At 43.9% G+C, this 188897-nt stretch carries 193 protein-coding genes, 10 tRNA genes, 1 rRNA gene and 1 riboswitch; of the genes, 143 read left to right on the top strand and 61 right to left on the bottom strand.

What is annotated here, in order from left to right:
• The 13 genes from rrf to rocF all read left to right on the top strand — a co-directional run.
• Positions 1-95 (top strand): 5S ribosomal RNA (gene rrf, locus FHS45_RS17820); the annotation flags it as partial.
• A 241-nt stretch (positions 96-336) separates the two neighbouring features.
• Positions 337-411: transfer RNA gene (locus tag FHS45_RS17815), tRNA-Asn, on the top strand.
• A gap of 3 nt (positions 412-414) precedes the next feature.
• A tRNA-Thr gene (locus FHS45_RS17810) sits at positions 415-486 on the top strand.
• Between the two features lie 233 nt (positions 487-719).
• Positions 720-5081, top strand: a complete 4362-nt coding sequence (locus tag FHS45_RS17805) for a S8 family serine peptidase (protein ID WP_062438538.1) — start codon at positions 720-722, stop codon at positions 5079-5081.
• A 422-nt stretch (positions 5082-5503) separates the two neighbouring features.
• Positions 5504-5578 (top strand) — tRNA-Glu (locus FHS45_RS17800).
• 4 nt (positions 5579-5582) lie between these two features.
• Positions 5583-5658: transfer RNA gene (locus FHS45_RS17795), tRNA-Val, on the top strand.
• A gap of 155 nt (positions 5659-5813) precedes the next feature.
• Positions 5814-5889: transfer RNA gene (locus FHS45_RS17790), tRNA-Thr, on the top strand.
• A gap of 191 nt (positions 5890-6080) precedes the next feature.
• Positions 6081-6166: transfer RNA gene (locus tag FHS45_RS17785), tRNA-Tyr, on the top strand.
• Between the two features lie 73 nt (positions 6167-6239).
• Positions 6240-6314 (top strand) — tRNA-Gln (locus FHS45_RS17780).
• Positions 6315-6534: 220 nt separating this feature from the next.
• Positions 6535-6607: transfer RNA gene (locus FHS45_RS17775), tRNA-Lys, on the top strand.
• Positions 6608-6623: 16 nt separating this feature from the next.
• A tRNA-Gly gene (locus FHS45_RS17770) sits at positions 6624-6698 on the top strand.
• 174 nt (positions 6699-6872) lie between these two features.
• Positions 6873-6948: transfer RNA gene (locus tag FHS45_RS17765), tRNA-Ala, on the top strand.
• 220 nt (positions 6949-7168) lie between these two features.
• Entirely contained in the window at positions 7169-8071 is a 903-nt protein-coding gene (gene rocF, locus FHS45_RS17760) for an arginase (RefSeq protein WP_062438541.1), read from the top strand.
• A 145-nt stretch (positions 8072-8216) separates the two neighbouring features.
• On the opposite strand, the gene FHS45_RS17755 is transcribed toward rocF, so the two are convergent.
• The gene (locus tag FHS45_RS17755) at positions 8217-8369 is read right to left on the bottom strand and encodes an aspartyl-phosphate phosphatase Spo0E family protein (protein WP_085504900.1); all 153 of its coding nucleotides are present in this window, start codon (positions 8367-8369) and stop codon (positions 8217-8219) included.
• Between the two features lie 166 nt (positions 8370-8535).
• Here FHS45_RS17755 and sigW point away from each other — a divergent pair, with 166 nt between their 5' ends.
• The 7 genes from sigW (at position 8536) to FHS45_RS17720 (ending at position 16007) form a co-directional block, all read left to right on the top strand.
• The gene (gene sigW, locus FHS45_RS17750) at positions 8536-9099 is read left to right on the top strand and encodes an RNA polymerase sigma factor SigW (protein ID WP_062438544.1); all 564 of its coding nucleotides are present in this window, start codon (positions 8536-8538) and stop codon (positions 9097-9099) included.
• Positions 9100-9112: 13 nt separating this feature from the next.
• Complete coding sequence (locus FHS45_RS17745) at positions 9113-9763, top strand: anti-sigma factor family protein (protein ID WP_062438548.1); 651 nt, start codon at positions 9113-9115, stop codon at positions 9761-9763.
• A 206-nt stretch (positions 9764-9969) separates the two neighbouring features.
• Positions 9970-10785, top strand: a complete 816-nt coding sequence (cdaA, locus tag FHS45_RS17740; protein ID WP_062438551.1) for a diadenylate cyclase CdaA — start codon at positions 9970-9972, stop codon at positions 10783-10785.
• A complete protein-coding gene (locus FHS45_RS17735; RefSeq protein ID WP_082411868.1) occupies positions 10778-12016 on the top strand; it encodes a CdaR family protein in 1239 nt (412 codons plus the stop codon). Before cdaA ends, FHS45_RS17735 begins: the two co-directional genes overlap by 8 nt.
• Positions 12017-12057: 41 nt before the next feature.
• Complete coding sequence (gene glmM, locus FHS45_RS17730; RefSeq protein WP_062438554.1) at positions 12058-13407, top strand: phosphoglucosamine mutase; 1350 nt, start codon at positions 12058-12060, stop codon at positions 13405-13407.
• 512 nt (positions 13408-13919) lie between these two features.
• Positions 13920-15725, top strand: a complete 1806-nt coding sequence (gene glmS, locus FHS45_RS17725) for a glutamine--fructose-6-phosphate transaminase (isomerizing) (RefSeq protein ID WP_062438560.1) — start codon at positions 13920-13922, stop codon at positions 15723-15725.
• A gap of 24 nt (positions 15726-15749) precedes the next feature.
• The gene (locus FHS45_RS17720; RefSeq protein ID WP_062438563.1) at positions 15750-16007 is read left to right on the top strand and encodes a hypothetical protein; all 258 of its coding nucleotides are present in this window, start codon (positions 15750-15752) and stop codon (positions 16005-16007) included.
• A gap of 51 nt (positions 16008-16058) precedes the next feature.
• On the opposite strand, the gene FHS45_RS17715 is transcribed toward FHS45_RS17720, so the two are convergent.
• Both FHS45_RS17715 and FHS45_RS17710 read right to left on the bottom strand, forming a co-directional pair.
• A complete protein-coding gene (locus tag FHS45_RS17715) occupies positions 16059-17021 on the bottom strand; it encodes a threonine ammonia-lyase (RefSeq protein WP_062438566.1) in 963 nt (320 codons plus the stop codon).
• A gap of 57 nt (positions 17022-17078) precedes the next feature.
• Entirely contained in the window at positions 17079-18221 is a 1143-nt protein-coding gene (locus FHS45_RS17710; RefSeq protein ID WP_062438569.1) for an IscS subfamily cysteine desulfurase, read from the bottom strand.
• A gap of 109 nt (positions 18222-18330) precedes the next feature.
• On the opposite strand from FHS45_RS17710, the gene nadB reads away from it, so the two are divergent.
• From nadB to nadA, 3 genes are read left to right on the top strand one after another with little or no spacing between them, the layout of a single operon-like run.
• Positions 18331-19893 carry an L-aspartate oxidase gene (gene nadB, locus FHS45_RS17705; protein WP_062438572.1) on the top strand — a complete coding sequence of 521 codons (1563 nt, stop codon included), beginning with the start codon at positions 18331-18333 and terminating at the stop codon, positions 19891-19893.
• Complete coding sequence (gene nadC, locus FHS45_RS17700) at positions 19862-20716, top strand: carboxylating nicotinate-nucleotide diphosphorylase (RefSeq protein ID WP_062438575.1); 855 nt, start codon at positions 19862-19864, stop codon at positions 20714-20716. Before nadB ends, nadC begins: the two co-directional genes overlap by 32 nt.
• Positions 20713-21819, top strand: a complete 1107-nt coding sequence (gene nadA, locus FHS45_RS17695; RefSeq protein ID WP_062438577.1) for a quinolinate synthase NadA — start codon at positions 20713-20715, stop codon at positions 21817-21819. Before nadC ends, nadA begins: the two co-directional genes overlap by 4 nt.
• Positions 21820-22086: 267 nt before the next feature.
• Here the strand turns inward: nadA and FHS45_RS17690 are convergent, their stop codons facing one another.
• The 3 genes from FHS45_RS17690 to FHS45_RS17680 all read right to left on the bottom strand — a co-directional run bounded on the left by FHS45_RS17690 (position 22087) and on the right by FHS45_RS17680 (position 25755).
• Complete coding sequence (locus FHS45_RS17690; protein WP_062438580.1) at positions 22087-23148, bottom strand: NAD(P)/FAD-dependent oxidoreductase; 1062 nt, start codon at positions 23146-23148, stop codon at positions 22087-22089.
• A 447-nt stretch (positions 23149-23595) separates the two neighbouring features.
• A complete protein-coding gene (locus FHS45_RS17685; RefSeq protein ID WP_062438582.1) occupies positions 23596-24444 on the bottom strand; it encodes a glycerophosphodiester phosphodiesterase in 849 nt (282 codons plus the stop codon).
• A 204-nt stretch (positions 24445-24648) separates the two neighbouring features.
• Positions 24649-25755 (bottom strand): oxidoreductase, encoded by a 1107-nt coding sequence (locus FHS45_RS17680; RefSeq protein WP_062438585.1) that lies wholly within the window; start codon positions 25753-25755, stop codon positions 24649-24651.
• 256 nt (positions 25756-26011) lie between these two features.
• On the opposite strand from FHS45_RS17680, the gene FHS45_RS17675 reads away from it, so the two are divergent.
• Positions 26012-27460, top strand: coding sequence for an alanine/glycine:cation symporter family protein (locus FHS45_RS17675; RefSeq protein WP_082411869.1), 1449 nt, complete (start codon positions 26012-26014; stop codon positions 27458-27460).
• Between the two features lie 326 nt (positions 27461-27786).
• Positions 27787-28689 (top strand): Gfo/Idh/MocA family protein, encoded by a 903-nt coding sequence (locus FHS45_RS17670; RefSeq protein WP_062438588.1) that lies wholly within the window; start codon positions 27787-27789, stop codon positions 28687-28689.
• On the opposite strand, the gene FHS45_RS17665 is transcribed toward FHS45_RS17670, so the two are convergent.
• On the bottom strand, positions 28690-28902 hold the full coding sequence (locus FHS45_RS17665; RefSeq protein ID WP_062438591.1) for a hypothetical protein: 213 nt from the start codon (positions 28900-28902) through the stop codon (positions 28690-28692).
• Between the two features lie 126 nt (positions 28903-29028).
• Positions 29029-30240 carry a S8 family peptidase gene (locus tag FHS45_RS17660; RefSeq protein WP_062438593.1) on the bottom strand — a complete coding sequence of 404 codons (1212 nt, stop codon included), beginning with the start codon at positions 30238-30240 and terminating at the stop codon, positions 29029-29031.
• 267 nt (positions 30241-30507) lie between these two features.
• Between FHS45_RS17660 and FHS45_RS20500 the strand changes: the two genes are divergently transcribed.
• The 15 genes from FHS45_RS20500 to FHS45_RS17585 all read left to right on the top strand — a co-directional run bounded on the left by FHS45_RS20500 (position 30508) and on the right by FHS45_RS17585 (position 44015).
• Positions 30508-31773, top strand: coding sequence for a tetratricopeptide repeat protein (locus FHS45_RS20500; RefSeq protein ID WP_062438597.1), 1266 nt, complete (start codon positions 30508-30510; stop codon positions 31771-31773).
• Positions 31770-31907, top strand: coding sequence for a hypothetical protein (locus FHS45_RS17650; protein WP_157620101.1), 138 nt, complete (start codon positions 31770-31772; stop codon positions 31905-31907). Before FHS45_RS20500 ends, FHS45_RS17650 begins: the two co-directional genes overlap by 4 nt.
• Positions 31908-32343: 436 nt before the next feature.
• Complete coding sequence (locus FHS45_RS17645; RefSeq protein ID WP_062438600.1) at positions 32344-33765, top strand: ATPase domain-containing protein; 1422 nt, start codon at positions 32344-32346, stop codon at positions 33763-33765.
• An 11-nt stretch (positions 33766-33776) separates the two neighbouring features.
• On the top strand, positions 33777-34034 hold the full coding sequence (locus FHS45_RS17640; protein WP_062438603.1) for a hypothetical protein: 258 nt from the start codon (positions 33777-33779) through the stop codon (positions 34032-34034).
• Positions 34034-36157, top strand: a complete 2124-nt coding sequence (locus FHS45_RS20265) for a helix-turn-helix domain-containing protein (protein ID WP_062438605.1) — start codon at positions 34034-34036, stop codon at positions 36155-36157. Before FHS45_RS17640 ends, FHS45_RS20265 begins: the two co-directional genes overlap by 1 nt.
• A gap of 308 nt (positions 36158-36465) precedes the next feature.
• Positions 36466-36837, top strand: a complete 372-nt coding sequence (locus tag FHS45_RS17630; RefSeq protein WP_062438609.1) for a DUF192 domain-containing protein — start codon at positions 36466-36468, stop codon at positions 36835-36837.
• Between the two features lie 38 nt (positions 36838-36875).
• A complete protein-coding gene (locus FHS45_RS17625; protein WP_062438611.1) occupies positions 36876-37058 on the top strand; it encodes a Flp family type IVb pilin in 183 nt (60 codons plus the stop codon).
• A 75-nt stretch (positions 37059-37133) separates the two neighbouring features.
• Entirely contained in the window at positions 37134-37643 is a 510-nt protein-coding gene (locus FHS45_RS17620; protein WP_082411871.1) for an A24 family peptidase, read from the top strand.
• Positions 37637-38014, top strand: a complete 378-nt coding sequence (locus tag FHS45_RS17615) for a TadE/TadG family type IV pilus assembly protein (protein ID WP_062438617.1) — start codon at positions 37637-37639, stop codon at positions 38012-38014. The genes FHS45_RS17620 and FHS45_RS17615 overlap by 7 nt, the downstream gene beginning before the upstream one ends.
• 11 nt (positions 38015-38025) lie before the next feature.
• Positions 38026-38943: a pilus assembly protein TadG-related protein gene (locus FHS45_RS17610; RefSeq protein WP_062438619.1), complete on the top strand. Its 918-nt coding sequence runs from the start codon at positions 38026-38028 to the stop codon at positions 38941-38943.
• A 10-nt stretch (positions 38944-38953) separates the two neighbouring features.
• On the top strand, positions 38954-39865 hold the full coding sequence (gene cpaB, locus FHS45_RS17605) for a Flp pilus assembly protein CpaB (protein ID WP_062438622.1): 912 nt from the start codon (positions 38954-38956) through the stop codon (positions 39863-39865).
• Between the two features lie 24 nt (positions 39866-39889).
• Positions 39890-40759 carry a CpaE/TadZ family protein gene (locus FHS45_RS17600; protein ID WP_166761439.1) on the top strand — a complete coding sequence of 290 codons (870 nt, stop codon included), beginning with the start codon at positions 39890-39892 and terminating at the stop codon, positions 40757-40759.
• Complete coding sequence (locus FHS45_RS17595; RefSeq protein ID WP_148349941.1) at positions 40713-42161, top strand: TadA family conjugal transfer-associated ATPase; 1449 nt, start codon at positions 40713-40715, stop codon at positions 42159-42161. Before FHS45_RS17600 ends, FHS45_RS17595 begins: the two co-directional genes overlap by 47 nt.
• Positions 42162-42164: 3 nt before the next feature.
• Positions 42165-43094: a type II secretion system F family protein gene (locus FHS45_RS17590; RefSeq protein WP_062438627.1), complete on the top strand. Its 930-nt coding sequence runs from the start codon at positions 42165-42167 to the stop codon at positions 43092-43094.
• Positions 43095-43097: 3 nt separating this feature from the next.
• On the top strand, positions 43098-44015 hold the full coding sequence (locus tag FHS45_RS17585) for a type II secretion system F family protein (RefSeq protein WP_062438630.1): 918 nt from the start codon (positions 43098-43100) through the stop codon (positions 44013-44015).
• A gap of 159 nt (positions 44016-44174) precedes the next feature.
• Here the strand turns inward: FHS45_RS17585 and FHS45_RS17580 are convergent, their stop codons facing one another.
• Complete coding sequence (locus FHS45_RS17580) at positions 44175-45824, bottom strand: SLC13 family permease (RefSeq protein ID WP_062438632.1); 1650 nt, start codon at positions 45822-45824, stop codon at positions 44175-44177.
• 163 nt (positions 45825-45987) lie between these two features.
• Positions 45988-47367 (bottom strand): Glu/Leu/Phe/Val family dehydrogenase, encoded by a 1380-nt coding sequence (locus FHS45_RS17575; RefSeq protein ID WP_062438635.1) that lies wholly within the window; start codon positions 47365-47367, stop codon positions 45988-45990.
• 173 nt (positions 47368-47540) lie between these two features.
• On the opposite strand from FHS45_RS17575, the gene FHS45_RS17570 reads away from it, so the two are divergent.
• A complete protein-coding gene (locus tag FHS45_RS17570; protein WP_062439113.1) occupies positions 47541-48368 on the top strand; it encodes an ion transporter in 828 nt (275 codons plus the stop codon).
• Positions 48369-48530: 162 nt separating this feature from the next.
• On the opposite strand, the gene FHS45_RS17565 is transcribed toward FHS45_RS17570, so the two are convergent.
• Positions 48531-49907, bottom strand: a complete 1377-nt coding sequence (locus FHS45_RS17565) for an LVIVD repeat-containing protein (RefSeq protein WP_062438637.1) — start codon at positions 49905-49907, stop codon at positions 48531-48533.
• 283 nt (positions 49908-50190) lie between these two features.
• On the opposite strand from FHS45_RS17565, the gene uvsE reads away from it, so the two are divergent.
• Positions 50191-51147: a UV DNA damage repair endonuclease UvsE gene (uvsE, locus tag FHS45_RS17560; RefSeq protein ID WP_062438639.1), complete on the top strand. Its 957-nt coding sequence runs from the start codon at positions 50191-50193 to the stop codon at positions 51145-51147.
• A gap of 5 nt (positions 51148-51152) precedes the next feature.
• Here the strand turns inward: uvsE and FHS45_RS17555 are convergent, their stop codons facing one another.
• The 5 genes from FHS45_RS17555 to FHS45_RS17535 all read right to left on the bottom strand — a co-directional run bounded on the left by FHS45_RS17555 (position 51153) and on the right by FHS45_RS17535 (position 56619).
• Entirely contained in the window at positions 51153-52622 is a 1470-nt protein-coding gene (locus tag FHS45_RS17555; RefSeq protein ID WP_062438642.1) for a flavin monoamine oxidase family protein, read from the bottom strand.
• 113 nt (positions 52623-52735) lie between these two features.
• Positions 52736-53215, bottom strand: a complete 480-nt coding sequence (locus FHS45_RS17550; RefSeq protein ID WP_062438645.1) for a glutathione peroxidase — start codon at positions 53213-53215, stop codon at positions 52736-52738.
• A gap of 121 nt (positions 53216-53336) precedes the next feature.
• On the bottom strand, positions 53337-54263 hold the full coding sequence (thrB, locus tag FHS45_RS17545; protein WP_062438648.1) for a homoserine kinase: 927 nt from the start codon (positions 54261-54263) through the stop codon (positions 53337-53339).
• Positions 54260-55321 carry a threonine synthase gene (thrC, locus tag FHS45_RS17540; RefSeq protein WP_062438651.1) on the bottom strand — a complete coding sequence of 354 codons (1062 nt, stop codon included), beginning with the start codon at positions 55319-55321 and terminating at the stop codon, positions 54260-54262. Before thrC ends, thrB begins: the two co-directional genes overlap by 4 nt.
• On the bottom strand, positions 55321-56619 hold the full coding sequence (locus FHS45_RS17535) for a homoserine dehydrogenase (RefSeq protein WP_062438654.1): 1299 nt from the start codon (positions 56617-56619) through the stop codon (positions 55321-55323). The genes thrC and FHS45_RS17535 overlap by 1 nt, the downstream gene beginning before the upstream one ends.
• 1118 nt (positions 56620-57737) lie before the next feature.
• Here FHS45_RS17535 and FHS45_RS17530 point away from each other — a divergent pair.
• The 14 genes from FHS45_RS17530 to bcbE all read left to right on the top strand — a co-directional run bounded on the left by FHS45_RS17530 (position 57738) and on the right by bcbE (position 69980).
• Positions 57738-58781: a hypothetical protein gene (locus FHS45_RS17530; RefSeq protein WP_062439115.1), complete on the top strand. Its 1044-nt coding sequence runs from the start codon at positions 57738-57740 to the stop codon at positions 58779-58781.
• On the top strand, positions 58768-60936 hold the full coding sequence (locus FHS45_RS17525) for a molybdopterin oxidoreductase family protein (RefSeq protein ID WP_062438656.1): 2169 nt from the start codon (positions 58768-58770) through the stop codon (positions 60934-60936). Before FHS45_RS17530 ends, FHS45_RS17525 begins: the two co-directional genes overlap by 14 nt.
• Positions 60937-61497: a 4Fe-4S dicluster domain-containing protein gene (locus tag FHS45_RS17520; protein ID WP_062438659.1), complete on the top strand. Its 561-nt coding sequence runs from the start codon at positions 60937-60939 to the stop codon at positions 61495-61497. It begins immediately after the preceding gene.
• 12 nt (positions 61498-61509) lie between these two features.
• Positions 61510-62034: a QcrA and Rieske domain-containing protein gene (locus tag FHS45_RS17515; protein ID WP_062438662.1), complete on the top strand. Its 525-nt coding sequence runs from the start codon at positions 61510-61512 to the stop codon at positions 62032-62034.
• Positions 62024-62245, top strand: coding sequence for a hypothetical protein (locus tag FHS45_RS17510; protein WP_062438665.1), 222 nt, complete (start codon positions 62024-62026; stop codon positions 62243-62245). The genes FHS45_RS17515 and FHS45_RS17510 overlap by 11 nt, the downstream gene beginning before the upstream one ends.
• On the top strand, positions 62223-62537 hold the full coding sequence (locus tag FHS45_RS17505) for a hypothetical protein (protein ID WP_062438669.1): 315 nt from the start codon (positions 62223-62225) through the stop codon (positions 62535-62537). Before FHS45_RS17510 ends, FHS45_RS17505 begins: the two co-directional genes overlap by 23 nt.
• The gene (locus tag FHS45_RS17500; RefSeq protein ID WP_148349943.1) at positions 62524-62808 is read left to right on the top strand and encodes a hypothetical protein; all 285 of its coding nucleotides are present in this window, start codon (positions 62524-62526) and stop codon (positions 62806-62808) included. The genes FHS45_RS17505 and FHS45_RS17500 overlap by 14 nt, the downstream gene beginning before the upstream one ends.
• Positions 62805-64313, top strand: a complete 1509-nt coding sequence (locus FHS45_RS17495; RefSeq protein ID WP_062438674.1) for a nitrate/nitrite transporter — start codon at positions 62805-62807, stop codon at positions 64311-64313. Before FHS45_RS17500 ends, FHS45_RS17495 begins: the two co-directional genes overlap by 4 nt.
• A gap of 19 nt (positions 64314-64332) precedes the next feature.
• Complete coding sequence (locus FHS45_RS17490; RefSeq protein WP_062438677.1) at positions 64333-64989, top strand: sensor histidine kinase; 657 nt, start codon at positions 64333-64335, stop codon at positions 64987-64989.
• A gap of 13 nt (positions 64990-65002) precedes the next feature.
• A complete protein-coding gene (locus FHS45_RS17485) occupies positions 65003-65659 on the top strand; it encodes a response regulator (protein WP_062438680.1) in 657 nt (218 codons plus the stop codon).
• A gap of 12 nt (positions 65660-65671) precedes the next feature.
• Entirely contained in the window at positions 65672-66121 is a 450-nt protein-coding gene (locus tag FHS45_RS17480) for a GAF domain-containing protein (RefSeq protein WP_062438683.1), read from the top strand.
• A 98-nt stretch (positions 66122-66219) separates the two neighbouring features.
• Positions 66220-67869: a PAS domain-containing sensor histidine kinase gene (locus FHS45_RS17475; protein WP_082411886.1), complete on the top strand. Its 1650-nt coding sequence runs from the start codon at positions 66220-66222 to the stop codon at positions 67867-67869.
• A gap of 160 nt (positions 67870-68029) precedes the next feature.
• Positions 68030-68527, top strand: coding sequence for a large conductance mechanosensitive channel protein MscL (gene mscL / locus FHS45_RS17470; RefSeq protein WP_371872056.1), 498 nt, complete (start codon positions 68030-68032; stop codon positions 68525-68527).
• A gap of 232 nt (positions 68528-68759) precedes the next feature.
• Positions 68760-69980 (top strand): bacillibactin exporter BcbE, encoded by a 1221-nt coding sequence (gene bcbE, locus FHS45_RS17465; protein ID WP_062438688.1) that lies wholly within the window; start codon positions 68760-68762, stop codon positions 69978-69980.
• 81 nt (positions 69981-70061) lie between these two features.
• On the opposite strand, the gene FHS45_RS17460 is transcribed toward bcbE, so the two are convergent.
• Both FHS45_RS17460 and FHS45_RS17455 read right to left on the bottom strand, forming a co-directional pair.
• On the bottom strand, positions 70062-71249 hold the full coding sequence (locus tag FHS45_RS17460) for a cation:proton antiporter (RefSeq protein ID WP_062438691.1): 1188 nt from the start codon (positions 71247-71249) through the stop codon (positions 70062-70064).
• Between the two features lie 23 nt (positions 71250-71272).
• Positions 71273-71734 (bottom strand): LysM peptidoglycan-binding domain-containing protein, encoded by a 462-nt coding sequence (locus tag FHS45_RS17455; RefSeq protein WP_062438694.1) that lies wholly within the window; start codon positions 71732-71734, stop codon positions 71273-71275.
• Between the two features lie 137 nt (positions 71735-71871).
• Between FHS45_RS17455 and FHS45_RS17450 the strand changes: the two genes are divergently transcribed.
• The gene (locus FHS45_RS17450) at positions 71872-72771 is read left to right on the top strand and encodes a formate/nitrite transporter family protein (RefSeq protein WP_308789094.1); all 900 of its coding nucleotides are present in this window, start codon (positions 71872-71874) and stop codon (positions 72769-72771) included.
• Between the two features lie 127 nt (positions 72772-72898).
• Here the strand turns inward: FHS45_RS17450 and FHS45_RS17445 are convergent, their stop codons facing one another.
• Entirely contained in the window at positions 72899-73525 is a 627-nt protein-coding gene (locus tag FHS45_RS17445; protein ID WP_062438697.1) for a flavodoxin family protein, read from the bottom strand.
• 313 nt (positions 73526-73838) lie between these two features.
• On the opposite strand from FHS45_RS17445, the gene FHS45_RS17440 reads away from it, so the two are divergent.
• From FHS45_RS17440 to FHS45_RS17435, 3 genes are all read left to right on the top strand, one after another.
• Positions 73839-73979 (top strand): hypothetical protein, encoded by a 141-nt coding sequence (locus FHS45_RS17440; RefSeq protein ID WP_157620104.1) that lies wholly within the window; start codon positions 73839-73841, stop codon positions 73977-73979.
• Between the two features lie 320 nt (positions 73980-74299).
• Positions 74300-74434, top strand: a complete 135-nt coding sequence (locus FHS45_RS20395; RefSeq protein ID WP_258953942.1) for a hypothetical protein — start codon at positions 74300-74302, stop codon at positions 74432-74434.
• A 357-nt stretch (positions 74435-74791) separates the two neighbouring features.
• Entirely contained in the window at positions 74792-75721 is a 930-nt protein-coding gene (locus FHS45_RS17435) for a ComEC/Rec2 family competence protein (RefSeq protein ID WP_166761438.1), read from the top strand.
• A 27-nt stretch (positions 75722-75748) separates the two neighbouring features.
• Here FHS45_RS17435 and FHS45_RS17430 read toward each other — a convergent pair whose 3' ends face one another.
• On the bottom strand, positions 75749-75922 hold the full coding sequence (locus FHS45_RS17430; protein WP_166761437.1) for a hypothetical protein: 174 nt from the start codon (positions 75920-75922) through the stop codon (positions 75749-75751).
• A 132-nt stretch (positions 75923-76054) separates the two neighbouring features.
• On the opposite strand from FHS45_RS17430, the gene FHS45_RS17425 reads away from it, so the two are divergent.
• Positions 76055-77380 carry an amino acid permease gene (locus tag FHS45_RS17425; RefSeq protein WP_062438705.1) on the top strand — a complete coding sequence of 442 codons (1326 nt, stop codon included), beginning with the start codon at positions 76055-76057 and terminating at the stop codon, positions 77378-77380.
• Positions 77381-77456: 76 nt separating this feature from the next.
• Here the strand turns inward: FHS45_RS17425 and FHS45_RS17420 are convergent, their stop codons facing one another.
• The 3 genes from FHS45_RS17420 to FHS45_RS17410 all read right to left on the bottom strand — a co-directional run bounded on the left by FHS45_RS17420 (position 77457) and on the right by FHS45_RS17410 (position 78688).
• Entirely contained in the window at positions 77457-78086 is a 630-nt protein-coding gene (locus FHS45_RS17420) for a LysE family transporter (RefSeq protein WP_062439120.1), read from the bottom strand.
• A gap of 110 nt (positions 78087-78196) precedes the next feature.
• A complete protein-coding gene (locus FHS45_RS17415) occupies positions 78197-78445 on the bottom strand; it encodes a hypothetical protein (RefSeq protein WP_062438708.1) in 249 nt (82 codons plus the stop codon).
• A 129-nt stretch (positions 78446-78574) separates the two neighbouring features.
• Positions 78575-78688, bottom strand: a complete 114-nt coding sequence (locus FHS45_RS17410; RefSeq protein ID WP_082411876.1) for a YjcZ family sporulation protein — start codon at positions 78686-78688, stop codon at positions 78575-78577.
• Between the two features lie 248 nt (positions 78689-78936).
• Here FHS45_RS17410 and FHS45_RS17405 point away from each other — a divergent pair, with 248 nt between their 5' ends.
• A complete protein-coding gene (locus tag FHS45_RS17405) occupies positions 78937-79953 on the top strand; it encodes an STAS domain-containing protein (RefSeq protein WP_062438710.1) in 1017 nt (338 codons plus the stop codon).
• A gap of 253 nt (positions 79954-80206) precedes the next feature.
• Here FHS45_RS17405 and FHS45_RS17400 read toward each other — a convergent pair whose 3' ends face one another.
• Positions 80207-80626, bottom strand: coding sequence for a VOC family protein (locus FHS45_RS17400; protein ID WP_062438713.1), 420 nt, complete (start codon positions 80624-80626; stop codon positions 80207-80209).
• Between the two features lie 141 nt (positions 80627-80767).
• Entirely contained in the window at positions 80768-81496 is a 729-nt protein-coding gene (locus tag FHS45_RS17395; RefSeq protein WP_062438715.1) for a YqcI/YcgG family protein, read from the bottom strand.
• 203 nt (positions 81497-81699) lie between these two features.
• Between FHS45_RS17395 and FHS45_RS17390 the strand changes: the two genes are divergently transcribed.
• Entirely contained in the window at positions 81700-82857 is a 1158-nt protein-coding gene (locus tag FHS45_RS17390; RefSeq protein WP_062438718.1) for an acyl-CoA dehydrogenase family protein, read from the top strand.
• A gap of 93 nt (positions 82858-82950) precedes the next feature.
• On the opposite strand, the gene FHS45_RS17385 is transcribed toward FHS45_RS17390, so the two are convergent.
• The 3 genes from FHS45_RS17385 to FHS45_RS17375 all read right to left on the bottom strand — a co-directional run bounded on the left by FHS45_RS17385 (position 82951) and on the right by FHS45_RS17375 (position 85181).
• Positions 82951-83475 carry a type 1 glutamine amidotransferase domain-containing protein gene (locus tag FHS45_RS17385; RefSeq protein WP_062438721.1) on the bottom strand — a complete coding sequence of 175 codons (525 nt, stop codon included), beginning with the start codon at positions 83473-83475 and terminating at the stop codon, positions 82951-82953.
• A 120-nt stretch (positions 83476-83595) separates the two neighbouring features.
• The gene (locus tag FHS45_RS17380; RefSeq protein ID WP_062438724.1) at positions 83596-84087 is read right to left on the bottom strand and encodes a hypothetical protein; all 492 of its coding nucleotides are present in this window, start codon (positions 84085-84087) and stop codon (positions 83596-83598) included.
• A gap of 98 nt (positions 84088-84185) precedes the next feature.
• Positions 84186-85181, bottom strand: coding sequence for a YeiH family protein (locus FHS45_RS17375; protein WP_062438727.1), 996 nt, complete (start codon positions 85179-85181; stop codon positions 84186-84188).
• A gap of 116 nt (positions 85182-85297) precedes the next feature.
• Between FHS45_RS17375 and FHS45_RS17370 the strand changes: the two genes are divergently transcribed.
• A complete protein-coding gene (locus tag FHS45_RS17370) occupies positions 85298-86188 on the top strand; it encodes a LysR substrate-binding domain-containing protein (RefSeq protein ID WP_062438729.1) in 891 nt (296 codons plus the stop codon).
• Between the two features lie 186 nt (positions 86189-86374).
• Complete coding sequence (locus FHS45_RS17365; protein WP_062438731.1) at positions 86375-87286, top strand: DUF1002 domain-containing protein; 912 nt, start codon at positions 86375-86377, stop codon at positions 87284-87286.
• A gap of 232 nt (positions 87287-87518) precedes the next feature.
• Here the strand turns inward: FHS45_RS17365 and FHS45_RS17360 are convergent, their stop codons facing one another.
• Positions 87519-88049: a DUF420 domain-containing protein gene (locus FHS45_RS17360; protein WP_062438733.1), complete on the bottom strand. Its 531-nt coding sequence runs from the start codon at positions 88047-88049 to the stop codon at positions 87519-87521.
• Positions 88050-88210: 161 nt separating this feature from the next.
• Between FHS45_RS17360 and FHS45_RS17355 the strand changes: the two genes are divergently transcribed.
• Positions 88211-89011, top strand: coding sequence for an SDR family NAD(P)-dependent oxidoreductase (locus FHS45_RS17355; protein ID WP_062438737.1), 801 nt, complete (start codon positions 88211-88213; stop codon positions 89009-89011).
• A 153-nt stretch (positions 89012-89164) separates the two neighbouring features.
• Here FHS45_RS17355 and FHS45_RS17350 read toward each other — a convergent pair whose 3' ends face one another.
• Together FHS45_RS17350 and FHS45_RS17345 are read right to left on the bottom strand one after the other, a co-directional pair.
• A complete protein-coding gene (locus tag FHS45_RS17350; protein ID WP_062438740.1) occupies positions 89165-89893 on the bottom strand; it encodes an amidohydrolase family protein in 729 nt (242 codons plus the stop codon).
• 68 nt (positions 89894-89961) lie between these two features.
• The gene (locus FHS45_RS17345; RefSeq protein WP_062438743.1) at positions 89962-90549 is read right to left on the bottom strand and encodes a YitT family protein; all 588 of its coding nucleotides are present in this window, start codon (positions 90547-90549) and stop codon (positions 89962-89964) included.
• Between the two features lie 138 nt (positions 90550-90687).
• Between FHS45_RS17345 and FHS45_RS17340 the strand changes: the two genes are divergently transcribed.
• The 4 genes from FHS45_RS17340 (at position 90688) to FHS45_RS17325 (ending at position 94163) form a co-directional block, all read left to right on the top strand.
• Entirely contained in the window at positions 90688-91320 is a 633-nt protein-coding gene (locus FHS45_RS17340; protein WP_062438747.1) for a DUF421 domain-containing protein, read from the top strand.
• Between the two features lie 63 nt (positions 91321-91383).
• Positions 91384-92187 carry a DUF2935 domain-containing protein gene (locus FHS45_RS17335; protein WP_062438748.1) on the top strand — a complete coding sequence of 268 codons (804 nt, stop codon included), beginning with the start codon at positions 91384-91386 and terminating at the stop codon, positions 92185-92187.
• A 68-nt stretch (positions 92188-92255) separates the two neighbouring features.
• Positions 92256-93053 (top strand): alpha/beta fold hydrolase, encoded by a 798-nt coding sequence (locus FHS45_RS17330; RefSeq protein ID WP_062438751.1) that lies wholly within the window; start codon positions 92256-92258, stop codon positions 93051-93053.
• Between the two features lie 198 nt (positions 93054-93251).
• Positions 93252-94163 (top strand): MBL fold metallo-hydrolase, encoded by a 912-nt coding sequence (locus tag FHS45_RS17325; RefSeq protein ID WP_062438754.1) that lies wholly within the window; start codon positions 93252-93254, stop codon positions 94161-94163.
• Positions 94164-94190: 27 nt separating this feature from the next.
• Here FHS45_RS17325 and FHS45_RS17320 read toward each other — a convergent pair whose 3' ends face one another.
• On the bottom strand, positions 94191-94370 hold the full coding sequence (locus FHS45_RS17320) for a hypothetical protein (RefSeq protein ID WP_062438757.1): 180 nt from the start codon (positions 94368-94370) through the stop codon (positions 94191-94193).
• A 99-nt stretch (positions 94371-94469) separates the two neighbouring features.
• Here FHS45_RS17320 and FHS45_RS17315 point away from each other — a divergent pair, with 99 nt between their 5' ends.
• From FHS45_RS17315 to FHS45_RS17305, 3 genes are all read left to right on the top strand, one after another.
• On the top strand, positions 94470-95063 hold the full coding sequence (locus tag FHS45_RS17315; protein WP_062438759.1) for an NUDIX hydrolase: 594 nt from the start codon (positions 94470-94472) through the stop codon (positions 95061-95063).
• A gap of 264 nt (positions 95064-95327) precedes the next feature.
• Positions 95328-96479 (top strand): trans-sulfuration enzyme family protein, encoded by a 1152-nt coding sequence (locus tag FHS45_RS17310; protein ID WP_062438762.1) that lies wholly within the window; start codon positions 95328-95330, stop codon positions 96477-96479.
• A 111-nt stretch (positions 96480-96590) separates the two neighbouring features.
• The gene (locus FHS45_RS17305; RefSeq protein WP_082411879.1) at positions 96591-96692 is read left to right on the top strand and encodes a putative holin-like toxin; all 102 of its coding nucleotides are present in this window, start codon (positions 96591-96593) and stop codon (positions 96690-96692) included.
• A 165-nt stretch (positions 96693-96857) separates the two neighbouring features.
• On the opposite strand, the gene FHS45_RS17300 is transcribed toward FHS45_RS17305, so the two are convergent.
• The 4 genes from FHS45_RS17300 to pflB form a co-directional block, all read right to left on the bottom strand.
• Entirely contained in the window at positions 96858-97634 is a 777-nt protein-coding gene (locus FHS45_RS17300) for an ABC transporter (protein WP_062438764.1), read from the bottom strand.
• The gene (locus tag FHS45_RS17295; RefSeq protein WP_062438766.1) at positions 97631-98584 is read right to left on the bottom strand and encodes an ABC transporter ATP-binding protein; all 954 of its coding nucleotides are present in this window, start codon (positions 98582-98584) and stop codon (positions 97631-97633) included. The genes FHS45_RS17300 and FHS45_RS17295 overlap by 4 nt, the downstream gene beginning before the upstream one ends.
• A gap of 134 nt (positions 98585-98718) precedes the next feature.
• Positions 98719-99450, bottom strand: a complete 732-nt coding sequence (pflA, locus tag FHS45_RS17290) for a pyruvate formate-lyase-activating protein (RefSeq protein WP_062438769.1) — start codon at positions 99448-99450, stop codon at positions 98719-98721.
• 28 nt (positions 99451-99478) lie between these two features.
• Entirely contained in the window at positions 99479-101731 is a 2253-nt protein-coding gene (gene pflB, locus FHS45_RS17285) for a formate C-acetyltransferase (RefSeq protein WP_062438772.1), read from the bottom strand.
• A gap of 323 nt (positions 101732-102054) precedes the next feature.
• Here pflB and FHS45_RS17280 point away from each other — a divergent pair, with 323 nt between their 5' ends.
• Positions 102055-102276, top strand: a complete 222-nt coding sequence (locus FHS45_RS17280; RefSeq protein ID WP_062438775.1) for a hypothetical protein — start codon at positions 102055-102057, stop codon at positions 102274-102276.
• A gap of 45 nt (positions 102277-102321) precedes the next feature.
• Here the strand turns inward: FHS45_RS17280 and FHS45_RS20260 are convergent, their stop codons facing one another.
• Positions 102322-102588 (bottom strand): phospholipase, encoded by a 267-nt coding sequence (locus FHS45_RS20260; protein ID WP_148349958.1) that lies wholly within the window; start codon positions 102586-102588, stop codon positions 102322-102324.
• A gap of 218 nt (positions 102589-102806) precedes the next feature.
• Here FHS45_RS20260 and FHS45_RS17275 point away from each other — a divergent pair, with 218 nt between their 5' ends.
• From FHS45_RS17275 to FHS45_RS17260, 4 genes are all read left to right on the top strand, one after another.
• A complete protein-coding gene (locus FHS45_RS17275; RefSeq protein WP_062438782.1) occupies positions 102807-103310 on the top strand; it encodes a GyrI-like domain-containing protein in 504 nt (167 codons plus the stop codon).
• A gap of 64 nt (positions 103311-103374) precedes the next feature.
• Positions 103375-104493 (top strand): NAD(P)/FAD-dependent oxidoreductase, encoded by a 1119-nt coding sequence (locus FHS45_RS17270; RefSeq protein ID WP_062438785.1) that lies wholly within the window; start codon positions 103375-103377, stop codon positions 104491-104493.
• A gap of 350 nt (positions 104494-104843) precedes the next feature.
• Entirely contained in the window at positions 104844-105818 is a 975-nt protein-coding gene (locus FHS45_RS17265; RefSeq protein ID WP_243847175.1) for a sodium:calcium antiporter, read from the top strand.
• 132 nt (positions 105819-105950) lie between these two features.
• A complete protein-coding gene (locus tag FHS45_RS17260; RefSeq protein ID WP_243847173.1) occupies positions 105951-106601 on the top strand; it encodes a uracil-DNA glycosylase in 651 nt (216 codons plus the stop codon).
• On the opposite strand, the gene FHS45_RS20390 is transcribed toward FHS45_RS17260, so the two are convergent.
• Positions 106586-106714, bottom strand: a complete 129-nt coding sequence (locus FHS45_RS20390; protein WP_258953951.1) for a hypothetical protein — start codon at positions 106712-106714, stop codon at positions 106586-106588. The two genes, FHS45_RS17260 and FHS45_RS20390, sit on opposite strands and share 16 nt — an antisense overlap.
• 835 nt (positions 106715-107549) lie before the next feature.
• Between FHS45_RS20390 and FHS45_RS17255 the strand changes: the two genes are divergently transcribed.
• The 13 genes from FHS45_RS17255 (at position 107550) to FHS45_RS17195 (ending at position 120468) form a co-directional block, all read left to right on the top strand.
• The gene (locus FHS45_RS17255; protein ID WP_062438793.1) at positions 107550-108509 is read left to right on the top strand and encodes a LacI family DNA-binding transcriptional regulator; all 960 of its coding nucleotides are present in this window, start codon (positions 107550-107552) and stop codon (positions 108507-108509) included.
• A 396-nt stretch (positions 108510-108905) separates the two neighbouring features.
• The gene (gene paaA / locus FHS45_RS17250) at positions 108906-109874 is read left to right on the top strand and encodes a 1,2-phenylacetyl-CoA epoxidase subunit PaaA (protein WP_062438795.1); all 969 of its coding nucleotides are present in this window, start codon (positions 108906-108908) and stop codon (positions 109872-109874) included.
• A gap of 19 nt (positions 109875-109893) precedes the next feature.
• A complete protein-coding gene (gene paaB, locus FHS45_RS17245; protein WP_062438797.1) occupies positions 109894-110250 on the top strand; it encodes a 1,2-phenylacetyl-CoA epoxidase subunit PaaB in 357 nt (118 codons plus the stop codon).
• A complete protein-coding gene (gene paaC / locus FHS45_RS17240) occupies positions 110247-111059 on the top strand; it encodes a 1,2-phenylacetyl-CoA epoxidase subunit PaaC (RefSeq protein ID WP_062438799.1) in 813 nt (270 codons plus the stop codon). Before paaB ends, paaC begins: the two co-directional genes overlap by 4 nt.
• A gap of 27 nt (positions 111060-111086) precedes the next feature.
• Entirely contained in the window at positions 111087-111584 is a 498-nt protein-coding gene (gene paaD / locus FHS45_RS17235) for a 1,2-phenylacetyl-CoA epoxidase subunit PaaD (protein WP_062438801.1), read from the top strand.
• A gap of 25 nt (positions 111585-111609) precedes the next feature.
• On the top strand, positions 111610-111918 hold the full coding sequence (locus FHS45_RS17230; protein ID WP_062438802.1) for an EthD family reductase: 309 nt from the start codon (positions 111610-111612) through the stop codon (positions 111916-111918).
• Positions 111911-112687 carry an enoyl-CoA hydratase/isomerase family protein gene (locus FHS45_RS17225; RefSeq protein ID WP_062438804.1) on the top strand — a complete coding sequence of 259 codons (777 nt, stop codon included), beginning with the start codon at positions 111911-111913 and terminating at the stop codon, positions 112685-112687. The genes FHS45_RS17230 and FHS45_RS17225 overlap by 8 nt, the downstream gene beginning before the upstream one ends.
• Before the next feature lie 12 nt (positions 112688-112699).
• Positions 112700-113473: an enoyl-CoA hydratase-related protein gene (locus tag FHS45_RS17220; protein WP_062438807.1), complete on the top strand. Its 774-nt coding sequence runs from the start codon at positions 112700-112702 to the stop codon at positions 113471-113473.
• Positions 113474-113564: 91 nt separating this feature from the next.
• Positions 113565-115082, top strand: coding sequence for an aldehyde dehydrogenase family protein (locus tag FHS45_RS17215; protein WP_062438810.1), 1518 nt, complete (start codon positions 113565-113567; stop codon positions 115080-115082).
• A 176-nt stretch (positions 115083-115258) separates the two neighbouring features.
• A complete protein-coding gene (locus FHS45_RS17210; RefSeq protein ID WP_062438813.1) occupies positions 115259-116125 on the top strand; it encodes a 3-hydroxyacyl-CoA dehydrogenase in 867 nt (288 codons plus the stop codon).
• Positions 116122-117327 (top strand): acetyl-CoA C-acyltransferase, encoded by a 1206-nt coding sequence (locus FHS45_RS17205; RefSeq protein WP_062438815.1) that lies wholly within the window; start codon positions 116122-116124, stop codon positions 117325-117327. Before FHS45_RS17210 ends, FHS45_RS17205 begins: the two co-directional genes overlap by 4 nt.
• A 185-nt stretch (positions 117328-117512) precedes the next feature.
• The gene (locus tag FHS45_RS17200) at positions 117513-119093 is read left to right on the top strand and encodes a long-chain-fatty-acid--CoA ligase (protein ID WP_062438818.1); all 1581 of its coding nucleotides are present in this window, start codon (positions 117513-117515) and stop codon (positions 119091-119093) included.
• 496 nt (positions 119094-119589) lie between these two features.
• The gene (locus FHS45_RS17195; RefSeq protein WP_062438820.1) at positions 119590-120468 is read left to right on the top strand and encodes an SMP-30/gluconolactonase/LRE family protein; all 879 of its coding nucleotides are present in this window, start codon (positions 119590-119592) and stop codon (positions 120466-120468) included.
• A gap of 69 nt (positions 120469-120537) precedes the next feature.
• Here FHS45_RS17195 and FHS45_RS17190 read toward each other — a convergent pair whose 3' ends face one another.
• The 3 genes from FHS45_RS17190 to FHS45_RS17180 form a co-directional block, all read right to left on the bottom strand.
• On the bottom strand, positions 120538-121170 hold the full coding sequence (locus FHS45_RS17190; protein WP_062438823.1) for a spore coat protein: 633 nt from the start codon (positions 121168-121170) through the stop codon (positions 120538-120540).
• A gap of 67 nt (positions 121171-121237) precedes the next feature.
• Entirely contained in the window at positions 121238-121807 is a 570-nt protein-coding gene (locus FHS45_RS17185; protein ID WP_062438825.1) for a YiiX/YebB-like N1pC/P60 family cysteine hydrolase, read from the bottom strand.
• A gap of 193 nt (positions 121808-122000) precedes the next feature.
• A complete protein-coding gene (locus FHS45_RS17180) occupies positions 122001-124346 on the bottom strand; it encodes a M14 family zinc carboxypeptidase (RefSeq protein ID WP_062438828.1) in 2346 nt (781 codons plus the stop codon).
• Positions 124347-124636: 290 nt separating this feature from the next.
• Between FHS45_RS17180 and FHS45_RS17175 the strand changes: the two genes are divergently transcribed.
• Both FHS45_RS17175 and FHS45_RS17170 read left to right on the top strand, forming a co-directional pair.
• A complete protein-coding gene (locus FHS45_RS17175; protein ID WP_062438830.1) occupies positions 124637-124972 on the top strand; it encodes a hypothetical protein in 336 nt (111 codons plus the stop codon).
• Between the two features lie 173 nt (positions 124973-125145).
• A complete protein-coding gene (locus tag FHS45_RS17170; RefSeq protein WP_062438831.1) occupies positions 125146-126681 on the top strand; it encodes a BCCT family transporter in 1536 nt (511 codons plus the stop codon).
• 55 nt (positions 126682-126736) lie between these two features.
• Here the strand turns inward: FHS45_RS17170 and FHS45_RS17165 are convergent, their stop codons facing one another.
• Both FHS45_RS17165 and FHS45_RS17160 read right to left on the bottom strand, forming a co-directional pair.
• A complete protein-coding gene (locus tag FHS45_RS17165) occupies positions 126737-127414 on the bottom strand; it encodes a protein kinase family protein (protein WP_062438834.1) in 678 nt (225 codons plus the stop codon).
• 113 nt (positions 127415-127527) lie between these two features.
• Positions 127528-128985, bottom strand: a complete 1458-nt coding sequence (locus FHS45_RS17160; protein ID WP_062438835.1) for a hypothetical protein — start codon at positions 128983-128985, stop codon at positions 127528-127530.
• A gap of 235 nt (positions 128986-129220) precedes the next feature.
• Between FHS45_RS17160 and FHS45_RS17155 the strand changes: the two genes are divergently transcribed.
• Both FHS45_RS17155 and paaX read left to right on the top strand, forming a co-directional pair.
• Positions 129221-129736 (top strand): M15 family metallopeptidase, encoded by a 516-nt coding sequence (locus FHS45_RS17155; RefSeq protein ID WP_082411887.1) that lies wholly within the window; start codon positions 129221-129223, stop codon positions 129734-129736.
• Between the two features lie 149 nt (positions 129737-129885).
• A complete protein-coding gene (paaX, locus tag FHS45_RS17150) occupies positions 129886-130764 on the top strand; it encodes a phenylacetic acid degradation operon negative regulatory protein PaaX (RefSeq protein ID WP_062439125.1) in 879 nt (292 codons plus the stop codon).
• A gap of 53 nt (positions 130765-130817) precedes the next feature.
• Here the strand turns inward: paaX and FHS45_RS17145 are convergent, their stop codons facing one another.
• Positions 130818-131330, bottom strand: coding sequence for a gamma carbonic anhydrase family protein (locus FHS45_RS17145; RefSeq protein ID WP_062438840.1), 513 nt, complete (start codon positions 131328-131330; stop codon positions 130818-130820).
• A 69-nt stretch (positions 131331-131399) separates the two neighbouring features.
• Here FHS45_RS17145 and FHS45_RS17140 point away from each other — a divergent pair, with 69 nt between their 5' ends.
• The 15 genes from FHS45_RS17140 (at position 131400) to FHS45_RS17075 (ending at position 145828) form a co-directional block, all read left to right on the top strand.
• Entirely contained in the window at positions 131400-132365 is a 966-nt protein-coding gene (locus tag FHS45_RS17140; protein ID WP_062438843.1) for an NAD(P)H-dependent flavin oxidoreductase, read from the top strand.
• A 909-nt stretch (positions 132366-133274) separates the two neighbouring features.
• A complete protein-coding gene (locus FHS45_RS17135) occupies positions 133275-134264 on the top strand; it encodes an ABC transporter substrate-binding protein (RefSeq protein WP_062438846.1) in 990 nt (329 codons plus the stop codon).
• A 19-nt stretch (positions 134265-134283) separates the two neighbouring features.
• Positions 134284-135300 (top strand): ABC transporter permease, encoded by a 1017-nt coding sequence (locus FHS45_RS17130; RefSeq protein WP_062438849.1) that lies wholly within the window; start codon positions 134284-134286, stop codon positions 135298-135300.
• Positions 135284-136078, top strand: a complete 795-nt coding sequence (locus FHS45_RS17125; RefSeq protein WP_062438850.1) for an ABC transporter ATP-binding protein — start codon at positions 135284-135286, stop codon at positions 136076-136078. The genes FHS45_RS17130 and FHS45_RS17125 overlap by 17 nt, the downstream gene beginning before the upstream one ends.
• Positions 136079-136177: 99 nt before the next feature.
• Entirely contained in the window at positions 136178-136576 is a 399-nt protein-coding gene (locus FHS45_RS17120; RefSeq protein ID WP_062438852.1) for a thioesterase family protein, read from the top strand.
• A gap of 67 nt (positions 136577-136643) precedes the next feature.
• Positions 136644-137750 carry a Leu/Phe/Val dehydrogenase gene (locus FHS45_RS17115; protein WP_062439127.1) on the top strand — a complete coding sequence of 369 codons (1107 nt, stop codon included), beginning with the start codon at positions 136644-136646 and terminating at the stop codon, positions 137748-137750.
• A gap of 28 nt (positions 137751-137778) precedes the next feature.
• A complete protein-coding gene (gene pdhA, locus FHS45_RS17110) occupies positions 137779-138867 on the top strand; it encodes a pyruvate dehydrogenase (acetyl-transferring) E1 component subunit alpha (protein ID WP_062438855.1) in 1089 nt (362 codons plus the stop codon).
• Positions 138846-139847 (top strand): alpha-ketoacid dehydrogenase subunit beta, encoded by a 1002-nt coding sequence (locus FHS45_RS17105; protein WP_062438857.1) that lies wholly within the window; start codon positions 138846-138848, stop codon positions 139845-139847. Before pdhA ends, FHS45_RS17105 begins: the two co-directional genes overlap by 22 nt.
• A gap of 15 nt (positions 139848-139862) precedes the next feature.
• Entirely contained in the window at positions 139863-141074 is a 1212-nt protein-coding gene (locus FHS45_RS17100; RefSeq protein ID WP_062438860.1) for a dihydrolipoamide acetyltransferase family protein, read from the top strand.
• A 30-nt stretch (positions 141075-141104) separates the two neighbouring features.
• Positions 141105-142226 carry a 4-hydroxyphenylpyruvate dioxygenase gene (hppD, locus tag FHS45_RS17095; RefSeq protein ID WP_062438862.1) on the top strand — a complete coding sequence of 374 codons (1122 nt, stop codon included), beginning with the start codon at positions 141105-141107 and terminating at the stop codon, positions 142224-142226.
• Positions 142227-142306: 80 nt separating this feature from the next.
• Positions 142307-142936 carry a flavin reductase family protein gene (locus tag FHS45_RS17090; protein WP_062438865.1) on the top strand — a complete coding sequence of 210 codons (630 nt, stop codon included), beginning with the start codon at positions 142307-142309 and terminating at the stop codon, positions 142934-142936.
• Complete coding sequence (locus FHS45_RS17085; RefSeq protein ID WP_062438868.1) at positions 142933-143850, top strand: fumarylacetoacetate hydrolase family protein; 918 nt, start codon at positions 142933-142935, stop codon at positions 143848-143850. The genes FHS45_RS17090 and FHS45_RS17085 overlap by 4 nt, the downstream gene beginning before the upstream one ends.
• Before the next feature lie 66 nt (positions 143851-143916).
• Positions 143917-145020 (top strand): homogentisate 1,2-dioxygenase, encoded by a 1104-nt coding sequence (locus tag FHS45_RS17080; protein WP_181949512.1) that lies wholly within the window; start codon positions 143917-143919, stop codon positions 145018-145020.
• Between the two features lie 293 nt (positions 145021-145313).
• Positions 145314-145442: a hypothetical protein gene (locus FHS45_RS20385; protein WP_258953952.1), complete on the top strand. Its 129-nt coding sequence runs from the start codon at positions 145314-145316 to the stop codon at positions 145440-145442.
• Between the two features lie 74 nt (positions 145443-145516).
• Positions 145517-145828, top strand: a complete 312-nt coding sequence (locus FHS45_RS17075; RefSeq protein WP_062438884.1) for a hypothetical protein — start codon at positions 145517-145519, stop codon at positions 145826-145828.
• 223 nt (positions 145829-146051) lie between these two features.
• On the opposite strand, the gene FHS45_RS17070 is transcribed toward FHS45_RS17075, so the two are convergent.
• The 3 genes from FHS45_RS17070 to FHS45_RS17060 form a co-directional block, all read right to left on the bottom strand.
• Complete coding sequence (locus FHS45_RS17070; protein WP_143030722.1) at positions 146052-146150, bottom strand: putative holin-like toxin; 99 nt, start codon at positions 146148-146150, stop codon at positions 146052-146054.
• Positions 146151-146583: 433 nt separating this feature from the next.
• The gene (locus FHS45_RS17065) at positions 146584-147618 is read right to left on the bottom strand and encodes a ribonucleotide-diphosphate reductase subunit beta (protein WP_062438887.1); all 1035 of its coding nucleotides are present in this window, start codon (positions 147616-147618) and stop codon (positions 146584-146586) included.
• 12 nt (positions 147619-147630) lie between these two features.
• Complete coding sequence (locus FHS45_RS17060) at positions 147631-149850, bottom strand: ribonucleoside-diphosphate reductase subunit alpha (protein WP_062438890.1); 2220 nt, start codon at positions 149848-149850, stop codon at positions 147631-147633.
• Between the two features lie 134 nt (positions 149851-149984).
• Positions 149985-150163: riboswitch (cobalamin riboswitch) on the bottom strand.
• Between the two features lie 149 nt (positions 150164-150312).
• On the opposite strand from FHS45_RS17060, the gene FHS45_RS17055 reads away from it, so the two are divergent.
• Both FHS45_RS17055 and FHS45_RS17050 read left to right on the top strand, forming a co-directional pair.
• The gene (locus FHS45_RS17055) at positions 150313-150993 is read left to right on the top strand and encodes a class I SAM-dependent methyltransferase (RefSeq protein WP_062438894.1); all 681 of its coding nucleotides are present in this window, start codon (positions 150313-150315) and stop codon (positions 150991-150993) included.
• Between the two features lie 64 nt (positions 150994-151057).
• Positions 151058-151480, top strand: a complete 423-nt coding sequence (locus FHS45_RS17050; RefSeq protein WP_062439130.1) for a pyridoxamine 5'-phosphate oxidase family protein — start codon at positions 151058-151060, stop codon at positions 151478-151480.
• Between the two features lie 109 nt (positions 151481-151589).
• On the opposite strand, the gene FHS45_RS17045 is transcribed toward FHS45_RS17050, so the two are convergent.
• Together FHS45_RS17045 and FHS45_RS17040 are read right to left on the bottom strand one after the other, a co-directional pair.
• On the bottom strand, positions 151590-151898 hold the full coding sequence (locus FHS45_RS17045) for an ArsR/SmtB family transcription factor (RefSeq protein ID WP_139823694.1): 309 nt from the start codon (positions 151896-151898) through the stop codon (positions 151590-151592).
• Positions 151891-152805: a cation diffusion facilitator family transporter gene (locus tag FHS45_RS17040; protein ID WP_062438899.1), complete on the bottom strand. Its 915-nt coding sequence runs from the start codon at positions 152803-152805 to the stop codon at positions 151891-151893. The genes FHS45_RS17045 and FHS45_RS17040 overlap by 8 nt, the downstream gene beginning before the upstream one ends.
• Positions 152806-152988: 183 nt before the next feature.
• Here FHS45_RS17040 and FHS45_RS17035 point away from each other — a divergent pair, with 183 nt between their 5' ends.
• Positions 152989-153267 (top strand): hypothetical protein, encoded by a 279-nt coding sequence (locus tag FHS45_RS17035; RefSeq protein ID WP_062438901.1) that lies wholly within the window; start codon positions 152989-152991, stop codon positions 153265-153267.
• On the opposite strand, the gene FHS45_RS17030 is transcribed toward FHS45_RS17035, so the two are convergent.
• Positions 153264-154649, bottom strand: coding sequence for a DUF2254 domain-containing protein (locus FHS45_RS17030; RefSeq protein WP_148349950.1), 1386 nt, complete (start codon positions 154647-154649; stop codon positions 153264-153266). The two genes, FHS45_RS17035 and FHS45_RS17030, sit on opposite strands and share 4 nt — an antisense overlap.
• A gap of 144 nt (positions 154650-154793) precedes the next feature.
• Between FHS45_RS17030 and FHS45_RS17025 the strand changes: the two genes are divergently transcribed.
• The 9 genes from FHS45_RS17025 (at position 154794) to FHS45_RS16985 (ending at position 162997) form a co-directional block, all read left to right on the top strand.
• Entirely contained in the window at positions 154794-155240 is a 447-nt protein-coding gene (locus tag FHS45_RS17025) for a GNAT family N-acetyltransferase (RefSeq protein ID WP_062438904.1), read from the top strand.
• A 95-nt stretch (positions 155241-155335) separates the two neighbouring features.
• A complete protein-coding gene (locus tag FHS45_RS17020; RefSeq protein WP_062438907.1) occupies positions 155336-156790 on the top strand; it encodes an aldehyde dehydrogenase family protein in 1455 nt (484 codons plus the stop codon).
• Positions 156791-157462: 672 nt separating this feature from the next.
• Positions 157463-157672 (top strand): zinc ribbon domain-containing protein, encoded by a 210-nt coding sequence (locus FHS45_RS17015; protein WP_062438909.1) that lies wholly within the window; start codon positions 157463-157465, stop codon positions 157670-157672.
• Positions 157673-157793: 121 nt separating this feature from the next.
• Positions 157794-159539, top strand: a complete 1746-nt coding sequence (locus FHS45_RS17010) for a sensor histidine kinase (protein ID WP_062438911.1) — start codon at positions 157794-157796, stop codon at positions 159537-159539.
• Positions 159536-160270, top strand: a complete 735-nt coding sequence (locus FHS45_RS17005) for a LytR/AlgR family response regulator transcription factor (protein ID WP_062438913.1) — start codon at positions 159536-159538, stop codon at positions 160268-160270. The genes FHS45_RS17010 and FHS45_RS17005 overlap by 4 nt, the downstream gene beginning before the upstream one ends.
• 139 nt (positions 160271-160409) lie before the next feature.
• Positions 160410-161849, top strand: a complete 1440-nt coding sequence (locus FHS45_RS17000; protein ID WP_062438915.1) for a carbon starvation CstA family protein — start codon at positions 160410-160412, stop codon at positions 161847-161849.
• Entirely contained in the window at positions 161849-161998 is a 150-nt protein-coding gene (locus FHS45_RS16995) for a hypothetical protein (RefSeq protein ID WP_157620107.1), read from the top strand. The genes FHS45_RS17000 and FHS45_RS16995 overlap by 1 nt, the downstream gene beginning before the upstream one ends.
• 84 nt (positions 161999-162082) lie before the next feature.
• A complete protein-coding gene (locus FHS45_RS16990) occupies positions 162083-162361 on the top strand; it encodes a GNAT family N-acetyltransferase (RefSeq protein ID WP_062438917.1) in 279 nt (92 codons plus the stop codon).
• 135 nt (positions 162362-162496) lie between these two features.
• Entirely contained in the window at positions 162497-162997 is a 501-nt protein-coding gene (locus FHS45_RS16985; protein ID WP_062438918.1) for a hypothetical protein, read from the top strand.
• 191 nt (positions 162998-163188) lie between these two features.
• Here FHS45_RS16985 and FHS45_RS16980 read toward each other — a convergent pair whose 3' ends face one another.
• The gene (locus FHS45_RS16980) at positions 163189-164400 is read right to left on the bottom strand and encodes an NAD(P)/FAD-dependent oxidoreductase (RefSeq protein WP_062438921.1); all 1212 of its coding nucleotides are present in this window, start codon (positions 164398-164400) and stop codon (positions 163189-163191) included.
• Between the two features lie 246 nt (positions 164401-164646).
• Between FHS45_RS16980 and FHS45_RS16975 the strand changes: the two genes are divergently transcribed.
• Together FHS45_RS16975 and FHS45_RS16970 are read left to right on the top strand one after the other, a co-directional pair.
• Positions 164647-165522, top strand: a complete 876-nt coding sequence (locus FHS45_RS16975; protein ID WP_062439136.1) for a diacylglycerol/lipid kinase family protein — start codon at positions 164647-164649, stop codon at positions 165520-165522.
• A gap of 60 nt (positions 165523-165582) precedes the next feature.
• Positions 165583-166026, top strand: coding sequence for a YueI family protein (locus FHS45_RS16970; protein ID WP_062438923.1), 444 nt, complete (start codon positions 165583-165585; stop codon positions 166024-166026).
• A gap of 45 nt (positions 166027-166071) precedes the next feature.
• Here FHS45_RS16970 and FHS45_RS16965 read toward each other — a convergent pair whose 3' ends face one another.
• Complete coding sequence (locus tag FHS45_RS16965; protein WP_062438926.1) at positions 166072-166608, bottom strand: DUF2179 domain-containing protein; 537 nt, start codon at positions 166606-166608, stop codon at positions 166072-166074.
• A 224-nt stretch (positions 166609-166832) separates the two neighbouring features.
• Between FHS45_RS16965 and FHS45_RS16960 the strand changes: the two genes are divergently transcribed.
• Positions 166833-168248, top strand: coding sequence for a sodium/glutamate symporter (locus FHS45_RS16960; protein ID WP_062438929.1), 1416 nt, complete (start codon positions 166833-166835; stop codon positions 168246-168248).
• A 161-nt stretch (positions 168249-168409) separates the two neighbouring features.
• The gene (locus FHS45_RS20380) at positions 168410-169015 is read left to right on the top strand and encodes a lytic transglycosylase domain-containing protein (protein WP_279588103.1); all 606 of its coding nucleotides are present in this window, start codon (positions 168410-168412) and stop codon (positions 169013-169015) included.
• 53 nt (positions 169016-169068) lie between these two features.
• Here FHS45_RS20380 and FHS45_RS16950 read toward each other — a convergent pair whose 3' ends face one another.
• Positions 169069-169620: an NADPH-dependent FMN reductase gene (locus FHS45_RS16950; protein WP_062438937.1), complete on the bottom strand. Its 552-nt coding sequence runs from the start codon at positions 169618-169620 to the stop codon at positions 169069-169071.
• A gap of 180 nt (positions 169621-169800) precedes the next feature.
• Between FHS45_RS16950 and FHS45_RS16945 the strand changes: the two genes are divergently transcribed.
• The 4 genes from FHS45_RS16945 to FHS45_RS16930 all read left to right on the top strand — a co-directional run bounded on the left by FHS45_RS16945 (position 169801) and on the right by FHS45_RS16930 (position 171804).
• Entirely contained in the window at positions 169801-170073 is a 273-nt protein-coding gene (locus FHS45_RS16945; protein WP_062438940.1) for a YkvA family protein, read from the top strand.
• A gap of 427 nt (positions 170074-170500) precedes the next feature.
• Positions 170501-170920, top strand: coding sequence for an organic hydroperoxide resistance protein (locus FHS45_RS16940; protein ID WP_062438943.1), 420 nt, complete (start codon positions 170501-170503; stop codon positions 170918-170920).
• A gap of 68 nt (positions 170921-170988) precedes the next feature.
• Positions 170989-171633, top strand: a complete 645-nt coding sequence (locus FHS45_RS16935; RefSeq protein ID WP_082411881.1) for a Type 1 glutamine amidotransferase-like domain-containing protein — start codon at positions 170989-170991, stop codon at positions 171631-171633.
• A gap of 15 nt (positions 171634-171648) precedes the next feature.
• Complete coding sequence (locus tag FHS45_RS16930) at positions 171649-171804, top strand: hypothetical protein (protein WP_157620110.1); 156 nt, start codon at positions 171649-171651, stop codon at positions 171802-171804.
• Between the two features lie 46 nt (positions 171805-171850).
• Here the strand turns inward: FHS45_RS16930 and FHS45_RS16925 are convergent, their stop codons facing one another.
• The 3 genes from FHS45_RS16925 to FHS45_RS16920 form a co-directional block, all read right to left on the bottom strand.
• Entirely contained in the window at positions 171851-172501 is a 651-nt protein-coding gene (locus tag FHS45_RS16925; protein ID WP_062438949.1) for a hypothetical protein, read from the bottom strand.
• Positions 172502-172693: 192 nt separating this feature from the next.
• Positions 172694-172816, bottom strand: a complete 123-nt coding sequence (locus FHS45_RS20375; protein ID WP_258953953.1) for a hypothetical protein — start codon at positions 172814-172816, stop codon at positions 172694-172696.
• Positions 172813-174075, bottom strand: a complete 1263-nt coding sequence (locus FHS45_RS16920) for a tetratricopeptide repeat protein (protein ID WP_062438952.1) — start codon at positions 174073-174075, stop codon at positions 172813-172815. The genes FHS45_RS20375 and FHS45_RS16920 overlap by 4 nt, the downstream gene beginning before the upstream one ends.
• A 204-nt stretch (positions 174076-174279) precedes the next feature.
• On the opposite strand from FHS45_RS16920, the gene FHS45_RS16915 reads away from it, so the two are divergent.
• From FHS45_RS16915 to FHS45_RS16875, 10 genes are all read left to right on the top strand, one after another.
• The gene (locus FHS45_RS16915) at positions 174280-175890 is read left to right on the top strand and encodes a gamma-glutamyltransferase family protein (RefSeq protein ID WP_062438954.1); all 1611 of its coding nucleotides are present in this window, start codon (positions 174280-174282) and stop codon (positions 175888-175890) included.
• A gap of 22 nt (positions 175891-175912) precedes the next feature.
• Positions 175913-176485: a chromate transporter gene (locus FHS45_RS16910; RefSeq protein ID WP_062438957.1), complete on the top strand. Its 573-nt coding sequence runs from the start codon at positions 175913-175915 to the stop codon at positions 176483-176485.
• On the top strand, positions 176482-177012 hold the full coding sequence (locus FHS45_RS16905) for a chromate transporter (protein ID WP_062438960.1): 531 nt from the start codon (positions 176482-176484) through the stop codon (positions 177010-177012). Before FHS45_RS16910 ends, FHS45_RS16905 begins: the two co-directional genes overlap by 4 nt.
• 60 nt (positions 177013-177072) lie before the next feature.
• Complete coding sequence (locus FHS45_RS16900) at positions 177073-177684, top strand: metal-dependent hydrolase (RefSeq protein WP_062438963.1); 612 nt, start codon at positions 177073-177075, stop codon at positions 177682-177684.
• Between the two features lie 195 nt (positions 177685-177879).
• Positions 177880-178560, top strand: a complete 681-nt coding sequence (locus FHS45_RS16895) for a TraR/DksA C4-type zinc finger protein (RefSeq protein WP_082411882.1) — start codon at positions 177880-177882, stop codon at positions 178558-178560.
• A gap of 152 nt (positions 178561-178712) precedes the next feature.
• Positions 178713-178841, top strand: a complete 129-nt coding sequence (locus tag FHS45_RS20370; RefSeq protein WP_258953954.1) for a hypothetical protein — start codon at positions 178713-178715, stop codon at positions 178839-178841.
• A gap of 256 nt (positions 178842-179097) precedes the next feature.
• Positions 179098-180429, top strand: a complete 1332-nt coding sequence (locus FHS45_RS16890; protein WP_062438969.1) for a DUF2254 domain-containing protein — start codon at positions 179098-179100, stop codon at positions 180427-180429.
• Between the two features lie 149 nt (positions 180430-180578).
• Entirely contained in the window at positions 180579-181400 is an 822-nt protein-coding gene (locus FHS45_RS16885; RefSeq protein ID WP_062438971.1) for a DUF368 domain-containing protein, read from the top strand.
• A gap of 28 nt (positions 181401-181428) precedes the next feature.
• The gene (locus tag FHS45_RS16880) at positions 181429-181746 is read left to right on the top strand and encodes a thioredoxin family protein (RefSeq protein WP_062438973.1); all 318 of its coding nucleotides are present in this window, start codon (positions 181429-181431) and stop codon (positions 181744-181746) included.
• 91 nt (positions 181747-181837) lie between these two features.
• Entirely contained in the window at positions 181838-182911 is a 1074-nt protein-coding gene (locus FHS45_RS16875; protein WP_062438976.1) for an NAD(P)/FAD-dependent oxidoreductase, read from the top strand.
• Positions 182912-183004: 93 nt separating this feature from the next.
• Here FHS45_RS16875 and FHS45_RS16870 read toward each other — a convergent pair whose 3' ends face one another.
• Complete coding sequence (locus FHS45_RS16870; protein WP_062438979.1) at positions 183005-183661, bottom strand: SIMPL domain-containing protein; 657 nt, start codon at positions 183659-183661, stop codon at positions 183005-183007.
• Positions 183662-183865: 204 nt separating this feature from the next.
• On the opposite strand from FHS45_RS16870, the gene FHS45_RS16865 reads away from it, so the two are divergent.
• Complete coding sequence (locus tag FHS45_RS16865; protein ID WP_062438983.1) at positions 183866-184075, top strand: hypothetical protein; 210 nt, start codon at positions 183866-183868, stop codon at positions 184073-184075.
• Between the two features lie 11 nt (positions 184076-184086).
• Complete coding sequence (locus tag FHS45_RS16860) at positions 184087-184347, top strand: DUF2164 domain-containing protein (RefSeq protein WP_308789095.1); 261 nt, start codon at positions 184087-184089, stop codon at positions 184345-184347.
• Positions 184348-184421: 74 nt separating this feature from the next.
• Here the strand turns inward: FHS45_RS16860 and FHS45_RS16855 are convergent, their stop codons facing one another.
• Complete coding sequence (locus tag FHS45_RS16855) at positions 184422-185093, bottom strand: VOC family protein (RefSeq protein ID WP_062438992.1); 672 nt, start codon at positions 185091-185093, stop codon at positions 184422-184424.
• 12 nt (positions 185094-185105) lie between these two features.
• The gene (locus tag FHS45_RS16850; protein WP_062438997.1) at positions 185106-186101 is read right to left on the bottom strand and encodes an LLM class flavin-dependent oxidoreductase; all 996 of its coding nucleotides are present in this window, start codon (positions 186099-186101) and stop codon (positions 185106-185108) included.
• 139 nt (positions 186102-186240) lie between these two features.
• Between FHS45_RS16850 and FHS45_RS16845 the strand changes: the two genes are divergently transcribed.
• Positions 186241-186567 carry a thioredoxin family protein gene (locus FHS45_RS16845; protein WP_062439005.1) on the top strand — a complete coding sequence of 109 codons (327 nt, stop codon included), beginning with the start codon at positions 186241-186243 and terminating at the stop codon, positions 186565-186567.
• Between the two features lie 59 nt (positions 186568-186626).
• Here FHS45_RS16845 and FHS45_RS20495 read toward each other — a convergent pair whose 3' ends face one another.
• Together FHS45_RS20495 and FHS45_RS16835 are read right to left on the bottom strand one after the other, a co-directional pair.
• Entirely contained in the window at positions 186627-187886 is a 1260-nt protein-coding gene (locus FHS45_RS20495; RefSeq protein ID WP_062439013.1) for an efflux RND transporter periplasmic adaptor subunit, read from the bottom strand.
• A gap of 18 nt (positions 187887-187904) precedes the next feature.
• Positions 187905-188576, bottom strand: a complete 672-nt coding sequence (locus FHS45_RS16835) for a hypothetical protein (RefSeq protein ID WP_208416513.1) — start codon at positions 188574-188576, stop codon at positions 187905-187907.
• Positions 188577-188897 lie beyond the last annotated feature (321 nt).

Below are 188897 nucleotides of genomic sequence, written 5' to 3'. Positions count from 1 at the left end.
AGGTCACACCTGTTCCCATGCCGAACACAGCAGTTAAGCTCTCCAGCGCCGATGGTAGTCGGGTTTATCCCCGTGAGAGTAGGACGCCGCTAGGCTTTTTCTTTATATCCAAGAAACTACAGAGTTGAATGACGAGCACAAAACCTAGATTGAAGCTCAATGATTTAAACATTTCCATTATTCCACCGTAGCGAAGCTAACCTCTTCGAAAAAACTAAGAAGCAGGCTTTGCGAGGAATTCAACAGTAGTATTTCAGCAAGAAAGACAACACTACAGAGTTGAATAACGAGCACAAAACCTGGATTGAAGCTCCATGATATACATATTTATATTATTCCACCGTAGCTCAGTGGTAGAGCAATCGGCTGTTAACCGATTGGTCGTAGGTTCGAATCCTACCGGTGGAGCCATTTGCTTCCATAGCTCAGTGGTAGAGCACTTCCATGGTAAGGAAGGGGTCGCCGGTTCAAATCCGGCTGGAAGCTCTTAGATGAAAAGCGATTTCCTATTAAGGAGATCGCTTTTTTTGTATCTATTTACCTATTTTTCCTATGTGTTTTTTACTGTTTTCTAAGTAGTAGCTAGCAAAACATGTAAATATTTAGTAAATTTATAACAACATCTATGAGGTGACGGAAAATTCAAAAAATAAAAAAGGAGGGTAGTAGGTAAAAAGTAAGTCTTTGTTGGAAAAAAATAATAGAGAGGGGTTTTTGTTTTGGGCACCCAAAGTAAGAAAAGGTTTATAAGATGGCTCAGTCTAATTATAGTTCTAGCCTTGATCGTACCTTTCTTCCACTACAACAGTGCCGCAGCTGAGAATTCCCCAAGTGTATCCATCAAAGATAATAAACAAAAAGTGAATAATAAGGTGAATCCAGACCTGATTGATTTGTTTGCTGATCAGAAGGAAGCTACTTACCTGGTAAAAATGAAAGAGCAGGGTGACACAAAAAAAGCTGCGCAAGAAGCGTTATCCAAGGCAGAGGATAGTAAGGCTTCTCTTACAGCGCAGCAAATGAAACGAGTAAAGGCATCTGCAGTTGTGACAGAACTTCGTTCGACGGCCATCGAAACGCAGCAGCAATTGAAGAAGCTGCTGACCGAAGCTGAAAAACAAGGCAGTGTCTCCTCGTTTCAATCTTATTATATCGTAAATGCAATGGCAGTTACTAGTAATGAAGAAGTTATGAAAAGGATAGCTGCTTTACCTGAAGTAGAAAAAGTTCTTCCTAACCGTACACGACAGCTGAATCCTCAGGTAGAAGGAGCAGTGGAGGAAACGAAAGCTTCTCTTACTAAAACGACTGACAAAGCAGAAATCAATAATACGGAATGGAATATTGACCGTGTGGGAGCCCCGCAAGTATGGTCTGAAACTGGAATCGATGGCTCAGGTGTTGTGGTGGCTAATATTGATACAGGGGTAGAGTGGGACCACCCTGCTTTAAAGGAAAAATACCGTGGCTTTGAGCCCGCAGACCCTGATACTGCCGATCATGAATTCAATTGGTTTGATGCGACTGCAGGACAAGACACTCCTTACGACGACCATGGGCACGGTACCCACACCATGGGAACAATGGTAGGTGCTGAAGAAGATGGTTCCAACCAGGTAGGTGTGGCACCTGGAGCCAAATGGATTGGTGTTAAAGCATTTACTGCAGCTGGTGGCACAGACGTCGACCTTTTAGAAGCTGGTGAATGGATATTAGCTCCAAAAGATGCTGATGGTAACCCTCATCCTGAGCAGGCACCTGATGTTGTGAACAACTCATGGGGCGGCGGTCCTGGGCTTGATGAGTGGTATCGCCCAATGGTTCAAAACTGGCGTGAGTCTGGTATAGTACCAGTATTCTCCGCTGGTAACGATGGACCTGGTGATGGAACGATTGCTGCACCATCCAACTATCCGGAATCCCTTGCAATAGGTGCAACTACTGCTACTGACGGCTTGGCCAGCTTTTCCTCCAGAGGTCCCTCGCCTTATGATGGAGAAATTAAGCCGGATATTTCAGCACCCGGGGCCAACGTTCGCTCTTCTGTTCCGGGCGGCGGCTATGAAGGTGGCTGGAATGGAACGTCAATGGCTGGCCCTCACGTAGCGGGTACTGCCGCATTGCTATTACAGGCAGATAACTCTTTGTCAGTAGATGACTTAGAAGAGTTGATGCTTGAAACAGCAGATACAACTACTAATGACCAATACCCTGAAGATCCAAATGAAGGGTATGGCCATGGTATTGTGAACGCTTATACTGCTGTATCGGCGGTGGTCAGCGGTATTGGAGAAATCAAGGGTCATGTATATGAAGAAGGAGAAGATGGTGAAGCTCCTTCCATTGAACATGAATCTCCAAGTGAAACTTATGAAGGTGTTCCATTAACATTAGTTGCAGATGTAAGTGATAATGTCAGCGTAAGCACAGTTGAACTTTCTTACCGTATCGACCAGAGAGGTACATGGGAGACAGTCCCAGCTGACCTGGTAGATGGGGATTATCTTCAGGGAACCTATCAGACAATCCTTAATGGGGAAGATATAAGCGGAAGCCAAATCCATTATAAATGGGTGGTAAGTGACTTTGGGGGTAATGAAGTAGAGTCAGATACTTATGAAGTTGCCATCAAAGATGCCATTACCATTGGCTATGAACAGGACTTTGAAACTATCCCGAGTGGCTGGTTATCATTTGGCGAAAATAACAGCTGGGAATGGGGCGTACCTGAAGATGGCCCGGAAAGTGCTGTCTCAGGTGAAAAAGTTTATGGAAGCAATTTGACAGGCGACTATGATAACAATGGTGATATGACGTTGGTCATGCCGCCAGTTGAAGTCCCTGAAGGTGAAACTTACCTACAGTTCCAAACATGGTATAACCTTGAAAACAACTATGACTATGGACATGTAGTTGTTTCTACCGATATGGAAAATTGGGAGCAGCTGGCCGAATACAATGGAACGACCAATGGCTGGACAGTATCAGAAGTTGATCTTTCCGGTTATGCGGGACAAAGTGTTTTTGTGGGATTCCATTTGGACACAGATTACAGCGTTACAAGAGAGGGCTGGTTTATCGACGATATAGCTTTAACTGATCAATCATCTGGATCTTCTGCTACCACTGATAAGAAATCAACGAAGAAGTCTGAATTAGGAGTGGTAGATAAGGGGGCAGCGAAAATGAAAAAATCGGTTAACGCTAAGAAGCTGCTTCCAGGAGAAGTTATTGAGGTACAAGCCCCTCAATATAAAGAAAAAGGTAAGAAAAAGAAGGAAGTACAGCCAAATGTTTTACCGTTGGATGCAACTGTAACAGTAATAGAGTCAGAAAGGTCTGTCGGTACGAACCCGGCCGATGGAAGTTACAGATTAATGCATGCCGCAGGTGACTTTACCGTTGTGGCTGATGCTTATGGTTTCCATCCAAGTGAGCAATCTGTATCTGTTCCAGAAGACGGATCAGTAAGTGCTAATTTCACACTGAATCCTATTGCGACAGGTACACTGGAAGGCACTGTAACAAACGAACAGACTGGTGAACCAATCGAGGGTGCTACTTTGATGCTTATCGAGGATGCAGCAGTAGCCCCGGTTGAAACAGGAGAGGATGGTACATTCACTTTAGAAGCTTATGAGGGTGATTATATTTTAAGAGTGATGGCTCCGTCCTATCACAGCGAAGATGTTCCTGTTACCATCGAGGGTGATGCTGCCAATACAGTGGATGTAGAATTAGCACCGTTCATCGGTTATCCTGGTGAAATCGGATATGATGACGGTACCCCCGAAAACGCTCGTGCGTTCTATGATGCTGGTAATGGCTGGGCTGTTAAAATGTCCTTGGAAGAAGGACAGGAATCCGCTATGGTTACTGGGGGACTGTTCCGCTTCTGGACTGAGGAATGGCCAGTACCGGGCGGCAATGAGTTCCAAGTAGAAGTTTATGACGATACAGGTACAGATGGGGCGCCAGGTGAAAAAATCGGTGGTCCTTATGAAGCGGAAGCATTAAGGAATGGGGAATGGACACATGTAGACCTCTCCGATAAGGGAATTGTCGCTAATGGTGATTTCTATATGGTGTATATCCAGACACAACCTAACCCATACGCTCCTGGCCTGGCTACGGATGAAGACGGAGATTATGCTGACCGCAGCTGGCAGCTTGTAGGTGGCAGCTGGAGCAAATCTCCAGAAGCGGAAGGCAATTACATGATCAGAGCACTAGTCGATTATGCGGCGGAGGCTCCTGTAATTGAATCCCCAGCTGATGGATCCTATACCAATCAGGAATCCATTACAGTAGAAGGGAGTGCTGCACTAACGACAACAGTCACTGTATACAATGATGATGAGGAAGCAGGTACTACAGAAGCTACTGAAGGTGGAAGCTTTGCTGTTGATATTACCCTGGAAACAGGAGAAAATGAGCTGACAGCGATATCTTCCATGGATAACGGTTCCACTGAACCATCTGCACCTGTAGTAGTGACATTGGATCAAGACAATCCTGTCTTAACAATCGACACTCCAACAAATGGCTATAAAACTAATAAAGAAGTCATTACAGTTGCAGGTCAAGTAGAAGAAGAAAATCTTGATCGTGTCGAAGTAAACGGTCAAACTGCTGATGTGGATGAGGACGGTGCATACTCCAAACGCATCATGCTATCAGAAGGTGAAAACGAAATAAAAGTCACTGCAACAGATTTAGCGGGTAACAGCGTGGAAGAGTCAGTCACTGTAGATGCTAAATTTAATGCAACTGATATTGAAAATCTACAACCAGCAGAAGATAAGTACATGCAGGCTGGTGAGTCTGTCAAGATCGAGTTTGATGCCGATCCTGGACTTGACGCAACTTTCTATATCAGAATGCCACTTACTAACTTCTCTGATCAGGCTACAGAGCTGCCAATGATGGAGACGGAAGAAGGACATTACGTTGGCTACTGGACAGCAACCTCCAACCTAGTAGCAGAAGGTGCTGAGATTGTTGTAAAAGCTGCCGATGATTATGGTAATGTGGCTGAGGAAGCTGCAGAAGGAAAACTATATATTAATACAGAAGAATAAGTTGTTAAAGAGCTGCCCCAGATCGGGGCGGCTTTTTTTGCGTTATGCCGACGATTAAGTTTTTGCTTATTTTTTATCAATAAGTGAGACAAGCGTCCCATATTTGAGACAAGTATGTTAGAAGAGAGCAGATTTTTAACTAATGAGAGACAATATGGAAATTATGAGAGACAAATTTAAAGATAAAAGAGACAAAGTCCACGGTAAGAGATAATCCAAAGTCATATATGAGACAGTACCAAAGGCTAATATCAATGTAGATGATTGGAGTTTCAAGGGTGGTTTTTTCAATAGAAGGTGGGGGAAGGAAGCAATAAGAAAAAAATTTAAAATTTCTCTTTACAAAGTACTAAGCGGCTGTATATAATAATATTTGTCAGTTTGAGAGGACAACCTTTCATAAGGCTGTCAACTGCTTCAATGGCCCGTTGGTCAAGTGGTTAAGACACCGCCCTTTCACGGCGGTAACACGGGTTCGAATCCCGTACGGGTCACCACTTAGGAGGATTAGCTCAGCTGGGAGAGCACTTGCCTTACAAGCAAGGGGTCGCAGGTTCGAACCCTGCATCCTCCACCATTTAAATTTGCCGGTCTAGCTCAATTGGTAGAGAAGCCGTAAACTTCCTCGAATTACATCATTGTAGGCTTTGCGAGGAGCGTATGCTTCACCGGATAAGCTAGCAACGAGACGAGCACATGGCAATAAGATAATCTGTCTGCATTTTAAAATTTGCCGGTCTAGCTCAATTGGTAGAGCAACTGACTTGTAATCAGTAGGTTGGGGGTTCAAGTCCTCTGGCCGGCACCATTGAATGTTTTCCTACAACTGCGAAAAAACTTCTTGCAGGAAAACGATAGTAGTGCTGAAAAGCGCATCCTACAAAGTTTTCTTTCAACGTTGAATTACTCCATTGAAAGAAAACAAGTACCAATAATTTCTTGTAGAAAACTGTTGAATTATAAAAGGTGTTTCTGTTATAATTCTTAAGTGACTTTCTTGGAGGGATAGCGAAGTTGGCCAAACGCGGCGGACTGTAAATCCGCTCCCATCGGGTTCGTAGGTTCGAGTCCTACTCCCTCCACCATTTATTTCATTTTCCTATGAATTAACTTTATAATAAATGCAAATAGTACTTATTACTTGTACTATTTTTTTAATGGCCCATAGCCAAGCGGTAAGGCAGCGGATTTTGATTCCGTCATGCGCTGGTTCGAATCCAGCTGGGCCAGCCATTTTATTAATAAGCATAAGCTAGCAACGAGACGAGCACATTACTCAATCAGGTTATAATACTTCATTAAATAATGAGCCATTAGCTCAGTTGGTAGAGAAGCCGTAAACTTCTTTGAACTACATCATCGTAGGCTTTGCGAGGAGCGTATGCTTCACCGAATAAGCTAGCAACGAGACGAGCACATTACTCAATCAGGTTGTAATACTTCATTAAATAATGAGCCATTAGCTCAGTTGGTAGAGCATCTGACTTTTAATCAGAGGGTCGAAGGTTCGAATCCTTCATGGCTCACTTGTATCACTGTTATGCGGGAGTAGTTCAGTGGTAGAACACCACCTTGCCAAGGTGGGGGTCGCGGGTTCGAATCCCGTCTCCCGCTCCATTTAATCTTTTACTACGTCGAGTAAACATCCTTGCTAAAGATTAATCGTGTACTGAAAAGTGCTCCATAAATACGATTTTTGGCTACGTCGAATTTACATCTATGCTAAAAATCAATCGTGTACTGGAAGTGCTCCATTTAATCTTTTACTCCATCGAATAAACTTCTTATATCGGGGCCTTAGCTCAGCTGGGAGAGCGCCTGCTTTGCACGCAGGAGGTCAGCGGTTCGATCCCGCTAGGCTCCACCATTTCTTGTACCATTACTAGCGACTTCATAAATTCAGACGAGAAAAAAGCTGACATGCTACTACCATGTCGGCTTTTTTTCGTTTATTACAAGTGTCATACATACATGTGTACGAGACGAGTAGCTGCGGGAGCTACCGTATATATATACATAATCATGTCCGGTTGAGTCATTTGTCTGAAAGCGTCTACAATAATAAAGAGTAGAAGAAGGAGGATGAAATGATGAAGAAGCTATCGATTTTGGGAGTACCAATGGATCTGGGACAAAACCGACGTGGTGTAGATATGGGGCCAAGCGCGATTCGCTATGCAGGGGTTCTTGAGCGGTTAGAAAAGCTGGAGCTTGTGATAGAAGACCTGGGCAATGTTGAAATTGCGCAGCAGAAGGGTGAACAAAAGGAACTTGTTGATAATCTACGTAACCTGAATGAAGTAATGGAAGGTAACGAAAAGCTTGCACAACGAGTAGATGACATTATCGAAGAAGGAAGTTTTCCGCTTATTCTTGGCGGTGACCATAGTATTGCAATAGGAACGCTTGCAGGTGTGTCTAAGCATTATAAAAATCTCGGTGTCATTTGGTATGATGCTCATGGTGATTTGAATAACAATGAAACATCGCCGTCTGGCAACATTCATGGAATGCCGCTTGCGGTCAGTCTTGGTATAGGCCACGAGAGGCTGGTCAACATCCATGGCTACCAGCCGAAAGTGAAACCAGAGAATATTGTCATTATTGGTGCACGTTCTTTGGATGGAGGGGAGCGAGAGTTGATTAAAGAAAAAGGAATCAAGGTATTTACGATGCATGAAGTTGACCGGCTTGGCATGTCTGCTGTGATGCAGGAAACCATCGAATACTTGAAAGGGCGTACCGATGGGCTTCATTTGAGTCTGGACCTGGATGGTTTAGATCCGGATACTGCTCCAGGAGTGGGAACGCCTGTCATGGGTGGATTGAGCTATCGGGAGAGTCACCTGGCTATGGAAATGCTGCATGAATCTGGTCTGGTGACTTCGGCTGAATTTGTTGAAGTAAATCCGATTCTTGACGAAAAAAATAAAACAGCAAGTGTGGCTGTAGGTCTGATGGGCTCTTTATTCGGTGAAAAATTATTATAAAGCGATTAGGAAAACTTGGCTTACCGCCAAGTCCTTATGGTGAAATTCTTAGATTTTCTTATACTTTAAACCTTTGAAAAAGTTAATCTTTCTTAAAGTAAAAAAATAACAGCAGCTTATCTTTAAGGATAGGTTGCTGTTATTATTATCTCGCTTTTTCAAATTGGTTAAGCAATTCATCTAATTGTCTGCTTATACTTACTACCTCTTCTGAAGATAAATCTAAATGTTTGCTCAAATCATTCATTTCTTTTCTGCATCTTTCAATTTCCACTAAAATCAACTTTTTTTGTTCCATGACGCCCTCCATAATATAAATGTAATTATTTTTTTATTTGAAAGTCCATACCCTGGTTTGAAAAATGTTAAACTTTAAATGGGAAAATTTTCTTAGATATTTTTTGAAACCTTACGAGCTGTTCATTCGTACAGGTAATACCGCAAGTATAGCGGAGGTATAAAGAATGGAAACCGTGATAAAAGAGAAAATCAAACAAATAAAAAAAGGAAATCAGGCTGCATTTGAAGATGTAGTTTCTTTTTATCAAAATAAAGTGTATCAAATTTGTTTTCGTATGATAGGAAACGCCCATGAAGCAGAGGATCTTGCACAGGAAGCCTTTATTCGGGCTTATACCAACATTGACCGCTTTGATGAGCGGAGGAAGTTTTCAACCTGGCTCTATCGAATTGCCACCAACCTTACCATCGACCGCATACGTAAAAAGAAACCGGATTACTTTCTGGATGCGGAAGTAAAAGGGACGGAAGGGTTGAGCATGTATTCCCAGATAGCGGCAGATCAAGCTTTGCCCGAGGAAGAAGTGGAAAGTCTGGAATTACAGACTTATATTCACAAAGAGATTCTGGCATTACCTCCTAAATACCGTAGTGTAATCGTACTTAGGTTTTTAGATGAGCTGTCCCTGCAGGAAATAGCAGAAGTATTGGAAATCCCTGTAGGTACCGTGAAAACCCGGATTCACCGGGGGAGGGAAACGTTGCGAAAAAGGCTTCGCCACGTGTAAAGGAGTGAGAGGGATGAATTGTAAAGAAGAAGCTATCGCTTTAATGCATAAATATTTAGACGACCATTTAACACAAACGGAAGAAAAGAAATTGCGCATGCACCTGCAGGCATGCCAGGAGTGCCAGACTCACTTTCATGAGCTGAAGCGGACGATCAGTCTGGTGAAGAGTTCAAGTCCCGTATCGGCACCCCAAGGCTTCACCTCAAACGTGATGGCTAATCTTCCAAAGCAGAAGAAACGTAATCATTATACGAAGTGGTTCAGAAACCATCCGTTCTTTACGGCTGCGGCGGTGTTTTTCCTGATGATGTTCGGTGGTATTTTTTCTGCATGGACCGAAGATCAGCAGGTGACCGTTTCTAAACAAGAAAACTTAGTAATAAAAAACCAGGTGGTCATCGTACCGGAAGATGTGACGGTTAACGGTGATCTGGTCGTTCGAAATGGGGATTTACGAATTGAGGGAGCAGTCAATGGAGATGTCACCATTATAAACGGCGATCTCTTAAAGCAGGACAGCAGGGAAGATTCCCCTCTCGATGGAGAGAAATATATGGCTTATGTCAGCGGGGAAGTCAATGAAGTGAACCAAGTGTTTGAGTGGGTGTGGTATCATATCAAAAATACATGGGAAAGTGTATTTTCTCTGGCTAAGGAGTAATAATGAGAAAGACTGTCAGGCAGGGCAGTCTTTTTTTAGCTTTAAGAGATCAAGTATAGGGGGTACTAAGGGTTTAAAGGTGTGCGACGATTCTGTCTTTTTATGAGCGTGGCATGGGAGAGCATTATCACTGTGACTGGTAAGTATGCTATAATTATATGTACTTTGTTTTTATCTTGTAATTACTTATAAAAGGAAGTGTAGGCATGCTTGATGGGGGACTAGACTTATTGGATTACTTACTTATAGCTATTGATATCGCCCTCGTCTGGTTTGTTGTATATAAATTGATCATGTTGATCAGGGGAACGAAGGCAGTCCAGCTGTTAAAAGGGATATTCGTTGTCCTGGCGATATGGCTGTTTAGCAACTTATTCGGGCTGACTACCTTAAGGTGGCTGACATCACAGGCAATCACCTGGGGTTTTCTTGCAATTATCATTCTTTTCCAGCCTGAGTTCAGACGTGCGTTAGAACAGTTAGGGCGCGGCAGCTTCTTCAGTAGAACAACTTCTGAGGATCAAGGGGTGGAGAAATCCATCCAGGCCATCATAAAATCTTGTAATTATATGGCTAAACGCCGGATTGGTGCGTTGATTACGATTGAAAGAGAGACAGGGATGGGAGATTATGTGGAAACCGGAATCAATATCGAAGGACGGTTGACGAGCGAGTTGCTGACCAATATCTTCATTCCAAATACGCCTTTACACGATGGCGCAGTGATCATACGTGGCGATGAAATTGTCGCCGCTGCCTGTTATCTGCCATTGTCGGAAAGTCCATTCATCTCCAAGGAATTGGGTACACGACATCGGGCAGCTATGGGAATCAGTGAAGTGACTGATGCGCTGACAATCATTGTTTCTGAAGAAACCGGAAACATATCGTGCACCAAAAATGGAGAGTTACATCGAGAATTAAGTCAGGAAAAGTTGAATGAAATTCTTCATAAAGAATTGAATGTACCGACCAAAGCTCCTGTGAAGACATGGAACTGGAGGGGGAAGAAAGATGGATAAATGGTTTAACAGCCCCTGGTTTATTCGTGTCATTTCGTTATTACTTGCTATCTTGCTGTGGACGACTGTCAACCTGGATGATAACTCCCAAAGCGATGCATTATTGATTAATGATGGGTCGAGTGAATTTGAAGTGTTGAATAACATTCCATTGGACTTGATCTATGATGATGAGAAGTATACAGTCAGTGGAGCGCCTCAAAATGTTTCGATGACATTGGAGGGTCCGAACAGTGTGATGACACCAGTAGTTAGACAGAAAAATTTTGAAGCCTATGTAAACTTAGAAGGGTATGGTCCAGGAATTCATACCGTGAATGTACAGCATAGTGGTATTTCCAATCGACTTCACGTCAACATTGAACCTAGAACCGTTCAGGTTACCATTGAGGAAAAAGTGGAGCGGGAGTTTGATGTCGGTGTGGACCTGATCAATGACCAGGAACTGGTGGATAATTATGAAATTGGTGAAGCCACCATTAATCCGCGGCAAGTGACCATTACCGGCGGTAAAGAGCTCGTGGATAGTGTTGCGCTTGTGAAGGCGATGGTCGATGTCAGGGACACTACGGAGACGATAGAAAATGTCCAGGCTCCTGTAAAGGTATATGATATGCAAGGAAACGAATTGGACGTGCTGGTAGAACCGAATGTGGTGGACGTTACTGTTCCCATTGATGTTCCAAGCAAACAGGTACCGATAGAGGTTCAAACGGAAGGAGAGCCAGCAGAAGGCTACGCCATTCAATCCGTTACCCCGGATGTGGAGGAGGTAACAATCTACGGCCCTTTGGAAGCAATAAGTCAAATTGGCCGAATCGCTAATATCAATTTAGATACCACGGATTTATCTGAATCGGGGACCCAGGAAGTGGAGGTACCAGTACCTGATGGTATCCGGAAAGTAGAACCAGAAACAATAGAAGTGGACATTGAAGTGATGGAATCCGAGGATCAGGCAGAACAAGTAATCGATTCGATAGAAATCGGGATAGCAAACCCTCCTGAAGAAGGTTCCGTAAGTTTTCTGGATCCGGAAGATCAACAAATATCATTGACCGTTCTTGGTAAAGAAGAAGACATTGAAAATCTTCAAGCGGAAGATTTTCAGGCAGAAATTGATGTGTCAGGTTTAGAGGCTGGGGAGCACGAAGTGCCTATTGAAATAACCGGGCCCGATAATGCAGTATATGAACTGAACGACCCCAATGCAATGATACGAATCGGATAAAAATAGAATGTTTGTAACGAATGAAGGAGAGATTAGACATCATGGGTAAATATTTTGGTACAGATGGAGTCAGAGGAGTAGCAAATAAAGATTTGACTCCGGAACTTGCTTTTAAATTAGGACGATTCGGCGGTTATGCAGTAACAAAAGGAGTGGAAAGACCAAAAGTTCTGATAGGTCGGGATACGAGAATTTCCTGTCATATGCTGGAGGGCGCTTTAACAGCTGGTCTGCTATCAATCGGAGCCGAGGTCATGAGGGTCGGTGTCATTTCTACACCAGGAGTAGCCTATTTAACGAAGGCGCTTGGTGCTGAAGCGGGTGTCATGATTTCTGCTTCCCACAACCCAGTGGAAGATAATGGGATTAAATTCTTTGGACCTGATGGTTTCAAACTTTCCGATGAGCAAGAGGAAGAAATTGAGGCATTACTCGATAAAGATAGCGATGACCTTCCTCGTCCGACGGGAGGAGACCTCGGTCAGGTGAACGACTATTTCGAAGGAGCTCAACGCTATATGCAATATCTAAAACAGACGGTTGATCATGATTTTGATGGTCTTCATCTCGCTTTAGATTGTGCTCACGGTGCCACTTCCGCACTTGCATCCCATATGTTTGCTGATCTGGAGGCGGATATTTCTTCTATCGGTTCATCTCCGGATGGACTGAACATCAACGATGGCGTAGGTTCCACACATCCAGAAGCAGTCAGGAAGCTTGTTCTTGACAAAGGAGCCGATATCGGACTTGCATTTGATGGTGACGGTGATCGACTGATTGCTGTGGATGAAAAGGGGAATATTGTTGACGGAGATCATATCATGTACATATGCGCGAAGCATATGAACAATTCCGGCATATTGAATCATTCTACTGTCGTTTCTACGGTTATGAGCAACCTTGGCTTCTATAAAGCGATTGAAGCTAATGGGATGAAGAGCGATAAAACAGCGGTCGGCGACCGGTATGTAATGGAAGAAATGAGACAGGGCGGCTACAACCTGGGCGGAGAGCAATCCGGTCATATCATCTTCTTAGATTACAATACGACAGGGGATGGAATGCTTAGTGCATTGCAGCTTATCAATGTTATGAAAGATACAGGTAAGCCGTTATCGGAGCTTGCTGCTGAGATGAAAAAATTCCCACAGGTCTTGAAAAATGTGAAAGTAACCGATAAAGCTGCGGTTCAGACTCACCCGCGTATTCAGGATACAATCAAAGCGGTAGAAGAAGAGATGGGAACGCAAGGACGTGTCCTTGTACGTCCTTCCGGTACCGAACCACTTGTACGCATCATGGTAGAAGCACCGACAGAAGAAGATTGCGAGAAATATGTTGATCAAGTAGTGGAAGCTGTACAAGAAGAATTGGGTTTGATGGAGTAATGTAATATGATGCGCAGTCAGCACATAACAGCTGACTGCGCATATTTTGTTATAGTCGAGTTTATAAGATTGTTACAATGGGAAGTCATTTGTGTAAAGGAAAAAATAATGATTGACCTTTAAAATCTATCTCGAGTAAAATGGTTAGTAGCCTTGCTTTTTTGCCTGCAGGTTTAAAGATGACTTACTAAGGTAATGGAGTAGGGGTGCATTCAAGGAAGATAAGGAGGTTAGTTTTTCCGGGAACTATTATCTAAAGCGCCAGGACTATTTTCGTTCGGCATGAAAATAGTTGACGAGGAGGAGGTTCATCGAGCTTTCGGCGGATGCCTCCCGGTTGTGACACTTCAACCGTCTGTTCAGCTTTTAAAACAAAGAGGCGACTCTTTCGGACAACAAAGCTGGATAAAGTGTAGACAAATCATAGTAAACACGAGAAAGGGGCAGAAAGCTGCCCCTCACGGGTGCCGGTCTCTGCCCCTTCTGAGGAAATTTAAGGAGGAAATACCGACATGTGTGGAATTGTAGGATATATTGGATATGATGATTCGAAAGAAATTTTGTTAAAAGGGCTGGAAAAGCTGGAATACCGTGGTTATGACTCCGCAGGTATCGCAACATTGAATGATGAGGAAGCGTACATTTCAAAAGTTAAGGGACGTATCGCACAACTTCGTGAAGCTGTCGATGATAATGTCAAGGCAACGCTTGGAATTGGACATACGCGCTGGGCGACACATGGACCGCCAAGCCATGAAAATGCTCATCCGCATCAAAGTACATCCGGACGTTTTACCATTGTTCATAATGGTGTCATTGAAAACTATTTGGAAGTACGCAAGGAATACCTTGGGGATATGGAATTAAAGAGTCAAACCGATACAGAAATTATCGTACAGTTGATTGAAGTACTGTATAATGAAATGAAGGACGTAGCGGCTGCATTTCGTAAAGCTGTAGAACTGTTGAAAGGCTCTTATGCGATTGCTTTAATCGATGCGGAAGATCAGGATACGATTTATATCGCAAAAAACAAGAGTCCGCTTCTTGTAGGATTGGGAGACGGCTTCAATGTCGTTGCCAGTGACTCCATGGCAATGCTGCAAGTGACAGATCAATTTCTTGAATTGATGGATAAAGAAACTGTCCTGTTGCGCCGTGACTCTGTTGAAATCCTGAAGCTTGATGGTTCTAAGGCAGAAGAGCGTGAACCTTTTACAGCTGAACTGAATGAGTCAGATATTGAAAAGGGGACCTACCCTCACTTTATGCTGAAAGAAATTGACGAACAGCCGTTAGTGCTCCGTCGAATCATCCAGGAATATCAAAATGAAGACAATGAAATCAAACTGGACCCGGATGTACGCCAGGCGATGAAGGATTGTGACCGTATTTATATCATCGCTGCAGGTACCAGCTACCATGCAGGATTGATCGGGAAACAATTCATCGAAAAGTTTGCTAAAATCCCTGTAGAAGTACACGTAGCAAGTGAATTCTCCTACAACATGCCATTGTTGTCCGAGAAGCCGCTCTTCGTCTATATTTCTCAAAGTGGGGAAACGGCAGACAGCCGTGCCGTACTGGTTCAGACGAAGCAATTAGGACATCCGGCATTGACGATTACGAATGTGCCAGGGTCCACCCTTTCTCGTGAAGCGGATTACACCTTGCATTTGCATGCAGGACCAGAAATCGCAGTAGCTTCTACCAAAGCCTACACAGCTCAAATGGCTGTTCTGGCTATCTTAGCTGTAGATACAGCAAAAGCGAAAGGCATCGAGCTTGATTTCGATCCAATGCAGGAACTCGCCATCGTAGCGAATGCTATGGAAGCCTTAGCTGACCAGAAAGAAGTATTCGAGGACTTAGCTCGTGACTTCTTAGCAACAACACGCAACTGCTTCTTTATCGGCCGCAGCATCGATTACTATGTTGGTGTGGAAGGAGCCTTGAAGCTTAAAGAGATTTCTTACATCCAGGCAGAAGGTTTTGCCGGCGGAGAGTTGAAGCATGGTACCATTGCATTGATCGAAGAAGGAACACCAATCATCGCCCTTGCTACTCAGGAAGGCGTCAATGACTCGATCCGCGGCAATGTACAGGAAGTCATTGCTCGTGGAGCAAATGCTTGCGTAATCAGTATGAAAGGTCTGGAAAAGGACGGCGACAGCTTTGTACTGCCGAAAGTACATGAGCTGCTGACACCGATCGTTTCTGTGCTTCCATTTCAGCTGATTTCCTATTACGCAGCGCTTCACCGTGATTGTGACGTAGATAAGCCACGTAACCTTGCCAAAAGTGTTACAGTGGAATAAATAACTCTCAAAAGGAGTGTACACATGCTAAAGGAATCGGATTTTCCGACAGAGGAACTAAGGGATCAATGGATCAAAGTCCGCAATAGGAAATTGGAAGAAATGGCGCAGTATATCCAGCGTTACTTCCACCTCACAAAGGTTAGAGAAAACGAAGGAAGCTATGAAGTCCAAGGTTATGTTTATCAGCCAGGATATGGTGAGATCAGGATGGCCTTTGAGTTCACATACGAACACGTAGCTAAAATGACAGATCTGTTCGATGAGTCTATTGAAAAATAATATTTGTGCCATCACCATGCCCCCAGTTACAACTCGTAACTGGGGGCATTTTCATTGGTGATTAGTAGGAACGATCAGTTCCCCTATTCTGCTTATATCTACATTGCCGCCTGAAACGACCGTCACTACTGTTTTGTTTGCCAATGGCAGTCTGTTGTTGATCAGTGCGGCGATTGCAACAGCGCTCGACGGTTCAATCAGCTGCTTCATCCGTTCCATAACAAAACTGAAAGCGAAGCGGATCTCGTCTTCTGAAACTAAAACAAGGTCGTCAAGGTACTTTTGTAGTACCGGAAAGGTTAAATCACCTGGCTGAGAAGTGCGCAGCCCGTCAGCAATCGTACTGGTGGCTGGAATGGCTGTGATTTTATTATTGTTTAGCGACAGGTACGTGTCATTAGCAATTTTCGGCTCTACTCCGTAGACTTTGATGCCTGGGTTGGTTTCTTTGATAGCCGTTAAAATTCCGGAGATGAGGCCTCCACCGCCCACTGGTACCACTATGGCGTCTGCATCTTTTACTTGCTCTAAAATCTCCAGCCCGACAGTCCCCTGGCCTGCCATGATATAAGGGTCGTCGTAAGGAGGAATATAAACACCTGTCTGCTTTTCGGCTAGCTGTTTCGCTCTGGGAATCCGTTCGGCTGACGTGGTGCCGCACATTTCAATTTTTCCGTTATAAGCCTGGATTGCTTCCACTTTGCATTGACTGGCATCTGTCGGAATGACGATGGTAGCAGGAACATCGAGTTGATTGGCGATGTAAGCAACTGCCTGTCCGTGGTTTCCGGAAGAAGCGGCTGTAATAGATTGTGCCCCTTCCTGAACGGCATGCTTTACTTTATTGGTAGCGCCCCGGATTTTAAATGAACCTGTTTTTTGAAGGTGTTCGGACTTTAGAAAGATCTGGTTATTACACAGTCTGGATAGTTGTTCGGATTGCAGAATGGGAGTTGTATGGATGATTTCGGAAATAGCTGCCTTAGCTGCGTGAATATCTTGAACAGTAATCATCAGGATGCTCCTTTCTGATTCAATTACTATCATTCTAGCAGAAAGGCGGGCATTTATTCAGACTTTTACACTTGGAGTGGTTTGGCGGGCGTCCATCACTTCCTTCAGGCAAACTCCCAAGGCTGCTACATCGTCAGCTGTGGTATGTTTACCAAATGAAATACGGATGAATGTTTTCGCTTCTTCCTTTGAGTATCCCATGGCTAGTAAAGTTTTCGAAGGGCTTTGCTGATGAATCGAGCAGGCGCTTCCTGTGGAGATGGCACAGCCCCGGCGGTTGGCTTCAAGCATGGTCCATTGCCCCTCCATTCCTGGTATCAGCACTCCAATGATCGCTGAGTCGGCTGCCGTTTTCCCAAGGATTTTTATTCGATCGTGTACAGGCAAGAGAGCTTGTCTAAATAGGTGTCTCAAGCGGCGGAAATGTTCCTGGTGTACACTTAGCTGATGAATGTTTTCCTGAGAAGCGGCTGTGAAGGCGGAAATCCCAGGAAGGTTTACCGTACCTGACCGTATCCCCTTTTCGTGTGCCCCGTATCTTACGTCAGATGGAAGTGGCACAGAAGGGGAAAGGTAAACAGCTCCGGCCCCTTTAGGACCATAGATTTTATGGCTTGATAGGGAAAAACCATCGAGAAGTGGGGTGTATTCTTTCATATCGATTTTTCCCAGTGCCTGGACACAATCACTATGAAAATAAATCCCATATTTCCGGCAAATACGAGAGATTTCTTCTATTGGCTGAAATGTACCGATTTCCCCATTCATCATTTGGATAGTTACGAGCACCGAATCGTTTCGGATAGCTTTTTCCAAGGCATACATATCGACAAAGCCTTCTTTTGTAAATGGAATTTTCGTAATTTCAAAACCATCCTTCTCGAGCATTTCCAAAGCGTGATGAACCGAAGAGTGTTCGGCTTGCGACGAAATAATATGTTTTCCTTCCCCAGCCTTTGCTAACGATCGTATTCCCAGATGGTTGCTTTCTGTTCCACCACTTGTAAAATATAACCCTTCACTATCAACCCCTATGGTATCAGCCAGGATTTCCCGACAGTGCTCCAGTAGTGTGCCAGCTTTTGTTCCTTCATCATGGAGGCTTTCCGTATTCCCAAAGTAGTCCTGAGAAACATCCTGGTATATTTTCAAGGCTGTATCGTCGATGGGGCAGGTTGCTGCATAATCAAAGTATCTCATAGGTATCACTCCCTCGTTTTCGTACCAGAAAAAAGCACTTGCCATTAGTTTAATTCTATGTAAATATAAGTGTCAAGACACATGTAAAATCAAAGGGGTGCCCAGCACGATGGAACAGTCTGATGTAATTATTGTGGGAAGTGGTATTGCGGCCTTACAACTGCTGGCCAACTTACGCAGGGATATGAATGTGATTGTACTCACAAAGTCAGAAGTAAAGATGAGTAATTCCTTTCACGCCCAAGGAGGAGTGGCAGCAGCATTAGCGCCTGAAGATGATTCGTATGAGCATTACATAGATACGATAGAAGCCGGCAGAGGGCTTAATGATCCGGAAGCAGTCAGCCAATTGACCAGGCAGGCTCCTTCTATTATCCGCGAATTGTTAGAAGCAGGCTGTGCGTTTGATCAAGATGAGCGAGGAGAAATAGTTTTGGGGAGAGAAGGATCCCATCGTTGGAATCGAATTGTCCACGGGGGCGGGGATCAGACTGGGAAACGCCTTGTCGACTGTCTTTTACAAAAGGTGGGAGCCAATGTATCCATTAAAGAGCATGAATTTGTCTTTCAATTGCTCACTGATGAACAAGGTAAATGCTATGGGGTGAGAAGTAAGGGACGGGATGGAGGGATAAACACTTACCTGGCTCCTCACATCGTATTGGCTACTGGAGGATGTGGACAGCTGTACGCCGCCACTTCCAATGCCGAAACCGTGACTGGAGATGGGCTTGCACTTGCTTACCTGGCGGGCGCAGAGCTTGTCGATATGGAATTTGTCCAATTCCACCCCACGATGCTTTCCATCAACGGAGATATCAAGGGTTTGGTGACGGAAGCGGTACGGGGCGAAGGGGCTGTTCTCCTCGATGTAAGTGGGAGAAGGATCATGAAAGGGGTCCATCCGCAGGAGGATTTAGCTGCGCGTCATATTGTAGCCCAGACTATTTATAACTATATCAGCCAAGGCAGAGATGTATTCTTAGATATTACACGCATCGACGACTTCACAGCGAAGTTTCCTACGGTCGCGAAACTTTGTAAAGCAAAAGGAGTGGATATGACTAAAGGAAAAATACCTGTCGCACCAGGCGCTCATTTTCTAATGGGGGGAGTCAAAACAGATGAAGCAGGCAGAACAACGGTTGATGGACTATATGCGGTTGGGGAGGTAGCTTGTACGGGGGTTCATGGGGCAAACCGCCTGGCCAGTAATTCGCTATTAGAGGGGCTGGTCTATGGAAAACGACTGGCAGCCCATCTCAACCAACAGGCTTGGGAGGTTCCCCGATACCACGCATTATCAGGGAACCAGGAACAGCCGGAAATAATGCTTCCTGCCGTTATGGAAATCCAGCAATCGATGATAGAGCGTGTCGGTATTATGCGGACAAGGAGCGAACTGCGGAAACAAAAAGAATGGTTAGAAACCTTTTCCATACCTGAAAACCTGGATGCACTATCTACCAGCCAGATAAGCCGTGTGTTTATGCTTATCACTTCCTGGCTGATCACTACATCTGCGCTTGCCCGGACAGAAAGCAGGGGCGGGCACTTCCGGGAAGATTTTCCAAACGAAAACAGCGGATGGCAGCAAAGACATATACGGTTACAAAAAAATAGAAAGCAGGGTGAAATATATGAATCTACTGAAGCTCCGGCGTTCACTTGAGGAGTTCTTCATGGAGGATATCGGCGACCAGGACCTTACCAGTGATGTGTTATTTGACCGGGATACGAAAGGAGAAATTCGCTTCCTGGCCAAACAGGAAGGAATATTATGTGGCACGGATATTATTACCACTGGCTATGGCATACTCGATCCTGAGGTGGAAATAGAGGTATGGCAACAGGATGGAAATCATCTGCAGGCAGGTGATGAGATTGCAAGAGCCTATGGAAATATGGCCAGCCTGCTGAAAGGGGAGCGTGTCATTCTCAACCTTCTCCAGCGGATGAGCGGTATAGCGACGCTGACCAGGCAGGCTGTACAGAGTCTTGCCAGTGACCATACTAGAATCTGTGATACACGAAAAACGACTCCAGGACTACGGATGTTGGAAAAGTATGCGGTCCGTACTGGTGGCGGGTACAATCACCGGAATGGGCTCTATGATGCCGTCATGCTTAAAGATAATCATATCGCTTTTGCCGGGTCAGTGACTGAGGCGGTGCGTAAACTTCGGGACAGACTGGGTCATATGGTGAAAATTGAAGTAGAAACAGAAAATGAGGGCCAAGTCGTAGAAGCTGTGAATGCCGAAGTAGACTGCATTATGTTTGATAACAGGAGTCCGGAAGAAATCAAAGTACTCGTCCAGCTGGTCCCTGGTTCGATAAAGACAGAGGCGTCAGGAGGAATAGCGATTGATCAGCTGGCAAGCTTTCGTGATTGTGGTGTCGATTATATATCTCTTGGCTGCCTGACTCATTCAGCGTCTGCTCTTGATATCAGTGCAAAAGTTCCCATCATGGAAAGGAGTCTTTCAACATGAACCTATTAGAAGCTTTAGAGAAGAAAAGTCCGATGCTGCCTGACCATTATAGGCAAATGAGCAAAAGTGAACTAGAAGCGCGAGTACAGGGTGTAAAAGAGCGGATGGGGAAACGGCTTTTCCTTCCCGGTCATCATTATCAGAAGGATGAAGTCATCCAGTTCGCTGATGCACGAGGTGACTCTTTAAAACTTGCCCAATTATCAGCGGAAAACCAGGAGGCTGAAGCCATCGTTTTTTGTGGAGTACATTTTATGGCAGAGACCGCCGATATTTTAACCAAGCAGGATCAAACCGTTTATCTGCCGGATATGCGTGCGGGATGTTCCATGGCGGACATGGCAGACTTGCAGCAGACAGAAAGGGCATGGGAAGCTTTAATGGATAGGTTCGATGATACGATATTACCGCTTACGTATGTCAATTCGACGGCGGCTATCAAAGCATTCGTGGGGAAACATTCCGGCGCTACCGTCACTTCCTCTAATGCTGAGAAGATGGTACGCTGGGCTTTTACACAAAAAGAGCGGATATTATTTTTGCCTGATCAGCATTTAGGGAGAAATACTGCATTTAATTTAGGGATACCGCTGGAATACATGGCGGTGTGGGATCCGCTGATGGAGGAATTGATCCATGAATGCCCGCTGGAAGAAGTCAAAGTGATTCTATGGAAAGGGCATTGCTCCGTACACGAAAACTTTACGACAGCCAATGTGAAACAGGTTCGTGACCAATACCCGGACATGAAGATCATCGTCCACCCTGAGTGCCGGAGGGAAGTAGTTGCACTTGCTGATGAGGCTGGTTCGACCAATTATATTATCCAGAAGATCCAGGCGGCTCCTGCAGGCAGTGCCTGGGCCATCGGTACAGAAATGAACCTTGTCAACCGCATCATTGCAGACCATCCCGATAAGTATATCATTTCCTTAAACCCGAATATGTGTCCTTGCCTGACGATGAACCGGATAGACCTTCCTCACCTGGCCTGGTGTCTCGAAACAATAGAAAAAGGTGAACCCCATAATAGCATTGAAGTGCGGGCAGCTATTGCTGATAACGCAAAGAAAGCTTTAGCACGTATGCTGGAAAGAGCCTAAGGGAAAGTTCAATTCTCTTCTATTAGCCTTAATAAAAAAAGGTTGCCCAAGTAAGTCAGTTGCAGACTTATGGGCAGCCTTTTTGAATGCCTAGGAAATTATAAAATTTTCTTTTTGTGAATAACTTTACGCGGTGGGTCACATCCAGCTCCAGCGCCTACCCCCTCGAGGTCTTAAGACAAGCCTCTCTGTGACACAGAACGTCACGGAGAGGCTTGTCTTAAGCTTGTCGGGGGTAAGCAAGGCGCTTGCGCTTTTGTGCTTTGATTAATGTCGTTTGTTCAACCATAAAACGCCGGATTTAGCCAGACGTGGAAGCAATCCGGTCACTGGTTTTTGGAGCATGTTTCCAAAACCATCGGATTTTCCAAGTGAGCCTAGTGCACCCTTCAATTTGATTTCTCCCGGTTTTTCCGGTTCTTTCTCTCTCAATACAGCTGATAAGACCTCGGCAATTTGTTCGCCTTGTTGCCCGGCCAACTGAGCACTTGGAGAATATTCAGAAGCGGCACAGTCACCGACTACATATACATTCGGTTGCTCCGGTACTTGATAGAAATCGTTCAGAATGATTTTTTCCTGTGAATCTTTTTCGAATGGAAGTTCCCGGACTAGGAAGTTTGGCCGTACACCAGCAGTCCAAATGGTTACATCATTGACGTAACAGATGCCGTTATTGCATACGCCGTCTTTTTCTACGTATTCAACATTAGCATTATGGATAACTTCTACGTCATTTTTTTCGAACCATTCTTCTACGTAGTCCTGAATTTTTTTATCGAAAGCTCTTAAAACAGTTTCGCCACGATCTAACAAGCGGATATTCAAGTCTGGTCTGCTCTCCCTTATTTCAGAAGCGACCTCGATCCCGCTCAAGCCGGCTCCGACAACGGAAACCATGCCATAAGCTTTAAGATTATTGATAACATAGCCGGTATGTCTGGCTTTAGAAAATGTTTGGACACTTTCGGTGAACTCTTTGGCACCTGTTATGCCATGGTAGTTATCTTCACAACCAAGACCGATGACTAAATAATCATACTCCACCGGTTCTCGATTATCACGGACAATAATGTGCTCTTGATCCGTATCGATTTTTTCTATTTCCCCGTATACATAATCGACGCGATCATGTTCAGGAAACTCAATACGGACATTTTTATCTGATTCCGTTCCGGCGGCAATTGCATAAAATTCTGTTTTCAAGGAGTGGTACGGGTTTCTGTCTATCATAGTGATATGGGTGTCTTTCGGCAGCCCTTTATCAAGCAGGTTCAATAGTATTTTGACGCCGCCATAGCCGCCTCCTAAAATGACTAATCTCTTCATATTTATACCCCTTTTAAGATTGTACTGATTATTAGATGGAAGAACGTGACCTTCTATGTTAAAACGCTTTCTTACTGTCCATCCTAAAGATTATCAAAAAACATGTCGAAAGACTAGAAAAATCCCATAAAAATAATACTAATAGTGTTAAATCATTTTCCCTGGGGGATACCTTTTGAAACTTTAGCGCAGGAATCAGTAAATACCCGGCAAGTAACCCTTAAGGGTTCCCTCCCAGTGGGGGAGGGGCGGAGATTTTCCTTTTCGACAGAAACTTTTATTTTTAAAGGTAGTAATCGACAAAAAAGCTTCCCTTGTTCAAACGTTTGATTAAGAAAACTTGGTCTCTGTTATATTAAGTTTTACCTATAAGCCTTTAGTTGATGCTCTTTAAAAATAAATAAATGACCGGCTCTTGGTGAGCCGGTCATTAAAGGGAAGTGTCTATTATTTCGATGGGTGTGGAGCTACGTAATCAGGATAGTCGGTAATGATGCCGTCAGCGCCAGCTTCTAATAAAAAATTAGCAGATTCACGATCTCTTACTGTCCAAGGGTGCGTTTTCATATTGTAGTCATGGATTCGTTCTACAAGCAATGCATCAATCATGCTTTTACTAGGGTTAACGTAGTCGGCGTATGCTTTAAACCTATCCAATTGCTCATCTGAAATTCCTTCTGGACTGTAACCAAGCAGAACACCGACTGGAACTTGTGGAAGAAGATCATGGAATGTTTGGACGGATTCATGGTTGAATGATTGGACAATGATTTTTTCATTTTCAGGATTGTCTAAGTGACGGGCTTTTAGCTCGTCGGCAACTTTTTGTTCGATACCCGGGTAGAGGGAAGGAGATTTCAATTCAATCAAGATCCCGGTCCTTCCTCTGTATTCATCAAGGACTTCACCAAGAGTGGGAATGGTTTCACTGGTAAAGGATTCATCGAACCAGCTTCCGGCATCCAGGCTCTTTAACTCTTCCAGTGTTAGATCTTTTACACTACCTGTACCGTCTGTTGTACGGTCAACCGTCGTGTCATGGATAACCACCAATTCTCCATCTTTACTCATTTGTACGTCCAATTCAAACATGTCTGCTTTCATTTCTACGCTTTTTTCAAAAGCAGCCATCGTGTTTTCCGGCGCATAGCCAGAGGCCCCGCGGTGAGCGATGTTCAGTACTTGGTTTTGGTCTTTAGTGGCTATGCCCTCGCTTGCAAAAGCAATTCCTCCCGGAGCAAAGAGCACCATAATAGCTATTGCCCCTGCAGATAAAGCAGATACCCATTGTTTCATTTTTTCCTCTCTCCCTTCGCTATGTTCAACTATAACTGTAGCGAAGAAATATTTAGCATGGATAAACCTGGTGTTTTATTTTTGTTTAGCTAATGTTAAAAAAATAAGGGCGAACTTCCTTAAAATGTTTACTTATATATGATAAAAGGACCAGGAAGGAAAAGACATAAAAAGGCCAGGCAGCTTGCCTGCCTGGCTGTATGATCATTCTGTAATCTTCACATTCAATTCACTATCTTTAATGTGGGCGTGTGGAAGTAGGGTATTCTCAAAATCGAAGTCTTTTAATTGTATACCTTGTCTGACTCGATTAGGAAAGTCAGGATTAGCGAGAGCGCTGGTACCAAGCGAAATGATGTCCGCTTCTTCTGTCTTAATCATTTTGGCAGCTTTCTCGGGATTCCCGAGATTACCATTAGCTATTACTGGGAGGCTCCCAAAATCCCTGGCAGCTTTTGCTAATGTTCTAGATCCCTCGCCAAAGGCTGGGGCAGTCGCATCGGAATCTGTCACATGAATATAATCGAGGGAAGTTTTGCTTAACTCCGAGAAAATAAACGAGGCATCGTCTTCACCGCCAATCCACTTATGATCGGGATCGGCTACTTTAATTTGGGAAATTCGGATTCCGATAATGAATTCCTCCCCAACTTCTTTACGAACTTCTTCAATGATCTCCAGCATGATCCGAAGACGTTTTTTGAGAGAACCGCCATATTGATCTTCTCGCTGATTCAAATAATCTGTTAAAAATTGATCGAGCAGATAACCATTAGCCCCGTGAATTTCAACCCCGTCAAAGCCGGATTGCTTAGCGTTGAGAGCCCCATCTACAAAAGCTTGTTTGGCAGATGTGATATCCTGCTCTGTCATCTGTCTAGGTTTTGGAAATGGCCCTGACCCTCCATAAAACTCGAGCTGCTCGCCCTTTGGCGGCACCTCAGATGGAGCGATTGACTCCGTTACATATGCATTCCCTTGGCCCTGTCCGCCTGCATGCATTAATTGGGCAATGAAAACAGCATCATAATTGTGAACAGCATCAACAACGGGCTTCCAGCTTTGGACATGCTTGTCATTGGCAAGCCCAGGCTGATTATTATAACCCTGGCTATAGCTTTCATCCAGATAGATCCCCTCAGATATTATTGTCCCGAAGCCGCCTTTCGCAAAGCGAGAGTAATAATACTTCATCCGGTTGGAAGCCCTGCCGTCATCTTGTGCGCTGACACGTGTCATTGGAGCGACCGCCAAACGGTTTTTCAGCGATTGATTTTTCACGTTTATTGAGTTAAGGAGTTCTTTTTTCATAGTCGACTTCTCCTTTTCCAGGAAGTTTTGAAAACCATCTTAAATCCAGGCTTCATAAATGGCAAATGAAGCGCTCATTCTCTTTAATATAAATGTAAGAAAAAGGATTGAACCAAACGAACGAAGGGTAAAAATAAATCATTAAGGAGCCGGTGTAATCAATTACCATTTGATGTAATCGCTTCATCTGTGGCTTCCTTTTTGTTATTATGAATATTGTGTGAAATTTTTTCAAAATTTTTAAAGGAGCGATTTTATGGAAAAATGGCTGACAATGGATACGTGGCTCGGTGATCTTGTCAATGCCGGAAACAACCTGCTTTGGACTTATATTCTTATTGGTTTATTGCTCGCATTAGGTATCTGGTTCACTGTCCGGTCACGTTTTGTCCAGTTTCGGATGCTAAAAGAAATGGTCCTCCTCTTAATCAAAGGAACAGACCATACAGGTTTTAAAGAGAGAAAAGGTACGACACCGTTTCAGGCGTTTGCCATTAGTACTGCTGCCCGTGTTGGAACAGGAAACCTTGCAGGTGTCGCCATCGCAATCTCTGTCGGAGGTCCGGGAGCAGTATTCTGGATGTGGATGATTGCCTTAGTCGGAGCTGCGACAGGGTTTGTTGAGAGTACACTTGCCCAAATGTATAAAGTGAAAGACAAAGACGGCTTCCGGGGCGGTCCCGCATACTATATGGAAAAGGCGTTAGGGAAGCGGTGGATGGGCGTTTTATTCGCTATCCTGATTACCCTTTGTTTCGGACTGATATTTAACGCGGTGCAAGCCAATACGATTTCTCAGGCATTTACAGGCGCTTATAATATTCACCCGCTTATTATCGGCTTTATTATTGCGGCAATGATTGGAATTGTTGTTTATGGAGGAATCAGACGTATTGCAGTAGTTGCTGAGGTAATCGTTCCTGTATTTGCGGTAGCTTATATTATCGTAGCCTTCATTATTATGATGATCAATATTGATCAATTGCCAGGCATTATTTCTCTTATCGTTAGTAATGCATTAGGAATCAGAGAAATTGCCGGCGGTGGTATCGGGGCAGCGCTGATGAATGGGATTCAGCGTGGGTTGTTCTCGAACGAAGCAGGTATGGGTAGTGCGCCGAACGCGGCTGCTACTTCCTATGTAAAACACCCGGTAGAACAAGGGCTTGTTCAGACGCTTGGTGTATTTACGGATACATTAATCATCTGTAGTTCTACGGCATTTATCATTTTATTAGCAGATGTTCATACTGTAGGGGAGATGGATGGTATCCAATTGACGCAGCTGGCGTTGAACACTCACCTTGGCAGCTGGGCGGATGCGCTTGTAGCTATCACGATTTTCTTTTTCGCCTTCAGTTCTCTGTTGGGCAACTACTATTATGGTGAGACAAATCTCCAGTTCATCTCAGAAAGTAAAATGTATATCCATGTTTTCCGGATTGCATTTTTGATCATGGTACTGGTCGGATCTATGAGTGAAATTGAAATCATCTGGGGACTGGCAGACCTATTCATGGGCTCCATGGCGCTCGTCAACTTGATCGCTATTGCTCTGTTGACTAAGATTGCAGTCGCTGCCCTTGATGATTATCAAAGACAACGTAAACTCGGGCAAACGCCTGTCTTTTATAAAAATAGCATTCCAGGAGTCAGAAATTTAGAAGCCTGGGAGAGAAAACCGAACACCTATAAAGAAAAATAAGCAGAAGAAGAGAGGTTCCATTACCGGAACTTCTCTTTTTTTGTAGAAATTTGTGACTCTAGCGGTTGTCCTCTTTTTTATATTCTGTATATAACATTGGTGGGCAGCTGTTCATTGCTAGAAATAATGCTTCCATACTAGACTCCACCATGTGGTTACTAGACAATTATGGAGACTAACTAGACTTTTTAAACAGAATGGGAATATTACTAGACATTATTTCACTCGACGGCTTCGTCATTTACTAGACAATCAGTGGTGACGTCTTATGGATAACTATGGGAAACAGCGTTAGAATGGAATTATCAAAAGTTAGGGGTGTTAACGTGAAGATTGGAATGATAGGAATTGGGGATATTGCAAAAAAGGCGTATCTGCCGGTGTTGACCCAGGTACCGGGGATTGAACTCCATGTGTGTACAAGAAATGAGAAAGTAATGACAGAAGTCGCAGCTAAATATCACCTCAGTCATACATACCACAACAGGGACGAATGGCTTTCTAGTGGAATCGAGGCAGCTTTTGTCCATTCTTCCACGGACTCCCATGAAATGATAGTAGACCAATTGCTTGATCACGGCATTCATGTATATATAGATAAGCCAATCAGTTATCATGGAGAAGTATCTTCGCGATTAGTGGAAAAGGCGAAGAATAAAGGTTTGATATTGATGACAGGCTTTAATCGAAGGTATGCGCGGCCATATCAAAAGCTGAAAGAGTTGGCGGACCCAAATATGATTGTCATGCAGAAAAATCGTGGCCACCAGGCGACCGATGTCCGTACATTCGTCTTTGATGATTTCATACATGTTATCGATACGCTGCTTTACCTTTTTCCTTACGCAATTCAGGATATTAACATACAGGGAAAAAAGCAGGATGGAAAGCTTCACCATGTCGTCATTCAGCTGTTAGCGAAAGAAGGCGTAGCCATCGGAATTATGAACCGGGAAGCAGGGACCACCGAGGAAAGAGTAGAGGTAATGAATGCCTGTGAGACTCGTACTGTCAAGAATGTAAGTGATATTACAACTCATAAGGATAAAGGCATTTGGTTACATGAAAGCGATGACTGGGAGCCAACCCTGTTGAAGCGAGGGTTCCACAGTGTGACGGCAGCTTTTTTAGAAGCCGTTGAGAAGGGGGCAACAGCTTCTGAAAACTATGACCGCGATTTACAACCTCACTTGATAGCAGAAAAGATTGTCCGGACAATCGGGGAGTAGTCATGGTTTTTGCTTATCTTCCTGCAGAAGATGAATTAGTTGTTCCTGATTTTTAATAATACGATTGATCCGTTTGAAAAGATAAACAACTGTAAAAATGATAGCCAGTGCGATTAGTAGATAAAATAGAATAATGGCTATCGGCATGATGGCTGATAAAAAATCAAAGGAAACAGTTGAAACTTCTTCCTCATGAATGATCGTAATCAGCATGGCAGCTACACTCCTTATATGTAAAATAGTTCCACCGTTAATGTATTCACCAGTCGGGAAAGTAATCCCTATTTTCCTTTAAAAAACAAGCCTCCTTGTGTGCAAGGAGGCTTGTGATTTATCGGATTATCTTAAAACAGCGCCGTAAGAATCGATACGACCATGCTCAAAGTAATACCCGGTTCCGCTGATGGCATCTGCGGACTGTTCGATGTCCTGACGGATTTGCCAGTTGCTCTTACCTTGAGAAGCTAACAGTCCAGCAAGACCGGCTACATGAGGAGATGCCATGGATGTACCGGACATATAGGCGTAACCGCCGCCAGGAACTGTGGAGGCAATATCAACACCAGGAGCTGTTACATCTACCCACGTGCCATAATTAGAGAAGGAAGCTTTATTGTCATATTGATCGACCGCACCTACCGCAATGACATTAGCGTAGGAAGCCGGCTCAAATGTGGTCGATACGCCATCATTACCAGCAGCAGCAATAATAACGGAACCTTTATTCCAGGCATAGTTCACCGCATTTTCTAATGTAGTGGTATCACAGTTACAGCCAAGGGACAGGTTGATAACTTCTGCTCCCTGGTCAGCAGAATAAGTAATGGCATCAGCTATGTTAGCGAGGGATCCGCCACCATTGGCATCGAGTGCACGTACCGCCAGGATTCTGGTGTTTGGTGCCATTCCGGCAACACCCTGGGAGTTATTTGTTTCAGCGGCAGCAGTACCGGCGACATGTGTGCCGTGGTCATTTTCATCCATCGGGTAATAATCGTTATCAACAAAATCATAGCCACGAATAGTTTTTCCGTCTAAATCAGGATGGTTATAATCGACACCGGAATCAATGATGGCAATTTCCTGGCTGCTGCTTCCACGGGTGAGGTTCCAGGCTTGTTCCGTATTTGTATTTTGCGGGCCATACTGATAGCCGCTATAGTAAGTATCATTTGGTGTCCAGGAAACGTTGAATTTATAGTTTGGTTCTGCATATTCCACGTTAGGATTATTGTTCAATGCTTTCACTACAGCTTCTACATTCCCTACTTCTAAAACATCGAATTTCGATTCCACCGCATCCACATCCGGCTTCACCTTGGCGTTTGCCTGAGATAGCGTTTCTTTTTTCGTGGACTGCTTCACATTATCCTTAAATTTTATGACCACTTCACCTTTCACATAATCTGCTGTGCCTTTTTCAACCTGTTTCATAGGTGAGGCATTGGATTCCGTAAGGTCCACCTGTGGGGATGCTTCTCCTACGGCAGGTAATACAGCAAGTGACAACGCAAGTGACAGGGACAAACCAGCAACTTTCTTTAATTTCATGCTACTTCCTCCTTTGTTTGGGTTACTATACAACTTCACGCAGGAGGAAGTAGAATCCTGCAGATTCTTGTTGAGAAAAAACGGCAGCATCATGGGCCTCAAAAGGGGAAATGAAGACGATTTTCGAAAGTGATTTTAATCTATTAATAGTCCTATATACCTACACACATAAGTCTACCTTCTGATTTTTTATCTGTATGGATTAGGTACAATGATAGTAAGGAAAAATCGACATTTTTCTACCAATTGAATAATCGGAGGGGTATCGTGGAGTTAACAGATAAATACCAAAAAGTAGATTATGGAAAGCTTATTTATCTGGAGCGTGTGAAACAACGATTGACCCAAAACGAGCTTTCTCATGGCATATGTTCCGTCCCATATTTGAGCAAATTGGAGAATCAGCGGATTTCTGATCCCAATCCTGAGACAGTTTCCCTTCTCCTTGAAAAACTGACGGTTGATTATCGCTCTCAGGTATCACGGGTCCAGGAAGTTTTGGAAGATATGGAACATTGGTACAGCTGTATAACAAGTAAAAATGACAGCCAAATGGAAAGTTATTATCAGAAACTGAAATCTCTTCCTTTGCACTATTATCCTGATTTGACGATCTGGTTCCAATTGATTGCTATTCGTTATTTCATACGTAAACACGACACGTTACAGGCTGAAATGTCCCTCCAAAAGCTTTCTGCTAAAGAAAATAAGCTGGATCGTTACCAGACTTTCTATTATCTTTACTTTTCAGGATTAATAGATTGCTTGAAGCAGCATTACAAGGATGGACTCCTGAATCTTCATGAGGCTGAAGAATTCGCGAAAGAACAAGGTATCCATGATTCGGAACTGCTTTACCACCTGGCGCTTACCTATAGCCACATCAGCCATTCCTCACTTGCTATCTACTACAGTCAAATTGCCAAACGATATTTTGATCAGACGATGAACATCCACCGGGGGGTAGACTGTCAGGTTATCCTGGGAATCAACTTTTTGAGAATCAATAGGTATGACAGTGCGGAGAAAGTTTTCAAAGATATCCTTCGTATCAGTCAATCCATCAACGATACCCAGCTGGTCGGAAAGACATATCATAATCTCGGTTTTCTTTATGCTGAAAAAGGGGAACTGGAGGCAGCGCTGCGTTACTATTACAAAGCGTTGGAAATTAAGAAGGAATACAGCAAAGGGTACTATAGCACCGTACTTCGCGTCATCCATGCCCATCAACAGCGCGGAGAAACCGGACAGGCCATGGCATGGGTCGATGAAGTGCTTGAAAACGATGATCATGAGCCGGATACGACGATCCAATTCAAGCTGAAAAAACTGGAGTTAGCGGGGGAAGGCGATGATTACTATCAATATATCAATGACATCGCGCTGCCTTACTTTTTGAAAGTAAATGATAAAAAAAGTATAAATCGCTATTGCCAAAAAGCCGCTCTCTATTATGAAGAAAATTTTCATTATAAAAAAGCGAATGGGTTTTACAAATTAATATTAAATCAAGGAGGTGAAATCAGTTGAAAAAAGGACTATTGAAAGTGTTATTACTCTTAATCGTCAGCACCGCAGCGGTTTATGGTACCCCAATGACTGACAGCGCAGCCTATACCCCTGAGACTCCTAACTTCTCCGATGAAGATCATCCAGAGTATTGATACTTAGCGGCAAAAGGACTCCATTCCTACATCCAGGGGAGTCCTTTTGTATTTTCAGGTACATAAAGAAAATTAACTTTAACTTTGGATGAAATGCTAAGTCTATATTAAAGGGATGGTGACAAGCAGGATTTCTTGATCAGATGATGTCGAAACAACACTAAAATAAGAGAAAAGTCTTGATTTATTTGAAACGAAAGTACCGATTTACAGTAAAAGAGAAGGGTATGAGTTTAATAGCGAGGAAGAGGGAACAACGGGGACGGCTGATAGGCCAAGTATGTCCTCTTACATAAACCAACAAATCTGCTCCTAGTTATAACAAATAAGAATGGTAGGGGATATGTATCTTAATGGGGGTCAGTTAAGATGAAATAGACACCTTTCCATATAATCAGAGAGCAGAAATACAAAGATAGATGGAGTAGGTGAACCGATGCAAAAACAGATTACAACAGGTATTGATGGACTGGATACTATTTTATCCGGGGGAATACCCGCAAAATCTACTGTCATTATTGATGGAGCACCGGGAACAGGTAAAACGACGCTGGGTGTACAGTTTCTGTATGAAGGAATCATGCAGGAGGATGAATCTGGGATATTGATCACATTTGAAGAATTTCCTGATCAAATCTATAGTGATGTAAAATCGTCATTTGGATGGGATCTAAGGAAGATGGAGGAAGCAGACAAGCTAAGGGTTGTAGGTGTGTCACCCGATATATTTATGGATCAGATGATGGAGCCTGAAGGGCTTATGGAACAAATGATCAAAGAAATAGGGTGCAAGCGAATAGTAATCGACAGCATCAGCCTGTTCCGTTACTTTGCGGAAGCAGATGGTTTCGATGAGCGCCGGTTATTGTATCAGCTGCGTAATATTTTGCGGAAGTTCGGTTTGGCTTCTTTGTTGATTCAGGAACGATCTAACTTGGACATAAGCCATGTCCCTGATTCCTATTTTATTGTCGATGGTGTAATACGGCTGAGTGTCCGTAAGCATTTAGATGTATTCAGGAAGCGAACGCTGGAAGTGGTCAAAATGCGGGGGACGCGAATTATAGAGGGAGAACATACTTATAGGATAACGGAGCGTGGGCTATATCCAATGATTGCTGCTCAAACCGTTGCCGAGCATAAGAAGGTAAAGGCAGAAAAAGTTTCTACAGGTATTCACGGGCTTGATCGCCTGCTTGATGGCGGAGTGGACCGGGGAGCAGTCTACATGCTTGACACCAACAGCCGTGCCAATTATATGCCCGTAATCGGATCCATCCTTTCTGAACGATTCAGAGCCGGGGACAACCTGTTGGCGGTACTTTCAAGCACTCAGACGCTAGATGATTTAAATAGGCTTCTTTATCATCATCATATTGAGCTGGAAGAAATGGTCAGAGAGCAGCAGATTCACTTTATCGAGCATTATCGTCGTTCTGTACCTGCTGGCTGGGAGAACTCCGTTTTCTATGTGGATCAATTATCTAATGAAGACTACAATCAATTTTTAAAGAATCAGTGTTATCCCTTACTCCACGAGGGAGAAAAAGAATGGTTTGTTTATTATGATTTGAATACGATTATCACGGAGCGGGGAACTGATTATGTACTAAGTTCGTTTGCGAAAGAAGCTGCCTTTGCAAGGTCGCTTGGGATGACGGTACTGGTATTATGCAATTTCAAAGAAGTAGGAGAACAGGTGGCTTCTTTCCTGGAACGTACCACGAATGGTGTATTTAAGACATGGGTTGATGGGTCGAATCAATACCTGCAGGTTACCAAGGCATCTAATGGGCAGCTGTCCGAACCTTATCTACTTGAGAGTATGAAAGAGCACCCGTTTATCCGCTTGATATAGGGGGGAAAACGATGGAGAAAAAAGAGGCTTTGCCGCTTCAGATGGAATGTACGATGTTCTTCCAGTCCAATCCATACATGATTGAATCATTAGCTGGATTGGAAAACAGATTAGGGAGAAGAAAAGAAGACCTTCAACCAGTACTGGAACTATTAGTTCAACAAGGAATCATCCGCAAAACAGGGAAAGAACCTAAGTCCTTATACCGCTATAACGAACCTATGGTTATTACTGAAATGAATATTCCAGATACATTGGAGAGCCCATAATGCAACAATCCGAGCTTTTAGAAGAGTTACAGCAGGTTTATGCGGAGCGGTTTGGACTAACTATTTTGATGACAGATGAAAATGGAGAGCGCTTATCTTCCATTACGGGTGATAATGTTTTGTGCAACCACCTCCTGGATAAAGGAGACCTCTGGGGTCATATCCAGGAAGCTGCAGTTTGGAAGTGGGATGTAACAAAGCCGGCATTTTATGATATTCTTCCTGGAATATATTTTTTGGTTATTCCCATAAGCGGAGAGGATGGACAGGAATACCTGATTTGGGCTGGAGTGTTAGCAGAAGAAGGAAACGACTTGCTCACACTGGGACAATTGAATAACCGCTACGGAACGGAAACCAACTGGGAAGAAATGCTTTCAGAAGCTCCTGCAGTCAAACCAGATAATAAGGACTGGTGGATCCTCAGAAGTACAAGGCTCTCCGGCCTTGTCCAGGCATTACTTAAAGAAGAAAGCAGAAGCAGCGGTTTTGGATGGCAATTACCTTTGTTACAAAAAAGAACAGGATTAGAAAAGCCCGACATTCAAGGGCTTTTTGAACTTTTTCTATCAGAGCGGAAAGATTATGATTTTCTCGGAATAGCAGAAACGCAGGATGAAGAGCAATATAGTATCACTAATGTAGCGGGAAAAGAAGTTCAAAATCTGCCTGGATCTCTGTTTGCACCTGGTGAGGGGTTCCTTGGCAGAGTCGCTATAACTAAAGAGGCGTACTATTGGGAGGACATTGAAAATAACCCTAGATCTTTTTTCTTCCACAGGCGTAACTTTTATCCTAAAACCATTATCTGTCATCCTGTCCAACGTCATGATGGCACTACTGCTGTAGTATTTGGAGGCAGTGTGTCTGTAACCGGAGTATCAAGGCAGGCAATGGACGCAGGGCAATTTATCGCTTCTATGCTGGAGGCAGGTTTATATACGTATGATTTGCAGAAAGAAAATAACCACCAGTTAAATAGACTATCGTCACTGATTGAGATCTGTAAGCTTATGGCTGCTACCCCTGAGGTGAAAAGGATTCTTTATATTCTTGTCGATATAAGCTTGAATCTTGCAGAGGGCCCATTTACCAGCGTAATTTTGAAAGATGAGGAAAGCGATAAAGTTCAGCTGGTTTCCCGCGGAAATATACCTGCCAGTATGGAGGTATATGTAAGGGACGTTATCAAACGCTATTACACAGAAAGGTCAGATACTGGCACAGAAGCACAATTGTATGATACCAGTTGGGGAACGGAGGTAATCGAATGTCCGCTTTTTCACAAACAGGAACTGCTTGGTGTTCTGTGCGTGGGAATAGGAGAAGGCACAGAGCAGCAATTAAAAGAGCAAAGGACATTTTTGGAAACTCTGGCGATCATTGGGGCAATATCATTGCAATTGGCAAAGCAGAACCAGGAATCAGAAAGTACAGCAGGACAGGCGGAGGCCTTGTTTCGTGCGATTGAGCAGTTTAATAAGGAGGCTTTTGACAAAGCGGACACAACGGCAGCACTGGCTGGAGAATTTGCTCAGAAAATAGGGCTGCCTGCTCCGATGGTGAAAGATATTGTTACCGCCTGCCAGCTCTCTTATTATTCCCCTTCTTTTCTTAAGGATATATTAGGGGACAATAAGGTGTCAGATATGGTCAAAGAGGGGCTGGAGCTGCTGGACAATAAAGAAAGTCCCGCATGGGATGAAGTCAGCATCGGCAGTCAGGTAGTAGCGTTGGGCCTTGCCTATGAAAGACATCCGGAAAACTGGGAGGCAGAGGTGCAAAGCGAAGAGGGAATTGTGGAAGAGTTTCGTACCTTTTTAAAAGAAAGGCAAGTATCAGAGCAGGAATTCACACTCCGGGAAGGGATTAGCTCCCCGCCGGAATTGATGGTGGCAGACAGTACGGTGAAAGAGCAAATGAGCCTGTCACCGCGTGAGCATGAGGTTTTGGAATTAGTCATCCAGGGTTTGAATAATAAAGAAATTGCGGAAGAATTGTATATCAGCGGTCATACGGTGAAAAACCATGTGACAAAGATTTTCCAGAAACTCGAAGTGCCTGACCGGGCGCATGCCATATCGAAGGTCTACCAACTGAAATATCAGCACAGTAATCGATGAACCTCCCATTTCGGGAGGTTTTTATTTCACTTTAAAAAATTAACTTATTAAAGGATTAAAGTATAAGAAAAGACTAAGGTTTTCACTATAAGTACTTGGCGACAAGCCAGGTTTTTCTAATGAACCAGGAATTCCTATAGGAAGGAGGGGGTGGGATAGGATAGGAATAGGAATGGATTCTTATTAGACAGGAATCTTGATAACAGGAATGGCGGGGGATATGTTTTCCTGTCGAAACATTGCATAATAAAGCTTGTAAGTTGTTCTTACGAAGCTCAACACCGGATACAAGCTGGAGGTGAAATGGCATGGCAGTAATCAATCTCGATACGAACCAGTTAATCGCTGAAAATGTAACAAGAGCTGATAAGTTTTGGCTGAGATTCAAAGGGCTGATGGGGAGAAAAAGCATCCCGGATGATTTCGCTCTTCATATTATCCCTTGTCCATCGATCCATACCTTCTTCATGAAGTTTCCGATCGATGTCCTGTACCTGGATCAGAGCAATAGGGTCATAGGCATCGAAGAAAATCTTCAGCCGGGAAAAGTGGGGAAGCGTTTCTCTGGTGGACACTCTGTTATCGAGCTGCCAGCCAGGAAAATCGCCCAGACCGAGGTCGCAGTTGGACAAACCGTGACTTTTGTAGAAGAGAAGTTGAGCAAGCGTGCTGTTGAGTAGGTTAGTCATTATACATTTATATAAAAGGAGAGGTTCACATGTTAGAAATGTTTAAAGGTTTGTTTATTGAAGAAGAAGGTCAAGGGATGACAGAATACGGTTTGATTTTGGGTCTTATCGCTGTCGTGGTAATTGGTGCTTTAGGGTTTTTGGGTGGTAGTATTAATGACTTATTTAATGGTCTTAAGGATAAAATCCCTACTGTTGGTGGAGATGTTTAATTAAACTTTGGGGACCCTATCTTATAGGGTCCTTTCTAGTAAATCTATCAAAAAACGAATGAAAGGATGGCCGTTATGCTGGATGTTTTCTTGCTTATCATTCTATTAATCTGTGTCATCACAGATATTAAAAATAGAAAAATCTATAACAAGGTGATTTACCCTGCCTTACTGTTTACATTCATCTTCCATTTCGCAGTCAGCGGATGGACAGGGATCAGCCATTCTTTCCTTGGTTTTTTGATTGGCTTCAGCATTCTACTGATTCCATATTTCCTCGGGGGAATGGGCGCGGGGGATGTAAAGCTGCTTGGACTGATCGGAGCGATCAAAGGGGGAGCTTTTGTGTTTCAGTCGTTCCTTTATATCGCTTTAATCGGCGCTTTGATGGCAGTGCTGATTATCGTCTTCCGGAGGGGAATATTTAAATCGATTCTTTACTATTTTGCCAGTTTAAGAGGCGGCGTCAAACTTCCTGGCGGCATTTCTAGAGGATCCCTGACGGCTACCTATCCATACGGCGTAGCGATCGCTCTCGGAGCGGTAGTGGGGATGGCCATAGAAGGGACCCTTCTGCCATGGTAAGGAAAGAGGACGGGCAGTCACTTGTGGAATTTGCGCTTGTCCTTCCGGTCCTTCTCCTATTGGTGGTTGGAATCTTTGATTTTGGCCGGGTGCTGTATACCCACCTGCAAATGGAGCTTGTCGCTCAGGAAGCTGTCCGTCTGGGCGGACTGGGACAGGGAGATGAAGCGATTGAATCGTATGCAGTCGAGCGATTCCATGCAGGAGATCCTGCCAAGCTGAATGTCTTAGTAACGCCGACAGCAGCCGAGCGCAGTTCCGGGGACTATGTAAAGGTGACGTTAACCTATCCGGAAACCCTTTTACAGCCGCTTGGCAATGCCTCGATTCCTTATACAGTTACCACCAGTTCAACGATACGAGTCGAATGAGGGAAAAGACTATGAAAAGATTTTGGAACCGCATGATAAAAAAAGAAAATGGTAATGCGATCGTTCTTGTTGCTCTGGCAATGGGAGGGATGATTGCACTAACAGGGCTGGTCATCGATGGCGGCCATTTATTCATGAATAAAAGCCACCTTCAAAAGACAGCGAATGCAGCAGCATTGTCCGGTGCCCAGGAACTTTTAAATGATAATGCAGCAGTGCGTGCGGTCGTTGACGAAGTACTGGCAGCCCATGATGAGAGGGAAAGTTTGTTGGAGCCTTTTAGCCCTGAAAAACAGGTCCATGTCAAACTCAAACGGGATGTACCATTATTTTTTTCGTCATTGTTCGGGGTGGAGCACTTACCTGTAGCTGCAGAAGCAAAAGCAGGCATAAACCCAATGGGAGAAACGAAGGGGGCTGTCCCGCTTGGAATTAATGAATCCGTTGAGCTTATTTATGGAAACACGTATCAATTGAAAGTAGATGCCGGCGATTCAGAAGCCGGTAATTTTGGTGTACTTGCCCTGGAAGGTCCGGGCGCAAAGTCTTATGAAGAAAGTTTGACGCACGGGTTTGATGAAAATTTGAAAGTCGGGACTGTGATCAACACCCAGACAGGTAATATCGCGGGAGCTACAAGAAGAGGAATTGATTTTCGGATCAATGAATGTCCGAATCCAGAAGGAAATATGCAAGTGCGCGATTGTGAAAGAATCATGAAAGTCATCGTTTACAAGCCCGAAGAACAGGCGACAAATCAGCTAAAGAGTGTTCGGATAACCGGGTTTGCTTATTTTTATGTAACGGAGCGGATGGGGCAAAATGATGATTCCATCCAAGGGGTCTTCATCCGGCGCGCAGGAGATGGCACGGCAGGCGGGGAAGGTACGCCTGATCGCGGTGCATACGCGATACGATTAATGGAGTAGGTGAACACGAATGAAACCGAAAAGAATATTAACTCTGGCGCTATTATCAGGTCTTATTACAACAGGCGTCTTTTATTTATTCATGAACCAGGCCAGTTCTAGTTCAGTAGAAAAGGAAGCAGCAAAGATAGAGATTGTTGTTGCTGGTGAGGACATTGAGAAGAATCAGACAATCACAGAAGAACTGCTTACAACCAGGGAATTGGAAGAAAGCGAAGTTCACCCTGAGGCAATCAAAGATACAGCTGAAATAACCGGTAAACTTGCTACTACGGGTATCAAAGCAGGGGAGCCGTTGATGAAGCATCGAGTGCAAAGCGGTGAAGATGAGGATGAAGTTATCGCCAGAAAGGTTACAGAAGGAAACCGGGGTTTTTCGATCGAGGTTGACTACGTGAAATCCGTCTCCAATATGATCGAGCCGGAGGATTATGTTGATATCGTAGTTAGCATTGGAAAAGAAGAAGCAACTACCTCTGAACTTATTCAGGAAAAAGTAAGGGTGCTAGCGGTCGGAAAGCGGATGGTCGAAAAGAAACCAGATGCACCAGATGAAGAGTATCACGCCGTTACGCTGGAACTGAATCAGGAAGATACGGTCAAAGTGATCAATGCCAGCGAGCGAGGCAGGCTGCATTTAGCGCTTCACAGTAAGGTGACAGGACAGGAAAAGGAAACAGCAGAGGAAAAAGAGCAGAAAGAAACAGCTGCGGAATTGGATCCACTGCCTTCCAGATCAGTCATTCGTTCCGGCCCAGGGCTTGATCAAGGTGTCATCACGGTTGTAGATCAAGGCACCGTGTTACGTGATTTAGAAAAGGAAGCAACTGATGAAGACGGGCGGATTTGGTTGAACGTGGAAACACCTGATCAGCAGGAAGGCTGGATCAGCTCAAGAATCATCAAGTATAAGGATGAATAAATGGAGAAGGGGCTGACAGGTACGATGGAGCATCAACAAGCTATCGATTCCGGTTTTGAAAATAAGGTAGTTGCCGTTTGCAGTGCTACCGGCGGCATGGGAAGAACGACCATCGCAGTCAATCTGGCAGCCCTGGCTGCCAAAAACAAAAAGAAGGTCACTATTCTCGATGGCGACCTGCAATTTGGAGATGCGGCGATGGCCCTGGATATGAAAGGGGAAAATACCATCCAGCACATCGTAGAGAAGCATGATTTGGCCAATAGCCAAAATTATTGCCTGAAGCATGAGAGTGGGGTTCAGTTACTGGCTGCGCCAACACGTCCAGAGTATGCAGATTTAATTACACCTGACAGCCTGGTCAGAATACTGAAAGAGACAGCTTCACGTGCGCAATTGTTACTGGTGGATGTTCAGGCTGGTCTGACAGAACATAATATCCAGCTTTTAGAACAAGTGGACCGCATTCTGGTTGTGACGACCCCAGGTATGGCTGCATTGAAAAATACAAAATTAATGATCGAAACGCTGGATGCTCTCGGATGGAAAGATAAGGCGAGCGTAATTGTCAATAAATCAACCGGTCCGACGTTAATGGATGTCCATGACATAACGGAGCTGTTACAAGTGGAAGAAGCTTTTTATTTACCGGATGAAGATAAGCATGTTCCGCTTGCTTTTGATCGAGGCATACCAGTGGTGATCAGCCACCCCAAGCTTCCGTTTTCTAAAGAATTAGCTAAAATCAATGAGCACTTGTTTCCACCTGCATTATCGGAAACGACTGAACACATAACACTGTCCAGACGACTTATTAAAAAGTTTAAAGGTTTGAGGGGGAAAGATGATGAGTTTATTAGCAAAACTGCAATCAAAACATCAAGGGGAAGCTGAAACGACGGAACGTACAGCGGTGATAGCAGAAGTACCTGAAGAAAAAGGTCATCCGCCTCTGACAACAAAAGAAGCTGCGCCTGCCCTTGATCCCATCAAGCCGAAGAAGCAGAAGAAAGAAAGAAAACAAGTGAAAGCGGAAAAAGTGACAGATGAACATAAAGAGCTGAAAGACTTAATCTTTAAGCACATTTTGAAGGAACGTCAGGATGAAGATGTAGAAGAAATTATCGCTGATTTGGATGGCATCATTGAAGAAATTTTTAATGAAAATGAAGATTTGAATGCGGTCAATGACCTTTCCCAACTAAAAGCTGAAATCACCAATGACTTGACCGGGTACGGCCCAATCAACCCACTGCTACTGGATGAGGAAGTAACAGAGGTGATGGTAAACGGTCCTCAACAAGTATATGCCGAGCGGGGCGGGAGATTAGAGCTGACAGATATCACTTTCCGGGATAACGACCATGTTATGGCTGTACTGGAGAAAATCGTCGCACCGCTTGGACGAAGAGTGGATGAAAGCAGCCCGATGGTAGACGCACGGCTTAAGGACGGATCGCGGGTGAATGCGATTATACCACCGCTGGCGTTGGGCGGACCGACGATCACGATTCGAAAATTCTCGAAAGATCCTTTTACCATCCATGATTTAATCAAGTTTGGTACGTTGACAGAAGAAATGGCAGCCTTCATCAAAGCCTGTGTCGAAGCGAAGCTGAATATATTTGTCAGTGGGGGAACAGGTTCCGGAAAAACGACAACCCTAAATGTATTATCTTCGTTCATCTCCAACAAAGACCGTATCGTGACAATTGAAGATGCTGCCGAGCTCCAGCTGGGACAGGAGCATGTCGTATCGCTGGAAACCCGTCCGCCTAATATTGAAGGAAAAGGCTCTATTACGATACGTGACCTGGTCCGGAACTCGCTTCGGATGCGACCGGACAGAATTGTCATCGGTGAGGTGCGAAGCGGGGAAGCGCTTGATATGCTGCAGGCGATGAACACCGGGCATGATGGCTCACTGGCGACGGGCCATTCGAACAGTCCCCGTGACATGGTCGCCCGACTGGAAACGATGGTATTGATGGCCGGTATGGAACTCCCTATTAAAGCAATCCGGGAACAAATTGCCGGGGCTCTCGATGTCATCATTCAGCAATCCCGCCTGAAGGATGGCTCACGAAGAATCACCAATATTACAGAGGTGCAGGGGTTAGAAGGAGATATTATCGTATTACAGGACATTTTTACGTTCAAGCAGTTTGGCGTCGATGATAATGGAAAGATCATTGGAAAGCTGGTGCCGACAGGAGTCCGTCCTAAATTTTATGAACGCATGGAATATGAGGGCATCCACCTCCCTGCCTCTATTTTTATGGAAAAAGGAGAATGATAGATGCAGTGGATTTTTTTGATCTCCCTATTCTTTACGATCTTTCTCATCATGCTGGCAATTACGTTGCGGAACCAATCAGACACGGATGCTCATGCAGACAATAGCCCCCTGACATTCAAGGATGCGCTGAAAAAAGCCAACCAGCAGCTGAAGCTCCTGCTGCTCAGGAAAAAGAAAACAACCAGGAATAAAGCCCGCCTCGAACAGCAGATCAGTGCAGCCGGTCTTTCGATGAAAGTGGAGGAATTCATTATATTCAAATGGTTCGCCGTCATTATTATCGGTGGAATCTTTCATTTGATTTTTAACGATATATTCCTGGTATTGGTCGGCGCAATTATCGGCCTGATCCTGCCAGGACTTTGGCTCAAAAGGAAGCAGGCGAAGCGGCTGAAGGAATTCAATGCTGGTCTGCCAGGAATGCTGACCTCGATTATCGGTTCGCTTCGTGCCGGATTCAGCTTTCCTCAGTCTCTGCAAATGGTGGGAGAAGAGTCTTATTCGCCGATAAAAGAAGAAGTTCAGCATGTATTGAAGGCGATGCAATACGGGACAAGTATCGAGGAGGCTCTGGTTGACTGGAAAAAGCGGATGCCGAGCGATGATTTATCCTTATTAGTCGAAGCCATCCTCATTCAGCGGCAGGTCGGGGGGAACCTTGCTTACCTGCTTGATAAAATTGTAGAAACGACCCGGGAACGGACAAAAATTGAAAACCAGATTAAAACACTGACTGCCCAGGGGAGGCTCTCGGGCATCATCATCAGCCTGCTCCCGGTAGTGCTTGGTATTATCATTTATATGATGAATCCTGATTACATCGGTACACTTTTCACTAATCCAATCGGTCAGGGGATGCTCGTCGCTGCCGGCATTGGGGGAATCATCGGTTTTATGTTGATTCGAAAAATCACGACCATCGAGGTGTAAATTATGCTGTTTATATATATAAGCTTTTTCATATTTTCGTTCCTGCTTACCTATGCACTGGCAGCATTACGCGCAGAAAAGAAATGGTTGGTGAAAAGGCGAATCGATGATTTTATAACAGCCCCTGCAGGTATGGGCGGGGAGATAGAAGTGGAAGACCCCTCCTTTTATAAACGGGTAGTAGAACCCGAGTGGAAAAAACTGAAGCGGCATTATCAAAGACGTTTAGGGAGAGAAAAAGCCTCTAAATTAGAACTTAAGCTGTTACAGGCAGGGCAGCCATTTGGTTTTATTCCTGTGGAATTTAAAATATTCCAGCTCGTACTAGTCAGCCTATTCTTCCTGGTGGGGGCAGGAGCGGGAATAATGGCTGGTACAAGCCTGGTGTTCATCATTTTGTTCGCTGTCCTTGGTGCAGGATTTTCCTCCGTTGTACTTAACCATTTCTTAAAAGCGAGAGCATTGAAGCGCAGTAAAACAGCTGTGAAAGAACTGCCGGACACTCTTGATTTATTGACTATCAGTTTAGAGGGAGGACTTGGCTTTGATGCTGCACTAAGTAAAGTGGTAGCCAGAAAGCATGGGGTGTTATCGGATGAATTCAAAGTGTGTCTGGAAGAAATCCGGTTAGGCAAGACAAGAAAAGAAGCGTTAAGCGGAATAAACGAACGGCTTGGTGCAGAAGAACTGAAGTCATTGATTTATAATATTGTCCAGGCAGAGAAGCTTGGCATAGGGATGGTTTCTGTCCTAAGAGTCCAGACCGAAGATATCCGGGAACAGCGAAAGCAAAGAGCGGAAGAGGCTGCCATGAAAGCCCCGATCAAAATGATGTTCCCCTTGGTGTTGTTCATTTTTCCTACGCTGTTTATTATTCTGCTGGGACCGGCCATTCTCCAGTTTCTGGATGCATTTAAATAAAGGTAGGATCGTTATAGACAGAAAGGACATAACAATACGACACCGCCAAAGAGACCCTGGCAACACTGCCAGGGTCTCTTTGTAATAAATATTTTTGAGAAGCTTGGATAAATTTGGGTGAATACAGGAGACACAGTAGAAAGGTCTTCTGTTTGAAAATTATTTATACTGTTCTGGAAAACTTGTAATATCAATGCCCCAGACTAACGGCATCAGCAAATAGATGAAGATCGAAATAATGAATATAGCCAGTATATTTAAAAAGAAACCGGCTTTTGCCATGTCTGGGATCCTTAAGTATCCGGACCCAAAGACAACAGCGTTAGGTGGAGTGGCCACTGGAAGCATAAAGGCACATGAAGCAGCCAGTCCAGCACCAATCATCAAACTGTATGGATGGACATTAATGGCTGCTGCGAGAGAAGCCATAATCGGGAACATCATGGTTCCGGTAGCTGTGTTGGATGTAATCTCTGTCAGGAAAATGACGAGACCGATAACAGCGAGCAGGATAATAAAGAAATTCACGTTAGCAAGCACGGTCAATTGCTCCCCAAACCATTCTGCCAGACCTGATTGACTGAACCCGGCAGCTATTGCAAGACCCCCTCCAAATAATAACAGGATACCCCAAGGCAATTGTTTGGCCGTATCCCAATCTATCAAAGCTTCGCCTCGATAGCGTTTGGATGGGATGACAAAAAGAATTAAGGAAGCAGCAATGGCGATGATGGCGTCATCGATGCCTGGGATGAATTCAGATAATAAAAATGATCTGGTGATCCAGGCTAAAGCAGCAAATGTGAAGACACCCATGACTGCTTTTTCTTCTGGTGTCATCTTTCCTAAAGCTGTCTGTTCATCACGGATGACCTTTTGGCCGCCGGGAAGTTGATCCATCTTCATTTTATAGGCGACTTTCACCAGGTAGATCCAGGCGATAATTAAGAATATTGCGGAAATAGGTACCCCGAATAACATCCAGCGGGCAAATGAAATTTCAACCCCATATAATTCGGATACTACCCCGGCAAATATCGTATTCGGCGGCGTTCCAATTAAGGTTCCCAGTCCCCCTATGGAAGCGGAGTAGGCGATACCCAGCATCAGCGCTTTACCGAAATTGAAATTTTCAGGGCTTGTATCAATAGAGTCGTCATCCTTCAATAAATCGGATACTTGATAAATGATTGCAAGGCCGATCGGAACCATCATCATAGCTGTGGCTGTATTTGAAATCCACATGGATAATCCGCCAGTTGCGACCATAAACCCTAGAATGATTCGTTCTGTACTGGTTCCGATTAAAGAGATGATCCACAGCGCTATTCGTTTATGTAAATTCCAGCGCTGCATTGCTAATGCGATGATGAAACCACCCATGAACAGGAAGATTGTATCTGATCCATAGGAAGAAGCTGTTGCATCCATGTCGAGTCCGCCAGTCAATGGAAACAAGACAATCGGGAGCAGGGATGTGGCAGGAATAGGAATCGCTTCTGTGATCCACCAGGTGGCTATCCAAAGTGTCGATGCCAGAATAGCTACACCTTCTGCAGAGAGTGATTCTGGTTTCACGAATAGTAAAGTTAATAAAAATAAGAGCGGGCCCAGCCATAGACCGATTTTTTGTCTGGTATCGAATCCGGAAGGGGGTTCATCACCTTCCTGCTTATGTCGGGTGCTTTCAGCAGATTCTGTGTCCCACTCGGTGTTTCCGCTTACAGAAAACCGCAGCAGGTCTTTTGCTTCATGGTGCATATTCCACATCCGCTTCCAAACAGCAGATGCACTACTAATAATGTTCATTTTTCCTACCTCCTTGTTAGTGTCACTGGTATTTACCACCATAACATAAATCAATAACTGATTATTTAATCAAACATAAAATTTCGACAATTTACCCAGAGACAAGTCCTTAATTAAGGGAAAAAAGACCATCTTGGATAGGTCGATGGTCTTTCCTGAGATTTTAAAACAGCTTACCTTGTCTATATAGGATAGTCGATAGTTTGGTTACAGCATGGATATAGCAGTTTTGCCGCAATGGGAATGGATCTTTGAAAAATTGCGGAAAGATCGTGTCTAACGTATGCTGCATCTTATCGTATAACAACTCAAAAATCTGATCTTCTGTATAGAATTGTGTTTCCCTTCCTTGCATCCATTCAAAGTAAGAAACGATGACACCACCAGCATTAGCGAGTATATCAGGAACGATGAGCACTCCACCTTCACTTAAATACTCATCTGCATCTTCTGTAACCGGGGCATTGGCGCCTTCCACAATCAGACGGGCTTTTATATTTTCCATATTACCCGGGTGAATCTGATCTTCTAAGGCTGCCAGAAACAGAGCATCTACCTCCTGTTCGAGTAAATCATCACGATCGTGGACAGTAGCTTTGATATCATGTTCTGCCAACGCTTCTTCATCGGCAGGGAGGTCCCCTTCATGGTCCATGGTATACTCAATCAAAGCCGGAATGTCTAGCCCATCTGAATTATACAACATGACGTTGTGGTCGCTGACGGCAACAACTTTATTTTGCAGGTAATCACATTGATAAGCTTGAAGAGCAGCGACAGAGCCCACATTTCCAAATCCCTGAATGGCTATTGTCAGAGGACGGCCATAATGTTCCATGGCTGTTCTGGCAAACCGGTTGTCACTGTCTTCCATCCAGGTTTCGTTATTTTTGATAAAGTTGTGCATCATATACCGGAAAGTAAAATACACCCCTTTACCAGTAGCTTCCCTTCTGCCTAAAGAGCCACCGTTTATGACACTTTTACCCGTAAAGCTGCCGCGGTAAGTCTGGCCTGGGTGGATGGTTTTGTATTCAGCCATCATCCAATCCATTTCCCGTTCGCTTGTCCCGACATCGGGAGCTGGTATATCTTTTTCCGTCCCTAAAATATCACTGAAATATTGCACATACTTTTTACAAATCAAATTCAGTTCTTTAGGGGAATATTCCCGGGGGTTGATAATGACTCCGCCTTTTCCCCCACCGAAAGGTACTTCGTGAAGCGCGTTCTTTAAAGTCATCAGCTTAGCGAGGTTGGAGACCTCATCTTCATTTACAGATTCGTGAAAGCGGATGCCTCCTTTGTAAGGTCCTAATGTATTGTTATGTTGAACCCGGAAAGCGGGGATGCGGACGACGGTTCCATTTTCTAATGCAATTCGAAGAAAGGATTTATTGATATGGTTTGGAGTCGATAGTATGGACACCAAGGATTTGAATGCCTGACGTCTGGGATTGCCCTGTAAGTCCGGTAAAAACGTTTCGTCTTCCAGTAGTGCGTTCAATGACCTCCCGATAATGTCTTCTGTCTTTTTTTTCATAAAAATACATACCCTCCTACAAGTAGAATGAGTGCTATTAGTTATACCTTCCCCTTTATTACAAAATAGTAATCGTAAAGTTACACAGAGATAACAAACCATGACCTGCGAAAGGAATCTGTGATAAACTAGAAAGCTAGCAAGCCTATTTATTGGAGGTTTCAGTAGACGTGATGAAGAAAAATTCAGGAGCAGGTGTCCGGACAAAGCTATACGATTTTGTGCACCATCCTTACTTTACTAATACCGTACTATTCCTAATTTTTATCAATTCAATTACCATAGGTTTGGAAACCTATCCGGGAATTTTCAGGGAATATCAAAACTGGTTTGTTTTCATAGAAGGGTTCTTTCTGTGGTTTTTCACCATAGAAATCATTTTGAGAATTATTGCCCACCGGCCTGTGCTGCATTTCTTTAAAAATGGCTGGAATATCTTCGATTTCATTATTATCGGCGGGGTGCTGATTTTCAGTGGTACTCATTATATTTCTACTTTACGGATTCTTCGTGTTTTGCGAGTAATGCGTACCGTTTCCGTCAGCCCGTCACTGCAGCGTCTGACCACTGCATTGTTACGAACCGTTCCTGCTATGGCGAACATCCTTCTGTTACTAGCGATTGTGTTTTATGTGTTTGCTGTGATTGGAGTTATTTTATACCGTGATCTGGCACCTGAGTACTTCGGTTCCCTTCATTTATCTATGGTGACATTGTTTCAGGTAGTTACACTGGAATCCTGGGCGAGTGGTGTGTTCCGGCCAATATTTGAAGAGGATCCATGGTCGTGGATTTATTTTATTTCTTTCATCTTGATCGGTACCTTCATCGTTCTTAATTTGTTTGTCGGGGAAATCGTCAATAATGTCCAGAAGGTTAATGAAATGTATGAAACGAAGATGAAAGAAAAAGAAGGAAAAAAAGAAGTGGACCATGAGATGCTATTAAGAGAAATTGCCGAACTGAAAGCGATGATAAAAGAAAATCAGCACAACAAATAAAGGCGGCCCAAACGGCCGCCTTTTTTAAATGTCTAGGAAATTATAAAATTTTCTTTTTGTGGATAACTTTATGCGGTGGGTTTCATCCAGCTCCAGCGCCTACCCCCTCGAGGTCTTAAGCTTGTCGGGGGTGAGCAAGGCGCTTGCGCTTTTGTTCTTAAATTATTCACTTTCAGTCGGAGCGTCATTATCAGGTGTCTTTTGTAATACTTTCAAACCTTGGCCCATATCAGAAGCGAGGACGTAGTTCCGATCTACATAAACACCCCAGATGTTAGAACGACTAGGTATATAAGCTCCCGTTTCAACTGGATTTGCCGGATCGGTGATATCCACTGCCCGTACACCCCCGGAATAGTGGGATAGGTAAAGGGTGTTGCCTCTAACTTTAGGGTCATGGACAGTAGCGCCGCCTGGTATTGTTTCAGTAAAGTCTGTCTTAAAAGAACTTAGCGGGGTAGGGTTTGCCTTATCCTTTATGTCATAAATCATTGTGTATCCATAGGCTGATTCAAAGCCTTCACGAACAGGACCGAATACTTCTCTCGTTTCAATCAGAACATTTCCGCCTTTAGCAAGTGTGGAAGAATGCGCTGCCCCTTGAACAGTCGGAGCGAAGTCAGTTCTTCCCAGATAAACCGGGTTTTCAGGGTCCTTGATATCAAGAATAATCGTTCCTAAATCCCAATAAGAAAGGTAGGCAGTTTCACCATTATTATCTGTCATGACACTATGGGCAAAAGCGGCACGGCTGATTCCGTCTTCATCTGTCCAGTTGTAGCCATCATAGTTGTCATCGCTAACTTCTTCGATATGATCCCTTGGATCGAATTGGTAGATGGATTCAGGTTTCGCCGGGTCACTGACGTCGACTAAATGAACGTCCATCTGCTCGCCATGGGAATAATAGTCAGCATAACAGTTGGCTGTCAACACGTAGGGTTTACCATTTTGTACGGTCAAATATAGTTCGTGAGTGCCTCTTGCCCCAGATGTATCCTCCCAGAACCCAAGTTTTTCTGGATTTTCGGGGTCGGTAACATCATACAGCAAGAAACCGCCTGTCGCATCTGATCCCGTCTCCATTTTTTGCACGCTGACAGCTGCAAGGTCACCTTTAAAGTCAGGAGTGTTTACTGATTTTACAATCACTTTTTCCTGCCAGGTGCCTTCATGGTGGGCGAAGGAAGCTACTTCTTTTGGATTGGCAGGGTCTTTCATGTCAAAGACCCGGACACCGCCCTCCCCGCCATTGGCTGAGTGAGTGCCTAAGTAAGCATAGCCCTTGTGACTATACACATCACCTGTAGAATTTTTCACTCCATCCTTCACTTCCTGAAGTTCTACGGCAGCAACTTCTTTCCAGTGGCCGACATTTTTAGTTCCTTCTAAGAGTGGAACCGATAGTTCCGCACCTTCCAGGTTTTCACCTTTTTCTCCACCTCCACCTAGCTCGTCATGGGCGAATGCTGTGGCAGGAATCAGGGAAAATGTCAATGCACCAGCTAGCGTTAAATTCAATAACTGTTTCTTTTTCAAAATGGAAACCTCCTGAATGATAATGTATTGATCTCCATTCCCGGGTTGGAGGGTTTTTCCAAATTCAGTATATCCTAGCTGGATGTTATTAACAATAAATTATGAATTTTCAGTAAAATAAGCCTGCATAAATAAGTATTTGTTCCTAACACATGAATTACATTACTCTGTGGTTTTATCTGTTTAAATGTTGGAGATGAGGAGGAGCGATGTTGGTTTAGAAAGGATTCATAGTGGAAAACTTACGTGGAGCAAGTACTATCATATAGAGAAGGTGAAAGTGTTGATCATTCGATTCGGTTATGTCGCTCATGCTTTGAACCTGTGGAATGCTTCTCCGCAGAAAACAATGACATTTTCCCGCTGGAAGCAGTTAGGGGAAGAGGAAAGAAAAGCTAAACTACATGAAATTACGAGGAAAAACCTCCATCATACGCTACGTGCCCTTCATTATAATATTGCTCATGAAATCAAGCTGTATCGATTATCATCCTCCATTGTTCCATTAGCCACACATGAGGAAGTGGACTGGGATTACATAACACCATTCCGGGAGCTTTATGAGGCAATTGGTGAGTTGGTAAAAAAACATGAAATCCGGACGAGCTTCCATCCCAATCAATTTACGTTATTTACAAGCGACAAACCGCATGTGACCCGTAATGCCGTGCGGGATATGGAGTACCATTATAGCGTAGCTGAAGCAATGGGTCTGGAACAAGAATTATCCATTAATATTCACGTAGGCGGTGCCTATGGAAATAAAAAGGAAGCCGTCGGCAGGTTTCATGACAACCTGATTCAGCTTCCAGACCACATAAAAAAACAGATGACTTTAGAGAACGATGATAAAACCTATACCGCTGGCGAAACTTTGGATATCTGTGAACAGGAATCAATTCCGTTGATGTTTGATTATCATCATTATATAGCTAATCATGACGAGGGGGAGAGCCTGGAGGCTATTCTTCCACGCTTTATGAAGACGTGGGATCATACTCGCCATCGGCCGAAAATTCATGTTTCCTCTCCTAAGTCGGAACAGGCGTTCCGAAGCCATGCCGATTATGTGAGTCTGGACTTTTTGCAGCCTTTGATCAAAGACTTGAAACGTATCGGCCGATCTGTTGACGTAATGGTCGAAGCAAAAGCAAAGGATCGCGCACTGCTTCAGCTGGTCGAGGAAATGGCAGCCAAGCGTGGCGTGAAGCGTATCGGAGGAGCTACTTTAGAATTATAAGCAGCTTATTCACGATTATGTACTTCAAAAGCCGCGCGAATGCCAGATTCAATCGCTCCTTCGATCCACCCATGAAAAGAAGAGGTATGTTCACCCGCGAAGTGCAGTCGCTGTTCAGGTAGAGGGATGATATCCGCATAGTTTACTTCCTGATTAGGGGTAAATAGGGTAAAGCATCCAGATGAAAATGGATTTTGACTCCAATTAAATGTGACTCCCTGAATAAATTCATTGTACACCTGCGGACCGTAAACTTCCGCAAGCCCATCTAATGCCAGCTGGATATGTTCCTCTTTGGGACGGCTGTTCCACAAGAGAGCATTATGTCCCCAACTATAGCTGGCGAGAAGGACGGCGGGCCCGGGACTTCCAATATCCCAGCTTGGTACATAAGAAAACCGGATCGGAGTATCGGAGATAATATTCCCGAGTTGTTGTTGCTCCCAAAAACGGCTCTTGAACTCAAGGGCTATTTTTACAGAGGGGATATTGGGCAACTCTTTAATGACCGACCATTTTTCAAAAGAAATAGAATCATTGGGCTCTACCTTGACAAACTGGAAAGCTGTAAATGGAATGGTAGTGATTCCGAAGTCGCCGCGAAAATAATGGGATTCCCCTGTCACCTTGTCCTTGGTTTGAAACAATATCTCATTATCTTTCTGAATAATTTTAGTGACTTCCTGGTTCAGATAGATTCGATCCCCCAGCTCAGGCAAAAATGCCCTTGGAAGCTGGTCGTTCCCCCCGGGGATTTGATAAAATTCAGTAGTCTTACTGAAAATAGGGTAGATGATGTCTGTCAGAATATCGACGAATGAGAATTCCGGAAAGCCTTCTATGCCTAATAGAACGCTGATTTTTCTAATAGCGTTTACCGACAAGGGTTGACCGAGCGGGTTATTCTTTAGAAAGTCTCCCATAGAGTAACGGGCAAATGTTTCACGCAGTTCTTCTTGTTGTTCTTCATTGCTTCTACTGTATAATTCGAGGAATGGTTGGACAGCAGATAAAAGCAGTTCTGTTGCTGTCTTTCCTTTTTCCCAATCTTCCACAGGGAAATTTAATAAATCCGGATTCTCTTCATATTCTTTACGTGTGACGATACGACCATTAGCAAAAAGCAGGTCGTGGGGAGAGGTATTAACAAATTTAGCTACAGGCAGTCTGAACCGGCGTATGTACTCGAAAACGAGGGCATGGTTATCGGGAATACGCATGGCTCCTAAATCGATATAGTTGCCTTGGTGAAAGGGCTGCCTGAGTGTGAAAACCCTTCCTCCGATACGGTCATTTCCCTCCAGAATGGTGACCTCATGTCCAGCTTTTCTTAATAGAAGAGCGGCGGTTAAACCAGCCATTCCCGCACCCGCTATCACTACTTTTTTCGGCCGTGACTTAGGCTGAAGCCCTTCTCTTAATAGTTTAATCATATCTTCTGGATAGTTAAGTTCCTGATAAGCTCTTTTTTTCATTCGTCCACCTCCCTTTTCCCATAATATGCTAAGGGGAGGTCTTGTATGAGGAGAAGAAGGAAGGCTGTATCATAGAAAAAGACGAGCACTTCGCCGGCGCCCGTCTTTACATTCTAGTTCAATAGTTTTTGAATATCCGTCTCTATATCTTCTGGCTTTGTTTGGGGTGCGTAGCGATCGACGACATTGCCGTTTTGATCGACGAGGAATTTTGTGAAGTTCCACTTGACCTGATCGGAAACCATTCCGGGTGCTTCTTTTACCAGATGCTGAAAAAGTGGATGGGTATCTTTGCCTTTTACATCAACCTTGCTGAACATTGGAAAGGTAACACCGTAATTGACCTTACAAAACTCCTGGATATCTTGTTCCGTTCCAGGTTCCTGATTCATGAACTGGTTGCTAGGAAATCCAAGTACTTCTAAGCCCTGCTCGTTATACTTATCGTAAAGCTCTTGCAGGCCTTCATACTGGGGTGTGAACCCGCATTTGCTGGCTGTGTTGACAACCAGCAGTACTTTTCCTTTGAAATCAGCCAGGGACTTTTCGTCTCCTGTAATCATTACTGCTGAAAAACCATGCACATTGCTCATGATAACGCCTCCCTTTTAATTCAAAACCTATCAGCATTCAACATGCAAGTCAAAAGATAAAGCAGCTTACATAAAAAATACAGCCAGCGAAGGATCATTCTCCTGCACGCTGGCTGTATGTTTATTTTGCTGCCGAGCATTTATAGCTATCGACGCTGACTCCTGTTTCAGCGGGAAGTAATAGCTCCACCACTGCTTCTCCTGGAAAGGAGGAAGCGAGCTTGCGTTTCACTGTTTCTCCTTTTCCAGGTGGGGTGAAGCATAGAAGAATCGGGCCGGCACCGCTGATAGCTACACCGTAGATTGGTAATGATTCTTTTAATGTCATGACTGTTTCCCATTCCGGAATCGACTGGGTCCGGTAAGGTTGATGGAAAAGGTCTTCGGTCATCATTTTTCCAGCAAGGTCCCAGTCATGCTGCAGAAGGGAAGCGACCAGCACATTGCTGATACTGCTGGCTTCCACGGCTTTAGCGTAAGGAAAGCTTTCTGGCAAAAGTCCCCGTGAAGCATCTGTTTTCATTTCATAAGACGGAATGACAGCGACTATATCAACTTCCGGACGTCCACCTAAAACAATATGGGTTTCTTTTTCCTGATGACATCCAATCACCAGGCCGCCGTAAAGGGAAGCGGCGACATTATCGGGATGGCCCTCATAAAGACTTGCATATCGTGCTTTCTCTTTCAGTGAAAGGTGGAGATCCAGCAGGTAGTCAGCAAGTTCGATGCCGGCTACGATGGCAGCGGCACTGCTTCCGAACCCCTTAGACATGGGAAAGTCGCTGCTTAACTTAACGTTGACAGGAGGGAGAGAGCTTTTTTTATGGTTCTCGGCCACAAATGCTGCGACCTGATAAATTAGGTTATCTTTCCCTGCTGGCAGTCCTCTTAAGTTTTCAGTTTCAGCTTCGAAAGACCATTGGCTGTCCGGTGACACATCCAGTGTCAAATAACGGTTGACGGCTAGGCCGACAGAATCAAATCCGGGGCCTAAATTAGCAGTGCTGGCCGGGACTTTGATCGTGAACATCCCGCTGGCACTCATGGTTTGACACGTCCTAAAATATGATCGAACACCACTTCTTCTTCGTTTGGAAGAACTACCGGTTTCAAAGTGGAGTTTTCAATGGCACAGTCTGGATCCTTTAGTCCATTTCCCGTCAGGACAGCGACAACTTTAGAACCTTTTTTGATATGACCGTTTTCGATGTCTTTCTTTAAACCTGCTATTGACGCACAGGAAGCTGGTTCAGCAAAAACTCCCTCAGACTGCGCGAGAAGGTGATAAGCTTCAAGGATCTCTTCATCCGTGACCGAATCGATTTTTCCTTTAGACTCATCAGTGGCAGTCAAAGCTTTATCCCAGCTGGCCGGATTTCCTATTCGGATGGCGGTAGCCAGTGTTTCAGGGTTTTCGACGACTTCGTTTCTTACGATAGCAGCTGAACCCTCTGCTTCAAATCCGTGCATGCTTGGCAGTCCGGTGTTATTTTGTTGATGATATTCTTTGAAACCTTTCCAGTACGCCGTAATATTACCGGCATTTCCGACTGGTATGGAAAGATAGTCAGGAGCGGTCCCCAATTGTTCACATACTTCAAAGGCCGCTGTCTTCTGTCCTTCGATCCGGTATGGATTGACAGAGTTGACGAGGGTGATTGGCGCTTCCTCACTCAGGTTGCGCACCATTTGCATGGCATTATCAAAATTTCCTTTAATGGCGTAAATTTCTGCGCCATACATGACAGCTTGTGCCATCTTTCCCATGGCAATTTTACCATCTGGTATGACGACGATACAGCGCATGTTGGCTCTGGCGGCATAGGCGGCTGCAGCTGCTGAGGTATTCCCTGTCGATGCACACATGACCGCTTCGCTGCCTTCTTCCTTCGCTTTGGCAACTGCCATCACCATTCCGCGGTCTTTAAACGATCCGGTGGGATTAAGACCTTCATATTTCACGTGCAGCTCCACGCCAAGTTTTTCTGATAAATTATCGAGAGCAATCAATGGCGTATTGCCTTCCCACAGGGATAGTTTCGGTGTCTTTTCATTGATTGGTAAATATTCTTCGTATTGATGAAGCAGGCCTTTCCAGTTCATCAGCGTTCATCTCCTTCGACACGGTAACTGCTTTTGATTTCAGAAACGACATCCAGATCATGCAGCTGCTGTAGAATAGATTGATAATTCTTCTTTGATACGGTATGAGTCGTCATGACTATATCTGCTATGTCTTCCTCTTTGGCAGGCAGCTGCAGAATTTTTTCTAAACTTACACCATAGCTGGAAAAGAGGTTTGTTAAAGCAGAAAATGTACCAGGCTGATCTTTGGCATGCAACCTTAAGAAATACTTTGCCTGGATTTCATCCTCATCCTTCAGGTTCTTTTCAAACTGGGGCAAGACAGCACTGTTACCTGTCACACCGAGCCGGATATTTTTCATGACATCAACTAAATCGGAGACTACGGCCGTTGCGGTTGGGAGCTTTCCCGCCCCCGGACCATAGAACATGGTTTCACCAACTGCTTCCCCGTGCACATATACAGCGTTGAATTCATCATTTACGGCAGCTAGTGGGTGGTTTTCAGGGAACAAAGCAGGCTGTACACTTACTTCTACTTTATCACCGGAACGATCAGCGATACCGATCAGTTTCATTGTATAACCGAGCTGCTTGCTGTATTCAAGGTCTTCCTGAGAAACATTGGATATTCCTTCGATCGATACGTCATCCAATTCCAGGTGCATCGAGAAACCCAAGGTGCCGAGGATAGCTATTTTTCTGGCTGCGTCAATTCCTTCCACGTCTGCAGTAGGGTCTGCTTCAGCATATCCCAGTGCCTGCGCTTCTTTCAAGACGTCGTCGTAGGCAGCACCATCCTGAGTCATTTTTGTCAAAATATAGTTAGTCGTACCATTTAGAATTCCCATCATTTTTGTGATGCGGTCTGATGATAATCCTTCCACAAGGCTGCGGAGGATTGGTATACCGCCGGCAACGGAAGCTTCATAAAATAAATCGCAGCTGTTCTCTGATGCTGTTGCCAGCAATTCGCTCCCGTATACAGCCATGAGGTCTTTGTTGGCTGTCACCACGTGTTTTTTATTTTGGAGGGCTTGGACAATATAGTCTTTCGTCGTCTCGACTCCGCCCATTACTTCAATGATGACATCAAGCTCTGGATCATTCAGTACGTCATCAGGGCTGGTGGTCAATCTCGCACCGTTTAAAACGACATCGCGCTTTTTGTCCGGGTTGTTGACCAGGATGTGTTTGACTTCTACATTACATCCGACCTGGTGTTTTAGTTTATCCTGATGCTGGTCAATAATATGCACGACCCCGCTTCCTACGGTGCCTAATCCGAGCAGGCCTATCGAGATTGTTTGTGTCATGTCCTTTGTCCTCCTTTTGTATTTTTAGAAAGTACATTCGTTTACGTATAAAGGACATTATAGTAATGAACCAGCTGTTTTACAACCCTTTTTCAGAAAGTTTTTTAAAAAGATCTTTCTATAGGAGGTGGTTTATTTTCCCATTGATATAAAAAGGTTTAACTTATCCATAAATAAGGGAAGCTATTAGTAGAAAGCGATATGTGAAGAAAGGATGAAAATGAATGATCCGTACAATTTTAATGATTATCGGAGCGATTGTGGTAATCGGTGCAATTTTATCTATGATTTAATAAGAGCAAATAATTGAAGCAGGAGCCAGGCGAACAGCCCGGCTCCTGCTTTTTTTGTTGATTTTCCAGTTAAACTCCCTTTAATTGAAGACTCAGTTTCAAGATATATTTGTTTCCGTTACGGTAGTAACGGGGGTCCAGGAAATCACTCGCTTTCCGTGGGCATGCGCTGAGACATATTCTTGATGGAAAAAGATTGAATGATTAAATCATCATCAAAAATGTGAGCACCAGGACCTTCTCTATCGCGAGGGGAGGGTATTTCAGTCGATAAGGACTGAATGTATCGGGGCGGTCTTTAGTACATGAATAGAGACCACTAAACAGCATGAAAGAGTGGCTAACGGTCATTAGAAAGGGTATAAAGACCGCTGCGCAGTGGATGTGCAGACGGGACGGTCTTTATCAGGCAGCTTAAGACCATTGGACAACGAATGAACTTAGCGGACGGTCTTAATAAAGCGGAGTTGAAAGTCCTGCTTGAGTTCGAACTGTATTACAACAAAGACCAATCAGAGCGATTGGTCTTTTCATCGTTAATGAGATAGATTTTCAGCTTTTTTTCTGTAGAACCGTGGCGATCTAATTCGGCCCTTTAATTGAATAAGCCTTTTACAAAAATCAACAACGATTATCCAAATAAAAATAAATAGGGGGATTTTCCTGAGAGGATGGGGGGGTTCCCCGATTACGAAAAACTCTTTCGCTTTCTATAATTAAATTAACAAGTTACAGGGATCACACAAACACATAAAAAAGTTAAGCGAAGGGGAATTGAAAATGGCTGAAACAGTGTTAAGAAAACCAATGAAAGCAACTCATTCCATTAATGATGCATTTGCTTCGAAATTTGCAAAGTCCATGTTCCTTACTGTCAGTGCAATCATTGTGCTGATGTTCATCGGAACGAGAATGTTCACACATGTTGATTTGAACTTGTACGGATATATGGTAGGTACTTTCGTATTCATCGCAGGCTTCTTCTACCGCTTCATTGCCTGGGGAGAAAGACCGCCAACAAAGATTATCATCAAAAAAGGGATCAAGTTGTTGTTCCGTAAGTCTACACCGAAAACTTCCGTCAACCACCTTGGTACGTACGAATTCATCTGGAATAGGGGAATTTACCGATGGACCCAGCATTTACTGATCGGATGGGGTGTTATTCTTTCTTGCCTGGTTACATTCCCACTTGTTTTCGGCTGGATGTATTTCACGATGGAGGAGAGCGGCTACTATACCATCGTCGCCATGGGAATGGATCTGATAACGGTTCCGGCTGATGGTGTTATCGCTTTTCTTTCTTATAATGCTCTGAATATCACAGCCATCATGGTAATTATCGGGGTATGCATGGCGCTGTACCGCCGCTTGAAAAATATGCAGGCGAAGGCAGAACAGAAATTTCTGTATGATTTTCTACCATTATACTTATTGCTTTTCATCAGTATCACCGGTTTGATTTTGACTTTCATGAACGTGTTTTTACATGGAGCAGGGCATTACGCAATGTCGCTCATCCACCAGTATTCCGTGATTGTGACATTGATTTATCTGCCATTCGGAAAGCTTGCTCATATACCGTTCCGTCCGCTTAGCGTATTTGCAAGAAATTATCGTGAACATTATGGCGAACAATCGATGAAAGAATGCAAGGTTTGCGGAGATGAATTTGTATCAACTGAACAGTCACAGGATGTCGTCAATGTTCTCGGTACTAACGAGATAGATTTTACGATGGAAAAGGACGGATTCAATTTAGCTGAATTGTGTCTCCCATGCCGCCGTAAGTACCGCATTTCCAGATTCGCTGGATTTCCGACCCATGAGGTGAAAACCAAGGAGGCCAACCAAAATGCAAAGGGATAAATTTTTTAAAGAGATAGAGAATGTGGAACACCCGAACGAGAAGCTGATTAAGACACACTGCAGCTATTGCGGGATGCAATGCGGCATGAACCTTCGGGTGAATACAGCCACCAATAAAATCATCGGCGTGGAACCACGTTACGACTGGCCGGTAACGGTCGGAAAAATGTGTCCGAAGGGGGTCACTGCCTACCAGCAGACGAACCATAATGACCGTATCCTGCGTCCACTGATTCGTGATGATGCTTCCTTGAAAGGAACTAAAGAAGGGTTCCGGGAAGCAAGCTGGGAAGAAGCTTACGACTTGATTGCTGAGAAATTCGGTGAACTGCAGCAAAATTACGGAAAGGACAGCTTGTCTGTATTCAGCGGAGTTTCCATGACCAATGAAAAATGTTACTTGACTGGGAAGTTCGCACGTGTCGCCTTAGGTACCCGTTACATTGACTACAATGGCCGGTTCTGTATGTCCAGTGCGGCAGGCGGCTTCCTTCGTTCTTTCGGTGTTGACCGCGGCTCCACACTTCCGTGGACAGATATTCATGAAACAGACTGCCTGTTCATCGCGGGAAGCAATACAGCCGAGTGCCATCCGACTTCCATGTTCCGAATCTGGAATGTACAGGAACGCGGAGGCTACATCATCGTCGTAGACCCAAGGGAAACGCCGATTGCGAGAAGAGCGGATCTTCATCTTGATTTGAAACCAGGCACAGACCTGGCTTTAGCGAATGGTATTGTCCACCTATTAATAGAAAAAGGATATGCTGACGAAGAATTCATCAAACAGCATACCAACGGTTTTGAAGAAACAAAAGAACTGGTAAAACAATTTACGCCAGAATATACGAGTTATTTGACTGGTGTAGCTCCAGAGAAGATAGAAAGAGCTGCAGAAATCTATGGGAAAGCACCAAATGCAGTCGTCATGTTTGCACGAGGGATCGAGCAGCAGCATAAAGGCGTCGATAACGTCTCCGGCTACACTAACATGGCGCTGGTTACTGGCAAGATCGGTCGTCCGAAAGCGGGGGTCGCGACTTTCACTGGTCAGGGAAACGGTCAGGGCGGACGTGAACATGGCCAGAAATCAGATTTGCTGCCAGGCTACCGAAAAATCACCAACCCGCAGCATGTCCAGGAAGTCTGTAACGTATGGGGAATCACACCGGAAGAAATGCCAAAAGCAGGTGTATCTGCTTATGAAATGTTCGAATTGATGGATCAGAAAGAAATCCGGGGGTTATATCTATTGTGCTCCAACCCGGCTGTATCGGCACCGAACTTGAATTTTGTCCGTAATGCCATGAAGAGTCTCGATTTTATGGTCTGTGCTGACTTTTATTTATCAGAAAGCGCCGAATTCGCCGATGTCATCCTTCCTTCCGTTACCTGGTCCGAAGACGAAGGCACGGTAACCAACATCGAAGGACGGATTATCAAAATTAATAAAGCGCAGCAACCACTAGGTGAATCGAAGCCTGACTGGCAGATGCAAGTAGAACTGGCAGAACGGCTTGGCAAGGGTGAAAATTTCTCTCACTTGAAGACAGCAAAAGATGTGGCAGAAGAATTCCGATTAGCTTCCAAGGGAGGAAGCGCGGATTACTACGGTGCTACCTGGGATAAAATCGAAAAGCAGGATGGCGTATTCTGGCCGTGTAAAGATGAGGGAGATGAAGGAACACCACACATGTTCCTCGATAAGAAATTCTATCATCCGGACGGAAAAGCACAAATTTGTGCATTACCTTACCGCCCTCCGGCAGAAGAACCTTGCGAGGAATACCCGCTTCGCTTAACGACTGGCCGTGTTGTCTATCACTATTTGTCCGGCAACCAGACAAGAAGAATTCAATTCTTGAAAGATATGTGCCCGGAACCGTATGTAGAGGTACACCCAGAGACAGCTGGTAAATACAATATGGAGCACGACGAACGAATACGGCTGTATACCCGGAGAGGGGAAGCGGTGTACAAAGTGAAAGTGACAGAAGCCATCCGGAAAGATACCGTGTTTGTTCCCTATCATTTCGGACATGAAGAGTCTATCAACTTATTGACGATACCGGCACTCGATCCAAAATCAAGAATGCCAGAGTTCAAGGCATGTGCCGCTCAAATGGAAAAACTCGAACCTAAGAAGGTGCTATAAATGAAGAAACGGTTATATATCGAATTAGAAAACTGTATCGGATGCCGTTCCTGCCTTGCCGCATGTACCCAGTGCGGCGGGCATGAAGAACGGAACAGGAATTATGTCTATGATGTCAATCCTCACGTGAACAGACAGACGATGCCGCTGATGTGCCTGCATTGCGAAAATCCTGCCTGTGCACGGAGCTGTCCGGCCCAGGCCATACAAATTCATGAAACAGGAGCTGTCCTGTCAGCACTTGTTGAGAAATGTATCGGCTGTCAAAACTGTACGATCGCATGCCCATATGGCATACCGAAGTTTGATGAAGAACAAAACCTGATGTACAAATGTGACCTTTGCATCGATCGGACGAAAGATGGAATCCCGCCAATGTGCGCCAGTGTCTGTCCTTCCAACACATTGCAATGGCTGACAGAAGAAGAGATCGAACAGAAGCAGCGCCGTCATGACCTGGATAATGACAAATGGGTGACCAGCATGCCATACCTGGAAGGTGCGACAAATGTCAAAGTGAATCTCCCGGGAATTTTGCAAGGGACAGAAAAACTCTTTTAAGGAGGAAGTATCATGAGTGATCGCAATAACAAGGTACCGTTTGACGAAGATAACTATACGCATAATATCAATCGGAATAATGAACGGATGCTCGACCGCAGAGGGTTCATGAAAACATTAGCAGGTGCTGCCGGTGTCTTCGCTGTTTCTACCTTGCCATGGGGAGCTGTCGCCGCTAAGGAACTGATGGGGCTTGGAGATAAAGAATACCCGCATCAGAAAATTGCTGACGTTAAGGATGTGAAAGTTGGGGATTCTGTTAAATTCCATTTTCCGAGTGAACATGATAGTGCCATTCTAATCAGGCTCAGCGAAAATAAATACGTCGCTTACCAGAATGCCTGTACCCATCTCAGATGCCCGGTATACTGGGTCAAGGACGAACAGGAAATGATCTGTCCGTGTCACCATGGAAAATTTGATGCATCCACTGGTGCACCGACAGCAGGACCACCGCGCCGGCCGCTTCCAGGAATCAAAGTGGAAGTGAAAGATGACGTTATTTACGCAGTGAGGGTGAAGCGTTATGAAGCGTAGTTACGTCGGAGTTATTCTGTTGGCAGCCATTTTAATGATGAATATCGTGTTTACGCAGTTAGTCGTCCATCAATATTATTACGAAAACTATGGGGTTACATTACTGTATGCCGGATTGAATGTTCTGTTGTTTCCGGTAGCGCTGTTTATATATAAGAAGGAAAAAAACAAAGGAGGCAGCAAGGGATATGAAGAGCGAAACCTATCTTGATTTCTGTTTTATCAGAGAAAATTCCGGCACACTTGCTGCCGAAGTAACCGCAAGTTTTGAACACCTTTTCAAAGGACAGCGTCTCCACTGGTACTTAGATGATAAAACAGCGGAAGATGCTGAAATTGTAGTGGCCGAAGTGAAAGGAATGAGCAGCTGGGGATCCGAACAGGAAGTCATCGATCATCTGGAAGAAACAGCGGGAGATATATTCTGGAAAGCTCTCCAAGGTTACCAGTTCTATGTTTATCCACCGGAGAAAAAGGGGTGTGGCAGTTGTGGTATCAGTTGAAAATAGTGATATAGAAAGATTTATAGGCGCTCCCGTCAAAGTATGTATTCATGGGGAAGCTGGTGAAGACATGGCGCCGTGGCTGGATAAAAAGGTAAAAAAGCTGGCCAATTGTCCGGATAATACCCATCTCAGAATCTATTTTGATGATCATTACTTTTTTGCTGTTCCGTTGACCAGTGAGGTCGAACAAACAGAAACCGAATGGTCTGCTTATGATCAGGAAGCCGGCCTCCATTATGTTATCAAAAGCGAGGGGAAACCGCTATGAAAACGAAAATTCAACTTCCACTACAAACAATGAACCTTGTTACAGGTTTTATGGTTTGGGTATTGATCTCATCCTTACTTCCTTTTATTTCCGAAGATATCGCTATTGCACCGGAGCATATTGCCTGGGTTACTGCTATTCCGGTTATTTTAGGGTCAGTCTTAAGAATTCCACTGGGATTCTTGGCTAACTTACTAGGTGCACGGTTGATTTTCATGGTAAGTTTCATCTTATTACTATTCCCTGTCTACTATATCAGTGTGGCTGACTCCCTGATTGATCTTTTGGTTGGCGGCCTGTTCTTAGGCATCGGTGGAGCTATCTTTTCTGTCGGGGTTACTTCTCTGCCGAAATATTATGATAAAAGTCGTCATGGCTTCGTCAATGGGATCTACGGAGCGGGTAACATCGGTACTGCCATCACAGCTTTCGCCGCACCAGTGGTGGCTGCAAACTTCGGATGGTCGTTCACGGTGCAGCTTTACCTTGTACTGTTAGGGATTTTCATCTTGTTGAACTTCTTTTTAGGAGATAAAAAGGAAACGAAAGTGAAAATGCCATTAATGAAGCAAATCAAAGGGGTCTATAAAAATGAAAAGCTATGGCTCTTCTGTTTATTCTATTTCATTACCTTTGGTTCTTTTGTGGCGTTCACTGTCTATCTTCCGAACTTTCTAGTCGCAAACTTTGGATTGGATAAAGTAGATGCCGGGATGAGAACGGCTGGATTTATCGCTGTCGCCACTTTCCTGCGTCCACTTGGAGGCTGGCTCGCAGACCGCTTCCATTCCCTTATTTTATTGATGTATGTGTTTGGTGGATTCACCGTAGCTGCCTTGCTGTTATCCTTTGCCCCATCGATCGGGCTATATACAGTCGGCAGTTTGACCATTGCCGTTGCAGCCGGGGTTGGAAATGGAGTCATTTTCAAGCTAGTACCAATGTATTTCAACAAACAGGCTGGAATTGCTAACGGTATTGTATCTGCGATGGGAGGTTTGGGAGGTTTCTTCCCACCGTTGATGCTGTCCCTTCTTTACAGCTTGACAGGACACTATGCCATCGGATTCATGGCGCTTTCTCAAATCGCTTTAGCAAGTTTGATTCTGGTCATATGGATGTACTATCATGATAAGCTTGCTGTGTCTAACCAGATTATGGAAACGACACCGCTCGGCATGATGGTCACAGACAAAAAGGGTAAAATTGTCACTGTTAACCCTGCTTTCACCAAGGTTACCGGTTTTGAATCGGACGAAGCAGCCGGGAAAAGTCCAAGTATCCTCAAGTCTGGCAGACAGTCTGCGGCGTTTTATAAGCAGATGTGGGAATCATTAGAGAAGCACGGCTACTGGCAGGGAGAAATCTGGAATAAACGTAAAGACGGAGAACACTATTTAGAATGGCTGACCATCAATGCCATAAAGGATGACGCGGGGGAAATCATCCAATATGCCGGTGTGTTCAGTGATATTACCGGAAATCAATCTGAAAAAAGCATGTAAATCATAGAGGAGGATGGAGATGGAGCTTGAATCTGGCAACCAGGCGTGCAGTTATATCATTCAGTCTCAGGAAGAAGAAATTAAACGGGCAGCCCTTGAGCTCCATGAAAGCATCAACCAGAATCTGTATACATTGCAAACGGGTTTGAATTTCATCGAATCCGGCATCGAACAGCCGGAGTTGAGAAACTACGCGAAGGAAATGTCCGGCCTGATGGAGCGGACAATCCGTGAAGTCAGACTCCTGTCTGTTGAATTATATCCAAATACGTTATCAACCTTAGGATTGACGGCCGCTGTGAAAAGTTACGCTAAGTTATTCACGAACACGTTCGGTATTTTGATTGATGTGGAGTCCCAGGGGGGAGAAAAACTGCTTTCCGATCCAGAAAGTCTGGCCGCTTTTCGTGTCTGCCAGGAAGCTTTGATCAACATCGCCAAGTATGCAGATACAGATAAAGCAAAAATAGCGTTTACATGGGGAGAGTTTTCCGTGAAAATAGAAATTAAAGATACTGGAAAAGGGTTCGATACAAACGAAGTGATGGAAAGCGGCCGTTCCATGGGAATCGCTGCCATGGGGGAAAGGATGCGTCTTGTCGGGGGGCAATGCAACCTTTCCTCTGAGTTGGATAAAGGGACAACGGTTTCCATCGTTTTGCCAATCCAGTCATAGGAGGGGTTATGGGATGATTAAGGTTCTGTTGGTGGACGACCACGCAGTGGTGAGGATGGGGTTGAAGATGTTACTGAATTCCTTACCGGATATGGAAGTGGTAGGGGAAGCCTCTGAAGGAAACGAAGGAATCGAGAAAGCTCTGGAACAAAAGCCGGATGCTGTTTTGATGGATTTGAGTATGCCTCATGGTAAAGATGGTTTATCTGCAACAGCGGAATTGAAAAAGCAGCTTCCTGACACCGCTATCCTTATTCTTACCATGCATGACGATGAAGAATATTTATTCCGTGCTATACAGGCGGGAGCTTCCGGTTGTGTGTTGAAAAGTGCGCCACACGACGAATTAGTTAATGCGATTCGTTCCGTATGTCAAGGGGATGCCTACCTTCATCCTTCCGCACAGAAACGCTTAATGGAAGAATATCTGGGGAATTTGAAGAATGATGGTGCTGATACGTATCAGCTGCTATCGGATCGGGAAAAAGAAGTCCTGACATTGATAGCTAAAGGCTATTCGAATAAAGAGATTGCAGAAAAGCTGGTCATTAGTGTCAAAACCGTAGAGACCCATAAAGGGAATCTGATGGAGAAGCTGCAAATGAAAACACGGCCGGAACTGGTGTCCTTTGCATTGAAAAAAGGGTTGCTTGGTTATGGGATCCAGTAAGGACGTGATGGAATGGAACCTTTAAAAGCGTTGATACTGACCGAATGTGACCGGCTGAAGCATGGGATACCCTGTGATTTTGTGGGGGTCGCTTTGCAGAATCGAAACAATCCGGATATTACCTGGCCTTACGCAATTGGAAATCGAAATGACAAACATAAATACATTACCGTCCGATATGGAAAGGGTATTGCCGGAAAAGTAATTTCCAGTGGAACGCCGATGGAAATCACTGATTTTCCTGAAACTATTTTAGGGAAAATAACCGATTACCCGATTATGTTAGCCGAAAAGCTGGTTGCCGCTTATTCGGTTCCTTTAGTTTGGAATGATCTTCCTAAAGGCGCCCTTCTGATTGGTTACCGGCATGCCCGCAAGTTTGATGAACAGGAAAAGCAGAATCTAAGGGAAGTTGCGCAGCATTTGGAATCATTTTTGTCTTCCCATTTTACCGATGAATAGGGAGGGATTTGGTGACCACACGAACGCACCACGGTAATCAACAGGAAACTGCGGAAGACGCCACCGTTGTCATTGATGAAGCAGGGTATATCGAGTCGATGAATAATAAAGCGCTGAAACTTTTTGAAGCAGATACTGCAAGTGGCACAGGCAGCCATATTAAAAAGTGGATACCCGAGACGAATATAGACGTGTTAGAGCCAGGGACATTTACACAACAGTTTGGTGTAACGACATTAGGACAGCGCTTTCCCTTATTCATACGGAAAAACACCTTTTCTATTGGCGGGAACAACTACTCCCTGCTTGTTTTGCATCCTGATAATGACAGTTCTATCTCCAACCTGGAACCACAAAAGGTTTTAAATGAACTGCTTGATATGAAGTTTGCACTTGATGAATCGACGATTGTAGCGATCACCGACCAAAAAGGGACGATCAAATATGTGAATGACAAGTTTTGTGAAATATCCAAGTATTCGGAGGAAGAGTTGATCGGGGAAGATCACCGGATCATCAATTCCGGTTATCACTCTAAGGAGTTTATGCGCGATTTATGGCGGACAATCGCCAATGGTCAAGTGTGGCGGGGGGAAATCAAAAATAAGGCGAAGGATGGCACCCATTATTGGGTGGACACGACGATTGTGCCTTTTTTGAATAATAAGGGCAAGCCCTACCAATACCTTGCAATCCGTAAAGAAATCACAGAATTCAAACGCGTCGTTGATGAATTGGAAAGATCGATGCAAGAGCTTGTGGATTTGAAGTTTGCTCTTGATGAGTCATCCATTGTTGCCATTACCGATGAAAAGGGAATCATTACGTACGTCAATGATCAATTCTGTCATATTTCAAAATATAAGCGGGAAGAATTGATTGGACGCACCCATTCGATCATTAATTCAGGCTATCATTCGAAAGAATTTTTTAAAGCGTTGTGGCGAACGATCGGTAGTGGAGAGGTATGGAAAGGTGAAATAAGGAATAAGGCTAAAGACGGCAGCTATTACTGGGTGGATACGACGATTGTGCCGTTTTTGAATGAGAAAGGAAAACCCTACCAGTACCTGGCTATCCGTTCCGAGATTACGGAAAGAAAGCGTGTAGAAGCAGAGTTGCAGCGAGCAATGACGCGAATCATAGAGGTGCAGGAAGAAGAGCGGCTGCGGCTATCGCGAGACCTCCATGACGGGCTTGGACAAAATCTGTACAGTCATTTAATTACGATCAGCAGGCTGAGCGCAGAAATGGAACATCCGTTGATTGACCAGATGCGGGATGAAGCGACGGAATTGATCGAAGAAGTACGTGATATCTCCTGGGAGCTCCGTCCATCCGTTCTGGATGACCTCGGGCTGGTGCCGGCGATCCGATCCTTCCTGAACCGCTACTCTGATCACTATGATATCGATGTCATGTTCGAATGCGTGCTTGATCAAAGGTTAGGCCCGCATGAGGAAATAACCATCTATCGCATCATTCAGGAAGCCCTGACGAATATATGGAAGTACGCAAAGGTCGATCGAGCCTGGGTGACCATTCGTGAACTGGACGATGTCGTCCGGGTGATGATTGAAGATCAAGGGAGAGGTTTTGATAAGAACCAGTTATCCTCCGGTGTCGGCCTGTTCAGTATGGAAGAGCGTACGCGTTCGGTTGGAGGGGAGTTGGAGATTATCTCCTCTCCTGAAGAAGGAACGAAAATCATAGCAGAAATCCCTAATAAGAGCGATGAGTCGGACTAATTATAGTTCGGCTTTTTTGCTTCAAATTTGGTGATAAGTAAGTTGGGGGTACTCGCAAATATATCAAGAAAGTCTCAAATAAACCATCTAAAAATCATAGCTCGTCTTTGTTTTACATAAAATGGTGGTACCTGGAGATGAGGGGATGATCTCAATTCGTTTGTTCCATGAATTCCGTCAGTTTGCAATGAGGGGCAGTGCAGCAGAACTTGGGGTGGCGCTGGTGTTGGGCGCTGCTTTCAGTGGCTTCATCGACTCTCTTGTTTCCGATATCCTGCTTCCTCCAATTGGTTTGATTTTAGCTAAAATGAACTTTTCGGATTTATTCATCAGCTTGAGCGGTGGTTCTTACCCGTCACTGGCGGCAGCTAAAGAAGCTGGCGCTGCTACCATCAACTATGGGTTGTTTTTATCATCCTGTATCCGATTTATCATCATCCTTTTTGCTGTTTTTATGGTAGTGAGGCAGCTGAATCGATGGAAGAAACCGAACCAGGACCTTGTCGCTGCCATGACGAAAAAGGAATGTCCTTATTGCTGTACATCGATTCCTGCAAAAGCTAGTATCTGCCCTAACTGTGGCACAACCCTGAAACAAGTGAAGGATTCCCCCAACAGTCAGGAAGAACAAAGGAGTTTCCGGCTGGGTATTAAATGAAAAGCATACCATGGGTGTGCTTTTTTACTTTTTTTGGATGTTGAAGTGAAGTATGAAAAATAATGAACAGCGAATTATAAGTACAAATGTTTCATCCAAACATGGATCTTCTTATATAAGAAAAAAGAACAGCAGTCAGACAAACGACCCTCATATTTACATTTCGATTGAGTGCACATCGGTCGTGTGCACTCTTTTTATATTCAAAAAGCAGATAGATGGAGGAGCAGAAATGGAACAGAAAAAGTGGGACCTTATTGCGTTAGCATCTATCCCCCTCGTGATGACGTTAGGTAATTCCATGTTAATACCTGTTTTGCCAATCATTGAAAAGGAAATTAATATCTCACCCTTCCAATCAAGTTTGATCATAACCGTTTATTCCGTAGTTGCTATCGTATTGATTCCTATTGCGGGTTATTTATCGGATAAATTAGGAAGAAAAAAAGTAATCATTCCAAGTTTGATTATTGTTGGGGTTGGGGGAACCATTTCTGCATTTGCTGCCTGGAAGATGGCAGAACCTTACCTGCTAATCCTCGCCGGGAGGTTTTTGCAGGGGATTGGGGCAGCGGGTGCTTTTCCTGTAGTGATCCCTACAGTTGGAGATATGTATAAAGAGGAAGAACAAGTAAGTGCTGGACTGGGTCTGATAGAAACCTCTAATACGTTTGGAAAGGTGTTGAGCCCTGTTTTAGGTGCTGTGCTTGCGGTATTTCTTTGGTTTATTCCATTTGCTGCAATACCGTTGCTTTCCTTGATAGCCATTGTTCTGGTATGGAAGTTCGTGAAAGTTCCTAAAGAAAAACCAGAGGATGAAGAAAAAAGCTTTTCTCAATTCAAAGCGTCCATCAAAGAGGTATTTCATCATAATGGCAAGTGGCTGATGGCGATATTTTTCATTGGATGTATCAATATGTTTGTATTATTCGGTTTTCTTTTTCATTTATCTGCTTTATTAGAGTCTAAATATGCAATTGAAGGGGCTAATAAAGGTTTGGTACTGGCCATTCCTCTGTTATTCTTATGCGCTGCTTCTTATTTTAGCGGGAAGAAAATTGGAGAAAATAAAATGCTGATGAAATGGGCAGTGATTATCGGGAATGGAGGGGCGGCTTCTACCCTGGTTTTTATAAAGAATGAGACAGGCCTGGTCATGCTGCTTCTATTGTTGTCGGTTGCCGGACTTGGAATTGGGTTATCACTGCCCAGTCTGGATGCATTAATTACCGAAGGGATTGAGAAGGACGTACGAGGAACCGTCACCTCACTGTATAGCAGTATGCGTTTTGTAGGGGTGGCGGCAGGACCGCCTATTATCGCCATTTTAATGGAACGCTATCCTGCAGGATTATATTTGAGTCTCGCACTATTAAGTGGGATGGCTGTGATTGTTACCTTATTTATGATCAAACCTTCCAACGAAAAGCCGGAAGTTCAACTGGAGCATTAAAATTTGAGGGCCAATGGTATTTTATCAAAAAGGGCTGCCCGTTTATGTCTATTAAAGACTATGGGACAGCCCTTTTTTTATTTAATTAATTAGCTTTTTAGATAGCGGGGAGACCCCAAGGCTCTGGATGATAAGGGAAATCAGTACAGCAGCGAAAGAAAGGGAAACAATCATATCAATGTCACCCGAGCTTTTTGATTGTAAACTTAAAATTAGAAAGATAGACATAGTCCCTTTTAAACCAGACCAGGATATAAGGCTGGCCTCACGCCAGGAGATGCGATGTCTCCAATGAGGGAACAATTGTGTGGTCCCTGTAATGATAACAAATCGAATGACCAGGGATAATACGAAGATGATTGCCGCAAATCCCCAGGCATTGAATAAAAGTGATTTGGCTGCCTGGATACCGATTAATAAAAAGATCAGGGACAATATGGTCAACTCCGCAATTCCCCAAAATCCATCCAATGTATCTTTAAAATGATCTTCCCGTATTGTTCTTCCATATTCAAACGACAGCATGATGCCGGCAAATACAGTTGCCAGGACACCAGAAACGCCGATATGTTCGGCGATATTGAAAATGCCATAAGCTAATATGATGCTCAGCATCACCTGGTATTGCCGGTTATGAGTGAAGTGCACAGCTTTACTCATCAGCCAGCCGAATAATATTCCCAGAGCTGCACCACCGAGAGAAACGAGCAGAAACTCACCCAGGAAAGATACGATGCTGAATGTTTTGCTCTGTGTAAGCATTCCAGATAATACGGTAAAGATGACAATGCTCGTCCCATCATTAATTAAAGATTCCCCTTCTACTACATAAGCGATTTTTTCGTCCCCTGCCGATTTTTTCAAAATCGACACAACAGAAACAGGGTCCGTTGGTGTAAGGATAGACGCTATGATTAAAGCTCCCAAAAACGACAGGGAAACGAAAGGACCGCTTAATGCATAAATGGCAGCTCCAAGCAGCGTTACCGTTAGCATAATACCGATGGTAGCTAAGAAACTGATGATTCCCGCATTCTTTTTCAATTCATCAGGCGAAAAACGATAAGCAGAAGTAAACAACAGGGCTGGCAGGAAAACGTGATAAATCATATCCTTTGTAACTTCAATAGATGAAAAATAAGGAATGAATGAAAGGCCAATACCTATGATGACAAGGATGGTAGGTACTGGAAAGTTTTCCTGCTTCTTGTCAATTGTAAATATAATATAGCCAATGAATAACAGTAAGATAATGTGTGAAGTAGACAAGTCCACCACTCCCTGAAACAATACTAATTTCCGATTCCCGTCATCAGTCGCCATAAACGTGTAAATCTTGACTCCGACAAGGGCAGGCATATTTCCTGATCGATCAATAAAGCATTCGGGTTGATGTCCGGGTTAGCGGTCATTAAGTCTTTGACACTCAGGTTGTGTTCCATGGCTATGGTATAAAAGGTATCTCCAGGTTTGATGGTATAAATTTGCGGACAGTCTTCGTCCGGTGCTTCAAGAGGGATGGATATCACCTGTCCTGGCATTAGGAAAAATGGGTGGACCCCGGGATTTTCAGCCATCAGTTTTTCTATAGGGACATTAAAAAAGTGAGCGATGTTATAGATGCTGTCGCCTGGTTGGATAAAGTAGAAATACTTTTTTCGATGAGAACAGCAGGGTGCTGATGGGAGTTCATGCTGATTCATATGACAAGGTACAGGATGAGGTGGAAAAGCCGGGTAATAGTACTGATACATAGGCAATTTTTCTCCTTTCAATCCTATATCATAGAGATATTCAAAAACAGACTCCCTGTGATAAGAAATTGGAAAGGGTCATAAGGTTACAGCAGTATCGGAGGGGGTATAAAAAGAAGAAGGATGGAGGGATGCATGTGAGTCATAGAAAACAAGACCGAAAAAATCTTGATAAACAAATGAAAGAGGCTGAAAAGCAGCCAAATGACGATACAGAAAGTCCGAATAGACAATTTTATATCCCCTCACAGATAGTGAATGAGTTTGGTGAAAAAGGCCGGGACCACCTCGCAAAACCGTTCCGTGCTCAGATGCTGCTGGCGTTCACTGCCGGCTCATTCATGAGCTTTGGAGCTGCTTTCTCCATACTGTTAGGAATCGGCATCGAAGCAGAAGGACTATACTATCTATTGACAGGGCTTGGCTTCGCTGCTGGTTACGCGATGGTGTTTATTTCAGGTGCTGTATTGTTCACAGAAATCAATGTCATGCTGCCTACGTATAAGTTTCATATCGCTGGATTAATGCACAAGGATATGGTGAAGTTTTGGCTTTCCTCTTATTTAGGCAACATTGTAGGGGCATTATTCGTAGCCGTTCTCATTCAATCTTCCGGTTCGTTGTCTCAGCCATTTTATACAGAGTTGCAATTTATGCTGGATAAAAAGATGAAGTTTATGGAATTGGGAGCAGCCGGATGGTTTGAAATCATCGTTTCAGGTATTTTGGCAAACTGGCTGATTGGGATGGCTGCATTCTTAACGACAGCTGCACGGGATATTACAGGAAAGCTGCTTGGGACTACCCTGCCTGTCATTTTATTCGTAGCAGGAAACTTTCAGCATAGTGCTGCCAACATGGGGTATTTCAGCCTTGGGGTGCTGTCTGACTCATCCTATAAGTGGTATGAATTTGTTTTCTTCAACTTAATTCCTGCAAGTATCGGAAATATTATTGGCGGGGCTTTGCTTGTAGCACTTCTTTTCAGCTATGCATACAAAGAGGATTTAGATAAAAAACAAGGAAATGGAAACTAACTTGTCGAGAAGTCTGGCTGCTTCATCCGTTATTTGAATAGTGGCACAGGCTTTTACAGCGGCTATAAAGAAGGCATGAAAGTAAAAAACACTTGGCTATCAAACCAAGTGTTTTTGTGTCTGAATTTCACATCACATTTCCTTCCGCTGGGATAGGGTTTTGTTTCAATATCCTAGCTAAATGGATCAGGTTGTAAGCTTCCATTGTGATATTACTCCGGGTAAAGTCATTTTCGATACCGTTGGCTTCAATATAGGACGGGCCTGGCCCTGCTTCTCCAACCCAGTATGCATCGGCATTCGGTGGAATGTTGAAACCAAAGTGAGATAGCGAGAAGAGGATGGAGCCGGCTGCTTTTTTAGCACCATCTTCGTTACCGGTCACCACTGTTCCGGCTACTTTATTATAGTAAATTGATTGACCTTTTTCATTTGTGATGGTGGCCCCTCCATTGATTCGTTCAATGGCCAGTTTGGCAAGACTGCTTTTTTCTCCCGCCCACACCGGGGTAGCAAGAACAAGAATATCGGCTTCCTTGATTTTTTCAAAAATTTTCGGCCATTCATCACCTCCCCCGAGGTCGTCACTGACTCCAAATTTGATGGAGTAGTCAGCGAGCCGTATGGTTTCATGGACGACCCCTTTTTTATTGAATATCTCTGTCAATTCATTGGAGAGTGCTTCCGTATTGGAAGGTTCTTCATCACTTGTTTTAAAGGATGCATTCAAGATTACAGCTTTCAGTTCGGTCATTGTATCCACTCCTTTATGTACTTGTCTTTTCCCGATATAAATGAGATAAATCCTGTGTTTTTACTCTGTCGGAATCTGTCACCAATCTGGTAATAAATACCTATATGTTTGGGATTGCGTTACATTCCTCTGCCGTGGTAAATTTGCATTAAATAAAGATAAAGCACTTGGAATTGATTGAACCCTCAATCTTCTGAAAATTAAAAAAGTGCTGGAGTCTTTATGAAGCCTGGTTAGGTAATTGCCCAGTGACTTGAAATGGAGTCCAAAATGGGAATCTCCTAATACATTTTTAAAAGGAGGGTGAGCTGCTGTGACGATCCTGTTTACCAAAGGCCGGGAACTGTTTGAAGAAGATGCAAAGAACCAGGCGTTCAAGGAAAAACCAGAAAAAAACAGTCCAGCGAAAACTCGTAGTGGTAAGTTTTTGTCTTTTGCGAAAAAGCGTAAGTAAGCCGTAAATTGAAGGCTTGGTCTTTGGAAAAGTGAATAAGGGCAGGATCAACGAAACATGGGATAAGACGCAGCAGGTCATCAATTACAATCAGAAAAAGTCTGATGATGGTGGCAAGACTGATAGAGAATACGCATGAACGTAGATAAATCCTATGTTTGCGGTTGACATTGCATTAAGAAGGCCTTTGCAGGAACCATTTCTGTAAAGGTCTTTTTCGCATCTCAATTCTTAACTAAAAAATGGAATATAATTTTAAGTTTTAACATTTGCACATGGGGAATCGCCTAGTACACTCAATAATAAAGGAGGGTTGAAAAGTGACGATCCTGTTTACCAAAGGCCGTGAGCTGCTGGAGCAAGATATGAAAAATCAAGCTTTCAAAAAGCAGCCAGAACAACAACAAGCTCAGAAAAAGAACGGAAAAGTAACCATGTTTTCTAAAAAGAAGTAAGTCTTTGGCGCTGAAAATTTAATAAAACAGGATCAACTATTTCATGGGGATGACTTAGAGGCAGTCATCAGCCAAGCATCATAGCTTGCTGTGATGCAATTAAATCGGAATTGAGGATGATAAACATTTCACTACGTTATGGAGTATATGCCCATTTAATTCCTATGTTTTTAGTTGTATCAGACAGTTGAGCAGAATCCTTCCTCACTCAAAGTGAAACGAGGGATTCTGTTTTTTAATGTCCAAAATTATGGTGGATAGTCCTTCTACAAATGGGAAGCAATAAAGTCAGTGTAATTCAAATCAAACTACAGAAACTAAGCAGACGAATATTAAATTAGGAAGGGAGGTCATGTGGTGCGATGCCATTTTTATAAAAACCGTGCTGCTTGTTTGCTTATCCTGTTATTGTGCCTGGGTATATCTACAGCTGAACCATTAGCTTTAGGGACGGCTGCATACCAGGATGATTTTCTTGAGGCCGCAGAAGAGGAGCAGCATCTCGAAGTGCACTTTATTGATGTGGAGCAAGGAGATAGCATCTATATTAAATTTCCCAATGGAAAAACGATGCTCGTGGATGCAGGCGATCGAAATGCCGGAAAGAAGGTCGTTCAGTATCTTAAAAAGCAAGGAGTCACCGCCATCGACCAGGTCGTTTCCACCCATCCTGATATCGATCACATCGGTGGTTTTTTAGAAGTGTTTACAAAAATGCACGTAACCCGTCTGTTAGACAGCGGAAAAACACATACAACAAACACGTATGCTGAATATTTGAAGCTGATTGCTTTACACCAGATTCCTTTTAAAGTAGCGGAAGAGGGGCAAAAACTCCAACTGGATCCGGATGTCGAGGTAAAAGTTCTTCATGTAGATCGGGAAGCCGAGGAAAACAATCCAGCATCTATCGTATTAAAGGTAAGTTATGGAGAGATCGATGTACTTTTGACGAGCGATACGGATGAAAAAAATGAGAAAAAGCTGATTAAACGCTACGATCTTCGTTCTGAAATATTAAAGGTCGCGCACCATGGTTCTGCTACAAGCAACTCGCAGGCGTTTGTGGATGCGGTCAATCCGGAAGCTGCTGTTTTTTCGTACGACCAAGCCAATGATTACGGACACCCGGTAAATAAGGTTGTTGCCAGGTTATATCACATAGGTACTGCCTTATATTCTACAGCTGAGTCGGGTGATATCGTCGTTTCCATCGATAAAGAGGGTTATGAAATAAAAGCAGATCCCTATGATCCTGGTTTTGACCCAGGACCTAAACAGGAATAAAGCCCGGATGAGGATCCGGGCTTCTGATTATTCTAGAATTCGATTCATTTCATCCACATCCATATGCTCGTCAGGTTCGGGGATTTTACCAAGTGTCATGACGCCGCTTCCCCCGCAGACACTGCAAGTATACTTCCATTCCTCATCGTCCATTAATAATCCTTCCCCATCACATGCTTTACATATTCTGCTCCGATCCATTAGAAATGCCTCCTTGGATTGTTTTTATATGTGTTAAGATAGCCTATTTTATTGTTTGTTATGTATGGGAGACAGTTGGAATGTTTTTAATCATAGGGGTTAAAACTAAAGCGGATGAAAGGAGCTCTGGACATGGATAAAAATCAAGGGGATTCACATAAAAAAATACCATGGTGGCAGCTGACCCTGATTGGAGTAGGGTGCACGATTGGGACAGGATTTTTTCTTGGTTCCGCGTTAGCTATCAAACAAGGAGGTCCGGCAGCTATTTTTACTTTTCTATTGGCTGCTGCAGGGACATATATCGTTTTTGATGCCCTGGCAAGGATGACAGCAGAGCATCCGGAAAAAGGTTCTTTTCGTACCTATGCCAAAAAAGCTTATGGCAGGTGGGCGGGCTTCAGTACTGGCTGGGTATACTGGACCTCTGAACTACTGATTATGGGGAGCCAGCTGACGGCGCTGGCTATCTTTTCTAAGTTCTGGTTTCCAGGTATGCCGTTATGGCTTTTATCTGCTATCTTCGGCGTTCTTGGTATTGGGGTTATCATTACCGGTGTTTCTGGTTTTGAACGGTTTGAGAATATTTTCGCAGTCGTCAAGACAGCGGCGATTGTTATGTTCATTATCATAGCGGCGTTAGCGGTGACTGGGGCACTGGATGGAGGAAGACCGGAGCGTACTTTTGAATGGAGCGGAGAAGGTTTGTTTCCTGCAGGTATGACGGGTTTATGGGCGGCTTTAATTTATGCCTTTTATGCTTTCGGCGGAATCGAAGTCATGGGGATTATGGCAAACGAATTGAAAGAACCGAAGGAAGCTCCGAAATCGGGAAAGGTGATGCTTGTTCTGCTTGCCGTTATTTATGTGGCATCTTTGGGGTTAGCGGTTTTCCTCGTTTCCTGGGACAAATTTAATCCCGATGAGAGCCCGTTCATTACTGCTTTAGCTAAGTATGACTTGGCTTTTGTGCCGCATGTGTTCAATGGTGCCTTGATTATAGGGGGATTTTCGACGATGGTTGCATCGTTATACGCCATTACCACTATTCTTTCCACACTTGCCGAGGACAAAGATGCCCCCGCTTTTTTTGCGAAAACCGGAAAACGAGGCGTTCCATACCATGCCTTGTTCTTAACCATTACTGGCCTCATAGCTTCCATTGTGGTCGCTTTGCTGCTGCCTGAAAAAGTATATGAATATTTGACAACAGCTGCAGGTTTGATGCTGCTTTATACATGGATATTCATTTTATTTTCTTATAATAAATTAGTGGACTTGCCTGCTACAGCAAAGATAAAACGATGGATTGGGTTTGTATTGATTGCGGCAGCCGTCAGTGGGACATTATTAGATGGATCAAGCAGAATCGGTTTTTTCATCAGTCTGTTATTTTTAGTCGTAATCGCGCTCGTTGCCTTGTTGATGAGAAAAAAGTGGAAGGAAGAACCTTCCTGATCTATTGTGGTGCCGATACTACTTCAGCCACCTATTCGCAATAGCCTTTGAAGGTAAAGAAGGCGGGGTGTTTCTCTTAAAGGTGAAATAACATCTTAACGGCCTTCATAGCAAAATAAAAAGCAAATCCGAGCAAGCTTACCCCGGAGAGGATAGAAATGCGTTTGAGTGTGCGAGGGGTGAGTGCTCGTCTGAATCCGCTCGAAATGATCGCCATCGTGACATCCCATATCATAAGCCCTATTAAAATGGCGCCACCGTATAAAACCAGATGAATGTGATCATATCGGTTAATGGTATTTGCTAGAATCGATCCGTAAATTCCAAGCCAGAATAGAATCGATAATGGATTCGTTATAGCAATTAAAAAACCGGTGGAGAATGTTTTAGCTAAGGAATCTTTCTGACGGTTATTATCCATTTCAATCGTTTGGGAGCTGGCGATGTTTTCAAATCCTGTATACAGGAGGACAAAAGCACCGAATGACCATAAAAATGTTTTCATGAAGGGAATTTCTAAAAAATGGACAACACCAAAAAAGACAGCGGTGATAAAGCAAATTTCAGCAACAATTGCTCCCAACCCGATCAGCCAGGAATGCAAAAAACCATTTTTGATTCCTTGATTAATTTGGGCAGCATTGAGCGGACCAAGCGGTGCTGCTAATGATAAACCAAGAAAAATATAACTGAGAAAAACACCCAACATTTTCACTCCTCTTCCGTAGGTCATAGCTTGTACCATGTGTATGCACGTGCATCGAGGAGTAGGACAAAATAAAAAGCACATCGTCCTTGAACGATGTGCTGATAGAGTTATCGGTTATTCGCCTGATTGGTTTCTTCGATTAAACGCAATAAATCAGCAGCCCGCTGCATATCATGATTGCCAATTCCTCTGAATGCGGAAGGGTTCTGCGTTGCTTCATGAAGCATTTCCTCTGCCTGTTTCACCTGCTGCTGTGCTTCTGTAAAGCCGCTTTGATCTTCCTGAGCTCTTTCTACTGCTCGCTTTGCCTGATTAAGCTGATTCATGACAGAATGAAAATCTCGTTGGTCGTTCATGTCTTATCCTCCTTTTGGTATTAATTTGTCTGATCGTTCAGGTTTTATCCCCGGTATATGTATCCTATAAAAAACAAAAAAGTCCACACGGATTTACCGCATGGACTTTCCTATCAACAGGGGAGGGGATTAATAACCCCAGCCTCTGCCGTAGCCTCCTCCTACGTAGGATGCTCCAATAATGATCAATAGAATGAATAATACGACTAATAACGCGAAACCGCCGCCGTAGCCTTTACTCATAAAAGCACCTCCTTTCTATTTGTATATGTTGAAATACGCTGAATGTACTGGGTAAATGCCTGTTTTTGGTGATTTTTTGTCAAAAATAACTAGGTTGGTCAAACGTTTGAATAACTGCAACGGTCAATCGAAAGTAAAGAAATTTGTGGAATCTAGCCAATAGGGAATCATTTAAATGAAAAATAAGGTATGATAGAGGCAGTATAAGAGAAGCAGACAACATCTAGAAAAACGAAGGGGGATGCAGTTTGGAAAAAAAGCCTAATATCAACGTCGGCGGTCTGGGTTTTTCCTGGGAGCTGGAAGAAGGACGCTTTCTATTTGAAAACGAGGATGCTGTTCTTTTTTGGATTTCCTCCGCGATGAAGTCATTCTTTGATACGATTGAGGAAGTATCAGGGGAAGAAGCTGCAAATTTAGTGATGGAAAGTACAGGCTTCCGTCAGGGTTCTGTAGTTGGAGAGTACTTTCAGAGGAAAGAGGTTGGAATTGACCAAGTGGCGGAAATACTGCCGAATACATATGCATCAGCTGGCTGGGGAAAAGCTCGTATAGAAAATGTTAATAAAGAGAAGCTTACATTGGAAGTCAAACTGGCCAATGATTGGGAACATAAAATCAATAAAGCACAGGGAAAAGAGAAACGAGGTTCCTTTCTTCCCGCTCATTATGCAGGTATATTCACTGGGCTTTTTGGAAGATCTATCTGGTATGAAGTGCAGTATTCACAATTGGAAGGACACGATTGTACACTTATCGAGTACTTTCCCGCAGAAGTGGACATCGAACATAATATCCATGATTTAGCCCGCCGGAAAGAAGCTGAGCAAATTGTGTACCTGGAAGGACTGGTCGAAGATAAGACACGGGATTTGAAAGAGCTGGTCAAAACCTTATCTTCTCCTATCATTCCAGTATTGGAAGGTATCGTAGTTGTTCCTTTGCTGGGCCGTTATGACGAGGAGCGGGCCGACGAGCTGATTACGAAGACACTCACAAACCTGCCGGAGCATAAAGCAACCTATTTGGTCCTGGACTTGACCGGACTGGATAACGACCTTACCAATTACACGGCAAGTTTGATCGAGAAGATGGGTACCGCAGCGAGTTTAATTGGTACGAAAGTGATTATTGTCGGCATCTCTGCAGAGTTAGGGAGGATCATCTCTCAAACGGAAATTGATTTATCTAAATTCGAATGTTTTCAGAACTTACAGCACGGCATCCATTATGCCCTTGCGCAGAATGGACGGCGAATCGTTTAAGTGAGTTAAAGGCACCTTTTGTTTGATTTGCGCTTTGGCCGGGTAAGCATAGAACAAGCACGAAATCAATCAAAATGAGGTGAAAATAATGGGTAGACTTATCAGAAGGTTTATTAAATACGCACCAATCATCTATCCAATGATTCGAAAGTTCATGAATAAACGTAGAAGCAGAAGAACGACTATGTAATAAAAATAATCGCTCCTCGAATGAGGGGCGATTTTTATTTTGGCTCTTTTAAATTCTGATGATTTATTGTTTAAGCTTTTCGAGGTTAGTTTTATGAAACTTAGAACCTTCCACTTCATTGACCACACTGAAAGGGTTACCGTCAGGGTCTAAGAATTCAAAAGCCGTCATTCCGCCAAAGTCTTCAATTTTACTGACAACAACACCTTTTTGATATAGCGTTTGGTGAGCCTGTTGGATATCTTCTGCGAGAAAGTTATAGTAGCTGTTCTTTTTTCCTTTTACCACTTCGAATTCCGTGGGCTGAGGGTTTTCCACTTCAACGAGTCCCATTTGGGCATCTCCTTCTTCAAAAATGAATCCGGCCCCGCGATCTCCGAAATCCCAGCTATCCACGAATATGGCTCCTAAGTTTTCTTGATACCATCTCATTGATTCCTCAAGGTTCGATACAGGAATGAAGATACTACTGATTTTAAACAATTGAACATCTCCTTTGGAAGGATTGGATTATAAGTTTATTTCGCTGAAAAGATAGGATTTCCTGCTTTTTAAAAGAGTAATAAAGTTGAATTTTCTTAAATAACAAAATAAGACGCCTGAAAGCCAGGCGTCTGTTTGGTTCTATTTATTATTTTGGTGGAATGGACATTTACTGGTGATTGGTTTTACATCATCCCCGATGAAGTATTGTTTCCATTCATGGTGGGTGGGGTCGCCATAGTGGCTGATATCCGGGTGTTTCGGTAATTGATCCCACTTTTCTACTCGTTCCCGCACTTTTTCACGGGACATGATTCCTCCCTTGCTGGTTCCTTCCAATCCTTCGAAGATTTTTCGTGGCTGAAAGCCGAGTACGAGAGAGTTTCCTAAATTCCGTGTTTTTCTTTGTTTATAGGCAGGTGAATTTCCAAATACGAAGAATGGTTCTCCTGCAAATGAGAAGGCCCATAAGTGATGGTCCGGGTCAGTAGGATAATCGACCGGCCAAGGTTCTTGATCGTTGTCATTTAAATAATTCAATATGTCCCAGAAATATTCACGATAATATTCAATCGATTTTTCTTCTTGCTCCGGTTCTACAAATAAGAAGAAACCATGTCGGATAAATGGGGGCTCTTCGAATAATTTCAGGAAATCCTCTACTGTATTGGGAAGATGGGACCAATCATCATGGTTCAGAAATGAGTAGCGAAGCTCTCCTTTCTTTTCTGCTCCCATCCCGAAGTAGCAAGGAAATGTCTTGTCAGTAACAATTTTATGGAATGTTTCATATTCTTTTGGAAGCCAATCAGGTACAATCGTACGATCTTTCATCTCTTCTTTCTTTAACAGGCAGCTGTTGTCGATCATTCTAGTGACTCCTTTCCAGTACATTGACTAACATTTTCCCTATCTGACTGAAACGAAAACAATTAATGCCCTGGTACTTTTTGGACCAGATTAATTATGAGAATGATGGAATTGTAAGGAAAGAGTGCATTCAGTAAATCATTCGCATAATTCCGACTGTTCTAGTAAGCTTTTAATTAATATAGGATTTTTGGGGTGAGTGAATGAATAAATTATATCAACCTATGATTAAAAATGATCGACAGAAGCGATTATACACAAAGGCAGAAACTTTAGCGGAAAAAGTAAAGAAACGTAGCACAGAGTCTGATCAGGAGGGATCCTTTTCTAAGCAAAACTTAGCTGACCTGAAAAAGGAAAACTATTTTTCTTTGTCGCTTCCAGATCGGCTTGGTGGAGATAACCTGTCGCTATATGAATTTTTACTAATGCAGGAGAGGCTGGCAGTAGGTGATGGATCGGTCGCCTTGTCGGTGGGATGGCATAGCGGCATCCTGATGGAACTAAGAGATGAGCAGTTGTGGGATTCAGAGTTGTTTGAAGAGGTAGCGGCTGAAATCGCTGCAGGTCAAAAGGTTTTGAACCGGGCTGCCTCAGAGCCGGCAACAGGAAGCCCGACACGAGGCGGGATGCCGGAAACACGTGCGGTACGTAATGGGGACCGTTATATCATTAATGGGAGAAAGACGTTTACGACAATGGCGGATTCTTTAGATTATTATATTGTCTCGGCGTATGTGGAAGAACTGAACGAGGTCGGCTGGTTTTTGATTGAGCGAGGAAGGAAAGGGGTCAGCGTGGACCACACATGGGATACACTTGGCATGAGAGGTACCGGAAGTGACGACCTTGTACTGGATAACGTATCGGTGAAGGAGGATCGGCTCGTGGAACGTGCCAGCCAAAAGTCCACTGTCCCTAAAGGCTGGTTATTGCACATTCCTGCCTGTTATTTAGGGATTGCAATTGCTGCCCGCAACGATGCGATCAAGTTTGCCAAAGAATTTCAACCGAACAGTCTCAATCACCCGATTTCTGAAGTCCCACATATCAAGCAAAAAATCGGAGAGATGGAATGGAAACTGATGCAGGCCCGCTATTTTATGTATGCTATAGCCGAGAAGTGGGATCAGGAGCCGGAAAATAGGATACAGCTCCAGGGAGAACTGGCGGCAGTGAAGGTGACAGCAACCAATACAGCAAATGAAGTCGTAGACCTTGCTATGAGAATTGCCGGTGGTCGTGGGCTTTCAAAACGTTATTCATTTGAAAAATACTATCGTGATGTCCGTGCCGGGCTGCATAACCCACCGATGGATGATGCTGTTTTCAACACGCTTGCTGATCAAGCTTTCGGTTAATAATTAAGGTGATCAGGTGAAACGGGATATTCTAAGGATGAGGGTTAAAAACTAACAGGAGAAAGCTGGGTCAACAGCTTCCTCCTGCAGCTTTTATTTATTGGCAAGGTGGTCTGCAAATGCTTTCGCATATGGAGGTAAATCTGGCGGGCGGCGGGCAGAAATGATGTGGCCGTCCTTCACAACTGCCTCATCGGACCAATTAGCTCCGGCGTTCATCATATCGTCCTTAATGCCAGGCGTACTCGTTACATTTCGTCCTTCCAGGATACCTGCAGAAATCAATACCCAGCCAGCATGACAAATCTGCCCGATCGTTTTTTTCTGTTCGTCCATATGACGTACAAATTGCAGGACTTCTTCATATCTTCGCAGCTTGTCCGGCGACCAGCCGCCAGGTACAAGGATGCCATTATAGTCCTCTGGTGAAATGTCGCTGAAAGCATAGTCTGATTCAACGGGTACACCATATTTTCCGGTATACTGTTTGTTTGCCTCTTTTCCAACAATGTGGACAGTGGCTCCTTCTTCTCTCAGGCGAAGGACCGGGTACCACAGCTCCAGATCCTCAAACTCATCACTGACGAGTGCGATCACTTTTTTATTCTCTAAACGCATGTAGGTGCCTCCTTTTTTTGAAACCTATTGTTAGTGTAACAGACCGCCAACTTATTTTTCGAAAGATAACAATGGAAAAAGCTGTTCTCCTCCTGGTAGTGGGAAAACAGCTTTTGTTTATTAGGTAGTTTCCAGTTTGTTTTTGAATTCTTCCAGTTTATCCTGTGTTTCCTGGGTCAGTTCTTTTATTTTATCGGTATCTGGCTCGTCAGCCTGGGCTTCGTCAATTAAAGGGTAAAGACTTTCCTCGATGTTCTTATAGTCTTCTTCATAGTTTTCTTCCACTTGCTTCTCAATTCTATCCCAATCCTCTTCCAATGTTTTTCCTGTCTCATTGATTTTAGCTGTATCGTCAGGTGACTCTTCTACTGTGGTGTTTAATTCCTCTACTGTACCAATTACTAGATCCACGCCATCCTTTAAGTCTATCGCATCGCTGGTATCTCCTGAAGATTCTTTAGCTTCTTCTTCAGCTTGGTCTGATTCCTCTTGAGAAGAACCGGGATCGTTCGTATCTTCTGGTTCAATCGTATCATCATTTCCCGTTGTACCACAGCCTGCCAGGATTATACCAACAGCTATCATAAAGCTTAATAAGTGAAATCGTGTCATAAGTGAGTCCTCCTTTGTTTTTTAGCAAGTATTCCCAATAAGGAGGAGTTACAAACAGTGTATTTATGCTTAATATAAATAGGCTATATGTCTTGTCGTTATAAAATCAACAGGGTAATGCCTGATAGAAGCAGCGAGGTAATGGTCATAGCCAGCATTGGCTTAAGTGCTTTCGAACGGAGGGCAGCCAGGCTGACATTAAGTCCTAATCCAACCATTGCCATGGTCAGAATAAACGTGGTAGCTGCAGAGATAAAGGTGAGTACGGCTTCGTTTATTGGTATATATACTCCAAGTACATAACTGCCTAACAGACTGGTAGCGATGAATCCGAGCAAGAACCATGGAAAAGCCACCTTTTCATCGGTATCCTGGTTTCCTTTTTTTCGCATGATATAAATAAACAGAAAGCTGAGCGGTACCAGCAGGAGGACACGCCCTAATTTTCCAATCAGAGCCATCGCAAGGCCATCTTCCCCGGCTGGTGCAGCCGCAAGTGCCACATGGGCAACTTCATGGAGACTGATTCCTGCCCAGGAGCCATATGTCGCCGCATCAATCGGGAGCATTGGCCGGATCAGGGTATAACCGATTGCAAAAATCGTTCCAATCAAAGAAATGATTCCTGCACTGATCGCAGTGTCTTCAGCTTTGGCTTTCAGTATCGGTGAAACGGCTGCAATAGCGGAAGCACCACACACACCCGTCCCGACACCGAGCAGTAAGGAGAGGGAATAATCGGCACGGAACAGTTTTGCAAATAGTAATGTCACCCCGATGGCGAAAATGATAACCGCCACATCTCTGATCAAGAGAGGCAGGCCATCCTGGAAGATGACATTCATATTCAATTTTAATCCAAACAGAATGATAGCCAGCCTAAGCAGCTTTTTAGCAGAAAACTGGATGCCATGACGTATCTTTTCCGGGTAGCCAAAAAATTGACGGTAAAAGACAGCGACAATGATGGCGGCTGCCAGTGGGCCGATCATGGACAGCCCAGGTATCATCGCAAGCAAGAAACCAATTCCAGCAATCAATGCCGTAAACAATACCCCCATAATCCAATGTAGATTACCACCTTTTTTGGACATAACCGCACGCTCCTGATTAATATTAGTGTTAAAATCACTATACGTCACGGCTTATTATTAGTAAAATATAATTTAATAATGTTAATCATTAATAATTTTAATAGTAGGTGATAATCATGGATTTAGAGGCGTTAAGGACTTTTATTGCAGTCGTAGAAGGTAAAAGCTTCACAAAGGCCGCTAAGACAAGGATGATTTCGCAGCCAAGTGTCAGCCTGCATATCAAGAATCTCGAAGAACTGTTCCAGACGAAATTAATAGATCGTTCCCCTAAGCACTTTCATATAACGTCTACTGGAGAGCTTGTATACCAGCGGGCAAAGCAAATAGCGGGTATCGTGGAGAAGACGAAAGAAGAGGTGTTCGCTTACCATAACCAATTGACTGGTTCCCTCACGATTGGAGCCAGTTATACGGTCGGGGAATATATCTTACCTGCCTTATTGAAAGCATTTGATCAAGTACATCCTAATATTGAGTTGAAAGTATATATCGATAACACCGAGACAATCAATCGCTCTGTATTATTGCATGAATTTGATATTGGCCTTGTTGAGGGGCAAGTGAAGCACAAGGAATTACGTGCATTCCCTTTTTTAGAAGACGAAATGGTATTGATTGCTCCCCCTGATCACCCGATCCGCGATAAAGTTACCCTCCAGTTCAACGACTTACAAGGGCTTACCTGGGTGGGGCGGGAAGAGGGGTCCGGGACTCGTGACATTATGGATGCCGTGATACGTGCTTACAGCATTGATGTCAGGAAATTAATAACGATCGGCAGCAATCATGGCGTCGTGCAAGCAGTTCAGCATGGACTCGGACTATCGTTCATATCGCGTTCCATTATTGATAATAAATTCGGAGAAGATTTAATGATCCGCCTGCCGTTCATCCAAATGCCGAACCGTTATTTCTCCTGTGTCACACCTGCCGAAGAAGAGCTATCAAAAAATGTGGAAGTATTTATGGAAGCATTAAAAGAAAAGTATTCCAGCAGCATTTGAGTCATTTTCTTCATAAAGATAGTGAATCTTTTTGCTCTTATATACGTAAGAAATGGAAGCAGTTCAAATATTAAGAAAGGATCATAAGTCTCAAGGCTGATTCTATTATTGAGAAATATCAGTACAATATAGGGTGGGTGTGGAATAACACCTATTATTAATCTTGAAAAATAAGGAGAAGTAATGATGATAAAACGAATAGCAATTTTTCTGTTGGCGTTGGTGATTTGGACAGGTACAGGGCTGGCATCAGTTACCTCTGCTTCTACCAATGGAAATAATGGTGAAGGAATCAACGAGAAACTAGGCGTTCCGATTGTCGTGTATGGCGATACATTGACAGATGAGCAGGAAGAAGAGGTTAGAGAGTTATTACAAGTAGAAAACCGTGAGAATGTAGATGAGTTTTATGTAGACGGCCAGGATATAGCTAATTATATTAATGGCAACCCGAATTCCCGAATGTTTTCGTCTGTGAAAATAACTCCTCAGGAACAAGGTGAAGGACTTGAGGTTAATATTGTTACCACTGACAATATCACTGCTGTAACAAAAGAAATGTATGCCAATGCCTTGTTGACTGCAGGCGTGGAAGATGCAGTTGTAGATGTTGCCTCCCCAGTAAAAGTTACAGGACATTCCGCCTTGACTGGAATCTATAAAGCTTATGATTCTAAAGGAGTCAAGCTTGACGAAGACCGGATGGAAGTTGCCAGTGAAGAGTTGGATGTAGCGACTGAGCTGGCTGAAAAATCAGGCGTCGATAAAGAAAAGGTCAGTCAATTGCTAACCGAGATCAAACAGGAAATGGCAAATAGGAATCCTGCTACGAAAGAAGAAATCGAGCAGATTGTCAATGACAAACTAAGCTCTTTGAATATTGAGTTAAGCGAAGAAGACCGTCAGCTGTTAATCAACTTGTTTGAGAAAATGCGGGCGTTAAATATCAATTTTGATCAGGTGCAAAAGCAGCTGGAGGATATCACTTCCAGTGTGAAAGATTTGCTTGGAGATAAAGGATTCTGGGATAAAGTATCCACATTCCTGCAAAGCATCATCCAGGCTTTGGCAAAATTCTTCAATAGTCTCTTTGGATAACGTTATAAGAAAAGCTTAGGGAAATCCCCCTAAGCTTTTTTTAATGCATTAAGTTTTCTGGGATATGCGGGATCGCTGAGGCCCCGCAAGGCGAAGCCTGAGGAGACTCAGCACACGCCCACGGAAAGCGAATCGTTTCCCGGAGCCCCTAAACTCCAATAAATATCTCGAAATCAAGTCTTCGACTTTTCGGCCATATTGTTGAGTAAACATATTGTGCAACTGATTCAAATTAATAATAAGGGGAGATCATCAGATAGACGATGACTCCTGTGAGGCTGACATACAACCAGAGGGGCATAGTCCATCTGGCGATTTTTCGGTGTTTGTCCACTTTCATGGCAAGCCCCCGGAACAACGTAAGCAAGGCTAACGGTACAATTACAGCAGCCAGTACGATATGAGTGATCAGGATGAAGTAATAAACCATCTGCAGTACCCCTTCACCCCCATAAGAAGTGGAAGAGGCCATGGAATGATAAGTCAAATAGGATACCAGGAATAAGGCGGTGGTAGTAAATGCGGCGAAAATGAACCGCTTATGCCAGGTAACATTTTTTCGTAAAATCATGAACAAGGCTGCTAATAAAAATACGAACGTAAACGAGTTCAGAATAGCATTAAGCAGTGGCAGCAATGTAATATCAAAGCTGGTGCCGCCGTCTATTTTCGGTACAAACAACAGAGCTACGACAATTAAGTTGATAGCGATTGACAAACCTACAACCCATGGCACGTAGTTGAATTCTTTATTAATATTCACTTTATATTCCCCATCTCTAAAATGTAATACAATCCTTAGTATATCGAAGTGTATCACGACAATCATCACTTAAAATCTTACTATTTTATGAATTTTCACTGTGTTAATAGTAGCGTTAGAAAGGGTAAGCATTATCATAGAATCGAAATGGAGGGGTAATCATGTTTGTTTTTAAAGAAGATGCTTTGAACGGAAGGCATATTTTAGTGACTGGAGCGACTGGCGGTATTGGTTATGAAACAGCCAAGGCAGCGGTAAGGTCTGGGGCTGCTGTTACTATAACCGGGCGTAATGAAGAAAAACTGGAGGAACTGAGACAAGCCTGCCAGGAGATTTCAAGCGATGCGAAAGTATTTGTCCAAAAAGCTGATCTGACGAGTGAAGAAGACCGTGCGAAGTTAGTAGAAGCGGCGGTTGAAGCTAACGGAACGATAGATGGTCTCGTAAACTCTGCTGGCATTGGTGGGGGAGGGCCGGTGAAAGACCTTTCTGAGGAAGACTTAAGAAAGATTATGGAGCTTAATTACACGGCAACCGTACTTTTGACACAACTTGTGTATGAAAATATGCGGGAGGCAGATTCAGGAGCAGTCGTCAACCTATCTTCTTTATCAGGGCTGAGAGGTACCAAGGGTAATTCCGCTTATAGTGCTTCGAAGTTTGCGGTAACCGGATTCACCCAGGCATTTGCTCATGAAGCAATTGAAGAAAATATCCGCGTCAATGCGGTCTGTCCGGGTTTCGTAGATACTTCTATGGGACTCAATGCCATCAGGAAAAAAGGGGAGCGTGAAGGCCGAAGCTTTGAAGAACAAATGAAAGTAGTAGAAGAAGGAATTCCATCAGGTAGAATCACGAAAGCGGAAGAGGTCGCCAATACCATCGTCTTTTTACTAAGTGCTGCGGCTGAAAATGTCGTCGGTGAATCGGTGAAAATATCCGGTGGGAGTGTTATGAGATAACGGCTATAGCGCAAGATTTAAGTTTATCGCGCCTGTTCGACAAGTTTTCGCGCTCTTTTCTAATAGTTCGCGCACAAAACAGGAATTTCACGCCATAAAGGAATAGCCTGGCGGCTGCCAGGCTATATTTATATGGTTTGATCAAACGTTTGTTCAGTCTTTTTTTCCATACCATTGGGCGGCATTGGAAAATAATACTTTCTCGGCAAGTTCATCTCCAACGGTTTCCTGGATTAGTTCAATATCCGTATTTAGGAATGGCCGTGGGGCGCGCGTGGATGGCAGGTCGGAACCAAACATCAGTGCCTCAGGGTTTACACGGACGATTCCACGGATGGCTTCCGCTGCATCCATATCTATTCTGCCAAATCCTGAAGCTTTAACTCTGACACCGTGCTCCACGAGCTTCAGCAAGGTTTCAAATCCAGAGGTTGTAAGCCCTAAATGGTCAATGGAGACGGCGGGTAGCTTTTTGATGGTGTCTTCCATTTCCGGGAGTAATTTGGCTTCTATATAAACTTCCACATGCCAGCCTGCCAGCTCGTAAACTCTTTGACCAAAAGAATCCAAATGAGTCAGTGTCTCGATCCCTCCGCGTTTAACATTAAAACGAACGGCTTTTACCCCGTGAGCATCTAAGGAAAGTATTTCTTCATCCGTAACATTTTCGGGCAGCTGAGTTACACCGAAGAACCCTTTTCCAAGCCTGGAAAGGGCCTCTTTTAAATAGCTTTGATCATAACCCTGAAAGGAACCGGACACTACTGCACCCCCAGCTATATCCCACTCTTTTGTCCTTTCCAGATAGTCTTCGCAAGTAAATGGGTTCGGAATGTATCCTTGGTTTTCTATTAAAGGAAAGCGAGGATCAATAATATGCATGTGTGCATCAAAGATTCGGATAAGAGCACCACCTTAGGGGAAGTTTAAGCCCTTTCATTTTACCACAATCAATTTTTCAGGGTCATACGCGTGGTGAAGAGCATCGTAGTCATGGCTACTACAAGAATGGTAATGGCAGAAAGTAGCAGTGTCTGTGAAGAGAAAAGCAATCCCCCTGATAAAACAACCCCAAGATCAATCGCAAAAATAGCAATCCCCACATTGATTTTCAGAAAATCAGCAAGCATCTGGGCCAGCAGATCTGTGCCTCCCGTGCTTGTCTGATAACGAAGCATCAGGCCGATGCCGCCCCCGACAAAAGCTCCGCCGATCATAGAGCTGATGGCAGGGTCCAAGGATAAATGAAAATGTCTAAGCCAATAAAACAGATCAATAAAGAAAGAAGATATCAGCAAACCATGGAGACTGTTATAAAAATATGTACGGTAGTTGAACCAGGCAATCAAGAAGATTGGAATGCTGAGTAACAGGATACTCAAACCGGTTTGGAGTCCCCATAAATAATGAAAAATCAGTCCGATTCCAATGACACCGCCATCAAGCACATGATCCGGGACAAGAAAAAAGTTGATGCCGAATGCCAGACAGGCACTACCAATAATAATTACGATCCCTTTTTTGATCAGTTCATTCATGATTGTGCCTCCCTCATTGTGGACTGGTTTATTTTATTTATATGCGTCAGTCTCCTGCTTAAGATAAAAGAATGCCGGGCAGTGGTTCTGCACAAGCTAACTAGTAATGAAAATGATTAGATATGGAGGGAATCATAAGTGGACTTTAACTTAATATGGAAGGCAATTATTGTTGTTGTCGGTGGCACACTGCTATTGAGAGTAGCCGGACGAAAATCTATTTCACAGATGACGCTTGCTCAAGTTGTCATCATGATCGGGATCGGTTCATGGCTTGTACAGCCGATTGTTGGAAAGAACATTTGGACGACGTTGATTGTCGGTCTTACGCTTGTATTGACGTTGTTAGTAATGGAGTATGTACAAGTGAAGGCGAACCCATTAGAGAAGTTCATAACGGGAAGTTCGAAAGTGGTGATCGAGAACGGGGAGTTGCAAGTCGACCGGTTGAAAAAGCTCCGGTTTACCGTTGATCAATTGGAAATGAAGCTGCGTCAGAACAGTGTTACTAATATCAATGATGTCGCATATGCAACCATTGAGCCCAACGGTCAGCTGGGATTTGAATTGAAACAGCAGAAACAGCCAGCGACAAAAGAGGACGTGAACAATCTCAGGCTTGAATTGATGGCACTGAAACAGCAGCTGTCCCAGCTGGGAACTCAGAGTCCCAACATCGCAAACTATTCAGCACCTGCCATGCAAAAGGATATTTTTTCCGAGGTATCCCAGCAAGGGCATACTGAGGATCCGCCCCAACAACTTCAATAATCAAAATAAAATACTCCCTGCCTGAATAGTTATGAAAAGGACTATCTCTCAGGAGGGATTTTTTTGAGGACATACTTAGAAGCTGCTCGATTTGAACATGCATTTTGGCTGCAAATATTAGGGGATCATGCCCGATTCATACGTGATTCGCTTTATCCCTCAGAAAAGGAAGATATAGAAATAGCAAAAGCATTTATTGAAATATTCGATGATATGGCGGTCAAATCAAGGGATTTGTCAAAGAGTCAAGCACAGGAATTTACCCGGCGGGCGGGGGAACATGTTCGGAGTTTCAGGCAGTATAAGCTGTCAATCATCCGAAGATTACTTGAAGGGGAAATAGAAATTCATTTACCGCCTACATTTATTAATCACATGGTAAATGAACTAGAGGAATATTTACTTGTTATTGGATATTTGGGTAAGGGCGAGGTCCCGCCAGTTTTTCATGAACTTCATCACCACATGTTATGGCTTTTGGATGCATCTGGTCATGCCGGGGCGATTAATGACAGTATGGATGCCACTGAACAGCACATTAAAAAACAAAGTGATACCTTTCGTCAAACGTTCAATGACTTATATTTAAAGTCAGTAGAGATGACTGGATATCTTAGAGCTAACTTGGAATCATTTCCGGCATTATCGCGATTTAACAACGAAACAAAAATCGAAATGAAATTATTCCAGACTTTCTTGAAAGAACTCGAAGAAATGGAATTATCAGAGCAGGTATTGGGTACATTCACAGCTCTAATGGCTGATCACATGTTCCGGGAAGAATGCTATTATCTTTTTAAGGTAGCGGAATCGACAGCTGCAGAGTATCCTTCTTGTGATCCAACAAAACCGCGTGTCGTTACCTGAGTAAATATCAGGATAAACGGATAAGCTAAGGCATGTGTTGATAACCATGAAGAAAAGTAGGAATGTATATGCCACAATTCACATATGACTCCTGTACGATTTATTATGAAGATATAGGGAAAGGTATTCCACTCGTATTGATCCATCCACCAGGCATGGGAAGACTTGTATTCACCTTTCAGCATACATTGAGCAGCCAATACAGGCTTTTAATTCCTGATTTAAGTGGGCATGGTGATTCTTCCATTGCTAAGGAACCAGTTACAATGGAACGATATGCGGCGGAAATTAAAGCCCTTCTGGATCATACCGGAACTCGCCTTGCTGTCATTTGCGGTTATTCCGCGGGCGGTGGGATAGCTCAGGAGTTTGCTTTATCCTACCCGGAACGAACCCGGGCACTGGTGTTATCCGGGGGATATCCCATAGTAGAAACGACACTATTGAAGATGGAGTACCGGATCGGGATGAAATGGCTGACCACAAGTCCTGATTCCCTGATACGGCTCTTGGCCAGATCTCACTTTTTAGATACAAACATACAGCAGATGATAAGTGGACAGATGACAAAAGCAGATTTGAAAAGCTGGTATGATTTTTATGAGGAATCTTTTCATTACGATTGCTCGGGGCGCTTAGGAGAAATAGACTGCCCGATATTGCTGATGTACGGATCCCGTGTCAAGTGGATCCGCCAGCATAGTCACTATTATCGCCAATGCAAGGATGTTCTTCTTGTCCATATCGAAAAAGCTACCCATCAATTGCCGACAAAACATTGGCACACATTCAACCATCATTTGCACTCCTTCATACAGGACACTTTAGCTAAAAATCCCTATCATCAGGCTGGAAATACCTTTTGATTTCCCCCTGAAAAGGCTGTTGAGAAAATCTCGACAGCCTTTTTTGTACTTTAACAAATCCAGTTGCATTTCTCATCAAGGGAGGACTTTGGTAGTGATTTCTGTCGATTTTTCCTGCAAACTTCTTATCCAATATCAGTAAATTATGTGCTAAAATGAAAGAAGTGATAATATTCGGAAAATTCGGAGGGGTATGAGATGCGCAACGTGGAGGAAGTGAAACAAGGAGTATTTCGAATTAGAGTCCCGCAGCCTGTTCCAGGCGACGTGTTTGTATATGTGATAAAGAAAGAAAAAGTCACGCTAATTGATGCAGGCCATCCATCATCAGATTCTCAAGCCAGTTTGATAACGGCGTTAAAGGAGATCGGAATAAAACTGGCAGATGTCGATCAAATTATTTTAACTCATCGGGATATGGATCACATAGGGGCATTACTGACCCATGCCAATGAACTTCATTGCCAGGTGTTTGCCGGATACCCTGCTAAAAAAGAGCCCACATTGTACGAACAGCTGGAAGGGATACGTCCTCAGCTTCCAGATCAATTCACCGAGGAGCTGCTTACGAAAGCATCGATGGATGAGATTGACTTTGCCCAAGCGGAACATCTTTCCATTACCCAGCATGTGAAGCACGGGGATGTGATAGATGTAGGAGGAGAATATTTAGAAGTGCTTGAAACACCTGGTCACAGCTTTGATCACATTTCTTTATATGATCCAGGGTCTAATGTTCTATACGGTGGGGACGTACTGATTGAAAATGGCCCTCCAACAAAAATCATTGATTTGCAGCAGTATTTGCTTACGCTGGATACATTGAGGCAAAAAAATATTAAAGAAGTTTTCCCCAGCCACGGTCCGATCATGGATCATCATCTTGATGCTATTGAACAAGCGATTGCAACCATCGTTGATATCGATCAGAAAATCATCACTTGCTTAAAAGATGGTTCGAAATCCTGCTACGACCTGGCTCTCCAATTCAATAATGGGAATGTGGATGAAAACTTATTATTTTATATTCAGCTCATTTCTAACCACCTTAACCGGTTGCAGGATAAAGATATTATTATCAAAACAGACAGGGGAGTATCCTTGCAATAAAAACAAGCGCACAGCTACGGTTGTGCGCTACTTTTCTTCGTTTTCAACTTCATGGTTACCAGTCATCATTTCTCCCTCTGTCGGATGTTCTTCCCGTTCCTTCTTTGGAGGGAGAAATGCTTTAGAGAAGGACACGCCTTTAGTGAAAACCTCAGCCTGCTCATTGGAGGTGTGGACTTTAGCTCTCTTTTGTTGTCGGTCTGCCACAAGGACCACCTCCTTTTTTAAAATGTGGTATCATTAATTATTATTCCATCGGAATTAACAAATTAAACATCTACAATAGTTGCCGAAAGAGGGTTTGTGATGGCGGAACAGTTGACTGTATTTGACAGGCAAGGCAATGAGATCGGGGTCGAAGAGAGAGAGAAGGTACACACCGAAGGCCTATGGCACCATACCTTCCAGTGCTGGTTTGTAGAAGTGATAGCAGGAGAGCCTTATATCTATTTCCAACATCGCTCGAAGGATAAAAAAGATTTTCCGGATAAACTGGATATAACCGCAGCAGGCCATATTGGGGCGGAGGAATCCATCGTGGAAGCAGGTGTCAGGGAAATTGTCGAAGAGTTAGGTATAGAGGTGTCAGCGAGTGACTTACAATACCAAGGCTGCTTTCGGGAAGAAATACATACGGGAACAATGATCGATCGGGAATTTTGCCATATCTTCTTATATCCACTGCAAAAGCTCCCGGACTTTCAGGTGACGGAAGAAGTGTCAGACATCATGCGACTTAGCCTGGAGGGCTTTGAAGAGATTTTACAAGGGCAAAGTAAGAATGGGCGCTATTTAATGAGCGGTCTGGAAAAAACAATCAGTTTGGATGATTTCTGTCCGCACTCACAAGGTTATTTTTCTTTTATTATTAAAGCCACACGGAAATTATTTGCTTTTTGACAGGTTTTCCAGTTGAGGATATAATCGAACTATTCAAAAAAGTGCGTGCTTATGGAGGGGAGACCCTCAACGAAAGAATTGATAAGCCTCTTCTTAGGAAGGGGTTTTTTACACTTGAAAAAAGTGTGACCTTGTTAAAAGATCAAAGTATAAGAAACGCTTAGATTTTCGCCATAAGGACATGGCGATAAGTCAAGTTTTTGAAGACGCTAATGGTCTGGCGCCAAGCCAGGCTTTTCTAATATCGAAGGGAGCAGAGATTCTATGAGTAAATCATTTGAAACAAAGGTTGTACATAACAGCCTTAAGCAGGATGCAGAGAAAATCAATAGTAAAGCAACGCCCATCTATCAGACTTCAGCCTACACGTTTGAAACCCTGGAAGATTTGGAAGGTTATTTTGAAGGCAAATCGCCGTATCTTTATACAAGAAACGGGAATCCGAACACAGACGAGCTGGGTCATGCCGTCGCCCAGTTAGAAGGGGCGCCAGCAGGCATGGCTTCTTCATCTGGAATGTCTGCCATACTATGCGGCATTCTGGCGGCCGTCGGGAATGGAGAACATATTGTCGCCGCGGAAGACACTTATGGAGGCACCTACCAGTTACTTACTCAGGAATTGAAAACATTCGGCATTGAAGTAACGCTCGCCTCATTCGATAACCTGGAAGAAGTGGAAGGGGCCATTCAGGGTAATACGAAACTCCTTTACAGTGAATCGGTTACGAATCCATTTTTGCGTGTCGAAAACATCAAGGCCCTGGTAGATATAGCAGAACGGTACCAGTTGAAAACGATGATCGATAATACTTTCGCAACGCCATACTTGCTCCACCCATACGAAGAAGGAGTCGATTTAGTCGTTCATAGTGCGACTAAATATATTGGCGGACACAGTGATGTATCAGCTGGTGTGCTGGTCGGAAGAGAAGAACTGATTGAAAAAGCGAGAGGAAAGATGGTAGCACTCGGTGCCAACCTGAGTCCATTTGAAGCATGGCTTGGTCAGCGTGGGTTGAAGACCCTGGCTCTTCGCATGAAGCAGCAATCGGAGAACGCGGATTATGTAGCGGAAAGCTTGCGCAACCATACGGATATCAAACATGTATATTATCCTGCTTACGTTTCTGAAAAAGGTAATGGAGCAATTATCACAATTGAATTGAACGAAAGATGCGACATGGATCGTTTTTATAAATCATTGGGCTGGATTAAAATTGTACCTTCCTTAGCAGGTGTTGAAACGACGGTATCTTATCCGAAAGGGACATCTCACCGGGCCTTGACGGAGGAGCAGCAGGAGAAGATCGGTATTAATGAGCACGTCGTCCGTATTTCAATTGGAATCGAAGGAGCTAAGGATATTCTGGCACAGCTTGGGGATGCGATTGAGGCATCCTTGCATGAGGCTTAAGTCCTGAAAAAAGTTGGTGAAAAATTCACCCCGGTACACATGATATAATTGGAAGTGGAGCACGTCCTTTTAGGGAGGATCGGCTGCCCCCATCTGTCAGGAAGGGGGGTGATGCCTACGAGCATATATGAAGTGTTGACCGTCATCTGGTCTTTCGGCACGTTTTTGATCGCTTTGCTCGCATTGATCATTCAAATGATCAATAAAAAATAGACCTCCCTATTCACTCGGCCAAAGTAGAAGGGGAGAGGCCTATTCCTGTAGTGGATAGCTGATCCCCCGGAGGGGGCGTGTATCTATGGCCGCAGCATTTGCTGCGGCTATTTTTTATTGTATGATTATCTATATACATCATACCACAACTAAGAGTTTTTTAAATCAATAATGTCCAAGTAGTCCTTTTTTCATTGCATATCTTTCGCAGGCAAGGTAGACGGAAACGCCAATTATTCCATAAACCACTGCATTCGCGATCAGCCAGGAATAATCCGATATTGAAAAATCAGCCAGCGTATAGTTATGAATCATGATCTGTCTCGTCATATCGACACCTTTTACAAATGGCGCCGCAATGAGGTATGGAGCGACAGATAAAGGTACGAAAGTCAATCCCATTATGATGAATTGAAGGATTTGCAAAAATGCACTAATCTGTTTGAAAATGATTGACAATCCAGCGATCATGAAACCCACTCCGATCATACTGGCAATCGTCAATAACAGGATAGGTATAGTGGCTGCTGGATTCAAGTTCAGCCACTCCCCAGTGGTGAGCATGGACAAAAACAACAATAAAATGACAATAAGGAAATGGATGAATATCATTCCAGATAATCGGGAGAGTAAAATCCGCCATGCTCCCATCGGTGACATATATAACTGTTCCAGCGTCCCTCGCATTGCTTCGTCCGAGACAGTCCAGCCAATCGATTGCAGTGTCATCATAGCGAAGTACCAGAAAATATAATTGACGATGATAAATTGTGTGTTCGCACCTGCTTCTGCAGGGTCGCCGATCACCTGGATGCCGAAGAACATCGCAAGGAAGATAATGTAGAAGGTCAGCAGCAGGCTCAAAGTATTAGCGAAATATCGTTTCATCTCCACATATTCTTTTTTGGTATTAACGCGAATGACATTCCAGAGTGTTGTCATGAGGCAGCCTCCTCTTTGACAAGCTGCATAAATACTTTTTCAAAGTTAATTTCAGTTCGGTTAATGGTTTCGATCGGGGTATGGTTTCGTTTCAGGATGTCCATCAAAGCGTAGATTTCCTGTTCTTCTTCCAGGCTGACTTGTAAGTCCAGCCCCTTCCAGGAGTGCAACGGGAACTCAAACTTAAGCATCTCCTGCTGTTCGTCTGTGATCGGTTCTTTCAAGCTGATTTGATAAGCGCTTGTTTTGAATAATTGAAGGAGGTGATCTACGCTTTCGTCAGCAATAACTCTTCCATTGTTAATGATAACAGTACGCTCACATAAATCCTGGACAACAGGCATATCATGGGTGCTGATAATAATGGTCTTGCCTTCTTTTTTAGCGATTGACCGCAGGATTTCCCGTACTTCGTAGCCAGTTTCGACGTCCAGTCCTAACGTCGGCTCATCAAGCAGGATTACATCAGTATCTGCCAGCATAGCTACTGCGATTGCAAGTTTCTGCTGCATGCCGCGGGACAGCTTGTTGACTAACTCTTGTCTCTTCTCTTTCAAACGGAATTGCTCTAGCAATTTATCGATATGCGGCTTCATTGCTTTCCTGGACATGCCGCGGTTGCCTGCAAAGTATTCGAGATTTTCCTCGACAGTCATTCGCCAGTAAAGGTTCCGGTTTCCTTCCAGAACGGCGCTTATATGACGGAGCGCTTTATTTCGCTTTTTGACACTGTCAAAACCATTAATGGTGACGGCGCCTTCATCAGGGACCAGCAGGCCGCAGATCGTCTTGATCGTCGTTGTTTTCCCAGCCCCGTTAGGGCCGAGCAGGCCAAGTATTTCTCCTTTTTCCACCTCAAAAGAAACATCATCTACCGCCACAAAAATTTCTTTCGTCTTACGCATTTTATAGATTTTTCGTATGCCATCTACCTTAATGATACTATCCATTTATCCAGCTCCTTCCAAATCCTCTAATTTACATTATATAGAATTGTAAGGAAATCACATCAATCATTTAAGGTAAATGGCATCGGTCTTAAGACGGAGCGGAAAACTAGACGCTCATAAAAAAGCCCGCTTCCTCAAAAGGAAGCGGGTTGTAGTATATGTTCTGCCTGTTCCATTTCTTGCTCGGAAGGTGAACGATAGCCTTCCAGGGGATACTCTAACCCAAGGTGTTCCCATTTGTAGACCCCCATGGTGTGATAAGGAAGCACCTCTAATTTTTCCACGTTGCCTAATCCATCGACAAATTCTTTGAGTTGTTGGAGTTCTTCCGCTTCATTCGTCAACCCTGGAATAAGCACGCGTCTGATCCAGACTGGAATGTCTTTTTCAGCTAAGAAGCGGGCGAAGTCATGGATATGCTTATTGGTCATACCGGTCAGTGACTTATGTTTATCAGCATCCATCTGCTTGAGGTCAAGCAAAACTAAATCCGTAAACTTCAAGAGTTCCTCCATCTTAGCTAAAAACGCAGGGGAGCTGCTGAAGCAACCGCCCGAGGAATCAATGGCTGTATGGATGCCGAGCTCTTTGCACCTTTGGAAGAGTTCCGTCAAAAAATCAATTTGCAGCAACGGCTCACCGCCACTGACGGTTATGCCTCCTTTTGCTTTGATATAAGGGAGGTATTCCTTAATATCTTCGATAATATCATCGACTGATTTCTCCATCCCTCCGGTTCGGCTCCAAGTGTCAGGGTTATGGCAAAACTGACATCTGAGCAGGCATCCCTGGGTAAAGATGACGTATCGGAGGCCGGGTCCGTCTACTGTTCCGCAAGTTTCGATTGAGTGTATACGACCGTTCATAAAAATACCTCCCTTAAACGATAAAGCACTATATTTTTTCATGGAATGTACGATTGATAACGTCTAACTGTTGTTCACGGGTCAGTTTGATGAAATTGACGGCATATCCGGAAACACGGATGGTCAGCTGCGGATATTTTTCTGGATGTTTCACCGCGTCCAGCAACGTCTCCCGCTCGAAAACATTGATGTTCAAATGGTGTCCTTCCTTTATGGCGTAGCCGTCCAGGATGGAAACCAGGTTGTCGACACGGTCATTCAAGGTACGTCCGAGTGCTTTTGGCACAAAACTGAACGTGTTCGAAATGCCATCCAGCGCATATTCGTATGGTATCTTTGCCACACTGTTCAAGGATGCAAGCGCTCCTGATTCATCTCGTCCATGAAGTGGGTTCGCTCCCGGTGCAAAAGGTGTACCAGCTGTACGGCCGTCCGGTGTGCTGCCTGTTTTTTTTCCGTAAACCACATTGGATGTAATGGTTAAAATGGAGATCGTCGGTGTTGCACCGCGATAGGCTTTGTGCTGTTTGAACTTGTTCATAAAGGCTTTGACGATATCTACGGCAATATCATCGACGCGTTTGTCATTATTGCCATACTTCGGATAATCACCGGCGACTTCATAGTCGACGGCCAGGCCATTTTGATCGCGGATGACATGGACTTTTGCATGCTTGATTGCACTTAAGCTATCAGCAACGACACTTAATCCGGCTATTCCCCCAGCCATCGTCCGCAGTATTTTTGGATCATGGAGGGCCATTTCAATTCGTTCATACGCATATTTATCATGCATGTAGTGGATGGCATTCAGCGTATTCATATATAATTTAGCAAGCCAATCCAGTACTTGATCGTATTTTTCGCGCACTTCCTCGTACTCCAGAATGTCAGCTGTGACGGGACGGAAAGGAGGGGTCATCTGAACATGCATGACTTCATCTACTCCCCCGTTTATGGCATAAAGCAGCGCTTTCGCCAGGTTGACACGTGCACCGAAGAATTGCATCTGCTTCCCGATTTCCATAGCGCTGACACAGCAGGCAATTCCATAATCATCACCATAATGCTTCCGCATGATGTCATCATTTTCATATTGAATGGAGCTGGAGTTAATCGAAACTTTGGCGCAATATTGTTTAAATCGTTCTGGTAGTTTTTCTGACCAGAGAACAGTCAAGTTAGGTTCAGGCGCAGGTCCCAGGTTTGTCAATGTATGCAAAAATCGGAAAGAACTCTTGGTGACCATCGGCTCCCCGTGGACATTCAATCCGCCGATAGATTCGGTCACCCAGGTAGGATCTCCGCTGAAGAGCTCGTTATATTCCGGGGTACGGGCGAATTTGACTAACCGTAGCTTCATGACGAAATGATCGATTAATTCTTGTGCATCTTGTTCGGTCAATTCACCTTCATTTATATCCCGTTCGATATAAATATCGAGGAAAGTAGATACACGTCCAAGGCTCATCGCAGCGCCGTTCTGTTCCTTGATTGCTGCTAAATAGGCGAAATACAACCATTGAAATGCTTCGCGGGCATTGACGGCAGGGCGTGATATATCAAAACCGTAGCTTGCTGCCATTTCTTTTAATTCATGAAGGGCACGGATTTGCTCGGCATGTTCCTCCCGATCGCGTAGTACTTCTTCTGACATAACTCCATCTGCACCCAGCTGATGATAGTCCTGCTGTTTCTTTTCAATAAGGAAATCCACTCCATATAGGGGAACCCTCCGGTAGTCACCGATGATACGGCCGCGGCCATAAGCATCAGGAAGGCCTGTGATAATTCCTACTTTTCTCGCCAATTTCATTTCAGGTGTATATACATCAAAGACGCCCTGGTTATGAGTTTTCCGGTAATCGGTGAAAATTCTTTCCGTATCTTCATCGAGCGTATAGCCGTAAGATTCGCAAGATTGCTTTGCCATTCGGATACCGCCGTATGGCTGCATCGATCTTTTGAAAGGGGAGTCTGTCTGAACACCCACTACCTTCTCAAGATTCTTATTCAGATATCCCGGTCGATGGGAGGTGATGGAAGAGGGTTTTTTTGTATCCATATCCCACACGCCGCCACGTTCGCGTTCTTCTTCAGTCAGTTCCATTACTTGCTTCCATAATCTTGTGGTATCACTGGTGGGGCCGGCAAGGAATGCCTCATCTCCTGTGTAAAGGGAATAGTTGTGAATAATAAAATCTCGGACATCAATTTCGTCTCGCCATTTTCCATCTATAAAAGTTCTCCATGCTTGTGGAAGAGCTGTTAAAGTCGTCATCGCAATCGCTTCCTTTCCTTATTTGCAATATGGCTATGTATTTATTGTAAATGAAAAGTTCAATTGTGAATCATTTCACATTTGGATATTATGTGAACTTTTTCCAGAGGGTAAGAGCTGGTAAATAAAATGGCCAATAAATCCTGTACTTTGCTAATAAATCTGGATTTTGGCTAATATAACCAAATTTAGGTCAATAATTTCATAATTCCACGGAAAGATGCACATCCTCCTTATAACGGGGAAAGTGTAAGTGTTAAATCCCCTCCTGAGAGGGTATGGAAAAATAGAAGTAGAATCGTAGACAAAGAAGGAGAGATTGGATGTACTCGGTGACTTTTCAAAAGATAATACTGTATGTAGGAATTGGTATATTTGTCGGACTGATGATTGGGCTATTGATTGGAGACGTACAGCTCGGCATTTATTCGACTTTCCTAAGTATCATTACTATTTTGCTAACGGCGATTTTCGCTGAACTATATCATGTCCGTGAAGCGATTAATAAACAGCGGGCAGAACAGAAAGACCCGATCATTAAGTAAAGAGAAAGAGTAAAGCGACCAGGGAGAAGTCGTTTTACTCTTTTTTTATCCAAGCAAACAGGTGAACAGCTGTTGAAATTTCATATAGTTATAAATCGTGCGTGCATGCCTTCCTTCTAGAGTGTAAGGGTTGATTCTGGTTTGCAGGCACTCCATGAAAGCACGGTCGCAGTAGCACGAAGGACCATACTGTTGGTAACAAATATCATGGTACATACAGCACATATCCACCCCATTCACTGGCGCGCCAGGTCCGCTGCAACCCGGTCCGCACCATTTATAGCCGGGAAAGATGCAGAAACCTCTTTCCATCAGATGATTTTCCGGGTGTTCATACATTTCTTTCTCCTCCTATCGTCATTTTAATTAGGATATGTGCAAGTGCGGAAGAAGGGGAGAGCATCCGCCTATAAAAAGTAAGGTGCAGGGCGAATGTTTCATTTTTATAAGTAATAAGAATGATTTTACATTAGCTGTGGAAGGAATTGTGGTCTCCGTCTAGAACTTCTCTAAAAAGGAGGAGATTCGACATGGGCGGAAAAATAAAGACATTGTCAGAGCCGAAAATAGTCAAATTGGAAAGTTTCAAGGTAATGGGAGCAGCTTGTGAAACAACGATGGTCGAGAAGGACGTGAAGATTCCGAGGCTTATGGAAGAATTCCATACGAAACAAGTGATCAACATTGAAAATCGCCTGAATGCGCCGGTTTCCTATGGAGTATTTATCGACCCTGAAAACTGGAACCCGGACACGGAGACATTCACATGGATAGCTGCAGTCGAAGTGGACGGGCATGATAATCTCCCTTCCGGCATGGTGTCCCGGACATTTGATGAACATGATTACGCTGCCCTGGATTATGACCCAGCTGAACACAGCTTTGATCCTTATCCCTTTTTGCACAAATGGATTAATGAAAATGGATATGTACAAATAGAAGGGTACGGCTTTGAACGCTATGAGCCTTATACGGGGGCCAACACGAAATTCACCCTCCATCTGCCCGTAAAGAGAATGGCTGCTAAAGATTGAGTCTGTAAGCCATGTCTTGTAGAATAGCTAGGTGATAAGACACAACAAAGAAAAGGTGTTTCACATGCAATCCTATATTGTCGTCGGGGCAGGGGTCCTTGGCGCATCTACTGCCTATCATCTAGCCAAAACAGGAGCGGAGGTCACTTTGATTGATCGAAACGAACCGGGACAGGCGACAGATGCAGCTGCCGGTATCGTATGCCCGTGGCTTACACAACGCCGCAATAAAAAATGGTACCGCCTTGCAAAAGGAGGAGCCAGGTACTACCCTGAGCTGATCGATCGATTGAAAGAGGACGGAGAAACGGAAACCGGTTATGAAAAAGTCGGGGCGATCAGTCTCCATACGGATGAGGGGAAATTAGATAAAATGGAACAGCGGGCTTATCAGCGTAGGGAGGACGCCCCTGAAATCGGTACGATCACTCGGTTATCCCCGGAAGAAACAAAGGCGCTGTTTCCCCCGTTATCTGATGAATATGGGGCTGTCCATGTCAGCGGGGGAGCCAGGGTCAACGGCAAGGCGCTTCGTCACGCGCTGATCAGCGCCGCAGTGAAAAATGGCGCTGACTTTCGTCATGCCAATGCTTCGTTGATTCACGAACGGAAGCAGGTAATTGGAGTAAAGACGGGCGACAACCGGCTCCTGGCTGATAAAGTAATTGTCACCGCTGGTGCCTGGGGCGCAGAATTGTTTCGGCCGCTGGGAGTGAACCTTAAAATATACGGACAGCGTGCACAAATTGTGCATTTAGAAATTCCGGGAGCTGATACGAGCACATGGCCTGTAGTTATGCCTCCAACGGCCCAATATATGCTTGCCTTTGAAAAAGGACGCATCGTCGTGGGCGCGACACATGAGGATGATACTGGCTTTGATTGCCGTGTTACCGCTGGAGGGCTGCATGAAATATTTGATAAAGCCCTGAAGATAGCTCCTGGTTTAGCAGACAGTTCCATGCTGGAAGCAAGGGTAGGATTCCGGCCGTTCACACCTGGATTTCTACCTGTATTCGGTGCTGTGCCGGGATTGGAAGGTATCCTCATGGCAAATGGTTTAGGTGCATCAGGACTTACCGTGGGACCATACCTGGGAGCCGAACTTGCCAGGCTGGCATCAGGAGAAGAGACGGAACTGTCTCCTGAGGACTACGATGTTGCAGAATCTATTGATCAATAAGGTTATAGCTTTATAGAGAGGTGCCCTTCTATGTAGAAGGGTGCCTCCTTTTTTACATTAGCCTTAAAAAATCTCCGTGATACTTTTGCAGGTTAAGCTTCTTACGCCGAAGGTCCAGTTTCAAGATAATGGGTCCGTTACCATGATTGGAAAGGGAGTCGTTCCCCAACGGACCGTTATCCAGACATACATCTCGAGATCAAGTCTTCGACTTTTTGGGCTTGTTGTTGAAGAAGTCGCTTTTGGTAATTGTCTGATCTGGGAAAGTTTAGCTGGTTTTACAATGGTATAGCGGTGGTAATGGTATAGGGTTAACGACAATAACAAGGGGTTAGTTTATGGATATATTAATGTTTGTATTATTTCTGCTTTCCGCAATAGCTGCCTATTACCTCGCAGTTCAGCTGGCAAGCTATGGGGATGGAGTGAAAGAGAAGACGAGAGCATCCTCTGCATTTGTCGGGATATTGATTGGGGTAGCTATCTCGTTGCCAGAGCTAACGGCGAGTGCTACCGCCATCATTATTGATAGTCCGGATTTGGCTATTGGTAATTTACTTGGTAGTAATTTATTCAATCTATTTGCATTAGCTTTATTAGATATCCATTATCGACGCCAACAGGTCATGTGGCATACAAACAAGGAAAGTAAATTATACAGCTATTTATTGATTGTCATGACAATGGTGGTCATGATTGCGTTGTCCCTGACATTGCCTGAGGGTATCTATCATGTTGGTTACACTTCGGTCGTGCTCGTCTTGTTATATTTCGGAGGAATAAAATGGATCAACAGTCGTTCCGAGGAAAAGGTGAAGCGCAGGTCGAGGGAGAATCGTCGTTTTGATGACCATACTAAAAATCAGGTGGTTTCCCGGTTTCTTTTGTACGGAGTGTTGATTATGATTGCCGGCTCCGTGTTGACGGTAACGGCTGACCAGATTGCCCAAATCACCGGTCTGGGGACAACATTTATAGGATCGATCCTGGTCGGAGCTAGTACTTCTTTGCCTGATGCGGTAAGTGTGGCAACGGTGTTAAAGTTAAGAAATTACAACATGGCGGTAAGTTCCATGCTTGGAAGCAGTGCTTTCAACGTGATGCTGCTTTCCTTCACAGATGCCATTTACTTTGGAAATAATTTATTCCAGCATGCTGCACCCACTCACCTTGTCACCAGTGGCAGTACCATCGTGATCGTTCTGTTAATTTTATATAATATAACCAGAAAGCAGCGTCGTACTACCTTCGGTTACATCTATCCATCCTTACTGATCTCAGGAGTATATTTAGCTGCTATCGTACTGATGTTTTTAATGAAATAAAAGAATGTGTAAGGGGCATGGTGTCTCTTGCACATTTTTTGTGATACCTTAAAGAAAATTAGGAGATAGCGTACGGTTTTGGATGGTGTCAGGAAGGGTAAAAACCGCTTAAAGAGGACATTAACTTGAATTATGAAGGTGATAGAGATGGAATTACCAGAAGAATTAGTGAAACTTGCGGAAGAACGAATTGCTCCCTATGATACCGAAGGACTGGTCATCGGTGCGGGCAATGAAAATGGAGATATCATGATTGTCGGCGAAGCACCTGGTGAACAAGAAGCCGTGGAAGGAAAACCGTTCATCGGACGCGCCGGTAAAGAGTTGGACAAACAATTGGAGTATTTGGGATTGACCAGGGAGGATGTCTATATTACCAGTGCGGTTCGCAGCAGGCCATATAAATGGGTCAAGACGAACAAGAAAGGGACAGGAGGGAAGCGTAAGGCCAACCGGAAGCCGAATCAAAAGGAAATTCTGGCTCATGCTCCCATCCTTGATTACCAAATCGCAAAGATGAACCCCCATTTAATCATTGCGCTTGGCAGTGTCGCTTATGAACGGTTGACGGGCCGAAAAGATAAAATGACCAAAATTGTCGGGAGTCCAATAGAAACGCCGGTGAAAAAGTTAATAGAAACCGATGGGAAAGACTATACCTATACGGAAAAATCCTACACGATTATTCCCTTGTACCATCCCGCGGCGGTTTTTTATAACCCGGTGATCAAAGATGAAATCTATCAGGCACTCGACCGGGTAAAGGATCACTTAATGAAATAATCTTGGAAACCCTCAATGCTGTGCGGTTCAGCAGAGGTTGGATTTTTCACGACAACATGTGCTCCGGCAAGTACTACGAGACACATCATAAGCAAGACGAGTATGCCGACCATGTTTTCCACCTCCTTTGTTGGTTATACTTTAAGTTATGAAACGCGTTTCAGAGCAAGGGTTATTTTTTTTGGCTCTGTTAAAGCTCCGTGTTGATTTTACAAAGCTCCCAATTGCTGAAGACTCAGTTTCGAGACTTTTGATTGCGATTATGGCAGCTGGGAAAACGGATCGCTTTCCGTGGGCATGTGGTGAGCTTCCTCAGGCTTCGCCTTGCGGGATCTCACCGCTCATGTTCATCCCACAGGAGTCTCACCGTTTTCCCCGCCACCTTACGTTTGTTAGAGTCTCGAAACTTCCATCAGAAATAGAGTATTTTTAGAGCAGAAAATACGGTCAATTAACCATAGTGATAGGATTTTAATCACAAAAAGGGCTGGACTTTCTAAACACAATTTCGAGTATCTTATCTGGCAAGGGGCGTGGGGGAAGGGTGAGACTCCCGCGGGAGAATGAGCAAGGCGAGACCCCGCAAGGCTTGCCTGAGGAGGCTCGCCAGGTTCCCCGCAGGAAAGAAATTAATGCGTAATCACCTTGGTAGACACGACACGCATAAGCAGAACAGCAAAAGGGAAGTTGTCTTTCTTCCCGTTGATGGACTGCTTATGTCGCGAGTGTCTAGGCGATGAAGCTGGAAAGCGAATCCTTCCCCAACGCTCCTATTCCTCAAATAATGTCTCGAAATCAAGTCTTCGACTTTTCGGCCCTATTGTGGAATAAGCCTATTTTGAAAAATCAACAATAAAGTTTAACAGAGCCATTTTTTAAAAAGATTAGTGAAAATGAAGTTTTCCACATGAGGCGCTGAGGAGACTTCGGAAAAAAGGAGGGGAAGGGATGAGCAATATCCGTGATATCGCAAAGCTGGCCCATGTATCGGTCACCACCGTTTCCCGTGTGCTTAACAACCACCCCTATGTAAAAGAAGAAAAAAGAAAAGCGGTATGGGAAGCTGTGGAGCAGCTTGATTACCAGCAGAACATTAATGCGGTCCATCTTTCCAAAGGGAAGACATCCGTGATTGGTGTGGTCCTCCCTTATATCAATCATCCTTATTTCAGCAGGCTGCTGGAAGGGATTGCAGATGCGGCGGAAGGTGACGGTTATAAGCTGATGGTCATCCAGACGAATTATGAAGCGGAAAAAGAAATCGAAGCACTGGATATGCTGCGTCTCAAACAGGTCGATGGCGTAATTTTCACTTCGAGGAATTCACCGTGGCAAGTCCTGAAAAAATATCGTACCTATGGACCGGTAGTAGCTTGTGAAAATAAACTGGACGATGAGATATCGACCATCTTTATTGACCATTACCAGGCTTTTCAACTGGGGATGAACGTGTTAATGGAAAAGGGTCACCGGAAAATCGGCTATTGTATAAGCAGAAGAGAAGGCAGCAATAGTCAAAAAAGACATGAAGCCTATTGCGATCAGCTGGAGAAGCTCGGAGAACCGATGAGAGATGAATGGATTTTTGAGAAGTGTTTACATATGAAAGATGGTGCCCGCGTGCTTCAGGAATGGACGAAACACGAGGACGCACCAACAGCTCTTGTCGTAACCAATGACCTGGTAGCTTCAGGTCTTCTGTTAGAAGCTGAAAAACTGGGGATAACCGTTCCTGAAAGGCTTGCTATTGTTGGTTTTGACGACCAGCCTTTAGCAAAGGCATTACAAATCACTACCATCCGGCTCCCGCTTCATGAAATCGGAGCTGAGGCATTCAGGCAAGCCAAAAGTGACCAGGTTGTTCACAAAGCATTGCCTTTCCAGCTAATTGAACGAAAAACGGTATAAGAAAACAGGAAAGCAGCCGCTCATACTCCAATGAGCGGCTGCTTTTATATTTATTTCTTAAAGCTCTAGTTAGATGAATCTCACAAAGCTCTCCGCAGATGGTTCAGGTTTTTATAGTTTTGTATTCTTTATAATTTTCTGAAAACGTATTGACTTTTTACTATTGTCACGGTATCGTTATGTTAAACAATATAACACATATTTATCGTTACGATTTTATAACGTTATATAAATGGAATTGTTGCACTTCGTACATAATCCAATAACCTTTTCTTATTCAAACTACTTGTACTTGCTTGAAGGAAGGTTTAACGACAAGGAAACATTCAGCAATCAACAATTACAGATTTAACTGAAACGTTTGTGAATCGTAATGATTATAAAGGAGGTAAAGATATGTCGACGACTTTATCCTATGATCGTCTATCTGAAGAAGAAAAACACGCTCATTTTATGGAGCGGATTGAGCAAGGGGATAAGATTGAAGCGGATGACTGGATGCCCGACGAATACCGGATGACATTGATTAAATTGATATCTATGCATGGAATCAGTGAAATCATGGGGGCACTTCCTGAGAAAGAATGGGTGCCAAAAGCTCCATCATTGCGAAGGAAATTGGGAATCATGGCTAAAGTGCAGGATGAAATGGGTCATGGGCAGCTGCTATTGAGGGTAGCGGAAGACTTGATGAAGCCATTGGGAAAAACAAGGGAAGAAATTATGCAAGATTTATTCCGTGGAGATTTAAAGTTTCATAATGTGTTCCATATGCCGGCACCTACATGGGGAGACGCGGGGTTGATCGGCTGGCTGGTTGATGGCGCGGCGATCATTACGCAAACCAATATGCTGAAGGCTTCTTATGGCCCATATGCCAGGGCATTGAAACGTATTTGTGCAGAAGAAGTATTTCATGCCCAGCATGGAGAGGCAATCATCATGGCACTGGCAGAAGGAACGGAAGAACAGCGCGCGTTGATCCAGGATGCCATTGACCGCTGGTGGGAATCATTGCTCATGTTCTTTGGCCCGGCAAGCTCCAGCACGACCGGTGCTTCGAAGCAGGATACTACAATCAAGTATCGTATCCGGACAAAGACCAATGAGGAGCTGCGTCAGGCTTTCCTGGATAAATATATCCCTAGAGTGCTTTCCCTTGGTTTGACAATTCCGGATGAAACGCTCCATTACGATAAGGAGAAGGGAAAGTGGGCGTACCGCCAGCCGGATTGGAATAAATTTAAAGAGATTGTACGAAATAACGGCCCTAAATCAAAAGATCGTCTGGATTTGAGAATTACCGCTTATGAAAATAATGCGTGGGTACGTGAAGCATTAAGTCCAGACGGCGCAGTCGTGTGAAAAAGACGGGGGGATGGAAATGACGACGAATAATGGACGGGATTTTTATCAGGAATTTGAAGTTTTCAGCAGTAAGTCGAATGGAGACCAGGTCCAGCATCAGTTTAGCCTATTGGCGCCAAATGAAGAGATCGCGCTTGTCATGGCACAGGAGAATTTCATGCGCAGACAGCCTGTCGCGGATATCTGGGTGGTGAAAAGGTCCAATGTCAGGAAAATGACACAGGAAGAAAAAGAGTCGTTGCACCGATTGGACAACAAGGAATACCGAACAACCAAAGGGTATGGATACCTGAAGAAAAAATGGCGTCATTACGAACAGAACATTTTAGATGAGAAGGAAATTTTGTCATGGGGAGGGGAGGAGAAACAATGAAGTCTGCCCAGGAAGCAAAAGCTGACCAAAATTATCAAGCAGCTCTGACGGAATTGCTGTACCAGCTGGCCGATGACGATTTCATCATCGCTTTTCGCGGCTCGGAATGGCTGGGGCTCGCTCCTCATATCGAAGAAGATGTCGCTTTTTCATCGATCAACCAGGATACGATGGGGCATGCGGCCATCTATTATCAGCTGTTAGAAGACTTAGGGCAAGGGGATGCTGATGCCTTAGCCCATGGCCGGGAAGCATCTCAGCGAAAGAATGCCGTCCTGCTGGAGGAAGTGAATGGCCCAGGGCATTATTTGAAGAAGCCGCTATATGATTGGGCTTTCGCTGTGGTACGTCACTATTTTTACGCTCAGGCGAAGAAAATTCGAATTGAATCGTTGAAAAATTCCTCTTACCAGCCATTGGCAGATGCTGCTGTGAAAATCAACATGGAATTATATTATCATTTGCTTCATTGGAAAACATGGTTCACTCAGCTTGCCACTGCTAAAGGAGAAGCTCCGGAGCGCATGAAGAATGCCATAGAAAAAGTATCCGCAGATATGGGCGGCGTCCTGGCGTTAGGCCCAAAGGAAGAGGAAATGGCCGCGCTTGGTCTGATTGAGTCAGAAGAAGTTCTGACCCAACGATGGAATAGAGAGATGGAGAAGGTATTTGCCCCGCTGCCAATGTCTTTGCCAGCTGTGGAGATGAAACGGGGCGATGGAAGAAGTGGCGTTCATACATCGGACTTAGACAGCGCGCTTACTACATTAAGTGAAGTGTATAAACAGGATCCAGTCGCCAGCTGGTAACTGACAGCCAGAAAGGAGGGAGAGCGTATGCCTGTCATGACAACGTCAGAAAAGGCCGTCCGCGAAAAGCTTGCCTTGGTGAAAGATCCAGAAATTGATTCCGTCAGTGTGCTGGATTTAGGGATGGTAGAACAAATTACTGTTGAGGGTTCATCGGTTCAAGTGAAAATGCTGCCAACCTTTATGGGTTGTCCTGCCCTTGAGATCATCAAAGCTAACGTGGAAAACAAATTGCTCGAATTGGATTGGGTGAAGAGCGCCACTGCGGTGTTCGTATATGATTCACCGTGGACGTCAGAGAGAGTGACTGCTGAGGGACGTGAAAGACTGAAAGAGTTCGGCATCGCCCCTCCACCAGAAAAACTGGACCCGGATGGGGCCTGGCATGTGGACTGTCCCTATTGTCAGTCGACCTACACGACCATGGACAATATATTCGGACCGACAGCATGCCGCAGTATTTTGTATTGCAAGCAATGCAAAAATCCTTTTGAAGCCATGAAACCTGTATCGACTATGATGTGATTTTAATAGGAAAGGATGATAGAAAATGGTAAAAATGATCGCGCTTTACAAACACCCGGAGGATAAAGAAAAGTTCGATGAGCATTATTTCAACACGCACGCTCCGATCACCGCGAAAATTCCTGGATTAAGAGAAATGAAGGTTACGAGAGTGACTGGATCTCCTATGGGAGGAGAAGGCAAGTACTACCTGATGTGCGAAATGTATTACGACAGTTATGACGCGTTGCAGGAAGCGATGAAAACCGATGAAGGAAAGGCATCCGGGAAAGATTTGATGGGGTTTGCCGGTGATTACGTTACGTTAATGGTAGGGGAAGAAGTAAATGAATGACTTTACATTCATCCGAACAAGCGTGAAGGAGCAGGTGGCAACGATTGAATTGAACCGTCCTGAAGTCCTGAATGCGCTGAACCGGGGGATGGTGAGAGAGGTCATTTCAGCACTGGAAATGTTCGACCGGGATGAAGACGTAAAAGTGATTCTGCTAAGCGGAACAGGGCGTGCGTTCGCTGCCGGTGCCGACATTGATGAAATGGCTGACGATGGCCCGATTGATTTTGAAATGAACAACCCGTTTGCCGATTGGGACCGGATAGCGAGAGTGAAGAAGCCGATCATCTGTGCCGTTCATGGATTTGCTCTGGGGGGAGGATTTGAACTGGCACTGGCATGTGACATGATTTTTGCTGCGGATACGGCAAGCTTCGGTTTTCCGGAAGTGAATATCGGGGTGATGCCGGGAGCAGGCGGAACACAGCGATTGACGAAATTATTAGGGAAAACCCACGCGCTGCACTGGTTATGGACAGGGGATAAAATGACGGCACGGCAAGCGTATGAGTATGGTCTCGCAGCCCGACTGGTCGCACCAGAATTGCTGATGGAAGAAACGGAAACATTCGCACGGCGTCTCGTGAACCAGCCGCCTTTATCACTGCGTTTAATCAAAGAAGCTGTCGACGCAGCTGTCGATCAGCCGCTGAACGAAGGGATGCAGCTGGAGAGAAAGAATTTTTATCTGTTATTCGCTTCCGAGGATCAAAAGGAAGGGATGAAGGCATTTATCGAAAAACGGCGGCCGGACTTCAAAGGGAAGTAAGGAGGGATGGATATGTTCGAAACAATCAACTACCAGATACATAACAACATTGCCTGGATAACATTGAACCGGCCGGATAAGCTCAATGCTTTCATCGGCCAGATGAACAAGGAAGTGCAGCAGGCCGTCAAGCAGGCTGACAAGGATGATAATGTCCGCTGCCTCGTCATTACAGGTGAAGGACGAGCATTCTGTTCAGGACAGGATTTATCAGAGGTCAATGAAGAAACCAATTTAGGGGATATCATCCGTGCCTATTACGGACCGATGATTAAAGAAATTGCCCGGTGTGACAAGCCGATCGTGGCAGCACTGAACGGGGTGGCGGCAGGTGCTGGCATGAGTCTTGCCCTTGCCTGTGATTTCCGGATTGCTTCTGAAAAAGCGAGCATGGTCGAGGCGTTTATCCATGTTGGATTGATACCTGATGCCGGGAATTTGTATTACCTGCCGCGTCTGGTAGGACACGCCAAGGCACTGGAATTAGCGATTCTTGGTGAGAAAATTACGGCTGAAGAAGCGAAAGAATTCGGGCTGGTTACAAAAGTAGTGCCGGAAGGGTCTTTGGAAAAAGAAGTAGAACAGTTTGCTGTCCGGCTGGCAGCAATGCCGACAAAAGCGATTCAGCTGATCAAACGGAACTTGAAAGAGAGCTGGTCGATGGAGCTTGATGATTATTTGGAAAAAGAAGCGCAGGGACAGCGGATTGCCGGGTTGACCGCCGATTATAAGGAAGGCGTCGAAGCATTTTTGCAAAAACGGAAGCCGGAATTCAGCGGAAAGTAGGAACAGCGGATTAAGGTGGAAGATTAAGCGTTCGGGAAAATTGGTTAGTGAGTTCAAACTGGATAACTATTTTTAAAGGAGTGGAGAAAATATGGCACAAGTAAAAGAGCAGAAGTTAGAGCAGTTGGATATGAAACGTGACCGTTACCACATGATTATTAACGGAGAACGGGTAGAAAGTTCCACGGGAGAAACGTTGACGATCCACAACCCAGCGACAGGAGAACCGATTGCCCAGGTGGACAAAGCCTCGATTGAAGACGTTGACCGCGCCGTAGCCGCGGCACGTAATGCTTTTGATAACGGAAAATGGAAGCGTTATCCTGTAAATAAACGCTCACGTACCTTGAATAAAATCGCAGGTATCATGCGCTCTCGATTTAATGAATTAGTAGAATTGGAGATTCTTGATTCAGGTAAGACGCTATCAGCAGCACAGGGGCAGGTCATGCAGGCAATTGAAGATTTTGAGTTTTACGCGGGGGCAATAGTCGGCCATCGCGGTACGGTCAACAATATGCCAGGTGCCTTCCATAACTATACAGAAAAAGAGCCGGTCGGCGTATGTGCCCAAATCATTCCTTGGAACTATCCGATGATGATGGCGGCATGGAAAGTGGCTCCGGCGATTGCGGCAGGATGTTCTGTCGTCGTAAAACCGGCATCGCTTACACCGTTGACTGCCATCGTAATGGGTGAAATCTGCATCGAAGCAGGCGTTCCAGAAGGCGTTGTCAATATCTTGCCTGGCTCAGGTTCTGAAGCGGGCAATCATTTAGTTGAGCATCCGGATGTCGACAAGGTGGCCTTCACCGGTTCTACTCCTATCGGAAAAGATATCATGGCAAAAGCCTCTGAAACATTGAAACGTGTGACGCTCGAGCTTGGCGGCAAATCTCCGAGCATTGTATTTGATGATACGGATATCGATGCCGCAGTAGATGGTTCCTTGTTCGGTATTTTCTACAACACCGGACAGTCGTGCGAAGCGCGCTCCCGCTTGTATGTGCATGAAGATATCTACGATGAATTCATGGAAAAATTCGTCGAGAAGACTAAGAAGCTGAAGCTTGGTAATCCGTTTGAAAAAGAAACCCATATCGGCGCGATTATCAGTAAACAGCAACTGGAAGTCATCGATGGCTATGTGAAATCAGCCGTGGAAGACGGAGCGACTGTTCTGGCAGGCGGGAAGCCGGCGGTAGTAGAAGGATATGAAGATGGACATTGGTATGAGCCTACCATCATCACAGATGTGAACCATGATATGAAAGCAGTTCAGGAAGAGATCTTCGGACCGGTGGTTGTGGTCATGAAGTTCAGTGATGAAAAAGAAGTAATTAAGCTTGCCAACGACAGTGATTATGGACTTGGGTCGGCAGTCTGGACTAAAGACCATGGCCGCGCAACGAGAGTAGCCAACCAGATTGAGGCAGGTATCGTGATGGTCAACTGCCCATTCTCGGCATTCCCGGGCACACCATTCGGTGGTTATAAGCAGTCCGGGTTCGGCCGCGAGCTATGCGTCGAAACACTAGATTTATATACCGAGACAAAGAGTATCATCTCTTATTACGGCAGCAAGCCGATCAATCCGCTCGGCGTATGATAAAGCAGTGAATACAAAGGCTGTCTCCTTGAGGCAGCCTTCTCCTTTCGATCGTGTTAAGTAAGAATAGTACTGCGTTAAGTCGGAATGTGGGGGAGTCAGGGAAGAATGCTGCTGCGTTAGGACAGAATAGCTGTCCGTTAAGTAAGAATACTAGATTACTGGGGGGTTAGATCGTGATCAAAAAAATAGTAGTCGTCGGGTCAGGTGTGATGGGAAGAGGAATCGCATATGTCAGTGCTGTGGGCGGTTATGAGACAGTGCTTGTTGATATCAGCGAAGAACAGCTTGCCAGTGCAGAGGTCGAACTGGAGAAAGTATTCCATAAAGGGATTGAAAAAGGAAAGATTACACCGGAACAGCGTAATCAGGCTCATGGTTTATTAAGCTATGCTACTGATTTAGCGCAGATTGTTGCGGATGCCGATTTGGTGATCGAAGCGGTTCCGGAAAAGCAGGGAATCAAGCGTAAGGTTTTTGAAACAGTAGATCAGCACGCCAAAGACACCTGTTTCTTTGCTACCAATACATCAACGATGAGTCCAACGGAAATTGGCTCCTACACCAAGCGGCCGGAGAAACTGATTGCGATGCACTTTTTCAATCCAGTCTATAAAATGCCACTCGTTGAAATTGTACGTGGACTGGAGACAAGTGATGAAACCGCAGAAGTGATTCGGACTGTCGCTGAGCAGATGGGTAAAGAAACGGTAGTAGTGAATGAATTCCCAGGGTTTGTGACAAGCAGGATCAGTACATTGGTCGGTAATGAAGCCTTTTATATGCTTCAGGAAGGCGTCGGTACACCGGAGGAAATTGATAAAGCGATCAAGCTGGGACTCAATTACCCGATGGGACCTTTTGAGCTCGGAGATCTGGTCGGTCTTGACGCCAGGTTGAATAATTTGAAATACCTCCATGAAAAACTGGGCGAAAAATACCGGCCAGCGCCGTTGCTCGAGCAATACGTAAAAGCAGGCAGGCTAGGACGTAAAACAGGCCGTGGTGTCTATGACTATCGGGAAAAGGAAGTGCTGAAATGAAAGAAGTAGTCATTGTTGATGCTGTCCGGACGCCTATAGGCCGATATCGTGGGGCTTTGAAGCATGTCCGCCCGGATGATTTAGGAGCGGTTGTCATTCGTTCCCTGCTGGAACGGAATTCTGGCGTGCCGGTGGAGGAACTGGAAGAGGTTGTGCTTGGAAATGCCAATCAGGCCGGTGAAGATAACCGTAATGTTGCGCGGATGTCGGCGCTGCTTGCCGGATTGCCGGTCGAAGTTGCCGGTGTAACGGTCAATCGCTTATGTGGATCAGGTCTTGATGCGGTTAATTATGCAGCTCGTGCAATTATGACGGGTGAAGGTGATATGTTTATAGCAGGTGGTACCGAAAGTATGACCCGTGCTCCTTTTGTTATGGGGAAACCGGAAAGTGATTTTCCAAGAGGAAATCAGGAAATGTTCGATACTACGATAGGCTGGCGCTTTGTCAATGACAAGCTGGCGAGCGAATACGGTACAGACAGCATGCCACAAACAGCAGAAAATGTCGCTGAGCGCTATCAGATTCCTCGGAAAGAGCAGGATGAATTCGCTTATGGCAGCCAGCAGAAGGCGAAACAGGCAATGGAATCCGGTCGTTTCCAGGAAGAAATTGTTCCGGTCACTTATCTTGACCGAAAAGGTAATGAAATCACGGTCGATACGGATGAACATCCCCGCCCGCAGACAAGCTTGGAAAAGCTCGGCAAACTCAGACCATTATTTGACGGTGGCACGATTACAGCTGGGAATGCATCCGGTGTCAACGACGGAGCCTCAGCACTATTATTGATGTCAAAAGAGAAAGCGGAGGAGTTGGGGTTAGAGCCGATTGCTAAATATGTAGTGTCTGCAACGGCAGGTCTGGAACCTGAAGTGATGGGGCTTGGACCTATCTATGCGACCAGAAAAGCGTTGAAGCGTTCGAGTCTATCAATCTCTGATTTAGGTCTCATTGAATTGAACGAAGCTTTTGCTTCCCAGTCTTTGGAGTGCATCCGCCAGCTCGAGCTGGACGAAAAGAAAGTAAATGTCAATGGCGGAGCGATTGCATTCGGCCATCCCTTAGGTGCCAGTGGCGCAAGAATTTTGACGACTCTCATCCATGAAATGAAGAAGCAGGATGTCCAATACGGGCTGGCGACAATGTGTGTAGGAGTCGGGCAGGGAATCGCTACTATAGTGGAAAATGTCCGTACATAGCTAGTGTTACCCTTATTGCAAGATATGATAGAAGAGAAGAAGACTTGGTGACGAGCCAGGTCTTTTATATGTGACAAAAAAAGTAAATATAACAGCTGTTTTGGTGGGGTTGTTGATATATAACAGGTAAAACATTACAATAGTAAATGTAAACGCTTTAATAATAAAAAGGGAGAGCTGATGCCATGCATGTACCATTAATATTGACTGATTTCTTAGATCGGGCAGTTAAACTTTACGGAGAAAAACCGGCAGTCATCGATGATGAACGTGTACTGACATACCGGCAGATGAATGAGCGTGTCAATCAACTTTCCCGGGGGCTGCAGGCGCTTGGGGTAGAAAAAGGGGATAAAGTTGCTTATCTGGCACCAAATACAACTGAAATGCTGGAAGGCTTTTATGGAGTATTCCAGGTCGGAGCAATCATGACTCCATTGAATACCAGATTGAAGCCGGCTGATTATCAATTTATTCTCGAACATAGTGACAGCAAAGTGTTATTCGTGGATGAGGATCTTTATCCATTGGTGGAAGAAGTCCTGCCCAAGCTTCCTGACCTGGAGCAGGTCATTGTTCATGGTGAGGCAAAAGATGGCTGTCTGGCTTATGAAGCATGGCTGGAGACTTTTTCAAATGATAGCTTTGACCGGGTAGAACTGGAAGAGTCTGATATCGCATCTTTATTATATACGAGTGGCACAACAGGCAATCCAAAGGGAGTGTTGTTAAGTCACCGCGCAAATTATCTGCATGCGCTTTCTACGATGCATCATTTGCGTGTCTCTGATCAGGATACACTGCTGCATGTACTGCCGATGTTCCATGTCAACGGCTGGGGCTCTCCTTTTTACTATACAGCTAATGGTGCAACTCAGGTGATGCTCCGTAAGACGGATCCGAAGCTGATTTTAGAAAAAGTAGAGAAACATAACGTATCCATTCTGCATATGGCACCAACCGTGCTGAATATGGTGATAGAAGCTTATGAAGCAGAGCGCCCGGTTATTGAGCAGGACGTCCGGGTCGTCATCGCAGGGTCGGCCCCGCCTCCGGCTTTTGTCAGAAAAGTGGAAGAAGATTTGAAATGGAAATTCGTACAGGTATATGGCATGACGGAAATCTCACCATTGATTACAACCTCTGAACTACGCTCCATGGATCTTGATCTTCCAGCCGAAGACAGGTATCGCCTGAAAGCAAAGGCAGGCTATGAAATGATTGGCAGCAGAGTCAAAGTAGTTGATGAACTTGGTGAGGAAGTCCCGCAGAATGGCAAGGCGATTGGAGAAATCATCACTCGCACAAACGGGATGATGGAAGGGTATTACAAAAACCCGGAAGCAACCAACGAGACAATCCGAAACGGCTGGCTGCATACCGGGGACATGGCTGTCGTAGATGAAGGCGGCAATATTGAAATCGTTGACCGGAAGAAGGATGTTATCATTAGCGGCGGCGAAAATATTTCCTCTATTGAGGTCGAAGGTGCTCTCTATGAACATCCTTCCATACTGGAAGCGGCAGTTGTGGCTGTTCCCAATGAAAAATGGGGAGAGGTGCCTCATGCAGTCGTTGTCCTTAGGGACGGAGAAACATTGACAGAAGAAGAAATCATCGCATTCTGCCGTGAAAAGCTGGCCAATTTCAAGACGCCGAAAAGTATTACCTTTACGGACGAGCTGCCAAAAACCGCGTCAGGAAAGATTCAAAAAGTAGTCATCCGGAAATCGTTCTGGGAAGATAAAGGCCGAATGGTCAATTAAATTGATACTTGCACAGTCCCCTGATAACGTATTTATCAGGGGCTGTATTTTATATTTTGAAGACTCAGTGTCGAGATTTATTGTTTCCGTTATGGTTCTGAGATTTTGAAGGGCCGGGAAATCACTCGCTTTCCATGGGCGTACGGTGAGCTTCCTCGGGCTAAAGCCCTGCGGGATCTCACCATGTACTATCCTCCCATCGGGAGACACGACACGCATAAGCAGAACAGCAAAAGGGAAGTGATTTTTCTTCCCGTTGATAGACTGCTTATGTCGCGAGTGTCTAGGCGATGAAGCTGGAAAGCGAGTAGTTTCCCAGCCGCCCCTAACGCTATTATAGTAAAGAACCCCCTTCTATCTCGAAATCAAGTCTTCGACTTTACGGACTTATTAATGGATAATTTCACAACAGAGCCTTTATGCCTTGGAAATTTGGCGACAAGTCATTGTTTTTATGATAGAGAGCAGGGGAAAGGAACGATAAGGAGGAATGAAGATGCTGGGAAATGTAGAGCTGGTTATTGACGCTAAAGCTCAATTAGGTGAAGGGCCGAGCTGGGATAGGGAGCAGCAGGTTCTTTACTGGGTAGACATTGAAGGGAAAAAGCTTAATATTTTCGACCCTTCATCCGGGAAAAACAGGGAGATTCCAGTAGATCAGCGAGTAGGTGCGGTGGTTCCAAGGAATTTCGGTGGAGCTATAGCAGCGATGGAAAATGGCTTTTATACATTGGACTTAGAGACAGGAGAAACGCGCCCGATCATTGATCCAGAAGAAGGCATTACGGAAAATCGCTTCAACGATGGAAAGTGTGATCCTGAGGGACGCTTTTGGGCTGGAACGATGAGTTACAACGGCATTCCGGAAAACGGCGCTTTGTATTGCCTTGACAGAGACATGAATGTTGAAAAAAAGGTGGATCATGTCAGTACCTCTAACGGATTGGCCTGGTCACCGGATAACCGGTTTATGTACTTTATCGATACACCGACCAAGCAGGTAGTACGTTATGAATTTGATCAAGATACCGGAACGATCAAGAATCCCGCTATTGTCGTGGAAATTCCAGATGGGGAAGGAAAGCCGGACGGGATGACAATCGACACGGAAGGCAACCTTTGGATTGCACATTGGGGAGGTTCCAAAATATCGGTCTGGAACCCCGATAAGGGGGAGCGATTAAGAACAATCCCTGTTCCGGCATTGAATGTCACTTCGTGTACCTTTGGCGGAAAGGAAATGAATGAGTTGTATATTACGACAGCAAGTGTCGGGATGGAAGAAGAGGATCTGCGGAAGTACCCTTCAGCGGGCGGATTGTTTAAAGTGGAAACCGAAGTTACAGGCGCCCCGAGTTACCCTTTTAAAGGATAATTGTTGTGGGAAACAAATCATTACAGCAATAGAAAAGGCTGCCGTCGTGGCAGCCTTTTTCTGTATTAGTTAGTTTAAAGGTTGTTGAGGGGCAGGTGAGTAGCTTTGCAGCATTTGGTTCATATCCTGCTGGGCAAGCTGTGGAACTTGATAATAGCCGTGCTTATTCTGGTATAAGAAAAGCTCGTAGCTCATTTCAACCATATTCGGTACGCTGTCCGCAACCACTCTTCTTATGACAGGGTTAGTCATTTCAAGGGCGGTCATGGCCATCGTCGATGCCAGTCCTTTCACCTGACCAAGCATGAAGGAGGAATACTCGGCATCCGTCAGTTCTGACGGGTTTTGAGCAGGCTTTTTCGGCTGGCCTGGTTGCATTCCATACACGACATCATTATCTTGCGTCATGTTATACACGTGAGTAGATTGTGACGGTTTCTGGCCTGTTTTAAAGCTTTCTGTCATGATGTTATACAGTTCAGTAGTGAAATTTGCCTGCCGAGTCAAAATATCCTTCAGCTCCGGATCCTGGACATTTTGCTCATACATTTTATACTGATTGAGCATACCGATTACACCGCCAATCACTTCATGTGCGTCGAATAATTCATGCCCGCCATGGCTCATGTTAGGAGCCATATTGGCTGATACTTGTTGGGTCCCGTTCGTTTGAGGCTGGTTCATTGGATTTTGATTTTGCATGTTTTTCCCTCCATATTAAGAATTCTGTCTTATTTTTAACCAATAAAGGAAAAACATGTATGAGAGGTCAGAGGTTCCTGGCTTTCCGCTGCAAGGCTTTTTTATCTTTCAGCCACTCCGGATGAATAGCTATCCGGTTGGGGGAAAGGTTTCTTAGGTTCACACCAGCCCCGTAATAATAGGATTGCCAAACAATTTTCGAGCAGTATTGTTCATGGTCCATGCTGCCGAGAGGAGTGCGGATGCGGTAATCTGCTTTTGGATACTTCTTATAAAGTTTTGCCAGATAATCGGCGGCTTTCCTGCCGACGTCAGGGTCTTTCGGTGAATAAATGGTGATGGAGCGGAATTTATGGAAATAGCTTTCTAGCGTATCTTTCATGAGCCCGGATGGTATCGAATGAATGACTTCTCTGTTCTGGTTGATAATCCCTACGTGGCCGACATACTTGGATTCGCTCTGACCGATCGGGGAAAACAACAAGTCGCCAGGCAGAATAGGTATATCGGTTCCAGGGTATGTTTCCGGGTTGTCGTGTACAATTGGAGCCCGTGCTTTACGCGGACGAGCTAAAAACACAGTGATACCTGCAGCTAAGCTGAACAACATCGTGATTATTCTTGGCAGCTTTCCCATAAGTGACAGCCTTCTTTCTAATAAGTGGTGGTGAATTAATCGTATGGGAAGATGGGAGAAAACTCAACTGAGCTGCAAGGAATTGTGTTATTAGAAAAGAAAGTGGAATATTAGACTACTGCTGCTCTATACTAGACAAAGGCATTTGGGGAAGATCCACAAAAAACCACCCTTAAGCGGGTGGTTTCATGGTTTATTCAAAAATAGTGTTGGATAGTAAGCGATACAGATAAAAGGTGTGATCGCGGAAACCAGCTTCTAAGCCGATCAGTGTTACATCTTGGTCATTTTCCTGGATGATCACCGCTTCACCAGCTGCTTGTTCACTATTTTTCCAAAATCCTGACTGGAAAAAGTCCTCCTTAGCAAATGAGGCTGCGACAGTCTGGTCTGTCAGGCTGGTGTACCATACCGGGCTATAAACGAAGCCGATATCATTGTTGTCATAGCCTGCTGTCAACGAAGAATCCTGGTAGTCGACACTCACAATTCCATTGCTGTTTCGTGCTCCTGTTTGGATTTCCACATCCGTCAAACCGAGCGTTTTGCTCGCTTTGGATGCTCCTGCACCAACAGCGATGTACTGACCGCCATCTGATACAAAGTTTGTTACCTCTTGCTGGAAAGCATCAAATTGCTGTTCATCTTCGAGACCGAATGGCTGATTAGCTTCCCGCAACTCATAAGAAATGAGGTTTTCGGTACCGCTGTATACGAATACATCGTAATCGTTCAACCCCTGTTCGGCAACTTCAGCAGGAGTGATTTCCTCGACATCAAAGCCGAGCTTTTCTAAGGCAATCCTTGTTCCTGCATGGGACTGTTGTTTGTTCATCCCGCCATCTTTCAGAATGGCAACGGTGACATCTTCTAATTCTTCCGCATTATCCGGTATTTCTTCTGTATTAAGTTTCAATCCTGATGCTTTGGCAAGCTTATTCAGGGTATTTCCAGATTGCTTTTCGACATAGAAGTCGCCATTTTCACTTTTGTAAACGGAAATACCTTGCTCGATTAATGCATTTACAAGAGCCACAGCTTCTGTAGAACTGTTTGGAATAATGTATGGACCTTTTCCTGATAATTCTCCACTTGTTGTTACTTGATTGACAGGGGCAGAGGTGATCTCAAGCTCCTGTTCTGCCGGAATCGCTGCAAATCCCCACAATTCAGGGAAACTCCAGGCCGATATATCATACATTGCTGACGTATCATCACTGATATCCTCGCCACTCCAAAGGATGGTGTTCGCAAGGCCTGCTTTAGGCTGATCCATAGGAACGATAAAGGTTCCTGCTTCGTATTGTTCGCCGTTAACTGTAAATGATTGTTTCGCTTCTTCTACCTTAATATCATTCTGTTGCAAATGCTCTACTGCTTTGTGGGTAGCGTTCGGGTCATTTTCATCAACTGGCAGCATGTAGGCGTATGGGAAGTGTGCTTCCTCATGGTCCGGATGCTGGAAGTTGATACCCCGTTCGAAAATCTCAATTTGGTCGTTGATCATTTCATCCTTGTTTTCTGTAGCAAATTTCAATGCACCCATGACGGAATTGATTTGCCATTCCACCCCGTCCCACGTGTTATCAGGCGCTTCAATGGTAGCACCGTAGGCGCCATGATACATGGCATACATTGGTGCGAAAATCGGTGGGTAGTCGTCCCATCCTGCATCAGCATCACGAGCCGGAATATGGACGCCTTCCAGGTTCTGATAGAGATCAGACTGATAGTTTTCCTTATTCTCAACGATTTCAGCTTCCATTGCTTCCGCTTGATTTAATGCCCACTTGGAATATAAATCATATTCATAGTTCGGGTTATGCGGTGGAGTAGTCGGCTCAATCAAGCCAGGCTTCTCATCTGAATAATTGACATAGCCATGCAGGTCAAGGAACACCATCGGGTTCCACTCGGTCATCAACTTAATAGAAGCTTCTGTTTCTGGCTGCGATTGTGTAATGTAATCGCGGTTCAAGTCAATTCCCTCTGCATTGAACCTTTTCGCATCAACACGTCCATCAGGATTGACGACTACGTTGAAGATCAGGATGTTATTCTCAAGAATTTCAGTTGTTTCCTGATCGTTTTCGAATGCAAAACGCTCAATCAGTTTCAAGACTGCGTCGGATCCGACAAATTCTGTTCCATGAATGGATCCATCGATCAATACAGGTACTTTAAAGTCCGGATGCTTGTCTGCCCAGTCTTGGGCGTCGCCAGGATTCTGGAACATTTTATTTCTTAGGGCCTGGATTTTTCCGTATTTTCCTTTGGAAGCAGGATCGCTGATAGTTACAGCATAGATATTCCGCCCTTCTGTGGACTTTCCTGTCACTTCCATCGATACACGATTGCTTTCTTTCTCGATACGTTGCAGTTGTTCTACAATTTCTTCATACGTTACGTAATCATAGTGCTTTGCATTAAATGGACTTTGTTTTTTCTCTTCTTCTGCCGATACTGCCTCTGTCGCAGCGGTTAATGGCAAGAAAGCTATGAATGTTAAAATTAGCAGTCTAGTGATTATTTTCTGCATATGTAAACCTCCCCTTTCATAAATATTCAACTACATTCATCTAGTAGATTTCAAATGATTTTCCGATAAATTAGGAAAAACAATCATTTTGTCCCATGATGATAAGGGGGAGTAGGGAGTTTATAACCTGTATGAAAAGGACTAATGTATTAGAAGAATATTCCTTTTTATGAATAATAGTTTTATATTTATTGTATATAGAGAGGCAGGCATACCAACGAAGTGTGTTAAAATTTAGGAGACCCATCAGGAAAAGCGCTGAATTGATTTTTATTGAAAGGGGAGAAGAAATGCTAACGTATGAAATCAAAGATTCACAGCTGGATCGAGTCAAGCCCATGGACAAAGATATGGTGAGTGAGGAAATAGAGAGGATTATTTTCGAATTTGAGTTATTAATATCTCAAAAAACGACTCTCAGTACAAAAAAAGGTTCGGTTCATTGGCATGTAAAGAAGCCTGATGAAAAAGGCGTGTTGGAAATTACCTATTGGCCCAAGACAGCCAGGCTATGGATCGATATACATAATAACAGACAGAAGGATTGGAACCTCGCTATAATAAAGCCGATAGCAGATCGCTTCACAAAGGAGTTTGGGGGAAGGGTAGAACACATCAGCGAGTAAACTAAGGGAATTGGTCACCCTGCAGTATATTGCCAAGGAGTGCAGGGAATATGCCTGGACTCCTTTTCTGTATCAATTCCCCTGAGAAAGCCGTTTGTTTTGGACAAAATAGGGTAAGTATATTAAACTGTAGTCCTTTGTCATACAATTCAACGTACATAAAAGGAGGAGCTATGAAAAACGTAACGTTAGTCTTTTGGTATTCGATTGCCATATGTACTGCTTTTGTGGTTTGGGGAGTATTCGCTCCGGATCACCTGGAAACAGTATCCGGCAATGTCACCGGATATATCTCGGATATGTTTGGCTGGTATTATTTATTGATTGTTATGATTATGCTGGTTTTTTGTGTCTATTTGATTTTTTCACGCTTTGGAAAAATCCGGCTTGGAAAAGAAAACGACCGTCCTGACTTTAAGCTGCCCACCTGGTTTGCTATGTTATTCAGTGCCGGGATGGGAATGGGAATGGTATTCTGGACGACTGCGGAACCAATTTCTCATGCATTCCTGAGTGCTCCCGTGGCTGAAGTAGGGACAGATCAAGCGATCAAAGACTCCCTGCAATATTCTTTCTTCCATTGGGGTGTCCATGCATGGGCCGTTTATGGTGTAGTTGCCCTGGTACTTGCCTACTTTAAGTTTCATAAAGGGTATCCTGGTCTGGTCAGCGCCACACTTGTTCCTCTGTTTGGAGAAAAGAGCATGGGTGGTACCCCAGGTAAATTGATTGATACTTTAGCAGTTTTTGCTACTGTCGTAGGTGTCGCCGCTACCTTAGGATTTGGTTCGGCCCAAATTAATGAAGGACTCTCTTTTCTATTCGGTACTCCTAATAATTATGGATTCCAACTATTGATTTTAGCCGTCGCAACGGCGTTATTTATCATCTCTGCATGGTCGGGAATCCATAAAGGCATCAAATATTTGAGCAATATTAACATGGGGCTTGGCTTCCTGTTGTTGATCCTGCTGTTCCTTGTAGGGCCGAGCATATATATTTTGAACATGTTTACCGACACGCTTGGGAGATACATTACTAACTTTTTCGATATGAGCTTCCGCATCGCCCCGTTGAATGAAGACAATCGATCCTGGATCAATGGCTGGACGATATTTTATTGGGCATGGTGGATTTCCTGGTCGCCATTTGTCGGTATTTTCATCGCCCGGATTTCCAAAGGTCGTACCATTAAAGAATTTATGCTTGGTGTGCTGGTAGTCCCGTCACTTGTCTGTTTTATTTTCTTCGCCGTATTTGGCGTTTCTGCACTTAACCTTGAACAAAATGGCATCGCTGTCATCTCCGATTATGCGATGGAAACAGCAACCTTCGGTGTGTTGCAGCATTACCCATTAGGTACACTGATGTCATTCATCACGATTTTCGTTATCGCCATCTTTTTTATAACCTCAGCTGACTCAGCCACATTTGTGCTGGGCATGTTGAGCGGGGGAGGTTCACTGAATCCTTCCAGTGCTGTGAAAATCATTTGGGGGTTAACGCTGTCTGCGATGGCGGCTATTATTGTCTACTTTGGCGGGACGCAAGGGTTGCAAAATGTCCTGATTATCGCTGCACTTCCATTCTCGTTCGTCGTGCTTCTTATGGGAGCTTCCTTTTTCAAAGCTGCTCGCCAGGAAGTGAAGCCGGGAAGAAAAAGGATGAAAAAGAAAAAAGCGAAGTCACCGGCTGTAAACGAGTCATAAAAGTTTAGAAATAACCAAGAGGACTGGGGAAATAATTTTGCCAGTCCTCTTTTTTTTACCTTTTAAACTGTATCAGGTTAGCTATTTTCTTCATAAAATCATCAATCGTCTCAAAATCTTTAGGAGAATGATTGTACCATTTACGAATGGTTTCCATAAGCCAATAGGGAACAGGTTTGCTATCAATGAAGTGGTAATAGCATTCATACGCTTTTTTTAAATGCTCCCAGCGAAAATCATTGCCAGGCATGACATATTCAGATACGTCTAAGACCTTTGCCCGGCCATCCTGCAAGAGTATATTTTTTAAATGAATATCCCTTGGATTTAAGCCGCATTCCCGGATATAACTCCTTGTATCCTCAACATCAAGGATTACCTGTGCAGGAATATGGATACCCTGCACCAGGCAGTCATATAAGGTAGGTCCTGCTTCGTAGCCTAGTTTAAGGTAACGGTCCCCGGTCTCGTAAAGCTTTGGCAAAGTTTCTGTCTCCCCTAATATTTGGTAGACGTAGTGCTCGATATCTTTTTTATATACTTTATCCTTGGCATACACCTTATACGCAAACGAAGGCGTGTTGATATGGCGGAAGACAGCTGCATCTGTACCAATACCTATACATTGTAAGCCTTCAGTATTTCCTGCAATTTGGACTGGTCCGTTATTTCGAGAGGAGGTAATTTCAATCCCTGTTAATGCTTCTTGTGCACCATCTGATACTTTGGACATCTAGACAACACGCCCTTCTTTAATAGAGATACACATTTCTATTGAATAATATAGTATTCGAGTGCGTGCCGGTTTATTAGTAGGTTGTTAGCATGAAGTCTTACGAGATCAGGTCACTCAGTTGTGTTGATCGTAAGCCTTTCGCTTATTTCTCTGGTATGCAGTAAGTCTTCGACAGTTATGTTCAATTGCTCGGATTCTTCAAGAAAAGATGGTGGTAAGATGAGCGTGAAACTGTTTTGCTCCATTCTATGAATATTAGCCTGGGAGAGCGGTGACTCATCATTTTCATTTTTTATGGTTATATTGGTATCCAGCCAGGGATCACTCCCTTCATGAAGAAAACTTGGAGCTTCTACACCCAAAAAACTCCCGGATTCGGTCTCGGCAGAGGAATCGTAACGGATCGTCAACTCCGCACCTTGATGATTGTATTCCAGCCTGTCTATCAGAACCTTTGTATCAAATATTTCTGTGATGACCTTTTCATCAGCACTTTCGATCTTCAGCAATTGATAGGAAGCGTCTTGGTCATTTCTCCATTCTTCATAATCACTTACATCCAGCTCAAAGCTGTAGGATTGATCACTAACAGTACTGCTCTTTATAAAGGAAAGCTCGATTTCACTCGGTATATCCGAAAAAGGGCTGGTATAAGCAGAAAAGATGGCTGGCTCCTTATTTTGCTGTTCTGCTCTCGGTTGATCGAAATAAATATGAAAAGGGTATGCTTGATCTTCTGTTTTCAATTGCCCTTCTACCTGTACCGGATGATTTTGTTTCTCGTCCACTTGAATTTGCAGCTCGGTCGACATGACGTCGAGATTAACTTCCTTAATATAGATATCCCCGTCCTCTAGTTCAAGGGTTTGTTCTACTGGGAAAGAAGCGAGCAGGTTATCCTTTAAATCATATTCCAATCCTAATGTAGTCTCTTCCGTCCGATAACTGCCATCGGGAAGTGTAACATTAAAATAAACAGATACGGTTTCATTCATCTTTTCCACAGGCCTGCCTTCTTCATCAAGAATAGGGCTGCCTGATGCAAGCAGGTATACGTTACCTTCATAGACCGCTTTTTCCGGGATAGTAGCGTGCATGGTTGGCGAATGAGGGAAAGGGTCTCCATCCATGGTTTCCATAGTCATCCCATTCATCCCAATATTATGGTGATTGCTCGGCAGGTTGGCTATATCCTCCAGCCCTATACTGTAAAACAGGAAAGTACCCTGGTTTGAGAACCAGATTTTGTCCAGGTAGACTTCTCCTCCATGATCCTGAATGGTTACAGTTTGATTTATATCCTGGAATAGCCCTCTATCAGCAGCTGTTTTTAAACCAGGGATAAACGATTCAAAGTGTTCATAAATCTCCTCTTTCGTTTCAACATCTTTCCATTGTACCGGAATGTCCGTCTCTTCTTTTTCTGTGTCCTCTGCTTCTGTTTCCGGAAGAGTAGCATCCATAACGGGATCCCCCATAAAAAATTGCGTACCGATGAACAGACTCAGGATAACGAGAACGCCAATGGTTAACTGGACCTTCTTCTGGTTGTTTTTTGTTTTTGTCATAACGTTGCCCCCATTTTTATCTCCTACCAATCTATTTCTGTAAAAAATTGTAGATTCCTGCAATTGTTTACATCCACTTAAGCTTAGAGTTTGAAATCATAACTTCAGTAATGTTAGATATAACTAACACATGGAAATTAACAGAAAATGAGGGGATCGATTGATAGATAAAATCCTTAGTTTCATCGGAGGATTGATTATATTTACAGCCATTGTGCTATTCTTTGTCTTTTATATGAAGGATGAAGACATGAAATTTGACTTTCCTCAAAGAAAAGGTGACGCCCCGATGCCGACAGAACTTCACCCCGCTGTAGCTGAGAAACGGGATGAGCTCATCGACAGAGCGGCAGATAAGGGGATCGATGTAGTGATTACGGAGGGGTTCCGTACCATTGAAGAACAAGAAGAAATATACGAGCGCGGCAGGTCCGAAGATGGTGACATCGTTACCTACGCAGAAGGCGGTGAATCCTATCATAATTATGGTTTGGCCATCGACTTTGCGTTGAGGAAGGAAAATGGGGATATTATTTGGGATACCGAATACGATGGCAATGACAACGGGGACTCTGATTGGATGGAAGTTGTGGATATAGCTAAGGAGCTTGGTTTTGACTGGGGTGGGGACTGGCGGCGTTTTAAAGATTATCCGCACTTACAGATGGACTTGGGGTATAGTATCCGGGAATTGAAAAATGGTTTCCGCCCAGACTGGCCAGAAGGAAAAGACTCGCAAGAAAACGAATAATCCATGCGCCTGGTCATCAGCTGGGCGCTTTTTTAGTGACGTTCAAGTGCTGGTTCGTTGCAGAACCGTCACGTATGTGATATCATTATTTTCTGACAATTATAGAACTTCATCATAGATGATAAAGAAAGAGGTTAAAAGGCATGGGCATGAATACACGTTCGATGATATTCACGTTATACGGTGATTATATCAGACATTATGGTAATGAAATATGGATTGGCAGTTTGATTACGCTCTTAAAAGAATTCGGTCATAATGAACAGGCAGTACGTGCAGCGATTTCCCGTATGTATAAACAAGGCTGGGTGGAGTCGACAAAGAAAGGGAACAAAAGCTATTATTATCTGACAGAGCGTGGCATAGACCGTATGGAAGAAGCGGCAGACCGTATTTTTAAATTCAAACCTGCGGAATGGGATGGAAAGTGGCGTATGTTGATGTACACGATTCCTGAAACGAAAAGAAATGCCCGCGATGAGTTTAGAAAAGAATTAGTGTGGAGCGGCTTCGGTGCCATGTCAACAAGTACATGGATATCCCCGAACGATTTAGAGAAACAGGTGAAGAACCTTATTGAAAAATATGAGATTGAACCTTACGTCGATTTCTTTGAATCGGAATATAAAGGGCCGAATAATGATTCTAACCTTGTGGAAAAATGCTGGAACCTTGATGAAATCAATGAGAAATACAATGAATTCATTTCGTACTATAGCCAGAAGTACATTATCGATCGTAACAAGATTCAAAAAGGAGAAATGTCCGACGCGGAATGTTTCGTAGAAAGAACCAGTCTTGTCCATGAATATCGGAAATTCTTATTCGTCGACCCGGGTCTTCCGGAAGAGTTGCTGCCGACGAAGTGGCTCGGAAATCACGCGGCTACTTTGTTCAGTGACTATTACCGGACATTGGCAGAGCCGGCTTCCCGTTTCTTTGAGCAAGTCTTCCGGGAAGGAAATGAAATCAAGCATAAAGATGAATCGTATAATGCCATGGACCACCCACTGATGATCGAACCTTAAAGCTCCTTTGCCATGGTGGGAACAACAGGGCAGGAAAATCAATTGTATAAGGATTATTTAATTTGTTGTTGGTATTCTTTTCCTTTTTGGACGTAAGTATCAATCGAAAGCTGGATGAGTTCAAAGTCTTTTTCGTTCAGTTCCCGGACTACTTTTCCGGGAGATCCGACTACAAGCGAACGAGGCGGGATTTTCTTACCCGGTGGAATCAAAGTGTTGGCACCAATAATAGATTCTTCTCCAATCACTGCTCCATCCAGGATCGTCGAGCCCATCCCGATGATGCAGCGGTTTTCTACCGTACATCCGTGAAGAATCACGTTATGTCCGACCGTCACTTCATCCTTTATGATTAGCGGAGATTCCTCATAAAGGTGACAGGTCGCATTATCCTGAATGCTGCAGCGTTCTCCGATTTTGATTGGAGCTTCATCCCCTCGCAAGACCGCATTAAACCAGATGCTTGATTCTTTTCCTATGGAGACATCCCCAATTATATGAGCACCTGGGGCCATGAATACCGTATCATCTACTTCAGGCTGCTTTCCTCCGTAAGTATGTAACATTGTCTTCCTCCTTGTCGTTGTGTAAAGATTAAAAATATTATAACATTATTTATACGAAGGGGGAAAATTATGAAGCATGTTTGTGATTTATTAACTATTCGCTATCCGATTATTCAAGGTGGTATGGGAAATATCAGTAATGCTCCGCTTGCTGCTGCTGTTTCTGAAGCTGGCGGTTTGGGGACCATCGGGGCAGGGACTATGCCTCCTCATGAACTGGAGTCCATAATCCTGGAAACAAAAGAAAGGACGGACCGCCCATTTGCCGTCAATGTCGCGATAAAAGTAACCCCATACTTAGAGGAGACTATCGATATTATCCTTAAACATGAGGTGCCAGTTGTATCCTTATCAGCGGGAAATCCTGCTCCACTTATACCTGTATTGAAAGAACATGGAAAGAAAATCATTACCGTCACTGCTTCCGTCAAACAGGCGGTCAAAGCTGAACAGGCAGGAGCAGATGTCATTGTGGCGGAGGGTTATGAAGCAGCCGGCATCAACTCTAACCTTGAATTGACAACTCTTACGTTGATTCCTCAAATCGTCGATGCTGTCAACGTCCCGGTACTGGCAGCAGGAGGCATTGGAGACGGAAGGGGGCTGGCTTCCGTGCTCGCCCTTGGAGCGAGCGGTGTTCAAATGGGGACAAGGTTGATCGCTACAAAAGAAGCGCCGTTCCATGAGGCCTACAAACGGAGGCTGCTGGAAGCGAAAGAAAACGATACGGTGATTGTCGGCAGATCGGTCGGCAGAGTGAGAAGAGTGATGAATACTCCCTATAGTCAGAAACTGCTTGATTATGAAAAAACAGGGGTACCATTAGAAAAATTCAATGAGATGACATCGGAAGACTATCATAAAATTGGTGCAATCGAAGGGCGGCTGGATGAAGGCTTCATTAACGGAGGACAGGTATCGGGGCTCGTTTCTAATATCCCTTCTGTTGCTGAGCTTATCGATATGATGATGAATGATGCGGCGTCCCGAATCCAGCAGTTACACGAGAACTTCAATTCTAACTATGTAAAATAAGCTGCAGCTGAAATAGCTGCAGTATTTTTTTGTCCCTAATTTCACAGATAAACTTACTTTTACTTAAGACCCAGTTTCGAGAGAAACTGTTTCCGTTACCATTGGAAGCCTCTAGAGGTCCGGGAAATCACTCACTTTCCATGGGCATGTGGTGAGCTTCCTCTGGCTAAAGCCCTGCGGTATCTCGCCTAGCCCCTTCTCCCGCCGGAGTCTCCCCGTTTCCCTGCCCATCCAGCTATTATTGTAATAAACGGACCCTTCAAAAGGAGAAAAGGAATACAATAAAACCTTTATCCTCAGACATTTATAAAGAATGTAAGGGGACAAAAGTCTTCTTTCTATTTTCATGGGCATTTTTCACAAGTGTGATTTCGAGAACTTTCTATGGCAAAGGGGCGTAGGGAAACGGTGAGACTCCTCGAAAATGCTACGCATTTCCTTCGTGCGTGGGTTAATTCAGGACGCTAATTCATAGTCCTGTGGGATATGCGGGATAGCTGAGGCCCCGGAAGGCGAAGCCTGAGGAGACTCAGCACACGCCCACGGAAAGCGAATCGTTTCCCGGAGCCCCTAAACTCCAACAATCATTTCGAAATCAAGTCTTCGACTTTTCGGTTCATTATTGATTATCCTCGTATTTTTAAAACATAAAAAGGACAAAAGGGGATGGCAGATATCTCCTAATCATGCAGGAGATTGAGGTTTCCAGTCGAATTAATAATAATAAAACAATAGTAAATATTCTGAAAACAAATTGACGTAATCTGGTGTCAGTGATAATATAACGGTAATAACACGTTACGTATGTTGTTTATCATATTAACTTTAATTGGTGATGATGGAAGTGCTTATGAGGCGGTTGCCGGGGAGGCATTTCTATTATGATAAAAATTTTTAAGGGGGACCAAGATGAAAAAAGGATTAATGGAAGTAATGATGCTGTTGTTTGCGAGCATGGCTTTACTTGCCGGATGTGCCAGTGATGCTTCCGGTGATGAAAAAGTAACAATTGGTGTCACACAGATTGTAGAACATCCGTCCTTAGACGCAGCTTTTGAAGGATTCAAAGAAGCTCTTGCAGAGAATGGGTATGTCGAAGGGGAAAATGTTACATACGACGTACAAATTGCACAGGGTGATATGAATAATGCCCAATCGATTGCCAACAACTTTGTTGGTGACAAAGTAGACTTGATTTTTGCTAATGCTACTCCGAGCGCGCAAAGTGCGCTGAATGCAACCAAAGATATCCCGATCATTTTCACTTCGGTTACGGATCCGGTCGGCGCAAATCTAGTTGCGTCATTTGACGAACCAGGTGATAACATTACGGGGACCTCTGATACACATCCAGATGCTATTCCTCAAACTATCAATTTTATCGTAGATGAATTACAGCCTGGAAAAATCGGTGTCATTTATAACTCAGGAGAACAAAACTCCACGGTACAAGTAGATGTCATTAAAGAAGTATTAGGAGACACAAATGTTGAACTGGTACCTGTTTCCGTTTCTACTTCAGCAGAAGTAAAGCAGGCAGCTGAATCATTAGTAGGGCGTGTCGATGCCATATATATCCCAACGGATAACACAGTAGTTTCTGCTTTGGAATCTGTTATTGATGTTGCTCAGAAAGAAGATATTCCAATGTTCGCAGGTGAATTGGATTCCGTAGAAGCTGGCGCGGTAGCTGGCAGTGGATTCAGCTATAAAGACCTCGGCTATGAAACTGGTGAAATGGCTGCCCAGGTATTGAATGGTGATAAAGAACCTTCTGACATTCCAGTTTCCTACCCTCAAAGCTTGAAGCTTGTTATCAATAAAGATGCAGCAGAAGCACAAGGTCTTGAAATCAAGGATGAGTGGAGCGACATCGCAGAATTTTACGAGGGTGATTAAGCAGAAAGGATGATTCAACTTGTTTACAGCAATCTTTGGTTCACTAGAATCAGGTATCATCTACGCCATCATGGCCTTAGGGGTCTACTTATCCTTCCGAATCCTGGATTTCCCCGATTTGACTGTTGATGGAAGCTTTGTCACAGGGGCTGCTGTTGCGGCAATAATGATTGTCAATGGCGGCAATCCTTTTGTTGCTACCCTCATTGCGCTGGTTATCGGCTTCCTGGCGGGCTGTATTACCGGGATGCTTCATACCATCGGTAAAATCAATGCTTTACTATCCGGGATACTGATGATGATCGCACTATATTCGATCAATTTAAGAATAATGGGCAGGTCAAATATTCCTTTGCTCAATGAAGAGACAGCCTTTACAACTGTCTCTTCATTCTGGGAAAAGCTTGGAATCGATCCGATTCTGAACAAAGGGTTGGAGTTGGTCGGGCTGGGAGGCAGCCTGCCTTCCACCTGGGCAATTCTATTTTTCATGATCCTGGTTACTTTAATGATCAAGTTCGCCACCGATATGTTCTTGAAAACCGAGATCGGCCTTGCTGTACGGGCTACCGGGGACAATAAACGGATGATTCGAAGCTTTTCTGCCAATACCAACCTGCTAGTCATCCTTGGGCTCGGCTTATCAAATGCGATGGTCGCTTTTTCAGGGGCTCTGATAGCACAGTACGGCTCTTTTGCAGATGTCGGTATGGGAATCGGTATGATCATTATCGGTCTTGCATCCGTCATTACCGGAGAAGCGCTATTTGGTACGAAGACAATTGCGAGAACAACACTGGCGGTGGTTGGCGGCGCCATTATTTACCGGATTGTCGTCAGTCTGGCACTTCGGGTGGAATTTTTGGAAACCGGAGATATGAAGTTGATTACAGCTACAATCGTCATTCTAGCATTGACGGTTCCGAAAATGATTGACAGCCATCGTGAAAAGAGACGGAAGAAACAAAAGCATAAGGAAATCATGGTAGACCTGCCAATGGAAAGTGGGGGAGAGCAACGTGCTGCAGCTAAATAGAATCCATAAAGTATTCAATGAAAATACACCGGACGAAAAAATAGCGCTGGACGATGTCGACCTTTCCATGAAAGGTGGGGATTTCGTAACAGTTATCGGAAGTAATGGTGCCGGGAAATCTACGTTGATGAATATCATTTCCGGGGTACTCCTCCCGGATACAGGGATGGTCCGTATTAATGAAAAAGATGTCAGCCTGGTTCCGGAATATAAACGGTCAAAGCTGATCGGAAGAGTTTTCCAGGATCCAATGGCGGGGACGGCTCCGACAATGACGATCGAAGAAAATCTGGCTATGGCCTATTCCCGTAATAAAAACCGCACCTTTCGAAAAGGGGTAACGAAAAGCCGACGGACTTATTTTAAAGAAGTATTGGAAACGCTCCATCTTGGACTGGAAGACAGATTGAATGTAAAAGTGGGGCTCCTTTCAGGTGGAGAGAGGCAGGCGTTGTCGTTATTGATGGCAACCTTTACGGAACCTGCCATTCTTTTACTGGATGAGCACACAGCCGCTCTCGATCCTTCGCGTGCGGAGTTGATTACAAACCTGACGAAAGAGATTGTAGCGAAATATAATCTGACCACCCTGATGGTCACCCATAATATGCAGCAGGCGCTGGATTTAGGAAACCGGTTAATCATGATGGATAAGGGTCAAATCATTCTGAAGGTGGATGAACAGGAGAAGAAACATTTGACTGTGGATAAACTGATGGCTGAGTTCCAGCGAATTCGGGGTGAACAAATGGCCAGTGACCGTGCTTTATTGAGCTGATTTCACAAATATTCCTGTCAAAAGTGGGGGCGGTACGCTTCTGTGTTGGCAGGATACATAGGAATAGCTGCTAGAACAATAGGATAAGGGGGGATTCTGATGAAGCCTGGTATGCATGAAGGACAATCAGCAACAGTGAGGACGAAGGTGACAAATGATATGTTCGCCCAGTTCGAAGGGGAAGTTGTTCACGAGACTTTTTCCACTGTATCCCTTGTTTATTATATGGAATGGGCGTCAAGGCAAATCATCCTTCCTTATTTAGAAGATGAGGAAGAAGGGATGGGCGGGGCTGTCACAGTCAAACATGTTAACCCTGCTCCGAAGGGGGCCCAAGTACAAATAACAGCTACAGTGACAGCATTAAAACGTAATGTAGTCGTTACAGATGTGAAGGCAGAAAGTGATGGAAAAACCATTGGAACCGGCGAAGTGAAGCAGGTTATTCTGCCGAAAGTAAAGATAAAAAAAATGCTGCAAATAGAGAATAAAGTATAAATTATTTTTTTGGGGAAATGTGAAAGCGCTTACTATAAAGTGTGACAAAGGGGGAGTCATCATGAACATGGATATGTTCGAACGCATCAGTGAGCATCAGCAGGTGCTTTTCTGTAACGATCAGGCTACAGGGTTGAAGGCGATTATCGCCATTCATAACACGACCCTTGGTCCGGCTCTGGGGGGATGCCGGATGCAGCCTTATGAGAGTGTGGATGCAGCCTTAGAGGATGTCCTGCGTCTTTCGAAAGGAATGACTTACAAATGCGCGGCTGCCGATGTCGATTTCGGGGGAGGTAAAGCGGTCATCATCGGCGATCCGGCAAAAGACAAAAATCCTGAGTTATTCCGGGCTTTTGGGCAATTCGTTGAATCATTGAACGGGCGCTTTTATACGGGCACGGATATGGGAACAACGCCGGGGGATTTTGTCCATGCGCTGAAAGAAACCAACTGTATCGTAGGAGTAGAAGAAGAATACGGCGGCAGCGGAGATTCCTCCGTACCGACTGCATTAGGGGTCATATATGGGGTGAAGGCTACCAACCAGGCGGTATGGGGAACTTCGGATCTTGGTGACAAGACTTATGCTATTCAAGGCTTAGGAAAAGTAGGGGCAAAAGTAGCTGAGCACCTGCTCCAGGAAGGAGCCAACCTGTATGTCACTGACATCAGTCAATCAGCCATTGATGATGTATTATCCAAAGCGAAACAGTATAACGGTTTCGTGAAAGTCGTCAATGATAAAGAGATTTATAGTGTTGACGCTGATGTCTTTGTACCATGCGCCTTCGGAGGAGTCATCAATGACGAGACGATCGAGCAGTTGAAGGTAAGGGCAGTTGCAGGTTCAGCAAATAACCAATTACTGGATATACATCATGGGAAAATACTGCAGGAAAAAGGAATTCTTTATGCACCGGATTATATCGTCAACGCAGGCGGCCTGATACAGGTAGCAGATGAATTGTACGAACCGAATAAAGCAAGGGTGTTGAGGAAGACAAAAGCGATTTATACATCGTTGCTGGATGTTTTCCAGGAATCGATGAACAGCGGTATCTGCACAGTGGAAGCCTCTAATCTGTTATGTGAAAGAAGAATTGAATCCCGTTCCCAGCGCAACAGCTTCTTCAGCCATATGAAACGACCGAAATGGGCGGTAAGAAATTAAGTAAACATCCATGAAAAAGGGTGGTTTGATGGAAAAACAGTTTCCTATAACGAAATGGGTAGATGAAAACGGCAATATTACTGGCGAAGATTACAAAGAAATGGTGACAGAAGAGCTGGCGAGGACGTTTTACCAGCACATGATCCGCATCCGTACTTTTGACAAAAAGGGGATCAGCCTGCAGCGTCAGGGTAGAATCGGCACTTATGCGCCCTACGAAGGGCAGGAAGCAAGCCAGGTGGGAAGTGCACTGGCATTGGAAACGGAGGATTGGCTGTTTCCTTCTTACCGGGATCATGGAGCAGCCATGACATTCGGGCACTCCTTGAAAAATATCCTTTTATTCTGGAATGGCAGAAATGAAGGCTGTATCCCACCGGAGGGGAAAAATATCTTCCCTCCTGGCATCCCCATCGCGACTCAGCTTCCCCACGCGGTAGGGGCAGCTTTTGCGGAAAAACGGAAAGGAACGAAAAATACTGCCATCGTCTATTTTGGAGATGGTGCCACTTCTGAAGGCGATTTTCATGAAGGGTTGAACCTGGCCAGTGTGTTTGAAGCTCCGGTAGTGTTTTTTAACCAAAATAATCGTTATGCCATTTCTGTACCAATGGAAAAACAAATGAAAACAAAAACGATTGCCCAGAAAGCGCTGGCTTATGATATCCCCGGGGTTCGTATTGATGGCAACGATGTGTTCGCTGTCTATTTTGAAACGTTGAAAGCGATGGACCGGGCGAGGGCTGGTGAAGGACCGACACTAATCGAAGCGGTGACCTGGCGTTATGGGGCCCATACGACTGCCGATGATCCAACGAAATATCGTGATCAGATGGAGAGTGAGCGAAAAAGGAATGAGACGGATCCAGTCCTGCGTGTAGAACGACTTTTAAAAAATAATGGCTGGTTCGATGAAGCGTGGGCAGAGCGTATGCAGAAGCAGGCGGCTGAAGAGGTGGATGCTGCGGTGGCAGAAATGGAAAGTTTCCCGCCAGCAGACCCCGCTGATATTTTTGATCATGTATTCGCGGAACCCACCTGGCAGCTGCAGCAGCAAAAGCAGGAATACTTCCAAGCTAAGAAGGGGGTTCCCGTATGGAATCAACAACAGCAGTAAAAAAGAAGACGATGACGCTTGTCCAGGCTATAACCGACGGGATGCGGACGATGCTTGCAGAAGATGAAAACGTCCTCGTGCTTGGGGAGGATGTTGGTAAGAATGGTGGGGTCTTTCGTGCCACAGACCATCTGCAGGAGGAATTCGGTGAAGGCAGGGTTATGGATACGCCGCTTAGCGAAGCGGGGTTTATCGGAGCGGCGATCGGGATGGCGGTCAATGGGCTGCGTCCTGTGGCTGAAATCCAGTTTCTTGGATTCATCTACCCGGCTTATGAACAGATTATGACGCACGCCTCCCGTCTGCGTTCCCGTACGATGGGACATTTTACGGTGCCAATCGTAATTCGTGCTCCTTATGGGGCAGGGGTACGGGCGCCTGAAATCCATTCCGATAGTACGGAAGCGATTTTCACCCACATGCCCGGGTTGAAAGTCGTCTGTCCAGCGTCACCTGTGGATGCGAAAGGGCTGCTTATAGCGGCAATCGAGGATCCGGATCCTGTTTTATTTTTAGAACCGATGCGGTGCTATCGCTCGTCCCGGGAAGAAGTGCCGGTAGGAAAATATACCGTGGAAATCGGGAAAGCGAACAAGCTGCAGGAGGGAAATGATGTTTCTATCATTACCTGGGGAGCGATGGTTCCTGTCGCATCGCAGGCAGTGAAAGAAATGGAAGCAAAAGGGGTTTCCTGTGAACTGATTGATCTTCGTACCCTTTATCCGATTGATCGGGATACGATAGCCGCCTCTGTTCAAAAAACAGGAAGGACAGTCATAGTTCATGAAGCACATGGAACCGGGGGAGTGGGAAATGATGTACTGGCAATCGTCAACGATACCTCTTTTCTTTATCAGAAAGCCCCGGTTGAGCGTGTGACCGGTTTTGACTCACCGGTACCTTTTTTCGGATTTGAAGATGAATACCTGCCGACTCCGGCAAGGGTGAAGCATGCGATCGAAAAGGTGATCAAGTTTTGACGGGGGAGGATGACAATGGTTGAAATAAAGCTTCATGATATCGGGGAGGGAATGACCGAAGCAGAGGTGACACATTTTCTAGTGAAGCCTGGTGATAAGGTGGCTGTTGATCAGCCGGTAGTAGAGGTTTCTACAGATAAAATGACAGCAGAAATCCCTGCTCCACAGCAAGGGGTAGTCAAGGAACTGTTGGTGGAAGAGGGGAAAACCATTTCCATTGGGACAACGGTGGTCGTACTCGAAACCTCCGGAGAAGCGGAACGGGAAACCGCTGCTACAGTGGAGTTAGAGAAAGAGCCAGTGAAAGCGGAAGCCCCTCTGGTTCAAAGCTTCGAAGTTACGGCTCCAGACCGCCGTGTCAAGGCTGCGCCTTATACAAGGAAGGTTGCCCGCGAGCTTGACGTTGATATTGAAGAGGTAGAAGGAACCGGTGTCAGAGGCAGGATTACAGTGGAGGATGTTAAACGTTACGCTGAGCCAGTTCCTGAATCACCTGACGAAGTGGAAGAACAAATGGAAGCCACAACAGAAAATTTGGAGACGATTCCTTTCCGTGGCAGAAGAAAGCAGATTGCTAATAAGATGACGCAATCCCTTTTTACCATTCCTCATTGTACGCACTTTGAAGAAATAGATGTCACGGAATTACTTAATATCAAACAGGAACTGAAGCAGGAGGAACTTTCTATTTCGGCGACTGCTTTTTTTGTCAAAGCAGTATCAGTGGCACTTCAGGAATTTCCAGTTTTCAACGCCAGACTCGATGAAGAGAACGAAACCATCCGGCTCATAAAGGAGCATCACATCGGAATTGCTACGGATACAGCACAAGGTCTGATTGTTCCTGTACTTAAAAATGTAGAGGAAAAGTCATTGCAGACCATCCATGAAGAAATGAAAGCACTGACACAAAAAGCTGTTGAGAATCGCTTGAAGCGTGAAGAAATGACGGGGAGTACATTCACCATCAGCAATGTCGGCCCGCTTGGCGGCAGCATTGGGGCTACCCCGATCATCAACTATCCGGAAGTTGGGCTGATGGCTTTTCATAAAACAAAAAGACGCCCGATGGTGGTCAATGAGGACGAAATAGCGATTCGTTCGATGATGAATATCTCAATGGTGTTCGATCATCGTGTGACAGATGGGGGTACGGCAGTTTCATTCACCAACCGGGTGCAGACCTTGATAGAACGTCCATATTTACTATTCGTTGATTTGAAATAATAAGAATTATTAATGTTGGAGGGATTACGTATGAAAGAACAAGTTACACAAAAACAGGCGCCAGAAGCGGTTGAGGATTTTTTCCCGGTCAAAGAAGTGGATTACCTGGAATATTACACTGGAAACGCTAAGCAGGCAGCCCACTTTTTCTGTACGGCATTCGGGTTTGAACCGGTCGCTTATTCCGGATTGGAAACAGGTAACCGTGAAACAGTATCTTATGTTCTGCAGCAACGCAAGGTCAGGATTGTCGTGACAGGCACATTGACAGAAAGCAGCAGAGTTGCCGAATTCACGAAAAAGCACGGGGATGGGGTGAAAGACGTCGCCCTTACGGTAGATGACGTCGATAAAGCTTATAAAGAAGCGGTATCCCGTGGTGCGATTGAAATTACACCGCCTTTCACGATCGATGATGAGTATGGACAAGTGAAAAAAGCGGTAATTGGAACGTATGGCGATACGATCCATACCTTGGTGGAGCGTAAAGATTATAAAGGCGTGTTCATGCCTGGATTCCTTCCAGCCGATTTCGAAATCCCTCATGAATCGGCCGGCATTGCCGCTATTGACCATGTAGTAGGAAATGTAGAGCGGATGGAAGAATGGGTGTCCTACTATGAAAAAGTCATGGGCTTCAAGGAAATGCGCCACTTCTCGGATGAAGATATCACAACCGAATATTCCGCGTTAATGTCAAAAGTGATGCACAACGGCGGACGGATCAAATTCCCGATCAACGAACCAGCAGAGGGAAAGAGAAAGTCTCAAATCGAAGAATACCTTGACTTCTATAATGGCCCTGGTGTGCAGCACATTGCCTTAATAACCGGAGATATCGTCGATACGGTAACCAAGCTTCGTGAAAACGGTGTAGAGTTCCTTAATACACCAGATGCCTATTACGATGAACTGTCCGACCGAGTCGGGGAAATAGATGAAGAAATCGACAAATTAAGGGAGTTGAAGATTCTAGTAGACCGGGATGATGAAGGATACCTATTACAGATTTTTACAAAGCCGATTGTCGACCGTCCTACGATGTTCATCGAAATCATCCAGCGTAAAGGGGCCCGCGGGTTCGGGGAAGGAAACTTCAAGGCACTCTTCGAATCTATCGAACGGGAACAGGAACGAAGAGGAAATCTTTAAAAGAAGGTATAACTGCAGTATAAAATCAAGGGAGACTACGGTTCTCCCTTTTTCTACTAAGAAAGCGTGGTGGATAAATCATGGAAATTAAACCCGATAGCCTGGCCTGGAAAGACGCATATAAACTATTGATTGGTTCCGTGCTCCCCAGGCCGATTGCTTTCGTTTCTACTGTGGATGCACAAGGAAACGCAAACCTCGCCCCATTCAGTTTTTTTACCGGCATCTGTGCCGATCCGATGCTGATATGCTTTGCTCCCATGCTTCGTGGGACAGATGGTGAGAAGAAGGATACATTACGGAATATTGAAGCGACGAAGGAATTTGTCATCAACGTTGTCAGCGAAGATTTTGCAGAACAAATGAATAATACGGCGGTCGAGTACCAGTATGGTGTCGATGAATTCGAAGCTGCCGGATTAACGAAAACAGCGAGTGCCTCCATCAAGCCTCCGCGTGTAAAGGAGAGCAGGGTACATCTGGAGTGCGAGCTCCATGAATTGCTTCATTTTGGCAATGAGCCAGGAGCCGGAAGCCTGGTGATCGGAAAGGTGAAGGTGGTTCAGGTCAACGACGATTTATATGAAAATGGCCGAATTGATACGGACAAACTGAACCCAATCGGACGGCTGGCAGGACAGAATTATACAAAAGCGATTGCCGAAACGTTCACGTTAGAACGGAAGAAAAAACCTGAGGGATTGAAATGAAATATATCACGTTTCGTAATAAGCAAGGAAGGATTGCCGCAGGATGGATAGACAATGATGTAGTGGTAGATATGTATGAGGCTTCGAACGGCGAATTGCCGATAGATTTAGTGAGTTTCCTGGAAAAAGAAGAAGCATGTCGCGGTCTGGTTGATAAACTCGCAGATTCTTTGAACACAGAAGATGCAGGGGTCTATCGAATAGAAGAGGTGGATTTGTTAGCACCTTTGCCCCGGCCTGTCAGTGTCCGTGATTTCTATGCTTTTGAAGAACACGTAAAGACAGCGCGAGCCAAGCGCGGCCTCGAGGTAGTGCCCGAATGGTATGGGATTCCTGTTTTTTATTTTACCAATCACCTGGCGATCAAAGGACCGGATGAAGAAGTGGCCAGGCCGAAAAACAGTGAATGGCTGGATTATGAATTGGAAATCGCATGTGTCATCGGGAAACAAGGCCGGAATATACCTGCTGCAGAGGCAGATGATTACATATTCGGCTATTGCATTATGAACGATTGGAGTGCCCGCGATCTGCAACGGCAGGAAATGAAGGTCGGCCTTGGACCTGCGAAGGGGAAAGATTTCGCTACTTCCATTGGACCGTGGCTGGTCACGAAAGATGAGCTGATTCCTTTTCAAAAAGACAGGCGTTATGACCTGGAAATGAAAGCAGCAGTAAATGGGAAGGTTCTTTCGGAAGGAAATTTTGAGACGATACATTATTCGTTTGCAGAAATGATTGAGCGTGCTTCCGCAGATGTCACACTCTACCCTGGCGAAGTGATCGGCTCAGGTACAGTAGGTACGGGTTGCATTCTGGAGTTAGGAACAGATGTACACCGGTGGCTGGAGCCGGGGGATGAAGTGTCTCTTGAAATCACAGGGTTAGGAAAGCTGACAAATAAAATAATATAAGCAGTTGAAGGAGGGAGCCGGGTGTTTTATCGAAGTTTAGGGGAGATTCCTCATAAGCGACATACCATGTTTAAGAAAGAAGACGGAACACTATTCCGTGAACAAGTGATGGGAACGAAAGGCTTTTCGGGGACACAGTCGATCCTATATCATCACCACATGCCGACCGAGGTGACAAAAGCGGAGCAGTTGTATAGCTACCTGCCTGAATTTGAAGAGCAGGATGCATTGAGGCACCGCCATTTCCTAACGCCGGAAGCCGATAAGGGTGGAAACGCGTTAGGTGCCAGGAATTATACGCTGGGAAATGAAGACTTATTGATGGGCACCATGACAGTGACCGAACCGATGGACGTTTTTTATCGCAATGGTGATGGAGATGAAATGTTATTTATCCATACTGGTGAGGGAAAGATTGAGAGTATGTTCGGTACGATCAATTACCGGAAAGGGGATTATATTGTCATTCCGATTGGAACCATTTATCGACTGGTTCCGGAAGATGAGAGTCTCATCTTTTTTGTAGAGTCGTTCAGTCAGATTACAACGCCTAGGAGGTATCGCAATGAGTATGGCCAGCTGCTGGAACACAGCCCATTTTGTGAACGGGATATCCGCGGGCCGGAAAAGTTGGAAACCTATGATGAAAAAGGTGAATTTGAAGTACTGACTAAATCACGCGGCCATGTGCATAAGCATATCTTTAACCACCATCCTTTAGATGTCGTCGGGTGGGATGGCTATCTTTATCCATGGGTATTCAATGTGGAAGACTTCGAACCGATTACGGGACGAATCCATCAGCCGCCTCCGGTCCATCAAACCTTTGAGGGGCATAATTTTGTGGTTTGTTCGTTTGTTCCACGTCTGTTCGACTACCATCCAGAGTCGATTCCCGCACCGTACTATCACAGCAACGTGAATAGTGACGAAGTGCTTTATTATGTCGAAGGGAATTTCATGAGCAGGAAAGGGATTAATGAGCGATCGATAACGCTGCACCCGAGCGGCATTCCTCATGGTCCGCATCCTGGTACAACTGAAGCCAGTATTGGCAAAAAAGAAACATTGGAACTGGCGGTCATGGTCGATACGTTCCGGCCGCTCAAAGTAGTAAAGCAAGCGAAGAATTATGAGGATGCTAACTATATGTATACATGGGTGGAATAATGTATATGAAAGAAGCTGCGAGCATGGCAGCTTCTTTTTTTATATTTTGTTAAAGATTCAAAGTATAAGAAATATTGGGGCTTTTGCCGTAAGCACCTGTAAATACTATGCGACAAGTCAAGTTGACGGACAGGTATCACGAAGTCTAGTAAGTCAGCGGAGTGTTTATAGATTAGGCAGCCTTTTTTTCTATAAAACAAGGCATATGAGCAAACAAGCTTACTAGTTTATCATAGCTTATAAATGTAAGGGACGTCTCCTACACTCATGCATTGAGGAAGGAGGGAGATTTTATGGCTTTAGTTGCAGTGGTAATTGCGCTTTTGTTTTTGGTGGCGCTGCTCGTTGCTGTACTTCTAGGCACTCCTGAGCAGCAGGAAATCGTTAGAGGTTGTATCACCGACATTCTTGGCACCATCTAACAAAGTGAATTCACTGGGGGGTTATGATCCCCAGTGAATTTATATTAAGTATCTAAAAAGAGAGGTGTGTATATATGTCTAAAGAAAGCAAACAAACTGAGCAACATAAAAAAGAGACCACAATAGATATGGAGGGGATATGGAAAGCTGCATCGGTTTTGTTGAAAAATGATGCGATGGTGAACGCTCTTTCCGAGCTGAAGCAGTTGGATTTTACCACATCAGATTTGAATATGAATGGAATATTAAAAAAGTATTCAGAAGAAACATCTAATAAGCTTGAAGAGTTGAAGGCCCAAATGGGAGGAATGAACAAGCAATTAGAGGAGTTAAAAGCAAAAGTGGATGAAGTCAAAAACCTTTATATTGATGAGCAGAAAAGATAGTATGATTTTCGACATATACAGCGAAAAATAGCAGGCTTTTCGTTAATAAAATGAGATTCATTATACTATTTTTGAGATTTTGTGGTATCATTAAAGTGGTACAGACATAAGATAAACAGACCGCAGCGCCAACTGCGGTCCATAAGGATATCGATTCCCCCAGGGGATCGGCCGTCAGGAATAGACCTCTCCCAATCAACTTGTCCAGGGTTAATAGGGAGGTCTATTTTTTATTGGTCAGTTTGATGACCAGGGCGAGCAACGTAAGAATAAAGGTGCCGAACGCAAGCATCACCATCAGGACTTCATACGTACCCATCATAGGCATCACCCCCTTCTTCCTCGGACATGGGGCTAGCCGACCTCTCCCTACAAGATCGATATCTATTTACAAGGATACCATATTTTTCACAAAAGGGGAACAAACGTTCTGCAAATAGGGAGAACGTTGTAAGAGATAGGATAAAAGTATGCTTTTTTTAAATGCCGGTATGAAGCGAAATCAGCTTAGATCCACTTATTAAATGAGACAATAGAGCTGTATATGAGATAGCATCGCAAGTATATGAGACAAAAAAGAAAATAAGAGAGACAATATCGGAATTATAATAGACAAATTTCAAAATAAATGAGACAGCTCAACGCTTTATGAGACATGTTATGCCTATATGAGACATTTGCCTGTTCTTTTAAATAAGCCCCCGCATGTACCGAACAAGCCGGCACATGCGGGGGCATCTTCATGACCTAATATTCTAGAGCTCATCAAACCCATTATCCTCGGACACTTTCGTATACTGCCTGGATTTCTGTTCGAAAAAATCGGATTTGCCTTCATCTACTTCCTGATAGGCACGGATCCATTTAAGTGGATTCTTATCATAGCCTTCAAAGGGTTTGCCGGCACCTAGTTGACGGCTGCGTTTATTAGCCATGAATTTAATATAGTCTTCTAATTCCGGCATCGTGATGCCAGGGAAGTTGTCGCCAATAATATAACGCCCCCATTTAATTTCAAGCTCTGCCGCTTCATGGAAAGTCTGCTCCACAAATCCACGGTAATGAGAAGCATCAAGCTCTGGGTTTTCTTTCAATGTTTCCTTAAAAATATTTGCAAACAGTGTGACATGAAGCTGTTCGTCCCGGTTAATATAGTTGATCATCGTACTGGTAGAAACCATTTTTCCGTTTCGCGCCAGGTTATAAAAGAAGGAGAACCCTGCATAAAAGAACAGTCCTTCCAGCACGACATCGTAAACGATGGACTCTAAAAAGGTTTCGGGTGACGGGTTTTCTGCGAATGCCTCGTATCCTCTTGTAATAAATTCATTTCGTTCTTTCAATACATCATCATGCTTCCAGTACTCGAATATGCTTTCCTGTTCGCGCTGATCCACAAGGGAAGACAGGACGTAAGAGTAGGACTGATTGTGAACTACTTCCTGAAACGAAAGCACCTGCATCAAGGCAGCGAGACTGGAATCAGTTAAATAATCAGCTATTTTACTGGAGTAGTCTGTTTGAATGGAATCAAGAAAAGCGAGCAGACCGATAATTTTCTTGAAAGTGTCCTGTTCCTGGTCTGAAAGTGTGTACCATTGTTTAATGTCATTGCTCATGTTGATTTCATTGGGTATCCAGAAGTTCGCCAGCATATTCTTATACATTGGGTACGCCCAGGGAAAACGTACATCATCCCAGTTCAGCACATTGGAGCTATTCCCATTAATAATCCCGGTAGATGCATTAGGCGCTTCGTGGTCCACCAATTTTCTTTCCTGTAACTTCATGAATATTCCTCCTTAAGATGAACAGCTGTCACATTCAAAGTTATCCTGGCTCGACGTGGAACGGGTATAATAGGTCGTTTTCAAGCCGCTTTTCCACGCGTGTACATGTAAATCGAGCAGTTCTTTCGCTTTGATGGTATTTTTGACATAAAAGTTGAACGAGATAGATTGATCGATATACTTTTGTCTGGCGCTGTTCTGCTCGATGCTGGTGTGCTGGTCGATTTCATGTCCAGCCTTGTAATACCAGTAGGTTTCTGATGATAAATCCGGGGCTGTGACCGGGATTTTGAAATCCTTTTTCTCTTCCGAATAAAACTTTTTGAATATCGGATCGATACTAGCTGTACTTCCGGCAATCAGGGATGTACTGGAATTCGGTGCTACCGCCATCATATAGCCGTTTCGTACCCCGTTTTTTGAGACTTCATTTACAAGTCTGTCCCAGCTATCATTTCGGTTTAAATTACGTTTCGCGAAAAATTCGCCGGTTTCCCAATCCGATCCCTGGAATGCCGGGTAGGCGCCTTTTTCCTTAGCCAATTCCATGCTGGCCCGTATCGTATGGTAGGAGATTTCTTCATAAACTTTATGAGTAAACTGGACTGCTTCTTCTGATTCCCATTTGATATGCTTGCGGGCAAGCAGGTGAGCCCAGCCAAATGTTCCTAACCCGATACCGCGATACTTTTGATTCGTCAATTGAGCTTGCATGACCGGGATTGTATTTTGATCGATCACATTATCAAGCATCCGGACCTGGATAGAAATTAATCGTTCCAATACGTTAGCTGGTACTGCTTTTCCGAGGTTGATGCTTGATAGGTTACAAACGACAAAATCCCCAGGTTCTCGAACAATATGCAGCTTTCCATCCTTCACATAGTGCTCTTCCTCTATCGTAGGAGACTGATTTTGGGTTATTTCCGTACAGAGGTTGCTGCAATAGATCATGCCTTCATGACGGTTCGGGTTCATCCGGTTGACTTCATCGCGGTAAAACATATAGGGTGTTCCAGTCTCTAACTGGCTGACCATAATTTTTTTCATGATTTCAATTGCCGGGATGGACTGCTTGGATAAGTCCGGGTGGTCGATGCAAGCCTGGTATTTTTCCCTGAAGGAGCCGTCTCCCTTTTCTTCATCATAAAAATCCTCCAGAGAAAAGCCCATGACCCGTCTGACTTCGTGTGGGTCGAATAAATACCAGTCACCCCTTGCTTCAACCGCTTCCATAAAAACATCCGGAATACTGACCCCGGAAAATAAATCGTGGGTACGCTGACGTTCGTCGCCGTTATTTAGTCGTGCGTCTAAAAAGGAAAGGATGTCTTTGTGCCATACATCGAGATAGACAGCTATTGCTCCCTGGCGCTGACCAAGCTGATCGACGCTCACTGCCGTATTGTTCAATTGTTTCATCCAGGGAAGAATACCGGACGAGACTCCATTGAATCCTTTTATATCACTTCCACGGCTTCTGATTTTTCCGAGGTAGACGCCGATACCGCCACCATGTTTACTTAAGTTGGCAATATCTGTGTTACTATCAAAGATAGATTGTAAGCTGTCATCAATCGTATCGATAAAGCACGAGCTCAGCTGACCGTAACTTTTTCCGGCATTAGCCAGGGTTGGAGTCGCGACGGTCATATACAAGTTGCTGAGGGCCCAATAGGCTTCTTTGATCAGGCTGATGCGTTTCGTTTTTGGTTCCTTTTCCATCAACGTCATGGCAATGATCATGAAGCGTTCCTGAGGCAGTTCGTATAATCTGCCTTGTTTGTCTTTAGCCAGGTAGCGGTCATGGAGGGTTTTTAATCCGATATAGGTAAACAGCTTATCCCGATCAGGGCATATGGCAGCCTCCAGTTCTTCCATTTCTGCTACGGTATAAGAGGTCAATAAGTCAGAATGATAGATTCCTTCGTCTATCAGGTGCGCAACCATGTGACGAAATCCCTGATAAGGGCGAGAATGACTGCGATTGGAACAACTTTCTTTGTACATGTGCTCCAGCTGTACTTCCGCAGCAACATAAGTCCAATCCGGTGCTTCTTCGTCAATCAAAGCCAGGCATGCTAAAATCAGCTGTTGGGTTTGATCCTGACTTTCCGATGTATTGTTCTGGGTATCTTTCAGTTGATCCAAGTCTAAATGGGGAAAGCGGTGGCTGCGTTTATTCAGCCAGTCAGTCCAGTTGGTTTCTTTATGGGTAAAAGTTGCTTCCATGGTTCCACTCCTTTAAAAAGAATAAAAAAACCGCTCGATTTGAGCGGATGAAACCATGGAATAATGAGGGCCGTTACAGAGAAGAAGGCTGCCTTATTCCATCGTTTCATCTTCTCAATCCCCGAAGAAGCAGAAACTTCCTGCGAATAGTGACAGGTCTCCTGACTTGCGCTTCACCCTAATCCGGTCCTTCCCATGCTAATCATGCACAGTGGAAATCCGTTTCGTCAGCACTTACAGTTGCGGGGGCAGTTCTGGATTTGCACCAGATTCCCTATTAAGCCTTGTGGCATCCGCTATTCGCTAATACAATATATTGTGTTTTGGTGTGGTTTTGTTAGCTTATCTTGTGTCTCAATGATAACGAAGGAAAAAGGATGTTGCAACAACTTTTCTAAAAAAGGAATTTTGGATAGACAGTCGAAAACTATGAAGAGGCGTGTAGACAGGAGGAAAATTGTGATGAAAAATAATTTTGAATGGCATAAAGAGGTAGAGCGACAGTGGGACGGCCGGGCAGACTTTTGGAATGAAAATAGTAAAACGATGTGGGAGGAAGGAAGTCGTAAGACAATTATTCCTTTTCTACAGAAGCATATCAAACCCGAATCTTTCATTACGGATATCGGCTGCGGGGATGGCTATGGGTCCTATAAATTGCATGAAGCAGGCTACAAGGTGACTGGTATTGATATCTCACCGGAAATGATTGAGCGGGCGAAGCGTCAGTTCAAGGACGTGGAACTAACGTTCAGACAGGGAGATCTGGCTGGCTTGGATGTGGAAGATGAAAGCTATGATGCCATCATGGCCATCAATTGTCTGGAGTGGACAGAGGTCCCGGCAGATGCACTAAAAGAAATGAAGCGTATCTTACGACCTGGTGGGAAAATGTGCATCGGGGTACTTGGACCTACCGCTGCGCCTCGTATAAATAGTTATCGCCGTTTATACGGGGAAGGTGTCATATGTAACACGATGATGCCGTGGGAATTTGAAACGATGACCCAGGAAATGGGGTTAAAGGTCCTGGATGGCCACGGCGTCTATAAGCGCGGGGTCACGGATAAACAGCTGAAAAACCTCTCGAAAGAGCTGCAACAGGCGCTTACTTTTATGTGGGTATTCATGCTGGAAAAATAATTCTGTGTTTAACTTTCTTTTCCTTAAGGAAAGCTATGTAAAAAAGGAAGGTGTTATTTCACAGATGAATAATCAAGAACTGAAAGATAAAGTATTGCAGGTACTTGAGAATAATAAAGTCGGTACTCTTGCCTCGGTCAAAAATAATCGGCCGCACTCCCGCTATATGACTTTTTTTAATGAAGAACTGACATTGTATACACCGACAAGTAAGGATACACACAAGGCAGAAGAAATCGACGAGAATCCTTACGTCCATATACTGATTGGTTATGAAGGAGAAGGCTTTGGTGATGCCTACCTTGAAATAGAAGGGAAGGCAGAAATCAAAGAGGACGAAAGTCTGAAGAAACAGCATTGGAACGATTATATGGAAAACTGGTTCCAAGGGCCGGAGGATCCGAATTATATCATTCTTAAAATTACTCCAGAGCAGATCAGGCTGATGAATAAAGGAGATACTACTCCTCAAACCTTAGAGCTGTAAAACAAAACCGCGCCGGGCAAATTGCAAGGGCGCGGTTTTCTAATGCAGGGTTAAATGATAAGAAAAAGGAAGGCTATCGCTATAAATAGTTTGTGACATGCCAAGCTTTCTAATGGTGTAAGGCATGCTGGATGGTTTCGTGAAGGACATTCAATACATGCTCATCATCATGAGAATAATAGATGGAAGTTCCTTCACGTCTGAATTTCACAAGACGCAGGTTCTTTAAGAAACGCAGCTGATGGGAAACGGTCGACTGGCGTAAGTGAAGCTGTTCCGCTATCTCATTGACACTGTATTCCCGGTTGAACAATAAGTTAAGAATTCTGATTCTGGTAGGATCGGCAAGCGCCTTGAATGTTTGAGAAACAAGGAATAATGTTTCTTCATCAAGATCCGTATAACGGGAATCATCCATGCTGCAGTCCTCCTTCCTCTTCATCATGCTCCATTACGGAGCAATGCTCATCTTCATATTCAATTTCTACCGTAATATGATCAAGGTGGATAGGTTCAAGTATTTCCTTCACTTGTTCTTTGATGGTGCAAACCTGATTCTTGGTAGCATGTTCTGATACTACAATATGGGTCGAGAACGCGTGATGCTCCCCATCCAGAGACCACAGATGGGTATGGTGAGTCGACTGGACGTTCGGCAATCGATTCATTTTATTAATGATATCCTCATAATCAATATTTTCTGGGACACCTTCTAAAAATAACTTCATGGTTTTGAATAAGTTTTTGACAACGTTATAAAAAATAAAGACCGTTATACCGATGGAGGCGATAGGATCCAGAATCGGGGCATCAAAGAAGTACATGACAATACTGACGGCCAGAACAGCAGCCCAGCCTAACACATCTTCAAGCAGATGCCAGGTCATTACTTTGGAATTCATCGATTCTCCGCCGCGAAGACGAAAGACTGCCGCACCATTGACGATGATCCCTAATATAGCCAGGATGATCATTCCGCCGGCATCAGGCTGCTCCGGATTCAACAACCTAGGCACAGCTTCCGTTAAAATGAAGACCGAACCGACAATTAATACAATACTATTGATCAATGCAGCCAGCAGGGAAAAACGTTTATATCCGAATGAAAAGTCTTTTGTTTTTCCTTTCTTGGAGTATTTCTGCAGAAACCAGGCAAGACCCAAGGATAATGAATCTCCTAAATCATGTAAAGCGTCAGATAAAATAGCCATACTATTTGTCAAAATTCCGCCAATGATTTCAATAATAGTAAAAGTGAAATTTAAAAAGAAAGCGACTTTAATATTTCCTGTGGTGTGGTCGTGATGATGATGGTGATGGGACATTTTTCTCCCTCATTTCGTTCTTATGTGGTTATATGAGTATATGCTCATATATTATGTTATGTAACGTGATGAAGAATGTCAACAAAACTATCAGTATTTTTTAAGGGATAAACAGTAACCATGATAATAATTTAATAATGCGCTACAATATACAAAAATGTGAATATTTTTGGAGGTGGACCATTGATAGCTGTGCAGCCTTATATTGATACCGTGCGGAAAGTTGATCTCGATGGTCAGCGCTATGTAGATACGCATCACCAGTTGATTTTGACTGAAACAGAAATCAAATCCCGGGATTACCGATTTGCTTTAGAAAATGTATTTGATATTTCTTACCGCCCTGTAAGGGAAGAGGTGGGGTTGTTATATTTACACACCAATCAGGGAGTGTTTACTTACAGAATCGCAACTCCCCCTGATCAGTTTATTGTTGCTTGTAAAAAAGTGATTGGGTGTTAATAGTCTGTTGGGTTAATATTTAGCAGCCGACGCTCAACACCATAGTAATCCATCTCGTGGTTGGTCATCAGAGCAAGATCATATAATTTATCCAACAAATATTTCCGGTCCATATCATAAATGAATTGGGCACTGATATGGTCAACTGTATTACTGGCGAACTCCCATAACTGGTCATGCTTGGAGGCGTCTATCGATTGAGAAACCAGAGTCAACGCTACAATGATTTCAGTGATGATTGGATAGTTCTTATCGGCGTAATGCCGAATATAACCAAACCCGCGGTAAAGGTAATAAGTAAAATCCTCTGAATCCATGATGATCCTGACTTGTTCGGTTTGATCCGCCAAATAAGGGGAGAAAGTGATGTAGCCTTCTACGGATACTAACAGGTCGGCCATTTGATGAATCGTGTTGATGGCTGTTTTAGGATCATTATTTCCGAGGCCCTTAACACCTATTTCGGCAAGTTTGGTCATCCCCATTTTGATATCCTGGATCTCTGTTTCTTTATGACCGATTTCGATCAAATTTCTGTACACTTCTTCATTGATGTTGTCTTTGCCCGGTCCCCAATAAGAAAAAAGGCGATTATGCCGGAGGGTAAAATCACCGACTTTCACATGTAATTTCATAATAATATCATCTCTTTTCGCCTGTTCGATGATTTCTTTGAAATGAATCAGCTGGATATATCCTGGTTTAGGAGACGTAACGATGACTTCCTGACTTCTATAATCTTCATATTTATTCCCGGGTTCATTTGTCCGGTATTCCTCCAGTTCATTACGGAGAGAGTCTTTAATAATTTCTTTCGATTCCCTATTCATTGTCCAGGTAATATTATGCACCTGCATCCAGGTGGTGGCGTGGTTGATAAAGAATATGAAAACCATCACAGTGATAAATGCGAGCACTACAGTGGTGCTTGGAATAGCTACATAAAATTCGTTTTGCTGTCCAGTGACGAACAGGAATACGACGAGCACGTAAACAAAGCTGCCATGGAATATACCCAGTACATGCTGTGTTTTTTTATCAGCGACAAAGTTCAACAGCATGCGGGGTGAAAATTGGCCGCTGAAAGTGGTCAGGACAACCAACACAGAGTTCAACGTGAAGGCACTTAAAGTAAGAATCCCCCCGATAAGAGCTCCCAGCAGGGTTTGGGTCGCTTGTGCTCTGGCATGGAAAACAGGGTGGACGTAGTGTGCCAGGTTTAATTGATGATCCAATAATAGCGTCACGGCTACGAGCAGGAGTGAAGAAACAACGTAAATAATTGGCATAAACCATAAGGTTTTCTGCAATTCATGCCGGCGTTGCTGCGCTGACATTTGCAAGTACTTTTGTAAATCTAGTGGCAATAGTTTACTAAACAAAGGTTTACCCCCCTTTGGAATTATAAAAATTTAACAATAAAGAAATTCCCTTCCAGTAAGATGCTGAAACTGATAAATGACATTGTTTTCTAGTTTTTGATAACCGTATTCTTATTATTCGGTAATACGTAAGGAGCGAGCCCTATGAAGTGGAAACAGCAATCTTTTCATCAATTATCTAATCAGAAGTTATACCAGATCCTTCAATTGCGATTAGAGGTTTTTGTAGTAGAGCAGGAATGTGCTTATCCGGAATTAGATGGCCATGATGAATCTTCCACACATCTATGGCTGGAAAATAAAAACGATATCGTTGCTTATTGCCGTCTGGTTCCTGCTGGTGATAAATATCCGTATATCTCCATTGGCCGGGTGGTTGTTAACCCGTTATATCGCAGTCAAGGATATGCTCGCCAGCTGATGGATAAAGCAATTGAAGTAATCCGGACACAAGGAACTGCAGCAGAAATATTTCTTCAGGGACAAGAGCACCTTCGTCATTTCTACGGCTCATTTGGTTTTGAAGAAATATCTGAGGTCTATATGGATGATGGGATTCCCCATGTCGACATGTTAATGAAGCTTGATTGATCCTCCAGGTATCTTCTTTGAGCATTCCGTTTGTTTGAAAACTGTTCACAGGTGGAAAATAGGAATGTATTATAAAATACTGGAGGTATTTAACCATGAGCCAAGAAAACCTTACAAAGCAATATATCAACGGAGAATGGATTGAAGGCTCAAGTGAGAAAAAGGTAGAAAATATAAACCCTTATACAGAAGAAGTGATCGGTGTCATTCCTTCTGCCAATGCAGCGGATTTAGATAAAGCCTATAAAGGTGCAAAGCAGGGACAAAAAGAATGGGAGAAACTGCTCCCCGCAGAAAAGCAAGCTTATTTTGAAAAACTCGTCCAAGTGATGGACAACCGAAAAGAAGAAATTATCGACTGGTTGATCAAGGAATCCGGCAGTACGAGAGTTAAGTCTGAAATTGAATTTCAGGCAGCCAGAGGAATCGTAAAGGAGTCTGTGTCCTTCCCGACACGGATGACAGGGACTATCTTACCTTCCAATACACCTGGCAAGGAAAACCGTGTCTACCGTAAACCGAAAGGAGTGGTCGGTGTCATCGGACCATGGAACTTCCCTTTCCATTTGGCCCTGCGCTCGATAGCTCCTGCGATAGCTACCGGTAATTCTGTGGTGGTCAAGCCGGCATCGGATGCACCTGTGACAGCTGGTCTTCTGATCGCTGATTTATTTGAAGAAGCAGGATTTCCGGCTGGCGTATTAAATGTGGTTGTAGGCCGAGGGTCTGAAATCGGGGATGATTTCCTGACGCATCCGATTCCAAAAGTGTTCTCGTTTACCGGGTCTACCGAGGTAGGAAGCCATATCGGCGAACTGGCAGGAAAGCATATAAAAGAAACAACGCTCGAACTTGGCGGTAACAACGTCATGATTGTACTGGAAGATGCTGATATAGATAAAGCTGTAGAAGCAGCGGCATTCGGCAAATACTTGCATCAAGGACAAATCTGCATGGCCATCAACCGCGTCATCGTCCATGAACAAGTCCATGATAAATTCGTCAAAGCATTCAAGGAGAAAGTAGAAAGCTTGAAGGCTGGTGATCCTTCTGAGGAGGATACTGTTATCGGTCCATTGATCAACAGGGACCAGGTAGAACGCATCCAAAAGGATATGGAAGAAAGTATCCAGCAAGGAGCCACGAAATTGGTCGATGGAGATGTTAAAGGTAACCTGATGGAGCCGGTCGTCTTAACAGATGTAACGAATGATATGCCGATTGCAAGCAATGAAATTTTCGGGCCAGTCATGCCAATCATTCAGGTGAAGGATGAAGAACAGGCAGTCCGGATGGCCAATGGAACACCTTTTGGGCTTAGTGGATCTGTATTTACAGAGGACCGCCATCGCGGCGTTCAGATTGCTGATCAGATTGAAACAGGCATGATCCATGTCAATGATCAATCGGTAAATGATGAGGCTCATGTGGCATTCGGCGGAGAGAAAGACTCTGGTCTCGGCCGCTTCAATGGCCAGTGGGCAATCGATAAGTTCACCACGGAAAAATGGATCAGTGTTCAAAATGAATATCGGCAATTTCCATTTTAATTAGAAAAGGAGGGGGCAACCTCTCCTTTTTTAATGGCTATGTGAAATCATCATATTGATTTTACAGAAAAGCTCCCTTTAATGGAAGACTCAGTTTCGAGAGAAACTGTTTCCGTTATAGTGTTGAGAATTGGGAGGTCCGGGAAATCACTCGCTTTCCATGGGCATGTGGTGAGCTTCCTCAGGCTTCGCCTTGCGGGATCTCACCCATCATGTTCATCCCATAGGAGTCTCGTAATTTCCCGAACCTCCTTGCGTTTATAAGAGGAACGGAAACATAGTTATACAGTCCTTCAACCAAAGGGAGAACTACTTGTAAAAGCATGATTGTAGCTTGCAATACACAGTTTAGTGGAAGACATCTTCATCTATAACAGGGGTTCTTTTTATATTTTGGATAGGGTGGTTGGGAAACTGCGAGACTCCCGCGGGAGAAGGAGCCAGGCGAGACCCCACAGGGAGTGAAAACGACCGAGGAGGCTCGCCGGTTCCCCGCAGGAAAGCGAGTAGTTTCCCAGCCACCCCTGACGCTATTATGGTAAAGAAGCCTCACTATCTTGAAACTGAGTCTTCCACAATTCGGCCCTTTAAAGTAATAAGATAAGATAGGTGGAACTTTTCTTTCTCTGAATCGTATGACATAACAGTATGATTTTCGAGGAGGAATTCATGATGAAAACAGGTGAAGGCTGTATCAAATGTGGAAGTACGGACGCGGATACGAAAGATGTAGCAATGACAGGATCAGGGTTATCGAAAATGATGGATCTTCAGCACAATAAATTCACGGTGGTTTACTGCAAAAACTGTGGCTACTCGGAGTTTTATAATAAGAAAGCATCTGCTGCGGGAAATATTATAGATTTCTTTTTTGGTGGATAGGCAAACATTCAGGCCGGCTTATATGCCGGTTTTTTTATGCCCGAAAAATTTTCCTTTTGCATGAGAAACCCCTTGTCATGCTACACTAACAGATAGTTAAAAACAGAGAGGAACAGACAGCATGTTTGAACTGTTATTACCGATGCTGGAGCGGTTAGGAATTATCGTTACCGTCGCTTTCATCATTACGCGTTTCCGCTTTTTTCGTGAATTAATGGATAAAAAGGCGATCACTCTCCGCCAGCAAGCCGCTGCTATATTGTTTTTTGGAATATTCGGTATCATCGGTACCTATACAGGCATCACCTTTGATGCGGAATCTACTGAATTCGGCAGGTGGGCAACTGATTTGGCGGAGACAGAAGCGATTGCCAATTCCAGAGTTATTGGAATCATTACAGCCGGATTACTGGGCGGGTATAAAATCGGGATCGGTGCCGGGCTGATTGCCGGACTCCACCGCTATTCTCTTGGTGGTTTTACTGCACTCGCCTGTGGCATTTCCGCAATCATTGCCGGAATATTAAGTGGCTTTTTTCATAAAAAGAAAAAGCCGCTAAAATTAAAAACTGCTTTGATAGTAGGGTCGCTTGCAGAGACGGTCCAGATGGGTGTCATCCTGCTTATTTCCAAACCGGCACCAAGAGCTTTTGCGCTTGTAGAAGAAATCGGAGTTCCGATGATTGTGGCCAATGGCGTAGGGTCTGCTTTATTTTTACTGATCATCCGAAATGTTTTGAATGAAGAGCAGCGCGCCGGAGCTGTGCAGGCACAAAAAGCTTTGCAGTTGGCGGAATCCACTATCTCATATTTAAGAAAAGGATTGAATCAGCATTCTGCAGAGCAAGTGTGCCGTATTATATACAGGGAAGTCGATGTCAGTGCGATCGCCATCACGAACAAAGAAAAGATTTTGGCTCATGTTGGGTTAGCGGATGACCACCATCAGGCTTATCATCGTATCCAGACAGAAGCGACAAGGAAAGTGATTGAACGGGGAGAAATGATTGTGGCTGAGCATGAGGCGATCCATTGTAACGTTAAGGGTTGTCCGCTTAGTACGGCGGTGATTGCCCCGTTGAAAAAACGCAATGAAGTGGTGGGTACGCTGAAATTTTATGTGCAATCGGAAAAACAGGTGACCAACGTTATGCTGGAACTCGTTCAGGGATTAAGCGCTTTACTGAGTCAACAGCTGGAAATTGCCGATGCTGAGAAGGCACGTCAACTAGCTAAGGAGGCGGAAGTGAAGGCGCTTCAGGCTCAAATCAATCCCCACTTTCTGTTCAATTCATTGAATGTGATTGTCTCCTTAATTCGTTCGGAACCAGATCGGGCCAGGTCCTTATTGATTGCCTTGTCTAAATTTTTCCGACAAAACCTTGGTGCTACGACAAAAAGTTGGACGACCCTCGAGGAAGAACTGAAACATGTGAAAGCTTATTTATTAATAGAAGAAACCAGGTTCGTCGATAAACTCCATGTTACTTACTTGGTGGATCCAAGTGCTTTATCCGTTTCTATTGCACCACTTACACTGCAGCCTTTAGTGGAAAATTGTGTAAAGCATGGGTTAAGTGATATGGATAACGATTGTGAAATTATGATAACTATCTCGAAATCGGGGAAGGGAACACAAATTATTATCCAGGATAATGGCAAAGGAATCGATCCTGCACTAATTGGAGACTTAGGTGGACAAAAAATTGATTCCGATAAAGGTACAGGAATCGGGCTCTATAATGTGAACCGTCGCTTGATTCAAATGTATGGACACTCATCGCGATTGAACATTTCGAGCGAACCAGGCAGTGGAACCAGGATTTCATTTTGGCTTCCAGAGGCAGGAAAGGAAGAAACATCATGAGCAAAAAAATCACAGCATTAGTGGTAGATGATGAACGCTTCAGCCGTGAAGAGCTGAAATATTTATTGAAAAAACAGGAAAATTTAGAAGTGGTCGGAGAAGCGGAGTCGGGGGAAAGTGCTGTAATGAAAGCGGTCCAGCTCCAGCCGGATATCGTATTTTTAGATGTAGAAATGCCCCGTACGAACGGGATGGAGGTGGCTGCATCCCTGGAAAAATTGAAGCATCCGCCTCGCATCGTTTTTGCCACAGCTTATCCGGATTTTGCGGTCGAGGCATTTCGTTATGAAGCATTAGATTACCTGTTAAAACCCTTTGAGGAAGAGCAAGTGGCTGAATCGGTCAATCGCCTGGTGAAATCTTTAGGCAGGGCACCTTCTTTGGCTGCTCCTTCTAAGACTCCATCAAAGCTGGCAGTAGAAGGAGAGGATGAGATTTTTTATTTAGATCCAGCCAGAATATGTTATGTTTACCGGGATGATCGTACCACCAAAATCGTTGAAGAAGAAAAAGTGTATGAAACAAAACTTCCATTAAAAGAAATCGAACAGCGGTTAAAGCCTTATTCTTTTTACCGCATTCATAAGAGCTACTTAGTCAATCTACAGTTTGTGGAGCGTCTCGTGCCATGGTTCAACGGTGCTTATCAATTAGTGCTTCAGGGCAGGGAGGAGCAATTATCTGTCAGCCGCAACTATGTAAAAGGGTTGAGGGAGCTGCTTGAGCTGTAAAATTGGTGCGCGTTGACACCGCTTACATGCATGTTAACCGACAGATACGACATCTTAGACACAAAATCGTCACATATCGACATTCCCTTGGTATCCTGTATGTAAACGATTACAAACAGAACTGAGGGAGGAAATAGATGTGATTACTTTCATAGCTAGTATCGCACTTCTAATCATTGGTTATTTCACATATGGCAGGTATGTCGAAAGAGTATTCGGGGTCAATGAAAAACGTATGACACCTGCTTATTCTCACGGCGATGGTGTCGACTATCTGCCGATGGGCGAAAAACGTAATTCTTTGATCCAGCTCTTGAACATAGCTGGTGTAGGACCGATTTTCGGTCCGATTATGGGGGCACTATATGGTCCTGTAGCATTTCTTTGGATTGTATTCGGTGCTATTTTTGCGGGTGCTGTTCATGATTACTTGACAGGTATGATTTCTATTCGTAACCGTGGTGCTCATCTTCCGGAACTGGCAGGGAAGTTTCTTGGTAAAGCGATGAAGCATGTCGTCAATGCTTTCGCCATCCTGCTTTTAGTCTTGGTTGGAACCGTATTCGTCTCCGCGCCTGCGGACCTGTTGCATAATATGACAAGCAGCTGGCTGACACTACCGGTCATTATTGCAGCTATCTTTGCTTACTATCTATTAGCTACATTGCTGCCGATCGATAAGATCATTGGACGCTTTTATCCGTATTTCGGGGCATTACTGGTCATCAGTGCTGTTGGTGTAGGGATTTCCCTAATCGTCACAGGAGCGCCTATTCCAGAACTGACGTTGAAAAACATGCATCCGGAAAGTGCGCCGATTTTCCCGCTGTTATTCTTGACGATTTCCTGTGGGGCGCTATCTGGATTCCATGCGACACAAACGCCAATCATCTCCCGGACAACTCAGAAAGAGAAACAGGGACGTCGTATTTTTTACGGTATGATGATTGCGGAAGGTGTCATCGCTATGATTTGGGCGGCTGCTGCCATGAGCCTATTCAACGGTTCGACTGGTTTGAATGAAGTTTTAGCTGCAGGTGGGCCTGCTGCAGTAGTCAGTGAAGTATCGATCGCTATGCTTGGTGCAGTCGGTGGAACGTTGGCTGTATTAGGTGTCATCGTATTGCCGATTACATCTGGCGACACAGCATTTCGTAGTGCTCGGATGATCATCGCTGATTATTTGAATGTATCTCAGAAAAAGGTCGTCAGTCGTTTGTGGATTGCTGTCCCAATGTTTGCGATTTCCTTCGTGCTGACTCGTATTGACTTTACCCTGTTATGGAGATACTTCTCCTGGGCAAATCAATCGACAGCTATGATTGCCTTATGGGTCGCTGCCATGTATTTGTTCTTATCCAAACGAAATTACTGGATCGCTGCCGTCCCGGCAACATTCATTACGATGGCTACATTCACCTATATCGTCAATGCACCGATCGGTTTCGGTTTGCCGCTTGAAATTTCGTATGTGATAGCTGGTATCATTACGGTCGCCATTGTTACTGCTTTCTTCCTTTCTGCCCGTAAGCGTTTGACGCAGAATATCCCATTAGAAGAAGAACTGAAGAGTGCCTGATGGGCTGCTGTAGTCCTGATTATCAGAAAATGGTGGAGGAAGAGGAGAACAGAATCAATGAAAACAACACCAGGCCAGTACCTTTGTGGGTGAAACTGGCAAGTGTGACGATTATAGTCGCAGTTTTCCTGATTTATGTTCAAGGATGATAGAAAAAATCTGTCCTGGCTCCGTTGCCGGGACAGGTTTTTTTGGTTTTCTGTCGAATATATAGGAAAGGAGTGTGATCAGTCATGGAAGAGATTAAACAGGGGAACGGTCAATTTTTTATCGGAGAAGAAGCAAATCCAGATGCAGAAATCACTTTTGAAGAGTCGGGGAGCCATACATATACCATCACACATACAGCCGTATCGGATAAGCTCAAAAACCAGGGTGTAGGGTCCCAATTAGTAAAGCGGGTGGTCGATTATGCCCGGCAGAATGATAAGCAAATAGACCCTGTCTGCAGTTTCGCGCGAAAAAAGTTTGAAGAAACCCCTTCTTACCACGATGTTTGGAAAGTGAAATAATGGAATAAATTTGCGGTTTAATTTGTCTTCAAGAGAGGTAGTGTATGGATAGATAGGAGCTTGAAAAAAACAAAGGTTTCCCATAGAGATATGGCGAAGCCGTGCTTTTTATTTATACATTTAAGGAGTGATTAGATGGAACAGCAAACGCAATCTCAGGTACAACCGAACAAAGAAGACCAGAAGAATAGTAAATTACTAATGGCAATCACGATCGGTGCATTGGCTGGAGGAGCTATTGCAATGATCGACTCGACTACCCGCAGGAAAGTAATGGATAATACTAATCAGGCTAAAGACACCATTTCACAATTTGCAAGTGATGTCAAAGAAGATCCTTCAGGCAAGAAAAATGATTTGATGGAACGCATTCAGGATACTTCCGCAGTATTAAGAGAAGCGGTTGCAAGTCTTCGCAGTATTTATGAGAAAGCAAATGAAGATATCCTGCCCAAAGTAACCGATGTTCAGCAAGATGCAAAAGAGGCAGTTGCAGCTACTAAAGAAGCTGGTGAAGAACTGCAAGAAGCCGGGGAAAAAGTAAAAGAAGCAAAAGGCGAATTCACTGATGATACAGCTTCCTCCACTTCCGATAACACGCAGGCTTCAACTGTTAATAATTCAACACAAAGCTAATACTATGGATGAATAAAAGCCTCACGCATAATTGCGTGAGGCTTTTTTGAGTGGTTGACAATGTTTAACGGAATTCTCTTGTTTCCTCCAAGGTACGGCTGGTAACCGCATATCCAATGAGTGTGACGAGGAAAGCCAGGAAAAAATAGAATGCTTTATTCATGAAACTACCTCCTATTCATCGTTTCCATTTAGAAAGGACGAAATTTACCTTTTTTAAGAATCAGCTTTGGGCCGCCAAGCAATAACAGCCAGCGATTATCGATCACTTTTTTCATGGAAGCGGCTGTTTTTCCATACAATTTTTTATCTTCAAAGACAGTTCCCATCGCGTCTGACTTGCCGAGGGAAGCGACTGTACCTTTATTGTCAAATACAAATTCTTCTAATGGCTCATTTCGGAGCAGGGCTTTAATATTGTTGGAACAAGTGCCGGCATGCTGCATGGCAGATTGGGCGGTAGGAGGATAAGGGCGGCCTGCTTCTTTATCCATGACCCAAGCACAATCTCCGAGAATGAAAATGTTGTCTTCCGCTGGAGCGAGAAGGGTATCTTCCACGGTTACTTTCCCTTTAGTCAGTTCGAACCCTGATTTTTTCAAAATGGAGTTCCCGGTAACACCGCCTGTCCAGACGATCGTACCAGCCTTGATCTCTTCCCCTTCATTTACCACAAAGGCGTCCTCTTTACATTCTGCAATTTTAGCACCTTCCCGGAATTCAACACCACGGTCTTCCAGTGATTTTTTCGCATAAGCGACCAATTCTTCATCGAAGCCAGGCAGGATAGAAGGAGCGGCTTCTACATTGATGATCTTTGGAAGATTCGGGTCGATGTCATATTTTCTGCAAAGTTTAGGGACGTTTTCAGCAAGTTCACCGACAAATTCGATGCCGGTAAACCCGCCACCGCCCACAAGAATGGAGAGACTTTCTTCGTTTGGATCCTCTTCATTATTATATTTGGCGAATTGATATTCGATATGTTCAAATATTTGCCGTGAACTATCAATATCCTGGATGAAAAAGGCGTTTTCTTCCATCCCCTTGATACCGAATGTGTTGGTTTCAAATCCAAGTGCAATAACAAGGTAGTCGTACGTAAGTTCACTATTTTCTAATTTAACTTTCTGTTCATCCTTGTTTACTTTGACGACGGAATCATAGACCAAACGTACCCGATTTGGGTCGATGACATCACTGATCATGACACGTGCCTGATTGGTGTTGATGGTGCCAGCGGCTACTTCATGAAGCCAGGTTGTCTGGTAGTGATAGTTATGCTTGTTGACGAGAACGATTTCTGCTTCATCTGGGCTGAGTTTTTTCGTCAGTTGCTTTGTTGTCATCATACCAGCATAGCCAGCACCAAGAACAACAATTCTTGGTTTGTTCGTACTCATTTAACATACCCCTTCCATATTGGGAATTTCTAAGTCTGTTTCCATTAGTACTATGTTACCCACTTTTTCATCGTAGCAAAGTTTTAATATAAATTGTAGCAATAACCAATTCGCTGCAAGAACATTCCCAGTGCCTATTGTTGTTTGATAAACAAAATCTTGTGGTATCAGGTTATGGATAGGATGGAACAACAAATAACAAGCTGAAAAGCTTAAGGGCAGGAGTGAGGAACACCCGTGAAAGCAATGATTATCGCTAATCCTTCTTCCGGGAAGGAAAACGCCTTGGAATATATTGAACAGATTGAAGCAATATTAAAAGAAAAAGGATACGATTCCACTGTCAAAAAGACAGAAAAAGAATTGGATGCTACGAATTTCTGTCAGGATGCCTGCACAAGTGACTTTGGGCTGGTGGTTTCTTTAGGTGGAGATGGAACGTTGCATGAAACAATCAATGGACTAGTGGATCAAGTCCATAGGCCGAAGCTCGGTATTGTTCCACTGGGAACGGTGAATGATTTTGCTCGGGCCTTGAACATTCCACTTGATCCTGACGAAGCGATCAGCCTATTGGCATCTGACAATACGAAGAATGTAGATATCGGGAAATTCAATGATCGTTATTTTGTCAATATTGTAGCTGTTGGTGCGATTGCGGAAGCCACGTATGACGTAACGCCTGAACAAAAAACGAAGCTGGGGCCTCTGGCCTATGTGTTAGAAGGCTTAAAAGAATTGACTTCTAATCGTACGTATCCACTTACGATTGAGTACGATGAAAAAAAATGGGAAGGAGATTCCTTGCTGTTTTTAGCAGCATTGACTCGTTCGACCGGTGGTTTTGAAAAGTTGACCCCGGAAGCCAGGGTGGATGATGGCATGCTTCATTGCTACGTTATCAAACAGGTGAACATGATCCGGCTTGCTTCGATTGCAACGGCAATATTACGTGGGGAGTTAAAAGAAGAGGAAGACGTAGAGTACTTCACAGCTAAGCGATTAAAAGTCTCCTCTCAGGACCCGCTTGTTACAAATGTTGATGGAGAACAGGGTGACCAGCTGCCGGTGGAAATGGAAGTAAAGCCGAGCCATATCCAAGTGATCGTACCGGAAAATTGAAACAGTGCCCGATTGCTGAGAGAATAATAACGCGGAAAGTTTTCATTAGGAGAGTCAGCGATGAAAAAAGATGTAGACGATTATTTGCAAGAAGGAATCTATGGAGCGAAGGAGACAAAGCCGGCAGAGAGAAAACGTTTTTTAGGTTCTCTCAGGGAAAGGATTGTCTTTGCCCTTACAAAGGGGCAAGTGATGAGAGCAAAAGGATTGGCTGAATTAGAGGCAGAAATAAAATCTCATCCAGATGCAAAACTGCTTTTAAATGGCGATATCAGCTACCGATTTTTAAAGGATTATCGATTGTTAGCCGATAAATATGGTGTCCATTCCACTTCGATTTCCAACAGGGAGGCAGAAACGGAGATCGGCGCGGTGTTAACTTACGACCATGCCATCGACAAAGAGCAGATATTTTTAGAAGAAAAAGAAGAAACAAACGAAGAGGATAAACCGGAAGCAATTAGTGTCACTCGTTTTTTGAAAAAAATCTTCACTGGCAAATAAGAAATCCCCAAGTCATGATAACGCGACTTGGGGATTGTTCTGTAATCAAGCGTTTGATTCCGCTTGTTCTTGTCTTTTTTTCATTCGTTTAGTCAGGAATCCGCCCTTGAATGTACGTGGTTCGTAGGAGACGACGAAAGCTTTAGGATCCATATGGTCAATGATCTCCATAAACTCTCTTTCCCGGTTCCTTTTTGCTAATACATCCAGACGGTAACGGTGATCTTCAATCCCTTCACCTACATAAGTTGTTACACCGAAGCCAGAGGAACGGAGGGTTTTTACTAAGTCCTCGTTCCGCTGCATTAAGTTGACCTGGAAGGTGACATATCCGATTTGAAGTTTTGCTTCCAGCAGGCTTCCTAAAAAGAGCCCGAGTCCGAACCCGAATGCATAGGCGACCATATTCCATATATTTGAGAGGTCACTGAAAACCAGTCCTAAGGAAATGACATAAATAAAACCTTCAAAAATGCCAATGAAGGCAGCTACATTACGGATCCCTTTTACGACAAGAATTGTCCTGATTGTAACGATCGGCACCAAAACTAATTGGGCCACAAAGATAATTAATGCTTCCATTCTATACAACACTCCAAGCTAAGACGTTTTAATTTCAATTATAATACTTCATTACCTCTAAAACTATTAAGGAAACTTTAAATTTATACTTTAAGAAAGTGAAATTATATGAAAATCTTTATTGCTGATAAAGAATGGTAGTTTTTTCTGGGTGTTTGATGTTTTGGCAGTCTGGTTGGATGGGTATATTTCTAGAAGATTTTTAAAGTAAAGGAGAAATACTTATGTCCCCGGACCAGATTGGTTTTGCGTTAATTTATATATCCATCTTTCTATTATTGGGCAAATTGATTCGTATCAAGGTACCTCTTTTTCAGAATTTATTTTTACCTTCTTCCATTATCGGTGGATTTTTAGCATTGATTTTAGGACCTCAGGTGCTTGGAAAGATTGCTTCTTCCTTTGTTTCTGAAAACCATTTTTTGACTAATGGGGTAATGACAGAAGGAATCACTCAGGTATGGGAAGCGTTGCCCGGATTAATGATCAATATTGTATTCGCAGCGTTATTCCTCGGTGCTACTACACCAACCTTAAAGAAAATCTGGAATTATGGCGGTCCGCAGCTGGCCTTTGGGTGGGCCATCGGCTGGGGGCAGTATGTTATTGGTCTGCTGGTCGTATTATTGATACTGGTTCCCTTTTACGATATACCTCCAATGGCCGGTGCTCTTATTGAAGTAGCTTTCGAGGGCGGTCATGGGACAGCAGCTGGTATGGCCGGTACTTTTGAAGAACTTGGATTTCCGGAAGCTTTTGACCTCGCTATTGGACTAGCAACGGTCGGTATATTATCCGGTGTCATTTTTGGTATCATCTTAATCAACTGGGGAATTCGCAGTGGAAAAACAAAACTGGTTAAAGATGTAAAAGACTTTTCACGCTTGAAAAAGCAGGGTATTATGGAATTCCAAAACCGTGAGCCGGCAGCGAGTATGACGCTTCGACCGGAATCAATCGAACCATTATCGTTCCATTTCGCCATTGTTTCTTTGGCTGTTTTAATTGGTTATGTTTTATTACAAGGGTTAATTTGGCTTGAAAGTATAACTTGGGGAGCGTGGACCGGCAGTGAAGTACTCACTTATGTACCATTGTTCCCAATCGCTATGATTGGCGGAATTCTGTTGCAATTGATTTTTGATAAAACGGATCACCATGAAGTGCTCGACCGAAGAATGATCGCACGTATCCAAGGCTTTGCACTGGATGTGCTTATTCTAACCGCCATTGCCTCTGTCTCTATCGACGTTATTGGTGAATACTTTGTTCCTTTCCTTGTATTGGCGGTGGCAGGGGTGACATGGAACATAGTCGGTTTCCTTATTTTAGCACCACGAATTATCCCGAACTACTGGTTTGAACGAGGGATCGGTGACTTCGGGCAATCGATGGGTGTCACAGCAACCGGGCTCTTGCTTATGAGGATTACAGACCCTGATAATGAATCCCCTGCATTTGAAGCGTTCGGGTATAAGCAGCTTGTCTATGAGCCTTTATTGGGCGGCGGTCTCGTTACAGCATTGTCTGTTCCAATCGTTGCCCAGTTCGGAGCAATTCCTATGCTCATAGTCTCCGCGATTATGTCTATTATTGGAATTCTCACCGGATTATTCTATTTCGGGAAAAATAAAGCCTGACATCTAAAAGAATAGGAAGCAAAATTGTTTCCTGCTCTTTTTTTTCAGGTTAAGTCAGTTATATTTATTTCCTGGGGAATATTGTTGAAGGGTGAAAATAAATGTAAAATGGTAGTATCTAACAGCGGAAAAGAGTGAATGGAGAAATGGATATAAAAAATATGCAGCAAATGATACAGATGCAGGCGATGTCAGCCATCCATGGAGGGAAAAATGCAATGGCGGACAGCCTGATGGATATGGCTTTCCAAAGCCTGTTAAAGGCTGCTATGGGTACAGAAACGCAGCAGCAATCACCAGCTTCTCAACCTGTAAATACGCTGCCTGCTTTTCAGCCCCAACCTAATCCTGCTACATTTTCTGTACGTTCATCCAGCGATCCTGTTCAAAAAGGAAATGATCCAATCCAACAGCTGATTGATAAAGCATCCAAAACATTTGGCGTGAAAGAAAGCTTGATTCGCTCTGTTATCCAGCATGAATCGAACTTTAATGCGGAAGCGGTCAGTCAGGCTGGCGCGCAAGGGCTGATGCAACTGATGCCAGCCACCGCAAAAGGGCTTGGTGTCACTAATGCCTTTGACCCTGAACAAAATGTCATGGCAGGGACAAAATATCTTAAGCAAATGCTGGATCGCTATGATGGAAATGATGCCTTAGCGTTAGCCGCCTATAATGCGGGTCCTGGAAATGTAGATAAATTTGGCGGGATACCTCCATTCAAAGAAACAGAGAAATATGTGCGAAATGTAATGGCCAAAGTATAAAACAAGACCGCATGGCAGGAGTTTTACTCCTTCATGCGGTCTTGTACGTTAGATCAATCTTCTGTCGGCAGGTTTTTGCTCATTTCTATATACTCGACAAATACATTGGCAAGCACTTTCAAGCGGTTGATGACATCTTCATCAATTAATTCTCCTTGCGTAGAGAAATGGTTCGTATGGCTGTAGACATAGTTTGGTGTAACGAGGCATCGGAAATAGTTCAGTATTGGCTTCAGCTGATTCTCGATGACCAGGTGATGCTGTTGTGTACCTCCATTTGCCACGATGGATACTGGTTTATATCGCATCGCACGCGGAGATAGACCATCAAAAAGGTTTTTAAGCGTGCCTGGGATTGAACCCTGGAAGATTGGTGTGGCGATGATATAGGCATCAGCTTCTTCGACTTGCTTAATCAGTTTTTGCATATCGTCATTATATTGGTCATTCGGCCGACCATCAATGAATTGCATGTCATAGTCTTCCAGATTGATGATTTCCGTATCATATTTATCAGATACATCATTGATGAATTTTTCTGTTTCCTGCAGTAGGGTTTTTGTTTTATTCCCAACAATGGTGCCGTTGATTAAGGCGATTTTCATCCCTTTTCATCTCCTTTATCAGAAAGTGAATACGTTGTTTTGTGTTTCTAAGTCCATTGATAATGTTAAATCATTCGCTATAAATTAGCAATTATCGGCTTTAAAGGTTACATTTATATGAATAAATTGTGTGAGAAAATAGGAGTATACCTAATCATATGGTGGGGAGGTTGAGATGTGATGATTCGAATTTGGCGAAGAATCAAATTTATTTTTCAGGTGCGTCGATCGATTCCATTTTTAAAAGACTTTTTTACGTCAAAGGAAGTAAAGGGGTCTCATAAAGGATGGTCGGTGATTTTATTTCTGGCATATTTAATCTTTCCATTTGATGTAATTCCTGATTGGCTGGCTGTAATCGGGCTTGTCGATGACCTGGCGGTGCTGGCCTTCATTCTCCAGCAGATAGTAAAAATGGCGCCAGATTCCTTGAAAGAAAAGCATGGTCTTTAAAAAAATCTCAGTTAAGCTTACTTTTACTAAAATTCAGTTTCAAGAAAGTGGGTCCGTTACCATGAGAGGAAAGGGATGGGCAGGGAAACGACTCGCTTTCCTGCGGGGACCTGGCAAGCTTCCTCGGGCTTGCGCCCTGTGGGATCTCGCCTAGCCCCTTCTCCCGCGGGAAAGGATAGGCTGGCAAGACCCCACAGAGCTTTAGCTCGAGGAGGCTTGCCGTCTCCCCTGCGGAAAGCGAATCCTTCCCTAACGCCCCTAAACTCATATAATCATCTCGAAATCAAGTCTTCGACTTTTCGGTCATTTTATGGAATAAGCCTCTTTTGTTAAATCAACAACTATTTTCAGAGCCTTAAAAAGTTTAAGATATTGCCGGTAAAGGAATAGAAGGTAATGAATGTAGAAATTGGAAGGAGTGTTCTAAATGAGTGAAGTACTTTTCACCGCACATGCAACAGCTGAAGGCGGACGTGATGGGCGTGTTAAATCAGATGATGGGGTTATTGACTTAAATGTCGTAATGCCTAACGAAAAGAAAGATGAAACAGGTACAAATCCTGAACAGCTCTTTGCTGCTGCTTATGCCGCTTGTTATGATGGAGCATTGAATCTTGTAGCAAGTAAAGAGAAAAAGGATATCGAATCGACGTTAAAAGCTGATGTTAGTCTCATGAAAGACCCTGAAGATGGCGGCTTTAAAATTGGTGTTGTTTTAAATATCGATATTAAAGGAGTAACGCAAGAAGAGGCTGAAGCATTAGCTCAGTCAGCTCATCAGGTATGCCCTTATTCTAAAGCGACCCGTGGAAATGTAGATGTGCAGCTTAACCCGAAAGCAGTATAATAGATGTACAGGAGGTCTTGGGCCATTAGAGGCTCAAGGCCTTTCTTTATACGTAATGCGAGGTGATCATGATGCAAAGGCTCGTATTATTAAGCGAGTGGAAAACCGACATATCGAGTGAATTAGAAAAAAGGATTATGAGCTTGATAGGGAAGGAGCGACCACTATTAGGTTACATCCCTTCCCAAACAGATTCTGATGGTACCTATTATTATACAATGAAAAATAGACTGGACCGGCTTGGTTTTTTTGATTATGTCTACTGTGATATCGACGAGGCGTTTGAAACTAGGGTCTTGGGGAATTTAGGTAACTGTGATGCTATATTTTTATCGGGAGGAAATACGTTTCATTTTTTAGCCAGGTTAAGAGAGCGACAGATGCTCGATTGGCTGAGGAGTTATGTGGACAGAGGAGGGGTAATAATCGGCGTCAGTGCAGGTGCTATGATAATGACCGAAAATATCAAGACTGCTGAATTTGTAGATGTTAAATATTTGGGAAGTTCGCCGTTATCTCCTTCTCAATATACAGCATTGGGGCTGGTAGATTTTTATTTTTACCCTCACTGGATAGAGGAACCTTCTCAGCATAGAGCGATCAATGAGTTGAAAAGAAGCGATAATACAGCCATATTTGCCTGTCTGGACGGAGGAGGTATCGTCATTGATGGCGATATACGAGAGTATTTTGGCCATCTCATTGAATATTAGAGGAGGGTATGGCAGATGGACAGTATCATCATCGTGATTGTTGTAGCGGTATTACTGGTAGCGAGTATCAGTTGGATGGTAAAGACAAAAAGAAAAAACATGGCACACGAAGCTGAGGCAGAAAAAAATATGGAGAAGGATCGCAACCATCAACGTCCTCCAATGCCTTAGCCACACGGAAAGAGACCAGCTGGAACGCCGGTCTCTTTCGCTGCTTTCAGATCAGCAAAACCAGTATCTGCTTTGCGATAAAAAGGGCGATGAGTAAACAGATTATGGTAAGAATCATCAGGAAGTGGTGTATATATTTTTTTAGAAATCTGGCTGTATGATCCGTCTGTTCCCCTGACTCTGTCATTTGGGGCTGGTGGTTATACCGTATCATATAGCCGATGATGATCACTAAAACAATCGTCAAGGAATTGAGTTGTCCATCTTTAAATAATTGATTCAACGCTTTATCGTATAACAGGTAGATGGGATCTTTCACCACTGGGTAATAAGTACCTGGATTGACAGCAGGGACGTTTTGGAAGTAAGGGGGAGAGGAGGGAGCTTGCACGGAATAAGCAGATTGATTAGGTGAAGTGTGGGTGGGATAATTGACCCTATCTGTTGTGCTTTCGTTTTCTTTCTCTGTATCCTTTTTATGAGTTGTGCTGGTTGTCTTTACTGCCAAACTGCTAGCTGCTTCATCCTCTGGGTTTGCTGGCGGATCTTCGCCATTGGAAAGGGGGACGGGAGACTGGTCGGACGCTTGGACATCGGCGTTCAGGTATTGCGACGTCTGGTCTGCATGGCTGACCATACCGCTAACAAACAGGCCTGTACCTAAAGCGACAGCAACAAGAAATGTTTTCATTGTCATTTCTAGACCTCCCTTTAAGTTGTTATACTATAAATATATCACAAAATTCTGACAATATTATTGGGAAAGAGAGTAGCTGATAGTGTTGAAAAATAGGCGAATTTTGGACAGGGTTGGGAAAATAACTAGATAAAGAGAGGAAGAATAGGCAAGAGAAAACCGCCTTATGAAAGACGGTGATAATAAATCCGTTTAAACTTTCTCCACTGATCCTAAACGAGGGTAGTCTGAATCGTTTCCTGCGATATCCTGGGAGGCATATCCAACTCCAGAGGCGATAAACAAAATACCGACCACAAGCAATAGTTTCTTCATGCTAAAACCTCCTTCCCCTGAAAATCAGATTGTGTTGCTATTTTAAAGTATTGGGCGGAAAGTTTATATCTCTTACCCTCATAATAGATCTCCCCCAATAACTTTAAAGCATCTTTATACTCTTCCAATTCATTGGCTTTCTCAAAGTAAGGGATGATTTCCTCTTTCAATGTTTGGATAAATATGTCTTGCTGCATCGTACCTTCTATACGGTGAAGCAAAATGAAATGTTTATAGAGATACTTCAGGTCTTCAAATTCAGCAGCTATCTTATGGCCTTTCTCCGCATACAACTTAGCTTTCGGAAAATCCTTTATCGAATAGTGTGTCAAGGCAAGCAAGTAGAGTGTGTTGGCGGGGTTCATTTGTTCACTTTCCTTCAATGCAAGTGCCGCCTCTAAATAGTCCAGCGCTTCATCGTATTGCTTATTATTTATGCAAATATAGCCAAGGTTATGATATACTTTCGCTCTAACTTCGTGGGTTAAGTAGCTATTGGCTGACCGGAGGATTTTTTGGAAGTATTCTTCCGCAACCTCATAGACACTCAATAAGTTATAGTTGATCGCTATCAGCATGCAGCATTCGATCACTTTCGTATAATGGAGTGTCTTCTGGTACATCTCCAAAGCTTTTTCTGCATACAAGATGGATTCTGCGAAGTTCCCCAATCTGCTATACAAGTAACTCATATGATAATACAATTCGCTGTCATCTATCGGAAGTTCGGCAATAGTAGCTTTGGCCTGCTTCAACTCCTTTAAGGAACAATGCCACTCATTCTCCATCAGGTAATAATAACCAAGTATTTTATGGAAATAGTATTGGAATTCTAGGTTCGAAGTTTCTGCAATACTTCTTAGAAGGGCTATTTTTTCGGAGGGGGCGTCTAGTTGGTTGAGGGTGAAGGCGTACCTGAATTCAAAAATCATAAACAGGTTGTTGAGCTCAATGTGGTAGTTATGCTGCAGTGATTCGCGTAATGATTGGTGTATATCGATCATCGTCGTATAATCATTATGTTTGATTGCTTCATGCCAGCTATGAAGTCTGTCATAGATAACACTGTCAAACGAGTCGTTAAGCGAGCGAAGGTCGAGTCCGAGACGGTCTCCCAGCAGTTCATAAATTTCTTCGCTGGGCTTAATCAATTCATGTTCAATTTTGCTTAAATACGATACAGAACATATCCCTAATGCCAGTTCTTCCTGAGTCATCTGCTGTTTCATTCTTTGCTGCTTGATTAACAGCCCCTTCATTATAACCCCCTCTTTTCTTATATAGGCGACATGCCAGGTTTTTAGGATTTTCAATATTATACCAAATGTTTTTCACCGTGTGTTTTTTTCGACAAAAATAGAAAAGAACATATTAAATATACTTTATTCTGCTAAAAATTTTGAAAAATAAATTATTTCTGGAATAATAAGGACATAGCGCAGGTTAGATAGGAGGAGAACAGGATGAATTTTGATGCATTATACAACCCGCATCCCTCACAACGTATGACCACATATGGGAAAAATGGAATGGTAGCCACTTCCCAGCCGTTAGCAGCTCAAGCAGGACTAGATATTATGAAAAAAGGAGGCAATGCAGTGGATGCTGCGATTGCTACCGCAGCTTGCCTGACAGTGGTCGAGCCTACCTCTAATGGAATCGGTGGAGATGCTTTCGCACTTGTATGGATGAAAGATGAATTATATGGATTAAATGCGAGCGGTCCATCCCCAAAGAATATTTCGATTGATAATTTGAAAGAGTTGGGGTATAAGGAAATCCCCCCCTACGGATGGATGCCGGTCACTGTACCAGGTGCGCCTGCTGCCTGGGTGGAACTTTCTAAGCGGTTTGGAAACCTGACCTTGAAAGAAACACTTGCACCCGCCATTGCCCATGCAGAAGAAGGCTACGCTTTAACTCCGATTCTCGGGAAGTTTTGGCAGGCGGGATATATGGCTTTCAAACAAAAGCTGACAGATGAAATGTTCGAGAATTGGTTCAAAACTTTTGCTCCAAAAGGGAGAGCCCCAGAAATCGGTGAAGTCTGGTCTTCTCCGGATCATGCAAACACATTGCGTGCGATTGCGGAAACCAATGGAGAAACCTTCTATCATGGAGACATAGCAGAGAAGATTGATGAATTCTCCCGTCGCTATGGGGGTTTTTTAAGAAAAGAAGACCTGGAGGAATTCCAGCCTGAATGGGTAGACCCTGTTTCGGTTAATTATCGTGGATATGACGTATGGGAAATACCTCCAAATGGGCAGGGGCTGGTAGCACTAATGGCCTTGAACATTGCGAAAGAGTTTAAATTCTCAGGCCAGCATTCAGTTGCTGACTACCATAAACAAATGGAAGCCTTGAAACTGGCGTTTGTTGATGGATTGGAGCATATTACAGAGTACGGCAGTATGAAGCATTCAGTGGACAGCCTGCTTTCCGAATCGTATGGAAAAGCAAGAAGCGCACTGATCGGAGAGGAAGCGGTTTCCCCTGCACCTGGCGAACCTCCGAAAGGCGGAACGGTTTACTTAGCTGCCGCTGATAAGGAAGGGAACATGGTATCATTCATTCAAAGCAACTATATGGGGTTCGGCTCCGGACTGGTGGTACCGGGAACAGGGATTGCCTTGCAGAACAGGGGCCATAACTTTTCCTTTGATCCGAATCATGTCAACGCGCTGGAAGGCGGGAAGAGAACATACCACACCATCATTCCGGGATTTCTGACAAAAGGCGGTAAAGCAGTCGGTCCTTTCGGGGTTATGGGAGGGTTCATGCAGCCTCAGGGTCATATGCAGGTGGTCCATAATTTAGTGGATTATCAGTTGAACCCCCAGGCAGCACTGGATGCACCTCGTTGGCAGTGGGTAAAAGAAAAACAAGTAATCGTCGAGCCGACTTTTCCAAAAGACGTGGCACAAGCGTTAGCGAGAAAAGGACATCATATCAAAGTAGCTCTTGACTCTGGAAGCTTTGGCAGAGGCCAGGTCATCATTAGGAATCAGGAAAGTGGCACACTGGCTGGTGGAACGGAGTCACGGACAGATGGAGCAATCGCTGTCTGGTAGTGCAGGAGAAGGGTGATACGACATGACACAATGGCATTTATTCTTGGCATTTTTCAGGGTAGGAATGCTGGGGTATGGAGGAGGGCCAGCCTCCATCCCCCTAGTACATAAAGAAGTAGTAGAGAAATACAAGTGGATGAACGACAATGAATTCGGGGACTTGCTGGCACTGGCCAATACACTTCCTGGTCCGATCGCGACCAAAATGGCTGGGTATATCGGCTACCGAGTCAGTGGCTGGGTTGGACTGGTCAATGCTGTCCTTGCGACCATAATCCCTACGATATTTTTGATGATTGTGTTGTTGACTTCATTGTCCTCTGTGAAGGATGCAGACTGGGTCCAAGGGATGACAAGTGCAGTCATGCCGGTAGTAGCTGTGATGCTGGCAGTACTGACCTGGCAATTCTTCCACAAGGCGAAACAAGGAATGGGCTGGGGGATGGCAGTTGGAATGTCTGCTGTCATTTTTGTTTTGCTCTCCTACATGAACATTCATCCCGGCATTATCATCGCACTCTTACTGGCAGCTGCACTCTTGAGAAAAGAGAAGACCAGTGCAGGAGAAGAGGTAAAAAAGGGGGATGAAACATGATTTACTGGCAGATATTTTTAGCCTTCTTCATCCCGGGCATACTTGGTTATGGCGGGGGGCCTGCTTCCATACCCCTTGTTGAAAATGAGGTTGTTAAACGTTATGACTGGATGACCGTCCAGGAATTTAGTGAAGTGCTTGCTCTTGGCAATGCACTTCCAGGGCCGATTGCCACCAAGATGGCAGGTTATATCGGATACGAGCAGGGCGGAATACTGGGGGCTTTTATCGGCGTCTTTGGAGCAGTTGCCCCTTCTTTAATCGTTATGATTTTCCTGCTCGGTTTACTTTATAAATATAAAGATTCTCCAAAAGTTAAGCGGATGACATTATATGTGCGGCCAGTGATAGCCATTTTACTTGGTATCATGGCCTGGCAATTCTTCGCTGAGGCGCAGGTTCAAATTGGATGGCTGCAGCTGATATTGATTGCGGTATCCAGCTTTCTTTTAATTGAGAGCATGAAGGTCCATCCGGCTTTTGTTATTGTAATATCGCTTGTTTACGGAGCTGTATTTTTAGGATAATATTGAAAAAGCCCCTTTCTTTGGGGCTTTTCTCATTACATAATAAAGAGGTTAGATATCATGTTAGCAACTGGACATCAAGTACTAGGCTTCACTTTCGGTGTGATTGCCATTACCATTTTGCAGCAGTTCGGTATCGCTCCAGTCCATACGATGGATGTCGTGCTTTTTTTTGTATTTGTCCTTTTCGGGGCACTGCTGCCTGATATCGATACGCCAACATCCCGGCTCGGCAGTAAGTTCTGGCGACTGTTCATGCTGCTTTTCCTTGTGACGTTACTGGTCTATTTATTTTTTCCTCAGACGCTGAATACGTACCGGGAAGATTTGAAAATATTCGTCATGATGATGATCCCGGTGTTAGTTATGTTGCGCGGGCATCGCAAAATGACCCACTCGCTTTTGTTTTTGTTCGTATTGTGGGTTTATTGCCAGGTGATTGTTGAATGGATGCATGTCCCGTGGTTTTATTTATATGGCTTACTTGCGGGAGTTTTATCTCATCTGCTCGGAGATTATGTGACGAAAAAAGGGATCCCTCTTTTTTATCCATTATCGCGCAGATATTTTCGGTTCATTTTCACATTCCGTACTGGATCCGTCACAGAGAAGACACTGGTTACTGCGTTGGTCATCTATAATGTATGGGTTTTGATCATGAACGCCACTTGATTAAAATCAGCAGGGCCTATTGACTTTACTGACGGAATTAAGTAGAAGCTGAAAAGGTACGCCTGATTGCCGAGGAAAAGTTACGCGAAGTTAATCAAAGGATAGGTTTGATTTAAATTTTCCTTCTATTCTTGTGGTAAAAGTAAAGCCAATGGTAAAACTAAGCACAACACAAACATGGAAGGAAGCATGATGATGAAATATGATCATTTAAGAAAACAATTGGAAGAGCGCAAACAGGAAATTGAACAGGAACTGGAGCAGAATGATCATTTCGGTTTCAATCGTGGTTTTGCCAGCGATACATCTTCAGGCGAGCTTTCCCAATATGATAATCATCCGGCAGATTCTGGGACTGAGCTTTATGAAAGGGAAAAAGATATTGCACTTAGTGCGCATATGAAAGAAGAACTCTCCGATATTGAGTATTCCTTAAAACAGATGAAAGATGGTACGTATGGTAAATGTGAAGTGACGGGGAAAGAAATCCCGAGGGAGCGGCTGGAGGCACTTCCGACAGCACGTACGGTAGTGGAAGCTTCACCGAATCAAAGCGCATCAGACGATCGTCCGGCAGAAGAAGATGTCCTGGAGAACACGGAGGAAGAATATTATACAGGGAGTGAGGAGACGGAATACAACGAGCAGAATGCTTATGAGCAGGTAGCTTCGTTTAATGATACGAGTATGACCTATGAAGATTCCTCATTAATAGACAACAAAGATGGATCCGGTTATGTAGAAACATATGAGAACTTTGCCTCTACAGGAATAGAGGGGTATACGGGGGACGAAAAGGTGGATTTCCAGCGTAACGTCCAATATGATCAATATGTGCACGAACAGGAAAATATGGAGGATGAAGAAATAGACTAAAATATAAGAAAAACAGCAACCTTTCTTAAGCAGGAAGGTTGCTGTTTATATTTATACCCTGGATTTGGTTCTTCCGTGCATGTATTTCGTCATTAATAAAGAAGGGTTATGGGATAGAAAGCGAGAAGTGATAAAGGTTGGGAGGGGGATGAATGGAATATGAAAAATTACTCACCACATTGTTTGAGCAATCTATCCAAAGTGTGACACCAGTCAAAAAAGGTTTTTCCTCAGATGAAAAATTCTTAGTAAACCTTTTAGAGGAGAGCAATTTTTTATAAATGAAAGGTGATGGATAAACATGTTTGATAAATGTCAGGAAGTAACGAAATGGATGGCAGCATTAGAAGGAAAGTGGTATATTGCCGGAGGGTGGGCAATTGATTTACATATCGGAGACTGATCCAATGCCACCCGGAGCATCATTGGCTGGAAAAGCTGCTTCATTGATGGTTGTTATTTTTCCCCAGTTTACTTTGAGAGTATAAAGGATATTGTACGCTTGTAATCTAACTCAAAGAATCGAGCTGATAATACGTGAATACAACTACCCATTCCAAAAGAGCACAGGTAAATCTTCGGGACAGCTTCTGGTTTCTTCCAACAGTATATGGACTGGTCTCAATAGTTGCTGTCGCATTAGTCACCTGGGCGGACAATGCGCTACTGCCTTTAATTTCTAAAACGATACCGAATATTTTCCTTACCAACCAGGATATTGCCAAGTCGTTGTACAGTGCCTTAATAACTGCAATCCTTACAATGACTACCATCAGTTTTTCGACGATTATGGTTGTATTGACTACTTACACGACGCAATTTTCTCCACGGACGTTACAAAATTTCATGAAGAGCAGAGTGACCCAGCATGTGTTAGGTGTTTACTCATTCGGATTCATCTTTACACTGCTCAATTTGATCCTGCTGACAGAAAATAAAAAACAGGCATTGGCAAGTCCGTTTTTTACAGTCGTAGTTTCTATCGTTGTTTTAGCTTTTTTCATACTTTTTATTCATCACTCTGCCAGGTTTGTGCAAGTAAATAACTTGATAGGGGAAATCAGAAAAAGTACCTCAACGATTATTGATAAAACTTTCACTAAGAAAAGCCACCTGGACGCCGGTAACTGGGATGAAGCAGAAATCGAACATCTGAAAAAAGCTAAACCCAGATATATGTTCGCGACGAAGTCAGGTTATATTCAGCACATACAAGTGAAAGAACTGGTAAACTGGGCCAAGCGAAATAATCTATTGTTAGAAGCACATTTTTATATCGGGGATTATGTGCAAAAAGGGATGCCGATGTTCACTTACTGGAACCAGGAAGATGATATAGAATGTGATGAAAATGAATGCCAGGAATATTTGCTGATAGGAAATGAACGGACAGATTTACAGGATATTGAATTTTCGGTCCAAAAGTTAGTAGAAATAGCAGTCAAAGCAATTTCACCGGGTATCAATGACCCCCATACAGCCGTCAATTGTATCAACCGGATAGGGTCAATTTTAGCTGAATTAGGAGATAAATATGATGATATCCGCTATTATGCGGATGATGATGAGCAGCTGAGGCTGATTATGGAGCCAAATCATTTCCGGGATTATCTCTATGCAAGCTTTTATCAGATAAGAATTTATGGCAAGCACGATATTTCCGTCATGAATGCTGTTCTGGATGCGTTATATAGAATAGCTGTCGTCAATAAAGAGCCTGTAAAGAGAGATGTATGGCACTTCAGTAAATATATGAGATCTGCCATTGATGAAGAAGGAATGGCGGAACTTGATTATAAATACTATAACAAGTTGTTGGACAAACTGGCGGTAGCCTGCAATCAAAATATGGAATCGGAACGCCCATGATCAAGGGCGTTTCTTCAATGAGGAGCGTACAGATATTTTCAATTCTATCCGAATATTATGCTATAAAGAAAAATGTACGCTGCGATTGCAATTTTTTGGTAGAATAGAAAACATGATTGTAGTTTTTGGTCAGAGAAGAGGGGAAAGCCATGAAGAACTTTGAATGGAAGAATATCTACCGTGGTATGCTTATGGGGGCAAGTGATGTGGTTCCTGGGGTAAGCGGCGGAACAATTGCGGTAGTCTTAGGTATATATGATCGATGGATTGAGGCGATCAATGGGATTTTCAGCAAGCGATGGAAAGAACATCTCGGTTTCTTGATTCCTTTGCTGCTAGGGGTCGGCACAGCACTCATTCTGCTAAGTCGAGTGATAGAATGGTTGTTTGAACATTACCCTGAACCGACACAATTTTTCTTTCTGGGATTAATTATTGGTGTATTGCCTTATTTATACCATAAGGCTGACATGAAACATACATTTCAATTAAAGCACTATCTATTGTTATTAATAGGGGCAGCTATTGTCGCTTCTATGGTCTTTTTCCAGGCAGGAGAAACAGAAGCGATGCAGAATTTAACGATGGAAAACTACATCTTATTATTTTTCTCAGGCTGGATTGCCAGCAGTGCTATGGTGCTTCCTGGTATCAGCGGCTCATTCCTGCTATTAATCATCGGCGTTTATACGACCGTTATTAGTGGAATCTCCGATTTTCGCCTGGATATCATAGCAGTAGTTGGGCTGGGGCTTGTGATTGGAGTAGTAGCCATGAGTAAAATAGTTAAGTTTTTTCTGGAAAACTATACGGCAGGAACGTTTGCCGTCATTATTGGACTGGTAGTGGGGTCGGTCGTAGTAATTTTTCCAGGAATACCGGAGGGTGGGGGATTGATAGTAGCGAGCATCGTAGCATTTATTGGAGGCTTGCTGGCTGCATATCTCTTAGGCCGGATAGAATATACCTAATAAGAAGATTCACAGAGGAGGCGACAGCATGGAAACCATTCAAACAACAGAAGTCTTCTATCAAATCGTTGATAGCGAGGAACCTGTGATTATTAAATTTGAAGCAGACTGGTGTCCGGATTGTAAGCGGATGGATATGTTTATTGGAGACATTGTAGAGGAATATAACCAATACCAGTGGTATGTAATCAACCGTGATGAATTACCTGAGATTGGAAACCGCTATGAAGTTATGGGGATTCCTAGCATTCTTTTATTCCAGAATGGGGAAAAACAGGCACATTTACATAGTGCTGATGCAAAAACACCTGAAGAAGTACAGGAATTTTTACATGCTAATTTGTAAAAAATAATGCGAGGGCGGTCTCATTCCAGTGTGTTGAGACGGTCCTTTTTCTACATAGAATAAACAGTTATAAAGAGGAGGGAGATTTCTAGTGACAACTAAAGTTATTTTAGTCGGGGGCGGGCATGCTCATTTGCACCTTATTCGATCACTTATGGATGAACATGATGATCACGTGGAAGTTCTCTTGATTTCTCGCTCCTCCCATCAGGTTTATTCGCCGATGCTTCCTGGTTTTGCTGAGGGAATTTATACAAGAGACCAGGTTCTGATTAATTTAAGAACGCTTTGTGCCAAAGCAGGAGTTCCTTTCATACAGCGGGAGGCTGCCTACATTAATACAAGGCAGCGAAAGCTGGTATGTAAGGATGGAGCTGTGTATCCCTTTGATATACTCAGTATGGATATGGGCGTCGATAACAGCTCCTCTTACACAAAAGAGAAACGAAATAAAAATTCTGATATGCTGGACACAATTGAAAGCTTAAGAGACAGCTATTATCCATTGATTGTTGGGGAAGGCCTCATAGAAGTAGAATTAGCGCTGGCAATTCAATCGTATAAACAGCATAACTCTAAAAAAGGACACGTACGCTTATTAGGGGAATCGCGTTTACTCCCAGCTGAATCCAACTGGACTTATCAGAAGGTGGTTCGTATTTTGAACAGCCGGGGTGTGCAGACATGGGAAAATGAAGCGGTCCAGGAGGTCCAAGAGAATTATATCAGGACCAACAAGAAAAACAAGGTAAGATTCACTGATTTATTTTGGCACGGGCACACTGTTCCAAGTAAACTTTTCCTGGCATCTAATCTTCCCATTGATGACAATGGGTTTGTAAAAACCATTGCTACGCTTCAAGTGAAAGAACACCCTTACTTATTTGCTGTGGGAGACAGCACGATAATGGGGAAAGAGGTCAAACGTTCGGAAAGTGAAACGAATGCTGCCCGGGAAGGTGAGTTATTATGGGAAAATATTTGCCATTACCTTCATGGTACAGAGCTCGGGAGCTTCCATCCTCAAAAACGCTCTTATTCTGTTTTGTCGACAGGGAATGGCGAGGGCCTGCTCATTTATGGTGCCGTTAGTGTTCATAATAAAAAAGCCTGGAAAGTAAGGGACAAGCAAGACCAAAGCTATATGCATCACTTGCTATCTTGATAAAATGAGACTGTTCCGTATTCAATCGTGAGCAGCCTCATTTTTATTTATCACCTATTTATTATGTCTTTAATGATAAATTAACCAGCATCGTTATTGGAAATATCGATAGGTGACGAGTACATTGGCTTCAATAGTAAGTTGACCTGGCTGGATAGGCGTCGATTCAGCCTGCAGGGCTGCAGTTTTAAAAAGGGGAGAAGGGCGGCTTGTGCCAGCATCTTCAACAACCGATTGAGGAACAGAGTATAGCGTAGCCTGAAAAGACTTGGCGATCGTTTGTGCTTTTTGTTTGGCTTGTCGTAATGCTTCTTGCAATGCTTGATTATATATCAAATCTGCGTGCTGAAGAGAAAATTCGACACCCCGGACGATGTTGGCACCGCTCGCTGTAGCAGCATCGATGATCGGCCCGATCATTTCCATATCATAAAGAGTAATATTCAATACGTTCGTCACTTTATAGCCGCGAAAAACCTGCTGACCGTCTTTGAAATCATAGACTGGGTTAATCCGGAACTCTTCTGTTTGAATTTGTTCCTGTGGAATTCCTGCCTGAGTTATGCTGTTGATGATTTGCCTCGTTATGGTGTTGTTTTCTGATTGTGCTTGTTGCAGACTCATATTTTCCGTCTCTACTCCTGTAACAATGACTGCCTGATCGGGGGCTGCCGTCAACGTTCCAGTACCGGTAACTTTTATGGTCCATGGTTTTTCTGTTGTATTCCTCAGCATAGAGTGATTATACATAAGGAAACACCTCCTATCTAGCCTATGTCTCGATATGAGCGTTCATGTTTTCATCACGTGCTTCCTGTAGATTTCATACAGCCCGGATCGCAAATGTTCATTTCTCTTTACCTAAAATCTCATTCCGCAATGAAAATAAAGAATTAGCAGGAATAAAAGGAAGGCTGGTCAAATATAAGATGGTAGGGATGAAAGAGGGGGGATATGTTGGATATTCATTGGTATGATTGGGTGACGCCAAGCAGCCCTGGAGCTGCGCTGTTTTTTGGTCTGATTTTTACACTTGCTGCAGCTGTTATGATGCGTTGGCATATGAAAAGCTGGAAGTTATTCTTTGTTGCAATAGGAGTAGGTACTTTTATTTCTTTAGTGATGGTAGGCAGTTTGCGTTGGATTTTCGGGTTCTATAGTTAGGAGAGGGAACTATGAATATGGTAAAAAAGATTACAAAGGAAGAAAAGAAACAAATCGTTTCTTCCATCCAGGAATACTTTGAAATGGAGCGGGGAGAGGAAATTGGCAGCATTGCGGCAGAGCAGCTATTAGACTTTTTCATGAAAGAGCTGGGACCTTATATATATAATCAAGGGATCCGTGATGCGAAAGGAATGGTAGAAGAAAAAGTAATGAACTTAGAAGAAGATATTCTATCACTCGAACGACCTGTCGGACGGAAACTCTATTGATAAAAAGGGCTTGCCCCATCAAAGTCTTTCATAGACTCAGGGGGCAGGCCTTTCGTTAATAGATCCTATTCAACTTATAGAATAATATCCTCAAGCTTTACCCGAAGGTCGCTTTCTTCTTTTACTATCAGGCACCCATTTTCTAATGGCCACGTACAATGCGTCGAGTTTTCATGATCGGGAGACTCCAGGCGGTAGATTTTCTCGAAAAGCCGCCTGGTGTTAGGAAGGTCTCCCAGCCCCATTTCTATGGAAGTGAAGGTGATATTGGAAATAAAGTGAATGTCATTGGGGCGATTGCTCCCTTCCCATTCGATTAAGAATGGCAGCGTATGACCTTGAATGTCTGGAAAAAGCATCCGCCATTGTAACAAGGTACCATCTGTTTTCTTTCTGCTTCCTGGGAATGGTCCTTTGTATGGGATACCTTCTTTATCCCAGTAATCAAGGAAAAGGTCCATGTCATTCGTGCGTAAAGCAAACTGGATTGGTCCTTTCTGATTGACGGATAATGAGTGAGCAAGCTGCTTGATGAGCGGGTTATCCGATTTCAGGGCTGTCTGTTTGTCTTCAATCCCGATCCATTCAAGATAACTATGATTTTTTAAGTGTGCTAAGTAATTATATGTTCCCCAGGTTTCGTGTCGGCCGCCCCGGAATCCCCGTATGCCATGTTCCTCTTCAAAATGCTTTTGTTCCAGCTCTGGCTGGTCGGCTGCAATGACAAGATGATCAAAAGCAAGCATCGAATACCTCCTTTAATCCGAAAGTTGAAAGGCTTCGGCGATTAATTGATAAGAACGAAGACGTTCTTCAAAAGGATAAACGATCGTATTAATAATAATTTCATTCACCCCGTATCCTTCTGCTAATACCTCTAATTCGTTTTTCACCTGCGAAGGATCGCCGACTACCATTCGCTTTCGGTTTTCTTGAATACGTTCTTTTTCAAACAAAGTATATGGATACTTTGTTGTTTCTTCAGGGCTGGGAAAATAATCCCTTTGCCCGCCTTGCTCAATTTTCAATAATGCCAAGTCCAGACTGGAAGCGAGGTATTCCGCCTTTTCCTTTGATTCAGCGCAAATAGCAAAAACGGATACATTGCCATTTGGAATGGTTTGCTGGCGGGAAGGTGTGAAATGGTCGTAGTAACGTTTCATTGCTCTTGTACCACCATAACCATTGATAAAATGAGCGAAAGAATAGGAAGTACCCAGTTCAGAAGACAGACGGGCACTAGTACCGCTTGATCCCAGCATCCATATGTCGGGTGCCGTTTCTCCGACAGGGGTCGCATAGACGTCCATTTCATATGGGTCATTCCCCTGGACATAAGCCATCAACTCCCGCACTTGTCGTGGATAATGTTCAATGGAGGGGTGTTTCCCATTATTCAAAGCAAGGTTTACGTTGGGCAAGCCCCCAGGAGCTCGTCCCACACCTAAATCGATGCGTTTGGGGTGAAGGGTCTCCAGAACCCGGAAACTTTCCGCTACTTTATAGGCGCTGTAGTGTGGAAGAAGGATACCGCCGGTGCCGACTCTGATATGATTCGTATTGGCGGCCAGATGTGCGACAAGGATCTCGGGGGCGGATCCTGCCAGACTTTTTGTGCTATGATGTTCAGAAACCCAGAAACGGTGATAGCCAAGTCTGTCCGCTGATTTTGCTAATTCGGTGGTTTGTTTCAAAGCTTGAGAGGGTGTATGGTTTAATAAAATGGGTGATTGATCTAACACGCTCAGTTTCATGGCTTTCTCCTTTCTGCTACACGTTTATCCTGCCATTACTTCTGAACGGTTGCAACTTATCAGCATAGGAAAGCAGGCATAGATGCAGGTGGATTGTGGAAAATAGTATATAAATTTAAGAAGGGATAGGAGTGAGACCTTGGAACGCTATTATGAAATAGAGACACTCAAAGAACAAATTGCGAAAAGCCAGCTGGCATTATTATATATTTCCGGTGCGAACTGCTCTGTTTGTCATTCACTATTACCCCAGGTTGAGGAGGTAGTAAAGCAGTTCCCCGAACTGGATGCCTATCAGATTGAAGTGGAAGACGCTCCTGCTGTAGCTGGGGAATATACGATATTTACTGTTCCTGTCGTCATTATTTTTGTCGACGGAAAAGAATATGACCGCAAGGCCAGGTTCGTACCTATAGAAGAGTTGAAGCAACAATTAGCGAAGTTAAAAAGCTTAATCTTTGAATAAAGGAGCTGTAAGCATAAAACAAGCCGGCGAATGCTGTAGTAAGCAATGCCGGCTTGTAATTATCTTGCCATCAGGCCCATGAGACCATAACTCAACATTGTATCCTTATTAATAGTAAAAGTGTCTTTCAGCCTTAATTCTTCTTTTTGAATAGGGGTGAAGAATGTGGCTCCTCTTCGGAATTGAGCGTGCGGGGTATGAGCAAGCATTTCACCGGACTCTAAACCTTGCACGACTTCTATCAGGCCATCGACCTCAAGACCAGTTTCAATAGGGCGATGTTCTAATTTCCCGCTATCATCCATTACCCACGCAAACAAATTTTCTTCCGTAGATAATAGAGGAGCAAAGGCTGTTACCGCTCCATCTGCCCGGTCGGTAATAATCGATACAGCTGCATGGTATCCAGGCAGGATCTCAGCAAGGTCTTCTTCAATCGATACTTCAAAAGGGTATGCACTGGATTCATTGACAGAGATTTTCTTAGGAAAGGTTTGCACAGATGAAATCGTTCCTTCAATGGATAAGTCCTCTTGTTCAGGAATCGTAATTGTCACTTCCGTTCCTTCTTCCACGCGTTTGCGTTCCGCTTCATCCAATTCCCCTTCCACCTGGAGGGTGGTGGCTTGCAAGGTGATGATAGGGGAATCGAGTCCTTCATCGATATCCGTAACCATGCCATCGAATGGACTTTCTACTGTGATGGTTTGCCCTTCAGATTCCAATTCACTCAATTGGTTCTCTACCATTTGAAGCATCGCTTCTTTTTGTGCTAACTCCATTTCTTTTTCGGCAATGGTTTGTTCCTTCAGAAATTCTGCTTCTGCATTGGAATCACCATTTTCTTCTTCCTCTTCTTCTTGAGTGTCAGGAGCGAAAAAGCTATCCGTACTACTATCACTGTTGGAGTCGGGGATTACATAGCTTTCCATATCTGCTAAATAAGCTTTGATTGCCGTGATTTCCCCTTGTAATGTGGATACCTCGCCTTCCAGAGAAGATTGTTGTGTTTCATAATCGGTAACTTCATATTCGTATAGCTCATCACCTTCGCGTACTTCTTCGCCCTCTTCAATCAGGAACTCCTGGAAAGCGCCACGGGTGTCATCAAAATAAACAGGATTTGTTTCTGTAGCGGTAAAGACACCGTCGGTTGGAAGCGTTTCAAGCAAGTCGTATGTAAAAGCTTCTGACCAGTCATTGATATAAGATTTTTGATCCACCCTGTCCTCTCTATCAAAGTAGATCAATAAAACGTTGGTAATAATGAAGAGAAGCGCCAGGAAAAAACTCCAGCGTCGTTTCTTTTTTTTGCCCACGATGTTTACACCCCCATCCTATCCATTCAAAATATAGAGCAACAATAAATCATAATTGGCTAGTGCAGCCGTACCGGCCCACAAAAGGATATGCCAGCTAATGACTCCAAGCCATATCCAATGTTTTTTTGTGCTCGAAAGGTACTTCAGTGATTTGATCTGATACCATATAATCCAGATTTGGAAAAGTGATACCGCTCCAAAAAAGTAAATGATCCATTCGATATCAGTTATGTAGGCGGCCGCCACTCCAAAGGAGAATGGAGAAACATACCAGTCGATCCCTGCATATACCATTAACGGAATCCAGGTGATTCTTTCCAACAGCATTATTAGTAACACATTCATTTGAATGATAATCAGTTTTCGATACCGCACATCATTGAATAACCACCAGAAGAGTGAGGATACGAAAAGAATGAATACAGTAAATAAAATAGCATAGGCAACTCTTCCGATAAGGAACCATAATTTACGCATTTCGTATTCTGTATGTGTGAATTCTGTGGCATTAACGGATATCGGATCAGTACCGAGGCCGATCCAGCTGGTCCATATGTAAGTAAGAATCGACACTACAAACAGTAAAAACAATAACTTCCAGAAGTGGAATAACTTTTCAGCACGGTGCAGTTTGAATAGATGGTCTTCTTGCCGAAAAATCAGTTTCAATAGATTGATAGCATACATGATGGAATTCCTTCCCTTTAAGTCAGTAGGTAATTTTTTGTAAACATTAGCCCCGATTGACGAAGATTTTGATATTTCCTTTAACGGGCTGGGATTTAACCATTTACCACAGCCGTGACCATTAATTACTCTAAAATTATGTTACCTTTTATTCTAGCTGAATTTCGACATACTTTCTATAAATATCCAAAATTTGTGGAAATCTGTTAGATTATATACCACATAAAAAAGGGGCTGTCCCATAAGTCTGTAACAGACTAATTGGGGCAGCTTTTTTCGTTTATTGTTGATATCGGAAAAGTGGGGCTGGGAAACGATTCC

It is taken from the genome of Thalassobacillus devorans (genome assembly GCF_011761345.1).
Lineage (GTDB): Bacteria > Bacillota > Bacilli > Bacillales > Halobacillaceae > Thalassobacillus > Thalassobacillus devorans.
The sequence above is the reverse complement of the archived record's forward strand: the minus strand, read 5'-3'. Positions and strand labels throughout refer to the sequence as shown.

Coding starts and splice junctions, on each gene's coding strand:
- rocF (WP_062438541.1), top strand. CDS start 7,169: ATGATGAAGAAGCTATCGATTTTGGGAGTACCAATGGATCTGGGACAA.
- FHS45_RS17755 (WP_085504900.1), bottom strand. CDS start 8,369: ATGGAACAAAAAAAGTTGATTTTAGTGGAAATTGAAAGATGCAGAAAA.
- sigW (WP_062438544.1), top strand. CDS start 8,536: ATGGAAACCGTGATAAAAGAGAAAATCAAACAAATAAAAAAAGGAAAT.
- FHS45_RS17745 (WP_062438548.1), top strand. CDS start 9,113: ATGAATTGTAAAGAAGAAGCTATCGCTTTAATGCATAAATATTTAGAC.
- cdaA (WP_062438551.1), top strand. CDS start 9,970: ATGCTTGATGGGGGACTAGACTTATTGGATTACTTACTTATAGCTATT.
- FHS45_RS17735 (WP_082411868.1), top strand. CDS start 10,778: ATGGATAAATGGTTTAACAGCCCCTGGTTTATTCGTGTCATTTCGTTA.
- glmM (WP_062438554.1), top strand. CDS start 12,058: ATGGGTAAATATTTTGGTACAGATGGAGTCAGAGGAGTAGCAAATAAA.
- glmS (WP_062438560.1), top strand. CDS start 13,920: ATGTGTGGAATTGTAGGATATATTGGATATGATGATTCGAAAGAAATT.
- FHS45_RS17720 (WP_062438563.1), top strand. CDS start 15,750: ATGCTAAAGGAATCGGATTTTCCGACAGAGGAACTAAGGGATCAATGG.
- FHS45_RS17715 (WP_062438566.1), bottom strand. CDS start 17,021: ATGATTACTGTTCAAGATATTCACGCAGCTAAGGCAGCTATTTCCGAA.
- FHS45_RS17710 (WP_062438569.1), bottom strand. CDS start 18,221: ATGAGATACTTTGATTATGCAGCAACCTGCCCCATCGACGATACAGCC.
- nadB (WP_062438572.1), top strand. CDS start 18,331: ATGGAACAGTCTGATGTAATTATTGTGGGAAGTGGTATTGCGGCCTTA.
- nadC (WP_062438575.1), top strand. CDS start 19,862: ATGAATCTACTGAAGCTCCGGCGTTCACTTGAGGAGTTCTTCATGGAG.
- nadA (WP_062438577.1), top strand. CDS start 20,713: ATGAACCTATTAGAAGCTTTAGAGAAGAAAAGTCCGATGCTGCCTGAC.
- FHS45_RS17690 (WP_062438580.1), bottom strand. CDS start 23,148: ATGAAGAGATTAGTCATTTTAGGAGGCGGCTATGGCGGCGTCAAAATA.
- FHS45_RS17685 (WP_062438582.1), bottom strand. CDS start 24,444: ATGAAACAATGGGTATCTGCTTTATCTGCAGGGGCAATAGCTATTATG.
- FHS45_RS17680 (WP_062438585.1), bottom strand. CDS start 25,755: ATGAAAAAAGAACTCCTTAACTCAATAAACGTGAAAAATCAATCGCTG.
- FHS45_RS17675 (WP_082411869.1), top strand. CDS start 26,012: ATGGAAAAATGGCTGACAATGGATACGTGGCTCGGTGATCTTGTCAAT.
- FHS45_RS17665 (WP_062438591.1), bottom strand. CDS start 28,902: ATGCTGATTACGATCATTCATGAGGAAGAAGTTTCAACTGTTTCCTTT.
- FHS45_RS17660 (WP_062438593.1), bottom strand. CDS start 30,240: ATGAAATTAAAGAAAGTTGCTGGTTTGTCCCTGTCACTTGCGTTGTCA.
- FHS45_RS17645 (WP_062438600.1), top strand. CDS start 32,344: ATGCAAAAACAGATTACAACAGGTATTGATGGACTGGATACTATTTTA.
- FHS45_RS17640 (WP_062438603.1), top strand. CDS start 33,777: ATGGAGAAAAAAGAGGCTTTGCCGCTTCAGATGGAATGTACGATGTTC.
- FHS45_RS20265 (WP_062438605.1), top strand. CDS start 34,034: ATGCAACAATCCGAGCTTTTAGAAGAGTTACAGCAGGTTTATGCGGAG.
- FHS45_RS17630 (WP_062438609.1), top strand. CDS start 36,466: ATGGCAGTAATCAATCTCGATACGAACCAGTTAATCGCTGAAAATGTA.
- FHS45_RS17625 (WP_062438611.1), top strand. CDS start 36,876: ATGTTAGAAATGTTTAAAGGTTTGTTTATTGAAGAAGAAGGTCAAGGG.
- FHS45_RS17620 (WP_082411871.1), top strand. CDS start 37,134: ATGCTGGATGTTTTCTTGCTTATCATTCTATTAATCTGTGTCATCACA.
- FHS45_RS17615 (WP_062438617.1), top strand. CDS start 37,637: ATGGTAAGGAAAGAGGACGGGCAGTCACTTGTGGAATTTGCGCTTGTC.
- FHS45_RS17610 (WP_062438619.1), top strand. CDS start 38,026: ATGAAAAGATTTTGGAACCGCATGATAAAAAAAGAAAATGGTAATGCG.
- cpaB (WP_062438622.1), top strand. CDS start 38,954: ATGAAACCGAAAAGAATATTAACTCTGGCGCTATTATCAGGTCTTATT.
- FHS45_RS17600 (WP_166761439.1), top strand. CDS start 39,890: ATGGAGCATCAACAAGCTATCGATTCCGGTTTTGAAAATAAGGTAGTT.
- FHS45_RS17595 (WP_148349941.1), top strand. CDS start 40,713: ATGAGTTTATTAGCAAAACTGCAATCAAAACATCAAGGGGAAGCTGAA.
- FHS45_RS17590 (WP_062438627.1), top strand. CDS start 42,165: ATGCAGTGGATTTTTTTGATCTCCCTATTCTTTACGATCTTTCTCATC.
- FHS45_RS17585 (WP_062438630.1), top strand. CDS start 43,098: ATGCTGTTTATATATATAAGCTTTTTCATATTTTCGTTCCTGCTTACC.
- FHS45_RS17580 (WP_062438632.1), bottom strand. CDS start 45,824: ATGAACATTATTAGTAGTGCATCTGCTGTTTGGAAGCGGATGTGGAAT.
- FHS45_RS17575 (WP_062438635.1), bottom strand. CDS start 47,367: ATGAAAAAAAAGACAGAAGACATTATCGGGAGGTCATTGAACGCACTA.
- FHS45_RS17570 (WP_062439113.1), top strand. CDS start 47,541: ATGAAGAAAAATTCAGGAGCAGGTGTCCGGACAAAGCTATACGATTTT.
- FHS45_RS17555 (WP_062438642.1), bottom strand. CDS start 52,622: ATGAAAAAAAGAGCTTATCAGGAACTTAACTATCCAGAAGATATGATT.
- FHS45_RS17550 (WP_062438645.1), bottom strand. CDS start 53,215: ATGAGCAATGTGCATGGTTTTTCAGCAGTAATGATTACAGGAGACGAA.
- thrB (WP_062438648.1), bottom strand. CDS start 54,263: ATGAGTGCCAGCGGGATGTTCACGATCAAAGTCCCGGCCAGCACTGCT.
- thrC (WP_062438651.1), bottom strand. CDS start 55,321: ATGAACTGGAAAGGCCTGCTTCATCAATACGAAGAATATTTACCAATC.
- FHS45_RS17535 (WP_062438654.1), bottom strand. CDS start 56,619: ATGACACAAACAATCTCGATAGGCCTGCTCGGATTAGGCACCGTAGGA.
- FHS45_RS17525 (WP_062438656.1), top strand. CDS start 58,768: ATGCAAAGGGATAAATTTTTTAAAGAGATAGAGAATGTGGAACACCCG.
- FHS45_RS17520 (WP_062438659.1), top strand. CDS start 60,937: ATGAAGAAACGGTTATATATCGAATTAGAAAACTGTATCGGATGCCGT.
- FHS45_RS17515 (WP_062438662.1), top strand. CDS start 61,510: ATGAGTGATCGCAATAACAAGGTACCGTTTGACGAAGATAACTATACG.
- FHS45_RS17510 (WP_062438665.1), top strand. CDS start 62,024: ATGAAGCGTAGTTACGTCGGAGTTATTCTGTTGGCAGCCATTTTAATG.
- FHS45_RS17505 (WP_062438669.1), top strand. CDS start 62,223: ATGAAGAGCGAAACCTATCTTGATTTCTGTTTTATCAGAGAAAATTCC.
- FHS45_RS17495 (WP_062438674.1), top strand. CDS start 62,805: ATGAAAACGAAAATTCAACTTCCACTACAAACAATGAACCTTGTTACA.
- FHS45_RS17490 (WP_062438677.1), top strand. CDS start 64,333: ATGGAGCTTGAATCTGGCAACCAGGCGTGCAGTTATATCATTCAGTCT.
- FHS45_RS17485 (WP_062438680.1), top strand. CDS start 65,003: ATGATTAAGGTTCTGTTGGTGGACGACCACGCAGTGGTGAGGATGGGG.
- FHS45_RS17480 (WP_062438683.1), top strand. CDS start 65,672: ATGGAACCTTTAAAAGCGTTGATACTGACCGAATGTGACCGGCTGAAG.
- FHS45_RS17475 (WP_082411886.1), top strand. CDS start 66,220: ATGAATAATAAAGCGCTGAAACTTTTTGAAGCAGATACTGCAAGTGGC.
- bcbE (WP_062438688.1), top strand. CDS start 68,760: ATGGAACAGAAAAAGTGGGACCTTATTGCGTTAGCATCTATCCCCCTC.
- FHS45_RS17455 (WP_062438694.1), bottom strand. CDS start 71,734: ATGTATCAGTACTATTACCCGGCTTTTCCACCTCATCCTGTACCTTGT.
- FHS45_RS17445 (WP_062438697.1), bottom strand. CDS start 73,525: ATGACCGAACTGAAAGCTGTAATCTTGAATGCATCCTTTAAAACAAGT.
- FHS45_RS17430 (WP_166761437.1), bottom strand. CDS start 75,922: ATGGATCGGAGCAGAATATGTAAAGCATGTGATGGGGAAGGATTATTA.
- FHS45_RS17425 (WP_062438705.1), top strand. CDS start 76,055: ATGGATAAAAATCAAGGGGATTCACATAAAAAAATACCATGGTGGCAG.
- FHS45_RS17415 (WP_062438708.1), bottom strand. CDS start 78,445: ATGAACGACCAACGAGATTTTCATTCTGTCATGAATCAGCTTAATCAG.
- FHS45_RS17410 (WP_082411876.1), bottom strand. CDS start 78,688: ATGAGTAAAGGCTACGGCGGCGGTTTCGCGTTATTAGTCGTATTATTC.
- FHS45_RS17395 (WP_062438715.1), bottom strand. CDS start 81,496: ATGATCGACAACAGCTGCCTGTTAAAGAAAGAAGAGATGAAAGATCGT.
- FHS45_RS17390 (WP_062438718.1), top strand. CDS start 81,700: ATGAATAAATTATATCAACCTATGATTAAAAATGATCGACAGAAGCGA.
- FHS45_RS17385 (WP_062438721.1), bottom strand. CDS start 83,475: ATGCGTTTAGAGAATAAAAAAGTGATCGCACTCGTCAGTGATGAGTTT.
- FHS45_RS17380 (WP_062438724.1), bottom strand. CDS start 84,087: ATGACACGATTTCACTTATTAAGCTTTATGATAGCTGTTGGTATAATC.
- FHS45_RS17375 (WP_062438727.1), bottom strand. CDS start 85,181: ATGTCCAAAAAAGGTGGTAATCTACATTGGATTATGGGGGTATTGTTT.
- FHS45_RS17370 (WP_062438729.1), top strand. CDS start 85,298: ATGGATTTAGAGGCGTTAAGGACTTTTATTGCAGTCGTAGAAGGTAAA.
- FHS45_RS17365 (WP_062438731.1), top strand. CDS start 86,375: ATGATAAAACGAATAGCAATTTTTCTGTTGGCGTTGGTGATTTGGACA.
- FHS45_RS17355 (WP_062438737.1), top strand. CDS start 88,211: ATGTTTGTTTTTAAAGAAGATGCTTTGAACGGAAGGCATATTTTAGTG.
- FHS45_RS17350 (WP_062438740.1), bottom strand. CDS start 89,893: ATGCATATTATTGATCCTCGCTTTCCTTTAATAGAAAACCAAGGATAC.
- FHS45_RS17345 (WP_062438743.1), bottom strand. CDS start 90,549: ATGAATGAACTGATCAAAAAAGGGATCGTAATTATTATTGGTAGTGCC.
- FHS45_RS17330 (WP_062438751.1), top strand. CDS start 92,256: ATGCCACAATTCACATATGACTCCTGTACGATTTATTATGAAGATATA.
- FHS45_RS17325 (WP_062438754.1), top strand. CDS start 93,252: ATGCGCAACGTGGAGGAAGTGAAACAAGGAGTATTTCGAATTAGAGTC.
- FHS45_RS17315 (WP_062438759.1), top strand. CDS start 94,470: ATGGCGGAACAGTTGACTGTATTTGACAGGCAAGGCAATGAGATCGGG.
- FHS45_RS17310 (WP_062438762.1), top strand. CDS start 95,328: ATGAGTAAATCATTTGAAACAAAGGTTGTACATAACAGCCTTAAGCAG.
- FHS45_RS17305 (WP_082411879.1), top strand. CDS start 96,591: ATGCCTACGAGCATATATGAAGTGTTGACCGTCATCTGGTCTTTCGGC.
- FHS45_RS17300 (WP_062438764.1), bottom strand. CDS start 97,634: ATGACAACACTCTGGAATGTCATTCGCGTTAATACCAAAAAAGAATAT.
- FHS45_RS17295 (WP_062438766.1), bottom strand. CDS start 98,584: ATGGATAGTATCATTAAGGTAGATGGCATACGAAAAATCTATAAAATG.
- pflA (WP_062438769.1), bottom strand. CDS start 99,450: ATGAACGGTCGTATACACTCAATCGAAACTTGCGGAACAGTAGACGGA.
- pflB (WP_062438772.1), bottom strand. CDS start 101,731: ATGACGACTTTAACAGCTCTTCCACAAGCATGGAGAACTTTTATAGAT.
- FHS45_RS17280 (WP_062438775.1), top strand. CDS start 102,055: ATGTACTCGGTGACTTTTCAAAAGATAATACTGTATGTAGGAATTGGT.
- FHS45_RS20260 (WP_148349958.1), bottom strand. CDS start 102,588: ATGGAAAGAGGTTTCTGCATCTTTCCCGGCTATAAATGGTGCGGACCG.
- FHS45_RS17275 (WP_062438782.1), top strand. CDS start 102,807: ATGGGCGGAAAAATAAAGACATTGTCAGAGCCGAAAATAGTCAAATTG.
- FHS45_RS17270 (WP_062438785.1), top strand. CDS start 103,375: ATGCAATCCTATATTGTCGTCGGGGCAGGGGTCCTTGGCGCATCTACT.
- FHS45_RS17265 (WP_243847175.1), top strand. CDS start 104,844: ATGTTTGTATTATTTCTGCTTTCCGCAATAGCTGCCTATTACCTCGCA.
- FHS45_RS17260 (WP_243847173.1), top strand. CDS start 105,951: ATGAAGGTGATAGAGATGGAATTACCAGAAGAATTAGTGAAACTTGCG.
- FHS45_RS20390 (WP_258953951.1), bottom strand. CDS start 106,714: ATGGTCGGCATACTCGTCTTGCTTATGATGTGTCTCGTAGTACTTGCC.
- FHS45_RS17255 (WP_062438793.1), top strand. CDS start 107,550: ATGAGCAATATCCGTGATATCGCAAAGCTGGCCCATGTATCGGTCACC.
- paaA (WP_062438795.1), top strand. CDS start 108,906: ATGTCGACGACTTTATCCTATGATCGTCTATCTGAAGAAGAAAAACAC.
- paaB (WP_062438797.1), top strand. CDS start 109,894: ATGACGACGAATAATGGACGGGATTTTTATCAGGAATTTGAAGTTTTC.
- paaC (WP_062438799.1), top strand. CDS start 110,247: ATGAAGTCTGCCCAGGAAGCAAAAGCTGACCAAAATTATCAAGCAGCT.
- paaD (WP_062438801.1), top strand. CDS start 111,087: ATGCCTGTCATGACAACGTCAGAAAAGGCCGTCCGCGAAAAGCTTGCC.
- FHS45_RS17230 (WP_062438802.1), top strand. CDS start 111,610: ATGGTAAAAATGATCGCGCTTTACAAACACCCGGAGGATAAAGAAAAG.
- FHS45_RS17225 (WP_062438804.1), top strand. CDS start 111,911: ATGAATGACTTTACATTCATCCGAACAAGCGTGAAGGAGCAGGTGGCA.
- FHS45_RS17220 (WP_062438807.1), top strand. CDS start 112,700: ATGTTCGAAACAATCAACTACCAGATACATAACAACATTGCCTGGATA.
- FHS45_RS17215 (WP_062438810.1), top strand. CDS start 113,565: ATGGCACAAGTAAAAGAGCAGAAGTTAGAGCAGTTGGATATGAAACGT.
- FHS45_RS17205 (WP_062438815.1), top strand. CDS start 116,122: ATGAAAGAAGTAGTCATTGTTGATGCTGTCCGGACGCCTATAGGCCGA.
- FHS45_RS17200 (WP_062438818.1), top strand. CDS start 117,513: ATGCATGTACCATTAATATTGACTGATTTCTTAGATCGGGCAGTTAAA.
- FHS45_RS17195 (WP_062438820.1), top strand. CDS start 119,590: ATGCTGGGAAATGTAGAGCTGGTTATTGACGCTAAAGCTCAATTAGGT.
- FHS45_RS17190 (WP_062438823.1), bottom strand. CDS start 121,170: ATGCAAAATCAAAATCCAATGAACCAGCCTCAAACGAACGGGACCCAA.
- FHS45_RS17185 (WP_062438825.1), bottom strand. CDS start 121,807: ATGGGAAAGCTGCCAAGAATAATCACGATGTTGTTCAGCTTAGCTGCA.
- FHS45_RS17180 (WP_062438828.1), bottom strand. CDS start 124,346: ATGCAGAAAATAATCACTAGACTGCTAATTTTAACATTCATAGCTTTC.
- FHS45_RS17175 (WP_062438830.1), top strand. CDS start 124,637: ATGCTAACGTATGAAATCAAAGATTCACAGCTGGATCGAGTCAAGCCC.
- FHS45_RS17170 (WP_062438831.1), top strand. CDS start 125,146: ATGAAAAACGTAACGTTAGTCTTTTGGTATTCGATTGCCATATGTACT.
- FHS45_RS17165 (WP_062438834.1), bottom strand. CDS start 127,414: ATGTCCAAAGTATCAGATGGTGCACAAGAAGCATTAACAGGGATTGAA.
- FHS45_RS17160 (WP_062438835.1), bottom strand. CDS start 128,985: ATGACAAAAACAAAAAACAACCAGAAGAAGGTCCAGTTAACCATTGGC.
- FHS45_RS17155 (WP_082411887.1), top strand. CDS start 129,221: ATGAAGGATGAAGACATGAAATTTGACTTTCCTCAAAGAAAAGGTGAC.
- paaX (WP_062439125.1), top strand. CDS start 129,886: ATGAATACACGTTCGATGATATTCACGTTATACGGTGATTATATCAGA.
- FHS45_RS17145 (WP_062438840.1), bottom strand. CDS start 131,330: ATGTTACATACTTACGGAGGAAAGCAGCCTGAAGTAGATGATACGGTA.
- FHS45_RS17140 (WP_062438843.1), top strand. CDS start 131,400: ATGAAGCATGTTTGTGATTTATTAACTATTCGCTATCCGATTATTCAA.
- FHS45_RS17135 (WP_062438846.1), top strand. CDS start 133,275: ATGAAAAAAGGATTAATGGAAGTAATGATGCTGTTGTTTGCGAGCATG.
- FHS45_RS17120 (WP_062438852.1), top strand. CDS start 136,178: ATGAAGCCTGGTATGCATGAAGGACAATCAGCAACAGTGAGGACGAAG.
- FHS45_RS17115 (WP_062439127.1), top strand. CDS start 136,644: ATGGATATGTTCGAACGCATCAGTGAGCATCAGCAGGTGCTTTTCTGT.
- pdhA (WP_062438855.1), top strand. CDS start 137,779: ATGGAAAAACAGTTTCCTATAACGAAATGGGTAGATGAAAACGGCAAT.
- FHS45_RS17105 (WP_062438857.1), top strand. CDS start 138,846: ATGGAATCAACAACAGCAGTAAAAAAGAAGACGATGACGCTTGTCCAG.
- FHS45_RS17100 (WP_062438860.1), top strand. CDS start 139,863: ATGGTTGAAATAAAGCTTCATGATATCGGGGAGGGAATGACCGAAGCA.
- hppD (WP_062438862.1), top strand. CDS start 141,105: ATGAAAGAACAAGTTACACAAAAACAGGCGCCAGAAGCGGTTGAGGAT.
- FHS45_RS17090 (WP_062438865.1), top strand. CDS start 142,307: ATGGAAATTAAACCCGATAGCCTGGCCTGGAAAGACGCATATAAACTA.
- FHS45_RS17085 (WP_062438868.1), top strand. CDS start 142,933: ATGAAATATATCACGTTTCGTAATAAGCAAGGAAGGATTGCCGCAGGA.
- FHS45_RS17080 (WP_181949512.1), top strand. CDS start 143,917: ATGTTTAAGAAAGAAGACGGAACACTATTCCGTGAACAAGTGATGGGA.
- FHS45_RS20385 (WP_258953952.1), top strand. CDS start 145,314: ATGGCTTTAGTTGCAGTGGTAATTGCGCTTTTGTTTTTGGTGGCGCTG.
- FHS45_RS17075 (WP_062438884.1), top strand. CDS start 145,517: ATGTCTAAAGAAAGCAAACAAACTGAGCAACATAAAAAAGAGACCACA.
- FHS45_RS17070 (WP_143030722.1), bottom strand. CDS start 146,150: ATGATGGGTACGTATGAAGTCCTGATGGTGATGCTTGCGTTCGGCACC.
- FHS45_RS17065 (WP_062438887.1), bottom strand. CDS start 147,618: ATGAAGTTACAGGAAAGAAAATTGGTGGACCACGAAGCGCCTAATGCA.
- FHS45_RS17060 (WP_062438890.1), bottom strand. CDS start 149,850: ATGGAAGCAACTTTTACCCATAAAGAAACCAACTGGACTGACTGGCTG.
- FHS45_RS17055 (WP_062438894.1), top strand. CDS start 150,313: ATGAAAAATAATTTTGAATGGCATAAAGAGGTAGAGCGACAGTGGGAC.
- FHS45_RS17050 (WP_062439130.1), top strand. CDS start 151,058: ATGAATAATCAAGAACTGAAAGATAAAGTATTGCAGGTACTTGAGAAT.
- FHS45_RS17045 (WP_139823694.1), bottom strand. CDS start 151,898: ATGGATGATTCCCGTTATACGGATCTTGATGAAGAAACATTATTCCTT.
- FHS45_RS17040 (WP_062438899.1), bottom strand. CDS start 152,805: ATGTCCCATCACCATCATCATCACGACCACACCACAGGAAATATTAAA.
- FHS45_RS17025 (WP_062438904.1), top strand. CDS start 154,794: ATGAAGTGGAAACAGCAATCTTTTCATCAATTATCTAATCAGAAGTTA.
- FHS45_RS17020 (WP_062438907.1), top strand. CDS start 155,336: ATGAGCCAAGAAAACCTTACAAAGCAATATATCAACGGAGAATGGATT.
- FHS45_RS17015 (WP_062438909.1), top strand. CDS start 157,463: ATGAAAACAGGTGAAGGCTGTATCAAATGTGGAAGTACGGACGCGGAT.
- FHS45_RS17010 (WP_062438911.1), top strand. CDS start 157,794: ATGTTTGAACTGTTATTACCGATGCTGGAGCGGTTAGGAATTATCGTT.
- FHS45_RS17005 (WP_062438913.1), top strand. CDS start 159,536: ATGAGCAAAAAAATCACAGCATTAGTGGTAGATGATGAACGCTTCAGC.
- FHS45_RS16995 (WP_157620107.1), top strand. CDS start 161,849: ATGGGCTGCTGTAGTCCTGATTATCAGAAAATGGTGGAGGAAGAGGAG.
- FHS45_RS16990 (WP_062438917.1), top strand. CDS start 162,083: ATGGAAGAGATTAAACAGGGGAACGGTCAATTTTTTATCGGAGAAGAA.
- FHS45_RS16985 (WP_062438918.1), top strand. CDS start 162,497: ATGGAACAGCAAACGCAATCTCAGGTACAACCGAACAAAGAAGACCAG.
- FHS45_RS16980 (WP_062438921.1), bottom strand. CDS start 164,400: ATGAGTACGAACAAACCAAGAATTGTTGTTCTTGGTGCTGGCTATGCT.
- FHS45_RS16975 (WP_062439136.1), top strand. CDS start 164,647: ATGATTATCGCTAATCCTTCTTCCGGGAAGGAAAACGCCTTGGAATAT.
- FHS45_RS16970 (WP_062438923.1), top strand. CDS start 165,583: ATGAAAAAAGATGTAGACGATTATTTGCAAGAAGGAATCTATGGAGCG.
- FHS45_RS16965 (WP_062438926.1), bottom strand. CDS start 166,608: ATGGAAGCATTAATTATCTTTGTGGCCCAATTAGTTTTGGTGCCGATC.
- FHS45_RS16960 (WP_062438929.1), top strand. CDS start 166,833: ATGTCCCCGGACCAGATTGGTTTTGCGTTAATTTATATATCCATCTTT.
- FHS45_RS20380 (WP_279588103.1), top strand. CDS start 168,410: ATGCAGCAAATGATACAGATGCAGGCGATGTCAGCCATCCATGGAGGG.
- FHS45_RS16950 (WP_062438937.1), bottom strand. CDS start 169,620: ATGAAAATCGCCTTAATCAACGGCACCATTGTTGGGAATAAAACAAAA.
- FHS45_RS16945 (WP_062438940.1), top strand. CDS start 169,801: ATGATTCGAATTTGGCGAAGAATCAAATTTATTTTTCAGGTGCGTCGA.
- FHS45_RS16940 (WP_062438943.1), top strand. CDS start 170,501: ATGAGTGAAGTACTTTTCACCGCACATGCAACAGCTGAAGGCGGACGT.
- FHS45_RS16935 (WP_082411881.1), top strand. CDS start 170,989: ATGATGCAAAGGCTCGTATTATTAAGCGAGTGGAAAACCGACATATCG.
- FHS45_RS16930 (WP_157620110.1), top strand. CDS start 171,649: ATGGACAGTATCATCATCGTGATTGTTGTAGCGGTATTACTGGTAGCG.
- FHS45_RS16925 (WP_062438949.1), bottom strand. CDS start 172,501: ATGACAATGAAAACATTTCTTGTTGCTGTCGCTTTAGGTACAGGCCTG.
- FHS45_RS20375 (WP_258953953.1), bottom strand. CDS start 172,816: ATGAAGAAACTATTGCTTGTGGTCGGTATTTTGTTTATCGCCTCTGGA.
- FHS45_RS16920 (WP_062438952.1), bottom strand. CDS start 174,075: ATGAAGGGGCTGTTAATCAAGCAGCAAAGAATGAAACAGCAGATGACT.
- FHS45_RS16915 (WP_062438954.1), top strand. CDS start 174,280: ATGAATTTTGATGCATTATACAACCCGCATCCCTCACAACGTATGACC.
- FHS45_RS16910 (WP_062438957.1), top strand. CDS start 175,913: ATGACACAATGGCATTTATTCTTGGCATTTTTCAGGGTAGGAATGCTG.
- FHS45_RS16905 (WP_062438960.1), top strand. CDS start 176,482: ATGATTTACTGGCAGATATTTTTAGCCTTCTTCATCCCGGGCATACTT.
- FHS45_RS16900 (WP_062438963.1), top strand. CDS start 177,073: ATGTTAGCAACTGGACATCAAGTACTAGGCTTCACTTTCGGTGTGATT.
- FHS45_RS16895 (WP_082411882.1), top strand. CDS start 177,880: ATGAAATATGATCATTTAAGAAAACAATTGGAAGAGCGCAAACAGGAA.
- FHS45_RS20370 (WP_258953954.1), top strand. CDS start 178,713: ATGGAATATGAAAAATTACTCACCACATTGTTTGAGCAATCTATCCAA.
- FHS45_RS16885 (WP_062438971.1), top strand. CDS start 180,579: ATGAAGAACTTTGAATGGAAGAATATCTACCGTGGTATGCTTATGGGG.
- FHS45_RS16880 (WP_062438973.1), top strand. CDS start 181,429: ATGGAAACCATTCAAACAACAGAAGTCTTCTATCAAATCGTTGATAGC.
- FHS45_RS16870 (WP_062438979.1), bottom strand. CDS start 183,661: ATGTATAATCACTCTATGCTGAGGAATACAACAGAAAAACCATGGACC.
- FHS45_RS16865 (WP_062438983.1), top strand. CDS start 183,866: ATGTTGGATATTCATTGGTATGATTGGGTGACGCCAAGCAGCCCTGGA.
- FHS45_RS16860 (WP_308789095.1), top strand. CDS start 184,087: ATGAATATGGTAAAAAAGATTACAAAGGAAGAAAAGAAACAAATCGTT.
- FHS45_RS16855 (WP_062438992.1), bottom strand. CDS start 185,093: ATGCTTGCTTTTGATCATCTTGTCATTGCAGCCGACCAGCCAGAGCTG.
- FHS45_RS16850 (WP_062438997.1), bottom strand. CDS start 186,101: ATGAAACTGAGCGTGTTAGATCAATCACCCATTTTATTAAACCATACA.
- FHS45_RS16835 (WP_208416513.1), bottom strand. CDS start 188,576: ATGTATGCTATCAATCTATTGAAACTGATTTTTCGGCAAGAAGACCAT.